Annotated in this window: 200 protein-coding genes and 5 tRNA genes (2 of these 205 running past the window's edge); 124 read left to right on the forward strand and 81 right to left on the reverse strand. The window is 43.4% G+C overall.

Going from position 1 to position 230,686, the window contains the following annotated elements; all coding sequences use genetic code 11:
- Together ABDW02_RS01775 and gdhA are read right to left on the reverse strand one after the other, a co-directional pair.
- A protein-coding gene (locus ABDW02_RS01775) for a dehydrogenase E1 component subunit alpha/beta (RefSeq protein WP_343631550.1) crosses the window boundary here: on the reverse strand, positions 1-939 show its 5' end (the start). The gene continues 1,068 nt to the left of window position 1, outside the view; 939 of the gene's 2,007 nt are visible here — the first part of the coding sequence; the start codon lies at positions 937-939; the stop codon falls past the left edge of the window.
- 163 nt (positions 940-1,102) lie between these two features.
- Complete coding sequence (gdhA, locus tag ABDW02_RS01780) at positions 1,103-2,458, reverse strand: NADP-specific glutamate dehydrogenase (protein ID WP_343631552.1); 1,356 nt, start codon at positions 2,456-2,458, stop codon at positions 1,103-1,105.
- Between the two features lie 217 nt (positions 2,459-2,675).
- On the opposite strand from gdhA, the gene ABDW02_RS01785 reads away from it, so the two are divergent.
- The 5 genes from ABDW02_RS01785 to ABDW02_RS01805 all read left to right on the forward strand — a co-directional run bounded on the left by ABDW02_RS01785 (position 2,676) and on the right by ABDW02_RS01805 (position 10,631).
- Positions 2,676-3,059 carry a hypothetical protein gene (locus ABDW02_RS01785; protein ID WP_343631554.1) on the forward strand — a complete coding sequence of 128 codons (384 nt, stop codon included), beginning with the start codon at positions 2,676-2,678 and terminating at the stop codon, positions 3,057-3,059.
- A 25-nt stretch (positions 3,060-3,084) separates the two neighbouring features.
- Positions 3,085-5,634, forward strand: coding sequence for a gliding motility-associated C-terminal domain-containing protein (locus tag ABDW02_RS01790; RefSeq protein ID WP_343631556.1), 2,550 nt, complete (start codon positions 3,085-3,087; stop codon positions 5,632-5,634).
- Between the two features lie 267 nt (positions 5,635-5,901).
- Complete coding sequence (locus ABDW02_RS01795) at positions 5,902-8,619, forward strand: gliding motility-associated C-terminal domain-containing protein (protein ID WP_343631558.1); 2,718 nt, start codon at positions 5,902-5,904, stop codon at positions 8,617-8,619.
- A gap of 146 nt (positions 8,620-8,765) precedes the next feature.
- A complete protein-coding gene (locus ABDW02_RS01800) occupies positions 8,766-10,094 on the forward strand; it encodes a hypothetical protein (RefSeq protein WP_343631560.1) in 1,329 nt (442 codons plus the stop codon).
- A 48-nt stretch (positions 10,095-10,142) separates the two neighbouring features.
- The gene (locus ABDW02_RS01805) at positions 10,143-10,631 is read left to right on the forward strand and encodes a hypothetical protein (protein ID WP_343631562.1); all 489 of its coding nucleotides are present in this window, start codon (positions 10,143-10,145) and stop codon (positions 10,629-10,631) included.
- On the opposite strand, the gene ABDW02_RS01810 is transcribed toward ABDW02_RS01805, so the two are convergent.
- Both ABDW02_RS01810 and tsaD read right to left on the reverse strand, forming a co-directional pair.
- Positions 10,628-11,965 (reverse strand): hypothetical protein, encoded by a 1,338-nt coding sequence (locus tag ABDW02_RS01810; protein ID WP_343631564.1) that lies wholly within the window; start codon positions 11,963-11,965, stop codon positions 10,628-10,630. The genes ABDW02_RS01805 and ABDW02_RS01810 overlap by 4 nt on opposite strands.
- The gene (tsaD, locus tag ABDW02_RS01815) at positions 11,962-12,990 is read right to left on the reverse strand and encodes a tRNA (adenosine(37)-N6)-threonylcarbamoyltransferase complex transferase subunit TsaD (protein ID WP_343631566.1); all 1,029 of its coding nucleotides are present in this window, start codon (positions 12,988-12,990) and stop codon (positions 11,962-11,964) included. Before tsaD ends, ABDW02_RS01810 begins: the two co-directional genes overlap by 4 nt.
- 24 nt (positions 12,991-13,014) lie before the next feature.
- On the opposite strand from tsaD, the gene ABDW02_RS01820 reads away from it, so the two are divergent.
- The 13 genes from ABDW02_RS01820 (at position 13,015) to ABDW02_RS01880 (ending at position 32,559) form a co-directional block, all read left to right on the forward strand.
- A complete protein-coding gene (locus ABDW02_RS01820; RefSeq protein ID WP_343631568.1) occupies positions 13,015-17,667 on the forward strand; it encodes a translocation/assembly module TamB domain-containing protein in 4,653 nt (1,550 codons plus the stop codon).
- 84 nt (positions 17,668-17,751) lie between these two features.
- Positions 17,752-19,236, forward strand: coding sequence for an acetyl-CoA carboxylase biotin carboxylase subunit (locus ABDW02_RS01825; protein ID WP_343631570.1), 1,485 nt, complete (start codon positions 17,752-17,754; stop codon positions 19,234-19,236).
- A gap of 167 nt (positions 19,237-19,403) precedes the next feature.
- A complete protein-coding gene (sucC, locus tag ABDW02_RS01830; RefSeq protein ID WP_343631572.1) occupies positions 19,404-20,615 on the forward strand; it encodes an ADP-forming succinate--CoA ligase subunit beta in 1,212 nt (403 codons plus the stop codon).
- 305 nt (positions 20,616-20,920) lie between these two features.
- Positions 20,921-21,949: a hypothetical protein gene (locus tag ABDW02_RS01835; protein WP_343631574.1), complete on the forward strand. Its 1,029-nt coding sequence runs from the start codon at positions 20,921-20,923 to the stop codon at positions 21,947-21,949.
- A 567-nt stretch (positions 21,950-22,516) separates the two neighbouring features.
- Positions 22,517-23,902, forward strand: coding sequence for an RtcB family protein (locus ABDW02_RS01840; RefSeq protein ID WP_343631576.1), 1,386 nt, complete (start codon positions 22,517-22,519; stop codon positions 23,900-23,902).
- Between the two features lie 6 nt (positions 23,903-23,908).
- Positions 23,909-24,604, forward strand: coding sequence for a peptide chain release factor H (gene prfH / locus ABDW02_RS01845; protein WP_343631578.1), 696 nt, complete (start codon positions 23,909-23,911; stop codon positions 24,602-24,604).
- Positions 24,601-25,080 carry a hypothetical protein gene (locus tag ABDW02_RS01850; protein ID WP_343631580.1) on the forward strand — a complete coding sequence of 160 codons (480 nt, stop codon included), beginning with the start codon at positions 24,601-24,603 and terminating at the stop codon, positions 25,078-25,080. Before prfH ends, ABDW02_RS01850 begins: the two co-directional genes overlap by 4 nt.
- A gap of 122 nt (positions 25,081-25,202) precedes the next feature.
- Positions 25,203-27,290 (forward strand): S41 family peptidase, encoded by a 2,088-nt coding sequence (locus tag ABDW02_RS01855; RefSeq protein ID WP_343631582.1) that lies wholly within the window; start codon positions 25,203-25,205, stop codon positions 27,288-27,290.
- Positions 27,291-27,300: 10 nt separating this feature from the next.
- Entirely contained in the window at positions 27,301-28,335 is a 1,035-nt protein-coding gene (locus ABDW02_RS01860; protein ID WP_343631585.1) for a hypothetical protein, read from the forward strand.
- Between the two features lie 111 nt (positions 28,336-28,446).
- A complete protein-coding gene (locus tag ABDW02_RS01865; RefSeq protein WP_343631587.1) occupies positions 28,447-29,304 on the forward strand; it encodes a DUF4846 domain-containing protein in 858 nt (285 codons plus the stop codon).
- A 250-nt stretch (positions 29,305-29,554) separates the two neighbouring features.
- Positions 29,555-30,337, forward strand: coding sequence for a type I methionyl aminopeptidase (gene map, locus ABDW02_RS01870; RefSeq protein ID WP_343631589.1), 783 nt, complete (start codon positions 29,555-29,557; stop codon positions 30,335-30,337).
- Positions 30,330-30,920 (forward strand): hypothetical protein, encoded by a 591-nt coding sequence (locus ABDW02_RS01875; protein ID WP_343631591.1) that lies wholly within the window; start codon positions 30,330-30,332, stop codon positions 30,918-30,920. Before map ends, ABDW02_RS01875 begins: the two co-directional genes overlap by 8 nt.
- A 43-nt stretch (positions 30,921-30,963) precedes the next feature.
- Positions 30,964-32,559 carry a hypothetical protein gene (locus tag ABDW02_RS01880; protein ID WP_343631593.1) on the forward strand — a complete coding sequence of 532 codons (1,596 nt, stop codon included), beginning with the start codon at positions 30,964-30,966 and terminating at the stop codon, positions 32,557-32,559.
- Here the strand turns inward: ABDW02_RS01880 and ABDW02_RS01885 are convergent.
- Complete coding sequence (locus tag ABDW02_RS01885) at positions 32,556-33,701, reverse strand: outer membrane beta-barrel protein (protein WP_343631595.1); 1,146 nt, start codon at positions 33,699-33,701, stop codon at positions 32,556-32,558. The two genes, ABDW02_RS01880 and ABDW02_RS01885, sit on opposite strands and share 4 nt — an antisense overlap.
- A gap of 148 nt (positions 33,702-33,849) precedes the next feature.
- Between ABDW02_RS01885 and dusB the strand changes: the two genes are divergently transcribed.
- The gene (gene dusB, locus ABDW02_RS01890) at positions 33,850-34,851 is read left to right on the forward strand and encodes a tRNA dihydrouridine synthase DusB (protein WP_343631596.1); all 1,002 of its coding nucleotides are present in this window, start codon (positions 33,850-33,852) and stop codon (positions 34,849-34,851) included.
- Positions 34,852-34,960: 109 nt separating this feature from the next.
- Here dusB and ABDW02_RS01895 read toward each other — a convergent pair whose 3' ends face one another.
- The 7 genes from ABDW02_RS01895 to ABDW02_RS01925 all read right to left on the reverse strand — a co-directional run bounded on the left by ABDW02_RS01895 (position 34,961) and on the right by ABDW02_RS01925 (position 43,057).
- Positions 34,961-35,302, reverse strand: coding sequence for an energy transducer TonB (locus ABDW02_RS01895; protein ID WP_343631598.1), 342 nt, complete (start codon positions 35,300-35,302; stop codon positions 34,961-34,963).
- A 9-nt stretch (positions 35,303-35,311) separates the two neighbouring features.
- Complete coding sequence (gene recG, locus ABDW02_RS01900) at positions 35,312-37,411, reverse strand: ATP-dependent DNA helicase RecG (RefSeq protein ID WP_343631600.1); 2,100 nt, start codon at positions 37,409-37,411, stop codon at positions 35,312-35,314.
- 253 nt (positions 37,412-37,664) lie between these two features.
- Complete coding sequence (locus tag ABDW02_RS01905; protein ID WP_343631602.1) at positions 37,665-39,761, reverse strand: cytochrome c biogenesis protein CcdA; 2,097 nt, start codon at positions 39,759-39,761, stop codon at positions 37,665-37,667.
- Positions 39,762-39,776: 15 nt separating this feature from the next.
- Entirely contained in the window at positions 39,777-40,211 is a 435-nt protein-coding gene (locus ABDW02_RS01910; protein ID WP_343631603.1) for a protein-disulfide reductase DsbD domain-containing protein, read from the reverse strand.
- A 77-nt stretch (positions 40,212-40,288) separates the two neighbouring features.
- Complete coding sequence (locus tag ABDW02_RS01915; protein ID WP_343631605.1) at positions 40,289-40,558, reverse strand: hypothetical protein; 270 nt, start codon at positions 40,556-40,558, stop codon at positions 40,289-40,291.
- Positions 40,559-40,649: 91 nt separating this feature from the next.
- Complete coding sequence (gene tilS, locus ABDW02_RS01920; RefSeq protein WP_343631607.1) at positions 40,650-41,885, reverse strand: tRNA lysidine(34) synthetase TilS; 1,236 nt, start codon at positions 41,883-41,885, stop codon at positions 40,650-40,652.
- Entirely contained in the window at positions 41,873-43,057 is a 1,185-nt protein-coding gene (locus ABDW02_RS01925) for an anthranilate synthase component I family protein (RefSeq protein ID WP_343631609.1), read from the reverse strand. The genes tilS and ABDW02_RS01925 overlap by 13 nt, the downstream gene beginning before the upstream one ends.
- A 199-nt stretch (positions 43,058-43,256) precedes the next feature.
- Between ABDW02_RS01925 and ABDW02_RS01930 the strand changes: the two genes are divergently transcribed.
- From ABDW02_RS01930 to ABDW02_RS01965, 8 genes are all read left to right on the forward strand, one after another.
- Complete coding sequence (locus tag ABDW02_RS01930; protein WP_343631611.1) at positions 43,257-44,573, forward strand: lysophospholipid acyltransferase family protein; 1,317 nt, start codon at positions 43,257-43,259, stop codon at positions 44,571-44,573.
- Between the two features lie 140 nt (positions 44,574-44,713).
- Positions 44,714-44,800 (forward strand) — tRNA-Ser (locus ABDW02_RS01935).
- A gap of 116 nt (positions 44,801-44,916) precedes the next feature.
- Positions 44,917-44,991, forward strand: a tRNA-Pro gene (locus tag ABDW02_RS01940).
- 127 nt (positions 44,992-45,118) lie between these two features.
- Positions 45,119-45,192: transfer RNA gene (locus ABDW02_RS01945), tRNA-Arg, on the forward strand.
- Positions 45,193-45,237: 45 nt separating this feature from the next.
- A complete protein-coding gene (locus ABDW02_RS01950; protein WP_343631613.1) occupies positions 45,238-45,483 on the forward strand; it encodes a GIY-YIG nuclease family protein in 246 nt (81 codons plus the stop codon).
- Positions 45,474-45,546 (forward strand) — tRNA-OTHER (locus ABDW02_RS01955). Before ABDW02_RS01950 ends, ABDW02_RS01955 begins: the two co-directional genes overlap by 10 nt.
- A gap of 387 nt (positions 45,547-45,933) precedes the next feature.
- On the forward strand, positions 45,934-46,437 hold the full coding sequence (locus tag ABDW02_RS01960; protein ID WP_343631615.1) for a DUF4844 domain-containing protein: 504 nt from the start codon (positions 45,934-45,936) through the stop codon (positions 46,435-46,437).
- A 16-nt stretch (positions 46,438-46,453) separates the two neighbouring features.
- The gene (locus ABDW02_RS01965; RefSeq protein WP_343631617.1) at positions 46,454-46,816 is read left to right on the forward strand and encodes a hypothetical protein; all 363 of its coding nucleotides are present in this window, start codon (positions 46,454-46,456) and stop codon (positions 46,814-46,816) included.
- A 240-nt stretch (positions 46,817-47,056) separates the two neighbouring features.
- Here ABDW02_RS01965 and ABDW02_RS01970 read toward each other — a convergent pair whose 3' ends face one another.
- From ABDW02_RS01970 to ABDW02_RS01985, 4 genes are all read right to left on the reverse strand, one after another.
- The gene (locus tag ABDW02_RS01970) at positions 47,057-47,767 is read right to left on the reverse strand and encodes a HesA/MoeB/ThiF family protein (RefSeq protein WP_343631619.1); all 711 of its coding nucleotides are present in this window, start codon (positions 47,765-47,767) and stop codon (positions 47,057-47,059) included.
- A complete protein-coding gene (locus ABDW02_RS01975) occupies positions 47,764-50,046 on the reverse strand; it encodes a DUF4132 domain-containing protein (protein WP_343631620.1) in 2,283 nt (760 codons plus the stop codon). Before ABDW02_RS01975 ends, ABDW02_RS01970 begins: the two co-directional genes overlap by 4 nt.
- Before the next feature lie 242 nt (positions 50,047-50,288).
- Entirely contained in the window at positions 50,289-50,690 is a 402-nt protein-coding gene (locus tag ABDW02_RS01980) for a hypothetical protein (protein ID WP_343631622.1), read from the reverse strand.
- A gap of 248 nt (positions 50,691-50,938) precedes the next feature.
- Complete coding sequence (locus tag ABDW02_RS01985) at positions 50,939-51,109, reverse strand: DUF1328 domain-containing protein (protein ID WP_300355795.1); 171 nt, start codon at positions 51,107-51,109, stop codon at positions 50,939-50,941.
- Between the two features lie 726 nt (positions 51,110-51,835).
- On the opposite strand from ABDW02_RS01985, the gene ABDW02_RS01990 reads away from it, so the two are divergent.
- Positions 51,836-52,027, forward strand: a complete 192-nt coding sequence (locus tag ABDW02_RS01990; protein ID WP_343634245.1) for a cold shock domain-containing protein — start codon at positions 51,836-51,838, stop codon at positions 52,025-52,027.
- An 81-nt stretch (positions 52,028-52,108) separates the two neighbouring features.
- On the opposite strand, the gene ABDW02_RS01995 is transcribed toward ABDW02_RS01990, so the two are convergent.
- Positions 52,109-52,720 (reverse strand): alpha-ketoglutarate-dependent dioxygenase AlkB, encoded by a 612-nt coding sequence (locus ABDW02_RS01995; protein ID WP_343631628.1) that lies wholly within the window; start codon positions 52,718-52,720, stop codon positions 52,109-52,111.
- Positions 52,721-53,280: 560 nt separating this feature from the next.
- On the opposite strand from ABDW02_RS01995, the gene ABDW02_RS02000 reads away from it, so the two are divergent.
- The gene (locus ABDW02_RS02000) at positions 53,281-54,102 is read left to right on the forward strand and encodes an alpha/beta hydrolase (RefSeq protein ID WP_343631630.1); all 822 of its coding nucleotides are present in this window, start codon (positions 53,281-53,283) and stop codon (positions 54,100-54,102) included.
- A gap of 285 nt (positions 54,103-54,387) precedes the next feature.
- Positions 54,388-56,097, forward strand: a complete 1,710-nt coding sequence (locus ABDW02_RS02005; protein ID WP_343631632.1) for a gliding motility-associated C-terminal domain-containing protein — start codon at positions 54,388-54,390, stop codon at positions 56,095-56,097.
- A gap of 69 nt (positions 56,098-56,166) precedes the next feature.
- On the opposite strand, the gene ABDW02_RS02010 is transcribed toward ABDW02_RS02005, so the two are convergent.
- Together ABDW02_RS02010 and ABDW02_RS02015 are read right to left on the reverse strand one after the other, a co-directional pair.
- Positions 56,167-57,444 carry a hypothetical protein gene (locus ABDW02_RS02010; RefSeq protein ID WP_343631634.1) on the reverse strand — a complete coding sequence of 426 codons (1,278 nt, stop codon included), beginning with the start codon at positions 57,442-57,444 and terminating at the stop codon, positions 56,167-56,169.
- A 151-nt stretch (positions 57,445-57,595) separates the two neighbouring features.
- Positions 57,596-58,144 (reverse strand): AidA/PixA family protein, encoded by a 549-nt coding sequence (locus tag ABDW02_RS02015; protein ID WP_343631636.1) that lies wholly within the window; start codon positions 58,142-58,144, stop codon positions 57,596-57,598.
- 261 nt (positions 58,145-58,405) lie between these two features.
- Between ABDW02_RS02015 and ABDW02_RS02020 the strand changes: the two genes are divergently transcribed.
- The 10 genes from ABDW02_RS02020 to ABDW02_RS02065 all read left to right on the forward strand — a co-directional run bounded on the left by ABDW02_RS02020 (position 58,406) and on the right by ABDW02_RS02065 (position 67,361).
- Positions 58,406-58,909, forward strand: a complete 504-nt coding sequence (locus tag ABDW02_RS02020; protein WP_343631638.1) for a hypothetical protein — start codon at positions 58,406-58,408, stop codon at positions 58,907-58,909.
- Positions 58,910-59,029: 120 nt separating this feature from the next.
- Positions 59,030-59,569 carry a hypothetical protein gene (locus ABDW02_RS02025; protein ID WP_343631640.1) on the forward strand — a complete coding sequence of 180 codons (540 nt, stop codon included), beginning with the start codon at positions 59,030-59,032 and terminating at the stop codon, positions 59,567-59,569.
- Between the two features lie 26 nt (positions 59,570-59,595).
- Positions 59,596-60,345 (forward strand): sensor histidine kinase, encoded by a 750-nt coding sequence (locus ABDW02_RS02030; RefSeq protein WP_343631642.1) that lies wholly within the window; start codon positions 59,596-59,598, stop codon positions 60,343-60,345.
- Positions 60,342-60,992, forward strand: a complete 651-nt coding sequence (locus tag ABDW02_RS02035) for a response regulator transcription factor (RefSeq protein WP_343631644.1) — start codon at positions 60,342-60,344, stop codon at positions 60,990-60,992. The genes ABDW02_RS02030 and ABDW02_RS02035 overlap by 4 nt, the downstream gene beginning before the upstream one ends.
- A 67-nt stretch (positions 60,993-61,059) precedes the next feature.
- On the forward strand, positions 61,060-62,241 hold the full coding sequence (locus tag ABDW02_RS02040) for a hypothetical protein (protein WP_343631646.1): 1,182 nt from the start codon (positions 61,060-61,062) through the stop codon (positions 62,239-62,241).
- Between the two features lie 15 nt (positions 62,242-62,256).
- Positions 62,257-62,838: a Crp/Fnr family transcriptional regulator gene (locus tag ABDW02_RS02045; protein WP_343631648.1), complete on the forward strand. Its 582-nt coding sequence runs from the start codon at positions 62,257-62,259 to the stop codon at positions 62,836-62,838.
- A 67-nt stretch (positions 62,839-62,905) separates the two neighbouring features.
- Complete coding sequence (locus tag ABDW02_RS02050) at positions 62,906-63,298, forward strand: DUF4267 domain-containing protein (RefSeq protein WP_343631650.1); 393 nt, start codon at positions 62,906-62,908, stop codon at positions 63,296-63,298.
- Positions 63,295-63,807: a cupin domain-containing protein gene (locus ABDW02_RS02055; protein WP_343631652.1), complete on the forward strand. Its 513-nt coding sequence runs from the start codon at positions 63,295-63,297 to the stop codon at positions 63,805-63,807. The genes ABDW02_RS02050 and ABDW02_RS02055 overlap by 4 nt, the downstream gene beginning before the upstream one ends.
- Before the next feature lie 168 nt (positions 63,808-63,975).
- Positions 63,976-65,895: a histidine kinase gene (locus tag ABDW02_RS02060; RefSeq protein WP_343631654.1), complete on the forward strand. Its 1,920-nt coding sequence runs from the start codon at positions 63,976-63,978 to the stop codon at positions 65,893-65,895.
- A 191-nt stretch (positions 65,896-66,086) separates the two neighbouring features.
- Positions 66,087-67,361, forward strand: coding sequence for a T9SS type A sorting domain-containing protein (locus ABDW02_RS02065; protein WP_343631656.1), 1,275 nt, complete (start codon positions 66,087-66,089; stop codon positions 67,359-67,361).
- Between the two features lie 108 nt (positions 67,362-67,469).
- Here ABDW02_RS02065 and ABDW02_RS02070 read toward each other — a convergent pair whose 3' ends face one another.
- Together ABDW02_RS02070 and ABDW02_RS02075 are read right to left on the reverse strand one after the other, a co-directional pair.
- Positions 67,470-67,751 (reverse strand): RebB family R body protein, encoded by a 282-nt coding sequence (locus ABDW02_RS02070; RefSeq protein WP_343631658.1) that lies wholly within the window; start codon positions 67,749-67,751, stop codon positions 67,470-67,472.
- A gap of 36 nt (positions 67,752-67,787) precedes the next feature.
- Positions 67,788-68,120 carry a hypothetical protein gene (locus tag ABDW02_RS02075; protein WP_343631660.1) on the reverse strand — a complete coding sequence of 111 codons (333 nt, stop codon included), beginning with the start codon at positions 68,118-68,120 and terminating at the stop codon, positions 67,788-67,790.
- Positions 68,121-68,319: 199 nt separating this feature from the next.
- Between ABDW02_RS02075 and ABDW02_RS02080 the strand changes: the two genes are divergently transcribed.
- The 4 genes from ABDW02_RS02080 to ABDW02_RS02095 all read left to right on the forward strand — a co-directional run bounded on the left by ABDW02_RS02080 (position 68,320) and on the right by ABDW02_RS02095 (position 75,187).
- On the forward strand, positions 68,320-69,123 hold the full coding sequence (locus ABDW02_RS02080) for an SDR family NAD(P)-dependent oxidoreductase (RefSeq protein ID WP_343631662.1): 804 nt from the start codon (positions 68,320-68,322) through the stop codon (positions 69,121-69,123).
- A gap of 25 nt (positions 69,124-69,148) precedes the next feature.
- Entirely contained in the window at positions 69,149-70,063 is a 915-nt protein-coding gene (locus ABDW02_RS02085) for a helix-turn-helix domain-containing protein (RefSeq protein WP_343631664.1), read from the forward strand.
- Positions 70,064-70,249: 186 nt separating this feature from the next.
- Entirely contained in the window at positions 70,250-70,951 is a 702-nt protein-coding gene (locus ABDW02_RS02090; RefSeq protein WP_343631666.1) for a LytTR family DNA-binding domain-containing protein, read from the forward strand.
- Positions 70,952-71,293: 342 nt separating this feature from the next.
- Positions 71,294-75,187: a T9SS type A sorting domain-containing protein gene (locus ABDW02_RS02095; protein ID WP_343631668.1), complete on the forward strand. Its 3,894-nt coding sequence runs from the start codon at positions 71,294-71,296 to the stop codon at positions 75,185-75,187.
- A gap of 105 nt (positions 75,188-75,292) precedes the next feature.
- Here ABDW02_RS02095 and ABDW02_RS02100 read toward each other — a convergent pair whose 3' ends face one another.
- Positions 75,293-76,057, reverse strand: a complete 765-nt coding sequence (locus ABDW02_RS02100; RefSeq protein ID WP_343631670.1) for a hypothetical protein — start codon at positions 76,055-76,057, stop codon at positions 75,293-75,295.
- 227 nt (positions 76,058-76,284) lie between these two features.
- Positions 76,285-76,358: transfer RNA gene (locus ABDW02_RS02105), tRNA-Ala, on the reverse strand.
- A gap of 100 nt (positions 76,359-76,458) precedes the next feature.
- Between ABDW02_RS02105 and ABDW02_RS02110 the strand changes: the two genes are divergently transcribed.
- The 12 genes from ABDW02_RS02110 to ABDW02_RS02165 all read left to right on the forward strand — a co-directional run bounded on the left by ABDW02_RS02110 (position 76,459) and on the right by ABDW02_RS02165 (position 90,797).
- Complete coding sequence (locus ABDW02_RS02110) at positions 76,459-77,241, forward strand: hypothetical protein (RefSeq protein ID WP_343631672.1); 783 nt, start codon at positions 76,459-76,461, stop codon at positions 77,239-77,241.
- A 171-nt stretch (positions 77,242-77,412) separates the two neighbouring features.
- Positions 77,413-78,585, forward strand: coding sequence for an ATP-binding protein (locus ABDW02_RS02115; protein ID WP_343631674.1), 1,173 nt, complete (start codon positions 77,413-77,415; stop codon positions 78,583-78,585).
- 362 nt (positions 78,586-78,947) lie between these two features.
- Positions 78,948-80,588 carry a gliding motility-associated C-terminal domain-containing protein gene (locus tag ABDW02_RS02120; RefSeq protein ID WP_343631676.1) on the forward strand — a complete coding sequence of 547 codons (1,641 nt, stop codon included), beginning with the start codon at positions 78,948-78,950 and terminating at the stop codon, positions 80,586-80,588.
- Between the two features lie 62 nt (positions 80,589-80,650).
- The gene (locus ABDW02_RS02125) at positions 80,651-81,304 is read left to right on the forward strand and encodes a hypothetical protein (protein WP_343631678.1); all 654 of its coding nucleotides are present in this window, start codon (positions 80,651-80,653) and stop codon (positions 81,302-81,304) included.
- 66 nt (positions 81,305-81,370) lie between these two features.
- On the forward strand, positions 81,371-82,246 hold the full coding sequence (locus ABDW02_RS02130; RefSeq protein WP_343631679.1) for an alpha/beta hydrolase-fold protein: 876 nt from the start codon (positions 81,371-81,373) through the stop codon (positions 82,244-82,246).
- 166 nt (positions 82,247-82,412) lie between these two features.
- Positions 82,413-83,867, forward strand: a complete 1,455-nt coding sequence (locus tag ABDW02_RS02135) for a PQQ-dependent sugar dehydrogenase (protein WP_343631681.1) — start codon at positions 82,413-82,415, stop codon at positions 83,865-83,867.
- Entirely contained in the window at positions 83,864-84,220 is a 357-nt protein-coding gene (locus ABDW02_RS02140) for a cytochrome c (RefSeq protein ID WP_343631683.1), read from the forward strand. Before ABDW02_RS02135 ends, ABDW02_RS02140 begins: the two co-directional genes overlap by 4 nt.
- Complete coding sequence (locus tag ABDW02_RS02145) at positions 84,217-86,568, forward strand: TonB-dependent receptor (RefSeq protein ID WP_343631685.1); 2,352 nt, start codon at positions 84,217-84,219, stop codon at positions 86,566-86,568. The genes ABDW02_RS02140 and ABDW02_RS02145 overlap by 4 nt, the downstream gene beginning before the upstream one ends.
- A 45-nt stretch (positions 86,569-86,613) precedes the next feature.
- Positions 86,614-87,045: a DUF1801 domain-containing protein gene (locus tag ABDW02_RS02150; RefSeq protein WP_343631687.1), complete on the forward strand. Its 432-nt coding sequence runs from the start codon at positions 86,614-86,616 to the stop codon at positions 87,043-87,045.
- A gap of 57 nt (positions 87,046-87,102) precedes the next feature.
- Positions 87,103-88,854, forward strand: a complete 1,752-nt coding sequence (locus tag ABDW02_RS02155) for an FAD-binding protein (protein WP_343631689.1) — start codon at positions 87,103-87,105, stop codon at positions 88,852-88,854.
- Complete coding sequence (locus tag ABDW02_RS02160; protein ID WP_343631691.1) at positions 88,847-89,701, forward strand: methyltransferase domain-containing protein; 855 nt, start codon at positions 88,847-88,849, stop codon at positions 89,699-89,701. Before ABDW02_RS02155 ends, ABDW02_RS02160 begins: the two co-directional genes overlap by 8 nt.
- 4 nt (positions 89,702-89,705) lie before the next feature.
- Positions 89,706-90,797 (forward strand): hypothetical protein, encoded by a 1,092-nt coding sequence (locus tag ABDW02_RS02165; RefSeq protein ID WP_343631693.1) that lies wholly within the window; start codon positions 89,706-89,708, stop codon positions 90,795-90,797.
- Positions 90,798-90,811: 14 nt separating this feature from the next.
- Here ABDW02_RS02165 and ABDW02_RS02170 read toward each other — a convergent pair whose 3' ends face one another.
- The 3 genes from ABDW02_RS02170 to ABDW02_RS02180 form a co-directional block, all read right to left on the reverse strand.
- Complete coding sequence (locus ABDW02_RS02170; protein ID WP_343631695.1) at positions 90,812-92,203, reverse strand: alpha/beta hydrolase-fold protein; 1,392 nt, start codon at positions 92,201-92,203, stop codon at positions 90,812-90,814.
- A gap of 89 nt (positions 92,204-92,292) precedes the next feature.
- Positions 92,293-93,117 (reverse strand): AraC family transcriptional regulator, encoded by an 825-nt coding sequence (locus ABDW02_RS02175; RefSeq protein ID WP_343631697.1) that lies wholly within the window; start codon positions 93,115-93,117, stop codon positions 92,293-92,295.
- A 31-nt stretch (positions 93,118-93,148) separates the two neighbouring features.
- Complete coding sequence (locus ABDW02_RS02180; RefSeq protein ID WP_343631701.1) at positions 93,149-94,117, reverse strand: aldo/keto reductase; 969 nt, start codon at positions 94,115-94,117, stop codon at positions 93,149-93,151.
- 207 nt (positions 94,118-94,324) lie between these two features.
- Here ABDW02_RS02180 and ABDW02_RS02185 point away from each other — a divergent pair, with 207 nt between their 5' ends.
- Together ABDW02_RS02185 and ABDW02_RS02190 are read left to right on the forward strand one after the other, a co-directional pair.
- Positions 94,325-95,740, forward strand: coding sequence for an aldehyde dehydrogenase family protein (locus ABDW02_RS02185; RefSeq protein ID WP_343631703.1), 1,416 nt, complete (start codon positions 94,325-94,327; stop codon positions 95,738-95,740).
- 124 nt (positions 95,741-95,864) lie between these two features.
- Entirely contained in the window at positions 95,865-96,671 is an 807-nt protein-coding gene (locus ABDW02_RS02190; RefSeq protein WP_343631705.1) for an AraC family transcriptional regulator, read from the forward strand.
- 4 nt (positions 96,672-96,675) lie between these two features.
- On the opposite strand, the gene ABDW02_RS02195 is transcribed toward ABDW02_RS02190, so the two are convergent.
- Together ABDW02_RS02195 and ABDW02_RS02200 are read right to left on the reverse strand one after the other, a co-directional pair.
- Positions 96,676-97,266, reverse strand: a complete 591-nt coding sequence (locus ABDW02_RS02195) for an HD domain-containing protein (RefSeq protein ID WP_343631707.1) — start codon at positions 97,264-97,266, stop codon at positions 96,676-96,678.
- A gap of 147 nt (positions 97,267-97,413) precedes the next feature.
- Complete coding sequence (locus ABDW02_RS02200; protein WP_343631709.1) at positions 97,414-97,971, reverse strand: DUF5565 family protein; 558 nt, start codon at positions 97,969-97,971, stop codon at positions 97,414-97,416.
- A gap of 217 nt (positions 97,972-98,188) precedes the next feature.
- On the opposite strand from ABDW02_RS02200, the gene ABDW02_RS02205 reads away from it, so the two are divergent.
- The 4 genes from ABDW02_RS02205 (at position 98,189) to ABDW02_RS02220 (ending at position 102,006) form a co-directional block, all read left to right on the forward strand.
- The gene (locus ABDW02_RS02205) at positions 98,189-99,187 is read left to right on the forward strand and encodes an aldo/keto reductase (RefSeq protein ID WP_343631711.1); all 999 of its coding nucleotides are present in this window, start codon (positions 98,189-98,191) and stop codon (positions 99,185-99,187) included.
- A 64-nt stretch (positions 99,188-99,251) separates the two neighbouring features.
- Positions 99,252-100,139, forward strand: a complete 888-nt coding sequence (locus ABDW02_RS02210) for a helix-turn-helix transcriptional regulator (RefSeq protein WP_343631713.1) — start codon at positions 99,252-99,254, stop codon at positions 100,137-100,139.
- A gap of 95 nt (positions 100,140-100,234) precedes the next feature.
- Complete coding sequence (locus ABDW02_RS02215) at positions 100,235-101,590, forward strand: acyl-CoA dehydrogenase family protein (RefSeq protein WP_343631715.1); 1,356 nt, start codon at positions 100,235-100,237, stop codon at positions 101,588-101,590.
- Between the two features lie 35 nt (positions 101,591-101,625).
- Positions 101,626-102,006, forward strand: a complete 381-nt coding sequence (locus ABDW02_RS02220) for a VOC family protein (RefSeq protein WP_343631717.1) — start codon at positions 101,626-101,628, stop codon at positions 102,004-102,006.
- Positions 102,007-102,350: 344 nt separating this feature from the next.
- Here ABDW02_RS02220 and ABDW02_RS02225 read toward each other — a convergent pair whose 3' ends face one another.
- The 5 genes from ABDW02_RS02225 to ABDW02_RS02245 all read right to left on the reverse strand — a co-directional run bounded on the left by ABDW02_RS02225 (position 102,351) and on the right by ABDW02_RS02245 (position 107,640).
- Positions 102,351-102,962, reverse strand: a complete 612-nt coding sequence (locus tag ABDW02_RS02225) for a porin family protein (protein WP_343631719.1) — start codon at positions 102,960-102,962, stop codon at positions 102,351-102,353.
- Positions 102,963-103,245: 283 nt separating this feature from the next.
- Positions 103,246-105,204 carry a tetratricopeptide repeat protein gene (locus ABDW02_RS02230; protein WP_343631721.1) on the reverse strand — a complete coding sequence of 653 codons (1,959 nt, stop codon included), beginning with the start codon at positions 105,202-105,204 and terminating at the stop codon, positions 103,246-103,248.
- Positions 105,205-105,273: 69 nt separating this feature from the next.
- Positions 105,274-106,167 carry a helix-turn-helix transcriptional regulator gene (locus ABDW02_RS02235; RefSeq protein ID WP_343631723.1) on the reverse strand — a complete coding sequence of 298 codons (894 nt, stop codon included), beginning with the start codon at positions 106,165-106,167 and terminating at the stop codon, positions 105,274-105,276.
- Positions 106,168-106,245: 78 nt separating this feature from the next.
- Positions 106,246-107,013, reverse strand: coding sequence for an SDR family oxidoreductase (locus ABDW02_RS02240; RefSeq protein WP_343631725.1), 768 nt, complete (start codon positions 107,011-107,013; stop codon positions 106,246-106,248).
- Between the two features lie 93 nt (positions 107,014-107,106).
- Complete coding sequence (locus ABDW02_RS02245; RefSeq protein WP_343631726.1) at positions 107,107-107,640, reverse strand: DUF420 domain-containing protein; 534 nt, start codon at positions 107,638-107,640, stop codon at positions 107,107-107,109.
- A 127-nt stretch (positions 107,641-107,767) separates the two neighbouring features.
- On the opposite strand from ABDW02_RS02245, the gene ABDW02_RS02250 reads away from it, so the two are divergent.
- From ABDW02_RS02250 to ABDW02_RS02260, 3 genes are all read left to right on the forward strand, one after another.
- Positions 107,768-108,484: a YafY family protein gene (locus ABDW02_RS02250; RefSeq protein WP_343631727.1), complete on the forward strand. Its 717-nt coding sequence runs from the start codon at positions 107,768-107,770 to the stop codon at positions 108,482-108,484.
- Between the two features lie 63 nt (positions 108,485-108,547).
- Complete coding sequence (locus ABDW02_RS02255) at positions 108,548-108,946, forward strand: VOC family protein (protein WP_343631729.1); 399 nt, start codon at positions 108,548-108,550, stop codon at positions 108,944-108,946.
- 221 nt (positions 108,947-109,167) lie between these two features.
- On the forward strand, positions 109,168-110,244 hold the full coding sequence (locus tag ABDW02_RS02260; RefSeq protein ID WP_343631731.1) for a mechanosensitive ion channel family protein: 1,077 nt from the start codon (positions 109,168-109,170) through the stop codon (positions 110,242-110,244).
- A 4-nt stretch (positions 110,245-110,248) separates the two neighbouring features.
- Here ABDW02_RS02260 and ABDW02_RS02265 read toward each other — a convergent pair whose 3' ends face one another.
- Positions 110,249-110,761 carry a YetF domain-containing protein gene (locus ABDW02_RS02265; RefSeq protein WP_343631733.1) on the reverse strand — a complete coding sequence of 171 codons (513 nt, stop codon included), beginning with the start codon at positions 110,759-110,761 and terminating at the stop codon, positions 110,249-110,251.
- A 222-nt stretch (positions 110,762-110,983) separates the two neighbouring features.
- Here ABDW02_RS02265 and ABDW02_RS02270 point away from each other — a divergent pair, with 222 nt between their 5' ends.
- The 4 genes from ABDW02_RS02270 to ABDW02_RS02285 all read left to right on the forward strand — a co-directional run bounded on the left by ABDW02_RS02270 (position 110,984) and on the right by ABDW02_RS02285 (position 114,570).
- Positions 110,984-112,138: a zinc-dependent alcohol dehydrogenase gene (locus tag ABDW02_RS02270; protein ID WP_343631735.1), complete on the forward strand. Its 1,155-nt coding sequence runs from the start codon at positions 110,984-110,986 to the stop codon at positions 112,136-112,138.
- A gap of 3 nt (positions 112,139-112,141) precedes the next feature.
- Complete coding sequence (locus ABDW02_RS02275) at positions 112,142-112,633, forward strand: hypothetical protein (protein WP_343631737.1); 492 nt, start codon at positions 112,142-112,144, stop codon at positions 112,631-112,633.
- Between the two features lie 23 nt (positions 112,634-112,656).
- The gene (locus ABDW02_RS02280; RefSeq protein ID WP_343631738.1) at positions 112,657-113,598 is read left to right on the forward strand and encodes an isoaspartyl peptidase/L-asparaginase; all 942 of its coding nucleotides are present in this window, start codon (positions 112,657-112,659) and stop codon (positions 113,596-113,598) included.
- Positions 113,599-113,703: 105 nt separating this feature from the next.
- Positions 113,704-114,570, forward strand: a complete 867-nt coding sequence (locus ABDW02_RS02285; protein ID WP_343631739.1) for a cyanophycinase — start codon at positions 113,704-113,706, stop codon at positions 114,568-114,570.
- 146 nt (positions 114,571-114,716) lie between these two features.
- Here the strand turns inward: ABDW02_RS02285 and ABDW02_RS02290 are convergent, their stop codons facing one another.
- The 3 genes from ABDW02_RS02290 to ABDW02_RS02300 form a co-directional block, all read right to left on the reverse strand.
- Positions 114,717-115,181: a PA2169 family four-helix-bundle protein gene (locus tag ABDW02_RS02290; RefSeq protein ID WP_343631740.1), complete on the reverse strand. Its 465-nt coding sequence runs from the start codon at positions 115,179-115,181 to the stop codon at positions 114,717-114,719.
- Positions 115,182-115,308: 127 nt separating this feature from the next.
- A complete protein-coding gene (locus ABDW02_RS02295) occupies positions 115,309-115,902 on the reverse strand; it encodes a DUF4142 domain-containing protein (protein ID WP_343631741.1) in 594 nt (197 codons plus the stop codon).
- A gap of 370 nt (positions 115,903-116,272) precedes the next feature.
- A complete protein-coding gene (locus ABDW02_RS02300; RefSeq protein WP_343631742.1) occupies positions 116,273-116,791 on the reverse strand; it encodes a helix-turn-helix transcriptional regulator in 519 nt (172 codons plus the stop codon).
- Positions 116,792-117,494: 703 nt separating this feature from the next.
- On the opposite strand from ABDW02_RS02300, the gene cphA reads away from it, so the two are divergent.
- The 7 genes from cphA (at position 117,495) to ABDW02_RS02335 (ending at position 127,540) form a co-directional block, all read left to right on the forward strand.
- Positions 117,495-120,125, forward strand: coding sequence for a cyanophycin synthetase (cphA, locus tag ABDW02_RS02305; RefSeq protein WP_343631743.1), 2,631 nt, complete (start codon positions 117,495-117,497; stop codon positions 120,123-120,125).
- Positions 120,126-120,142: 17 nt separating this feature from the next.
- On the forward strand, positions 120,143-121,009 hold the full coding sequence (locus ABDW02_RS02310) for a cyanophycinase (protein WP_343631744.1): 867 nt from the start codon (positions 120,143-120,145) through the stop codon (positions 121,007-121,009).
- The gene (locus ABDW02_RS02315; protein WP_343631745.1) at positions 121,002-121,907 is read left to right on the forward strand and encodes an isoaspartyl peptidase/L-asparaginase; all 906 of its coding nucleotides are present in this window, start codon (positions 121,002-121,004) and stop codon (positions 121,905-121,907) included. Before ABDW02_RS02310 ends, ABDW02_RS02315 begins: the two co-directional genes overlap by 8 nt.
- Before the next feature lie 116 nt (positions 121,908-122,023).
- Positions 122,024-122,830 carry an SDR family oxidoreductase gene (locus ABDW02_RS02320; protein ID WP_343631746.1) on the forward strand — a complete coding sequence of 269 codons (807 nt, stop codon included), beginning with the start codon at positions 122,024-122,026 and terminating at the stop codon, positions 122,828-122,830.
- A 117-nt stretch (positions 122,831-122,947) separates the two neighbouring features.
- Positions 122,948-123,727, forward strand: coding sequence for a Ku protein (locus tag ABDW02_RS02325; protein ID WP_343631747.1), 780 nt, complete (start codon positions 122,948-122,950; stop codon positions 123,725-123,727).
- A gap of 2 nt (positions 123,728-123,729) precedes the next feature.
- Positions 123,730-126,315, forward strand: coding sequence for a DNA ligase D (gene ligD / locus ABDW02_RS02330; protein WP_343631748.1), 2,586 nt, complete (start codon positions 123,730-123,732; stop codon positions 126,313-126,315).
- Positions 126,316-126,319: 4 nt separating this feature from the next.
- Complete coding sequence (locus tag ABDW02_RS02335) at positions 126,320-127,540, forward strand: APC family permease (RefSeq protein ID WP_343631749.1); 1,221 nt, start codon at positions 126,320-126,322, stop codon at positions 127,538-127,540.
- Between the two features lie 3 nt (positions 127,541-127,543).
- Here the strand turns inward: ABDW02_RS02335 and ABDW02_RS02340 are convergent, their stop codons facing one another.
- Entirely contained in the window at positions 127,544-128,023 is a 480-nt protein-coding gene (locus tag ABDW02_RS02340) for a hypothetical protein (RefSeq protein ID WP_343631750.1), read from the reverse strand.
- Between the two features lie 168 nt (positions 128,024-128,191).
- The gene (locus ABDW02_RS02345; RefSeq protein ID WP_343631751.1) at positions 128,192-129,679 is read right to left on the reverse strand and encodes a T9SS type A sorting domain-containing protein; all 1,488 of its coding nucleotides are present in this window, start codon (positions 129,677-129,679) and stop codon (positions 128,192-128,194) included.
- A 499-nt stretch (positions 129,680-130,178) separates the two neighbouring features.
- On the opposite strand from ABDW02_RS02345, the gene ABDW02_RS02350 reads away from it, so the two are divergent.
- The 3 genes from ABDW02_RS02350 (at position 130,179) to ABDW02_RS02360 (ending at position 131,784) form a co-directional block, all read left to right on the forward strand.
- A complete protein-coding gene (locus ABDW02_RS02350; RefSeq protein WP_343631752.1) occupies positions 130,179-130,331 on the forward strand; it encodes a lmo0937 family membrane protein in 153 nt (50 codons plus the stop codon).
- 151 nt (positions 130,332-130,482) lie between these two features.
- The gene (locus tag ABDW02_RS02355; protein ID WP_343631753.1) at positions 130,483-131,055 is read left to right on the forward strand and encodes a helix-turn-helix domain-containing protein; all 573 of its coding nucleotides are present in this window, start codon (positions 130,483-130,485) and stop codon (positions 131,053-131,055) included.
- A gap of 180 nt (positions 131,056-131,235) precedes the next feature.
- Positions 131,236-131,784: a helix-turn-helix domain-containing protein gene (locus ABDW02_RS02360; RefSeq protein ID WP_343631754.1), complete on the forward strand. Its 549-nt coding sequence runs from the start codon at positions 131,236-131,238 to the stop codon at positions 131,782-131,784.
- Positions 131,785-131,845: 61 nt separating this feature from the next.
- On the opposite strand, the gene ABDW02_RS02365 is transcribed toward ABDW02_RS02360, so the two are convergent.
- Positions 131,846-132,190, reverse strand: coding sequence for a hypothetical protein (locus ABDW02_RS02365; RefSeq protein WP_343631755.1), 345 nt, complete (start codon positions 132,188-132,190; stop codon positions 131,846-131,848).
- Between the two features lie 6 nt (positions 132,191-132,196).
- Positions 132,197-133,705 (reverse strand): FAD-dependent oxidoreductase, encoded by a 1,509-nt coding sequence (locus tag ABDW02_RS02370; RefSeq protein WP_343631756.1) that lies wholly within the window; start codon positions 133,703-133,705, stop codon positions 132,197-132,199.
- A 231-nt stretch (positions 133,706-133,936) separates the two neighbouring features.
- Between ABDW02_RS02370 and ABDW02_RS02375 the strand changes: the two genes are divergently transcribed.
- From ABDW02_RS02375 to ABDW02_RS02390, 4 genes are all read left to right on the forward strand, one after another.
- Positions 133,937-134,467, forward strand: a complete 531-nt coding sequence (locus ABDW02_RS02375; protein ID WP_343631757.1) for a ferritin-like domain-containing protein — start codon at positions 133,937-133,939, stop codon at positions 134,465-134,467.
- Between the two features lie 104 nt (positions 134,468-134,571).
- A complete protein-coding gene (locus tag ABDW02_RS02380; RefSeq protein WP_343631758.1) occupies positions 134,572-134,724 on the forward strand; it encodes a hypothetical protein in 153 nt (50 codons plus the stop codon).
- 4 nt (positions 134,725-134,728) lie between these two features.
- Entirely contained in the window at positions 134,729-135,250 is a 522-nt protein-coding gene (locus ABDW02_RS02385; protein WP_343631759.1) for a hypothetical protein, read from the forward strand.
- A 103-nt stretch (positions 135,251-135,353) separates the two neighbouring features.
- Positions 135,354-136,577, forward strand: a complete 1,224-nt coding sequence (locus ABDW02_RS02390) for a DUF763 domain-containing protein (RefSeq protein WP_343631760.1) — start codon at positions 135,354-135,356, stop codon at positions 136,575-136,577.
- 2 nt (positions 136,578-136,579) lie between these two features.
- Here the strand turns inward: ABDW02_RS02390 and ABDW02_RS02395 are convergent, their stop codons facing one another.
- Complete coding sequence (locus tag ABDW02_RS02395; RefSeq protein WP_343631761.1) at positions 136,580-136,729, reverse strand: hypothetical protein; 150 nt, start codon at positions 136,727-136,729, stop codon at positions 136,580-136,582.
- A 240-nt stretch (positions 136,730-136,969) separates the two neighbouring features.
- Here ABDW02_RS02395 and ABDW02_RS02400 point away from each other — a divergent pair, with 240 nt between their 5' ends.
- The 5 genes from ABDW02_RS02400 (at position 136,970) to ABDW02_RS02420 (ending at position 140,259) form a co-directional block, all read left to right on the forward strand.
- Positions 136,970-137,092, forward strand: a complete 123-nt coding sequence (locus ABDW02_RS02400; protein WP_343634246.1) for a GxxExxY protein — start codon at positions 136,970-136,972, stop codon at positions 137,090-137,092.
- 49 nt (positions 137,093-137,141) lie between these two features.
- Positions 137,142-137,867 carry a DUF72 domain-containing protein gene (locus ABDW02_RS02405; RefSeq protein WP_343631762.1) on the forward strand — a complete coding sequence of 242 codons (726 nt, stop codon included), beginning with the start codon at positions 137,142-137,144 and terminating at the stop codon, positions 137,865-137,867.
- A 269-nt stretch (positions 137,868-138,136) separates the two neighbouring features.
- Positions 138,137-139,138 (forward strand): SDR family oxidoreductase, encoded by a 1,002-nt coding sequence (locus tag ABDW02_RS02410; protein ID WP_343631763.1) that lies wholly within the window; start codon positions 138,137-138,139, stop codon positions 139,136-139,138.
- Between the two features lie 55 nt (positions 139,139-139,193).
- Positions 139,194-139,859, forward strand: a complete 666-nt coding sequence (locus ABDW02_RS02415; RefSeq protein ID WP_343631764.1) for a DUF6766 family protein — start codon at positions 139,194-139,196, stop codon at positions 139,857-139,859.
- Positions 139,860-140,025: 166 nt separating this feature from the next.
- On the forward strand, positions 140,026-140,259 hold the full coding sequence (locus ABDW02_RS02420; protein WP_343631765.1) for a YtxH domain-containing protein: 234 nt from the start codon (positions 140,026-140,028) through the stop codon (positions 140,257-140,259).
- 26 nt (positions 140,260-140,285) lie between these two features.
- On the opposite strand, the gene ABDW02_RS02425 is transcribed toward ABDW02_RS02420, so the two are convergent.
- The 3 genes from ABDW02_RS02425 to ABDW02_RS02435 are packed head-to-tail and all read right to left on the reverse strand — an operon-like array spanning position 140,286 to position 144,143.
- Complete coding sequence (locus tag ABDW02_RS02425; RefSeq protein ID WP_343631766.1) at positions 140,286-140,765, reverse strand: nicotinamide-nucleotide amidohydrolase family protein; 480 nt, start codon at positions 140,763-140,765, stop codon at positions 140,286-140,288.
- The gene (locus ABDW02_RS02430; protein WP_343631767.1) at positions 140,762-143,110 is read right to left on the reverse strand and encodes a glycosyltransferase; all 2,349 of its coding nucleotides are present in this window, start codon (positions 143,108-143,110) and stop codon (positions 140,762-140,764) included. Before ABDW02_RS02430 ends, ABDW02_RS02425 begins: the two co-directional genes overlap by 4 nt.
- A complete protein-coding gene (locus ABDW02_RS02435) occupies positions 143,094-144,143 on the reverse strand; it encodes a pesticidal protein Cry7Aa (protein WP_343631768.1) in 1,050 nt (349 codons plus the stop codon). The genes ABDW02_RS02430 and ABDW02_RS02435 overlap by 17 nt, the downstream gene beginning before the upstream one ends.
- Positions 144,144-144,340: 197 nt before the next feature.
- Between ABDW02_RS02435 and ABDW02_RS02440 the strand changes: the two genes are divergently transcribed.
- From ABDW02_RS02440 to ABDW02_RS02455, 4 genes are all read left to right on the forward strand, one after another.
- The gene (locus tag ABDW02_RS02440; RefSeq protein ID WP_343631769.1) at positions 144,341-145,198 is read left to right on the forward strand and encodes an AraC family transcriptional regulator; all 858 of its coding nucleotides are present in this window, start codon (positions 144,341-144,343) and stop codon (positions 145,196-145,198) included.
- Between the two features lie 79 nt (positions 145,199-145,277).
- The gene (locus ABDW02_RS02445; RefSeq protein ID WP_343631770.1) at positions 145,278-145,499 is read left to right on the forward strand and encodes a hypothetical protein; all 222 of its coding nucleotides are present in this window, start codon (positions 145,278-145,280) and stop codon (positions 145,497-145,499) included.
- A gap of 20 nt (positions 145,500-145,519) precedes the next feature.
- Positions 145,520-146,116, forward strand: a complete 597-nt coding sequence (locus ABDW02_RS02450; RefSeq protein WP_343631771.1) for a short chain dehydrogenase — start codon at positions 145,520-145,522, stop codon at positions 146,114-146,116.
- Between the two features lie 201 nt (positions 146,117-146,317).
- Complete coding sequence (locus ABDW02_RS02455; RefSeq protein ID WP_343631772.1) at positions 146,318-147,775, forward strand: T9SS type A sorting domain-containing protein; 1,458 nt, start codon at positions 146,318-146,320, stop codon at positions 147,773-147,775.
- 50 nt (positions 147,776-147,825) lie between these two features.
- Here the strand turns inward: ABDW02_RS02455 and ABDW02_RS02460 are convergent, their stop codons facing one another.
- The 4 genes from ABDW02_RS02460 to ABDW02_RS02475 all read right to left on the reverse strand — a co-directional run bounded on the left by ABDW02_RS02460 (position 147,826) and on the right by ABDW02_RS02475 (position 154,166).
- Positions 147,826-150,978, reverse strand: coding sequence for an efflux RND transporter permease subunit (locus ABDW02_RS02460; RefSeq protein ID WP_343631773.1), 3,153 nt, complete (start codon positions 150,976-150,978; stop codon positions 147,826-147,828).
- 116 nt (positions 150,979-151,094) lie between these two features.
- Complete coding sequence (locus tag ABDW02_RS02465) at positions 151,095-152,207, reverse strand: efflux RND transporter periplasmic adaptor subunit (protein ID WP_343631774.1); 1,113 nt, start codon at positions 152,205-152,207, stop codon at positions 151,095-151,097.
- 113 nt (positions 152,208-152,320) lie between these two features.
- Positions 152,321-153,670 (reverse strand): TolC family protein, encoded by a 1,350-nt coding sequence (locus ABDW02_RS02470; protein WP_343631775.1) that lies wholly within the window; start codon positions 153,668-153,670, stop codon positions 152,321-152,323.
- Between the two features lies 1 nt (position 153,671).
- A complete protein-coding gene (locus ABDW02_RS02475) occupies positions 153,672-154,166 on the reverse strand; it encodes a MarR family transcriptional regulator (protein ID WP_343631776.1) in 495 nt (164 codons plus the stop codon).
- Between the two features lie 354 nt (positions 154,167-154,520).
- Here ABDW02_RS02475 and ABDW02_RS02480 point away from each other — a divergent pair, with 354 nt between their 5' ends.
- The 8 genes from ABDW02_RS02480 (at position 154,521) to ABDW02_RS02515 (ending at position 166,254) form a co-directional block, all read left to right on the forward strand.
- Positions 154,521-156,239, forward strand: coding sequence for a DUF4331 domain-containing protein (locus tag ABDW02_RS02480; protein ID WP_343631777.1), 1,719 nt, complete (start codon positions 154,521-154,523; stop codon positions 156,237-156,239).
- A gap of 28 nt (positions 156,240-156,267) precedes the next feature.
- Entirely contained in the window at positions 156,268-158,322 is a 2,055-nt protein-coding gene (locus ABDW02_RS02485) for a DUF4331 family protein (protein WP_343631778.1), read from the forward strand.
- A gap of 259 nt (positions 158,323-158,581) precedes the next feature.
- Complete coding sequence (locus ABDW02_RS02490) at positions 158,582-159,919, forward strand: hypothetical protein (RefSeq protein ID WP_343631779.1); 1,338 nt, start codon at positions 158,582-158,584, stop codon at positions 159,917-159,919.
- A 31-nt stretch (positions 159,920-159,950) separates the two neighbouring features.
- Positions 159,951-162,215 (forward strand): TonB-dependent receptor plug domain-containing protein, encoded by a 2,265-nt coding sequence (locus tag ABDW02_RS02495; protein WP_343631780.1) that lies wholly within the window; start codon positions 159,951-159,953, stop codon positions 162,213-162,215.
- 55 nt (positions 162,216-162,270) lie between these two features.
- Positions 162,271-162,654 carry a hypothetical protein gene (locus ABDW02_RS02500; protein WP_343631781.1) on the forward strand — a complete coding sequence of 128 codons (384 nt, stop codon included), beginning with the start codon at positions 162,271-162,273 and terminating at the stop codon, positions 162,652-162,654.
- A 2-nt stretch (positions 162,655-162,656) separates the two neighbouring features.
- A complete protein-coding gene (locus tag ABDW02_RS02505) occupies positions 162,657-163,067 on the forward strand; it encodes a hypothetical protein (protein ID WP_343631782.1) in 411 nt (136 codons plus the stop codon).
- 95 nt (positions 163,068-163,162) lie between these two features.
- Entirely contained in the window at positions 163,163-165,307 is a 2,145-nt protein-coding gene (locus ABDW02_RS02510) for a C2 family cysteine protease (protein WP_343631783.1), read from the forward strand.
- 95 nt (positions 165,308-165,402) lie between these two features.
- Positions 165,403-166,254 (forward strand): DUF2911 domain-containing protein, encoded by an 852-nt coding sequence (locus ABDW02_RS02515; RefSeq protein ID WP_343631784.1) that lies wholly within the window; start codon positions 165,403-165,405, stop codon positions 166,252-166,254.
- Between the two features lie 383 nt (positions 166,255-166,637).
- On the opposite strand, the gene ABDW02_RS02520 is transcribed toward ABDW02_RS02515, so the two are convergent.
- Together ABDW02_RS02520 and ABDW02_RS02525 are read right to left on the reverse strand one after the other, a co-directional pair.
- Positions 166,638-168,356, reverse strand: a complete 1,719-nt coding sequence (locus tag ABDW02_RS02520) for a sodium:solute symporter (RefSeq protein ID WP_343631785.1) — start codon at positions 168,354-168,356, stop codon at positions 166,638-166,640.
- Between the two features lie 183 nt (positions 168,357-168,539).
- Positions 168,540-171,026: a PIG-L family deacetylase gene (locus ABDW02_RS02525; protein WP_343631786.1), complete on the reverse strand. Its 2,487-nt coding sequence runs from the start codon at positions 171,024-171,026 to the stop codon at positions 168,540-168,542.
- A gap of 174 nt (positions 171,027-171,200) precedes the next feature.
- Between ABDW02_RS02525 and ABDW02_RS02530 the strand changes: the two genes are divergently transcribed.
- Positions 171,201-171,659, forward strand: a complete 459-nt coding sequence (locus ABDW02_RS02530; RefSeq protein WP_343631787.1) for a TspO/MBR family protein — start codon at positions 171,201-171,203, stop codon at positions 171,657-171,659.
- A 52-nt stretch (positions 171,660-171,711) separates the two neighbouring features.
- Here ABDW02_RS02530 and ABDW02_RS02535 read toward each other — a convergent pair whose 3' ends face one another.
- Both ABDW02_RS02535 and ABDW02_RS02540 read right to left on the reverse strand, forming a co-directional pair.
- Positions 171,712-173,001 (reverse strand): MFS transporter, encoded by a 1,290-nt coding sequence (locus tag ABDW02_RS02535; RefSeq protein ID WP_343631788.1) that lies wholly within the window; start codon positions 172,999-173,001, stop codon positions 171,712-171,714.
- Between the two features lie 27 nt (positions 173,002-173,028).
- The gene (locus tag ABDW02_RS02540; RefSeq protein WP_343631789.1) at positions 173,029-173,394 is read right to left on the reverse strand and encodes a helix-turn-helix domain-containing protein; all 366 of its coding nucleotides are present in this window, start codon (positions 173,392-173,394) and stop codon (positions 173,029-173,031) included.
- A 68-nt stretch (positions 173,395-173,462) separates the two neighbouring features.
- Between ABDW02_RS02540 and ABDW02_RS02545 the strand changes: the two genes are divergently transcribed.
- From ABDW02_RS02545 to ABDW02_RS02575, 7 genes are all read left to right on the forward strand, one after another.
- Positions 173,463-174,326, forward strand: coding sequence for an SDR family oxidoreductase (locus ABDW02_RS02545; protein WP_343631790.1), 864 nt, complete (start codon positions 173,463-173,465; stop codon positions 174,324-174,326).
- A gap of 137 nt (positions 174,327-174,463) precedes the next feature.
- Positions 174,464-175,813 carry a T9SS type A sorting domain-containing protein gene (locus ABDW02_RS02550; RefSeq protein WP_343631791.1) on the forward strand — a complete coding sequence of 450 codons (1,350 nt, stop codon included), beginning with the start codon at positions 174,464-174,466 and terminating at the stop codon, positions 175,811-175,813.
- Positions 175,814-176,234: 421 nt separating this feature from the next.
- On the forward strand, positions 176,235-176,759 hold the full coding sequence (locus tag ABDW02_RS02555) for a methylated-DNA--[protein]-cysteine S-methyltransferase (protein ID WP_343631792.1): 525 nt from the start codon (positions 176,235-176,237) through the stop codon (positions 176,757-176,759).
- An 80-nt stretch (positions 176,760-176,839) separates the two neighbouring features.
- A complete protein-coding gene (locus ABDW02_RS02560) occupies positions 176,840-179,503 on the forward strand; it encodes a T9SS type A sorting domain-containing protein (RefSeq protein WP_343631793.1) in 2,664 nt (887 codons plus the stop codon).
- Between the two features lie 206 nt (positions 179,504-179,709).
- The gene (locus tag ABDW02_RS02565; RefSeq protein ID WP_343631795.1) at positions 179,710-180,120 is read left to right on the forward strand and encodes a hypothetical protein; all 411 of its coding nucleotides are present in this window, start codon (positions 179,710-179,712) and stop codon (positions 180,118-180,120) included.
- Positions 180,121-180,211: 91 nt separating this feature from the next.
- The gene (locus tag ABDW02_RS02570) at positions 180,212-180,799 is read left to right on the forward strand and encodes a YceI family protein (RefSeq protein ID WP_343631797.1); all 588 of its coding nucleotides are present in this window, start codon (positions 180,212-180,214) and stop codon (positions 180,797-180,799) included.
- A gap of 2 nt (positions 180,800-180,801) precedes the next feature.
- Positions 180,802-181,332 (forward strand): YceI family protein, encoded by a 531-nt coding sequence (locus tag ABDW02_RS02575; RefSeq protein WP_343631799.1) that lies wholly within the window; start codon positions 180,802-180,804, stop codon positions 181,330-181,332.
- A gap of 157 nt (positions 181,333-181,489) precedes the next feature.
- On the opposite strand, the gene corA is transcribed toward ABDW02_RS02575, so the two are convergent.
- From corA to ABDW02_RS02625, 10 genes are all read right to left on the reverse strand, one after another.
- Positions 181,490-182,440 (reverse strand): magnesium/cobalt transporter CorA, encoded by a 951-nt coding sequence (corA, locus tag ABDW02_RS02580; protein WP_343631801.1) that lies wholly within the window; start codon positions 182,438-182,440, stop codon positions 181,490-181,492.
- 179 nt (positions 182,441-182,619) lie between these two features.
- Positions 182,620-183,630, reverse strand: a complete 1,011-nt coding sequence (locus ABDW02_RS02585) for a ChbG/HpnK family deacetylase (RefSeq protein WP_343631803.1) — start codon at positions 183,628-183,630, stop codon at positions 182,620-182,622.
- Positions 183,631-183,741: 111 nt separating this feature from the next.
- Positions 183,742-184,197: a nuclear transport factor 2 family protein gene (locus ABDW02_RS02590; RefSeq protein WP_343631805.1), complete on the reverse strand. Its 456-nt coding sequence runs from the start codon at positions 184,195-184,197 to the stop codon at positions 183,742-183,744.
- 75 nt (positions 184,198-184,272) lie between these two features.
- Positions 184,273-185,454 (reverse strand): hypothetical protein, encoded by a 1,182-nt coding sequence (locus tag ABDW02_RS02595; protein WP_343631807.1) that lies wholly within the window; start codon positions 185,452-185,454, stop codon positions 184,273-184,275.
- Between the two features lie 162 nt (positions 185,455-185,616).
- Positions 185,617-187,038 (reverse strand): VWA domain-containing protein, encoded by a 1,422-nt coding sequence (locus ABDW02_RS02600; RefSeq protein ID WP_343631809.1) that lies wholly within the window; start codon positions 187,036-187,038, stop codon positions 185,617-185,619.
- Positions 187,039-187,236: 198 nt separating this feature from the next.
- A complete protein-coding gene (locus ABDW02_RS02605; RefSeq protein WP_343631811.1) occupies positions 187,237-188,079 on the reverse strand; it encodes a DUF2911 domain-containing protein in 843 nt (280 codons plus the stop codon).
- A 37-nt stretch (positions 188,080-188,116) separates the two neighbouring features.
- Complete coding sequence (locus ABDW02_RS02610) at positions 188,117-188,770, reverse strand: inorganic pyrophosphatase (RefSeq protein ID WP_343634247.1); 654 nt, start codon at positions 188,768-188,770, stop codon at positions 188,117-188,119.
- A 106-nt stretch (positions 188,771-188,876) separates the two neighbouring features.
- Positions 188,877-190,001: a mechanosensitive ion channel domain-containing protein gene (locus tag ABDW02_RS02615; protein ID WP_343631812.1), complete on the reverse strand. Its 1,125-nt coding sequence runs from the start codon at positions 189,999-190,001 to the stop codon at positions 188,877-188,879.
- Positions 190,002-190,004: 3 nt separating this feature from the next.
- Positions 190,005-191,990, reverse strand: a complete 1,986-nt coding sequence (gene dnaG, locus ABDW02_RS02620) for a DNA primase (protein WP_343631814.1) — start codon at positions 191,988-191,990, stop codon at positions 190,005-190,007.
- Positions 191,991-191,994: 4 nt separating this feature from the next.
- Positions 191,995-192,411, reverse strand: a complete 417-nt coding sequence (locus ABDW02_RS02625; RefSeq protein ID WP_343631816.1) for a hypothetical protein — start codon at positions 192,409-192,411, stop codon at positions 191,995-191,997.
- A gap of 135 nt (positions 192,412-192,546) precedes the next feature.
- On the opposite strand from ABDW02_RS02625, the gene ABDW02_RS02630 reads away from it, so the two are divergent.
- On the forward strand, positions 192,547-192,858 hold the full coding sequence (locus ABDW02_RS02630) for a hypothetical protein (RefSeq protein ID WP_343631817.1): 312 nt from the start codon (positions 192,547-192,549) through the stop codon (positions 192,856-192,858).
- A gap of 24 nt (positions 192,859-192,882) precedes the next feature.
- On the opposite strand, the gene ABDW02_RS02635 is transcribed toward ABDW02_RS02630, so the two are convergent.
- Entirely contained in the window at positions 192,883-193,851 is a 969-nt protein-coding gene (locus ABDW02_RS02635) for a polyprenyl synthetase family protein (RefSeq protein WP_343631819.1), read from the reverse strand.
- A gap of 144 nt (positions 193,852-193,995) precedes the next feature.
- On the opposite strand from ABDW02_RS02635, the gene ABDW02_RS02640 reads away from it, so the two are divergent.
- Entirely contained in the window at positions 193,996-194,298 is a 303-nt protein-coding gene (locus ABDW02_RS02640) for a hypothetical protein (protein WP_343631821.1), read from the forward strand.
- A 40-nt stretch (positions 194,299-194,338) separates the two neighbouring features.
- Here the strand turns inward: ABDW02_RS02640 and rlmN are convergent, their stop codons facing one another.
- Together rlmN and ABDW02_RS02650 are read right to left on the reverse strand one after the other, a co-directional pair.
- Entirely contained in the window at positions 194,339-195,418 is a 1,080-nt protein-coding gene (gene rlmN / locus ABDW02_RS02645) for a 23S rRNA (adenine(2503)-C(2))-methyltransferase RlmN (protein WP_343631823.1), read from the reverse strand.
- Positions 195,419-195,483: 65 nt separating this feature from the next.
- On the reverse strand, positions 195,484-197,355 hold the full coding sequence (locus ABDW02_RS02650; protein ID WP_343631825.1) for a sulfatase-like hydrolase/transferase: 1,872 nt from the start codon (positions 197,353-197,355) through the stop codon (positions 195,484-195,486).
- Positions 197,356-197,514: 159 nt separating this feature from the next.
- Between ABDW02_RS02650 and ABDW02_RS02655 the strand changes: the two genes are divergently transcribed.
- The 12 genes from ABDW02_RS02655 to ABDW02_RS02710 all read left to right on the forward strand — a co-directional run bounded on the left by ABDW02_RS02655 (position 197,515) and on the right by ABDW02_RS02710 (position 209,308).
- A complete protein-coding gene (locus ABDW02_RS02655; protein WP_343631827.1) occupies positions 197,515-198,192 on the forward strand; it encodes a response regulator transcription factor in 678 nt (225 codons plus the stop codon).
- Positions 198,189-199,460, forward strand: a complete 1,272-nt coding sequence (locus ABDW02_RS02660; protein ID WP_343631829.1) for a HAMP domain-containing sensor histidine kinase — start codon at positions 198,189-198,191, stop codon at positions 199,458-199,460. The genes ABDW02_RS02655 and ABDW02_RS02660 overlap by 4 nt, the downstream gene beginning before the upstream one ends.
- Positions 199,461-199,588: 128 nt before the next feature.
- Positions 199,589-200,044: a PepSY-like domain-containing protein gene (locus tag ABDW02_RS02665; protein ID WP_343631831.1), complete on the forward strand. Its 456-nt coding sequence runs from the start codon at positions 199,589-199,591 to the stop codon at positions 200,042-200,044.
- A 19-nt stretch (positions 200,045-200,063) separates the two neighbouring features.
- A complete protein-coding gene (locus ABDW02_RS02670; protein ID WP_343631833.1) occupies positions 200,064-201,095 on the forward strand; it encodes a sulfite exporter TauE/SafE family protein in 1,032 nt (343 codons plus the stop codon).
- 150 nt (positions 201,096-201,245) lie between these two features.
- Positions 201,246-202,019: a DUF2490 domain-containing protein gene (locus ABDW02_RS02675; RefSeq protein ID WP_343631835.1), complete on the forward strand. Its 774-nt coding sequence runs from the start codon at positions 201,246-201,248 to the stop codon at positions 202,017-202,019.
- A 127-nt stretch (positions 202,020-202,146) separates the two neighbouring features.
- Entirely contained in the window at positions 202,147-202,716 is a 570-nt protein-coding gene (locus tag ABDW02_RS02680; RefSeq protein WP_343631838.1) for a nucleotide exchange factor GrpE, read from the forward strand.
- Positions 202,717-202,743: 27 nt separating this feature from the next.
- On the forward strand, positions 202,744-203,856 hold the full coding sequence (gene dnaJ / locus ABDW02_RS02685; RefSeq protein WP_343631840.1) for a molecular chaperone DnaJ: 1,113 nt from the start codon (positions 202,744-202,746) through the stop codon (positions 203,854-203,856).
- 164 nt (positions 203,857-204,020) lie between these two features.
- Positions 204,021-204,932, forward strand: coding sequence for a CPBP family intramembrane glutamic endopeptidase (locus tag ABDW02_RS02690; protein WP_343631842.1), 912 nt, complete (start codon positions 204,021-204,023; stop codon positions 204,930-204,932).
- 16 nt (positions 204,933-204,948) lie between these two features.
- Positions 204,949-205,872, forward strand: a complete 924-nt coding sequence (locus ABDW02_RS02695) for an ATP-binding cassette domain-containing protein (RefSeq protein WP_343631844.1) — start codon at positions 204,949-204,951, stop codon at positions 205,870-205,872.
- Positions 205,862-207,151, forward strand: coding sequence for an ABC transporter permease (locus ABDW02_RS02700; RefSeq protein ID WP_343631846.1), 1,290 nt, complete (start codon positions 205,862-205,864; stop codon positions 207,149-207,151). The genes ABDW02_RS02695 and ABDW02_RS02700 overlap by 11 nt, the downstream gene beginning before the upstream one ends.
- A 1-nt stretch (position 207,152) precedes the next feature.
- A complete protein-coding gene (locus ABDW02_RS02705) occupies positions 207,153-208,046 on the forward strand; it encodes a hypothetical protein (RefSeq protein ID WP_343631848.1) in 894 nt (297 codons plus the stop codon).
- Positions 208,047-208,138: 92 nt separating this feature from the next.
- On the forward strand, positions 208,139-209,308 hold the full coding sequence (locus tag ABDW02_RS02710) for a sigma-54 dependent transcriptional regulator (RefSeq protein ID WP_343631850.1): 1,170 nt from the start codon (positions 208,139-208,141) through the stop codon (positions 209,306-209,308).
- Between the two features lie 69 nt (positions 209,309-209,377).
- On the opposite strand, the gene ABDW02_RS02715 is transcribed toward ABDW02_RS02710, so the two are convergent.
- From ABDW02_RS02715 to ABDW02_RS02730, 4 genes are all read right to left on the reverse strand, one after another.
- Positions 209,378-209,815, reverse strand: coding sequence for a hypothetical protein (locus tag ABDW02_RS02715; RefSeq protein WP_343631852.1), 438 nt, complete (start codon positions 209,813-209,815; stop codon positions 209,378-209,380).
- A gap of 144 nt (positions 209,816-209,959) precedes the next feature.
- Positions 209,960-210,904, reverse strand: a complete 945-nt coding sequence (locus tag ABDW02_RS02720) for a hypothetical protein (RefSeq protein WP_343631854.1) — start codon at positions 210,902-210,904, stop codon at positions 209,960-209,962.
- Positions 210,905-210,907: 3 nt separating this feature from the next.
- Positions 210,908-211,888 (reverse strand): hypothetical protein, encoded by a 981-nt coding sequence (locus ABDW02_RS02725; RefSeq protein WP_343631856.1) that lies wholly within the window; start codon positions 211,886-211,888, stop codon positions 210,908-210,910.
- Positions 211,885-212,853, reverse strand: a complete 969-nt coding sequence (locus tag ABDW02_RS02730) for a hypothetical protein (RefSeq protein WP_343631858.1) — start codon at positions 212,851-212,853, stop codon at positions 211,885-211,887. The genes ABDW02_RS02725 and ABDW02_RS02730 overlap by 4 nt, the downstream gene beginning before the upstream one ends.
- Positions 212,854-213,028: 175 nt before the next feature.
- Between ABDW02_RS02730 and ABDW02_RS02735 the strand changes: the two genes are divergently transcribed.
- Positions 213,029-216,004 (forward strand): YfhO family protein, encoded by a 2,976-nt coding sequence (locus ABDW02_RS02735; protein ID WP_343631860.1) that lies wholly within the window; start codon positions 213,029-213,031, stop codon positions 216,002-216,004.
- Between the two features lie 29 nt (positions 216,005-216,033).
- On the opposite strand, the gene pseI is transcribed toward ABDW02_RS02735, so the two are convergent.
- The 9 genes from pseI to ABDW02_RS02780 all read right to left on the reverse strand — a co-directional run bounded on the left by pseI (position 216,034) and on the right by ABDW02_RS02780 (position 225,775).
- A complete protein-coding gene (pseI, locus tag ABDW02_RS02740) occupies positions 216,034-217,071 on the reverse strand; it encodes a pseudaminic acid synthase (protein WP_343631862.1) in 1,038 nt (345 codons plus the stop codon).
- A complete protein-coding gene (locus tag ABDW02_RS02745; protein WP_343631864.1) occupies positions 217,068-218,072 on the reverse strand; it encodes a GNAT family N-acetyltransferase in 1,005 nt (334 codons plus the stop codon). The genes pseI and ABDW02_RS02745 overlap by 4 nt, the downstream gene beginning before the upstream one ends.
- A complete protein-coding gene (pseF, locus tag ABDW02_RS02750; RefSeq protein ID WP_343631866.1) occupies positions 218,059-218,748 on the reverse strand; it encodes a pseudaminic acid cytidylyltransferase in 690 nt (229 codons plus the stop codon). Before pseF ends, ABDW02_RS02745 begins: the two co-directional genes overlap by 14 nt.
- 321 nt (positions 218,749-219,069) lie before the next feature.
- The gene (locus tag ABDW02_RS02755; RefSeq protein WP_343631868.1) at positions 219,070-220,080 is read right to left on the reverse strand and encodes a phytanoyl-CoA dioxygenase family protein; all 1,011 of its coding nucleotides are present in this window, start codon (positions 220,078-220,080) and stop codon (positions 219,070-219,072) included.
- Positions 220,081-220,089: 9 nt separating this feature from the next.
- Positions 220,090-220,836, reverse strand: a complete 747-nt coding sequence (locus ABDW02_RS02760; RefSeq protein ID WP_343631870.1) for a methyltransferase domain-containing protein — start codon at positions 220,834-220,836, stop codon at positions 220,090-220,092.
- On the reverse strand, positions 220,823-222,025 hold the full coding sequence (gene pseC / locus ABDW02_RS02765; RefSeq protein ID WP_343631872.1) for a UDP-4-amino-4,6-dideoxy-N-acetyl-beta-L-altrosamine transaminase: 1,203 nt from the start codon (positions 222,023-222,025) through the stop codon (positions 220,823-220,825). Before pseC ends, ABDW02_RS02760 begins: the two co-directional genes overlap by 14 nt.
- Entirely contained in the window at positions 222,022-223,035 is a 1,014-nt protein-coding gene (pseB, locus tag ABDW02_RS02770; protein WP_343631874.1) for a UDP-N-acetylglucosamine 4,6-dehydratase (inverting), read from the reverse strand. Before pseB ends, pseC begins: the two co-directional genes overlap by 4 nt.
- A 63-nt stretch (positions 223,036-223,098) precedes the next feature.
- Positions 223,099-224,496, reverse strand: coding sequence for a hypothetical protein (locus ABDW02_RS02775; protein WP_343631876.1), 1,398 nt, complete (start codon positions 224,494-224,496; stop codon positions 223,099-223,101).
- The gene (locus ABDW02_RS02780; RefSeq protein ID WP_343631878.1) at positions 224,480-225,775 is read right to left on the reverse strand and encodes a hypothetical protein; all 1,296 of its coding nucleotides are present in this window, start codon (positions 225,773-225,775) and stop codon (positions 224,480-224,482) included. Before ABDW02_RS02780 ends, ABDW02_RS02775 begins: the two co-directional genes overlap by 17 nt.
- 66 nt (positions 225,776-225,841) lie before the next feature.
- Between ABDW02_RS02780 and ABDW02_RS02785 the strand changes: the two genes are divergently transcribed.
- Positions 225,842-227,335 carry a polysaccharide biosynthesis C-terminal domain-containing protein gene (locus tag ABDW02_RS02785; RefSeq protein WP_343631880.1) on the forward strand — a complete coding sequence of 498 codons (1,494 nt, stop codon included), beginning with the start codon at positions 225,842-225,844 and terminating at the stop codon, positions 227,333-227,335.
- Here the strand turns inward: ABDW02_RS02785 and alaS are convergent.
- The gene (alaS, locus tag ABDW02_RS02790) at positions 227,324-229,942 is read right to left on the reverse strand and encodes an alanine--tRNA ligase (RefSeq protein WP_343631882.1); all 2,619 of its coding nucleotides are present in this window, start codon (positions 229,940-229,942) and stop codon (positions 227,324-227,326) included. The genes ABDW02_RS02785 and alaS overlap by 12 nt on opposite strands.
- Before the next feature lie 99 nt (positions 229,943-230,041).
- On the reverse strand, positions 230,042-230,686 hold the final stretch of the coding sequence (locus tag ABDW02_RS02795) for an AarF/UbiB family protein (protein WP_343631883.1). It continues 1,044 nt past the right edge of the window; only the last 645 of its 1,689 coding nucleotides appear in the window; the start codon falls outside the window, past its right edge; it ends in the stop codon at positions 230,042-230,044.

Consider the following 230,686-nt stretch of genomic DNA (forward strand, 5'->3'; position numbering starts at 1 on the left):
CTCCAGACCGTTCTGAATTTCGTCTTTGATTTCCTGCCGGATCTGTTCAACCGTTTCTTCGGTCAAAACTCCTTGTTCCAATAAGTACATTTCGTAATTGGTCACAGGATCTTTCTTTGCCCATTCGTCCTGGATTCCTTCCGGGTAGTATTTCGTACCGGAAGCCTCTTCGTGACCGCGCATACGGAAAGTCATACATTCCAATAAGAACGGACGAGGTTTCTGACGGATGGAATCTGCAATTTTGCGTACTGTGCGGATCACATCCAGGATATTGTTTCCGTCGACCTGGAATGCATCCATTCCATAGCCGATTCCTTTATCGATAAACTGCTTGCAGCGGAATTGCTCTACACTTGGAGTAGATAATCCCCAGGCGTTATTTTCAACGGCAAAAATTACCGGAAGATCCCAAACTGCCGCCACGTTCAGTGATTCGTGGAAATCACCTTCAGACGCACCACCGTCGCCGGTAAATACGATCGTAGCGTTATTATTCCCCTTTAATTTGTTTGCCAATGCGATCCCGTCTGCGATCCCCAATTGAGGTCCCAAATGTGAAATCATCCCGACAATGTTGTAATCTTTTGTTCCGAAGTGGAAAGAGCGGTCACGGCCTTTCGTGAATCCCGACATTTTTCCCTGGAATTGAGCGAAAAGGCGGTTCAAAGGAATTCCGCGTGTAGTGAAAACTCCTAAATTCCGGTGCATCGGAAGAATGAATTCTTCTTCCTTCATGGCGTAGGCAGATCCTACTGAAATACCTTCCTGTCCCCAGCCGGAAAACCACTTGGAAATTTTCCCCTGACGCAGAAGAATCAGCATTTTTTCTTCGATCAAACGCGGTTTTGCAATCGCTTTATAGATAGTGACAAGTTCTTCGTTTTCGAAACCTGTCCGATCGAAATCAATCAATCGTTTTGTTTTTTCTTTTTCCATATTGAATATCGCACACAAATGTACTGAATTCAACTTACGAATGCAGAATTCCGAATGCTGAATTGACAAAAAACAGTAGGGGCGTAAAATTTTACGACCCTACTGATAATAAAAAAACCGCCCCGGCTTAGCCGGAACGGTTTTCGGGTATTTGTTTTTTCGATTATACCAATCCCTGGTCAATCATAGAATCTGCAACTTTCACGAAACCTGCAATGTTTGCACCTTTCACGTAGTCAACATTTCCGTTAGCATCTTTTCCGTATTTCACACAAGCTTCGTGGATAGAAACCATGATTCCGTGTAAACGTTGATCCACTTCTTCAGCAGACCAGCTTAAACGCAAAGAGTTTTGAGACATTTCCAATCCGGATGTTGCAACACCACCTGCGTTGGATGCTTTCCCCGGAGAGAACAATACATTAGCAGCCTGGAATGCAGCAATACCTTCCGGTGTAGTTGGCATGTTAGCTCCTTCAGCAACACAGATTACTCCGTTTGCGATCAAAGCTTTTGCTTCATCACCGTTCAATTCGTTTTGAGTAGCACAAGGCAACGCGATGTCAGCTTTTACTTCCCAAGGACGTTTTCCTGAAACGAATTTCGCAGAAGGGTATTGTTTTACGTATTCTTCGATACGTCCGCGTTTCACGTTTTTCAATTCCATAACGAAAGCTAGTTTCGCAGCGTCGATACCTTCCGCATCGTGGATATAACCTGAAGAGTCAGACAAAGTAACTACTTTACCACCCAATTGAGTTGCTTTTTCACAAGCGTACTGAGCTACGTTTCCTGAACCGGAAATAACAACTGTTTTCCCCAGGAAAGAATCGTCTTTAGTAGCCAGCATTTCTTTTGCAAAGTATACTGTTCCATAACCTGTAGCTTCCGGACGGATCAAAGAACCACCCCAGTTACGAGCTTTTCCTGTCAATACTCCTGTAAACTCGTTACGGATACGCTTGTACTGTCCGAACATGTAACCGATCTCACGGCCACCAACACCGATATCACCTGCAGGTACGTCCGTATCAGCACCGATGTGACGGGAAAGTTCAGTCATGAAAGATTGACAGAATTTCATCACTTCGTTATCTGATTTTCCTTTCGGATCAAAATCAGAACCACCTTTACCACCTCCCATTGGAAGTGTAGTCAATGAATTTTTGAAGATTTGTTCAAATCCTAAGAACTTCAGGATAGAAAGGTTCACAGAAGGGTGGAAGCGAAGACCTCCTTTGTATGGTCCGATTGCAGAGTTGAATTCTACACGGTATCCACGGTTTACCTGGATATCACCATTGTCATCCAACCACGGAACTCTGAAGATGATCGTTCTTTCCGGCTCAACGATTCGATCCAGAATTTTTGCAGTCTTATATTTTGGATTTTCCTCCATAAAAGGAATAACTGCTTCAGCAACTTCATGAACAGCTTGTAAAAATTCTGCTTCGTGACCGTTGGTAGCTTTTACTTTTTCCATAAAAGCGTCAATCTGTGCTTGGTATTTACTTGACATATTATTTATTATTAATGCTTTTGTTTTACTTGGGAGCAAATGTAACTAATTTTAAAAATGGACAAGAAATTTTAGGAAACATTCTAATGGTTTCTGAAATTAATCGATGTGAACCCCATTTTGATTGTTCAAAGGCTTGAATTGATAATAATTTAGGAAACAACAGACAACCTAATTTTAATAATTCCGTCTTTTGCATGTCATACAATAATCCAAAATGAAGAAATATTTACTACTAATCGCATTCAGCACCGTTTTTTTGACCTTCAAATCCTTCGGTCAGGTTTATGAGAAAATCTACAGCTTGTCGAGTTCTGAAGTTCAAAATCACATGAATCAAAACAAAATTTCAGGTGTTGATATCCTGACCGGCGTAAGAGCACACCATGTTATTGGTCTTTCAGGAATTGGAATTGCTCAAAAATCTGCTTTGGAAACATTATTAAACAATGATTCCAGAGTTATTTCCTTCGTGTTAAGCGAAGATGGCACCTCAGTGATCATTGAATCACAAGCAGTATTTACGAAAGAAGAATTCCAAACGATGCTTCAATCGTTGAACGGTACGATTACCGGATACGCTGCAGAATACTCAATCTAACCCAATTACCAAGAGATTTTTGAATATGAAAACAATTAAACATACATTACTGTCACTAGGCCTGCTAATGAATTTGAGTGTACTTGCGCAACTTGCCCCGGGAGCAAACTGTAACCAGGCAGGATGTTCAACCTCCGGTTCTTACTCAAGCCTTACAGGTGTTGCAAGTATGGGAAGCTTCCAGTGTTTAGGATCTACACCTAATGCAAACTGGCTGGCGTTTTCCATTGGTTCCAATGGAAGCATTCACTTAGTATTAACACAAACAACCAGCAGCGGTTCAGGTATTGATGTGGATTTCGCATTATACGGACCTTATTCAAGTGTTGCAGCCGGTTGTCCGATCGGGCCTAATACTCCGACTGTTGACTGTTCTTATTCTGCTTCTTCCACGGAATATGTGGATATCAGTGGTGCAGTTGCAGGACAGGTATATATTCTATTGGTTACAAACTTCAGCGGTTCCCCGGGAACAATCAGTTTGCAGCCTAGTACAAGTACCCCTTCTACCGGAACGGTTAACTGTAACGGGATTAACTTTAATGCTACAGCAACTTCAACTCCTGCTACCTGTAACCAGGCAACAGGTTCTGTTACCGTAACTCCAAACGGCGGAGTTGCACCATATACTTATTCCTGGAACATTCCGGGAAACCCGACAACGCAAACAGTAAATAACGTTCCTCCGGGTACTTATACTGTTACGGTTACTTCCAGTAATAACCCGGCTAATGGTCAGCCGGTTCCTCCTACAACAGCAACCGTTACCGTTTCAAATATCAATGCAGCTTTCAGCGGAACAACTACCAATGCTTCTTGTCCTATGGGACACAACGGTACGGCTACTGCAAACTATGCTATTCCCGGAAACCCTACAAGTGCAGGTGTAACTGCGACTTATCAGTGGAATGACCCGGCTGCTCAAACAACAAAAGTGGCGACGGGACTTTTACCGGGAACTTATGTTTGTAACGTGACCCTGTCAAACGGATGTACCGGAACGGTAACAGTAACAGTGAATGCTAATCCGGTTTCATATTCGGCTACTTCTACATTGGTTTCATGTCCCGGTGGTGCCGATGGTACTGCAACGGCTAATATGGCTCCGGTAGTCGGTACATTGTCTTATGCATGGAATGATCCGGCTTCCCAGACATCACAAACAGCAACAGGGTTATCTGCAGGTTCTTATTCTTGCGTGATTACTTCCAATATCGGATGTACGGGAACTGTAAACGTAACAGTAACAGAAATCCCGGGAATGACTTCGACGTTCACACAAAACATTCCTGTAAGCTGTAATTCCGGAAATGACGGAGTGTTAACAGTTGCTGTAGCTCAGGGAACACCTCCTTACTCTTATTCATGGGATCATTCGGCTTCAACAAGCAGCACAGCAAATGACTTGTATGTCGGAATCAGTACTGTAACTATTACGGATTCTCACGGTTGTATCATTACAGCAAGTGATAGCCTGGCACAACCTCCGGCTTTACAGGTTACTTATGTGACACCGGATCAAATTATCTGTCCGGAAGATTCAACAACAATCACTGTTGCGGGAACAGGTGGTAATGGACCATTGAACAACAATTATACATTTACCTGGAAAGAAAACGGAACAGTTATCGGAACAGGTGCGTCCATTACGGTTAATCCGGATGCAACAGGAACGGTTTACTGTGTGGAATTGACTGAAGCATGTGGTTCACCAAGCGCTGATTCATGTATGACCATTACGTTCCCTACGCCGATCAACGCACTATACAGGGCGAATAAGCCTTACTCTTGTTTACCCGGAGATTTGGTATTCTATTTAGATACTGCAAACATGGTGGATTTTGATTACGATGACCCGATCGATTCGGTAATGGTTACATTCGGTAACGGAGACGAAGGTGTGGTGTACGGAAATGACAGTATTCACTATGTATACACGGCTGCAGGAATTTATACGATCGATGTTGTTGTGGTTTCTGAATTGGGTTGTGTAACGACAGGTACTTATCCGGGAATTGCAAACATCATTGCAAACCCGGTAGCTGATTTCACCATGTCAGCCAATCCGACAACCATCTTTGAAACGGTTGTAAAAATGCAGGATAAATCGAGTCCGAATGTGGTGAACTGGACGTGGTCTTCACCGGGTTCCGATCCGAACAACAGTACTTACCAGAATCCGACATTCCACTTCCCGGAAGGCGTTGTAGCAACTTACCCGATTCAATTGATCGTTGAAACTCCGGAAGGATGTATCGATACGGTTGAACGCGTACTGACGGTAAACAGTGATGTGATTTTCTATGCACCGAATGCATTTACTCCGGATGGGGATGAATTCAATCAAACATGGAAATTCTTCGTTTCAGGAATCGATGAATACAATTTTGAATTGCTGATCTTCGACCGATGGGGGGAAATCATCTGGGAAACACATGATGTAAACTCAACCTGGGATGGAACGTATAACGGAGTGAAAGTTCGTGAAGGAGCTTATACCTGGATTGCCCGGGTGAAAGAACTCTACACGGATGCGAAAAGAACTTTCAACGGATCCATCACGATTATTAAGTAAATACCAACTACTTTAATATATAAATCAGGGAATCCCGTCTCGGCATAGCCGGGGCGGGATTCTTTTTTTTTGACTTTTTTACCGGAAAATCATTGTTGTGTCAATGACTTGCTCAATTCCATAAAGGGCCTGTTATCCATGGATGAAATAAATGTGTTTTATTTTCGTTGTTTTGGTAATTTATCCGTTGATTTTTACGTTTTATCGACATTTTAAAGCAACCTGACATTAAAAAAATCGTTTTAAAAACAACACAATAAGGTAATTATGAAGAGGATAATATTAATATGTACGTTGTTGTTTCTTTCAAACAGTGTATTAAATGCTCAGGTAACATTATGCCTGGGGCAGGATGCTACGGTTTGTGCCGGTCAAACGGTTCAGATAACAAACTGTGGTGGGGGCGGACCTGTATTGGGTAATGGAATTACTTTGGACAACCCGGTGACAATTCCCCAATTGTCGGATGATATGTTTTCAGGGTTGATTCCGATGGGTTTTACCTTCAATTTTTATGGAACGAACTATACCAATTGCGTCATCGGATCAAACGGTTTGGTAAGCTTTAACGCAACTAATGCAAACGCGGGATGTCCGTGGAGTTTGGTTGGTATGGGAACGCTTCCTAACACTGGTTTGACAACAGCAAGAAATTCTGCGATGCTCTTTTATTCTGATATTAACCCGTCTCAGCCGCCAATTGGCCCGATTAAATACCAGACTATAGGAACCGCACCAAACAGAAAATTCGTAGTGTTGTTCGAAAGTGTAAACGCATTCTCTTGTTTGAATACCTGTTACTACGGAGCATTGGTGTTTTACGAAACAAGCAATATGATCGACATGATGATCGGTCAAAAACCCAATTGTGCAAGCTGGAACGGAGGCTTGGCCATCCAGGGGCTTGAAAATGCAGCCGGAACAGTTGCAACCATTACACCGGGAAGAAATAACAGCGTTTGGGCCGCAAACCAGGATGGAAAACGTTTTACACCGATCGCACCGGGAAATACATCTAGTTATTCGGTAGCTACCGTTCAGTATTATACAGTTACTTCTTCGTCAAACAACTCTATCCAATGGGCAAGTACAACCGGTGGATTGTATCCGTATAACGGAGGAGTTTTAAATATTACGACCGTTCCACCGGGAACTACCGGGTATTATTTGACTGCTTCTGCGTGTAATGCCGCCGTGGGTGGGGTGAGTGATACCACATTTATTACCAGACAAGTGGTAACGGGCACAACTACCGCAACCACAGATTATTGTTTCGGAGGTGTCGGTACGGCAACGGTGAATACGACACAAGGTTCAGCACCGTTTACTTATTCCTGGACACCGGGAGGACAAACTACCCAAACGGCAACCAACCTGGTTTCAGGTCCTTATACGGTTCATGTAACGGATGCATTGGGGTGCAGCGCGAATATCAATGTGAATGTTCCGAATACCAATGCTACTTTCAGCGGCTCATCGACTTTAGTGAGTTGTCCGGGAGGAAATGACGGTACCGCAACTGCAACAATGACTCCACCGCTGGGAGTGGTTTCCTATAACTGGTATGACGCAGGCGGACAAACAACGCAAACAGCAACCGGATTAACGGCAGGAACTTATCACTGTGTTGTGACAACTTCCCAGTCGACAGGTTGTACCGATACGGTTGAAGTAATCGTTTCCGAAATTCCGGGAATGGTATCCACCATTGTGAACCAGCAGGATGCAACCTGTAACAGTGCAAACGATGGTATAATTGAAGTAAGTGTTGTTGCCGGAACGGCTCCGTATACGTATTCCTGGGATGCTTCGGCTTCTACAGGTCCGTTGGCGAACGATCTGTATGCAGGAACACATACCGTAACAATTACAGATGCGAATGGCTGTGTGATCACAACAACAGCAACGATCGGTGAGCCGGTGGCGCTGAAGATTACCAGTTTGACTCCTGATACGATCATTTGTCCGGAAGCTTCCATTGTATTGAACGTTCAGGGAACGGGTGGTAACGGAAGCCAGTATTATACATTCACCTGGAAAGAGAACGGAACGGTTATCGGAACGGGAACATCCATGACGGTTGACCCGGAAGTTTCCGCCACTCAATATTGTGTGGAACTGACTGAAACTTGTGGTTCGCCAAGTACTGATTCCTGTATGACGATTACTTTCCCTCCGGCAATCAGACCGAACTATGTTTCCAATGTACCTTATTCCTGTCTTCCGGGAGAGTTTGTATTCCTGAACAATTCAGACAATAAGGACCAGATCGATTCGGTAATAGTAGACTTCGGGAATGGTGATATGGGAGTTTTCTACGGCGATTCCAATATTACTTACACTTACACAGCTGCAGGAATCTATACGATCAGTGTGATTGCTACGTCAACACGCGGTTGTATCACCGACAGCACTTTTGTGGGAATTGCCAATGTGATCGCAAACCCTGTGGCTGACTTTACCATGTCTGCAAACCCGACAACCATTTTTGAAACAGTTGTAAAAATGCAGGATAAATCCAGTCCGGGAGTCGTGAACTGGACCTGGAGTGCTCCGGGAGCAACTCCGAATAACAGTACGTATGAAAGTCCGACCTTCCATTATCCGGAAGGTGTGGTAGGCACCTATCCGATTCAGCTGATCGTTGAAACGGCAGAAGGATGTATCGATACCATAGAACGAGTATTGACGGTAAACAGTGACATCATTTTCTACGCTCCGAATGCATTTACGCCTGACGGGGATGAATTTAACCAAACATGGAAATTCTTTGTTTCGGGAATTGATGAGTATAATTTTGAGTTGATGATCTTTGATCGTTGGGGAGAAGTTATTTGGGAAACGCACGATCCGAATGCAGCTTGGGACGGAACCTACAACGGTAAGGTTGTTCAGGCCGGAGCTTATTCCTGGATTGCACGTGTGAAAGACATTTATACAGATACCAAGAGAACGTTCAACGGAGCCATCAATATTCTCAAATAGTATTACCGGCTACTTTAATATATAAATCAGGAACCCCGATCTGCACGAGCAGTTTCGGGGTTTGTTTTTTGAATAAATCCGGGTTTTAGCGTGAAAAGCTGTGTTGTCATGCTTATTTTTGTTTGCTCCATCAAACAAAAATGAATATGAAGAACTTTTTGGCGGTATTGCAATTGTTAGTATGCTCCATAAGCATTCATGCCCAAACAAAGGATTCGAGCAGGATTGTGATTCCGGAATTGAAGCTGAATTTCAATAAATCCGGGACCAGCTATATCAAAGCCACTTTTACGGCGCAAACCTGGGCCAGGTATTCCGAATTGAACCCGGGAACAACGATTGACGGGACACCTAAATCCGATTTGGGAGACATCGGGATCAGAAGATGGCGTATCCAGCTTTTCGGGCAACTGACCAACCGCGTTTATTTCTATACGCAATTCGGACAGAATAATTTCAGTTTCCTGCAGCCAAGACATACCGGAGCTTTCCTCCACGATGCCATTACAGAATTCAGAATTGCCAAACAACTGCAAATAGGTATGGGTTTGACTGCCTGGGGAGGAGTTTCCCGCTTTTCGGCACCTGCAGTAGCAAATATCATGGGATTGGACGCCCCCATTTATCAGCAGGCAACGAACGGAATAAATGATCAGTTCGGGCGAAAACCATCGGTTTACCTGAAAGGAGAAATTTCGCGGTTGAATTACCGCATTGCCTTATCAAGACCGATGTCGGTTAGAAATAGCACGGTGGCCATTCCTCCGATTAGCGCAAATTCAAATTTCAGCACAGAAGCACCGGAAGCACAAACTTCGGGATATTTGTTCTGGCAGTTTTTTGATACCGAAACAACACCGAATCCCTATATGAGCGGAACGTACCTGGGGAAAAAGAAATTGCTGAACCTGGGAGTCGGATGGATGCATCAAAACCGGGCCATGTGGCATACCACAGAAACCGGCGACACAAGCAGGACAGCTTTATTGTTGGTGGGAGCAGATATTTTCCTGGATTTACCGGTAGGAAAAAAAGGAGCGGCATTGAATGCATATGCAGCCTATAATTATTTCGATTACGGGAAGAATTATCTGCGGATGCTGAACGGAATGAATCCTGCAAACGGGGTAAATGCAGAAGCATCGCTGAATGGCCCGGGAGTCAATTACCCGATGATGGGAACGGGGAATATTTTATTTGCACAAGTAGGTTACAAATTAAAGGATGATCTGTTTGCAAAAGACAATGGAACGCTGATGCCTTACCTGGAAGTTCAGTATTCCCGATTCCAGGCATTGAAAGATCCTTCGGTCATGTGTGAAGCCGGTATCAATTGGCTGATTCACGGAACGCACGGGGCGAAATTGTCTTTAGGTTTACAGAACAGGCCTGTTTTCGAAAACAATGCATTGGGAGAAGCTATTCAGAAGACACGAAAAAATATGTTGGTACTTCAGTATCAAATTGCCTTTTAACTTTTCTATATTTAATGTATTATAGGTTTAACAACATTCACAAGCAACATGAAATATTTAAGCATTCTGGCATTTGCTCTCGTGTTTTCTTTCCATGGAAAGACACAAAAGATTCAACGCTGTGATTCCGTTCCGGCTTTGAATGCAGAGATATTGAACCTTTTAAAACCGTACACGGGACAGAAAATTCTTCGGGGCGAGTGCTGGGATGTTTTGAGCCTGGCTTTGAATGAAACTCATGCCGACTGGAATGGCTACGATGTATTCGGAACTCCTTATGATTACAAAAAAGAATGTGTTTCTCCGGGAGATATCATTGCTTTTAAAGGAGTGAAATTCGGCGGGATCCAGAACGGGCAAAAGTATTTCGAGGAAATGGAAAAGCATTTCGCGGTTGTAAAAGAAGTTCGCCCCAACGGAGAATTATTGCTCCTACACCAGAATACAGGCAGATTCGGAAAAAAACTCGGAGAATCGAGTATTTTTCTGGGAGATCTGAAGAAAGGAAAAATGGAATTCTTTCGCCCCAAGCGTTAATCGATCCGCATCCGGATCCGCCATTCTTTGGGAAACAAATTGTTGAAACGGTTTCCCAGGTGTTTGATCCATCCCAATTTCGTCCCTTCAAATGAAACGGTGTTAAATCCCGGTTTTCCTTCCAGGTTAAATGTTTCGCCTTTCAGGTAGTGCAATGCCTGTTCCTGTGTCAAAGGAATATCCGGAATTTTTCCGGATAAAATACCTGCGTCGAAAACCAGCGCTTCATTCGGGATCAGTCCTTTGCGGGAAAGTTCTCCCAGTTCAGTGCCTAATTTGATTATCCGCAGCTGGGAATGCAGCGTTTCCACCAATTCGGAAAACCCTTCCGGAATCGCAAATACGTAATTGTTCCACTGAATGAGTTCCGATTTCGAATCATTGATCCATTCATTGTACCAGGCTTCCCGTTTTAAGCGTGTAAGTGCACTTTTTTTGCGCGATTTGTTCTTTTGAATGCGTTCTTCACCCAATTTCTGAATGACAACAACATAAAATCCTTCCGTTTTCAATTCGGAGGGAAGTGCATAATACCCGGTTCCGTCTCGTCCCGGTCTTGCAAAAGGAAGGTCTATCGAATGGATTTGTGAATCGGTTTGTTCCAGGATCCAGCGCACATTGTCTTCGTTCTCCTGCGCATTGAACGTACAGGTCGAATAAATCAAAAAGCCCCGTGGTTTCAACGAATCCCATACATCCATGACGATGCGTTTTTGCCGCGCTGAACACAAATTCACGGATTCTTCCGACCATTCATTGCGTGCTTCCTGGTCTTTGCGGAACATACCTTCCCCGGAACACGGAGCATCTATCAGGATGCAATCAAACGTGTTTTTTAATCCGTCGAAATCTTGGGGGTCATTGTTACTCACCAGGGAGTTTTTCGCACCCCATTTGGTGAGATTTTCCTTCAGTATCTTGGATCGTCCCTGGATGACTTCATTGGCAAGCAATAAGCCTTTTCCCTGGAGAAAATCTGCGATCAATGTACTTTTTCCTCCCGGAGCGGCGCACAAATCAAGGATTACCGGCTCATCCGGAAGTTCCAGTTGCCGCAATATGCTGTCGATGAATTGAGAACCTGCTTCCTGCGGGTAGTACCTGCCGCCGTGAAAATGCGGATCAAGTGTAAAAACCGGCCGTTCGGGAAGGTAAAATCCGTTTTGTGACCAAGGAATTTTTTCCAAACCATTGAAAACCGAACTTCCTTTGGAAGAATTGATCCGGATCGCAACGGGTTGTTCTTCATTCAAAGCCTGAAGCAGCGAATCTCCTAAAAACGGGTCCTTACTGACGCGTTCAACAAATGCTTTGGGAAGTTCAACTTTTTTCATGGTCTTGCAAAAGGTAATCGGGCGTTGGCACTCACTTCCTGGGTGGCAAATTGTTGTTTTTCAGCCAGGAATTTTCCTGCAATGGCTATCATTGCTGCATTATCGGTGCAGTATTCAAACTTGGGAATAAACACGTTCCAGCCGAGTTTTTGGCCTTCTTCAGCCAATTTGGCCCGCAACCCGGAATTGGCAGAAACACCGCCTGCTATAGCAATGTCTTTGATTCCCGTATCAGCTGATACTTTTCGCAACTGCCGGAACAGGATTTCCAAAATCGTGGACTGGATCGATGCACACAGATCCGCTTTATGTTCTTCAATGAAATTCGGGTTTTTGGCCACTTCTTTTTGGATAAAATAAAGCACGGAAGTTTTTAGCCCGCTGAAGCTGAAGTTGTAACCTTCCACCTGTGGTTTTGCAAACGAAAACGCATTCGGATTTCCTTCTTTGGCATATTTGTCGATCAAAGGCCCGCCCGGATAGGGGAAACCCAAAATCTTTGCAGTTTTGTCGAAAGCTTCTCCGGCTGCGTCATCGATTGTACTTCCCAAAACAACCATTTCAGTCGGGGAATCAATCCGCACCAGTTGCGTATGCCCGCCCGAAACGGTCATGCAAATAAACGGAAAACCCGGAACAGGAACTCCTTCATTGATGAAATGTGCAAGAATGTGCGCATGCATGTGATGGACCGCAACCATCGGTTTGTTCAGCGCCAGGCTCAGTGATTTGGCAAATGCAGTTCCCACCACCAATGAACCCATCAATCCCGGACCTTGTGTAAATGCGATTAAATCGATATCTTTAAGTGTCAGAGCCGCCTTTTTTAGGGCTGCGTCAACTACCGGGATGATATTCTGTTGATGCGCACGCGAGGCCAATTCAGGGACTACGCCACCATATTGTTCATGGATCGCCTGGGTTGCCGTCACGTTAGATAAAATGGTATCATCTTTGAGAATAGCAGCAGAAGTATCATCACAAGATGATTCAATTCCGAGAATTACTAATGATTGTTGGCTCAACTTTGTTAATTTTGTATATAATACATGGCAAAAGTACTCAAAATACTAGGTAGAATAGTAGGGATTTCTTTTGAATGGGTGCTTTTGGTGCTCATACTTTTCGCTTTTGCCATTCGTACGAGCCAATTTCAGACCTATTTGGGCTCCCTCGCAACCAATTTTTTATCCAAAGAATTAAATACCGAATTGCGTATCGGGAAGATCGATATCGTCTTTTTCGATAAAGTGTATTTGAAAGATGTATTTGTGCGGGATCTTCACGGCGATACGCTGGCTTCTCTGAACCAGATCATGGTGCGTGTCAAAAGTTTCGATCCGGGAGGTGATTACATCCACCTGAAAAGCGTCGGGTTGTCGAAGGGAAGAGTAGGTATCGAACGCGATACGATTACCGGGGATTACAATTACGAGTTTATTGCAGATTATTTCTCCGGGAAGAAATCGAATAAACCTAAATCGGATCCGCCTACGGTGACAGTTGATAACGTGGATATCGAATGGGTGACTATTTCCTACGATGATAACCGGAAAGGTAGAAATACCTATGGAATGGATTACGACCACCTGAAATTCAAGGACGTCATTCTCCATATTGAAGATTTTAAAGAAGAAAAAGGAGTTTTGGCTTTCCGGCTGGAGCACCTCCAAACGCAGGAAAAATGTGGTTTCTGGCTGAAGCATTTATTTGCCAATGCCGTTATCAACCCGCACAAGGGAATTTTATTGAACAAGGTAGAGATCAATACTTCCCGGTCGAATATTTATGCTTCTAAACTGAACATGTTGATGAGTTCCATGGAGGGACTTCGTGATTTTGTCGACAGTGTGGCATTTGATGCGGTTATTGATTCCTCCAGAGTCAGTTTTTGGGATATTTCCCAGTTCGGAACAGCCCTGGAAGGAATGAATGAAGTGGTTTCACTAAGTGCAGAAGTAACCAAAAAGGTCAAAGACCTCAAAATAGACAACCTGGACCTGCGTTTCGGAAAACGAAGCATTGTCCGCGGAAATTACTCCCTGCCGGATTTCAGGAATCTTTCGGCATCTAATTTTAACCAGCGCATCGATTATGCCCTCATTGATTTTTCGGATGTGGAAAAGATCCAATTGCCCAAAGATGCGGGGCAAAGCCGGTTGAAATTCAGTGAAATGGTCGACAGGCTGGAATATGCCCAGGTACGGAATACAACGGTGCGCGGTTCTACAGATAAATTCGCGCTGAAAAGTGATAAATTGCAATGTATGCTGGGCTCCGTTCAGCTGGATAATGAAATTACATTTACCAAACTGAAAGAAGGCGGTTATTCCTTCAACCGCACAAAAGGAGAACGCTATGACATTGTAGTCGATAGTTTTAACCTGGCGAAATTCCTAGATAATCCAACCTTCGGAAATGTGGAAGGCCAGGTTTACCTGAGCGGAGTTGTCGGTCAGAAAGACATGATCCGCCTGGAAACACTGGAAGGTGAAGTGACCAAATTCCAGTTCAACAATTACGCGTATTCAAACATTACGGTATCGAACGGTTCATTCATTAACAATATCCTGGATGCAGATCTGAAAGTGGATGATCCGAACCTCAAACTGGCATTCAACGGCTTGATAGATGTTTCGAAAGTGCAGCATTTTGATTTTAAAGTCGGTATTGAGGAAGCCAACCTCGGAAAGCTGAATTTTGTGAAGGACCCGGAATCATCTTTCGTTGGGAATTTAGACATGGACCTGAGAGGGAACTCGCTGGAAACTTACGAAGGATTGATCAATGCCAATGGTATTGAGTTTGTCGACCAGGGCAAAAAAATGGCCCTTCCGGAACTGAGCCTTTACATCGAACGAAATCCGGAAAATGACCGTTTTGAATTGAGAAGCGATATCATAGATGCCGATCTGAGCGGAAAGATTAATTTCAAAACCATTCCGATTGCCGTAAATAACGGACTTTCAGATGCATTTCCTTCTTATTTTTCTCCGAAAGAATACCCGAGAGGAGTTGAATCAACAGATCACTTTGAGTTAAATGCGACCATCAAGAATTCCCAGGATTTCCTCAATATTTTTGTTCCGAAACTGGAAATAGCTTATGGAACCGTCGTAAAGGTAGAGCTCGATTCCCGGGCCCATCACCAGATGCTGGATATCCAATCTTCTAAAATCAGCTACGAAAAGCTGATGAACGACAAGAGTGATGCGTATATGACAAATATGGTCCTGCACCAGGAGTTTACGCAAGGGACCGGAACTCTGACCATCAACGCGGGAAAAACCCAATTGAGAGATTCTCTGGATGTGGAGAACATTCAGCTTTCGATGGATGGGACTAAAAATGTGTATCAAACAGACCTGATCTGGAATAAAGATGTTCCGAATACTTCCGACTTTGATTTCGTGATCGATGTACGAGAAGAAGGAGAATTTGACATTCAGGTAAAACCATCTTACTTCTCGGTGAAGAATAATCGATGGGACATTATGAATACCGGTCAGATGGTTTACCAGAAAAAGCATTTCGAGATCAAGCACCTGATGCTGGAGCGTGACAATCAATACCTGGCTGTGAACGGTGTTCTATCCGAGAATCCGGAAGATTACCTGACCATTAAAGCACACGAATTACATGTGGAAGAATTCTCTTCCCTGCTTGGTACGGGAGTTAAAATGCAGGGAAGCCTGGACGGAACGGCACGTTTGGCAACACCGTTTACAGATATCAAAATTGATGGTGATTTTGTCCTGAACGATTTCATCCTGGAAGGACAGGAAGTAGGAGATGTGCATGTGAATGGAATCTGGATTGACCTGGAACAAAAGATTATCCTGAACGGGGATTTGAAATACAAAGACCTTCAGACTTTCGATTTCAACGGGTATGTACTTCCAATGAAAAAAGAGGACAATATCAACTTTGACCTTGAATTCAAGGACATGAATTTGTCGTTTGTCAATGCATTCATGGACCCGGAAGTGATTTCCGATATCAGCGGAACGTTGAAAGGAGTTATTCATGCAACGGGAAGTTTTGATGAACCGGAAATTGCCGGAGACCTGCAGCTGAAAAAAGGAGGCTTGCGTGTGGGAATCCTGGGTACACACTACAGTTTGGGCGGGCCGTTGAAATTTGACGGTAAAAACGACGGTATTTATGGTGCTTTCCCTGTTCTGGACGACGAAGGAAATACGGCCTATGCCATCACTACAATTTTCCACAACAATTTCAAGGACTTCTCCATGAGCTTTGATATTAAGTTCGATGAAACGGTTGGCGGCTTCCGCGATCCGATCAGTAAACGTCCATTGAGTGCTCCGAGAAGGTTCATGGTTCTGAATACCGGGTACAAGGAAGGGACGGTGTATTACGGAAAAGCGTACGCTACCGGAACAGCGAGTATTTTGATCGAGAAAGGAAATACCGAGATCACGGTGGATGCAAAAACCGAAAAAGATACGGAAGTAAACCTGCCGATGTACGGAGCAAAGGAGATCAGCGAATTTGATTTCATTGACTTCAATACCGATTCCATTGCCGGAGATAAAGAAATCGATCTGACGGGTGTCGACCTGAATTTGAATATAGAAGCAACACCGGATGCGAAAATTAAACTGATCCTGAACGATCAGACAGGGGAAGAGATTTCTGCAACCGGACGTGGAAATATCGAACTTTCGATAGACAACCAGAACCATGTTGCTATGTCGGGGCGCTATGTAATCAACAGTGGACAGTACTTATTTGTTTTGAATCCTTTGAAAAAGGAGTTCCAGATCGCACAGGGAAGTAGCATTACCTGGACAGGAAGCCCGGAAGAAGCCAACCTGGACATCAAGGCCTATTACAAAGTAAACGCCAGTCTGGACGAATTGAACCGCGACCAGATCGGGGGATCAGCCGAAACCAAATCGGAAGTACACTGTGTGTTGCTGATCGGGCAAACGCTTTCCAATCCATCCATTACACTGGATATCGAGGTTCCGAATGTCAGCGAATCCGGGAAAGCCGTTTTGAGCAAGATCCGCTCGGATAAAGACGAACTGCAAAAACAATTCTTCTCCTTGCTGGCATTCAACCGTTTCCAGGGAACAGGAAATAACTCAAACGGAAGTTATGGAGGTGTGGCCGAAATTATTACCCAGAAAATGAATGAGGCATTCGACCAGCTGTCCAAAGAAACGAAGATCAATGTCGGGTACAACGATAACACCGTGACCGGTGATAAGAACTTCCAGTTGGGATTACAGCGTGCTTACGGTGCGAAGCAGAACATTGTCCTGAAAACGTCTTTGGGGGTTTCCAACAACACAACTACGGGAACGGCGCAAAACTCCCTGATCGGTTCCTTCAACCTGGAATACCTGATCAATGATGACGGTACATTCCGCGTATCGATCTTCAACGAATCGAATGATAAAGGAATTTTGAGCAACAAGGACAAAGGTGAATTTACCCAGGGTGTCGGTTTGCATTACGAAGAAACGTTCAACAATATTTCCGAATCCCGGATCATTGAGTTTTTTGCCAATTTGTTCCGGAAAGAGAACAAGGTGAATAATTCCAAGCGTAAAAACCGTGTTCCGGTAGATTACATTCCGGGACAATCCCCGGCTATTCCGGTAGAACAGAAGGAAGAAGAAAACAACATTCCTGCCGGAGAAAAGGAACCGGAACCAATTCCAGGTAATTAATTTCTCCATTTTGTTAGTAAAGTCTGCGAATCTTTTGCAGCATTCATTGCACTTTGCTTATTTTTACCGCCATTGAAATGATCTATGAAAAAAGTTTTAATTGCAAATAGAGGAGAGATTGCGCGAAGAGTAATCCGCTCATTAAAGAAAATGAACATCGCTACCGTAGCGATCTATTCGGATGCAGATGCGAATGCACCGCACGTTCACGAGGCCGATGAAGCAGTTTATGTAGGAAAATCCCCGTCTTCGGAATCTTATTTGCAACAGGACCTGATTTTAAAATACTGCAAGGAATTAGGAGTGGAGGGAATTCACCCGGGATATGGTTTCTTGTCTGAAAATGCCGGTTTTGCCAGAAAGGTGAAAGAAGCAGGGATCAAATTCATCGGGCCTTCTCCGGAAGCCATGGAAATCATGGGAGATAAGCTTTCAGCGAAACAAGCTGTGAAGAATTACAACGTTCCCCTGGTTCCTGGAGTAGATGAAGCCATTACGGATGTGGAAGCAGCGAAGAAAATTGCTGCGGAAGTAGGTTTTCCTATCCTGATCAAAGCATCTGCCGGAGGTGGAGGAAAAGGAATGCGTTTGGTTGAAAATGTTGCAGAATTTGAGGAGCAGATGAAAATGGCTCAGAGTGAAGCGCGTTCTTCTTTCGGAGACGATGCGGTTTTCATCGAGAAATTCGTAACAAAACCACGCCACATCGAGATCCAGGTTTTTGCCGACCAACTGGGAAATACAGTTTACCTGTTCGAGCGTGAATGTTCGATCCAGCGCCGTCACCAGAAAGTGGTGGAAGAAGCTCCTTCAGCGGTTTTAACCCCGGAATTGCGCAAGCGCATGGGAGAGGCCGCAGTTGCCGTTTGTAAAGCTTGTAACTACGAAGGTGCGGGAACTGTTGAGTTCCTGTTGGATGCCGACCTGAATTTCTACTTCCTGGAAATGAATACCCGTTTGCAGGTAGAACATCCGGTTACGGAAGAAATTACAGGAACAGACCTCGTTGAATGGCAGGTTCGCGTAGCACGCGGAGAGCGTTTGCCCAAATTGCAGGACGAATTAAGCATTCACGGACATTCCATCGAAGTGCGTGTGTATGCAGAGGATACTTTGAACGGATTTATCCCGGATATCGGAACATTGAACCGTTACCGCAGGCCACGCAGAGACCTGGCTCGGGTAGACGATGCGTTCGAAGAAGGAATGGAAGTTCCGATCTACTACGACCCGATGATCGCCAAATTGGTAGTTTGGGGTGAAACCCGCGAGGAAGCCATGGATAAAATGATCGTTGCTATCAACAATTACGAGATCTCAGGATTAAAAACAACCCTAGATTTCGGAAAATTTGTGATGATGCACCCGGCATTCCGCTCCGGAGATTTCGATACAAATTTTGTGAAACATTTCTTCCACGATCCAACAGTGATGTGGGACATGTTCAAAGACGAAAAAGCAGCATTGGAAGCCGGAATCGGGCAGATCTGGAAAGACCTGACAGAAAAAGCGAATAAAAATGCCGCATCGCGCAACATTACTTCTACGTGGAAATTGCATGCGCATTAATGAATTGTGTGTGATTAATCGATATTTAGGTTGTGTAGGGGCGAAAAATTTTTCGCCCCTACACGCATTTAATAATTTTACAAATCCGTCGAATTTTTATGGAATTCCAATTACTTCGAACCAATTAAATGTTTACCTTTAGCGCACCAAAAATTTAAAAAGTTGTCATGAACTTACACGAATATCAAGGAAAATCAATTTTACAAAAATACGGCGTGGCAATCCAGCGCGGAGTTGTTGTAGAAAAAGTAGAAGATGCAGTTGCTGCAGCTAAAAAATTGACAGAAGAAACTGGAACAGGTTGGTATGTGGTAAAAGCACAGATCCACGCTGGAGGTCGCGGTAAAGGGATCGTTCAGGAAACCGGTTCTAACGGTGTAGTTTTGGCAAAAGGAATTGACCAGGTTGAGGAGAAAGTAAAAGGAATTCTTGGTGGTCACCTGGAAACAGCTCAAACAAACGGGAAAGGGAAATTGGTGAACAAAATTTTGTTGGCCGAAGACGTTTATTACCCGGGTGAAGCTGAAGTGGAAGAGTTCTACATGTCCGTATTATTGGACCGTGAAAAAGGACGTAACACGATCATGTACTCCACAGAAGGAGGAATGGATATTGAAACAGTTGCTCACGATACGCCACATTTGATCTTCAAGGAAGAAATCGATCCGCGTGTAGGAATTCAAGGGTTCCAAGCTCGTAAGATTGCCTTCAATTTGGGATTGTCAGGAGAAGCGTTCAAGCAAATGACGAAATTCGTTGTGAGCCTGTACAATGCTTACGAAGGATGTGATGCTGCGATGTTCGAAATCAACCCGGTATTGAAAACTTCAGACAACAAGATCATTGCAGTGGATGCGAAAGTAACTCTGGATGGAAACGGATTGTACCGTCACCCGGATTACGCAGCTATGCGCGATACTTCAGAAGAAGATCCGTTGGATGTAGAAGCAGATGCAGCAGGATTGAACTTCGTGAAACTGGACGGAAACGTTGCATGTATGGTAAACGGAGCTGGTTTGGCGATGGCAACCATGGATATCATCAAGTACTCAGGTGGTAACCCGGCTAACTTCTTAGATGTAGGTGGAACTGCTGATGCTGAGCGCGTTGAGAAAGCATTCCACATCATTTTGAAAGATCCAAACGTGAAAGCGATTTTGATCAACATTTTTGGTGGTATCGTTCGTTGTGACCGCGTTGCTCAGGGAGTTGTTGATGCTTACAAGAGCATCGGGAATATTCCTGTTCCGATCATCGTTCGTTTGCAGGGAACAAATGCTGAAGAAGCGAAGAAAATCATTGACGAGTCAGGATTGAACGTACATTCAGCGGTATTGTTGCAGGAAGCAGCAGATAAAGTGAAAGAAGTATTGGCGTAAGTCAATCCAACAATAACAGGAAAGCCCCGGTCATTATGGCCGGGGCTTTTTGTTTCGCAAAGAGGTACACAGATAAAAATATGATTTCGTATTTCAAAACCTTATTTGATGTTTTCCTCCAACATACAATAAACTTACCAAGTGAAAAATGCTTTGCGAAAGAACATTGAACCTTTACAAAACTTACTTGAACTAAATGTGAAATGGGTTGAATAAGATTTATTGGTGAATATTTACTTAAATAAATATTTGTAATAGCGCTATAAAATAGAATGTTAATTTAGAAGTGTCAATTTAAATCATAAATGGAAACAAATGAGATTATTAATAAATACATAGGCTTAAGGCCATTGTATAAAAAATTAGCGGCTAATGTCTCAATCATTATTGAAGAATTATTAGAATTACACAATGTCAACTTTCATGCAGTTAACTATAGAGCTAAGACCGTGGAAAGTTTTTCAGAAAAAATTAAAAAACCTAAATATACTGATCCATTGATTCAATTAACAGATTTCGCTGGAATAAGGATAATTGGATATGTAGAAGATGATGTTAATCAGATTGCCAAAATAATTGAAGCCAATTTTGAGATTGATAAAAATCACAGTCTTGACAAAAGTTTAGAACTTGGAGTTGATAGAGTGGGATATAAGTCGGTACATTATGTTTGTACTTTACCCAAAAACCGGACAATATTACCAGAATTTGATCGGTTTAAAGATTTAAAATTTGAGATACAAATAAGAACTATATTGCAACATTCGTGGGCAGAAATAGAACACGATAAGAATTATAAGTTTTCGGGGGAGCTCCCTCCAGAAATTCAAAGGAGATTCAAATTAGTTGCTGGAAGTTTAGAGCTTGCAGATAGAGAGTTTAATCAATTATCTCGAGAGATTGATAATTATTCAAAGACTGTTCAGGAAAGTGCTGAAAAAGGTGATTTAGACATTAAACTAAATTCAACAGCCTTAAAACAATTCTTAACTGTTAGATTTGAAAAATTAATTTTAACAGGTTTGAGGCCCGATTTTAATGGACGAGAATCATATATATTGGGCGAACTTAGAAGATTTGGGATTAAAACATTGTCTGATCTTGATAAAATAATAGATAAGAGAATTACTGGGCTCAATCTTAAAGGGTCTGTATATGGTAACTTTCTTGGACTTGTTCGTAATATCATGATGTTGAATGATTTAGAAAAGTATTTCACTAAGTCACATAGAAATGATTGGGGCGTTTTAGATGCATCAAGTAAGCGTGTGTTAGCAAAATTAGGCGTTGATACTTCTAAAGTTGAAGAATATTTATCCAATGCTGATAAATAAAGATTTTTTTATTACTACGTAATAAAGGACCCGCCTCCAAAATTTTTTTTCATTTTGTTGACAACCATGTCATTTTTTATGCGTTATCTTTGTGCCGTCGAAAAAATAGTGTCGGCAATAACAAGAAGTATAACAATTTTAAAAACCGAAGCAATGATCAATTTCAGTATGACATTAGGAGCTCCAACCGGCAAGGATGCTGGTGTGCTCGGGCTTTGGGTTTTTCAATAGCGATTTCAAAAATCATCTTTATATGAAAATCCGAAGCTGTTAGAGGTTTCGGATTTTTTTGTTTTAGGTACCACCAAAATTTCCCCGGAATCTCTTTTTAATCAAGGTCAGAAATGACTGCAATCAAAAACAGGATTAATCCTTTGTGGGATGCATCGACAAGTCGATGATTACTTTCCCGCAAATGCACAGATTTTTTTGCTCGCCTGATGCTTATGCTGAAGCTTCGGCATAGGCGCACCGGACTCGCTTTTGGAGTTCAAAGGACGACTGGTAAGCGCCATATTTTATCTGTGCATCGGCGGTGAAAAAGGATTTGATCCCAAAGAAAGAAAAATGGGAAATAAGATTAAGGGGAAAGACTTGCTTAAAATAGGCTTCCCCAACGACAACTCTGTAAACATCGCCTTAGGGCTGATCAGCAGGTATAAAAAAAGAGAAACAAAAGACCGCGTTCTGAAAGAACTTTCCGAATTGCTTTACGCTCCGGATGAATACATCGGAGACGGGATTTGGGGCAAAGTTGCAGAAGGACTGGTTGCACCGGTTGAGGTGAAATTCAACGAATTGAAGATCGAACGTTCACCGTTTTTGATTTACGGTGAGAATGAAATTGATGACAAAACAAAACATCAGTTTTACCAGGCTTTGAAACTTCCTGTTTCAGTACAGGGAGCACTGATGCCTGATGCACATTACGGTTACGGCTTACCGATCGGAGGCGTTTTGGCAACGGATAATGCGGTGATTCCCTATGGGGTCGGAGTAGATATCGGTTGCCGGATGTCGCTGAGCATTTTCGATGCACCGGCTTCGTTTTTCAACGGGAAAACACATCAACTGGAGAATTTGCTTTCGGACCACACGAAGTTCGGAATGTACGAAACACACAAGATCAAGCACGATCATTCGATTATGGAAAGCAAGCTGTTTCGGGAAATTCCGCTTCTGAGAAAGTTGAAAACCAAGGCATACCAGCAATTGGGAACTTCCGGCGGAGGAAACCATTTCGTGGAATTCGGAACGGTAACCATTACCGCTACGGATGCAGGAATTCCTCCGGGTTCGTACTTCGCATTGCTGAGTCATAGCGGTTCACGCGGTTTAGGTGCAGCGATTGCCAAACAGTACACACAATTGGCAGTGAAACAATGTCCTTTGCCGAGATCCGTGCAGCATTTGGCCTGGTTGAACCTGGATACGCACGACGGACAGGAATACTGGAATGCCATGAACCTCGCCGGTGAATATGCAAAAGCTTGCCACGATGATATTCACGCACGATTGACCAAAAAGTTGGGGCTCCGCATGTTGATGACGATAGAGAACCATCACAATTTTGCATGGAAGGAAACCGTAAACGGCAATGAATGCATTGTGCACCGGAAAGGAGCAACCCCGGCAGGCCTGGGAGAACTGGGAATCATTCCCGGAAGTATGACTGCTCCCGGATTTATTGTCCGCGGATTGGGAAATGCTTCCAGCCTGAATTCTGCTTCACACGGCGCCGGACGCGTATTTTCCCGTTCGGAGTGTAAGAGCAGGTTCACGAAAAGTGAGATGATGAAAACCCTGAGTAATGCTGAAGTCAGTTTGATCGGAGGTGCGGTGGACGAATGCCCGATGGCATATAAGAATATCCACCATGTGATGGGAAATCAGCAGGAACTGGTAGAAACGATCGGGACATTTACTCCGAAGATTGTACGAATGGATAAGTAACAAGACATGGAAACTAAATTATTACATATCACAACGGCAAAAGGCCCTTTGGAATGCCAGCTGGCAGCCGGAAAAATTTTGGGGGCTTTGCTGGCAGACCTGAGACAAAAAGGCTTGCAGGCCGAAACAATGGATCGGGTAGCAGGCCCGGAAAGCGGAACAATTTTATCCGCCACCATCCAGGTCAAAGGAATTGCGATTCAGACAGCAATTCAATCCTGGTTAGGGACGATACAATGGATTCAAAAGAGTCCGTATCGTCCCAATCATGGGCGAAAAAACTGGTTCGTAGGGATTTTTGAAATCAATCCGGCAGAAACCATTCGCTGGGACGAAAACGAGATCGTTTACCAGTCCGTTCGAAGCAGTGGTTCCGGCGGACAGCACGTGAATAAAGTCAGTTCAGCAGTTCGGGCAACACATACTCCAAGCGGAGTATCGGTCTTTGTACAGGAAAGCCGTTCACAGCTGCAAAACAAGAAAATTGCCCGCGAACGCATCCGTGAAAAACTGGAAAAGGCCCAAAGTGAAAAACTGGTCGAAGTGGTCAATCAAACCTGGTCACAGCATCATGAACTGGAACGCGGAAACCCGGTGAGAACGTTTACTGGAATGGACTTTAAGCCGAAAAAGGCAGAAAAGAACTTTAAGAAACAACGGAATCAGTTGAAAAAAGAATTATACAAAGAATTGAAGCAATGACAGCAAACATTTACTTAGTAAAAGCACTGGATTATTATCCGTATAACCTGGAAGAAGCCCTGGAATCGTTGAATTATGCCATGGCTTATGAAGAAAACAATCCGATTGCACTTTGCCTGATGGGGCGGGTGCAATTGGAAATTTTCAAGGATTATCCGCAGGCAAACAGTTATTTCAGGGAAGCATTGGCAGCCAGTGTGAATTACCTGGAAACCTACACCTATTTTTTGGATTGCCTGTTGATCCAGGAAGAATTTGAAGAGATGGCGAAATTACTGGCCTTTGCCCGAAAACGCAAAGGAATCGACCGGGCGCTGATGTTCTATTACGAAGCATTGCTTTTGGAGAAACAACTCAAATTTAAAAAAGCGCAGAAAGCCATTAAAGAAGCAATGATGCTGGCTCAAACCGGTTCGTTTATGTCGGACCTGGAAGAAATGAAAAAGCGGATTGAGAAAAAAGTGGCGCTGAAATAATAGAATAGATTCGTTCTTGCATAACCATCTTTATGAATTCTGCACAATTCAACAGAAAGCACTTTCGGGTGCTTTTCTGTATTAAAATTCGTTGTACTTTTGTTGCCTGAAAATAACTGATCTTGCGTTTAAAATCTTTCATTACAGCCACCTTACTTAGCAGTTTCTTTACCTGTTATTTGTTTGCCGGAGAACCAGATTCTTTATCGGTGAATGCGCGCTTATTGATCAAAAAGATCCAAAGCAAACATGTGAAACCCCGGACAGTTGATGCCGGATTCGGGAACCAGGTGCATGATTATTTCTATTCCTTCATGGATGTAAAAAAGGAAATTTTCAGAGCGGAAGATCTGATTTATTTGAAAGGATTGAGCGCAAAATTGGATGAAGATATCAAGGAAGGAAATTCCCGCTATTTCTCAGAATTTAACCGTATTTTTCTGGAACGGACCAAAGAAATCCAGGCAATTCGCAAAACGTATTTCAGTAAGCCGGTTCAGTTGAACAGTACGAAAAAGTACGATCCGGCGATGCAGAATAAGCTCACAACCGCTAATTATAAGTCATTTTGGGAGAATCATTTAAGCCTTATGGTGTTCTCCGAAATCGTTTCCATGCACCCGGAAGATTCGAAAATGCTGTTGAAGGATTCATTACCTTCCTTTGAAAAAAGAGCACGCGCGAAGATCGAAACAAATTATTCCAATTATTTTGAGCTTTTGACGGGCAAAAAAATGATGCAGGAAATGTATCTGAATGCCATTGCCATGAGCTTTGATCCGCACAGCTTGTATTTCAGCCCAAGCCAAAAAGAAGGATTTGTGGAAGAACTTTCCACTCAGAAGGAAAAATTTGGGATCAGTTATGGATTGGATGAACAAAACCGGGTGATCTTAACCGATATTTTACCCGGAAGTTCAGCCTGGTTGAGCAATGAACTCTTTTCCGGTGATCAGATCCTGCGAATCAGGTTCGGCTGGAAAAACACCAATTGGCTGGAACTAAAAAACGGAGTTGCCGGGCTCAAAGAGTTGTCGGAGGCTTTCAAGAATTTCCAGGGAAGGGAAATCACACTCCTGGTTCTGGATAAAGATGGAATGGAAGTGCAGGTAGATCTCGAAAAAACAGTTGTTTATAATGACAACGACAACATCAAAAATGCCCTGATGAGCGGCCCGAAAAATATCGGTTATATCAGTCTGCCGGATTTTTACACCTCTTATTCTACAGATGGAAATGAATTGGGCTGTGCCAATGACATGGCGAAATGCATTTTAAAATTAAAGAAAGACGGTATTGAGGGATTGATCCTTGATTTACGGGGAAATGGTGGAGGTTCTCTGTATGAAGCCGTTGCTCTTTCAGGAATTTTCATCGACTACGGGCCGATTTTGGCAACCACGGATAATACGGGAGCGGTACAGGTCCTGAAAGACATTAACCGTGGATTTATCTATGACGGGCCATTGATGGTATTGATTGATGCCGGAAGCGCTTCAGCTTCTGAAATAGTTGCCGCTGTTTTACAGGATTACAAAAAGGCACTTGTTGTAGGTGTTCCGAGTTTCGGAAAGGCGACCAGTCAAATAGTCTATCCCCTGGATCCGCTGGTGGGAGATTTTTCCAGGCTTCAGGAAAACCCGGATTACGGATATGCGAACATTACCGGTGGGTTCCTGTACCGTGTAACCGGGAAATCGAATCAGGGAGTTGGAGTAATGCCCGATATTGAGTTGGGAATGACTGCTTTTGATTCCATTGAAGAGCGTGAACGCAAGTATCCGAATGCCTTGATTCCGGGAGCAATTGATAAGAAAATGGTGTATACACCCGCTGCAACGGACTTACCGGTACAATCATTGAAAGCTTTTTCTGAAAAACAGCGTAAGGAAGGAATTTATGCGACCTACTACCAAATAATGGATTCGATCGGGAAGAGTTATGATGAAAACCAGGTGGTGACTTTAGATATTTTAAGTTATTGGAAGGAATCACAGAAGGAGGATGTTATCAAGGACCGGTTAAAAGCATTAAAGAGCGATGTGAACTGGACTTACGGGATAAAATCCAATTCTTTTGATCAAACGGTTTACGACAAAAATCCCATCCTGAAAAAATATTTTGAAGATTTTGCAACGCGCTTAAAGCTGGACATAGAACTGTTTGAAGCAATCGGAATAATGAATGAATGGCTACAATTAAACAAATAATAAAACAAAAATGAAAAATCGATTACTAAAAATCACCTGCATGATCGCCTTTTTCGGAGCGGCGAATAGCTACGCGCAAACGGCGGTAGAATATATGAATGTATTTACTGCCGAATACGGCAAAATCCAGCAGGACATGTGGGATTATACCAGTTCCGTTTCGCACGGAAAAAGTGCCCGAAAGGTAGAAAAAAGAAGAGGAGAATTAATCCAGACATCGAATGCTGCTTTGGGTAAAGCAAAATCAGCCAAAGGGTTCAATGGTTCCACCCAGTTCCGTGATTCTGTGATTGAGTATTTCAGAATTTCCAACCTGGTTTTGAAAGAAGATTATGCTAAAATTGTTGATATGGAGGCAGTTTCAGAAGAATCTTACGATGCAATGGAGGCATATATGCTGGCAAGAGAGCGTGCAAATGATAAACTGGTTGCCGCTTCTGAAATGATCAGCAGAGAGCAAAAAGCGTTTGCAGCGTCAAACAATATCAACCTGATTTCTTCAGAAGATGCTTTGGATAAAAAGATGGCCATTGCCGGAGAAGTTTACGATACTTACAACGAGATCTACCTGCTTTTCTTCAAAAGTTTCAAGCAGGAAGTATATCTGACAGATGCCATTACCCGTCAGGACATCAACGCCATTGAACAAAACAGAAATGCATTGATTGCTACCGCTGAAGAAGGATTGAAAAAACTGGAGGCTGTAAAACCATACAAGAACGATAAAAGTATGGTTGAAGCAACAAAGAAACTATTGAATTTCTATATCGAAGAAGGGAAAAACGACATTCCTAAAATGGCTGATTATTTCATGAAAACGGAAAACTTCAACAAAGTGAAAAAAGCGTTTGACGAAATTCCTGAAAAGAAAAGAACCCAGACGGATGTAAACGAATACAACAAAGCTGTAAACGATATGAATGCGGGTGTAAATACCTTTAATACAACCAATCAGAATTTAAATAAAAAACGTGCTGCATTGATTGATGGCTGGAATGCAGCAGCTGATAAATTCACAGATACACACGTTCCGAAAGGGAAATAAGCCCGGAGATTAAATAGAAACCGATTCAGCAATGAGTCGGTTTTTTTTATGAAAAAGAATTTGGGTTCACGGAGATTCCTTATCTTGGAACAAACTTGAAACCATCAATCCATGAACAAATTAACACTTGCGTTCTATTCCGGTTGCTTCCTTCTGATTGCTTCTTGTAATCTCAATCCGCCGAAAACCGTTGACGGGGTAAATGCTTCGGAACAATTGATCGACACTTCGGGTACGACCATAGCCACGCGCTTTTTGCCCCCTGAAGGTTACGGGCGAAAATCACAGGACAGCAGCAGTTTCGGGTTTTATTTGCGGAACCTGCCATTAAAAAAACATGGCTCGGAAGTGCATTTATACAACGGAAGCCTGAAGGGAAACCAAACGGCTCATGCGGCGGTTGTCAACATGTCTGTCGGGAATCGTGATTTGCAGCAATGTGCGGATGCGGTCATGCGTTTGCGCGGAGAATATTTGTTCCACAACAAGCGATTTTCAGACATTCATTTCCGGTTTGTAAGCGGGTTTAATTGCGAATATTCGAAATGGCGGGAAGGAAATCGGGTGGCTCTCAATGGAAATTCGGTCTTTTGGCAGAAATCGGCAGCAGCTGATAAAAGTTATGCATCTTTCCTGAAGTACATGGAAACAGTTTTCAATTATGCCAGTACACTTTCGCTGGAAAAGGAATTGCGTTCCATCGAACTGAAAGATGTGGAGATCGGTGATGTACTGATCCGTGGTGGAGCTCCCGGACATGCGGTCATTGTAGTGGACATGGCTGAAAATGCGGATGGAGAAAAGTTGGTGCTTTTGGCTCAAAGCTACATGCCGGCGCAGGAAATACAGGTGCTTCTAAACCCGATGAACAGGAATACCTCACCCTGGTACAACCTGGAAGAGCGCGCGAAGATTTACACACCGGAATGGACGTTTGAAGCGCACCAGTTAAGAAGATTTGAGAAGTAAAAATCTAAATCAAAAAAGAACATTGATGTATTTTTAGTTTTTTGTATATCAGATTGTTACCGTTAAAAGTGTTCGTATCTTTGGGAACACCCAAATTTGGAAATTCCTGAATACCATCATTTGGTAAATCAAGAGTAATCTTTCTTAATTCTAAGGAATAATAAGGGATCACTCAATTCGTCATTCATAATTCGGCATTCGCAATTCAATTTGAAGTATCTTTGCATCGATGAATTTCCTGAATAAGAGTATGATCAAATATAAAACAGCCGAAGAAATTGAAATTATGCGCCAGGCAGCTTTAGTAGTTAGCCGGACATTGGGGAAAGTAGCAGAAATGATGCGTCCCGGAGTAACTCCGCTGGAATTGGACAAAATGGCGGAAGCTTATATCCGTTCCCAGGATGCAATTCCCGGATTTTTGGGATTGTACGGATGTCCGAGTACCTTGCTGATTTCTGTCAACGAACAGGTCGTTCACGGATTACCTACTGAAAGACCGATCCAGGAAGGCGATATTGTTTCTGTGGATTGCGGAGCTGTTTACAAAGGATACTACGGAGATCATGCTTACACATTTGCTGTGGGGAAAATCTCGGAAGCAAAAAGAAAGTTGCTGGATGTGACTTTGGAATGCTTGTATTTGGGAATCGAACAGGCAAAAGTTGGAAACCGCATTGATGATATCGGCTGGGCTATTCAGACACATGCCGAAAATAACGGTTACGGTGTAGTTCGTGAATTGGTAGGACACGGATTGGGGAAAACCCTGCACGAAGACCCTCAAGTTCCGAATTACGGGAAAAGAGGTCGCGGCAAAAAAATCATGAATGGCCTTACGATCGCTATTGAACCGATGATCAATATGGGAACCGAAAAAGTGATCCAATTGGAAGATAACTGGACAATCGTAACTGCTGACGGCCAACCGAGTGCGCATTTTGAGCACGATATTGCGGTAGTTGACGGAAAACCGGTTATCCTTTCCACATTCGACTATATCGAAGAAGCTTTGGCGAAGAAAAATGATTAGTGAACGCATCGTTTTACTAGCCGTTCTGACCGCCTCCATGTACGGATTATCCACCTTTATGAAGGATGGAGCATTCATTTTTCCGTTTGGATTATATAAAGTGGGATTGTTCCTGGTGGCTGCAATTTTGCTGATCGCCAACCGGAAAAAAATCCGGTTGAAAGAAGTAACCCTGATCCTTTGGACCGTTTTTTTAGCAGTTTCCTCCAAATTTGTGATGCAACTGCTTTTCTCAGACCTGGATTTTGAAGAAGAACCCGATTCGATCATTGTCTTTTCATCCTGGTTTTTCCTGGGATTCGTGGTTTTCTTTTTTTTCTGGCAGATCTTGCTTGCATTCGAAGATAAAACCATGTATCGCTGGCTTCAGATTGCCAATGGAGCAGCTATGTCGGTGTGTTTGATGATAGGCCTGTTCGAATGGCTGATCGTTCCTACGTGGATGTGGCTACTGAGTGTTTTCCTGAGTAAATCCGAAAACCCGATGCACAAATCCGTAGTTGGTTTGGTTGGATTTGTGATTCTCAGTTCCTGGTGTTCGGCGTTGTATTTCGGAAAGGAAGCCATCCTGGGAAACCTGTAACATTTCGGGCCGGATGCATTATGGAATGAAGAACCAACTGAATATGCGATACCGTTTACTCCTTCTGATTTTAGTTCCCTGTTTTTTGAATGCTCAAAGTATTCCGGAACAAATCAATTTCATTTTAAAGAAAACTCCGCGAACGGTTGAGAAATATACCAAACCGTCAAAAAGCAATGTGATTTTCCTGGAAACTGCGTTTAATAATGCCGTTTTTAAAGACAAGGAATTGCTCAATTCGGTCAAGGATAAAGTAATCCTGAAAATTGAACTGATCTATACGACTTACCGCAAATCGGAAACATTTGATCAGCACGGTTTGAGCAGAAAACGCCTGGAGAATTTATTTTTAACTGCTCCGAACAGTCTGGAACAATCCGGAATCGAGTGGATCTTAATTGCCCAGTCGGGCTGTCAGTCTGCCGAAGAAGGGAAGGATTATTTTCACGGTTTTGCGATTACGTATCGCGATTTGCCGGATGTCATTACAACGAAAGTGGAATCAAACTTTATCCGCGATGTTACGGCCGGGAAGATCAAATCGTATGCCTACGATACCTATCTGAAAAGGGAAACCGAGAAAATGGAGAAAGATTCGGTAGACGATGCAGAGCCGGTTATTGTACTTCCGAAATTTCCGCACAGCGAACAGGCACGAATCAATTACTTTTCGAAATACCTCAATTTTCCTCCGGAAGCATCCGGACCGAAGAAAGTAGATGTACAGTTCATCATCAGCAAGGAAGGGAAGATTACACAAATCAATTTCCCGACGCTGCCCGGCCCTTCGCCGTATAAAGAAGAAATCCGGGAGTTTATTAAAACCATGCCGGATTGGACGCCGGGAACACTGAACGGAAAACCAACGGAATGCATGGTGCAGTTTTCGGTCGATTTTATGAACCGGGGAAGTGTCATTCCTTCTCCGCTGGAGATTTTCGCTACAGAAGTTCCTCCGAAATTAAAAGCAAAAATGCCGGCTTATGATTACAATGCGATTAAGCCGCAGCCATCGTCCAACCAGGTCAGTAAAGCGCTTGCGAAAGTAGATTGGTCAAAAGCTACGCTGGTGTGTGATGTAACGGGCAGTATGGCCCCGTACAATGCGCAGGTGATGGAATTTATTGCAGCCCAGTTAAAGAACAAACTCCAGGCGCCTAAGCAATTTGTATTTTTCAATGACGGAGACAACCGGAAAGATAAAACGAAGAAAGCCGGGCAAACCGGAGGCGTTTACAATTATACTTCCGGTAACCTGGATTCAATTTCCGAATTCATGATCTATGTAATGAATCAGGGTTCGGGAGGTGATTTACCGGAAAACAATGTGGAAGCACTGATCTATTCATTGAAAAGTTATCCGCGAACGGAGAAATTGATTCTGATTGCAGACAATTTTGCTTCACCGAGGGATATGTCGCTGATCGGGAGTATCGGTATTCCGGTGCATGTGGTGGTTTGCGGCGGAACAATCCTGAATGAGGATTACCTGGACATTGCCTACAAAACGAAAGGTTCTTTGAGCTTTAACGGAACTGATTACAAAGATTTCTACACCTTTGAAGACGGATCGACAATGCATATCGGGAAAACGACTTATGTGTTGAAGAAAGGGCATTTTGTGCAGAAGAGAGACTAAAACCATAAACCAATACTAGCAATCCCTTCCCAGCGAATATTGTTGGAATGTTCATTGTAGTAGAAAATCTTCTCGCTTGCTTTCGTTTTCAATACCCGCGATTCAATGCGGAAAAATGCATTCGGAATCGGTTTGTATTCGAATCCAAGCGTTCCGCCCAAAATGTCCAGCCCTGTAAGGTTGTGATTTTCATTTTCAATAGGACCTGTGAGGATTTCATCCGGATCACTGAAGATCTCAGCACGGGTATATGCGGCAATAAAATGCGTAAAACGGTATTTGAAAGCGGCAATTCCGGAGAAAATATAGGCCGTTTGATTGGGATTATTTAAACGGCTGTTTTGCTGGTACCCGAAATTTGCTTCCAGTCCGAGAACAATGTGATTGGTTTTAAAAACCCCGATGTAATTGGTGTAATGGCGAAAATGGTTCTGGGAAACATAACTGGGATATTCGTCGCAGACAATGGAACTTAAAGTGTGTGTCCAATGATTCCCGGTGTATGCCACTGAAGCTCCGATCGCTTTGTTCTTGTTTGTTTCGATAAAGGTGCTGAATCCGTTGAAAACATTGATTTGGTAGGTCCATTTATCGGATTGTTGCCAGGTCAATTTGGCCCCACTTAAAAAGTAGGGTTCAAAATAAGTGGTCATGGCAATGCTGGTCGTGATGTTTTCGCGTGGCTGAATGGATTCCAAACCGATGTGAGTCCGGAAATAACCGGCATCGATCCATAATTTCTTATAGATCCGGAACCCGACATTTGCTTCCTGGATCAGGTTGAGGTTTTGCGACCAGGCACTTAAAGGAATATCGCCGTAAAAAAGTGTGGCAATTCCACGCATGCGGCGGCTCTCGTATTTGGCAGAAATCTGGATGATATTGATCCCGAATTGATTGTTTTTCGGGGATGAGGTAGGAAATTTGGAATATCCTCCTGCGCCTAATGTATCGGTGTAATAGCTGTAGTACGTATCAATGTACCCCGAAACTTTGACTTTTCCGGTCGTATCGTATTCCTGGTGGTAAGGATTTACCCGGGTTCCCGTAAAAGTAAGGTCCGTAGTATCTTTTTTAAAGATCTGGCTACGAACAAACGGTGAACATAAAACAACCAAACAAACGGTGACGAGCGCTTTCATCGAGTAATATTGAGTCGCGAATTTAATGATTCTAAGGTAACTTCGACTCCGCTCAGTCTCCTTAGAATAAATTAGATCAAATGAAAAAGTTGCCTGAGCCGAGTCGAAAGCATTTTTTTCATTTTGAATTTAGCCGTATCTTTGCACCATGGTAAAAATCCGGGATATTGAGTTGGGTGAATTTCCGCTCCTTCTGGCACCAATGGAAGACGTGAGTGATCCGCCGTTCAGGGCTTTGTGTAAGAAACACGGAGCTGATTTGATGTACACTGAATTCATTTCTTCCGAGGGATTGATCCGTGATGCAATCAAAAGCCGTCAGAAACTGGATATTTTCGATTACGAAAAGCCGATCGGGATTCAAATCTTTGGTGGTGATGAGGAAGCAATGGCCATGTCGGCAAAAATTGTGGATGCTACCAATCCGGATATCCTGGATATTAACTTCGGTTGTCCGGTAAAGAAAGTGGTTTCCAAAGGAGCAGGAGCAGGAGTATTGAAAGATGTGGATTTGATGGTCCGTCTCACAAAGGCGTGTATCAATTCCACGAAACTACCCGTTACCGTTAAGACGCGTTTGGGCTGGGACCATTCAATGATCAACATCATTGAAGTGGCCGAGCGCCTGCAGGATATCGGAGTGGAAGCTTTATCCATTCACGGACGTACACGCGCCCAGATGTACAAAGGTGAAGCTGATTGGACCCACATTGCAGAAGTCAAGAACAATCCGCGCATCAAGATCCCGATTTTCGGGAACGGGGATATCGATTCACCGGAAAAAGCATTGGAATATAAAAACCGTTACGGAGTAGACGGAATCATGATCGGTCGCGCAAGTATCGGTTATCCGTGGATTTTCAATGAAATCAAACACTTTATGGAAACCGGTGAACATTTGGCGGTTCCGGGAGTGAAAGACAGGGTAGAAGCTGCCCGTGATCACTTAATGATGAGTGTGAAATGGAAAGGTGAACGATTGGGAGTTGTTGAAATGAAACGCCATTATACGAATTACTTCAAAGGAATTGCCCATTTCAAGGAATACCGTACCAAGTTGGTGACTTCGTTTGATTTGCAGGAAATACTGGATACGCTTTCGTACCTGGAAGAAAACGCGGAAGAGTTTATTTTTTCGAACCCGGTTTGACTTCGATTCAGCCACGGCTGACTCAATCACTGATTCTATGAATTAAGATAAGACAGGAACAAATCGTTCCGCTCGGGAATCTGTTAAGGAGGCTGAGCGGAGTAGAATCCTACTGTACTTTATACGTATACTTCACGCGCACATGTTCGAATGCTGCGTAACGTGTTCCGGCTGTAAACTTCAGTTTTTTAGCAGCATTTTCAGCTTTCATGCGGGAAGGTGTAGATTTAATGGTCGATTGCTCACCAATGATCTTGGTTCCTGTTACCACTCCTTCGCGATTCACCGCTAATTCAACTACAACTACTCCTTCAGCGGCAGAAGAAAGCGTGAAATTTTCTGTTGTGGTCAGTAGTTTCCGACCTGAGTCAACCAATGTTCCGGTAAGTACCTGAGAGTCAGCCTGGGAATAGCTTAAGCATAAAATTGCGAGTAGAATCAGTTTTTTCATTGTTCAAGTTTACGAAATTTCTGCCCAATTTGGCTTGTCTTGGAGTCTTTTTATTGCCTCCAAACGCAAGAAAACATGTTCCTGTTTTTCCAAACGCGGGTCGTCTTGTAAAAGCTCTCTTGCTTTCTCCCGGGCCAGTGCAACAAGCGGGCCATCTTTCGCCAAATCGGCAATTTTCAAGTCCAGCTGGCCACTTTGCTGCGTTCCCATGATATCTCCGGGCCCACGCAATTCCAAATCGACTTCCGAAATTTCAAATCCGTCATTGGTACGAACCATGGTGTGAATGCGCTTTTTGGTATCGGCAGATAATTTATTCCCGGTCATCAGCAAACAGTATGACTGTTCGGCGCCACGGCCAACACGGCCACGCAGCTGGTGTAACTGCGACAATCCGAAACGTTCTGAGCTTTCGATCACCATCACGGAAGCATTCGGTACGTTCACCCCGACTTCAATTACGGTAGTAGCAATCATAATTTGTGTTTTCCCTTCCACAAACTGCTGCATTTCGTAGTCTTTGACTTCGGGTTTCATTTTCCCGTGAACAATACTCACACGGTAATCAGGAAGCGGGAAAGCCCGGCTAATGGCTTCGTAACCATCCATCAGGTTGTTGTAATCCAGCGTTTCGGATTCCTGGATGAGCGGATAGACGATGTAGATCTGCCTTCCAAGTGCAATTTCCCTGCGGATAAACCCGAAAACCAACGACCGGTCTTTTTCAAAATGGTGTTTGGTAGTGATGGGTTTTCTTCCCGGAGGAAGTTCGTCAATGACAGAAACATCCAAATCGCCATAATAAGTCATTGCCAGTGTTCTCGGGATCGGAGTTGCCGTCATGACCAGAATATGCGGTGGCGAAGTATTTTTCTTCCACAGACGTGAACGTTGTTCCACACCGAAGCGGTGCTGCTCATCAATTACGACCAATCCTAAATTCTTGAATTGCACGATGTCTTCCAGCAAAGCATGCGTTCCGACCAAAATATGGATCTCGCCATTCAGTAATTGCTCGTGAATGATTTTACGGGCAGATTTTTTGGTAGAACCGGTCAGCAAGGCAATTTTTACCGGCGTTCCTTCCAGTAATTCGCTCAGGCCGGTAAAATGCTGATTTGCCAGGATTTCTGTTGGCGCCATCAAAGCTCCCTGTAATCCCGAGCCGATTCCCATAAGGATCGTCAGCAAAGCAACGACGGTTTTCCCGCTTCCCACATCGCCCTGCAGCAACCGGTTCATCTGGAATCCGGATCCGATATCCCTGCGAATTTCGCGGAGCACTTTCTTCTGGGCATTCGTCAGTGGGAAAGGCAGGTTGTTTTCGTAGAAATCATGGAACAATTGCCCGACTTCCGAAACGACCTGTCCGCTATTTTTTTGCAGGTTGATCGATTTCCGCAGCAATAATTCGATCTGGAGGTTCAGCAGCTCTTCAAATTTGAAACGCATGCGTGCTTTTTGTGCCAGGGCAACGTCTGCAGGCATGTGAATAGCGCGAATAGCTGCTGCGAATGGTGGAAGTTTTAATTCCTGTACCAGTTTCGGTGGAATGGTTTCTTCAAAGTAGACTTTTGAAGCTAGTTTCAGTAGTCCTTCCGTTAATTTTTGAATGCCTTTTGAATGCAATCCGGAGGCCGTTAGTTTTTCCGTGGAAGAATAAACGGGCTGCCAACCCATGCCGGCCTCATTCCCGGTTGCAGGACTAAGTTCCGGATGGGAAATGTTCCAGGTGTTTACGTAAGGTTTCGCTTTCCCGAAAACAATGTAAGTTGTATTTAACTTCAGGTTCGGAAGGATGTATTTGTATCCTTGAAACCAAAGCAGGTCGATGATTCCCGTATTGTCCTGGAACTTGACCGTTAAGCGCTTTTGTCTTCCTGTTCCGGTTTCGGAAACAGAGATAATCTGTCCTTTCAATTGGACATATCCGTCAATTTGCGGAATGTCTTTGATCTTATGAAACTGGGAGCGGTCAATGTAACGAAACGGAAAGTGATAAAGCAGGTCGTGATAAGTTGCTATTCCCAATTCTTCCCTCAGTAATTTGGCTCTTTGCGGACCAACTCCTTTGAGGAATTCGATGTGAGTTTGCAACCATTGATTCATGATGCGAATTTAGATATTAAGACTGTAGGATTTTAGGATGTTAAGGATTTTAAGACTAAAATTCTTTTCAGGAAACAGGAAAACCTATAAATGATAAATGGAGTCCAGACAGGCGTCCGAACTCCATTCACTAATCAACCTAACCTAACCACCTAAATCATTACGAAGTTAATTCTATTTTGTGATTCGGTAAAATATTTTTAGTTAAAATTATCTTAATACAGCCTTTTTATGGATGAACGGTAATATTGAGCTATTTTTTGTGCGCTTTTAGTCCTTTTTCCAACCATTTTTGGAATACCGGCGCACTTCCGTGATCCTGGTAAGTAGCTCCTCCTACCGGAATATCTTTTCCATCCGGGGTTTGAAGTACATAATAAGGTTGTGAAGCGGTTTGATATTCTTCGATTTGTTTCGCCGTCCATTTATTACCGATCGTAGTGACCGAGAAATCCTGTCCGTTTACTTTGATCGTTTTCTGTTCGTTTTTCGGTAATTCCGTTCGTTCGTCTACGTACAGTGAAACGATCACCACATCATCCCGCAAGTGTTCGATTACTCCGGGCTGACCCCAGACGGAATTCTCCATTTTACGGCAATTCACACATCCCCAGCCTGTGAAATCGATGAAAAGCGGTTTGTTTACTTTTTTAGCATAAGCCAAAGCTTTGTCGTAATCCTTGAATGCCATCAATCCTTGCGGCCCTTTGTGCATGCCTTCTACAATCTCTATTTGCTCACCGGAACCGGATTGTGAAACAGAAATAGTATTTCCGCCGCCGCCGCTGATTCCGCCCGGAACTTCTGCATAGAAATCAGGAGGAAGGTAAGCGTTTACCAGGTTCAAAGGTGCTCCCCATAATCCCGGAATCAGGTACATGGTAAATGCAATACTCGCAGTTGCCATCATGCTTCGTCCAACGGATAGTTTCTCAACCGGGCTGTCGTGTGGCAGGCGCACTTTTCCGAGCAGGTATAAAGACAACATGGCGAAAATTCCGACCCAGATTGCGACAAATACCTCGCGGTGCAATAAATGCCATTGCATGGTGGTGTCTGCCGCTCCTAAGAACTTGAATGCAAAAGCAATTTCCAGGAAACCTAAGAATACTTTTACCACATTCAACCAACCACCTGAATTCGGCATGGAATTCAACCAGGAAGGGAAGATAGCGAAAAGCATGAAAGGCAATGCCAAAGCCAGTCCGAATGCAAACATCCCGATCAGCAATGCCAAATCACCACCGGAAGTGGAGATGCTTACCAATAAGTCTCCCAAAATGGGACCTGTACAGGAGAATGATGCCAGTGAAAGCACCAATGCCATGAAGAAGATTCCTACAACACCGCCTTTGTCTGCTTTCTCGTCGGCTTTATTTACCCATTTGGACGGTAACTGGATCTCGAAAGCGCCTAAGAAGGACAGACCGAATACGATCAGCATTCCAAAGAAGAACAGGTTGAAATAAACGTTTGTCGATAATTCATTTAAAAGACTGGATAAACGCGTAACGATCACAACTCCAGCCAATAATACGTGGATCAATATAATGGATCCGCCATAAATGAATGCGTTTCGAACTCCGAGTGCTCTTGTTTTACTTCTTTTCGTAAAGAAACTAACGGTCATCGGGATCATCGGGAATACGCAAGGCATGATCAATGCGATAAATCCGCTGAAAAACGCAGCAAAGAACACGCCCCACAAGGATTTCTTTGTTTTTTCCTTACCGGCAACAGGTGCTTTATTGTCAGCCGTTTGCTTTACAGTACTTCCGGACTCATCGTCTTTTTTCACATTATCAGTTGGTGCAACCGCCGGTGTTTGTGCCATGTCGTCACCTTCCTGTGTTTCTTCGATTTGTGCAGCATCCGCACAACCTTTTACTTTAACGGTAAATTTCGAATCATAAGGAGGCAAACAATGATCTGCGTCACATGGTTGAAACAGGTATGCGCCGTTCAGGGTAAAGTCTTTCGCAGAAAGAATTTTGATTTTTTGTTTCAGGATGATTTTGCCTTCGTGGTAGGTCAAATCTTCGTCTGCGATATCATCGTGTTTTTGAATGGGCGTGGGTTCTTTGACTGCTCCAACAACCTGATAATTCGGAGATTTGGCCAGCCGGAATTCAGTTGCGATCCCAAAAGTTCCTTTCGGAAGTACTAATGCATTGATGTGCCAGTGAGAAGCAATATTTACTTCTGCTACAATGGTTGCTTCACATGCTTTCCCATATTCAACGGAGAATTTCCATTTGGCCATGTCCTGAGCCAACTCTATTTGGGCATTTGCTTTATTGAAAAGGCTTAAACCAACTAAAAGGATTAAACTTTTAACTAGATATTTCATAAAGATCTTGAGATATTAAGGAATTGTTATGGAAAAATCGATATCAACAGGAGGAAGGCACATGACTTCGTTACAGACCATAAACGTCACATAACCTTTGATTACCTCTCCGGACTTTGCTTTGGCTACTTTGCGGGTGAAAGTAACTTCCGATTTGAAGAAATCAAGTGCAGCTTCAAAGTTTTCATCGTACTCGTGAATGGCTTTGGGTTCTTTGACTTCTCCTTCGAATTTGATATTCGGATTTTCTGTAAATGTAAAGCTGGTCGGCACCGGGCCGATGGTATTATTGATGTGCTGGCTGTATAGGTGCCAGCCTTCAGAAATAATCGCTTTCAGTTGGATTTCTTTCGTGCTCGTATTGTAGGAGAAGTCCCATTTCACCCTGTCCTGAGCAAAAAGGCTGGTTCCAATCCATAAAAAAGCGCATAAAAAAAGCAGTTTACGCATGGGCTTTAGTTTATTCATCCAAAGCTACGAAACGAAAACTGCCTGGCAATAATGAGTTTACTGACTTTCTTGAAAAGCTAAAACTTTAATTCTACGATGTGATCTATTGGAATCCACATACCGCCTTTGAGGCAGATGTATTTTTGTCCGGTGGCCCAAATGGTTGTGTTGACCCTTTTAAGTCCTTCATCGTCGTGAAAAATGATGCCAACCTTGTGGTGGTATCCGTTTCCCAACCTGGTTGCTTCTTCCAACTTTGCCCGAATATCTTCTTGTTGTTCGAATTCAACCTGATGTTTAAAAGACAGATCTTTCACGATCTCTTTTTCGACTGTAACTGGTTCCATTATGTGGGTATTTAAGAGTGTACAAACCGAAATTTAATAAAAAATTAATTGCAAAATCACATTTCGTGAAAAAAAAGTAATGACAATCGGGTTATGCCCTGGATAGCTTGATTATCAGTGGTGTATCGGTAGTGGCCAGGTGGTTTTTCGAAACGGAAATGCCCGGAACCCAGATGATTTCTTTACCGCTTTTGAAGACCGGGTAGGATTTTCTCCACTGTTCGGGAATGCCTTTGTCTTTCAAAAGTTTAAACACTTTGGATTGACCGTTTACACCCAGGCGGCGGATGGTGTCGGAAGGATCTGCGAAGCTTTGTGAAAGGGGCGTTTTAAGGGTTGCCGGATCCAGGTAGACTTCCCAGTGATTGAAAGTTCCGGGTAAGAATTCAACTTCTTCAATCTTGAATTCCCACTGGTTAATTTCGCTGAAATCGGAATTCCAGGAAAACCCGTCTTTGGTTCTAAATAATGGTGTTTGGTCGATTTTTGAACTTAGTTCGGCGTCTTTTAATCCTTGGATACGTGCCAGCACCCAAAAAGGCCATTCAAAGTAATTGCAGCAAACGAGTTGTTGTTCGATTGTCAATTCAACCCATTCCCGGAAGGTGATTTGTGCGGTTTTTTGCCACTGTTCCAGCCGGGGTTGCAGTTCTTCCCGGAGTTGCTGCTGCGTGTTGCGGAAAGCAGACTGGATCACGGAAACCGACGATTTCAGTTCCGGGTTGGATTCCAGTAATTGCGGGATCAGGATATTCCGGAATTGGTTGCGTTTGTAAGTGTTTTCGTCGTTGCTGGCATCTTCGCGCCAGTGAATCTTGTTTTGGATCGCGAAGTTTTTGAGTTCTTCTTTGGAAAGGCTTAAAAAAGGACGGATAATCCCGTTTCGTTCGGTATGCATTCCTCCCAATCCGAAAATACCGGAGCCGCGCATGAGTTGCAGGAAGAAGGTTTCTACCTGGTCGTCGGCGTGATGGGCAAGCAGTACCCGGTTGGCGGGAGATTGCTGAATAAAACTTTGGAACCATTCGTGCCGGAATTTACGTGCTGCTTCCTGGAGGTTGATCCCTTTTCCTTTTGTTGCTTCTTTCGGACAGCGGATTACTTCGATGCCGAGCCGGTGTTTTTTGGCCAGTTCACGAACGAATGCTTCGTCTTTTTCGCTTTCTTCTCCGCGCAGCTGGTAATTCACGTGCAGGATCGTGGGTTCGAGTCCCGTCCAGACCGCAACTTCGAGCAGAACGGTGGAGTCGAGTCCGCCGGAGCAGGCCACAAAGAGCTTCAATCCTTGAAGATTAAGCTTTGAAACCGCTTCTGTTACCACTGACATGTGCCGAAAAGTGAGAGGATTTTATCGACTTTGACCTTGCATTCCTCGTATTCTGCTTCTGCATCCGAAAGCATGGTGATGGCGCCACCAACCCCGCAGGAAAGTTTCCGGGTTTTCGGATCGTAGAACAAAGTACGGATGAGTACATTCAGATCGAAGTCTGAGTTTGGGTAAATGACACCGAATGAACCGGAATAGAATTCCCGGGAGAAGCCTTCGTATTTTTCGCTCAGTTCTACGGCCGACTTCTTAGGGGCGCCTGTCATGGATCCCATAGGGAATGTTGCCTTCAGGATTTCTGAAAACGTAGCGTTTTCTCTGAGTTCACAGGAAATAGTCGAAATCATTTGGTGAACGGTGGGGAAGGTGTAAATCCCGCACAATTCGTCTACGTGTACGCTTCCTTTTGCTGCAACCCGGGAAAGGTCGTTCCGTACCAAATCAACGATCATGATGTTCTCGGCGCGTTCTTTCCGGCTTGTTTGCAGGTTTTCCCGGTTTTCCCGGTCTTCGGAATCGGATAAACCCCTGGGAGCCGTTCCCTTAATGGGCTGTGAAATCAGCCGGTTTCCCTTCTTTTGAATAAAACGTTCGGGGCTTGCTGAAGCCAGCATCCAATCGGATGTTTCTACCAAACCTGCAAAAGGTGTCGGATTTACTTCCCACATGCGTTGAAAGAAAGGCTGAATGGTTTCTAGTTCCATTTCCTTAGATTCGATCAGCTGACAGAAGTTCAATTCGTAGATGTCTCCCAATTGAATATGCTCCTTCAGCTTAGCAATACGCTCTAAGTAGGTCGCCTGATCTATTTTTGCCGACCACTGAACGGAAGGTGGTTTTTGCTGATTTTTGAAGAGTTCTTCGGCTAGTTTCTGATATTTGTCGTTGTTTTTTCCTTCCAGCAAATAAGCTTGCGTGCTTTCGTATAAATAGGTGCTTTCGGGAACCCAAACGCGCAATAGCGGCAATTGATTCGGAGTATGGGGAACGGAAAGAATATCGAGGCCCAGTTGGTAATTCATCACGGTAAACAGGGTGCGGCCTTCGTGTTGATGAAGAAATGCATCCAGCGCAGTCCAATCCAGGTTGTTATCCAGTACAAATTCAGATTCACAGCCAATCCCCACGAGGAAAGAGTTTTGTTGGTACCTGAAAAGTGCACGTTCGATCATGTGGCAAAATTACAAATTACGAATTACGAATGCCGAATTATTGGATGTTTATGTAGCCATTTGCTGGTGTTACTTATTGATTCTGGAGAATTTATGATTTAGGTCTATTTTCACATCTTTTAATAGCGAATCATCCATTCGTAATTCGACATTCGGAATTCGTAATTATGAAATGATTAATTTCGTTCAAAACCCACTCATGTTATACCGAATTTTAAAGGCAATTATTTCATTTGGAATCAGGCATTACTACCGTGAAATCAAAGTGGTCAATAAAGCATTGCTGGATAAAGAGAACGGCCCTTTAATCATTATTGCCAATCACCCGAATACGCTGATGGACGCCTGGATGGTTGGATTTGCCAACAGGAGACGCGTTCATTTCATGGCTAAGGCTACTTTTTTCAATTCTCCTTTCAAGCGCAAGTTGCTGGGTGCATTGGGAATGATCCCGATTAACCGGAAGTCGGACGGGGCTGTTTCGGGGGTGAACAATAAGGATTCTTTTGAAGCTTGTTACCAATTGCTGGAGAAAGGGGAAATTTTGGTTGTTTTCCCGGAAGGAACCAGCTTTTTGGAACGTAAACTTCGTGAAATCAAAACAGGAACTGCACGCATTGCGCTGGAAGTGGAACGCAGGAACCAGGGGAAACTGGGATTGAAAGTGGTCCCGATCGGGTTGAATTACGTTTCTGCGGATTCTTACAGGGGAAAGGTATTGGTACAGGTCGGAAGGGCGATTGAGCTCGAAGATTTGTGGAGGGAATATGAAACGAACCAGGCGCATGCGGCCAAATTACTTACGGAACGTTTTCGGGTGGAATTGTCGCGCGTTTTTGTCAATATGGACGATTCTGCCCGTGAAGACCTGATTGAACAGCTGGCCGATTTATTTGTAACAAAATATACCAAACAGGCGGATGTAGCGGGAGAAATGAATTTCATGAAATCGGTGCAGGCGCGTTTGGAAGAATACAGTTTGACGAGTCCCTGGAAGCTGGATGAGATCCAGAGGGAAACGAGTAACGTGTTTGCTTCGCTGCAATTTTTGGGAATTAAACCGGATTTCCTGGACCGTCCTTACCGCCCGATGCTGTTCCTGCGGCAATTTATCCAGAGTTGGTTATTTGTGATAATTACGGTTCCTGTTTTCCTGGCCGGGTTTATTCATCATGTCATTCCGTATTGGTTTATCGGTTGGATGGTGCCGAAAATGAGTAAAGAAGTGGAATACCATGCGCCGCTGTCGATTTTACTCGCATTGGTCTTATATCCGCTGAATTACCTGGGATTCGGCTTGCTGGCGCATTTTTGTTTTGATTTCACGTGGCTGGAAACTTTGCTTTACCTGGCGGTACTTCCGTTGTTCGGAACCTTTGCGCATTATTACATGCGGTATATGTCGCACCTGAACTCCAAGCAGCGTTTCGGCCGGTTTGCGCGCAGGAGGAGTGCAATTCTTCAAAGTTTGCGAGAACAGCGCGAGCAGTTGAAAGACTTGATTTTTAGAGATTAAGGGATTGTTAAAGCCGTGTAAAAGGAATCAAAATGATTTTTTTTGGTTTTTTTTCGGGAAAATCCTTTGATAGAACGATGCATTTATTAATTTTGCGCCTGTCTTAGGGATGCCTGAGGCGCGTTCTTTGCAAGAATTTTGGAGGGATGGGTGAGTGGCTGAAACCACCAGTTTGCTAAACTGACGTACTGGCAACGGTACCGCGAGTTCGAATCTCGCTCTCTCCGCAAAATTTTCTCTGAAGGGCTTGCAGAAGTGAAATAAGTAACTATCTTTGCACCCTCAAAACGGAGAAATCACTACTTCAAGAACGATTGAAGTAATTTGAAATAAAAGCCTAGTTCGGGGCGTAGCGTAGTCCGGTCATCGCGCCTGGTTTGGGACCAGGAGGTCGCAGGTTCGAATCCTGCCGCCCCGACACAAGAAAAGGGGATGAGCAATCATCCCCTTTTTTGTTTTAGAACTTTAGGTATCGGCCCCGTACTCAGTCCCTACGTTACAGTCGGGAAGCAACTGCCAAAAGCGACTGAGATAAAAAAATATTAGGTCCCATAGCTCAGCTGGATAGAGCAACTGCCTTCTAAGCAGTAGGTCTTTGGTTCGAATCCAAATGGGATCACGAAAAAGTAGCACTAGTGCTACTTTTTTTGTTTATATTCGTTTTATGCCCTACTATTCATATGTACTCCGTTCGCTTAAGAACGGAATTATTTATAAAGGTTCAACAGAGAATATCGAACAACGTTTGCAATCACATAATTCAGGATTGGTGAATTTCACCTCTAAACATATGCCTTGGGAATTAATTTTGTTTGAGGAGTTCAATACGCGTTCCGAAGCAATGAAACGAGAGAAATGGTATAAAAGCGGTGTTGGACGAGAGTGGATTAAGGATCAATTGGTCCTGTAGCTCTGCTGGATGAAGCAATCCGCCGCGGCGGATAGGTCTTTGGTTCGAATCCAAATGGGGTCACAAAAAGAAAAAGCGAACTACTACCGTAATTCGCTTTTTCTTTTTGCCCTCAATACCCACTCTTACACTCGCTCTGTTTTTCAGGCTATCCTTCGGCTTTTCTGTCTTGTGAGACAGAGCCTCAGTCTTCACAAGCTATGCTTGCTCTTCTTTCAGGGAAGAGTGTGAGTTTTGAGTGTGGGATTCATGTTCGAAGTTTCGATTGAACTTCCTCCTTTGAAGGAGGACCAAGGAGGATGGCGAAGCAAAATCTTCCTAAACCTTTGATTTTAGTGTGCTTTCCTATCTAATCCAAAGTCGTTCGAATCTACTTGGGTTTTTCTCTGATATAATATCAGTTCATAATTTATTGCTAGTATTGAAAAGCATATAATAACATCGTTAAAAATGAAGCTAAATTCAATATACTCTTTCTGTGCATTAATTGTGCTACTTTATTCATGTGTAAACAACTATCAGGAAAAAACAAAAACTAAACCTATGATGAAAAATCATTTGTATGAAGAGAGTGGATCGCTTGATGAAACATTGAGCGTCAAACCTCATGCAATTAGTAAACTCAAGAAATTACTAGAAAAAGAAAAATTCGGACCGGAAGAAAAGACTGATCAACTGCCTTTAGGATATGTTGGCTTTTTGCCAGAAGAAGATAGGCCTTTGGCAAACAAAATTATGAACGAATCAATTGCTCGATTAATTTCCGTCCTGGAGAAAAATAAAAAGGTTACTGCCCGTATGGTTTTAAACGAATTTGAGAATGGTTTAAATTCTTTTGAAGATTTGGCTTTCGATACGGAAGACAGAGAAAGAGTATGTTGGTACTTTGAGGATATTATGGATATCATTGGTCTCGAAAGCACAAATGAGTTACTAAATAACTGGATGTATTAATATGCATAGAAAGAAAATGAGCAACAATGATATTATAGATTCCTCTCAATTTCCAAATCGTATTCCGAGAAATCTTACAATTAAGATGCTTCTGATTAGTCTTGTTTTAACGATTGCTTTTTTCTTTTTCGCCTTGTTTTGGTACAAGCTCGGTTTTGAGTATAATTCAATAATCACATACTTAGATTTATGCTTTATTCTTGCAATGGTAGCAAGTATTATAGGAACTGTAACTGGAGTGAAATTTTTAAAGCATGACAAGAAAAAAGCAATTGTTGGTTTGGTTGGGAATTTAATTATTCTTTCGATCCATGGTGCGTTTTTGTTTTATTCAACAACGACTGAATATTCCATTATATCTATGATGGCTCTTTATTAATTGATAAATTGAAAGCGGCACTAAAATCTTCTCAGATTCTCCACCAAATGGTTCGAGCTATCTCTTATTAGGATCACTCATTTGCGAAAGCCTTATTCCTTGCGGGATAAGGTTTTTTATTTATCAGAACCCAATGAGATGATTTCTTTATTTCCTCAAAAAAATTCCTGGTACTTACGGGCTAATTCGAAGGTTCGAACTTTTCCACTTACGGTCTATTGTGTTGCGATGTGCGAAATCTTATGAATTTACACGTTTAATCCGAAAAAGTTTAAACGCAGAATGTTGTGTATCGACGCAAAGTATCTTTCCATCTAATTCGCTGATTTGACCAATAACGATCTTTATTGCTTCACATGCTTGAAGGCTCCCGAGAATACCACAAGTCGTATTAACAATTCCTGCAATGGAACAATTCTCAGTTTCTTGCAATTGTTCCATTGAAAACAAATCTCCCAGTTCAATATTATTCCGATGGTGCAGGACTGTTAAATATCCTTGCCAATCACGAACTGCTGCATACACTAATGGTTTATTTTGAATCTTACAAAATCGATCTGTCAATAAACGGGTTTTAGCATTGTCAGAACAGTCGCAGATAATGGTGTACTGTTTGAAAAGCTCTTCAGCGTTAATATCATCAAGAAAAAAAGGGAATGTTGAAATTTCTGATTGCGGGTTTAATTCCGATAATCGTTGTTTCAAGACTTGAACCTTTAATTCACCGACTTCGTTTGAACGATACATGAATTGGCGATGCAGATTTGATTCCGATATCTTATCTCCATCCACAATTCCGATTTTTCCGACACCAGCAGTGGCAAGATATGTGGCAACGGGAGTTCCAAGTCCGCCTGCACCGATGACTAATACTTTTGCAGATTCAAGTGCTTCTTGTCCAGACTTTCCGATTTCAGGAACAATTTGTTGGGGAGTATATCTGGATCTCACTTCCTGTTAATTTGGGATGTAATTGTACTGTCGGTTATTTTGTTGTCTTCAGCCAATAAAAATGCCTTTGATAAAATAATGGAGAGTCCGTTATCACCTTCAAAAGGAAGAAATACACCTTCTGCATGATTTTTCTGACTCCTGTCCGGAACAATACAAAGGTATTGATCGTTGGGTTCCATCAAAATATTGGTACTTCCGATGTGTATTTTATAGGTTCTCATAGTTCCTTTCACAACAAGAAATTTATCCCGGATCTCAGCAACTTTAGAAATTTTTAGGCGTGGTAACAGTCCGGTGAGAATCTCTTTTCTGTTTTTGGCAATTTCCGAAAGTTCACCAAAAGCATATCCTTGCCAGTAATCCCGATAAGCGGGAACTCCTCCCGAATCCTGCCATGTAGGATCATTTCCAACACTTGCTACACCAACGAATAAGTCAACATCCCGGAAAACTTCAGAAAACACAAGAGGAGGGACATCGATCAGATCAACTGTTTCATTGGTTTCCAGGTTCACAAAACGAATTTGATCTGTTGTGATATAATTCCAAATTCCAGTGTCATTCCAGCCGTCATCAACATTTAGTTCATTGACCCAGTACTCTGCCCGAAGTTTGTATTCGGGTAAAATAACAGATGCCAAATCATTGTTGATCCCATTATCAAAAGCTCCCAGCAAGGAATACTTCCAGCCTCTGGTTTTTGCCAATACATTGAATTGATGTTGTTTCAAAACATGAGCTGCCATCCTATTGCTGTAGGATTTTGTATTCAATTCCGCATCGGTTAACAGATAGACTTCCCGGAATGCTTGTTTAATGGGTTGGCTGATTTTTTCTGCAATAAGGAATTCTCTCCATGCCTGGATTTCTGCAATTGTTTGTAAAGCAGGGTGCCAGAGAGAGACATGCGTGTAATCAGAAGGAGTTACTTCGATGCTTAGATTAGTCACCCATTTTCCGCTTAGAAAGATTGCTGATTGAATGGTATTGTCGGTACAAAAGTTCCAGATAATTCTTTTGGAGAGGAATGACATAAGCCCGTTATCCAGATAGTTACTTTGAAATTCATTCATGGTCATTAACCTTCCCGATTTCAACATACGATCTATTCTATCTCTTTGTGCCGACGTGGTTTGGTCTACCTGTTTTTGGGTATCCCGCATTTTCTTCAGCCTGGCTGCAAATCTGTCCTTAACAATAGCTGGAATTGATTTCTGGGGAGAACCATCCGGTTTAAACCAGCTTGCTTCAGATTTACCCGGAGCGGTAATTTTAATAATGCATTTGTAATCATCGAATTGGAATTCTCTTTGTCCATCCAGAAACCGGAATGATTCGACTGCCATATCTTCGATCATATGGGTAGAAACACCTTGTTCTATAGCCGCTTTTTCAATGTATTGTTCAATAACTTTTTGAGTACTAGTCTGTTTTATTCTGAGTTTTAACCTGGAAAGATGACCAATTCCATCTAACCCTTTTGATTGATACAATGTAAACAAACACGCGTTACCTATTGCGGCTGCAACAGGTCCGAATCCGGGAACTTTTCGATATGCCCGTTCAGCCATTGCTGCAACATTTCGAAGTGTTACCTGATCATGAAAATGTGAAGCCATCCAAACAAATCCTTTCATTGCTTCTGCATTTACAGAACTAACGTATAGAAAATCGTAAGGAGATCTGATCTCTTCCTTGAGGTCTACCAAGAAAATCAACCATTCATTAAATACCTTCTTAAACTTATCCGTTCCCAGTTCTTTCAGTAATTCATTGGTCTCTTTCAGGTATTTAGCTGTTGGTTTTCCTGCTGTTGCTTTTTGGGCTTTTGAGATTAATTTATACCATGTTTGTTTTTCCTGCTGAGGTAGCGCTTCAATCATCTCGTTTGCGAAATATTGAAACGGATCTTTCCCTAAGAACAAAACTGCTTTTTCTTCTTCTGCTCCGATATGTAGTAATGTATCTATCTTTTCCAGGACTTTAAGCCTCGCTTTGCTTTCATATTCGCTGGTGATCAATGCTAATGTTTCCCTGAAATCAGCCAATACACTTCTCATATCGTCATCAAGCGGTTTACTCTTATATATTTTTACTAATTGACCAATCGCCAGGCCCACCGGCCACTCCATTATATTGAAAGTACCCCAACGTTTATAGTTAATAAAATGTTGGAATAATTGTTCTGCATCGGTCGCGTCGAGGTTTATGTTCACTTTCAATAGTTGCTGTACAAAACCAAAGCAAACGTAGGTTAATGCATCCTTACGCTCCATTTCGTGCCGGTACGCATCGATTTTTTCAATACAGTACAACAGAAGTGCTACTCTCTCTTTATCATCCCAGGTTGCTACTTCATTTTTGTAGACTGAGTTTTCACTCAGCTTTACGTCATAATACCATGAGTTTGTTTTTGCGTCCTCAATTTGTGCCCGTGTAATGATATCATCGAACTTCGAAGGACTGGAAGCTGAACCCTTTGAAAAGCTTTGTTTGATTTTATTAAATAGTCCCATAATTATCCGCCGACTAGTGGAGTTAGTTTTATAAAACTGATCGTTGTTGAAGGTTGTAACTCGATCAACTGTTCCAATGATTCTGCCTGAAAATTATCAATAAGCATGAAGAAACCGTTCTTCTGAAACGCATCTAAGGCTGTGTATACTTGCTGCTCTGCATCAATACGTCGTTTGTTATGTTTCAGTTTATACCCATTTAAGGTTTTTTCGGCTTCCGTTGGTTCGATCAGTCCCCTGAAGTAATCCGGCATCTTTTGATTATACGCCTCAACCTCTGTTGTTACTCTCTTTTCAATGATCTCTTTTACTGTAACGGTTTGTGTTTGAAACTCCAACAGGACCTGATGTAAGACCTGCCCCGCAAATGTTTCATCTTTGATTGTGATGGTCATAAATTCCATAGTTTGTGAACGCTTAAAAATAACAACACCATTTGGATTTCTGAAATCACCTGATTTTAAATTTATCCGATTAACCTAAAAGTTCTTCTCAAATCCTCCACCAACCAGTTCGAACTATCTCTCATTAAAATCACGAAAAAAGGGAAGCGTCAATTGACAGCTCCCCTTTTTAATTTCCCTCTCTTTCCTATTAATTACGAGAATTTCTTCAATATAAAATTGAATCTGAAAGTTGTATCCGGGTTCTTCTATTTCTTATTGATTGCAGTAAACCCGATGATTCCAGTGATTACTACGAGAGCAATGAAAATAAAGAATATAACTTTTGCTATGGAAGCCGCTGCTTCTGCTACCCCTCCAAATCCGAATATCGCAGCTACCAGTGCGATAACGAGAAATACTGCTGTCCATTTTAACATGACTTCTAATTTTTAGTGAATAATTTTTTATCTATATCTTCTAAACAAGAAACAACATTCAGAATCATTAACCTAATATTTTAATGTTGTTTAACAGACTTGAAATCCTGACAATTTCAATGAAGTTCCGCGTGTAATTGTTAATATCTTGGTTATTACAGAGTAGTATAGCTAAATAGATTAAAAAGTCTTCGACAGAATTCATTTGATGCTACTATTCCTGCTCTTCTTATAGTTGCGTGTGAGGATTGAGTGTCGGGAAAGAAGTGCTAAATTTGAATAATCCTAATTCTAATATAAATTGGCGGTTTAATGTGCAATACACCTTGAGAATCCCAATCAGTTGTAGCTAAACTTGTCCAACAATTATTTTAATTGAAGAAAGAATGATAGTGAATAATCCTGAATACAATAACTTTTCTTAAACCTGCAACTTTTGCAAATTTCTATAAGTATGTCCAGAGCCGGAACTGTGAGTGGGAAAATGGTAAGAAATGACCGGTCATTGACCAGTGGGTAGCGAGAACAAAATAAAATTAGTATTCATAAGGAATTAGTTGTACCTTTAACCATTCAATAGAAGATTGTTATCTCAATCAGACTGTAAAGTCATTTTTACATTCCAATTAATTCAACATTTTTCCGAAAAAAGGCCTGTGCGAAGTACGTGCGGCTGAGAATCATTATATAGTTAAAGTTCCATAAATGAAGGAACACCAAAAGAACATGAATAAAGGAACAGTAAAATTCTTTAACGATGCAAAAGGCTTCGGATTTATTAAAGGAGAAAACGAACAGGACATTTTTGTACATGCTACAGGCTTAAACGAAGATATCAGAGAAAATGACCGTGTCACTTACGATACGGAAAATGGAAGAAACGGATTAAATGCCGTAAATGTTTCGGTATTAAACTAATAATACCTGAATCTACCGGAGGCTGTTTGTTTAAACAGCCTTTTTTTATGCTCATTTTTTTCTTATGAGGTTAAGAAAGAGTTACAATTTCCTAACCAATCTGAATGTAAGATTGATTCTCGGGAGTTTAACCGCTGCCGACTTGGCGATCCGGTGTTCCCACCCGGTTTGAAGATCGCCTTTCATTAACAGCAAAGAGCCATGGGCAAGCGGTAAGGAGTATTTTAGCTTGTGATCTGTAACGGAACGGAAATCGAAATTTCGTTGCTGACCGAGGCTCAAAGAAGCAATTACGGGCCTGTCGCCCAGTTCGCTTTCCTTGTCACGGTGCCAGGCTACCGAATCATTGCCATCTCGGTAGAGATTCAGCAAAACAGAATTAAAGGTATGCCCGCTCGCTTTCTCAATCCGTTCACGCAGGCTGGAAAGTTCAGCGGTCCATGGGAGCACTTCGATTGTTCGCCCGGCGAGCTGGTAATTGCTTTGGCTATCTCCGAACCACGCGATCAATCGTGGTGTTGGAACTACCTTGTCCAGGATCTTTAATTCGGTCTGTTTCCAGGCAACTGTTTCAATAAAGTGTTTGAGCAAAAAGTCAGCTTCCTGCCTATCCAGGAATGCAGGCGTATACTCCAGCAGTTCTTGCGGGAAACTATACCCTTCCAGGTTGCCGAAAAGATCGAGCTGATTCATACTAACACTAAATAATTTACAATGACCCAAAGAAATCACCAGGCAAAAAACAGGGCAATTTAGATTATGATGTGATCTTAAATAATCAAATCCCAGATACAAAGTATGCTCGCAAATAGTTTACGATTTCAATCTTTATTTACGTACATTATGACTATGGATTTCTGTGTCACACATTAATATAACTAAATTATACTGAAAAACATTCGTTTTAACACCTGATTATTTACGACTATTGAAAGTATTGCCTGCCCGATCACGAATCCAAAAGATAAATACCTGATTTAGGAAATCCCTGAAGCATATTTTTCCAGGAAATAAACCTACTCAAATCTTTCAGTAAATAGGTTGAAATATCTGACAAATTACGGGAGTAGCTCGCTTTTTCTTTTTGCCCTAAAACTTGCTAAAGAAAATCCATTATATTCGTCAATAAACAGTTAGTGACTCTTAAATGAGAAACCCGACAAATAATGACGTTTGAAGGATCTGTTATTTTTTGGCAATAACACCGCAATTCAGTTTAATAACCTCTTTAACAAGAACTTAAATTAAGAAACATGAGTATTTTAAAATTAAAAGACGGAACAGAAATTTTTTACAAGGATCAGGGAGAAGGTCCTGTATTAATGTTTCACCACGGGTGGCCATTATCCTCGGATGATTGGGATGCCCAGGTCATTTTCTTCTTGCAGAGGGGCTTTCGGGTAATCGCTCACGACCGAAGAGGACACGGACGCTCCAGTCAAAATATTTACAACCATACAATTGATCAATATGCCTCGGATGCGGCAGAACTAGTGGCGTTTTTAGACTTGAAAGACGTGGTTCACATCGGGCATTCGACAGGCGGCGGTGAAGTGATTCGTTATGTGAGCAAGTATGCCAACGGGAGAGCAAAAAAAGCAGTTTTAATCAGCGCTATACCGCCTGTAATGGTACAAAGTGAAAACAACCCGGATGGTGTGCCGATCTCTGTTTTTGATAATATCAGAGAGCAGACCATGAATAACAGAAATCAATTTTATTATGATCTGACTTACCCTTTTTATGGCTATAACAGGGAGGGAGCAATCGTGAAAGATGGTGTGCAGCGAAATTGGTGGCGCCAGGGAATGATGGGAGGAATTGTTGCTCATTACGATGGGATCAAAGCTTTTTCCGAAACAGACCTAAGCGAAGATTTAAAAGCGGCTGACATTCCGGTTCTGGTGCTTCACGGCGAAGATGATCAAATTGTGCCGATTGAAAATTCCGCAATAAAATCAGCAAAACTTCTGAAACATGCAAAACTGATTACTTATCCGGGATTTCCGCATGGAATGCCAACTACAGAGCATGAGACTATCAACAAGGATATACTGGAGTTTGTAAGATCCTAATTCTCTTAGTAGAATCAAAAAAGAGCATTTGACACAAGTTGAATGCTCTTTTCTTTTTCCCTCAATACTACTCACCCGCACGCTGAGCTTTCCTCCGGCTTTCTGTCTGTGAGACAGCCTAGTCTTCACAAACTGCGCTTGCTCTTCTTTCAGAGTGAGAGTGGGTCCCGATAGTTAACGGGAGAGCATGAGGAAATTATGGGGTCTATACAAGATAATGCGCTTTTTTGCGTTGTGGTGAAATAACCGGGTTATCTTAAGTATTAAACCTACTAATATTCATGTATGAAACTCAACCAAATTCACACGATCTCCTTATTCCTGTTTCTGTTATTGCCAGGCACTTTTTTTGCCCAAAGAGAAGCCTGTAACTGGCAATTCGGCAATCATGCGGGTATGAGATTCAATGACGGATCCAAACCTGCGAGTATTACGAGTGCTGTCAGCACGCTGGAAGGTACTTCCTGCATCTCTGATGAGAACGGAAACTTACTTTTCTATACAGATGGTGTAACTGTTTGGAACAGAAATAACCAACCCATGCCCAACGGTTTTGGGTTGATGGGACTAGCTTCTTCCACCCATTCGGCTCTTATTATCCGCAAACCGGGATCCCATAACTTATACTATATTTTCACAGCAGATGGCAATGCCAATGCCCTGAATCATCATATGGAAAACGGCTACCGCTATTCAATCGTGGATATGAACCTGGATAATGGTTTGGGAGATTTGACCGATGCAAAAAATGTGCTCCTGTATGCTCCCTCTACCGAAAAACTGGCAGCTGTGAAGCAGGCCGATGGTGTAAATGTCTGGTTAATGACACATGAGTGGAACAGTTCAAAATTCGTCGCATACAGTCTTACCTGCGATGGGCTTGACCCAAATCCCGTTATTTCGGATGTCGGTGAGTCACACGCGTATAGTACCGGCGGTTATTACAATGCAATCGGACAGATGAAATTTTCCACGGACGGGAATCGTCTGGCCCTCGCACTGTTAGGGAATCTGCGCGTTCAGGTTTTTGACTTTAATCCGTCAACGGGAATCGTTTCCAATCCCATCAACATTCTTGCTTATTGGCCGGATGGCTACCTGCAACCGAATGGAGGTGCTTTTGATTTCGAAAATATCTATGGAGTGGAATTTTCCCCGAACGGACGGGTGTTGTACCTGACAAAGATAGATGCGGGTTATTTGTTTCAATACGATCTTTCTGCAGGTGACTCACCAGGAATATCAGCAACGGGGCAGTATTATTCAATGGGGCCCTGGTGTGAAGCGGATCAAGTGGGCTGGTCTTGTCCGGGTTCTACCGGCGCTTTGCAACTTGGACCTGACGGTAAAATTTATGGTGCAATGAACCCTTTTAATGGCCTGAATGTAATTGCTGACCCGGATGTTTTCGGAATCGGTTGCAAGTATGAAAAATCACCAAAACTCACCAATTCATGCAATTATGGACTTCCTTCCTTTATGGCAAGTTATTTCCGTCATGACGTTATCCGGGAAAAAAAGGAAGAATGCCTGAAAATGAGTTTTACAAGTACTTATTCACAAACAGCAACGGCTATTTCCTGGGATTTCGGAGATCCGAATTCCGTTTCGAATACTTCAAACGATCCGGATCCGGAACATATCTATTCTGACTCGGGAACTTATACCGTTTCGTTAACGCTTACAAATGCATCAGGTTGTACAGATGTTGTTCGTAAAGTCATTCATGTAGCTGTTTGCGATCCTGTGATTCCGAATATTTTCACCCCTGATGGTGATGGGATCAACGATCTGTTTACAATCGGGGATATCAGCTTTTTTCCTAAAAATGAACTTGTGATTGTAAATCGTTGGGGTAATGAAGTTTTTTCTGCAAAAAACTATTCCAATGAAACAGCTTTTGACGGTGGGGATTGCGTCGACGGCGTTTATTTCTATAAGCTGATTTTGCCCAATGGAAGGTTATTCAGCGGTTTTGTGACTATTGTAAGGTGATCTGAAAAAAGCGAATTACGGGAGTAATTCGCTTTTTCAATAATCAGTTCTCTGTATTTGCCCATTCATTTACGAAGCAGGAGCCCACGGTCCGACTGTAAGTGTTACATTCTGGCCTGATCCTACTGAATAGTTGGTTTTGGATGGAACGTTATCACCGGCTGGCCAGCTTCCTACGTTCGGGTTTTCGTCCAGGCTGAAGCCATAGGCCATTCCGAGGGTTTGGGCAGAGTTGGGGCCCATGATGGTTGTGCTGTTGTTTTGTGCGCAATGGAAAAACTTGGCGTATGCGTCATACAAGCTGGATTTCTGGTTGTAGGCATTCGCATGATCGGTGTACCAGTTTTGGATGTTCGTCCATGCATCGGAGGTGTAATTATCGGTAATTGTTCCGCTTTTGGCTACAACTCCATCCAGTAAAACTCCGCGTGAAATGGCCTGGAAAATAGCCGCTTCTATCTGGTTGAAAGCGTCGTATTCAGCCTGGCTTTCACCGGTTTTCATGCCGCGTACGGCCTGCATGAATCCCTGGTTGCCTGCAAAATCAGTTGCAGGAATGGTTACTTTTAAAGCACCGGGACCTGTAAGGGTGAATTGTGTTCCGTCACTGGTACCTGAATAAGTACCTACGGTGGCTGCATTCAGGTACAGGCTGAGTTGGTTTCCGCTGGTGAAAAAGTCGTTGACGGTCTCGGTCCAGTAACCGTTCAGTCCTGTAGCGGTTGGATTAATCGCCAGCCAGTCTTTGGGTGATACAATGGCTGAAAATTGCCCCGTAATGGAATCAGGGTAGCCGGCACCTGTGGGACTTGTATACAGTAATTGGGTAAAGGAGCTTCCAAGCGGGTCTGAAGCGGTAAAGGTATTAAACGCTTCCCCGATCTCAAGCCGCGAATTGGCCGTAACTGCTCCGTAAACCAGTGAATCATTGGTTACCGTAAAGGAGAGATTCAGTCCGAAGGAATCCACGGCGGATACATCGTACTGCGCATTCGGACCGAATTCAAAAATATCGTAAGGGCCCGGAGGACAAACTCCCGGAGCAGCATTGAACGGATAGGCCGTGTAACCAACTGTTGATGAAAGCGCCGGCGGGGTAGTGGTGTTTTCTGTTACTAAGAACACCAGGCGATTGTTCCCCAGGTTGGTTACGTTTGGTACACTGACTGTCAGTCCATCGTTGATATTGACGTAATTTCCTGCGGTTGCTGTAAAGCCCCCATTTGTATCCAGGTACAGGTATTTCCCGGGTTGCTGGATGAAACCGGCCACCCAAACGGTATATTTGGAAGTATCGAGGCCGGTGCTGTTTTTAAGAGTAATTGTGTTAAGTGTAGTTCCTGACATGGTATCTCATTTTTATTCCTACTCGTATGGCTTTTCGGTATACGCCTCCTGTTGAACGGACTGAACAGGAACAGTTCTTTTAAGTGGTTTTCAGGATAAAAACCGGCCCTGATAAAAACGAGGACCGGTTCTGTAAGTTGTTTCCGGTCAATTAGTTATTAACGTTAATGAACGGATCCCAAAGATAGTAGCCAATGGCATTTCCTGTCTGTGTGTCCAACAGTGCAAAAGACATGTTGTATTGTGTGGTCCCTGTTCCGTTTACCTGGAACAGCCATTGTGCACAAATGAACGTGTTGGCGCTTCCTGCATTCGGATATCCCTGAGGAATCGTGTTGGCAAATTGCGGCTGGCTTCCAGAACCTCCTGATTGCAGGCAGTAGTTTGTCCAGATTGCCGTATTCGGTCCTAAACTTTTTACGTTTGCATTGTCCAGTTGGGTGTTATAAAGCACCGGATAGTAATTTTGACCTGCACCAGGCGCTGAAATCGTGAAGACGATCTCATCCCCGACATTTGCGGAAATCGTTAATTCCGATTCTCCCTGGTCGTTGACAACAGCACTTCCCTGTGCCATCATTTCTACATAAACATCGGAAGAACTGTAGCTTCCCAAGCTAATCGGAGAATTCCATGAACCTCCTGGTTTAGCTGCTAGTGAGATTGCGTCGACTGTAATTGCGACAAAAATTTGTGCCATAATGGGTAGTTTAAATGTCCCTACTCATAAGGCTTTTCGGGTTCCGCCTCCTGTTGAATTGACTGAACAGGAACAGTCCTTTTTTTGAGTGGTGCAGTTCCACTGTTTGAAGGTTGCAACGCTTTGTGAACAAGACAAAGTAACGGTAAGCTGAAGGGAATTCTTTACACAGAAATACCGGTTTTTAAAACCAGATATTTTTATCTGGTTTCGGTCAGGAGGTGTCAATATTTTGATAACTTAGTCACAAAAATACATGTTATGAACCCACTCCACGATTCTACTGAACACTTCCGTATTGGTATTCCTGAAGCAGATAAGCGCATTTACCGCTGGCAAAACGACAACTTTATCCTTGTTTCAAAAACATTTGAAGGCCCGGTTCCATCCGGTTACCAGGCATTGCCGCTTGATTCATTCAGCCTCTCGGTAGAAGACTTGCTTCACTTGACAGAACGGATAAAAACGTACAATCTGAACGAATCCGGAAAAGATAACTTCCCGATAACCGGATTTTCCTGTCGCCTGGGAATAAAGGACTATGCGAATAAACTGGGAGAACCTGAGCCCTTACCTTGTTTGATGATGGAACCGATTATCGGTTTTGAGCGCAATGAAGATCCCCACAACCCGATAGCGTCAAACCCCGGAGAACTGCTGGAATGCATTCCGGAGGATATTGGCGGTAAGATATTCGATTATTCCGCCATTTATGATTTCAGTTATCCTTGTCCTCCCACTTGTCCGAAAAAGACAAACAAGTAACCGCTTTCGGATGGAATGGAGCTAAAAGCGTTTCTGTTTAATTATGGTCCCTGGATTATTATTGCCCCGTTTTTGCTGTCAGTTGTCCGTTACAAGCGGTTAAGCAAGGCCCTGAAAATAATGACGTGGTATTTGGTGTTGTCTGTGGTCACACAGGCGGTATCTTTATTGCTGTGGAAAGAAAGCATCAATAACCTGCCGTTGCTGCACGTATTTACGGTTCTTGAATTTTGCCTGCTGTTTGCCTGGTATGCTGTTCAAAGCAAATCGTTCCTTCCCAGGATCTGGCTTTTCGGGATGCCGGTTTTATTCCTGTTATTTGCGCTTTTGGATGCTTTTGTACTGGAAAGCCTGCATAGCTTTAATATTTACACGCGTTCCCTGGAAGCTTTCATTTTCATCGGATGTTCCGTGCATTGGTTTATCCGTTCAATTACCCTTGAAAGCAAAGTGGTTACGGGAGAGCAACAGGCTTTGAACTATATGAATGCAGGGTTCTTTATTTATTTCTCCGGTTCCCTGATTTTGTTTGCTTTCAGTAATTATATCAACCATTTGGGACGCTCTTTGCTCATGAATATCTGGACGCTGCATAGCCTTTTATTGATTGTACTTTACCTTTTTATACTTACCGGATTTTGGAAAACCAACAGGAAATAGATTTTTATTACGGTATTATTATTACCATGGCTGCATTTTTCCTGATAGCCTGCGGAGCCATTTTGTTTTTTATCCGTTATCAGAAAAATCTTCTGAAGAAACAGGAAGAGTTGTTCCGGCTGGAAGCTGAACACCGGAAAGAATTATTGAGCAGTAATATCCAATCGGCAGAGGAAGAACGGTTGCGGATTGCCCGGGACGTGCATGATGAACTGGGCGGAATTTTCTCCACGCTTTCGCTCTCCATTCAACAGTTGAACCCGGAAACCGAAAAAAACAAAGACACTTTGCAACAAAGCAAACAGCTGATCCAAACAGGTATAAACAGTGTACGCCGTATTTCACATGCCATTATTCCTTTTGAACTGGAACTACTGGGGCTGAACCAAACCCTGACCAATTATACGGAATCGGTTTCAACGGCATCCGGAATGGACATCCGGTTTGAATTTGACCATGTACCGGAAGAAATAAGTCCGGTTGTTTCACTGGCTACTTACCGGATCATCCAGGAATTGCTGAATAACACGGTAAAGTATGCCCGGGCCGGTTCCGTTACGATAGGTTGCAACGGATCAGGAAATCACCTGCAGGTACATTATGCCGACAATGGAGCAGGAGTGGACCTAAGCGACAAACAACTAAAAAGAGGAATTGGCATCAAGAACATCGAAAGCCGTGTACTTGCCCTTGACGGAACGGTGGATTTCAGTTCTTCTCCCGGCCAGGGATTCCGGTGCACATTCCGTTTACCTTTCAATCCAACGCACGAATGATCAATATTGCCATAGCCGAAGACCAGGTACTTTTCCGCAAAGGAATCATATCCCTGCTGAACACCATTCCGGATTTGAAGGTTGTACTGGAATGCAGCAACGGAGAAGAATTACTTCAACAGCTGGATACTTGTCCTGAAAATATTCACGTGGCCCTGATCGACATCAATATGCCCGTTTTAAACGGATTGGAAACGATGAAAATCATGCGGGAAAAGCACCCGGCTACCCGGAATATTATTTTGACCATCCACGAAGAAGAAAAATACATCCAGGCCATGGTGGAAGCCGGGGCCAATGCTTACCTGGCCAAGAACGCCGATTTCGATGAGGTGGAAAAAGCAATCCGGGCGGTAGTGGCAAACGATTACTATTTCAACGAGCAAACCATCAAAGCCATGCACCGGTTTATGCACGGGAAGAAACAAAAGGTGGTGCTTGGAGAAATGGACATCACCCGACGGGAACGAGAAGTGCTCGAACTCATTTGCCAGGAAAATACAAGCCAGGAAATCGCGCAGAAATTATTTATCAGCGAAAGCACCGTGAATGGCCACCGGAATAATTTATTGCTTAAGATTGGTTGTAAAAACACTGCAGGGCTGGTATTGTTTGCGATCCGGCACCAGATTTACAAGCTTCATTGAATGCTATGGAGAAAACTGCTAATTTAGCAGTAGTAACTGCTTGACAGAACTATTTAAAATACTGCCTATGAAATTAGTGACATCCCTTTTATTCCTTTTTCTTTTCAGTTACTACCTGGGTGCCTGCAGTGTCTATAAGATTACGGTCAATAACAAGACGTTTGTTGGAAACAATGAAGATTATTGGGATCCGAATACCAGGATGTGGTTTGAAAAAGGACAACATGGAAGTTTCGGGAATATGTATGTGGGATTTGATAATTTTTATCCGCAGGGAGGTATGAACGAAAAAGGGTTGGTATTTGACGGATTTTCTGTTGATACAAGAACCATGAAACCAAATCCTTCAAAATTATCTCCCGACGACAACCTGTTAAAGCATATTATGCAAACTTGCCGGACTGTTGATGAAGTTTATATGGTAGTCGGGAAATACGATCTGACAACGATGCTTAGTTCGGGTATGTGGATTTTTATAGATCCTTCCGGGAATTACCTGGTAGTTGAGGGAGATGCATTGACCATGGGAAAAGAAAGCAATTATCTTTTATCCAATTTTTGTCCATCCAAAACGCCAAATCTGAACCTGGTGGATATTCCTTTTTACCAGAACGGCAGAAAAATGATGGAAGCCGGAGTAGATACCACTTTGTCTTATCTCTCCTCTTTAAGCGCTATTTTGCATCAGAGTTTCCCTTATGATTTAGGAGGAACACAATACACGACTATCTATGATCTGGACCAAAGAGTGATTCATCTCTATTATTATCACGATTATTCAAAAAGCGTTACGATCAACCTGGTGGAAGAATTGAATAAACCGGATGCAATGGTGATTATTCCGGACCTGTTTCCTGAAAATCTTTCCGGCCAAAAAAACTTCCGGCAAGTGGATCAGGCAAGGACCTTTCTCAAAGATCTGGCTAATCCGTCTTTTTCAAAGGACTATTCCCGGATTAAGGCAGAAATTGACTTCCAGGACCTTTCATTCCTGTTGCGTTTATTTGATCGGGATATCAATGATATAGGTTACAGATTGCTAAACGAAACCGATAAAACACCTGCCATCAATATCTTCAAATTGAATGTGGAATATTTTCCGGATTCCTGGAACGCTTATGATAGTTTGGGAGATGGTTATTTTGCAGCAGGTAATAAGGACCTGGCGATCATGAACTACAGAAAATCATTGGAGTTAAACCCCAATAACCAGAACGCGATCAACCAACTTGAGAAGTTGACGAAATAGATACCTGCCTTAACTATGACAGAAGATTTAATAAAAGCTTTTCGATCGCTGGCAGCACTCAGCCAAAGCGATGCAGATCTTATTACTCAGCTTTTCAAAGAAAAGACGATCAAAAAAGGAGCGTACTTTTTGACGGAAGGACAGATCTGTAAGCACGCAGGCTTTATTGTACAGGGTTTGATGCGGTATTACATCAACCACGAAGGAGAAGACAGAACGTATGCGTTTGCATCTGAAAATAATTTCGTTTGCAACTACGAAAGTTTCATACCGAAAACACCTTCCTTAAAAAACATCCAGGCACTGGAAGATTGCCGGATCCTGCAAATTTCCTACGATGATCTTCAATTGTTCTATAAACAGGTAGAGCAAGGCGAGTATCTTGGAAGAGTCATCATTGAACAGGTGTTTATTCAGACGCTGCAAGACCTGAGTTCGTTTTATACCGATTCGCCTGAATACCGGTACGAAAAATTTATCAGGAACCATCCGGATTTGCAGCAGCGGATCTCCCAATACCACATTGCATCATATGTAGGTGTGAAACCACAATCTCTTAGCCGTATCCGCAAAAGAATTTCCACGTCCCATGATTAATTAACCCAGGTGCATATTTTTTGGATGTGGAGTGTGGAATTTTGTTTCCTATCTAAAAACAAAAAATATGACACGAAAAATTGCAATCTCGTTCGCAGTCCTGGTAGGTTTGGGAATGATTTTCTTAGGAGCAAGATTTCTCCTTTCGCCGGAAGCAGCCGAGGCAGGCTTCGGTATCCGGTTTAATGACCGGGGCGACTATTCCTTCCATTACACCAAAGGTATCCGTGATATTTTCTCCGGTGTTGTTTTATGCCTGCTGATACTCACAAAACAAATCAAAGCATTAGGAATAACGCTGCTGGTTGGAACTATTATCCCGGTTATTGATGTGCTGATTGTGTGGAGCAAGGATTACACCGGGATTGCAGAGGCAATGCCACATATCTCTGCTATTATTATTTGCCTGGTAAGCGGCATTCTTTTACTGATTTCAAAACCTTCCAATCAATCATTATGAAAACAAAAGCATTTATCCGGTTGGTGAGTTCTGCAAAAAACGTTCGTGAAAGCGTCATGGAACTTAATGTATTTCCGGGAGAAAAAACACCCTGGCATTATCACACGGAGTTTTCCGAAACGTTTGAAGTGCTGGAAGGAACATTGGAAGCAGGAGTGGGAAAAGAAATATACCAATTGAAAGCAGGAGATGCGGCCACGGTATCTCCCCATGAACGTCACTATTACCACAATGTTTCAAAAGAAGTCTGTGTGATCAGGGTAATCATCAAGCCGGGCAACCAAAATTTTGAAAAAGCGCTTTTTATTTTGAAAGGGCTGTTCAACGATGGATTGGCAAGTAAGGCAGGAACTCCTAAAAAGTTTTCAGACCTGGCGGTATTCGTTTACCTGAGTAATTCAAGGATGCTGGGGTTTCAAAAAATAGCTGAGCCTGTATTCCGTTTTGTTGCACGAAGAGCTATCAAAAAAGGATATTTGGACGCTTTGATACGAACCTATTACCTGTAAGAATCCAAACGGTAATTCGATGAGGATTAGGGCAGACCGGTAGGAATACCTTGTTAAATTTTAAGATCTCTTTTCACAAAGCCCCTTTTTATTGGGGGTTTTGCGTTTAATATGCTTAATTTTGGGATGCTCTGATCAAAATACTACCTGTCATTAAATCACTTTAACATGAAAATCTCCCAATTAATCGGACTTTTGGCCTTGTGTCTTTTATCTTTTGCTGCAAAAGGGCATGAAATTGACGATTTGCTCCGGAAGGTATCGAAAGTTTCCGGTGAAAGGGAGAAAATAGAACTGTGGGAAAAGATCATTAACCTGAGTATCTGGCAAAAGTCCGAAACGGAAACCAAAAATTACATTTACCAGCTGCACCTTTACAGCAAGCAGCATAAAAACAACTACGGGGTGGCAATTGCTGATCTTTCCTATGCCAAGTATTATGAAAAGCAGCAGGATATGGATAAGGCCAAAGAACATGCCCGTTTGGCTTATGATTATTTTTATTCGAAAGGCGATCAGCTTGGAATGTGCAAGGCCAAACGTCAGCAAGGATTTAACGCGTTTAAAACCAGCAATAATGAATTGGCCACTAAACTGGCTTACGAAGCATTGGACCTGAGTATTCTGATCAAAGACCGGAAGCAGGAGGGGCTGTGTTTGTCGCAGTTGGGAATGCTTATTTTTGGTTCGCAGCCCAAGGAGGGAATCCGGATTGAGCAACAGGGATTTGACCTGCTGCAAAAAATAGGAGCAAAAAGAGAAGCTTCCATTACGGCAATCACCCTTACAACCCTTTATTTGAACAGCGGTGAAAACGCGACTGCGCAAAAGTACATCGATACGTTTTTTGTGCTCCAGCAGGGATTGAATGATCTGGGATTACTCGCCCAGGGAACGATTGATGCTGCTTTATGTGCCCAGTCACTTGGAAAAGCTGACCGGGCAGAGCAACTCCTGGAAGAAAGCGGCCGTTATTTCGCGCAAGTAAAAAGTGATGTGGTGCAGGCGCAATTCTACCGGATGAAAAGTGTTTTTTACCGGGAGAGCAACCGGTTCCCGGAAGCAATTGAAGCTGCAAAGAAAGGACTGGCGCTGATTGAAAGCAAGCAGGGACTGGACAATGAAAAAGGAATGCTGCAGTACACGCTTTTTGTTTCCTACAAAGCATTGAAACAATACGAGCAGGCTATTGCGGCTTACGAGCAGGCCGTTAATTCGGAATTTGTCTTGTATGATGAACAGACGCAGTACGGAATTGCCAACCTGAAGGAAAAATACGAAACGGAAAAAAAGGAACAGGAAAACCAGGAACTGAAACAGGTCAACGAGATCAATCAATTAAAGCTTACGACGAATCGGTATCTGATCTTTGGGATTGTACTGCTGGCAGTGTTGTTTGCGGTTGTATTTATCCTGATTATCCGGAACAACCGCATCAAAGCACGTGAAAAGAACATTCAGCTGCAGCAGAAACTGTTGGTTTCGCAAATGAATCCGCATTTCATCTTCAATTCCCTGAACTCGATCCAGAATTATATTTACAAACAGGATTCCATCAACGCTGCCACTTACCTGAGCCGGTTTTCTGAGTTGATGCGTATGATCCTGGCATTTTCGCGCAAAGATCAAGTGACGCTGGCAGAAGAAAAACAATTGCTGGAGCGTTATCTGGAAATCCAGAAAGTCCGTTTTGGTGACCAACTGGAATGGGAAATTACATCCGATGATGGACTGGATGATGAAAATGTGATGATTCCACCGATGCTGTCGCAGCCGTTTATTGAGAACTCCCTGGAACACGGGCTGTTCAAAAGCGGGGAAACCGGGAAGATCTCCATCCGGTTTGCAAAGGAAAAAGACTACCTGCTGTTTGAAATCGAAGATAACGGCGTTGGCTTGAATAATGCGGTGAAGGACAACGGAAACCATGAATCTTTGGCAACAACGATTACCCGCGAACGGATTGCAGGGATCCGTACACTCAGCGGAACGAACACGACTTTTGAAGTGATTAATTTAAGTGACCTGGACAAAGAGAAACACGGAGTAAAAGTGGTCTTCCGGATTCCTTACGAAACGCAATTCTAGCAAAATGAGAATCCAAAGCAGAGCAGCCGTGGCTGCGCTTCGGATTCAATGAGAATAAGCCCCGATAGCCATCGGAGAGAGTAATTACTTCGTTAAAGTTTCGCGGTGTCGTGCAGTTGCTGGGAATGTTAAATTGCCTGTGTAGAAACTTTTTGGTTATATTTAAGCATTAACACACAATTTTCTACTTTATGAAAATCCTATTATCTACGTTATTCCTGTTCGGGTTTTATGCCTGTGCGCAGGTTTGTAATCCAAACGGAAACATTATCATTTTTTCAAACTACGATGGTGGATCGCTGAACATCGATGTGGATGTGAACATTCCCAATCTGAAGATCGGGGTTGTTTCCTATGAAGCTGTTGAGGTGACTTTTACCGGGGCTTATGTAAACAACATTACCGGGATCGAATACGCCGGATTTAACAACGGGGGAAATACCACTTGCGGAGGAAATATCGCAACAACGACTTTTACCGGTATGCCGGGCGGAGTAACTCCCAACATCGAGTTTGTACCACCTGTTACCTACAGCGATCCCAATGGCTACATGTATATTGATTGCGGGTATTCCTGCGGAACAGGAAACCAGGGCGGTTGCAACACCGCGGCGCAGATCTATGCTTATTTCGAAAGTGTTTTTGCGGGGACTGTTTACTCCCACAAAACGCAATACGGCTGCTGGTCCGGAACACAAAGCCTTTCAGGCGGCGGGAATTGCTGTGCTGCACCACCGGCACCATCCACACCACCGGTAGCGGATTTTTCGATCTCGGATAACATGATCTGTGTGGGTGATTGCGTGAATTTTACCGATCTGACAACCAATTCACCGACTTCCTGGCAGTGGGATTTTACTCCGAATCAACCGGCGACTTCCACGGACCAGAACCCATCAGGGATTTGCTATACCGCTCCGGGAGTTTACCAGGTTACACTGATCGCGTCCAATACCGACGGAAGTGATACCATTACGCAGTCTATTACGGTAATTGGAGTGGATACTTCGATTTATGTCAACGGAACTACCCTTACATCGGGGGCAACCATCGCCACGTATCAATGGATCGACTGTGCGACTAATTTGCCGGTTGCTGGAGCTACATCTTCCTACTTTAATCCTACCGTAAACGGATCGTATGCGGTAATCGTTACGCAAAACGGGTGTACGGATACTTCCGCATGCGGAACTGTTAACTCACTGGGACTGGACCAGCTTTCGATAGCCGATTTCCTGACAATAGCTCCCAACCCGTCGAAAGGCATTTTCATAGTGGTTGATCAGCAAGGTAAGTTATCCGATCAATTGGTTACAGTGACGAACCTGTTGGGAGAAACCGTTTATTCAGCGCGCATTACTGACCAGAAGACTTCTATTGACCTGTCTTCCGCAAAAGACGGGATTTACCTGGTGAGTGTCGGAAGTGACCGCGGGCAACTGGTAACGAAGATTGTGAAAGAGTAATTGGCGTTATACAAACCACATTGTAAACAAACACCCGCGGAATTCCGCGGGGTGTTTTCACATTTAAATAGTTGACTTACAAAGTGGTGTTTGTTTTGGGTGAAATTCTTATTTAGGCGGCAATTCGTCTGAAATTTTGCTTGTGGAAATGCTACCAGCTGCGGTATCAATCGCATAAAGCAATGTAATTCCCTGCGTGGTTGCAGCCTGTGCAATGACGTTCATATTTTGTTGTGTTGTTACTGCGTTCTCAAAAAGAATCCCGGTGCTGTGAGCCATTGCTTGGTATATGCTGGATAAAGCCATAGCCGACGCATCTGTAATAACTTTCGAATTGGTTTGTGTAACCGAATCGGTAACCTGCGAATTTACTGCTGTATTATCTGCCATAATGAAAAGTGATTTGATGAATAAATGAAATTAAGATTATTTGCCGACCATTTTTAAAGCGTTTTCCACTTCAAGGGTTAATTGCTTGATTAAATCAATGTAGCCGGAAGAAGATTCTTTGATCGCTTTCAGTACAATGTCTATATTTTGAATGACTGCAGCGTCTTTGTCACTGTTTGGATTGATAATTTCAGCGACTGCTTTTGCGGTGGATGCCGTTAGAATCTGCTGCAATGCATGCTGATTGGCAACCATTTGCTGCATGAGTAAGTTTACATTGAGCGCAAATCCGGAAAGCAGGGTTTGGTGCAATACATCGGCGGTATTAGCGGGAAGTGAGTCGTGTGACTGTTCAGTGTTTGTTGTCATAGCGGTACGTAATTGGAGCGCAAATTAATCAATGTTCGGGAACTGGCAATTTTTTTAACCGTTAAATACAAACACGAATTCCCTAAAGCTTCGTAATATAAATGAATCTCTATCCGCATTTTTCACCCATCATTCCGCCTTTTGGTTCCATGTGCTAAAAACATCTTTCGGAACTTTGTTCCGGTTTTAAAAGAATAACATGAATTATACATTAATAACAGGGGCCAGTGGCGGAATAGGGGAAGCTGCGGCAAAAGCATTTGCAGCTAAAAAACACAACCTGGTCCTGGTATCTAGAAGTGAGCAGAAACTAAAAGACCTTTGCGAACAACTTTCCGGTAGTTACGGGATAAAAGCAGAATACATTGCGGCGGATCTGAGCCATGAAGAAGCGCCGGCAGCTATTTACAAAGCTTGTTTTGAACGGCATTTAACCGTCAATGTTTTGATCAACAACGCAGGAATCGGTTCGAGCGGAGATTTTACGGACAATGCACTTCAATCGGAATTGGATATCATCCGTATCAATTGCAGTTCGCTCACTGCTCTGACCCATTTGTTTTTAGCAGACATGAAAAAACGCCGGTCCGGAAGAATTGTCAACATCGGTTCCCTGATCTCATTTATTGCCAGTCCGTACATGAGCGTCTATGCGGCATCCAAACACTTCGTGAAGATTTTTACCTATTCGCTGGCGGAAGAAAGTAAACTGTACGGGGTCGACGTATTGTTCTTTAGCCCGGGACTCACAGCTTCCAACTTCATGAACACACAGGCCAACGACAATGCCTGGGGAAAAGCACTGACCGAGGGAGCGAATACGCAAACACCTGAACAGGTGGCCGGGGAATTGATACAGGCATTCGACCGGAAAAAAGCGTTCCATGTTTCCGGGAGCAGCAACCGGAGAGCCGCATTCCTTGCCGGTTTATTTCCCTTACGCACCATTGCACGCGTGTTCGCACGGCGAAAACAAAAAGAAATGGGCTTGCTTCGCAGTTAATTATCCGTTACATTTAATCGTTGGAATGAAATCGACAGTTCATCATATCGAAACGATCCGGGAACACCACCAGGTTTTGGGATATCCTGCCCTGAGGCATCCGCTAATGAGTATACACCGCTTTGAAGATCTGCCATTATACGAGGAGCGGGGAAGAGTGAGCTTCACGCTGGGATTTTATACCATTACGCTCAAACGGAATTACGACTGTAAAGCGATTTACGGGCAAACAAGTTATGATTTTGACGAAGGATTGATGGGATTTACTGCTCCAAGACAACTTTCCGTGCTCGATCCCGGGTTCACACTTCCGCAGGAAGGCTGGATCATTTACCTGCATCCGGATTTTCTCAGAAACAGTTCACTGGCAGCAAAAATCAAATCGTTTGACTATTTTCACTATGCTGTAAACGAAGCACTGATCCTGTCGCAGGAAGAAGAGGAAGAAATCGAGCAGCTTTTCCGCAGTATTCAAACCGAATATCAACGGCCCATCGATACATTCAGCAGGGATATTCTGTTGTCAAAAATCGAGTTGTTGCTGACCATGAGCAACCGGTTCTATCACCGGCAGTTTATCACCCGGAAAACACCCCACAGCGAACTGCTGACCCGGTTCGAAGCGATTCTTGACGAATATTTTAACAGTGAAAATCAACCGGATGGTTTGCCTTCGGTGGGTTATTTTGCAGAAAAACTGAACCTTTCGGGTAAATACCTTTCCGACCTGCTGGTCAGCCTTACCGGACAGACAACTTTGCAGCACATACACCACAGGCTGATCGAAAAAGCAAAAGAGAAACTGGCGGCAGGTACGCTTACAGTCAATGAAATTGCTTACGAACTCGGATTTAACCATGCACAATCGTTCAGTAAGCTTTTCCGGGCAAAGACCAATCTTTCGCCGGTGGAATTCCGGAAATCATTTCACGAAAGCTGAATCAGAATGAGAACCCAAGCAGATTGGCCGCGGCTGATCGCTTCGGATTAAATGAGATTCGATTTATTCAGACGGATAGAGAACAGCAGGACAAATTAGATACAAATCAGGTGAAATGTCCGGATATATAATAATTTTTAGTTGTAAAAGCTGTATTATTGAGGCATCAATGATCTTGTTTCATTCATGAGGAGCTATACACTAATCGTAGTTGATGACAACCCGCTGGTTATCGGGCTGGTAGGGCAATTTTGTAAAAATCACAAGGACATCGTCTACCTGAAAGGTTTTCACGAACCTTTGGAAGCATTGGATTATCTCTCGAAGCATGCGGTTGACATCGTGATCCTGGATATTGAAATGCCGAATCTAAACGGGTTGGAATTCGCCAAAATGATCCAACCGCCTACGAAGTTTATCTTTTCGACCTCTCATAAAAATTATGCCCTGGAAGGCTTTGAACTGTCGGCAACAGACTATTTATTGAAACCTTATTCTTTCGAGCGTTTCGAACTGGCGGTAAACAAAGCGATCAACCTGATCAACATGGAAGAGGCTTCTAAACCTGCTGCGGAAGCTGCAATCGTAGTGAAATCGAGTTACAGCAATGTGAAGTTGTTCCTGAAAGACATTCAGTACCTGGAAAGCGTGGAAGATTATGTGATCATTCATCTGGACAACGAAGAACCTGTAAAAGTGAGAAGTACTTTGAAAGGCATTTCGGAAGAACTCCCGAAAGAAGAGTTTGTCCGCATCCACAGATCTTACATCGTGCCGCTGTTTCGCGTAACGGAGTACCGGAAAACGAAAGTACTGGTCGGTGAAACCGAACTGCCGGTCAGTGTGTCATATAAAGACGATTTCCTGAACCTGATGAAAAATCGCTGAGCCAACCGCATTAAAAAGTTTTTTAGTGAATCAATTTTTGAAAACCACAACGTTTTAAACTGAGCATTTAGTTTATTTATTTTTCGCTGTGTCCCTTGATATATCAGTAATTGAGCTACCTTCACGGACTAAAAAAAACAATTTATTGTTAAAATGTGCCTTCCGGCGAAAATCAATAATCCGCGGGATCTTGGTTTCGTTTTCCTGAACCCGGCCAATGTTAAATGAGAAGGCCATTTTTGCTGGGTTTTCCTTAAGTTCTTGTCTTCAAAAATAAATTATATGAGACAAAGTTATTTTCAAATGAGGAGTTTACCTAAGTTGTTAGGTATAACCGTCTTCATGGGAACATTGCTATCCAATTATTCGTGGTCCCAGCAATCGAAACAACATACCGACCAGAAACGGTATGCTGCGATCAAAGCAAAACCGGCCATCGAACAAAAAAAGAGTGATGAGGTGAGAGCGACAGCTTTCAATGGAGTGGAAGACCTTGAAAAAAGGACGAAAAATGCCAAACACTTCCGGAATGCGAATGGTACATACACCGCTCAAATCGGTGGGAATTACCACTACAAGGACGCGAACGGCAAGTGGCAGGATATTGATTTGAATATCGGGCAAGGAGTAAGCGGAATGCCGGGATATGGATTCCAAAACGTAACAAATGATGTGAAAAGCTATTTCCCGCAGCATGCAGGAACAGAAGGTGTAATCATGCGGCTTGAGAATGGTTCTGAATTCACGTGGTGGAAAAATCCGCAATTCAGAATTGTGTCAAGCGGAAATGCAGTGAACCTAAAAAGACCTTCTGCCGTTCCGGGAACAGTATCCGGTGAAAAATTGTCCTATCCGGACTTATACCCAAATATTTCAGAAGAGTTTGTGGTATTGAACGGCGGGATAGAAAACAACTTGGTCCTGAATGCACTGACACCTGAATTGGCTGCTTTGTCTGCAGGCTCAACACTGGAGTTCAGCCAGTTTATTCCTTTGCAGAACGGCTGGCAGATTTTCAATGCCGAAGGGAAAGCAATGACGGGAGATTTCCGGACAACTGATTTCTCACTTCAATTAGGAAATGCCGACAGCAAAATCTATTTCGGCCGGGTAACGGTGTTTGACCGCGCTATTTCCAAACAGGAAGCAATGCTGATTCACGCGCCTGCAGATAAGTTGAGTGCGGAACAGAAAAAGCAGCTGGAGCAAAGTGTTTATACCATTACTTACCAGGTGCGTTTTGTGAACGGGGGAGTGGAAATCATTTCTGCGCTTCCGGCTTCCTGGCTACAGGCTTCCGGGCGTAGTTTCCCGGTTACAATCGACCCGACGGTTACGATTACCCCGGCAGGAGTTGAAAGTACGTTTTACGGGCCGATGTCGCACTGGTATGGTTACCAGCGTCACGCAACCCTTTACCTGCAATCGGAGATCGGGATTTACGGAACCATTACAGATATCGAGTATAACAGTACGACCACCGGAACTGCAGGAAGCAGACCTACGAAAGTGTACATGCAAAAGACCCCGAATACAACACTTTCTGCAGGAATCTGGAATTCCGCAACCTATACGGGTGGTTCGCAATTGTGCTTAGACCAGAATACCGACCAGGGGAATACAACAGGCTGGAAAATGCTTTCTCTGACCGCGCCTTTTATCTACGACCAGGATAATTTGATGATCATGGTACTGGACGCATGGGGAGGATCGGGATCTACCAAATACTACAACATTTCACCTACACCGGCAAACCGCCAGGCTTATAGCAGGGTAGACGGAACTGATCCGGGAGACGGGGCAAGTCTTTCCATCGAGAACAGATTGTCCGAAATTCGCATCACCTACGTTCCTTCTGCTACTTGTACCGGTTTACCGGCTTCCGTAACGGCTTCGGCAGATGCATCTGCTATTTGTCCGACTGTTCCGATCAATTTATCACTGACCGGTATGTCTATCCAATCAGGAATCAGCGTACAGTGGGAATCATCTACAGACGGAGGAACAACCTGGAACCCGTTGGGAGCGCCTCAAAGCGGTTTGACTTATACGGTTACCGGCGGACAAACAGTGGAAACACAGTACCGCGCGGTGGTAACCTGTGTGCCTACAAGTGATGAAGTGACTTCTTCGGTTGTGACTGTTACGATGTCGGCACCGGTTAGCTGCGGATGTACTCCGGCGGCTTCCAATTGCAGTCTGGACGATGAAATTCAAAATGTTACGTTTGCAGGAATCGATAATAACAGTACTTGTTCTACCGGAGGATACGGAGATTACCGCGCGTCTGTCAGCCCGGCTTCCGTGGTATCCGGATTGAGTTACCCGATAACCGTTACAACAGGGGAAGGAGGAAATGAAGCTGTTGCCGTATGGATCGATTACAACCAGAACGGTGTTTATGAGCTATCCGAATATGCGTATATCGGGAATACAGCAGGAGGAACGGTGAATACTACTCTGAATATTCCGGGAGCAGCATTGGCCGGAACAACGAGTATGAGAGTTCGTTCATTCTACATTGCTTCCGGTGATCCGTTGTTGGTTTACGAGGATACCCCGAATTCAGCATGTGCTACCATCAGTACCGGTTACGGAGAGACTGAAGATTACCTGGTAACGATCGCCGCAGGGGCCAACTGTTCCGGAGCACCGGATGCAGGTACAATCTCTGCCAGTGAAACGATTGTTTGTCTGAACGAACCAATTACATTGACGTCCGATGCATCGAATCCGGTTGTAGGAGTTGAATACCAGTGGCAGGCTTCTGTTGATGGCGGCGCAACCTGGACGGATTTAGGAACAGCTTCCGGAGTTTCAACTTATACGGTTCCTTCCCAATCCGAAGAAACCATGTACCATTTGATAGCAACCTGTACCCTGACAGGCGATGCGGATACATCTGCAAGTGTTACCGTTGATCAGCAGGTTCCAACACAGTGTTACTGTATCAATGCTATTCCGTTCAACTGTACGGACGGAGATTTGATCACGAATGTAACAATCGGAAGTATCAACAACAACTCCGCATGCGGAAGCACTTCAACCGGCTATTCCGACTATACGACATCCGTTGCTCCGGCAAATATCCAGGCTGGAACTACCGTTCCGGTTTCAGTTTCGGTTGGTCCTTCTGGTGGAGGCTGGATGTACGAATCCGTTGGCGTATGGATCGACTACAACCAAAACGGATTGCTGGATTCCATTGAAGGCGAATACACGAATGTAGGGACAGGATTGAACCAGGCACTAACAGCGAATATTGCCATTCCGGCAACGGCACTTCCGGGGCCAACGCGTATGAGAGTAGTTGTAACTGCGAGTATTACCGGGTTACACGCTTATGTATGCGGACCTATCGACGAAGATGAGAATTACGGTGAAATGGAAGATTACACGCTGAATATCCTGTCTACGGTTGTTGTTGACAGTGTAGTGGTAGAAACACAGGGCGGAGTTCCTGCACAAATTACCACGCCTGCCGGAACTTTACAGCTGGAAGCAACGGTTTATCCGTTGACAGTCAACCAGGATGTGACCTGGAGTGTGATCCCGGTTACCGGTGGAGCTACGATTTCCGCAACAGGTTTAGTAACCGCACAGGCCAACGGAACCGTTTGGGCAAAAGCGGTATCCGATGAAGATCCGACGAAAGCAGATTCTATTCTGGTAACGATCAGCAACCAGACGGTAATCGGTGTAGACAGCGTGGTGGTAACAACAGTGGGCGGAGTTCCTGCTCAGATTACCACACCAGCCGGAACATTGCAGCTTCAGGCAGCGGTTTACCCTTTAACGGTGAGCCAAAACGTAACCTGGAGTTTGATTCCTGTTACAGGCAGCGCAACTATTTCTACAGGAGGATTAGTGACTGCATCCGGTAACGGAACCGTTTGGGCGAAAGCAGTATCTGTGGCCGACGCAACCAAAGCAGATTCGATTTTGATCACCATCACGAACCAGGATTTGGGTGTTGCAACTTTAAACCTGTCAGACTTTGCACTTTATCCGAACCCGACAACTGATTTCGTAACCTTGAAATCGGCTGAAGAACACGGAGCGCTGAACTTGACAATCATGGATGTAGCCGGAAAAGTAGTATTCTCGGATCAATTGACCGGCAATGCGCTTCATGCAGGCTACCAGGTGGAACTTGGAAGTTATTCGAACGGGATCTACATCTTGCGATTAACCGGAAGCGACACAAACATACAACGCCAGATTATCAAGAAATAATCACGTTTTAGAAGGAAAGCCCCGATCCCGTATGTAAAGGGTCGGGGCTTTTTGGTTTTTTGAGATGAATGGAAACGGAACCAAAATCTAAGAGGTTTATGAAAGCTATTTATGCTTTCGTTGTCTCACCACTTTACCATCTACTTTCACGGTTTTGGTGAACATACCATTTTCTCTAACATCAATAATTTCTTTTCGTCCTTTTCGTTTTCGTTTAATTGTGTATGACTCATTGTGATTCAATTTTAACTCGTATGTACAAATGCCGAACTTATTATATTTCAACCCTACGTACTGAAAGTTAATATCGTCTGAAAGAGTATAGTGTTTTAGCTCACCGTTTGGAAAGAACGAGGAAGTATTGTAGTACTTGCTTCTCAACGAATCTTCACGGAACAGTTTGTATTCAATCCATTCAACTTTCCCATTATTATAGGTGATTCTCCTCGAACCATTAAAAATGGAATCGTTAAGTTTCGGATAACGTAACCCGGTGTAAATGATTTCATTTTTTCTGAAATAATAGACTTTTCCTTCCGTAAGACCACAGTTGTATTCACATAAAATCTGATAATACTGGTGCGACGAATCAGTAGGGTTCCATGATTTATCAAAATATTCACACCACAAACCATCCTTCTCGCGCACCATCCCAGTGGTATCAAACCCCGGATTCAGTAGGAGATCGTTTACGCCAATAGAAGGCTGTCCATTATCGCGGACATATCTCCATGAGTTTCTTGTGATGAGTTTTTCTTTTCTATAGAATCGTTCCTTATAATCAAAAGAAGTATCGATGTCTTTCAATTGCTGTTGACCGAACGCCCAGAAAATGAAGAGGTAAAAGATGAAGGTTGTAATGGATTTCATTATTTACAAATATCGAATAATTCAGGAAATCACCCAATGTTTTTTGAACTTAAAGGGAATCGAACCGCTGCCCGTCTCAATAAGTTCACCTGTCGGTTCTATTGTCGAGCGTATCGAAAACACTCGATCTGACAATGGGATATTGCGGCTTCGAACTGGAATTCCGCACTCTTCTCTCGCTCTGCAAAAAGAAAGCCCAGACATTTATCGTCCGGGCTTTCTTTTTGTGGAGAATATCGGACTCGAACCGATCACCTCAACACTGCCAGCGTTGCGCTCTAGCCAGATGAGCTAATCCCCCAATGTTTGGTGATGCTAAATTAGCTTTTTACTTTGAATTGAAGCATCGAACACAAATTTAGCTCTTGAAATTTAATTGATTTCCCTCTTTGCAGAGAAGTATGAGTACTGTTCTTGAAGAAGGTAGGATAAAATCCAATCATCCCAAGAACCGATTTTATAAAGCCAAAACTTATAACGGTGCGATTCCATTTTACTCTGAATGGATTACTTCGGAAACTAAAACAGGCAGTTCGGAAAGATTTTTAGGTCACTTAGTTTTATTGTTCGATGTTTGGAAAAAACACAAATTTATAACAATGAAAAAAGCATTATTTGTACTTTCAATAACGTCCCTTTTATTTATTTCTTGTTCTGAAACAGAAATAAAACAAGAGCCCAAAACGCCAACTCAAGAAGAATTGAAAACAATTGAGAATTCCTCATTGTACACCGAAATCCTTTTAATTGAACCTAAGATATTAGAACCAAGTAAAACCTCGTTTGTAGGTATTGAGGATTTGTATTCCTATTCTAAAACAATCAAAAAGGGTATGGGTTCAGATATTGATTCTATTAATAAAAAAGGAATGTCGTTAAAAGAACCTCTTAAAAAGCTAATCAACAATAACATGGCTTTCAATAGAAAACTGTGGGCAAAAGAACTAGGCGATGCACTTTGGGAAAACGATATTGATGTTTCTATTTCTGGAAAGCATAATGAGGTGGTTACATTTACGGGAGGATTGTTTGCTAGCAATCGAAATATTAAAGATTTTGAGTTAAAGCTAATTGACAAAATGCGTGAATTAAGATTTAAGAGATCACAGTACAAATGGTTTGATGGTGCAGATGAAATGACTTATTATGACATTTCATCTAAAAAAGACGATGAGTTATTCTAACTCGCTCCTAATCCGCTGTTAAAACCTCATAAAACCAAAGAAATAATAGTCTAACAAACCGTTGCACAAATTTTTAGTCTCGAAGCATTAACGAGACGAGAAACTATGAAACTTCATTTTCATCAATTGAAGTTCATTGTAAAAACTGATAATGCCCCTTAAAAATAACATATGACTCAAGAACAACAGCAACTATTGCTGGGACAGGTTTTCTCTCCTATTTCGCCAATTCAAGAAAAAGATTTCTTTTTTGGAAGAATTAATCAACTTGAAAAAATTGCAGATGCCATTAATGAAAATGGACAACATGCTATTTTATATGGTGAACGAGGTGTTGGAAAGACCTCCCTTGCTAATATAATGTCAAAATCTTACACAAATTTATATCCTGTTAAAATTACATGTGATAGACAAGATACATTTAAAAGTTTATGGGAAAGAGCATTTGAGAGCATTCAATTCTCTAAAACTACTACTGGTATTGGTTTCAACGCTGAACAAGTAACTTCAATTATTAACCTCAAAGGACAAATTTCAAGCATTCCAAACTTAAGAGCGAACCAATTAGTTAATATTATTAATTCATTTGGCAACTTTAAAACTTTATTCATTTTTGATGAGTTTGATAATATCAGTAATGAAAAAACTAGAGCTTCATTTGCTGATTTGATAAAATCACTTTCGGATAATAATGTAAATACAACTGTAGTTTTGGTTGGAATCGCTGATAGTATTGAAAATTTAATAGGAAATCATCAATCTTTAGAAAGATGTCTAAAACAAGTTAAAATGCCAAGAATGAAACCAGAGGAAGGTGAGCAAATTATTATCAATGGTCTTGAAAAGCTTGAAATTAAAATTGACAAAAAAATTACTGATAAAATTTTAGAGTTTTCCTCTGGATTTCCCCATTATATTCACCTATTATGTAAATATGGCGCAAAAGAATTAATAAAAAACAAAAAAGATAATTTTTCAGAGGCTTACTTGACAATTGCCATTAGAGAAGGTATTGAAAACACTTCGGAACAATTAAGAATTTCATTTAGAAAGGCGATACTGACATCCAATAGTAGCAATAAGTGGAGAGATTTAATTTATGCGTGTGCGAATTGCAATTTAGATGAATTTAATGCTTTTACCATAACTGATGTTGTGTGCCAATATAATCAAATGACAGGAAAATCTATAAGAAACAATGATTTAAATTATAATTTAAATAAGTTGACAACTGATGATAGAGGTGAAATTTTGACCAAACTTGGAAAAGGTATGAGTACAAGGTATTCCTTTAAAAATCCCATGATGAGGGCGTTTGTAAAACTAAAAATACATTCAATCTAAAAAGAATAATGAGCTAATGAAATGGAGTTATAGCAAAATCGGATTTTCAACAACACTTTAATTTTTTAAGACTATATTAAGTACTGAATTGATTTAAGAGACCGAAAGTATATCTGCAAACCAAATGTTTTACCAAAAACAAAGCAAAATTGGCGGAAGAAACTTTTTTGGCTTGATCAGCAATCATTTCCGGTTCCATTTCCGGTCACTCTTCTCCACAAAAAGAAACAGCCCTGATGTTTATCGTCAGGGTTTTCTTTTATATTCCATTGGTATGAGCCAACCTTTTTACAAACAGACCGTTAAGTCTTCTGGAGAATAGAACAGCAAAGAACGATTGCTGTTTTTAGAACTACACTACGATGAATCAAATAACCAAGCTTCTTTTTCCTGTCCTGCTGATTTTACTGTTTGATGGATCTTCTTTCGGACAAGCGGATTGTGATTCCGTTACAGCCGGAATTGATCAAACGGTTTGCGCCGGTGCTGCCATTCAGTTGCAGGGCAGTTCTCCGGGCGCCACTAACATTGTTTCAAATTATTGGACGGGAGGAAACGGCGTCTATGTGCCCGGTAACAATGTACCGAACCCGCTGTATTATCCTACAGCAGCTGAAATAGCGGCCGGCGAAGTCAATTTGCAGTATCATCTTACATACAATGCTGCAACTCCTTCTGCAGATGCTTCTTTACTGGCGTATGATCACCTCAACGAAGATTCCATTTTTTACATCAGTCCGATTGATGGAAGTGTGCAAGGTGTTCAAAGTAATTCAGGAAATGACCTGACTGCAATCGGCTATCAATCCAATACGAATTTACTGTATGGAATTTCCAATATCGTTGAGCCTCCCAACCTGTTTGAAATCGATGTCATAACCAATGCCGTAACATTATTGATCAGCAATTTAGGCTATTCTTTCTGGGCAGGCGATTTCGATAATTTAAATCAATTGTTTTACGTCATAGGTACTCCCTATGGAGCTGCACAGCAGCAAGGACTGTTTGTTTTTGATTTCAGTTCTGGAACGCCGGTCGGTACGTATATTGGCCCGTTAAACCTGACAGGCGATAATAATATCGTGTTTTATAACGGAGGAGACGGTATCAACGGGCTGGCTTACGATCCAAACACGAATAGGTTATACGGGGTTTCGTTTAGCGGACAATTGTACGACATTAATCCTGTAAGCGGGAATGCAACGCTCATTGGAGATTGTCAGCCGGGATTGCGGGGATTGGCTTACGATTATACGACTAACAAATTGTGGGGATGTGATGAGTTCGCCAACCTCTATGAACTGGATGAAAATACCGGTACATTATTGAATACGGTGGATTGCCAGGGAGATTTTGTCGTGGTCACCTCGTTGACTTTTGCTCCCGGGCTGATCGGCGAGACAGTAACTTGTACGGATAGTTTACATATCGATATCATCGACTGTAATATGAACTGCAGCAGTCAGATGAGTATTTTGGGTGATTCGTGCACTCAGGAAGTTTTTTCTTTTTCGATCTTATCAGATTCTTCCATTGTTAGTGCGCTTTGGAATTTTGGAGATCCCGGCAGCGGAACGGACAACACCTCAAACGCCATCAACCCCGATCACACATTTTCATCGGCTGGAAGTTACACCGTTACGGCTATTGTGAATCTGAGTTGCGGGACCGATACCCTCACTGAAACCATAACGGTAGTCCCTTGTGAGACTCCCGAAACCCTGACATGTGAATTAGAAGTTCCAAACATATTTACGCCCAACGCCGACGGCATAAACGATCATTTTGCCCCGAATTCGAATTGTTTGTTTGACCAGTACGATTTTTTCATTGTTAACCGGTGGGGCGAACTGGTTTTCACAGCTTCCGGCCAAACTGACAAATGGGATGGCAAATATAACGGAACCAACTGTTCCGAGGGTGTTTATTTTTACGTGATAAACTATCAATTTCCGGCACAGCAAACCCAAATGGTTCAGGGTATGGTGACACTTAGCAGATAGTACAACAATCTTCGATTCCCGAACCCGATTTTTTCTTAGTATTGAAGTTGTAATAAATCGAAATGATAAAAACAACCTTACAAATCGCGCTTTTGACCGCTGTGTTGTTCTCCTGCACCTCCGGAGATGAAACCCGGGAGAATCAGCATAAATTGGAGATCGGGGATTATACCTTTTCGTTTCCGAAGGAATATAAATTGGTTAAGGAACAGGGAATGGATTCGGATGTAGGGAGAATTACCAACGGAAAAATCAGTTTTCATTTTGATTTCGGGTATTACTCCAATTCGTTGGATCAATCGCTTGATGAGTTCTTGTCTGAAGAAGTCTGGAAATGGAATGCTTTGGGTACGAATCATTTATTGTCGACGGGAAATATTACGGAGGCGACTAAAGATATGCGCTTAATCCGTTATCAGACTACGGATAGCGTTCATTACCGCTTGTTCTTTCTCCATAAATCGGATACGATTCACTATGATTTGGAGATTCCGGCGGACATGCGAAAGGTAAAAATTACAACCGATACCATTGATCAGATTTACTACAAATTTGTTCGCTCTGAAACCTATGCCGGTTTATACGCCAAAGATCTGAAAAGTTACAGCAAGTCGATTAATTCATACAAATCGTTATCGATACTTGCAGACAAACTGAATTCCAGGGAAGTTGAGGAATGCTTTAAAATACTGCAAACCTGCAAGCCGAAAAAATGAATGGATTAGTGGTAAAAACATTAAATTTGAAAGAACAGCCAATCGGCTTCATCAAAATTGAAAAACATGAAAAACACCCTGATACTCTTATTCCTTGCTCTTGGCGCATTATCCTACGGTCAGAAAAACAAAGCAAAACAAGCTGAAACCAACACTGCAAAACCGTTTGTATTGGGAGTCATTGACGAAATTCAATCCAAAGAACTGGGGGAAAAGCGCATTGTGAATATTTACCTGCCGCAAGGCTATAACCCGGCGGATTCCGTAAAATACCCGGTAATCTATTTGCTGGATGGTTCTGCGGATGAAGACTTTATCCACGTTGCCGGGCTGGTTCAGTTCTATAATTTCGAATGGGTTAACCAGGTCCCGAAATCCATTGTGGTGGGAATTGCATCGGTTGACAGGCAGCGCGATTTTACGTTCCCAAGCACGCATGAGGATCAGAAGAAAGGACGTTTTGTGAATACCGGGCATTCGGATAAGTTCATTGCGTTTATCGAAAAGGAATTGCAGCCCTTTATGGCAGCTAAATACAAGGCGAACACCGACAAAACGTTGATCGGCCAATCTCTGGGCGGCTTGCTGGCAACGGATATCCTGTTGAAGAAACCGGGAATGTTCAATCGCTACATTATCATCAGCCCGAGTTTGTGGTGGGATTACGGTTCCCTGCTGGAGCTGAACTCTGCACTTTTGTCGGAAGGGTATAACAAACCGACAGACATTTACATCGGTGTGGGAAAAGAAGGATTGACACCAACTGACCCGGCACGTGTGATGGAAGTCGACGCGAACCTTTTGGCGGATAAACTGAAAGGAGCTAAAAATCCGAACGTGAAAGTACACTTCGATTACTTGCCGCTCGAAAATCACGCAACAATTATGCACCAGGCGGTAATGAACGCGTTCCATTTGTTGTATACCGTTCCGAAGGAATAAACATTTCAGCAGTTTTATTATTTCACCTGTTAGTGATCTTTTGATATTCAACTACCAAAACTTCTATAACTACTCTCTGTGAAAATGTAATGAGTTTTCATACATGATGTCTTAGTTTGGTACTGTCAGTTAATAAACTTTAGCTGACCTTACTAAATATGGATGTATGAGAAAAAAGCTATTCCTGAGTTTTGTCCTTTTCAGCGCGTTGTTGCTGACAGGATGCTACACCACCCGGAAATCGAGAGGTGGAGGCCAGATCAAAGTCATTCCTGCACGTACTATTGACACATCAGATATTTTATTGCTTCCCGGTTACAAGATCGAACCGGTTGCTGTGGATTTGACTTTTCCGGCGGCGGTTACTTTTGATGACGAAGGAAAGATGTACGTAACAGAAACGGGCTATTCCTACGGTGAAATCTGGAAAGAACCGAAACTGATCCGTTTGAATGCCGATGGCAGCAAAACAACCATTGCTTCAGGAGAAAAAAATGGCCCGTGGACAGGAGTTGTTTTTCACAAAGGATATTTCTACCTGGTAGAAGGCGGAGCATTGGGAGGCGGGAAAATACTCCGGATTTCTAAAGACGGGAAGATCAAAGTGCTCACGGAAAATCTGCCGAGTATGGGCGACCATCAAACCAACGGCCCGGCGATTAAAGACGGATACATCTATTTCGGCCAGGGAACTGCAACGAATTCAGGTGTCGTTGGCCCCGATAATGCCGATTTCGGCTGGTTGTGGCGTAAAAAGGATTTTCACGACATTCCCTGCAAGGATATTGTGCTGAATGGGATCAATTATCCGTCAGACAATGTACTCACGGACGATAAAGATGATACAACGCTTACCGGCCCTTATTCAGCCTTTGGCGAAGCAGTTGTTGCTGGGCAGGTAATCAAAGGCGCGGTTCCGTGTACCGGTTCCATTATGCGCATTCCGCTGGAAGGCGGGCAACCTGAACTGGTAGCCTGGGGATTGAGAAATCCGTACGGACTGGCCTTTTCGGAAGACGGTAAGTTGTTTATTACCGAAAACGGTTTTGACGATAGAGGAAGCCGCCCGGTTTGGGGCGCAGGTGATGTGCTTTGGGAAATAACCACCGGAATGTGGTATGGATGGCCGGATTTTTCAGAAGGAAAACCCATTCAGGACGATGAAGAGTTCAAACCACCGGGCAAAGGTAAAGTGAAGCCGGTACTTCAAAAATACCCGAACGATCCTCCCAAACCAACAGCGGTTTTGGGTGTGCATTCTTCCTCCAACGGATTTGATTTTTCGACCAGCAGCAAGTTTGGTTTTGTCGGTGAGGCTTTCATTGCGCAATTCGGTGATATGGCCCCGACAGTAGGTGATGTCCTGGCTCCGGTTGGATTCAAGATCGTGCGGGTGGATGTCAAAACAGGCGTGATCCGTGACTTTGCTGTGAACGAAGGCAGAAAGAACGGTCCGGCTTCCTGGTTGGGCGAAGGAGGATTGGAACGGCCGCTTTCGGTTCAGTTCGATCCGACAGGCGAAGTACTCTATGTAGTTGATTTCGGGATCATGAGAATGACCGAACAAGGACCGCAGCCACAAACAAACACAGGTGTAATCTGGAAAATCACGAAATTATGAAACGGTTCTTAGTACTATTGATCATCGGGGGAATGGGAATTTTCCTGATGGATTATTGCGGTATACGCAAATCTGAACCGGTTACCGGTAAAGTGTTTGTTCCTGCAAACGATCAAATCGCTCACGGCGAACAATTGTTCATGATGCATTGCCAAAAATGTCATCCGGGAGGTGAAGGCGGTGTCGGTATTGCGATCAACCCGGTACCGGTACCTCAATTCGTGAAGCGTTTCCAGGTGCGGCACGGGCTGGGAGTGATGCCTTCGTTTAAAAAGGATGAAATTTCCAAAAGCGATCTGAAAGATATTTCAAAGTACATGAAGGCATGGAACCATTATAAAAAAGCAAAATGAGCTTTTTCCGTTATTTCCTGCCGATTTGGATCGTATTCCTGATCTTTCCGGCCTTTTCCCAGGAATTTTCCGGCACAGTCAAAAATGAAACGGGTGATCCTGTCCAGGCAAGAATCCGGGTATTGAATACCGAAACGGAAACCCGTTCAAATGCGGATGGAATGTTTGTCATTAGCGGACTATTACCGGGCGAGTACTTGCTTCATATTTCGTCACCAACTACCGGCTCGCTGGAATACCCGATCCGGTTTCCGGATACGGTGCAGCACGAAATTATCCTGAAAGACAAATCGGTTACCCTGGAAACAGTGACGGTTTCGGCTGTGAAACAGGAAACTTTGCAGCGAGATTTTCCGGGAAGTGTGACCATCCTTTCTGCAAGAGATGTTACCCGGTTGCGGCTTTGGAATACGACAGATTTTACAGCACTTGCTCCGAACCTTTTTACCGGGAACCCGGGAGATAACCGGACCGTCACTTCCATCCGGGGAATTACTTCAACCTCTTACGATCCGGCGGTGGCAACATACATCGACGGAGTCAATCAATTCGGGCTGGATACTTACATTTCCGAATTGATAGATGTGGAACGAATCGAATTTTTGCGCGGCCCGCAGGGTACACTTTATGGGCGCGGTGCAATGGGCGGTGTAATCAGCATCATTACCAAAGAACCGTCGAATAAAACAAGAGGGTTTGCGGAAGCACACCTGGGGAATTACGGCTGGCAGCGTTACAGTGCGGGAATCAGCACGCCGGTGGTCAAAAATAAACTCTATGCGGGAGTTTCCGCTGTTTACCAGTCACACAATGGTTTTTTTACCAATGAGTACAATCATTCCTCTTTTGATGTGCAGCAAACGATTACAGCGAATTACAACCTGAAATACCAGCTTGGCAAACACTGGTCGTTACGGGCAAATTTCAAGCAAAACCATCACCGCAATAACGGAGCTTTTCCCCTTCATTCCAGCAAGGAAGAAGCTATGGAGCAGCCTTATCGGTTGAACCAGGACGCGGTTGCAAAAATGATCGATAATACGCTCAACGGTTCGCTTTCTTTCCACTATTCCGGGAAGCAATTCCATTTTGTGTCACAATCTACTTTCCAGACAAACCAGCGTTATTACGACGGAGCTATTGACGGCGATTTTTCTCCGTTGGATGCCGTGTCGATCTACAATGATTACGGCGGAAAATGGAATCGTACTACCGTTCCTGCACAGGAATTCCGGTTTAGTTCACCGGCCACAGCCAAGCGCTTGAAATGGGTTGCGGGAAGCTACTTGTTTTTCCAGGAAGGATTTGTGAAGCAAGCGGTGAAATATGGCGGGGATGCTTTGCTGATCGGTGCGCCCGATACCGATTTTTCGGTGATTAATACTTCTAAATTCCGGAGTGCGGGCGGGGCTTTATTCGGGCAGGTAACATGGGTTTTGATCGAAAAACTGGAGTTGACGGCCGGTTTGCGTTACGACCTGGAATACAAACGGCAATCAGTACTGAGCGAATACCAAAAAGACCCGGATCCGGAGCCGCTTTTCGCGCTGCGTTCCGATACAACCGGAAAAGCTGATTTTACCGCTTTCTCCCCGAAAGCAGGGCTGCTTTATCATATCAACGAGACTTCAAGCGGGTATGCGACCTATAGCCGGGGATTCCGTCCGGGTGGATTGACCCAGTTGTCAAACGATCCTTCCCAGCCGCCGTTATATGCGTTTGACCCGGAATATAGTGATAACCTGGAAGTGGGATTTCGCAGCAGCTTGCTCAAAAACCAGTTATCGTTCCATGTAGCACTTTTTTATACCATGGTACTGAACGCCCAGGTGCCAACATTGATTCTTCCCGAGGCTATCACAATCACCCGCAACGCCGGAAAATTGATCAGTAAAGGCGTAGAACTGGAATTGGCTGCATTGCCGTTCAAACAAGTGGAAATCCGTGGTAATTTCGGGTATACCGATGCGAGATATCCTTCTTTAACACTTTCTCAAAACGACCAGGCTGTTGAATTGGATAATCACCGCCAGCTTTTTACTCCGCGTGTTACTTCATTGCTGGTACTTCAGTACACGCAGCCTCTGAAACATGCTTTTGTGGCAACTTTGCGCGGTGAATGGAAATATGTGGGGGATCACTTTTTCGACCTTGCGAATCAGATTTCGCAGGAAGCGTACAATTTGCTGAATGTAAGAGCGGGAATCGGGTACAGACAATTCGAATCGGCGATTTGGGTAAGGAACCTGGCAGATACCCGTTTCATCGATTATGCCTATGATTTCGGAGCGGTTCATTTGGGTGCGCCGAGAACATACGGTTTGTCCCTGATTTTTCATTTTGACTAGTTCGGACAATTGATTTTCCGGGATTATTCGTACTATTGACCCGATATGGAAGTACAGGAACAAATCAGCGAATACATCGGAAGTCAGCCCGAACCCAAGCGCGGGGAAATGCAAACGCTGCACGAATTGATACTCGGTATTTCACCGGGCTGCAAGTTGTGGTTCACGGATGGCAGGAATGCGGAAGGTAAAGTGGTTTCCAATCCGAATATCGGTTACGGAGGTTACATCATTCACTATGCGGACGGAACAAGCCGTGAGTTTTACCGCGTTGGCTTAAGCGCAAACACAACCGGTATCTCTGTTTATATCCTGGGATTGGAAGACAAAACCTTTTTAGCCCGAACCTATGGTGAAACGCTGGGTAAGGCAAGTATTACCGGTTATTGTATCAAATTCAAAACGCTGAAAAACATCCATCCGGATGTCCTTGGAGCGGCCATCCGATACGGGTTGGAGCTTCCCACCGGAAACTAATTTTTTCTTTCCTGCCGGAATCCATTCAAATCGAATTTCTTGTACATTAGCAGCCGGATGAACTATCAAAAACAACTGCCCATTTCTTACCTGCTCTTTACCAAACGAGGGCGTATAAACAGACGAACTTACTGGCTGATATCGATTTTTATCTGGACCATTTTCTATGTGCTGTTTAACGCATTGGAAAGAGGAATTTCCGAAAGTGCAACCTGGATTTTGTATCCTTTGCTTTATTGGGCGTTGTTTTGTACGGCCAATAAACGGTTACACGATGTAGGGATGTCGGGCTATTGGCTTTGGCTGATACTCATCCCGGTTTTCGGGCCTTTGTTTTTATTCCTGGTCCTGGGATTCAGGCGCGGAGTGAAAAAGGAGAATAAGTTCGGGCCAAGTCCGAATCTGGCTGCTGATTACTATAAGAATCCCGACGCGGAACCGATCAAACACCTGAAAACAGGCGAGAAGATCGTAAACGATGTTTCCCGGTTAAACCCGGTTTTGGTTTCCAAAGTGCTTGTTCCCGGTTCTGTGGAAGAAGTGCAGAAAATCGTCAGGGAAACGGAAGGACATCTTTCGGTGGGCGGAGGGCGCTTCAGTATGGGCGGACACACTGCCAGTTCCTATGGCGTTCACATCGATATGCGCGAAATGAACCGCGTAATTTCCTTTCCCCCGGAAGAAAAACGGATCAAAGTGGAAGCCGGCATTCGCTGGTGTGATATCCAAAAACACATCGATTCCCACGATCTGAGTGTAAAAGTGATGCAGTCTTATGCAAATTTTACGGTCGGCGGTTCTGTAAGTGTGAATTGTCACGGCCGGTATATCGGTTACGGGTCGGTAGTGATGTCGGTTCGTTCATTGGACATCGTTACGGCAGACGGAGATCTGAAAACGGTTTCGCGGACGCAGCACCCGGAATTATTTGAGGCGGTTGTGGGCTGTTACAATGCCATTGCGGTTATTGTAGCTGTTGAACTCGAATTGGCGGAGAACGAACGGATGGAGCGCAAATGGAAACTGGTGAAAACGGATCAGTACCTCGATTTTTTCAAAAAGAAAGTGCGCGATAATAAGGATGTGATCCTGCATAACGGTGATTTATATCCGCCCGATTTTTCCAGAATTCGCGGGGTTTCCTGGGTGCGGACTACGAAAAAAACGACACAGAAAGCCCGTTTGATCCCGCTTCGTGCACAATACCCGGTAGAGCGGTTTTTCATCAGTTCCTTCAGTAAGAGCAATTTTTCCAAGTGGAGACGGCAATTTGTGATCGATCCGATTCTTTACAGCAGGAAAAAAGTGCATTGGCGCAATTACGAAGCAGGTTATGATGTGGCTGAACTGGAACCGGCTTCGCGGGAATATAGTTCGTATATCCTCCAGGAATATTTCGTTCCTGTGGAGCAATTTGAGGAGTTTTCTGCGAAAATGGCCGGAATTTTCCGCCGTTATAAAGTCAATGTGATCAATGTGTCGATCCGACATGCCGTACAAAACCGCGATTCGCTATTGAGCTGGAGTGAAGAAGAAGTCTTTGCATTCGTGATCTGGTACAAGCAAAGTACGAATGAAAAAGCAAAGAATACAGTAGGGATCTGGACCCGTGAACTGACGGATGCTGCGTTGAGTTGCGGAGGAACGTATTACCTGCCGTACCAGCTTCATGCTACCCCAGAACAATTCCACAAAGCTTACCCGCACGCAAAGAAATTGTTCCGCCTGAAACAACAGATCGATCCGGCTAACAAGTTCCGGAATTCCCTCTGGGAAAAATACTATAATCCACATGCCAATTATGAATAATCCGACATCCGAATTCAAAGCCGTTTTCTCCGATACGCGATCCAGCGACCGGTTCTACCAGTTTTTGCAGGGAATTTTTCACCTTTACCCGGAGGACAAATTCCATCATTTGATTGCAGAAAAATCGCAACAGTTGGCAACGGACAAAGAGATTTATGAAGCCGTTCAAAAAGAACTGAAAGGCATTACGCCCTTTCTTTCTGCGTTGACATATGCTTTGCCGGCGTTGAAGAAACAGAAAAGAGAAATGTCGAGCCAGGTACTTCAAATCCTGGAAGGTAAAACAGGAATAAACGGCTACCTGGAAATCGGTTCAACGGGCCGTTATATCAGTGAATTGAAAAAGCACATCCGGATCACGGGTCCGGTTTACCTGATGAATGACATTGCTCCGAATAACGGGATTGCAGATATTATGGAACGCGGGAAGATCGGGAAGATCGGAACCTTTTTCCACCTGGACTACAAACCCATTCCGGCCCAAATTGCTGATAATAGCCTGGATGTGGTGACTTGTCACATCGGTTTGCACCATTGCCCGGTAGAATTGCTGCCGGCTTTCGTGGAGTCGATCAAACGCGTGCTCAAACCCGGCGGATTGTTTATCATGCGCGATCACGATGTGAATACGGAAGAAATGCGTGTTTTTGCTTCGTTGGTACATACCGTTTTCAACCTGGGCCTGCATGAAACCTGGGCAAAGAACGAAGCAGAATACCGCTCGTTCGGTTCGGTGGAAGAGTGGGTAAAACTGCTGGAAAATTCCGGGTTCGCGGACCAGGGATTCCGCATTTTACAGGAGAATGATCCTTCACTGAATACCTTGCTGGCATTCGCTAAAAATTGATGGAATGAGACGGTTGCTATTATTTACATTCACTTCTTCTGCATTGGCTTTGCTGACTTTTTACCTGCAAAAACCGAATACATTTGTCGATGATGAAGGTGTATTGATCCCGGAAGAATGGACTGCAAAGAATGAAGATCCGCAAACACCGGCCAAATACCGGAGAAGGGTCGATCAGGCCATCTTAAGCATTCCGGAATGGTACCTGGTTTTCAGTCCGAAGGAACAAGCCGATTATTTTGAGCACACCACTGCTAGCACATTTCCGTACATGCGCCAGAATGCGCAGATCTGGGACATTCACAAGCTGGTGAAGACATACACGGATACGAATCATACGCAATACAAATACAACGGGGAATACCAGCTGATGATCTACATCATTAATTCGAGTTGTTCTGCGGAATATGTCACGAAAGCCTGGTATGAACGGGTTGTCGGAAGACTGACCGATACCAGAACGGTTGAAACGGATGAAGACCGCTTTACGGCTCAATACACGAAGGATTACGTGGCGTTTATCAACGATAATTTCTGGTATGAATTCGATTTTAAAGACCGCCTGAAAAAACTGTGGACGGAAACCTCTTTTTTCGACAAACACTTTTTCCGGAAACTGGAACGCAAATACTTCCTCACTTCCGAACTCGTGGTGAAATGGGGGTACGGAAAACTGATCAAAATGGGGGCGGAAACCATGCACGGACCGGATGATACCTACACGATGGTCCTGGTAGATAAACTTGCACCGAAACTGAAAAAGAAATACGATGTCGTGGAAAGTTACCCGGATAAAAGTGCGCTTCTTCGCTTAAACAGGTATGCACGGTTCAACCCGGAAGCCGTTCAGCTGGCAGAAGATAAACTGACTTTCCGGGAGATTTCCGGGAATGATGCTGCGATTTTTGTCTCACTGAAAGTACCGCGAAACAAATACTTCTCAACCAGTTACACCGAGAACATTTTCTATCAGCCGATTCCTTCCGAACCGAAGAAGAAACGCATTGTTCTGGCTGTTTTGGTGAAAGACCTGAACCGGATGCTGTTGAAAGTCAAAGAAGAACACTACGAAGTGGAACACATTTTTGATTATTAACGGTTGTTCCGGGTTTATTCTGCTTTCAGCTTCGTGTTTTCATCGAGGATCTTTAGATACTTATTCCAGCGTTTGTCTTTGTGCAGCGGTGAAAGTAAAGCGTTTTCCCTGAGTGAGCTGCTTCCGCGAAGTTGGTAATGGTTTGCAAGCAGATCGAGTTGTTTAAAGGCAGCCTCCGTGTTTCCACTTTGCGCAAAAGCTTCCAACGATTTGAGACGGGGAGCAAATGTCCCGCGAATAATGTTCATGTCAAAAGCACGGGAATATTCCTGTGCCGCCAGTTTGTAATCTTTCCGGTCCAGAGCAATTTGAGCGTTGTTACAAATATCCTGGAACCGGAGAAAAAGCTGTTTTTCTTTCAGCCATTGAATCATTCCCTCTTTTTCTTCTTTGGAAAATGCAGCGCCCGTTTCCACCATCGGGATCAGCAACCCACAGATATTCGAAGCCAGTTGGTACTCGTTTGACATTTCAGCCCGCCGTTGCATTCCTGAAACTTCACGAAATGAATAGGGCATTTCTGTCCGTTCGTTAGCGGCTGTTTTAGCTAATAGCTTCTTAACTGCTTCTTCCAATGCGGGACCTTGCAGGCCTTTCAATGTCGAAAAGTCATTTGAAATACTTTTCCAGTGTTGTACAAACAGCAAATAGCCGTCATTAAATGTTTTGGGGAAAGTTTCCATGTGGTTGGAGTGTTCGTATTTCCGGAAGTTCCAATCCAATGATCCGGAATTCCGGGCCTTGATGGAAGAATCGATCTGCATCGTTGTACGCAGAAAATCCAGTTCCATCTGATCGGTATCGCCACCTGTTACATAGAAAAAGGTATTCATTTCAGGATGTTTATCCAGGTATTCCGGGATCATTTTGGTCATTCCTTCCATGTTGGTATTCGGACTTGCTGCAATAATGGCCCCGAAAGGCGAATCCGGTTTGAAGGCTTCGTAAAGCAGGAAAGTTCCGCCCAGTGAATGACCGATTCCGAGTTTAAATCGGGTGGTGCGGTACGCTGAATCTATAAACTGGAACAATTCCTGTTCGAGGAAATCCGTCAGTTTGGTCGAATAAGTCGTTTTTTGATTTGCATCCGTTTTCGGTTCCGGAACAAATTCCCCGAAACGGTCCGTGGTATGAACTGCAACGATTACCAAACTGTTACACAGGTTTGTCTGGCTGTAATATTCCATCATTCCGGAAACCATTTTCAGGTAAGGTTCAAACTGTCCGTCGAATAAATAGGCAACGGGGAACTTTCCTTCCTGGTCGAGCAGGTATTCTGCCGGAAGATAAACAGTGACTTTTCGTTCCGTACCGAAGACTTTGGATTTGAGCAGGTGCTCGATTTGCTCTTGTGCAAAAATGGAGTTAACGAATAAAAGGAACAGGAGGGAAAGAAGATGTTTCATAGTACCTGGTTTTGGGTTAATAATTCAAAAAGTACTGTATGTGTCTATAATCCCGGTTGGTAAACACGTTACAATGCTTTTTTAGAAGATTACCCGGTCACAACCGGTTTGAATTCGGAAGGTGCTTTCCCGAACTTTTTTCTGAAGGCGTGCGAAAAATGGGAAAAAGTTTCGAATCCAAGTTCCGCATAAATTTCGGAGGGCTTCAATTGTTTTTTTTCGATGAGGTAGCGTGCTTCCGAAAGGCGTTTTTCCAGTAACCATTGTCTGGGCGGCATCCCGAATGTCTTTTGGAAATCGCGTTTAAAGGATGCCAGACTTCTTCCGCTTAATTGCGCAAACCGTTCAACCGGGATGTTAAAATGGAAGTTGCTCAGCATGAATTTTTCCAGGTCTATCTTATGCTGCTCTGAAAAATCGAACAGGAAAGCGCGCAATGAAGGCATGGTATGCAGCAGCAACTTCACCACTTCTTTTATTTTGAGCATCCCCATTTCGGTACTCATGCTCTGGGAAGAATCGGACACATAAGGAAGGATGGATTGGAAATATCCTTTCAGGAATTCGGTGGAAGGGATTCTGACAGACAGTTCCCCCTCATACTTTTCCTGGATTTCCAATTGCTCTTCCAGGGCGATTTGCCGGAGGAATTCTTCCTGCAGGGAAATGACGATCGTTTGATAATGTTCACCCGGCAAAGGAAATTTACTAATCTGCCCCAGTTGGTTTTTACGGATGAGGAGCATTTCACCTTTTTTTAACCCGATCTTTTGGGTGGAAGTTTCCAGGACAAACTTTCCGGAAACCAGCAGTACCAAAGTACTGTGTTCCCAAAAACCGGCTTTCTCTTTGAGATAGCCGGTCAGGTAATTGTAAAAGATCACACCGGGGATTATTTCGGATGGATTTGTCATGTCTGGAATTCGTTAAAGAATCAATTTCCGGTTATCGCTGCAGGTAAGTATCTCCCAGCAAATTGCCGTCCGCAAATTCGGTATTTAAAATACGCATTTCTTCCGGAGTAAAGGCCATATTCATGGCATCAATATTTTCCGACAGCCGGGAGCGTTTGTTCATACTGACCAAAGGCATGATGTGAGAACCCTGTGCATTCACCCAGGCAATGGCAAGTTGAGCAGGCGAAGCACCTTTTTCTTCTGCCATGTTCACCAGGACGTCTACTTTTTCCAGGTTTTGAACCAGGTTTTCTCCCTGGAACCGGGAAAAATGATTGCGGTAATCATCCGGGGCAAGCGGGGCTTTTAATGTTCCTGTCAAGAGGCCTTCAGCAGTATTTGCGAAAGCAACCACTCCGATTCCCAATTCCTTAGCAGTTGGAAGCAATTCTTTTTCAATTTGCCGGTCGGCCAGTGAATAGCCGATTTCCAATGCCGTTACCGGATGAACGCTATGTGCTTTTTTCAGTTGGTCGGCGGTAATTTCGGAAACTCCCAAATGGCGTACTTTTCCTTCTTTGATCAAATCAGCTACGGTTCCTATCACGTCTTCCACCGGAACACTGTTGTCTAACCTGCAGGGCTGATACAGGTCAATGGTTTCTACTCCCAAACGAACCAATGAATAATTGATGAAGTTTTTAATGGAGTTTGGACGGATATCCAGTCCGAGCATGTGGCCGTTGTAGAAAATGGCCCCGAATTTAACACTGATGAACGCATCGTCACGTCTGCCTTTGATGGCTTTGCCAACAAGCAGTTCATTGTGTCCGCTGGCATAAAAGTCCCCGGTATTGATGAAGTTGATTCCGCTGTCGAAGGCTTGCTGAATGGTCGCAATACTTTCAGCTTCGTCGTTGTTTTTGCCGCCCCACACCGATGACATGCGCATGCATCCCAATCCTAATTTGGAGACCAAAGGGCCGTTTTTTCCCAGGGTTATTTTTTCAATTGTCATATTGAGCTGTTTAAATGAGAAAACAAAGTTGCCGGTTTAACAGAGGATTCAGTTGCTCTGAAAGCTCAATTTTATGTCTTCAGCGGCTCATATTTGAATCGGTAAAAGAAAGAACCTGTTTTCTGACCGTTTCAACAAAGTAAACTTGACTGTTTCAACAAAGTAAACTGCGTGGAATTGCCGGAACTTTGTAAAAAAAACAGACAAATGAAAAGAATAGACCAAATGTATGTGAACGGACAATTCGTTACGCCACACGGAACAGAGACCTTCGATTTAATCAGCCCGGTAACAAACGAAAAAACAGGAGAAGTAGTGCTGGGAGACGAAACAGACACCCGACTGGCCATTGCAGCAGCAAAAGAAGCTTTTAAAACATTCCGGAAAACAACTGTTGAAGAACGGATGGCGTATTTGCAACAGTTGCACGACGCGGTAAGCAAACGTGAAGATGAATTGGTGAAAGTCATGGTGGAAGAATACGGTGGAACGCTTCAGTTTTGCAAAGCGAGTGTAAAAAATGCCATGGATTCATTTACCAATATGATTCAGGTATTACGGAATTTTGAATTTGAAAAACCGGTCGGGGAATCGCGTGTGCGCCTGGAGTCTCTGGGAGTTGTGGGAATCATTACACCCTGGAATGCCAGCAACAGCTTTATTTGCAACAAGTTTGCCACTGCCGTTGCCGCAGGTTGTACGGTCGTTGTGAAACCCAGTGAAATGAGCGCTGCACAGACTCAATTATTGCTGGAATGTTTCCACGAAGCAGGCCTTCCGAAAGGTGTTTTCAACCTGGTAAACGGGTTGGGAGCAGTAGTAGGAGCAGAGCTTACCAGCCATCCGGATATTGCAAAGATTTCTTTTACAGGTTCTACTATAACAGGGAAATCGATTGCCAAAGGAGCGGTGGAAACCATGAAACGCGTGACACTGGAGCTCGGCGGTAAATCACCGAATATTATCCTGGACGATGCCGATTTGGAAAAAGCCATCCCGATGGCAGTTTTCGGGGCTTATATGAACAGCGGCCAGGCGTGTATTGCCCCGACACGTTTGCTGGTTCCGGAAAATAAACTGGAAGCAGTGAATGCATTGGCAAAGTTGGCGGTTCAGCAAGTTCAGGTCGGCGACCCGATGGATGCAAACACGCATGTGGGACCACTTGTGAGTGTCAGACAATTTGAACGCGTGCAGGATTACATTCAACTGGGCCAGGAAGAAGGAGCAGAATTGCTGGCCGGTGGAACAGGGAAGCCCGAAGGTTTGGAAAGCGGGAATTTTGTGAAGGCAACGATCTTTACCAACGTCCGCAACCATATGCGCATTGCACAAGAGGAAATTTTCGGGCCGGTTTTGTCCATCATTCCTTATAAAACGGAAGAAGAAGCGATTGCGATTGCGAATGATACCAGCTATGGTTTGGCAGCTTATATCAGCTCTGCAGATAGCGAACATGCTAACCGGGTAGCCGCTCAAATTGATGCAGGAAGAGTAATGATCAATGCATTCAAACACGATCCGCTGGCTCCTTTCGGAGGATTCAAACAATCCGGTATCGGAAGAGAGTACGGCGTTTACGGTTTGGAAACCTACCTGGAGCCCAAGACGATTTTGGAATAACTGAATGTATAATGTAAAATGTAAAAAGGAAAAAGGAAAAAAGGAAAATGGAGGAATTGCTGATAGTTGTTTCATTTTTCCTTTTTTCCTTCTCCATTCTATCTTAAATTTGAATGAACGAATTATGGATAAGACCAGTCACAGCCTTCCGATCAATTACTCCTGTCACCTGGCTGAGTTCCGGGAAGGGGAACAATTTGTGCAAACCCATGCTGTGGGAATTGTGCTTGAAGGTTCCATGGAATTGAACGACGGCGAAACCAAAGAAACGATCCGTGAAGGAGAAATTTATGTGGTGCGAAAGAACCAATTACTCAAATTTGTCAAGTTTCCGCCTCCGAATGGAGAATTCCAGTCACTGAGCTTGCGTTTTGACGAGCAATTATTGCGGGATTTCAGCAATGAATACGGATATACCGCCGAAAAACAAGCATCCAGGCCGGTCTTTTATAAATTCCCGGAAAACAAATCGTTGAGCACGTTTATGCATGCTTTGATCGATTACAAAGATTTGGATACAGATCAACATATGCTGAAGCTGAAACAAAAAGAAGCCTTGCTGATCCTGCTGAAGCTCGAGCCGGATTTGAAAAACAGTTTGTTTGATTTTTCGGAACCGCATAAAATTGATTTGGAAGAGTTCATGCAGAAAAACTACCATTTCAATGTGCAGTTGGACCGGTTTGCTTACCTCACAGGAAGAAGTCTTTCCACCTTTCAGCGGGACTTTGCAAAGATCTTCCACGAAACACCCAGTCGGTGGTTGCTTCAAAAACGGTTGCAGGAAGCGTATTACCTGATCCGGGAGAAGGGGAAGAAATCATCCGAAATATATCTCGATCTGGGTTTCGAAGACCTGTCTCACTTTTCCTTTGTTTTCAAAAAACAATACGGGGTAACAGCAACGGAACTGGCCGGGCAGCGGGAATAACGCTTTACTTCTTCAAAATCCCTTTTTCCACGCTGTCATTGATCAACGCTTCCGCAAACGACCAAATGGTAGTGGAACCTTCTTTCATCACGCTCTTTTTAGCATATACTTTGTCATACGTAACGCCGAATTCGTTCCAGGTTCCGCCATTGTTGGAGGTATTTTGCAATAAGGGTTCCAGCCTGTCCATGGTCCGTGCAAATTTCGCTTCGTTGGTTTCCCCGGCTTCAAACTCTTCCCAGATGGCAATCAGTTCTTCGGCTTGTTGTTCTGGCAAGATCCCGAAAATGCGCTGAGCAGCCAACCGCTCTTCGTCTGTATTGGAATGGTTCTTTTGCGTGTCGTAAATGAAGGTATCCCCAGCATCAATCTCCACAATATCGTGAATGAGGACCATTTTCATCACTTTCAGCAAATCAACAGCTGCATTGGCATGTTCTGCCAGCACAATGGCCATCATGGCTAAATGCCAGCTGTGTTCAGCATCGTTCTCCTGGCGGTCGCTGTTAAACAATTTCGTTTTGCGCTGGATGTACTTGATCTTGTCGATTTCTTTGATGAACTGGATTTGCTTCAGTAAGTTTTCCGGTGACATTGCTTTGAGATTTGAATGCGGTGCAAAGATAGCTCAATGAAAGCAGTGGCGCTTCCGTTCAGGTCCTTTCTTTCCGAAGAAACGTTAAAAGAAACGGGATTATCCGCTTTTGACGAACAACCCCGTTTTAACTGTTTAAAGACTACTTTATCGTTTTACGCCGAAATCCCGCTTGCGGATCTTGCACATGCGGCCGTCTGAAATATGATGGAACACAATTCCTTCGATATTCATTTCCTTGTCGGATAACAGGGTTTTAAATGCTTCGAAGCTGAAATCTGTAATTTCAATGACTTCTTTACCGTGCGGAATCAATACATGGTGTTCCAGATTCTCCGGATTTCCCTGAACTTTCGGTCCGCACAATTCATACGTGCCGTCTGCAATTTCCGTCAATCGGTCAAACGCTTCAAAGAAATAACGGTCTTCTTTTTTAGCCCGGTCGCAAGGCAACCAATGCGGATGATGCCCAGACAATGCATCTGCTTCCTGGCAGGGAATGGCATTTTCCGGAACTGTTCGTCCCTTTTTTACATCGTACCGTTTGTGTAATACACCATTGATGATGGCAACCGAAGTTCCGTCGAATTTACGGGTGGCAATTCCTTCACCATTAAAAACCCATGCATTTTCAGGATTGATCTCGTTGATAATCCGGCCTAAGTCGTTAGGGTCTTTTTTGAATAAAGTGCTAATCTTTTTCATTTGTTTAAAATATTAGTTAGACAATTTTTCGAGTCCTGTCCACCGCACCAATATTTTAAATACGAAGCAAATATATTTAAAAATTCCAACCGGAAACAGTCTGTGGAATTTTTGTTGTTTCCGGGTCACAGTGATTTACATACAACTTTCGGGGATTTGCAAACAAATAAAGGAGTATTCCTGCGGAACTTTGTACCATCAAATTAAATCACTCAAAATGAAGAAAATAAATTTAGGAAGCGAAGGCTTGGTTGTACCCGTACTAGGTCTCGGATGTATGGGAATGACCGGTTTTGAAGAAGGAAATATGTATGGACCGGCAGATGAACAGGAAGCAATAGCCACCATTCACCGGTCATTGGAATTGGGCGGTAATTTTTTGGATACGGCCGATCTGTATGGGCCACTGAAAAATGAGCAGCTTATCGCAAAGGCGATGGGGAATAACCGGGATAAGTATATTCTGGCCACTAAGTTCGGCTGGGAAATCGATGATAACGACAAAGTGACCTGGGCCATCAACGGTAAAAAGGAATATGTGAAAAAGTCGGTGGAGCGTTCATTGAAGAATCTCAAGACCGATTACATTGATTTGTATTACATGCACCGCCTGGATAAAAACACACCGATCGAAGAAACCGTTGAAGCAATGAGTGAATTGGTGAAGGAGGGAAAAGTCGGTTACATCGGGCTTTCGGAAGTGTCTTCAGAAACAGTAAGAAGAGCGCACGCCGTTCACCCGGTTACTGCTGTACAAAGTGAATATTCCTTATTTGAGCGCACCGTTGAGGAACGTGGTGTGTTGGATACTTTGAAGGAATTGGGAATCGGTTTTGTTGCTTATTCTCCTTTGGGCCGTGGTTTCCTTTCCGGGCAGATCCGTACGATAGACGATTTGCCGGAGAACGATTTTCGCCGTGCAATTCCGCGTTTCCAGGAAGCACATTTCCACAAGAATATCGAACTGGTAAAAGCAATAGAAGCAATGGCAGCTGAGAAAAACATTACTTCTTCACAACTAGCAATTGCCTGGATTATAAGCAAAGGAATCTTGCCTATTCCGGGTACAAAGCGCAGAAAGTACGTGGAACAGAATATCGCAGCAGCTGAAATCCGGTTAAGTGAAGCAGATCTTTCCAAACTGGAAAGCATTGTTCCTTTGGGAACAGATACGGGAAAACCGTACGATGAATTCAGTATGGGATTGATCGACTAAAATTTCATGCGGCTGTGTGTTTAATATAGCCGCTTTTCTCCGTTAATATGTTTAAATTAGTACGATGAACTCCATTCGATCCGTTTCTGAATTTCACCGCTTGCTGTCGTTGCCGGAACCGAGGCATCCGCTGGTAAGTGTGATTAATCTCAACGAATGTATTTTCCTAGAAGATGAAGTTTGGAAAGGCTTTGTCAACCGCTTTTATTGTGTGGCGCTAAAGCGGGAAGCGAAAGGCAAGATCCGTTACGGACAACAGCATTATGATTACGACAAGGGTGTGCTGAGTTTTACGGCTCCTAACCAGGTACAATACCTTGATTTGAACAATATGGAGTGCGGATCCGGGTATTTGTTGATTTTCCACCCCGATTTTATCATGAGTCATCCGCTTGCCGCTTCGATAGGCAGTTATACTTTTTTCTCCTATGCCGTAAATGAAGCATTGCACCTTTCAGCGGAAGAAGAGAATGACCTGATTGAAATCCTGCATAAAATTGATAAGGAATGCCGGCACATCGATAAGCATACGCAGGAAATTATCCTGTCGCAGATTGAGTTGCTGCTGAATTACTCGAACCGGTTCTACGAGCGGCAGTTTATTACCCGGAAAAACCACAATCACCAGTTACTGGCAAAGTTCGAAAAATTGGTGGATGATTATTTCGAGAACCATTCGGATGAACTACTGACCGTGCATCGCATTGCCGGATTAATGAACCTGTCACCGAATTATCTGAGCGACCTTTTACGCCTGCATACCGGGCAAAATACCCAACAGCACATCCATGAGCGACTGATCGAAAAAGCAAAACAAAAACTTGCCACTACCAACCAATCGGTCAGTGAAATCGCCTATACGCTGGGATTTGAGCATGCTCAATCATTCAGTACGCTCTTTAAGAAGAAGACAAACGTTACTCCCCTGGAATACCGCCAGTCCTTTAACTGATCCCGGAAAAGCTTACTGTGTCAACCAGTTTTAAGTTCTTTTAAGAAACCCACACGGCTTTTTGTTCTACTTTAAGACATACAAAATCACACACTATGTCTGTTTTCTCCAACCTTAAGAATGCCTGGCGCTTGTTTAAGCAAGTAGATATGGAGCAGTTTTCCCGGTTGTCCCAAAAGATTGACCTGGCGGAAGTCATGAACCGGGTAGGGAAGCTCGATGATAAACAATTGGCCGGTTTGATGAAGCTGATTGGCGGAAACCATTCCAAAAAAGAACTTCCTCCCGTCGACGGGGATTTTTACAATATCGGCCACACACTTTCGCCGGATGAACGGGCTCTCCAGTTAAGGGTGCGGGCTTTCATGGAAGATGAAGTGAAACCGGTTGCCAACGATTTTTGGGTACGGGGAGAATTTCCGCATCATTTGATACCCAAAGTAGCTGAACTCGACATTTGCGGTGTGGCCTATGAAGGCTACAGCAATCCGCTGCGTTCCAATTTGATGGAAGGCGTTTTGGCGATGGAGATGGCACGGATTGATGCTTCTTTTGCGACATTTTTCGGAGTGCAAAGCGGGTTGGTCATGGGATCGATTTATTTGCTGGGTTCCGAAGAACAGAAACAGCAATGGATTCCCGAATTGAAAAGCCTGCGCAAGATCGGGGCATTTGGTTTGACAGAGCCGGAAGTGGGTTCTGCCGTTGCAGGAGGATTGACCATGAAAGCAAAACGGACCGGCGACACCTGGGTGCTGAACGGACAAAAGAAATGGATCGGTAACGCTACTTTCGCGGATGTGATCATTATTTGGGCACAAGACGAAGACGATCACCAGGTGAAAGGATTTTTAGTCAAAAAAGGAAATCCGGGACTACAGGTCGACAAAATGGAAGATAAAATGGCTTTGCGCATTGTCCAGAACGGCATTGTGACACTAACGGATTGCGAAGTGGAAGAAGCAGACCGGTTGCAAAAAGCTAATTCATTCAAAGACACGGCAAATGTGCTGCGTATGACGCGGGCAGGCGTTGCCTGGCTGGCAGTTGGTTGTGCACGTGGCGCCTACGAAGCTGCGCTGAAGTACACCCGCGAACGGAAACAATTCGGAAAACCGATTGCTTCTTTCCAGTTGATCCAGAATCACCTGGTGGAAATGCTGACCAATCTAACGGCCATGCAAACCATGGTAGCACGCTTGTCGGAATTGCAGGACCAGGGCGAATTGACGGACGAACATGCTTCCCTGGCGAAAGTCTTTTGCAGCCTGCGCACGCGTGACATTGTCAGCAAAGCACGTGAAGTCATGGGTGGGAACGGTATTTTACTCGAACACGATGTGGCTCGTTTTGTGGCGGACGCAGAAGCGATCTATTCCTACGAAGGAACGAAAGAGATCAATACACTCATCGTCGGAAGGGCAATTACCGGCTACAGCGCGTTTGTGTAACACAGGGTTTTAAATAGAATTTTTAAATAACAGTTATGATACAGAGAGAACAAATATTCAGCAGTTTTTCCGCCGAAAATACGGATGAAGCTTACTTCTTCTATAAAAACGTGCTTGGTTTGGAGGTTGAAAAAGGAGAAATGTCAATTTTGACCCTGCACATCAACAGCGGTATGAAAGTCATTATTTATCCGAAGCAGGATCATGAACCGGCGACTTTCACGGTGTTGAATATCCCGGTTACGGACATCGATGACGCGGTGGAAGAACTGAATAAAAAAGGAGTTTCCTTTTTGCAATACGACGAGGCCTATTTAAAAACCGATTCGAAAGGAATTTGCCGCAACGAACATGGTCCTGCCATGGCTTGGTTTACGGATCCGTCGAAGAATATATTGGGCCTGATACAGGTATAATGCCAATTCAAAAAAATGTGTAAATCCTTTGCGGTAAAGTGTAAGCCAAACAACGCTAAGCAGGAGTACATTTGAAATACCATTCAATAAGTTGTAAGAAGAACAATGTTTAGGTTTAAGTTTTTTAGTTTAGAAGGGACTTCGGTCCCTTTTTTTGTGCCCTAAATCTTTCACTTTCCCGTTTCTTTGCGGTAATTAATCAAACATATTTAGACGTAAAGGGTGAGAGAACGCAAAGGAAATACCAATTGAATTGTGGGGAAAACACACCTGTTTCGTAAAGTAAAGACAAAAAATAAGCCCCGATACTATCGGGGCTTTCTATGTATAAGGGTTTGTAAGTCCTACAACCCGAAAGCAAGTCCTAATTGCACTCCGAAGTTGGAATTGTATTGGCTGCCGTAAACCGGAAGGAAACTCGTGTAATAATTGAAATCGGTATTTAGCCACATATTGGTTGCCACCTTCCAGTTAAAACCGATCGAAGCGTTCACCCCGACATCGAATTTCTCATAATTGTCCGTTACATCCACTTTTTCCAGGTCCATTACATAGCTGGTTGCATGCAACAGGAATCCCATGGATGGACCTACGGTAATTTTCGGACGGAAATTGTCTTCAAACGCACCGAAATAATAGGCAAATTTCAAAGGAACACGGATGTATTGAAAGTTTACATCTGCTTGTAATCCCTGATCTTTCACGCGGGCACCTTCCTGTGACCAAAGTACATCTGCTGCAAAACCTACGTGTTTACGCGAACTGTAATTGAAGATCAGACCCGCTTTCCATGCCGGTTTGAAGATGTCTGTTCCGGCTGTGTTTCGGATACCTGTGTGACCAAAGCCTACTGCCGGTCCTAATGAAATTGTCTTGATTTTTTCCTGAGGAGCTTCCTGGGAAAATAGGGCTGAGGATGTCAAAACCGCTGCAGCCATTATTAAAATCTTTTTCATATTCTGTCTGTTTTTAAATCCTAACTAAAGGTGACAGTAATGAGTAGGATTTTTGTTGTATTTTAATTCCCGAACCTTACATAACTCACAGTTTTAGGGTTTTTTGTATTTTCTCCCGAATGTCCCAATCCTCCAATTTTATCCGGCTATTTAAACGCAATTTAGCAGCTCAAATAATGAATGATAACACGTAACTAGCTGATTGGAAGCGATTAAGCACTAAATAAATACCATGAGATTCTTTTATTTTCTTCTGATTCCGTTCAGAGAGCGGAAAAAATAATTACACCCTGACACCGATGATACACACATCGTCTACTTGCTCTATGCCGTTCTTCCAGTTTTCGAAAGTTGATTCCAGCAGCACTTCTTGAGAATCCATGGAACGGGCGGCATTTTTGAGCAATAATTCTTTCAAAGGTGTGTATTTGAATTTCTTTCCTTTTTCTCCACCGAACTGATCGGCATATCCATCCGTGAACAGGTACAATAAATTTCCTTTTTTTAACTGAAGCTGATGGCTTGTAAATGGTTGCGGCGCAAAAGAACTTCCGATCGGTTGTTTGTCGGCAGTGATGGTATTAAAAATATTGTCTGAGATATACCACAGCGGATTGTTTGCACCTGCCCAATGCATTTCCAGGGTTTGCGTATGAATCGATACCAGCGAAATATCCATTCCATCTTTGACATCTTTGGAACTCTTGGCAAATGTTTCCAGCACAATCTCGCGTGTTTTATCCAGGATCTTCCCCGGATCGGTAAGGCCGAATTCCAGAACAGCCCGGTTCAGAGCCGTACTGCAAACCACGCTCACCATTGCTCCGGGAACTCCATGGCCCGTGCAATCGGCAACTGCTATCAATACCGAATCGCCGGTTTTCTCCATCCAGTAAAAATCACCGGCTACAATGTCTTTCGGCTTATAAAGAATAAAACTTTCGGGGAATTGTTCTTTAAAACTGGAAACCGGGGGAAGAATGGCATCCTGCAGGCGTTTGGCGTAGGTAATGGAATCCAGGATTTCTTTTTGCTTTTCCTCGACCAGGTCTTTCTGGTGTTCAATAATCTCTTTTTGCCTGCGCGTAACGCGCAAACGATTAATCACCACTATTGCAAAGATCAATACCAGCAATGATCCGATCCCGATAGCGAGAATAATCACTTTTTGCTGTTGTTCTTTCTCAGCGGCGATGGCCAGTTTCTTTTCGTGTTCTTTTTTATCCAATGCCTGCTGCTTCTCAAATTCGTAGGAAAGTTCCTGTTTGATCAGTTCCTGCTGACTTTCTTCGTTGGTAACCCGGTTGCGCATAACGAGGTACAATTCATGCATTTCCAGCGCATCTTTGAATTTCCCCAACTTTTTATAATCTCCGTAGAGTGAAAAACTGGATTCGCGCATAGCAGCCGGGGCATCTACTTTTTTAGCCAGTTCCAGTGCTTTTTTATTGTAATAGATCGCTTGTTGGATATCTCCTTTCTTATCGTAAATCTTCCCCATAATATTGAATACTTCCGGAAGGCCGATCACGTTCTCCGACTTTTCATAATACGGAATGCTTTTTTCGTTGAATTCCAATGCTTTTTGAAGGTCGCCCATGTCAAAGTAAGCGGTGCCGATAAAATGGAATGACATTCCGAGGCTGTAATCGTCCTGGAGTGCCTGGTAAATATCGATCGATTTTTGATGGTATTGAATCGATTTGGAATAGTTTTTCAGGGACCGGTAAACGCTTCCCACATTCGAATAGGAAAGGGCCAGGGAAGAAGAATCGCCGAGTTGTTTGTTGATCACCAAAGCGCGTTCGTAATACTCAGCTGCCTTTTCATACTTTTCCTGTTCGTTGTAGATCACCCCGATGTTGTTCAGACAGGAAGCAATTCCCTTCCGGTCTTTCAGGCTTTCCATGATCTTCAGGCTCCGGGTGAAGTAAGCGATGGCACGGGTATTATCGCCGCGCAAAGAGAAAGATGCTCCCTGCACGTTCAAAGCGGCCGCCTGGTATTTCCGGGAATGCATGTTGCCCGCCATTTCGTAAAGCTGATCGGCATAATAAGATGCGCTGTCGGGATAAGTATACAAGTAACCGCGCATGCAGATTTGGCGCAAGGCTTCCAGCCGGTTCGTATCTGCTTCCTGCTTATCGTTGACCACTTTCCAGAGTTTCGCTGTTTCCGTTTGTGCCGACAAATAGCTGTTGGTGAAAGCGATCAAAAAAAGAATGCGTACGATTTTCTTCATAATGAATAGAGAAACAGATCATTCAAAACTAAGAAAAATATCCGGCAGGGTGTTTTTATTTCAGCGGCATCAATTCAGGTTGCGATATTCTTTCGGGGAATAGCCGGTTTTGTTTTTGAATAGTTTGGTAAAGTGGGAAGGATGCTCGAACCCTAAATCGTAAGCAATGGAACTGATCGGGGTTGTGGTACTCCATAACAACGCTTTCGCCTTGTCGATCAGTTTCAGATGAATATGCTCCTGGGTGGATTTTCCGGTGTATTTATTCAGCAGATCGGATAAGTAGTTGGGTGAAAGGTTCAATTGTTCGGCAAAGTACTTCACATCCGGAATTCCCCATTCGATGAGAGTATCCCCGGAGAAATAATCGTTGAGGATACGGTCGAACCTTTCTACCAGATCATTGCTGGCCTTTATCCGCGTTAGAAATTGTCTGTCATAAAAACGCGAACAATAGGATAACAGCAATTCCAGGTTTGTCAGGATCAGGTTGTGGGAATGACTGTCCATATTCAGCGAGATCTCCCTGCTGATGTGCTGAACACAATTTTCCAGGATATCCTTTTCTGCATCTGAAATGTGTAATCCTTCGTTGGTATCATACCCGAAAAAAGAATATTCGGTCAGCTTTTGGCCTTTGTTACTGGCGTGAAGGAAGTCCGGATGGATATAGATTGCCCAGCCTTCCACTTTGTTTTCTATTCCGGGTGAAAGTACCTGGTGAGGAGCAGTAAACATGAGAGCACCTTCCGAAAAGTCGTAATGCGTGCGCCCGTATTTGAACGAACCTTCGATTTTCTTGCAGGCAATAGAATATAGGTTCAACCGGTATTTTGCATCCGCGATCCGGTGTGAACGATCCACCTTCGCCAAGTCGATGACGCTGATCAGTGGATGCACCGGTTTTTCGTACCGAAAAAAATCGTGCAGTTCCGAAATCGATTGAATGTCTGTGTAATCCATGAGCAGGAATTGAAGTCAAACAAAGGTATGAAATCCGTTAAAAGGAATGACGGGACAAGTGAGCCTGCCCCGTGCTTGTTAAATATAAATCCCGCCTCCGACTTCGATGCGCTGTGCATTCACGTACCGGCTGTCATCCGAAAGCAGGGAAGCTACAAATGCGCCCACATCATCGGCTTCGCCCAGGCGTCCCAGGGCAGTCATGCTTGCAATTTGCTGCCGGTGACTTTCATCTCCTTTTCCTCCGCCGAATTCGGTGTCAATTGCTCCGGGAGCCACACTGTTTACGCGGATTTTCCGGTCGGCGTATTCCTTTGCGAAATAACGGGTCAATCCTTCAACTCCGGCTTTCAATGCGCCGTAAACGGCTGTTCCCGGGAATGCGAAACGGGCAAGTCCGGATGAAATATTGATGATCTGCCCGCCATCCGTAATAAAAGGAATGAGTTTTTGTGTGAGAAAAAATACTCCTTTGAAATTGACAGTGACCAATTGGTCGAATACTTCTTCTGTGGTGTCCTTGATCAGTGTTCGCTGCGCAATTCCTGCGTTGTTTACCAGGTAATCAAACTCATCGCGGTTCCATTCGCTTTTCAGTACGGCTCTTAATTGTTCTGTAAATGAATCGAATGAACTCAATAATGAAGCGTCTAATTTCAAAGCAACAGCTTTACCGCCTGATGCACGGATTTGTTCAGCTACTTCCCGGCCTTTTTCCGGATTGTTGTTATAAGTCAGAATAACTCCGAGTCCGCGTTCTGCAGCGTGCAGTGCAATGCTTTTACCGATACCACGACTTCCGCCGGTCACCAGGACAATTTTTTGTTGTTGAATGGTTGTGCTCATAATTTCAATGTTATGAGACAAAATTCGGTCAATCAACCGGCGCCCGCTTGAACATTTAACGAAAGGATTTATACATTTCTACGAATGTCCGATTTACTTGTAATATGGGGAAATCAGCAGGTATACAATCACACCGGTTAAACTCACATACAGCCAAATGGGCATCGTCCAGCGTGTAATTTTTTTATGCAGCTGAATTTCCATGTTCAGGCCTCTTCCGATTGATAAAAGGGCTAGAGGAACTGTAATAACAGCAAGAAAAATGTGCGTGATCAAAATGAAAAAGTAGGTGTATCTGATAATTCCTTCTCCTCCGAATTTGGTGGATGGAGTCGTGAAATGATAAAGCAGGTAGGACAAAAGAAAGATCGAGGTACAGGAAAACGCAGCAAAAATAAAGTTCCTGTGAAGTTTGATGTTCTTTTGCCTGATGGCGAATAGAGCGGCCAGCAGAAATACAAAAGTTGAACCGTTCAGAATGGCATTCAGCAAGGGTAAAAAAGAAAAATCAGTTGTTTTGAAGGTTTCCTTGCCGGGCAGGAAAAAAGCGAAAATAATGAGTCCGTTTATTCCTAAGGTTAAGATCCAGACGAGTGGTTTGTAATTGCGGGTTGTTCCTGTTTCCATATTGTTTATTTAATTATCGGATGCAAATATAATTCTAAAACATACTAATTGGTATGTTTAATTCACAAATAGCTATGCGTATTGGAATCCAAAGATTTTTGTCAACTTTAAGCTCAGAACCGGACGAATGAACAGCACAGATATTCCAAGAATAGCAAGGATCACAGCAATACTCATACAGCTGCAAACAAAAAGCGTTGTTACTTCGACGATGCTTGCGGAAAAATGCGGAGTGAGCGTACGGACGATTTACCGCGATCTGAAAACGCTGGAAATGGCCGGAATTCCGATCGTAACAGTTGATGGAAAAGGATATTCCCTGCTGGAAGGATTTAAGATTCCGCCCGTGATGTTCAACGAGGACGAGGCAAACGCATTGATCACGATGGAACAATTGGTGCGAACCAACAAAGACAGTTCGCTGGTGGAAGCATATTTGGGAGCTGTGTCAAAAGTGAAGGCCGTTTTGTCTTATGCTGCAAAAGATAGAGCAGATTTGCTTTCCAATCGCATTGCGGTAAGCCCGGTGATCCCCAAAACCAATTCCAGTGATTCGCTCACGGTTATCCAAAATGCATTGACGAATTTTAAGGTATTGAAGATTACCTACCGGTCTGAAAAGGATCCGGAACAAACCGAGCGGACTATAGAACCTTTTGCCATGTATTACACCCTGGATGAAAGCTGGGCCTTGATTGCATTTTGCAGGTTGCGAAAGGATTACCGGATGTTCCGCCTGGACCGGATACAGGAAATAACTCCGCAAAACGAATCGTTTTCACCACATCCGATCACGCTTCATCAATATTTGGCCGAACGGCGAAAAAAATTCCAACACCCCTGACAAGCTGCTGTCAATGAGCAGATCTAATTTTGTCTTTAATCAAACAAACAAACAGACAAGATTATGGATTTAGCGTCGGTACGAATTATTACAGCAGACATGAAACGATTGGTTTCGTTTTTTGAAGAGATTACCGCTTTACAGGCAGTTTGGTATACAGAAGATTTTGCCGAATTATCAATCGGTCAAACCAAGCTGGCAATCGGGAGCACACGCACGTTGAGTTTTTTCGGAGAAGGAATTGCGGTTCCGGCAAGTAATAAAAGTGTCATCATTGAATTTCGGGTCGATCAAGTGGATGAGGTATATGAACGCATTAAAGATTTGATCAGTGAGACACTTGTACAACAGCCAACAACGATGCCATGGGGAAACCGTTCGCTCCTGTTCCGCGATCCGGACGGTAACCTGATAAACTTTTTCACTCCGCAAAGCCAGCAGGCACAGGAAAGATTCCAATAAAACAAATCAATCATGCTACCCAATAGTATGAATTATGTAAATCCTTTGAAAAAAATTGTAAGAACTTACTTTCGGCTTGGTTCTAAATTAGCTTCATCATTACATAAGTTGTAGTTGGTAATGGCAAAACTGGTTAGGAGTTAGGTATGAAGGGGCAATAGCCCCTTCTTTAATCTATAGATAACCAGTTGCACCGGATTTGCCTCTTTTTTAGATAGTATATGGAGAAGTTTTTGCAGCATACTTTTTGGGGAAACACGGTTTATTCCTGGTTGTTTGCATTGGGAATCGTGATTGTTTCCGTTCTTGGAATCAGATTATTTCGCTACGTTGTACTCAAACGCCTGAAAACCTGGTCTGCGTCTACTTCCGCAACCTGGGATGACTTGCTGGTCATTGGAATTGAGCGATTAATCGTCCCGATTTTATACGTTGGCTTTTTATACTTTGCGATCAGTACGCTTCAATTGTCTCCCAAGGCAGACAAAGTGATTCATATTATTTATATGGCGGCACTGACTTTTTGTGTCCTTCGTCTGATAAGTGCCGTATTCCGCCGTTTGCTGATGACCGTTACCCGGCGAAGGTCCGGTGAAGAATCCGGAGAACAATCCGTTTCGGGATTAATGATCGTTCTGAATGTGGTCATATGGATCCTCGGAATTATTTTCCTGATCGATAACCTGGGATATAGTGTCACAACACTCATTACCGGTTTGGGAATCGGTGGAATTGCAGTGGCACTTGCCGCACAAACCATATTGGGAGATTTGTTCAGCTATTTTTCTATTTTCTTCGATAAACCGTTCGAGATCGGGGATTCGATTACAATCGGAGACCAGTCCGGAACGGTAGAGAAAATCGGGATTAAAACAACACGTATCCGTACATTGAGCGGAGATCAGCTGGTTTGTTCGAACAGCGATCTGACAAATTCACGGGTCAATAACTTCAAACGGCTGGAAACACGCCGGATTGTGTTCACACTACGGGTCGTTTACAATACGCCTTCGGAAGTATTGGAAGAAATTCCGGGACTGGTAAAAAACATTATCGATAAACAGCCGCAGGTAGAATATGGCCGTGGGCACCTGGCCGCTTTGGGCGACTGGAGCATCAATTTTGAATTTGTCTACAATGTGCTCAGCCCGGATTACGGCGTTTACATGGATGTGCAACACGCCATATACATGGAAATCATCAAAGTTTTCAAGGAACGCTCCATTAGCTTTGCATTCCCTACTCAACCATTTCTAACAGGTGATGCGGAAGCAGAAGGAGAAACAGAAACAGATTGATCGATTATTCCTCTTCCTTCAGTACAAATGAAATGTTCCCGGCACGTTCCAGGCGGGCAGTTTTTACTTTGTCCAGTGAATCTGCGTTAATATGCTTGCGTGCCTCCTCCAGAAGATCATTCTCACTGATGTTCATACGTTTCATATTTCGCGTGATTTGAACACCATCTCTATACAAGTCAACAGCTTCGTCCTTGATCAGGTATCCGAAGAAATTACTCCTGATGGAAAGCATCGCTACAATCCGGTGAAGGACCGAAATCAATGCCGCGGCAGCAACAGCCGGTAGAAAAGGCGTGGAAGGATCGAGGATAATACGCCCGAGAAGCGCCCCATGCAGAAAAACGATCACATTCTCAAAGGGCGACAATAAACTGTAAGCACGCCGGTCTGACAAACGGATAATCACAATAGTCAGAACAAAAACCATTGCTGTGCGCAGCAGGATTTGCCAGATGTCAAGAGTGTCATTCCCTTCGCCGATTAAATCCTGGAATTTTTGATAGATACTTTCCATGAGTTTGAATTTAAAAACGGTCAAGTTCTTCTTTTTCAATAGAATAATCCTTACAGGCATTTTGAAATTGTTACATGATTACTATAAAGAATGATGTATCAAGGAATAACGCAAATAAATCACGGGAATGTGTAATAAATCTCAGTGATATTGACCGGACCTTTATCATGCTATCCCCTGAAAAATCACAGCAAAGCAGTTGAAACTTAAAAATGAAACAATATGTTAGCAATGGATTACAGAGGCCCTTACCGGGTACGAGCAGTACAAAAACCCGAGCCCGAAATCGAACATCCGGATGATTGCATCGTCCGCGTTACAAGATCGTGTATTTGCGGATCGGATTTACACCTGTATCACGGTTTCGTACCGGATACGCGCGTCGGATCTACTTTCGGACATGAATTCATCGGAATTGTGGTGGAAGTAGGAACGAATGTACAGAAACTGAAAGTCGGGGATCACGTGATTGTTCCGTTTAACATCAGTTGCGGGAAATGTGCATTTTGCAAGCAGGAATTATACGGGAATTGCCACGAATCGAACCCGGAAGCAACGGCAGTTGGCGGGATTTTCGGGTATTCGCATACAGCAGGCGGTTTCCACGGCGGACAGGCAGAATACGTGCGTGTTCCTTATGCAGATGTGGGGCCAACGGTCATTCCGTCTGAAATGGACCCGGAAAATGCAGTTCTTTTGACCGATGTGGTTCCGACAGCTTACCAGGCCTGTGAAATGGGCGGAATTGTGAGCGGAGACACCGTTGTTATTTTCGGTGCCGGTCCCATTGGAATCATGGCGGCAAAATGTGCCTGGCTTTTCGGAGCGGGGCGTGTGATCGTGATCGACAACATAGATTACAGGCTTGAATTTGTAAGAAACTACGCTCCCTGCGAAGCCTATAATTTCGATGAAATGAAAGATGTGGTGGAGTTCGTGAAACGGACTACCGACTGGTTCGGGGCAGACGTTTGTATCGATGCGGTAGGTTGTGAGGCCAACGGGGATGGCTGGCAATCACTGACGGGAAAAGTGCTCTTGCTTCAATCCGGGTCGGCTACTGCGCTACATTGGGCGATCAATTCCGTCAAAAAAGGAGGCATTGTTTCGATAGTGGGTGTTTACGGACCAACCGGAAACCTCATTCCGATCGGGAATGTGGTGAATAAAGGAATCACGATCCGTGCCAACCAGGCTTCCGTAAAACGCAACCTCCCCAAATTGATCGATCATGTGATGGAAGGAAGGTTGAATCCGAAAGAGATTATTACGCACCGCATTCCCTTGGAAAATGTTTCGGATGCCTACCGGATTTTCTCCGATAAACTGGACAATTGTATTAAGACCGTTCTGATACCACCATCCTCAAACTTTTAAGCTATGGAACGACATATTATAGATCCGAGATTAATCCCGGGCTGGGGAATGGATGCTGATCCGGCAAACAATCCGACTTACCCGATGAAAAAATATACCGGGGATGACCGAAAAAGAAGCGGTTGGGAAAGACCGTATCTGCAATCCGCGAAAACGGAAATTTTGAAATCGACCGAAAGGCCTTATTTATCGGCTGTTTTCGGAACAAAAAATCCACCCAAGGGATTGAGTGGCGTGCTGCGCCGTAAAGCTTATAAATTCAGCGAAAACAAACTCCGGCGCTGGCTGTTGCTCATTTTTGCCGACCGTGTGGATTCGTTGGGAGGACAACTGGCAGATTTACTCCGTTTACGCATTCCTTTGTTTACCAACGATCGCGGTTGGCGTGTATTGGCTAAATACAAACCGGGAACTTTTGCCTGGAAGATCATCCAGCGCCTGATTGTGATCGGGATTATCGTGGCCATTGTAATTTATTTGAAGAAGTATGAATAAGTTTTAACTAAAGTAAAAGCAAAATGGGAAGAATTGTAACGATGGGTCAAATTGCGATAGTAGTGCACGGAGGTGCAGGGCCGGATTCAGAATTTATTCTCAAACACATTCCGGAATATGAAAAAGGATTGAGCGATGCTGTTGAGGCAGGCTACAGTATCCTGAAAAAAGGCGGCAGTGCTTTGGATGCCGTGGAAGCAGCTATTATTTCATTGGAAAACAATAAATACTTCAATGCCGGAAGAGGTTCTGCGATTACAGCTGCAGGAAATGTGGAAATGTGTGCGTCCATGATGGATGGAAAAGAAAAGAAAGCCGGTGCAACAGCTATTATCAACAATATCAAAAACCCGATTTCTTTTGCAAAAGAATTGCTCAAGGATGGTTCACTCATGTATATGGGAGGTGCAGAAGCCACCGAAACAGCGAAAGATATGGGAATCAAAATGGAACCGGATTCCTATTTCATTACCGAACACCAGTGGGATGCTTTCGAGAAAGAGCGGAAAAAGAAAGGAGGTCAGAAAAAAGCATACGATAAACACACCAAACGCCAGCACGGTACGGTCGGAGCGGTAGCTTTGGATATAGATGGAAACCTGGCTGCCGGAACTTCTACCGGTGGCACGGAATATTGTCAGCCGGGAAGGATCGGTGACAGTTCGATCATTGGTGTGGGCACTTATGCAGACAATAAAACAGCAGCAGTTTCCTGCACTGGAGACGGTGAATTCCTCATTACGGAAGTAATGGCCTACAACATTGCTGCAACTGTTGAACACACCGGATGCACCATCCAGGAAGCAATCGATCACGTGATTCTGGTAAAGAACGAAGACAAAACAGGAGATCTGGGCGCAATAGGTATTGATTCGGATGGAAATATTGGAGTATCGTTTAACAGCGAACGCATGCACCGGGCCTGGAGAACCCGGGAAGATTTCGGAGTGAAAATCTATAAATAATCATCGTTTATGCTGGTGAGAATTATGTAAACCACATCTGAAATTTTGTAATCTTTCTTTTTTCGGTCATTTCTATTTTACAGCAGAACTATAAAAGCAACAATCATGAATCGGCAGACTATTCCAAAAGGAAAATTATTAATCATCGGAGGTGCAGAAGATAAAGGAAAAGGAGAAGTCGACATGGCTTACCACAATCCGAAATTCGTGGAAATGGAAATTTTGAAAAAACTGATCAGCAGTAAATCCGAAAATCCGCGTATCGAAGTGATTACTACCGCATCGAATGAGCCTCAGAAACAGAAAAAAAGATACAAAGAGGCATTTCAAAAAATAGGGTGCGAAAATGTAGGGTTTATGAACATTCAGACCAAAACGGAAGCCAATGATGAAAAGTTTGTAGACCGTATAAACAAAGCAGAGACGGTATTATTCTCCGGCGGGGATCAATTTAAGATTGCGACAATATTGGGCGGAACCCCGGTTGCTAATGCGATCAAGGATAAGTATTTCCTGGATAAGAATTTTACAGTTGCAGGAACAAGTGCCGGAGCTGCAGTTGCTCCGGAGGTCATGATCCAGTCGGGTGGTACCTATGAGGCGCTTTTTGAATCGGATTTGAAAACCGGCGGAGGGCTTGGTTTGCTGGAAGGCTGTATCATAGATACCCATTTTTTAAAACGTGGCAGATTCGGAAGACTTGCCCAGGCTATCATCCGGAATCCCGGGCAGATGGGAATCGGATTAGGTGAAGACACAGCAATCCTGGTCAAAAAAGGACACGAAGTAAAATGTTTGGGATCCGGAATGGTGGTTATTATCGACGGTCGCGAGATCACACATACGAATATCAACGAGGTGAAAGATGACGGAGCTATTTATGTAGACAACCTCAGAGTTCACCTGTTGGTGAGAGACTGTAAATTCGATATTGAAACCTATGAGTTGGAATATCCGAAACCAAGAAGTTAATAGTTAATATCATCATTACAAAGTCCGGATCTACAAACCCGGACTTTTTTTTGCTTTAACATGTGCAAAAAAATAAGGACTATCTCCAAATGAAGATAGTCCTTACGAATAGTGTTAGAACAGGTCAAAACCTGTATCTGAACAAATTAAGCTGCATTATTGGCAGCATCGCGCAATTGCTTGATCTTATCGTGACCTGATTTGATCTTTGAATATTGTTGCTGAACAACTTGTAAGTATTCAGTTCCTTTCAAAGTTTCGCTATCCAGTTCTGTTTGATAAGTTTTCACTGCTGCATCTTCACCGAATTCGCAGGAATTCAGGATTGCTTTACGGTCTTTGCTGGTAAGAGCCGCCTTGATATCCATCCATACACGGTAAAGTTTCCCTGAAACAGTTGTACCTTCTATCGGAGTTCCGCCCAGTTTGGTAATTTCCTGTACCAATTCACGACGGCATTCCTGGCTGGTTGTCATCATTTCTGAAAAAACACTTTTCAGATCATCCTGGTCAGTTTCCTGCGAAGCAGTTAAATATCCCTGAATGCGGTCGTTATTAATCTGTACCAGGTTGTTTAAACAATCTACGATTTCTTGATTATTTGTTGCCATCTTGTTTTGTATTTATGTGTTATTACTTTTCTTTTTTAGTGAGTCAAAACTGATTTTTCAAATGGATTTCGACACAATTTTTGCCGTCAATGACGGCCCGCCAAATCAATCCGCCGCGGCGGATCTCTTACTTCATTTCTTTAGCCTTGTCCTTGCAGATATTTGAATTCTCAAGGTGTGCACGCAAAGAAGGAAGCATAGATGTAGCCCAGTTTCGGATGTCCGGATCTTCTGCATTGGAAGAAGCATTCTCGAACTTGCGGATAGCAGATTTATGTCCTCTTACCATCATGCTCGCATATTCTTCGTCGAATTTCATTCCTTTTTCCTCGTTAAGGTCATCGTAGGCATCTTGTCCGTCTTCAGTCAAAACTTCCGGAATAGTAATGGATTTACTGTCGGCTAGTTTTTTCAAATCCTTCAATGCTGCTGTATGTTCTTTCACCATCATTTTACCCAATGCTTTGGTGTCATCCATCATCCCTTTTTGCTGAGCAAGTTCCCCCAGTTTAATTTCCTCCAGGTTAATTGCAGCTGCTTCTACCAGGAAGTTGGCATCTTTTTCAGATTTTCTGTCATCGAAACGCTCTTCGTTTTGATCTTCTGCAATCTCTTTCGGATCATCCGGATTACCGCCACATGCGTTGATTACAAATAAACCAAGGCTTAATCCTCCTAAGTAAGCCAAACTTCTTCTTGCTGTCATTCTTACACTTTTCATGATACATTTTTTTGGTTATAGAATTATTCTTACACCCACATACCAATATATTAAGGTGCTATCTGTGAGAGAACTAAAATTCGGGAGCTTGGATAAAAATCCTGTTACACTTAATTTTTGAGAATTTGCAGGAATCACACTTTCGGCGATGACGAATGGCGAGTTGAAAATTGAGAAAGGCTTGGTTTTACTGGGTATTGCGGGATTTAGACAGGGAGATTATCATGTTTTCGAAACAGGCCTGTTCCGAAAAGCGTTTTAGCTTTTTTTAATAAAAAATGTGCAGCGTGATTACCCGTAAAATAGTTACAGGAATAAAAAATCCGGGCATCTAAACCCGGATTGACTAACTGATAGAATCGATTTGCCGTTATATAGCTAAAGCGTTGCGCACATGGCTTTTTTCCCGTGCTCTTAATTCTGAATCGTGCATAAGTTGATATTCCTTTTCCTTTTCGACCAACTTGTGCCACATAATTGCGGGAATAATTTTGTTGGAATGTAGTTCCAGGCGTATAATCACTTTCTCACTGGGAGAACGGTGATTATTAATAATCTGGCTCAATTCTGTTTGATTGATGTCTATATCGGCAGCAAACTCTTTGTTTTTTTTGTTCAGCATTTCTAAATAACCCTTTAGGAAAAAACCGAAAGTACGTGCGTTGTCATAATCGGAGTTGGCTAAGTAATCTTCCATTTGGTATTTTAATTGCAATAACCGGGACAGAAGCATTTCTTTTGCCGTAGTAGCTTGCCCGAGTTCCTGACGTTTTGCATTGAGCTCTTTTTTTGCCGCTTCTTTTTGAGCTGGAGTTAATTTGTTTCTGAATACGAAAGATTCCGCCAATTCCTTACCGGTATACTTATCGTTTAAATGATTCTTTTTCATAGCTCAAATTTTCTTAATATGTTTAATAATGCGGTGCCTTCCAAAAATAACTGCCTCCCGGCGTCGATCATTCCATATGAGTCAGAATAATGGCGTTTTAACGAGGTCTTGGGAACGAGTGAAACGCAGACACGAAATCCATGATGTTTTACAGCTTCTCTGCAGGCAAATCCAATTAAGTTGCCGGCGATGCGATCATATTTTTTATTCCTCCCACGGTTCTCTCTGGAAACCGCAAGCAGCGAAATTTCTATTCTTTCTTCTGACTTATGATGCAAGCATGAGATAACTCCAAGTATCTCATCTTCTAAAACGAGTTTGTAAAGCTCTTTTCCTTTCTAGGTTTTCCAGTTGAAATAAAATCGGCTTTTTTGTGAGTTGTTTGTAATCGTCATCCACCAAACGTTTCAAGTTCACCGGATGATTTGTACTACTTTCCTGTTCAACCACATACGTACCCGAAGATAATCATTTTTCTCAAGTAATTTACATTTTTTGTAAACTTTTCAGAATTTTCCGCTAAATCCTACATCTCTTAAAAAAAACAAATTATAGGATTTATGTAAATCGACCGCAGAATTGTGTAATTGAGCAGTTTCACAACAGTTCTATTTTTACCTACAAGGCTGATGACCATTGAAATGCAGGATTTTTAAATGTGTTTTTAGCCCTGAAAAATAGAACACACTATAATAAATAAACCATGGAAATAAAGAACATACAGGTAATGCGCGGCCCTAATTATTGGTCGAATTACAGGCAGAAACTAATCGTAATGAAATTGGACCTGGAGAAGTATGAAGAACTTCCTACCAATAAGATTCCGAAATTCTACGAACGAATCATGAAAGCATTACCGTCCCTTTACGAACACCGTTGTTCGGAGGGGAAAGCAGGTGGACTTTGCGAACGCATGCAGGAAGGTACCTGGCTGGGACACGTCATTGAACACGTGGCACTGGAATTCCAGGTGCTCGCCGGGATGGATTGCGGGTATGGAAGAACCCGTTCAACCGGAGAATACGGAGTATATAAGGTTGTTTTCTCCTATTTATCTGAAGAAGCCGGAATTTACGCCGGGAAAGCAGCGGTAGAATTTGTAAGAGCAATTGCAGAGCAAAAGGCTTTCGATGTCAAAAATGTGATTGAAACCCTGAAGGATATTTGGGCGGATGAAGTGCCGGGACCAAGTACTCAGAGTATTTTGGATGAAGCAATACGCCGAAATATTCCGGTGACACGGATGGATGATCACTCGTTGTATATGTTGGGTTACGGACGTAATCAGCAGTTGTTCCGTGCCACAGTTATGGGTACGACCACAAACCTGGCAGTGGAATCTGTTGCCTGCAAATGGTTTACCAAAGAAGTACTTGGAAAAGCCGGTATTTCTGTTCCGAAAGGAGTAACCATTTACACGAAAAAGGAATTGGAAGAAGTCATCGATGAATTGCCTTTTCCCTGGGTAATTAAACCCATAGACGGAAATCACGGAAGAGGAATCACAGCCAACATCCGGAATAAAGAAGTGGCATTGAAGGCTGCAAACCAGGCATGGAAAATATCCGATAAGATTATCGTGGAAGAATATGTCGAGGGAGCAGATTACCGCTTTTTGGTGATCAATTACAAACTCATCGCGGTTGCGAAAAGAACTCCGGCCTGCGTGAGAGGTGACGGACAATTAACGATCCGTGAACTGATCGCTAAAGAGAACGAAAATCCGAAACGCGGAGTGGGGCATGAAAAAGTGCTGACAAAAATCAAGATCGATAACCACACCAAGGCACTTCTGAAAGAAGCTGGGTTGGGACTGGATGATATCCTTCCTTTGGGAAAAGAAATTATGCTTAAGAAAACGGCAAACCTTTCTACAGGCGGAACTTCAACCGATGTAACAGACAGCGTTCATCCCTTCAACGTATTCCTGGCAGAGCGTATTGCACGCCTTTTCCAGCTGGATGTTTGCGGGATTGATATCATGGCGAAAGACGTGACACAACCGATCCGAAAAGGAAACGGTGCGGTAATCGAAGTAAATGCGGGGCCTGGTTTCCGAATGCACACACATCCGTCTATCGGAACTCCGCGGGAAGTTGCCAAACCGGTTATCGATATGCTTTTCCCTGACAATTCCAACGGACGTATTCCGATTGTGGCAATTACCGGTACAAACGGGAAAACAACCACTACGCGACTCATTGCGCACATGGCACAGCAAGCAGGTAAAAGTGTAGGTTATACGACAACGGAAGGTGTTTACATCAACGGACATACGATTTTGGAAGGAGATTGCAGCGGTCCGCAAAGTGCCCGTACCATTCTCGCTGATCCGATGGTGGATTTCGCGGTACTGGAATGTGCCCGCGGTGGAATTCTTCGTTCCGGATTGGCTTTTGATGAGTGTGATGTAAGTATTGTGACAAATGTAACGGAAGACCATTTGGGATTGGGCGATATTCATACGCTGGAAGATTATGCGCAGGTAAAAGAAGTAGTTCCGAGAAGTACGTCAGAAGAGGGATATTCCATTTTAAATGCAGACGACGACCTGGTTTACAACATGCGTCATGCAGTTTCTTCCATGGTTGTATTGTTCAGCATGAAGCAGGATAACGAGCGTATTATGGAACACTGTGAAAAAGGAGGAATGGCTGTTTTCGTACAGGACGACTATTTTGTAGTTCAAACAGGTGAAACGGTGATCCGTATCCTGGCTGTAAACCGCACTCCGATTACCTTAGGCGGAAAAGCAGAATTTATGGTGGCCAATGTATTGCCTTCGATCGCTGCAGCCATTGTTTCCGGATTCACCATAGAAGATATCCGTATAGCGCTTTCTTCATTTATTCCTTCACCGGAATTGACACCGGGAAGAATGAACCTGTTCGAATTTGCTCATTGCCAGCTGATGCTTGATTATGCACACAATGCTTCAGGATTTGAAGGTATTCAGAAGTACATGGATAAAGTAGATGCGACTTCCAAGATCTGTATTATCGGTGCAACAGGAGATCGCAGGGACGAAGACATCCGGAACCTGGGGAAATATGCAGCATCAACTTTTGATGAGATCATTATCCGGCACGATAAAGACGGACGCGGTAGAACCAATGAAGAACTGACCGCTTTGGTCATGGAAGGGATTCATTCGGTGAACACTCATCCGCGGGTTGAAGTCATTTCCGATGAAGCTTCTGCAATTGAATTTGCAGTAACCCATGCACCGCAGGACGCCTTCATTTTCGTTTGTGCGGATCATGTAAAGCATTCCATTGAATTGGTAAGAAAGCTCCAGGAAAAACTGCTTTACTCGATGTCTAAAGTTTCTTAATTAAATAAACACTCCACATGGTACCTAAAGGCAGACTTTTACTCATTGGCGGAGCCGAAGATAAAGGTGAGAACAAGGTTCCGATAGCTGCACATAACAAACAGTTTGTGCACCTTGAAATATTGAAAGAACTGGTCTCGGAAAAATCACTGGACGACCGCATTGAAGTCATCACAACGGCTACCGGATTTCCTATGGAGATCCGTGCCATTTATGAAAAGGCTTTCAGTAAGGTCGGTTATACGAATGTCGGATTTTTGGATATTCACACGATTGCAGATACAAAAAACACAGAGTACCTGGATCGGGTGAATAAAGCCGATACGATCATGTTTTGCGGAGGAGATCAATTCAAGATCGCAACCATTATCGGCGGCTCACCGATATCCGATGCTATTTACAGGCGCTACAAAAACGATCCGAAATTTACCGTAGCCGGAACAAGTGCCGGTGCAATGGTAATGTCGAAACTGATGATTCAAAGCGGCGGGACCAATGAAGCACTGATCGACTATGATTTGCGCATCAGTTCGGGATTAGGCCTGATAGAAGAATGTATCATCGACACCCATTTTATCCGCAGAGGACGGTTCGGACGGTTAGCCCACGCGGTCATTTCGAATTCGAATCAATTGGGTATCGGCCTGGGGGAAGACACCGCTTTATTAATCCGGAAAGGACGAAAAGCGCAATGTCTTGGCTCCGGAATGGTAGTCATTATTGATGCGCGGCACATTGAACAAACCAATGTGAGCGATGTTGAAAAAGGCGATCCGATCTATGTAGATAACCTGCGGGTGCATCTGCTGGTAAGGAATTGCGAGTTCAACATCCATACCTGTAAATTAAGTTATTCACATTTAAAGCCGATAGAAGATGAATAAAATTGCAATTGCAATCCATGGCGGTGCCGGGCAAAACAGCGAATTCATTGAAGCGAATTACGATGCGTACCTCGAAGGATTGAAAACTGCCGTAGAGCAGGGACATGAATTATTGACAAAAGGAGCGTCAGCGCTGGATGTTGTGGAAGCTACAGTCAGGATACTGGAAGACAATCCGCTGTTTAACGCCGGAAAAGGCTCGGCTCTGAATTCAGAAGGAAAGGTTGAAATGGATGCGGCTATTATGGACGGGAAAACCCTCGCAGCAGGCGCTGTTTCGATGGTAACTCAAGTAAAAAACCCGATTTCCCTGGCAAGAAAAGTCATGAGTAATACCAAACACGTGCATATTGCGGGTTATGGAGCATTGAAACTCGCCGAATTGAACGCTTTGGAACTGATGCCGGAAGATTATTTCATTGTTGAAAGACAGATCAATGATTTGAAGGAAGAGAAAAGCTACGGACATGGAACAGTTGGTTGTGTGGCTTTGGATGCTTCCGGGAACCTGGCTTCGGCAACTTCTACTGGTGGTATTTCAAACAGTTTACCGGGAAGAGTAGGAGACAGCTGCATGATCGGTGCCGGCTGCTATGCAAATTCGCTGGTTGCTTCATCCTGTACAGGCGACGGAGAATTGATCATTATCAACGTGATTGCGCACCGGGTAGCTTTGTTGATGGAATTGAAAGGAATGTCGCTTCAGGCGGCTTGCGATCACGTCATCCGGAATATCGATAACCCGATCAACGGAGATGTGGGAATGATCAGTGTGGATGCCGAAGGAAATGTCGGGTTCTCCTTCAATTGTGACCGCATGCACCGCGCCGGAATCGATTACACGGGAAAAATGGTACTGGACATTTATCACGAAGACAGCTCATTAAGATTGTTATAAAAGTTTCTGCTAGTTAGTTAGCATATATTGACCAGGGAAGAACTCCCTATCCACACTTGATCCGGGTAGAACAAAACTGACAGTAACAAAAGAAGTAATGTCAAAAAAAGATCAATATGGAAACAAAACAAACAGTACTGATAACCGGTGCAACGAGTGGAATCGGGAAGGAGCTGGCTCTTTTATTCGCGAAAGAGCAGTACAAACTGGTCATTGTTGCCCGCAACCAGGAAAAACTGGAAAGCACGGCAGATGAGCTCAAACAAATCGGTTCTCCGCAGGTTACACCCATTTCGTGCGATCTTTCTGTTGCAGGAAATGCACAGCAGTTGTATGACCAGGTGAAACAGAAAGGGATTCAGATCGGTATCCTGGTCAACGATGCCGGGGCCGGTGAACACGGTTTTTTCAAGGAAACACGCCTGGAAGAAGAATTGGCAATCATTCAGCTGAATGTGGCATCGCTGGTCCATCTCACCAAATTATACCTGCAGGAAATGGTGGAAAGAAATGAAGGGAAAATCCTGCAACTGGCATCTATCGCTGCTTATCAGCCAACACCCTTGTTAGCGGTTTATGCGGCAACGAAAGCGTTTGTGCTTTCTTTTACGGATGCCCTGATCAATGAGTTGAAAGATACAAACGTGACTATGACTGCATTGATTCCCGGCCCAACCGATACGGAATTCTTTGTGCGTGCACATGCCGAAAACGTGAAAGCGACGGACAACGTGGATGATCCGGCAGTTGTAGCAAAAGTAGGATTTGAAGCATTGATGAGCGGGAAACCGCATGCAGTTGCTCCCGGAATGACTTCCCAGATTGTAATGAGTTCACTGATGAGTAATCAGCAGGTAGCAGCAATGGCACGGAAACAAATGGAAGAAAAACCGGTTGTTTCGGAAGACGATAAAAAGAATTGAAAATGGAAGATGGTGAAATTGAAAAGTCACCGAACATTCATCAGCTTTCCATTTTACTGAACTTGTAAGAATAAAGAGGGTTAAACCTTTTCAATTCTTCCTTTTAAATTTTCAATTATGAAAGCAATCTGGAAGGGTGCGATTAGTTTCGGATTAGTCAATATTCCCGTAAAATTATACAGTGCAACGCAGCAAAGTTCGTTGGATCTGGACATGGTCGATCCGCGTGATATGAGCCATATTAAGTTCAAACGGGTGAATGAAGACACTGGAAAAGAAGTAGCCTGGGAACATATTGCCAAAGCCTATAGGCTGAAAGAACAATTCATTCTCCTGGAACCGGAAGATTTTGAGGCTGCTGCACCGGAGAAAAGCAAGATCATCCAGGTAGATCACTTCGTGGATGAAAGCGATATCGACACCATTTTTTTTGAGAATTCGTATTACGTGGAACCTGAAAAATCGGGAGTGAAAGCTTATGCCCTGATGCGGGAGGCACTGGCGAAATCCAAAAAGGTCGGAATAGCCCAATTTGTTTTGCGTACTTCGGAAACGCTCACCGTTTTGAAACCGCGGGGAAATGTACTGGTATTGAGTAAAATCCGGTTTGCCCAGGAAATACGTAATACAGACGAACTCAAATTGCCGGCAGCTTCCGAGGTGAAACCCGCCGAATTGAAAATGGCGATGGCGCTCATCAAACAGTATACGAGTCCGTTTAACATCGATAAATTCAAGGACGAATATGCCGCTTCCTTACTGAAAATCATCAAGGCGAAAGCGAAGGGTAAAAAGTCAAAAATACCGACATTGAAAGTGGTTCACAGCAAGTCGAAAGATTTGATGGAGCAGCTTAAAGCCAGTTTAGAGAAAGGTAAATCATCCAAAGCATCCTGATTATGGCACTCAATCTCTACCGGAAAAAACGGAATTTCGGGGAAACTCCCGAACCTTCCGGCAAAAAAGAAAAAGCTTCGGAAAAGCTGACCTTCGTGATTCAGCGCCACCATGCTTCCCATTTGCATTACGATTTCAGGCTGGAAATGGATGGCGTGCTGAAAAGCTGGGCGGTTCCGAAAGGTCCGTCGATGAAAGCCGGAGAACGCAGACTGGCTGTTCACGTGGAAGATCATCCGCTGGCTTATGGTAAATTCTACGGGGAAATCCCGGAAGGAAATTACGGTGCCGGAATCGTAGAGATTTGGGATAACGGAACGTATGTTCCATTGGAGCCCGATGCTTCGAAATCTGCAGAGAAATTGCTGCTTCAGCAATACCATAAAGGCGATTTGAAATTCGTGCTGAAAGGAAAACACCTCAACGGTGCGTTTGCATTGGTGCGTATGAACGACGGAACGGACAAGAACTGGCTGCTGATCAAAAAGTCCGATGAGCATGCGGTAAAAAGTTACGACATTGCTTCGATTGACCCGGTAAAGCCATTCGCGAAAAAGAAAACCCAAGCAGATTCCAAACCGGAAGCTTTGAAAGAGCCGAAAGCATCTGATGAACAGGAAACGGAGGAGGAACCGGAATTACCGAAAACCGATATCGAAAAAGCGTGGGAGAAATTGAGAAAGCCCATGCTGGCAACCCTCGCGTCATCACACGAAGACAACCCCGATTGGATGTACGAACCGAAATACGACGGCTACCGCGCGGTGACAAAGATCAACAAGGGAAAAGTGGAAATTGTTTCCCGGAACGGAAATCCCTTCAATAAGCAGTATCAGCCATTGATTCCCGAGCTTGAAAAGTTTGAAGATGATCTGATCCTGGACGGTGAAATCGTTATTGAGGATGAGAAAGGAATCAGTAATTTCCAGTTGTTGCAAAACTATACGACGACCAAAAAAGGAGTTTTACGGTATTATTTATTCGACATTCTCTACCTGAATGGCTACCCGGTTACACATCTGCCCTTTATCCAGCGCAGGGAATTACTGGAAGCCGTTTTCGGAAAGGTGAAACTGGTCAATGTTCAGCCTTCCCCGGTAGTAGCCGGAAAGGGAACAGAATTGATGAAGCGGCTCACCAAACTGGGCTATGAAGGAATCATTGCCAAAGAAAGCAGCAGCGGTTATTTTCCGGGTTTGCGGGCCGATTCCTGGCTCAAACTCAAAAACCACCAGTCGCTGGAAGCCATTATTTGCGGGTATACCGCTCCGCAAAACAGCCGTAAATTTTTCGGGTCGTTGGTTTTGGGAATCCATGACAAAGGAAAATTGGTTTACATCGGGAATTGCGGTACGGGTTTTACGGAAGCAACCCTGGAGGAATTGCATCAAAAGTTTGAAAAATTGAAAATTCCGAAAAGTCCTTTTGATTCACCTCCGAAAATGACCGGTCAGAAGGGAAAACCTACCTGGATCAAACCCGAATTGGTTTGTAACGTGGAGTTTGCCAACTGGACAGCAGATAAACATTTGCGCGTTCCGGTTTTTATGGGCTTGCGCGAAGACAAAAACGAATCAGAAGTGATGAAGAATAACGATGTAAAAGCAGATGTGAAATCGGCAAAGGAAAAGAAATCCCGGAAATCAGCTTCCGCCAAATACGAAGAAAACGATGTGGAATGGAGCATCGGCGGGAACAAGCTGAAGATAACGAACCGCAACAAGGTTTACTTTCCGGAGGAAGGAATTACCAAAGGCGAGATCATCGATTATTACCGCCGGATCAGCAAATTCATCCTTCCGTACCTGAAAAACAGGCCGGAGTCGTTGAACCGTCATCCGAACGGGATTACGAAACAGGGTTTTTACCAGAAAGACATGGATACCAGCCAGATCCCGGATTGGTTGCGTACCGAAAAGCAATATTCCAAATCGAATGATGAATACCTGGATTACCTGATCTGTGACAACGAAGCAACGTTGGTTTACATGGCAAACCTGGGCTGTATTGAGATCAATCCGTGGCACAGTACCTTCGACAAACCGGATGATCCGGATTACATGATTATGGACCTGGACCCCGGGAATATCGGTTTCAAAGAAGTGGTCCGGACCGCTTTGAAAATCCGTGATATTTGTGCGGAAATCGGGATAACAACCTTTTGCAAAACCAGCGGAGCAACCGGACTTCACGTATACATCCCGCTGAAAAAGCGCTACAATTACGACGAGATCAAGCTCTTCGGTGAATTGCTGGCAACAGCCGTGCAGCAGCAACTTCCGGACACCACAAGTACTGAACGCACTGTTTCCAAACGTAGCGATAAGATTTACATCGATTTTTTGCAGAACCGCAAAGGCCAGACAATTGCAGCTGCATACAGTGTGCGTCCAAAACCGGGTGCCACCGTTTCCACTCCACTCGAATGGACAGAAGTGAACGAACACCTGAACCCGAAAGATTATACCATTTACACCATCTTCGACCGCTTAAAGGAGAAAGGCGATCTCTGGAAAGGAGTACTCGGTAAAGGAGCGGATATCGGGAAAGCACTGGGTAAACTGGAAAAAGTGATTGAAGGAAGCTAAAAGTATGGCAAAACTCAAAAGAACACTGGGCTTAACCGAAGCGGTTTTCTTTGGTACCGGATCAATTTTAGGTGCGGGAATTTATGCCATCGCCGGCAAAGTAGCCGGGTTTAGTGGGAATATGATCTGGCTTTCCTTTGCGATAGCTTCTTTAACAGCCTTGATGAGTGCATTTTCATATGCAGAACTCAGTAGTATGTTTCCGAGTGCGGGCGGAGAATACGTGTATGCAAAGCATGCATTTAATCGAAAGATGGCTGTTGCCCTCGGATTAATTATCTCGATAAACGGAATGATTAGCGGCTCTACAGTCGCTATTGGTTTTGCAGGCTATTTCTCCCAGCTACTGGAAATTAATTTATTCATTGCTGCTTTGGGGATTATTTGTCTGGTTTGGCTGGTTAACGTCAGTGGTATCCGGCAGTCTTCCATAGTCAATATCATCTTTACTATCATTGAATTTTGCGGACTCGTACTGGTGATTTATGCTGCTTACCCGTATCTTGGAAAGGTCGACTACCTGGAAGCTCCGCCTGGCGGATTCAATCACATTTTACTGGGAGCTGCCCTCAGTTACTTTGCTTATATCGGTTTTGAAGAAATCGTGAAGCTCAGTGAAGAAACAAAGTCGCCGGAAAAGAATATCCCCAAAGCACTCTTCCTGGCAAGCAGTATTGTCATGGTGGTTTACTTAGTGGTAGCAGTTTGTGCTGTGAGTGCAATACCCTGGAAAGAGTTAGGAGAAAGCAAGCATCCCCTGGCGGATGTGGTTAACAAAGAATTGGGAAAAACCGGGGTAGTCATTATATCTGTTATCGCCTTGTTTTCAACTACCAATACGATTTTGTCCAATATGATGGGAAGTTCACGCGTACTCCTTTATTTGGGGAAAGAAAATAAAAAACTGAACATACTTTCAGTCATTTCCGGTAAACGTAAAACACCTGTTTTTGCACTGATACTTGCAGCCGGAACCATGATAGCATTTGCAGCAATCGGAAAACTGGAAACAGTAGCGTTGATCGCTAACTTTTTCATATTTATTACCTTCCTGTTCGTAAATATTGCCGTATTGGTATTGAGAAAGAAAAAGCCCGGGATAGAAAGACCTTATAAAGTCCCGGTGAATATCCGCGATCTACCCATTCCTTCAATCCTGGGAATACTGCTGACCTTGCTTTTGCTGGGTTATTCCATTTACGGATTGACGATTTCGGCATTTTAATCCTTAGTGTCGCGCCACGCCCAAATGTCTTCCTTCAATGATGTGTTCGATGTGATCGATTTCTGCATCCGTTCCGTCGTAGAAGAGTAAGAAACGGCCTTCTTTCAAATGTTGTTCGTATTCCACGTGGTCGTCTTTGACGCCGAGGTCTACCAGAATAGAGGCGAATCCACCGGTCAGAACTCCAACCTGGAAACCTGCCAACGCCCCTACAACTGCTCCGGCACCGAATAAAATACCTAATCCCGGAATCGCAAACAGCCCGACTCCCGTTAACACACCCAGTGTTGTTCCCAAAACCGTTCCGGCAGCAACCGGGGTGGCTACTAACGCAGTATTGGATTTCACGTGCAGGTGATCGTCCACTACTTCGGCGTGACCAACCAGTGAAACTTTGGACATATCGATACCGCTTTCGCGCAATGTTTCAAGTGCTTTGACCGCCTGGTCGTGTGACTCGAAAATAGAAATACTCTTTTTCATGACTTCCCGAATTATGTGGGTTAACCTTCATAATTTACGTCAATTCAGGAAGCAAAAGGAATAAACTTTGTTAAGATCCGATTGCTTTGTTTCCCGCGGATGAACAGAGAATAGTTTAAGTCTCTTAAGTTCATGTCCCTGTTCTTCCGCGGGGTAAAGCTAGTTTATTCAGTGAATGATTAATTTCCCGGTACCGGATGCCTGATTCCCGTAAACCTGGTAAAAGTAAACTCCCGGCATAGCTGACAGGTCGATTGTAACTGTTTTGTCAGAAGCATTTAATTCCAGTACTTTAGCTCCCAGTTGGTTGTAAACGATTACTTTTTCAATTATTTCAGAGGCAGAGATCTGAACGGTCCCGTTGGAAGGGTTCGGCCAGGCAGTTAAACCAGCCAGTTCGGAGTGTTCGTTTAACCCCAGTGTTTCGGGTGCGATCTTTACCAGGTAGGCATCACCGAAGGCAGCATTCCACCCGTTACTTTCCGCATTGTAATTCCCTTTCCCGGTTACGAGTACTTTGTTGTCGGAAGTAGCGATGCAGGAAAGTCCCCAGCAATGTGAACCGGTATAGATAGATCCGTTATAGTAAGGCCCGATCTGGTTCATGGCATATGCATTCAGGATTTGTCCGTTGTCGCTGATACAGAATAAAGCCATTTGTCCGCAGTTTTGAGGAGTATTGGTAGCATCATTGAAGTTTTGGTCGATTTCTCCGGCTGCAACAAATCCGTTTGCAAAAGGTACGAGGTTGTCGCAAAAACCTAAGTTTAGCGGATTTCCGTTGTGAGTAGTCAACATCGAAATAGATAAACTATCGCCATTATTGGAGGCTACTTTCAATACGGAAGGATAGAGTTTATTATTCTGTTGGGAACTCGCCGCAACCAGGTAATCTCCGGCACTGTTTTTTACCAAACCTACTTTTTGATCTTTCCAAAGCGCATATCTTCTGTATTTTTTGGTCCAGTGCACAGTCCCGTCGGAAGCAGCCAGTTTGGTAACTGCCAGGTCGTATTCCCAGTTTGGTGCGCCCACATAACCAGCCATTACCAAATCTGATCCGTCCTGTATCATGGAAGTTACGGCAATGACTTCACCGGCATAGTCGTGAGTCCATACAGCATTCAGGTTTCCGGGGGTAAAGCGTTTTACAATGGAGGCTGTACTTTGGGTATAGGAAAGCACATAATCTCCGTTGGCAAGCTGCGTATGTGCCAGGTAGATGTAGTTGGACGCAGGTCCCATTGGTCCGTAGAATTTAGAGATCGTATCGCCGTTGGTTTCGTTTAGTTTCACAAAGGCAAGTCTTCCGTATAAACTTTCGAAAACCCCGAAAAGCTCATTGTTGTTATCGCGGTATAATTTCGAAAGCCCGCTGAAACCTCCGTAATTAGCGTCGTAGTAACGGACCCATAGTGAGTCTCCGTTTGCAGCAACTTTTGCCATATAGGCTACGCGCGGTGATTTTTCGGCTATTCCACCGATGAGGTATCCGCCGTCACTTGTTTCGATGGTGGTTTTGGCAGTTTCCGCTGTATTGTTGACGGCATAATTGGAATAAATATATTCTTTCTGCCATTGTACCTGGGCAACAGAAATGCTTGTTGCCAGTGCAGCGATCGAACTTAAAAGGAAGTGTTTTCCGGACTTTTTCATAATTGCAGTATGATGATTAACTGGAGCAAAATTGATACGGAATTCAAAATCACGCAATACGGTATATGACGTATACTGAAATTTTTAAAAAATTTTTAATTCGACACAATACAGGAAGCGCCCTGTTTATGGTGGTTTCGAGGAGTTGGCTCGCATTGGATTGTTAAAAATATTTATTTTAAAGCTATTTATTATGAAATATTTAACATTTCCAAAATATATGTAAGCGGGATGGTTAATAATGTAAACTATCCGTTTTTTACACCTCTATCTTTGATTCAGAAGACATGAAAATTAGATTTTGAAAGTAGGTAAAACCCTATGTGGTAAATCGAGTGGTTAGGTGAAAGGGGCGCAAGCCCCTTTTAAAAATCACATTACCCGGGGCAGCAAGAATGAATTAGTAGAAATGGGTTAATTATTTTCCTTTTCCATAGTATAAATTTTTAAGTGAAACCTGGATCCTGAAAAGCTTGGAATCCTCATTAAAAAGAAGATTATGAGAGTAGCAATAAGTACGTTATCCATTTTGGTTGCCATGGGATGGGCAATCGGATACTTTAAGTTTGAGGCAGGGGCTTCCATTCATTTAACACTCGTTGTTGCAGTGCTTGCGCTAATTATGCAGTGGCTTCCGAGTAGTAAACCCTAGTAGAAAAAGGTTGACAAACACGACGGAATTCTTAAAAATGAATTGTTTATAACTGATTCGCTATCAATTGTTAAATAGTTTGCAGAGGCGTTGGGAATAGTTTACCTTTGAAATTATACACAACTTCGCTTTGAGAATTTACGTAAAATTCATGGTTGGCAGTCGCTGCTATGAAAAGATAGGAAAAGAACTGGCTAGGATGGGAATGATTCCGGAAGTGAGTCAGGGTGTAATAGATTTCCATGAAGAACCGGACGGAATGCAGCTTCTCCAGTTGAAAGAAGTTCTTTGGGACATGGGCTATGAGTTTGTTGATGATCTGAACAGTAAAAAGCTGGATGAAGTTTCCGGGTTGATTAAAAAGTTAATTTACAGGCATCCGGAAATACCGGTAAGCGGTTACCCGGAATACCTCGAAGAGCTGGAACTTCTGGATCAGGAAATGATCCTGCTGTTTTCACAGGTCCACGGAATGGATTTGGTTCAGTACGGAGCCATACAACAGATGGAACGCATCAAGGAAATGCTGCTGTATGAGGATTGGAAATTAAAGGAGATTGCTGAATTATTTCAATTCAAAAATAAAGGACAGTTGAAAAGAACCTTTGAAAGAATTACCGGATTAACACCGAAATTCTATAAAGACATTCGGAAAAAACGTTTAAAGATCCGTGAAGAAAACGGGTTTGGCGAAAATATAAGTGCGATTAAGGAGAAAAATTGAAAGGAACAATGCACACCTTGTAAAACAAAAAGAACTATAATACATTGAACATTGGGTAAAGACGATTCGGTAACTCTGAATTTTGGTGAGCCTTACACAAAAAAGCATGTGAAAGAAAACAATTAGGGAGACTTGACTTATTTCCGGCTAACACATTTATCAATTAAAACTCCTTTTGATTTGAGACTATATATAAAATACATGGTCAGCGCCCGTTGCAAAATGGTGGTGCAGACCGAATTGGAAAAATTAGGGTTCCAATGCGCTACAGTGGAACTCGGAATTATTGAAACCCTTACTGATCTTACAACAGAAGATTTGGCACAATTGAGGGAAAACCTGTCCAGGGTTGGACTAGAACTCCTGGAAGACAAAAAAAGATTGCTGGTTGTCCAGATGAAAGATGCGATCATTGAATTGATCTATCATTCGGAAGAAATTCCAAACATCAATTACTCCGAATACCTCAGTGAAAAACTGGGACATGATTATACCTATTTGTCGGGTATCTTTTCGGAGGCAAAGGGAATTACCGTGCAGCAATTCATTATTATGAAAAAAACAGAACGTCTGAAGGAGCTACTGGCAAACACTGATATGAGCCTTGCAGACATTGCTTATAAGCTGAATTACAGCAGCGTGGCGCATCTTTCCAATCAATTCAAGAAGAATACGGGACTCAGTCCTTCTACATACAGGGAAATGATGATGGAAAGCAGAGTTAGCTAACAAATGATTTTTTAGAACACCTATTACCCGAAAGTCGGTATGAATTCTTGTATCGACTTTCTTACTTACCAAAAGTATAGATCAGCAAAAAGATAAAACCCGCAACTGCCAGCAATCCATGAACAATCGCCAGGCCTTTCGGTAAAGATTTGCCGGTCATATCACGCGCGAAAAGCACGATCCCACCCAAAGCAGTAATGGCGAAAAGCACCACGATTTGAACCGTATCAGCACCGTTTTTGATCATGTCCACAATCAACAGTACAAGTGCCGTGGCAGCCAGTAAACCATGAATAATTGCCAGGCCTTTCGGTACCGGTTTCTTTTGTAAAACACACATTAACAGATAAAGTCCGATCATTGCTGCCGAAGCAAACAACGCGATCGCTGTGTAAATCAATTCCATATTCTTTTATTTGTCAGAGATTTTCTTACCCGGAAGTGCTTTCGTTGCAGGACCTTCAATGACTTTCCCGTCGATGTCGAAACGGCTTCCATGACAAGGGCAATCCCACGATTTTTCAGACTGGTTCCAGTTAACGATACATTTCATATGCGTGCAGACCGCCGAAACAATGTGCACCTGGTGATTCTCGTCTTTGTACACAGCCAGTTTTTCATTGTCCGGTGAAATGACTTTTCCTTCACCGGGTTGTATCTCACTCAGTAATTCGTCATCGACATTCCAGGGCAGGTCTTTCAGGTATTGAATCATGACGTCGGTATTTTCTGCGATGAAGTTTTTTGCAGAACGAACAGGGGTAAAGCGCCCGGCCTTGTAAATGTCTTCCCAGGGATTTGTTTTCCCCAGAATTTGGTCCGATATAATCATCGCTGCCAGTGTTCCGTATACCAATCCGTCGGAAGCGAAACCGGTCATAAAATAAACAAAATCGCCGTGTTTCCCGATATAAGGCAGGTGATCCGCCGGACGGTATTGTTGTCCGCCCCACACATAGCTGATTTTATTGATGCGAACACGCCCCGTTAAATACTTCTCAAGTTCGGAAACATATTGTTGTGAGTCCTGGTGCTGGCCGGTCTTAAACTTATCACCGATAACCATTACATAGTTTTGTCCGTTACCGCTAAAAGATCTTACGGAATGTTTCGGATCATCGAGTCCCCAGAAAATTCCGCCAGGGAAAGAAGCGTCATCGACCAAAGCTGCAACGCCGAATTCCCGGTACGGGGCCAGCAATGTCTGTATCATAAAGGTGCCGATCGGCGTGTGCGTAGCCAACAGGATGTGGTTGGCTTTTAACTGTCCGTTTTCAGTTTTCAGCATTCCGTTCTTTTCATCCAGTTCAATAACCCGGCTATTCTCGAAGATGTGGCATGTTTCGGTAACCACCCTGGCCAGTTGCTGAACGTATTTCAAGGGATGGAATTGCGCCTGGTTTTCGATTTGCAATGCTTTTACCGTTTTATAAGGCAAACCTGCATCTTCCAGGATTTGAGGCCTTAATCCGGCTTCCTGCATGGCATCGAACTCTTCTTTTATAAAGGATTCGATTTCTTTTGTGAGGGTTTCGGCGAAAAGCGTAAAAGGTTGCCGTTGAAAATCACAATGGATGTTGTACTTCCGGATGTTCTCTTCAATCAGGTTAATGGCTGCATTTCGGGAATTCACGACTTCTTTCATGACATGTGAATTCCATTTTTTCCGGAGTACGGATAAATGATCATCTACTGTTGCATACAGGTTCCCCGTTGAATTCCCGGTCGTTCCCAACCCGATTTCCCGCGCTTCCAGCAGAACGACCTTTCTTCCGGCCCGGCTAAGAAGTAAAGCAGCTGTTAATCCGGTAATTCCGCCCCCGACAATTGCGATGTCGGTTTCTTGTTCTCCTTCAAAAACAGGAAATTTCGCAGTTTCTTCTGCGGTATCTTCCCAAAGTGATTTTGTCTGTAAATCCATCGCTCCAAATTTTCTTCAACACACTCTAATTTAAGGAATACAAAACCGGGAATTTTTTGATTTTTCATTTTTTTAACTCATTCAGGGTGAATTTTTTTCATCTCTGTTTCCCCGCTTATTCAATCTTCACAATAGTATGAATTATACAAATAGACAGTAAGATTTTGTAATAGCTTTTGCCTGGCAGGGCCGTAATTTTCGGTAAGAATTAACATATCAAATAAATAAATTATGGCAACAAAAGCATCAAACCAAAACGGATCAAGAGAGTCCGGATTAAAGGAATTATTCATTGATGAATTGAAGGATATTTACTGGGCTGAGAAAGCGTTGGTAAAAGCACTTCCAAAAATGGCGAAAAAAGCAACCAGCAGCGAGTTGGTGGCAGCTATTGAAGATCATCTTGCAGTTACAGAAACACATGTAGAGCGATTGGAACAGGTTTTTGAAGTGATCGGTGAAAAAGCGGCTACCAAAAAATGTGAGGCTATGGACGGATTGATTACGGAAGCCGAAGAACTCATGAAGGAAATTGAAGACGGTGTTGTACGCGATGCTGCTATTATTTCTGCAGCACAGAAAGTAGAACATTATGAAATAGCGAGTTACGGAACGCTGGTTTCTTTCGCAAATACATTGGGTGAGTCTGATGCAGCAGAATTGCTGGAGCAAACTCTGAATGAAGAGAAAGAAGCGGATCAGACCCTGACAGAAATTGCGGAGTCTTCCATCAATATTGATGCAGCAGAAGGAGAAGAATAATTTTTACGTGTGGTGGTGGGTGAGAAATGCCGGAGGCAAAGCAAAACTTCCTCCGGCATACTCCGGAGTTACCCAGGGCAAGAATCGCTATTCACTAAACGATGATGAAAATAACTATATGTTTCCTGGCGCTTCTCGTAATCGGAGAATGGGGCGTTGTATTTTTTAAGTACAATCAGGGTGGCTATTTTCACCTGGCACTTGCACTGGCATTATTTGCGTTAATCAATCAATTGCTTGCCAACCGTAAAATGTGAGATTATGAATGAGTTAGTTAGTGGATTAGTACACGAATTGGTAAAAGTTATGAAAGCAGAAAAAGAGAAATTAAAAGAAGGCACCGATACAGGTGGTTTTTCTAAACTGGCGACCGCATTTGTAACAGGAGCGGCGGCAGGTTTGGCAGTTGGAGTATTGATTTCCTCGGATAAAAAAGGAGGATTGAAAGAGAAGGTGAAAGGCCTGATCAATGATTTCAGCTCGGACGACGAGAACGAGGACTCTGAAGAAAACGAAGGTTCTAACGAAAGATCCGGTAATTCAGGATCAGGCGGAAACAGCAATTCAGGCTCTTCAGGAGGCAAGGGGACCAACGATTCCAGCCAGTCTTCGAAAGAAAGCAGCAGCTCTGGTTCAGGGTCGGCCAGCGGAAGTTCCAATTCGGGTTCAGGCGGTAGCGGAAGCTCTAATTCGGGTTCGGGCAGCGGTAGTTCCAATTCAGGCAGCGGCGGTTCCGGTTCCGGATTGAAAAACAGCGGAGATTCGACTACCGGTAAAAAATAAGATTTAACGAAAAAAGGCAGCTGACAACTGCCTTTTTTTATAGGAATGGTTTTTTAACAATCGGATTACCGGGGTGTTGCCCCGACTTCCGTAACTTTGTAGTATGCCCAAACTTTATTTCGATTCCAGGCGTTATGCCGATCTTCCGTTGCATTACGGAAAAGTTCCGCCCTGGTTGGCGGAGCGCATGCGTTTATTGGGCGGAGCGATTGTGGAAGCAATTGCCCAGGAGTACGGGAAATCGGCCATTCTGAGCCGTTTGAGCGATCCGTTCTGGTTCCAGGCTTTCGGGGCTGTTCTCGGGATGGACTGGCATTCTTCGGGGATTACCACTTCTGTGATGGGGGCATTGAAAGGTGCGGTGAATTACCGCTCCAACGAGTTGGGTATTTACATCGCAGGCGGAAAAGGAAAACACTCACGGGAAACACCGGCAGAATTGCTTCGCTTTTCAAACAGAACAGGTCTTGACGGCAATGAACTGGTACGCTCCAGCAGGCTTACGGCAAAGGTAGACAACAACGCGATCCAGGATGGTTTCCAGATCTACATGCACAATTTTGTGGTAACCAGCGAAGGCGAATGGACGGTTATACAGCAGGGAATGGACGATGCGACCGGAATGGCGCGCCGCTATCACTGGCACTCGGAAACGGTTCAGTCATTCATCGAAACACCACACAGCTTCATTTACGGGAAGAACCAAGGAGAAATCCTCAATCTGACAGATAAGGAAGCTGCTTCGGCAAAAACCGGTATCCTGGAATTGGTTGCAGAGAAACCTTCGGTTATTATCCCGGAAGTACAGCGGTTGATACTGCCGGCACACCACGAACTAAAAGCAGAAGACGTAAACCTCAAAAGATTGGGAAGTGTATTGGCGGTGGCGCATGATAAAGGATTGCGTGATTTCGAATCGCTGCTTTTACTGGAAGGTGTTGGCCCGCGGACCGTTCAATCATTGGCTCTGGTGAGTGAGATCATTTACGGAACTCCTTCCAGGTTTACAGATCCGGGCCGTTTTTCTTTTGCACATGGTGGTAAGGACGGACATCCGTTCCCGGTTCCGACGAAGGTCTACGACGATACGATCCAACAGCTTCAAACGGCGGTTGAAAAAGCAAAAATCGGTCAAACAGATAAAAACCAGGCTATTAAGAACCTGCATGTGGTTGCACAGATCGTTGAGCAGCAATTTATTCCGGATGAAGACTTGTTTGATAAGGCTATTGCTAAAGAACGTGCAGAATCCTATCGCTATGGCGGCAGAACCGTGATGGGAAAAGCTCAGCCGCCCAAAGATGACGGACAGCTGAGTTTGTTCTAATGTTATGATTTGGAGCTTTCGCGCCCCGGACTATTAATCGGAAGGCCTTTTTTAGGTTCGCGACGGTCTGTTTTTTTAGCCGTTTCCTTCATTCCTTCCGGGTTGGGTTGCTGGACGTTTTCGTCCCGGTTTTTTTTCGTTTCCTGTGCCATAATACTTGTGTTTGATGAATATTCGGCCCAAATGGAAGTGTATCCTAAAGATACGTTATTCGATCGGCGATAAAAAATGGTTCGTGTTGTAATTTGTTAATGGGTTAGTCCACAGAGGGGCACGGAAGAACACGGAAGTTATTAAATAATATAATGAATTAAACTTGAAATGCAACTGGTTCATTTATATGGTTTTAACTTTCTTGCATAGAGCTTTAAGTATGAAAGAAAATGAAACATATGAAATCCGTTCCGCCATTCATCTCTTATCTAAAATTAACCGGATTGCAAGTTGGAATATTAGTGAATTTTAATACAGATTACCTCAAAGGAAACATATTCCGCAAGATAAACACCCATTGAAAGCATCTGTGTTCCTTGCCCGTCCGTGGTAAATTAAATTTGAATTAAAATGAATAAAGAGTTATACATCGGTTGTTCGGGATATTACTACCCGGCATGGAAGAACAAATTCTATCCGGAAGGTTTGAAACCCAAAGATTGGCTGGAATATTTCAGCAGTGTATTCAATACGGTTGAACTAAACGGTACGTTCTACCGCACACCTAAATTGGCAGACCTTCAAAAATATTATGATAAAACTCCGGCTGATTTCAAGTTCTCGGTAAAAATGAGTAAACAGGTTACGCACATTCTGAAACTGAAGGAATCCAGCGCCTTGATAAACGAATTCCAGGATCTTGTGCGCGAAGGCTTAAAAGAAAAGTGTATGCATTTCCTCTTCCAGCTTCCGCCGTCTTTTCATTATTCGGAGGAAAACCTGGACCGGGTATTGACTATGATTCCCCACCGTCCTGAAAATGTAATTGAATTCCGCCATATTTCCTGGTGGAACGACATTGTGAGGGAAAAACTCACCGAAACGGGAATTACTTTCTGCAATGTGGATTTCCCGGGACTGGAAACATTTTTCATGCACACCAACGAACACTTTTACCTGAGATTGCATGGAAATCCTGTTCTGTTTAAATCAGCCTATTCAACGGAAGACCTGGAAGAGTTCTACCGGGCAATTCCCGAAACGGCCTTGCACAAATGCATTTATTTCAACAATACCTATTATGAAGCAGGGTATGAAAACGGCATGCAATTGCAGCAAATAGCGGCCCGGCGTTAGAAATATTTTCTCGTAACGGAGAATGCCCGCCAAACTTAACAATCCTAAAATTTATGTAAATCCTTCTGAAAGATTTGTAATCAAATGCCTTTCAACCGGGCTTATTTTTGATAAAAGACTTAAGGTGTTTTGAAATTCTGGCACGATGAGAATTTTATTTAAGTGGTCCATATGTGGTAGTGTGGTTTAAGTGTTAAGAGGGGGAGCTTGAAGTGAAGGTTAAGCTCTCCCTTTTTTCTTTGGTGGAAAAAAAATCAAAATCGAAAGTGATGAGTGAAGAAAAAGGAATGAACCGGCGCAAAGCGCTGGGAAGTATGGGGGCGGTTTTGGCAGTTGCAGCTATTTCACCGGCTTTTGCAGCAGAAAATAAACAAGATGAATTTGATTCCAAACCATTGGAAGATCCGACGAAAAAATATCCGAAACCTCCTTTCAAGAAGCAGTCACAGCCCTGGCCGGGACTTGCGGGCAAGATGGAACCCCGTCCGGATCACGGTGAAACCAGCTACAAAGGTTCAGGCCGGTTAAAGGGACGTAAAGCCTTAATTACGGGTGGAGATTCCGGGATGGGAAGAGCTGCGGCTATTGCCTATGCGAGAGAAGGTGCTGACGTGGCGATTAATTACCTGCCGGATGAGGAAGCAGATGCGATCGAAGTCATCAAGCTCATTAAAGCAGAGGGAAGAGTTGCCGTAGCACTTCCGGGTGACTTACGGAATGAAGACTTTTGCCGGAAATTGGTTGCAGATGCGGTGTCGGCACTCGGTGGATTGGATATTTTGGTGAATAATGCAGCCCGGCAGCAAACAAGAGCATCGATCCTGGATATTTCTTCAGAAGACTTCGATGCGACCATGAAGACGAATATTTATGCTCCTTTTTGGCTGATAAAAGCAGCATTGCCCCATTTGAAGCCGGGTTCTGCAATTATAGGCACTTCTTCCGTCCAGGCTTACGATCCTTCGGAGGACCTGGTTGATTACGCACAAACAAAAGCGGCAACAACCAGCTATATCAAATCCCTGGCAAAACAATTGGGACCAAAAGGAATCCGTGTGAACGGAGTAGCTCCGGGACCTATCTGGACACCTTTGCAGGTCAGTGGAGGTGCTACACAGGAAAAGTTGCAGCAATTCGGTGGCAAAACACCCCTGGGAAGGCCCGGACAACCGGCAGAACTTGCTTCGATCTACGTGCAGCTGGCAGCAGACGATTCCAGCTACGCTACGGGTCAAGTGTATGGCTCGAGCGGGGGAGAAGGAAATCCTTAAATGAGGTAGAAGTTCATTTTCGGTAGAGATTTAATGGATACATATAGGTATTGAGATGAAAAAGAAAATCGGTTTTTGGAAACGGAACGCACTTTCCATTGTTTTCCTGGTGTTGATGGTCTTTTCATTGACAGGACAAATCTATACCGGCTGGAATGACCACAATGATTTTCTGAAGTCTTATGGTAAGCCCGAGCTTGATATGAGCGCATACCTGGCCAGCGGGCATTTCTTACAGGCAACTTTTGAGAATTGGGAAAGTGAATTCTTCCAGATGGCTTTATTTGTCATCCTGACCATTTACCTGAAACAGGAGGGTTCATCCGAATCGCGGCCCATGGAAGATCCACCGCGGGACAAAGACGGGGAATGCATTCCGTTGGAAGATTCTCCCGGCCCGGTAAAGAAAGGAGGTTTTGCTTTGAAGCTTTATAAACATTCTCTTTCTATCGTTTTAACCCTTTTATTCCTGCTTTCCTTCGGGTTGCACTGGTACGGAAGTTTCCTGGATTACAACGAGCAGCAACTATTGGATGGTTTGCCTCCGACGACGGCGATTGCGTATCTGGGGCACTCCAAATTCTGGTTCGAGTCGTTCCAGAACTGGCAAAGCGAATTCCTCTCCATTTTTGCGATCATTTTCCTGTCTATTTACCTGCGGGAGGCCGGATCTTCCCAGTCGAAAAAGGTAAATGCCCCGCATGCAGAAACAGGGGAATAGTGGAATTTGTGTAAGAAATGACGCCATTTCTGTAACGATTTTTTGGTTTTAAAAACGCATCTTTAAGTGAATAGAACACAGTATTTATTTTAAAAAATGACCTGGGAGTGCGACATTGAAATTAGCAGGGCATCTTTTAAAATTCATCATCAATAAATCGATCGACATGAAATCAGTAGCAAGTAAAGTGAAAACAGATGGAGGTGCATCTGTTTCGAGAGTAGTAGGAACATTGGCTGCAGGAGCAGCGGTAGGGTTTGCAGCGGGAATTTTAGTAGCCCCGTTAAAAGGAAAGAAGATCCGTGAAAAATTGGCCGGGGAGGTAAAAGATTTGACCGACAGGCTGAAAAATAAAGCAAAAGATGTGGTATCAACGGCATCAACGGACATCACAGAATAAAACACAGGGGCTTAAATTTTAAGCCCCTATTTTTTGATTAATTTTAAAATCAACCCGTAAAGTTCGATGACCGCTTTTTTCTTGATCTCCAAAGGAGTTCCGTGAAATACTTTTCGAAAATCGTACGTTCTTCCCTGGTAGCGGATTGCATAAAATACGGTGCCGACAGGTTTTTCCTTGGTTTCGCTTCCGTCTGATGAAGCAAGCCCGGTTATTGCTGCATAAACATCTCCTGCTATCCGTTCGGACAGGTTTTCGGCCATTTGCCGGGTCACTTCCGCTGATTCACAGGTAAAGCTTCGAATGGTTGCCTGTTTCACTTGTAATAGCTGTATCTTAGCCTTAGGTGTATAACATACAATAGAAGCAAGCAACACATCCGAAACACCGATGCAGGAAGAAAGTTTCGCTGCTGCAAGACCGCAGGTCATACTTTCTGCCAAAGCAAGCGTTAATCCTTCTTTTTGCATTTGCTGAATAAGTGCATTTGCTTTCTTCCGGATCATGACTGACTTATTTCCTGAGATACGATATAAAGTTTTCCAGCTTTTGCATTTCTGGCTTTATGCTGCTTTTCAACCGTCAACCTGGCAAGGAGGTAACTGATGGTTGACTCTGCGCCCTGGTTCAAATTGATGTGATCGCGTTCAAGTCCGTCGTAACAACCACCGGTTCCCGGATTGTAAATGATGCGTGACAAATGATTATTCCCCAGGAACCAGCTGAATGCCTGTTCTGATTTTTCCAGGTAATCGTCCAGTCCAAAGACCTCGTAAAAATAGTCAAGCGCCAATATCGTGTAAGCAACATCGATGGGTTGTTCCCCGAACTCTTCCGGTTTCTGACCTTTGTGCAGCCAGCCTTTATTGGAAATCACTTTGATTCCCGTTTTACTGAAAGTAACGGATAACAGGAAGTCAAAGGATTGTTTGGCAATCATTTTATAGAATTGATCACCTGTTTCCTTCCAGGCATACAACAAAGATTCCGGCAAAACGCTGTTTGCGTAAGTCAGGTAACTTTCAAACCACGGCCAGTTCTCTTCCGATTCGTGGCGGTAAATTTGAATCAACCGGTCGGCTAATAAACGAATATGTGACGTAATCAACGGATTCTTTTCCTGCTGGTTGCTGAGGTGCAAACCTTTAATGGTAAAGGCAATTGCACGCGGAGAATGCATGTGTTCGATATTACTGAGCGCTTTTTCAAAAATAGATTTGGCCAACACTCCGAAAGGTTCCGGAAGCATGTGCTGCTTTGAAATTAAGTATCCCAATGCCCACATCGCACGTCCATTTGAATCTGCCAGGTTGGTTTCGTAATTGGAGTCTGAGAACAATTGATCCTGGTCCACGTAGTTCAGGAAACTACCGTCGGGCTGCTGACAGTAAGCAATAAACTTCAGGTAAGTCTGCATAGCTACCAAGCTGGCTCCGTCGAGTGTGGATTCGTAATACATGCATCTGGCAATCATAGCCCGTGCGTTATCGTCCAGCGTATAGCCCGATTCGCGGTCAGGCTGATTGATCTTCGAGAACTGGATCATCCCGAAACGGTCGGTTAACCTGCTGAAATGCGCCAGGTTAATTTCCGGCAGGGCATAATGAAGTTCCATTTTCTCGGATGTCAGCTTTTGGAACAGCCTTGCATGCGCAATGGAAGAGTTTTCCCATGCTGTCGGGGCCATGCGTTCCAATCCGTTGGAAGTAAATGTTGCTCGCAATGTTTCATCTTCCAGTAAGCGCTCAACGGCACCTGCCAGTTGTTCTGGGTTGTTGAAATCAACAATGATCCCGCTGTCGTTATTGAGAAATTCTTTTGCGTGCGGAATAGGAGTTGAGATGATCGGACATCCGCAACTCATGGCATAAGAGAATGTTCCGCTGACACTTTGGTTCGGATCGCGGGAAGTAAACAGGTAAATATCTGTCAATTGCAGGTATTCCAATAGTTCTTTCAGTGAAAGGTATTTATTTACAAAAATCACGTGTTCTTCGAGCTGGAGATTTTTAATCTTTGCTTTTAAAGATTCCCGGTAGGCTTCTCCTTCCGAAGCGATTACCCCGGGATGTGTTTTCCCGATAATTAAGAAAACTACGTCCGGATCCTGATCGATAATCCGTGGAAGTGCTTCCAGGGTGGTTTCAATTCCCTTCCCGGAACTCAATAACCCGAAAGTTGAAAGTATTTTTTTTCCTTTTAAACCGAATTTCTGTTTCAATTGGTGTTTGTCCAGGTGAGGCACCAGGTGCGTTCCGTGCGGAATGACCGTGATTTTACCGGATGGAATCGCGTAATCATTTTTCAAGATATCCGCTGCATGGTTCGTCATCACGATGATTGAACCGGATAACAACCCGATATTGCGGACATGTGCTTTTCGTTTACTGTCCGGATCCGGAAGTACGGTATGGAATACAGTCGCAACCGGTTTTTCCAGTGCCTGGATAAATTTCAGAAAAGTATGTTCGTCATCCATGCGGAAAAGCCCGAATTCATGCTGGATCAAAACTAAGCTGATGCGGTTGTCCGCATTTATTTTAGCAGCTAATAAAGCATATTCGGCCGGGATATCTGTGTGAAGTGTATGCGTTACTTCTTTCGGGTATTGATGATCGTTAAACCCGGATTCAAGCGCGCAAACCTGCAACTCGAACGATCCGTCAAATTGTTGGTTCAACGCCGTCAGCAAATCCTGGGAATAGGTGGCGATGCCGCATTCTCTCGGAGGATAAGAGGAAATCAGCAGAACAACCGGTACTTCCAGCTTTGAAAGTTTGATGTCCGTTTCCGGGAAATGGTTCAGGAATAGCGGTTGAGCGAATCGACTGTTGTTAACTGGATACTTCATTTTTAATTGTGTTTAGTTTGAGTTCTGAAATGAGCTCTGTCAGGCTCAGGGATGCATAAGCAATCTGTCTGTCAGCAGCGCCATAATAGATGTATAATGTATCGCCGAATAATGCTGTTCCGCAGGGGAAACAAACATTGTCGACTTCCCCGTGTAATTCCCAGTCGTGTTCCGGTTCAAACAAGGGGTATGGTAAGCGTGCAAGTTCTTTTCGCGGTTCGTGAAAATCCAGCAAGGCTGCACAGGCCGAATAGATATTTCCTTCTGCGGTGCATTTCACTCCGTGATAAATGAGGAGCCAGCCTGCCTCCGTTTCGATCGGGGGAGCGCCGGAACCGATATAACTGATTTCGTGATCGTATTTGGGGAAAAGAACGGTGTGTTCATTCAAACGTGAAACATAGTCTTCCCAAAATTCAGGAGTGAGATCACTGAGTTCGTCAATAGCGACTAACTGAATGTCGGGTTTTATCCGGTGAAGGAAATAAAGCTTCCCGTTGATACGCTGTGGAAAGAAGAGTACATCTTTGTCCCAGACCAGGTTATTCCGGTTCGTTTCCGGAATAAAAGGGTTCGAATGGCAATATCCCAGGTAGCGGTCTTCGATGTCCCAGCCTCCTTTGATCAATGTTTCGAACTCGGTGTAAGAGAATCGGGGAACGATCACTCCCTGTTTCTCAAAAGTTTTCAGGTCACGGGAAGTTGCCAGTGCTCCCAGGGCATTTACTCCGTCGAAAGCAGTATAGGTCAAATAATAAACCTCATCGATGCGGCAAATCCGCGGATCTTCTACTCCCAGTGATTCATAGTCAAATTCAGGACGTATAACCGGTTCATTATCCCGTTGTACAATTTGATGCGGGCCATCCAGTTTGCAGTAACCGATCGTGGAACGGTTTCCCGGTTTTACCGCACGGTAAAAAAGATGCACGGTACTTCCTTCGCGCAATACACCCGGATTGAAAACTCCATGACTTTCAAAATCATAAGCAGTCCGCTCCAATAGTACACCTTCTTTAGTAACTTGAATCATAGTTGTGCGTCTCTGTAATTAACATGGAAACAGGAGATTGCAAAGTTCAGTGAGGAATGCCGCACATCTGTTATAAAAAATCCCGCCGGATTTACATAATCATCACATTTCACATATATTGGGAAATGCGATATTCCAGTGCAAAAAAGGAAGGTTTTAAGGTTTCCTGTTATATTTGAGCCATTGGAGAAATAATCATGAAAGAAATTCCGGTCAGGCAGATTACGGAGCGTATTCCGCAGGCAGACAGAAGGTTTAGTATCAGAACTCTTGAAACGATACTGGGAGGAAAACCTACGAACGATGATCTTCACCGTCATAATTATTTCTTTATGCTGATTATTAAAACCGGTTTGGGGGAACATGCCATTGATTTTGTGGATTATCCGGTAAGAGATCGATCGGTGTTTATTCTCCGGCCCGGGCAGCTTCATCAGCTCCGGCTGGACAAAGATTGCACCGGATTTCTAATGCAATTCGATGCAAATTTTTACAGTCCTGAAAACGTAACAAGCAGGCAGCGATTCAGGAGAGTAACCGCTAAAACTTTTTGTTCGCCTGAGCAAGTCCGCTTTGAACGGCTTTACACCATCTTGGAAAACATCTACCGGGAGTTTGCGAACAAGGAAGCTGGTTTTTTTGATGCTATTCAAGCAAACCTGGATATTTTTTTCATTGAATCGATGCGGCAAAGTGAAAATCCAGATCAAAAGCCGAATACGGAAATGTCTTATGACCAGGAACGTCTTGAAGAGTTTATGGAACTGCTTGAAAAACATGTAGCAAGTCACAAGTCGGTTACCGAATATGCGGAAATGCTTGGGGTTTCGGTATTTCAATTAAACAAGATCACCAAAAACAGCGTCGGGAAAACAGTTTCCGAATTGATCGGTGAACAATTGATACTGGAATCCAAGCGGATTCTTTTGGGAACCTCCAACCAGGTAAAAGACATTGCTTATTCCCTCGGATTTGAAGATGTTTCCTACTTTATCCGCTTTTTTAAAAAGGGGACAGGGTCTTCACCCGAGGTATTCCGAACGAATTTTAAATAAGTCCGGCTGAATTAAATAATTGTCCTACATACGGGGCTTGAGCGGGTTATACTTTTGTCATCAATCAAATACATGAGATATGAAGACAAAAGCACGATTACTCGCAGCATTAAAAATATGGATAGTCATTTATCCATCCATTACTCTTTTTCTTTTCCTGTTCGGGAAACCACTTTCGGATTTTCCCCTGTATCAGCGAACCTTCCTGTTGACCATTATACTTGTTCCATGGGTTGTATTTGCAGGGGTTCCTGCAGTGGATATGCTGATGCGTAAAGTTTCATCGAAAAAGGACCAGTAAGTATTTATTAAAAAATCGATATGAAACTAGTAATGGTAGGTGCATCAGGCACCATGGGAACTTTTTTAAGTCAGGCATTTGAGCAGGAACATGAACTTATCCGGGTAGGTTCCAAAAGCGGGGATATCCTGGTAGATATTACATCCACGGAATCGATTGAGCATATGTTTAAGCAGGTCGGATCGTTCGATGCACTTATTTCCACGGCAGGGCCAACACATGTAGGGCCCTGGAATACGCTGAATGACCGAACCTTCAGGAAAGGTGTGGAAGGCAAAATGATGGGCCAGATCAACCTGGTTTTAATCGGCCAGCATTACATCAATCCGAAAGGTTCGTTTACCCTGATCACGGGAGCCTTGTCGCACGATCCGCAGCTGAATTTCGCCAATGCTTCTGCAGCCAACGGGGCAGTAGAAGGTTTTGTGAGAGCCGCAGCCATTGAATTGGGTAACGGAATACGGATCAATGCCGTGAGTCCTACGGTCATTGAGGATTCACCGCAATACTTTCCTTATTTTCCGGGAGATATTCCGGTAACGATGAAACAATTGGAATATGGTTTCCGGAAGAGTGTTTTTGGTGCGGGTACCGGACAGATTATCAAGCCTTATTAATCCTGAATGAAATAGCCACCCGAATTACTGTCGTGGCTATTTCCGTGTTTCCGATCACAGATTGAATGGATCGCAATTAGCTTTTTTTTTCGCTTACCAACTGAAAGTGATTTTCAGACGTTTTGCATGAAGTCGGCAGAATTCCGTATGTTTGAAAAAACACCAGAATCTGCTGTTTTAATCATTATTCCATTGAAAGCTATGAAGAAACTTTTACCAGTAATCAGCATCATTTGCAGTTTTACCTTTCCATCCTTTGCACAGAGTGTGATCTGGAATACGCCTGTTCCGGTTGCATCGGGAACAACTTACAGCAATATTTATCCGCGTATTGCACTGACTACCGGAGATAATCCGCAGGTAACCTGGGGAAATGGCGGGCCGGATAAAATCTATTCTTCCCGTTGGAACGGATCGGGATTTACATCTCCGATTGCAATTAATCCTGCGGGGACCATTCCGTACCTTGCAACCTGGACCGGGGCTGAAGTAGCAGCATCGGGAGACACCGTTTTTGTGGTTTTCAGTACAGATCCAACCGCAGGGGAGGCTCATGTGTATACCGTGCGCTCGCTGGATGGCGGTGTGACTTTCCAGGATACGGTAAGAGCCGACCAGATTGGAACCGATGTTCCGCGTTTTCCTTCAGTTGCTGTTGGCATGAACGGAAATCCGGTGGTTAATTTCATGCGTTTCAATGCTTCCATGACTGATCCGGAATATGCGATTGCGCGTTCTGTAACCGGCGGGGCATCTTATCTGACACCGATTAATCCAACGGCATCTGTTACCGGTTTTGTATGTGATTGCTGTCCGGCTTCTGTGGTAACTTCAGGAAACCGGCATGTATTGCTGTTTCGCAATGACGATAACAATATCCGGGAAATGTGGGGATGTTATTCCACAGACGGAAGCGCCAGTTTTACGGCTGCTTCAGAAGTAGACCAAACAAACTGGCTGGTAAACTCCTGTCCGTCGAGCGGGCCTTCCGGGGTTATTTCCGGTGATTCGCTGATCACCACATGGATGAGTGCGGGTGATGTGTATATCAGTTCCGCGAGTCTTTCAAACCAACAAATCGGTGTGCACCGGCAATTATTCCCGATTGGTGTGGGAGTTCAGAATTTCCCGGTTATAGCCGGAAAAGGAGATACGCTTGCAGTTGTGTGGCAGGGAATGAACGGATCTTACACAGACGTTTTCTTTACTTATTCTGTGACAGGAACAGCTGGGTTGGGTGTGAATATCGATACGTTGACACAAAGCACATCCGGGGCTCAAAGCCGCCCGGACATCCAGTTTTCGAACGGAAAATTCCACATCGTTTACAGCGATAACATGGGAAATAATGTGATGTACCTGCAAGGAGCTATTGATCCCGCTTCTTTAGCTGTCAAACAATCCGAATTAACTGAACCTGTCCAGATCTTTGCTGCACAGGCAGACGGAAAAACAACGCTGAAAGTTAAGTCTGAATGGGATACGGAAGCTTCAATTCAATTGATCAATGCTGCCGGCCAGCAAGTTTCATCAGGTAATCAGCAGATCGTTAAAGGAATTTCTGTGATTTCCGTTCCTGAAGGAATTCAAAAGGGAATTTATTACGTGGTACTGGAAACGAAAGAAGGGAGGATTTATAAGCAGAAAGTGATATTGTAAAAAAAAACGCCCCGATGATAGACTCGGGGCGTTCCTTTTGGTTATTGGTGTTAATTGTGATCGTACTCGTGCCCTAGTGCGACCACATCAACTTCTTTCAACAGGGCCTTCGCCTTCTTGTTTGAAATTTCGCGTTTGAAAATATCGAAGATTAAATACACGCATGGTACCACGATCAGCGTCAGCAACATGGAACTGATCAAACCACCGATCAGTACCCAGGCCAATCCTGCTTTCCATTCGGCTCCTGCACCGTGTGCAAAGGCAATCGGCATCATACCGAATACCATGGCTAGTGTTGTCATCAGGATCGGACGTAAACGCGCCTGGCCGGCAATGATCAATGCTTCTATCGTATTGTGACCGTCTGCTTTTTTCTGGTTGGCAAAGTCTACGATCAAAATCGCGTTCTTCGCCACCAACCCGATCAGCATGATCATTCCCAGCATGGAGAAGATACTGATAGGTTCGGATGCCAATGCCAGTGCCAGTAGCGCCCCGATGATCGCCAACGGAATAGAGAACAAGACAACGAACGGATACACATACGAGTCGTAAAGCGCAACCATGATCAGGTACACGAAGATGATGGAGGCAAGGATCGCCAGCAATAGGTTTCCGAATGCTTCGGCCATGTTTTTCGCATCTCCTTCAAAGCTGTAAACCGTGTTTTTAGGAAGCGGATCTTTTTCGATGCGTTTCGCAAATTCGTCTGTTACCTGCTGACTGGATGTCCCCAATACCTGTGAAGTAACGGTGATTGAAGGAATACGGCTCATGCGTTCCAGTTTGGAAGGCCCGCTGGCTTTACCGATTTTTGCAAATTGGCTTAGTTTGATCTGCTGCCCTTTATCGTTGATGAAATAAACATCTTTCACGTCTTCGGTGTTTTTACGGTCAAAATCATCGTAATTCACCAAAATGTCGTAGTCTTTTCCATTTTCAGAATACTTGGAATTATCGTCTCCGTTGAAGGACATTTGCAGGGTAGAACCAACGGTGTTCATATTCAAGCCCAATTCAGCCATTTTGTCGCGGTCAATGTTTACCGTAATTTCCGGGTTCCCGGTTTCAACGGAAACTTTTACTTCGGCTGTACCCTTGATGGATTTCAGGGTTTCCAATACTTTGTTGGCAGCCACATAGTTCGAGTCCATGTTGTTTCCGGTCACTGCGATCTGGATCGGAGCGTCGTCCGCGCCTCCCATGATACCAACAGCTGCGGAGTTTACTTTCACATCCGGCAACATGGCTTCCAAATCCTTTTTCATCAATTGGGCAATGATCGCAGCGGATTGATCGCGCTTCTCCTTGTCGATGATTTTAACCGTCAGCTGCGCCTTGTTATTCGCATTGCTGGAAGAACCCATGTTCCCGCTGGCTGTTCCCACGCTGGTGAAGACATTCACTACGCGTTTGTCATTGAACAGGTAATCTTCCACACGCTGAACGGTTGCATTCGTTTGCTGGATCGTTGCATCCTGCGGAAGTTCCAAAGAAATCACGAACTCCCCGCGGTCACCCTGGCTCACGAATTCACCACCGATGTACGGGCCGAGCATCATCGGGATTAGAATGATTCCGAAGAAAGCTCCTAAGGTAATGTAACGTTTTCTGCGTAGTGCAACCGTCAAAGCACGGCCATAGGAAGTAGTAATGTTTTTCAGGATGCGCTCAAAAGTCATGACGATGCGTCCGCCCAACGTTTTGTTCGTCAAAACAGTTTCTTTCGCAAAGCGCGAAGCCAAAAGCGGTGTCAGGGTGAACGATACGAACAGCGACATCAAGGTGGAAATCACGATCACCAGTGAGAATTGGGAAAGTAAGTTGGAAATCAATCCACCGACCATGGTCAGCGGAAGGAATACCACGACATCCACCAGGGTAATCCCCATTGCGGTGAAACCGATTTCGTTACGGCCTTCCAAAGCTGCTTTCCGGCGTTCTTTCCCCATTTCCAGGTGACGGTAAATATTCTCAAGGACAACGATCGAGTCATCGACCAAAATACCTACTACCAGCGAGATCGCAAGTAAAGTCATCAGGTTCAGAGTGAATCCGAGCAGGTACATTGCAATGAAAACAGAGATCAGCGATGCCGGGATGGAAATCATGATGATAAATGCATTTCGCACACTGTGAAGGAATAACAACATCACCAGTGCAACGATGAAAATTGCCAGTCCAAGGTCGGTAACTACCGCGTCTGCTGCTGCAAGTGTAAAGTCGGAAGAGTCGGAAGCAATGTCGAATTTCAATCCGTCTGCTTTGTATTGTTCTTCCAGTCTTTTGAACTCTTCTTTTACCATTTTACTGATCTTCACCGCGTTTGCATCGGTTTGTTTCATGATCTGAAGTCCAAGCGAGTTGATCCCGTTGATCCGGTTATATGTTTTGATCTCTTTGGAAGCGTCTGTAATACTAGCCACTTCGTTCAGTCTTACCGGTGAATTCGTTTTCGGGTCGTTCAAAATCACCAGGTTGTTCAATTCATTCAGATCCTTATATTTTCCGCGCAAACGCACCAAAGCCTGTGTTCCGTCTCCTTTTACCTTACCGGTCGGCAATTCCAGGTTGGCGTTGCGGATGGCGTTGGTAACCTGCAGAATGGAAATTCCATAATTCTCACAAGCTTCGCGGTTCACCTGTACTTTAATCTCGCGTTCTTCACCACCAACCATGGTGATTTGCGCCATTCCTTCCATTTTAGCAAGGGTAGGAGAGATGTCGTCTTTTACCAGGGAATACAATTCTGTGGGAGGCATGTCGGCAGTTACACCCACACTCATGATCGGAGCTTCGTCGAAAGAGAATTTTCCAAGCGACGGAGAAAGCACTTCTTCGGGCAATGTAGAAAGCATTGCGTTGATCTTGCGCTGTGCTTCCTGCAAAGCTTTATCCGGGTCCATGTCATTTTTCAGCATCAGTACCACCATGGAAATTCCTTCCATGGATGTCGACTGCGTATAATCGAGGCCTTCCACGCCGGAGAGTGCATCTTCAATTTTTTTGGTTACCGAATTCTCTACTTCCGAAGGAGATGCTCCCGGGTACTGCGTTGTAACAGTTACTACAGGAATGGAGAATTTCGGCATCAGTTCGTAATTCAATTTGGAATAGCTGAGGATTCCAAGGAAACCCAGGACCGAGAAGATCACAACGATCAACGAGGGTCTCTTTATGGCTAATTCTGTAATAGACATATTTCTTAATTTTAGTTCTTTAAAAAACTGCGTATTAATTATCAATGAAGGAATTATGAATTATCAAGATTGAGCTATTCGGCTTGATAATTCTAACTATTCATAATTGATAATTATCACTTGATGATCTTCACTTTAGACCCGTTGTCGATGTTCAGCTGACCTGTTTTCACCACCTTCATTCCCGGTGTCAAACCGGAAACGATTTCGATCTTGTCATCGTCTACCGCACCGATTTCGATTTTAGTCAATTGTGCTTTACCATCTTTGATCACGAATACTTTCGGGTCTTTGATACTTCCTGCCAGACATTTCAGCGGAATGGTCAAAGCTTCTTTCGTACCACCGAAGGTAAACTTCACTTTCCCGGTCATTCCTGACTTCAAAGGTGTTTTTGCCGGGTTGATGAAGCGGATTTCCGTATCAAATTTCTTGGAACCATCAGCCTGTGGTGAAACAGATGCTACTTTTCCCGGAATGGAAATCGTGTTGTACAGATCCGGAACAATGTTTACCGATTGCCCTGCTTTTACGCGTACTACCTGTGCATCCAGCAATTTCACGCTCATTTTCAACGATTTGATATCCACGATGTCGGCGATAGCTGTTCCTGGTGCCAGGTAACTTCCTTTTTCTATCGCAACGTTGGAAACAACTCCTGAGATCGGAGAAACAATGGTTGTCAGTTTTAAGCTGTGCTGCAGGGTTTTCACTTTTGCGTCAGCCGTGTTTACTTCCATACGCTTATCTTCTACCTGCTGTTTGTTCACAGCTCCGCTTGTAACCATGCGTTCGTATTTCTCCAGGTCCAGTTTTGCTTTGTCCAGAGTTGTTTTCGCTAAAGCAAGGTCGATACGGATCTGCTCGTTGTCCAGTGTTGCGATCACTTTTCCGGCTGTTACATTGTCACCGTTCTCAATATTGAGTGTTCTCACGCGTCCGGAAGTTTCCGAAACGAAGCTCAATTGATGGTCGGGGATAAAATTTCCGTTCAGTTCGAAATCCTGGGAAACGGTTTCCATTTTCGGTTCGGCAACTGTTACCGGGAAAATGGTCATTTTTTTCTCGGTAATAGCAGCATTGGCGTCCATTTTCTTTTTGTTGCTTCCCAATTTGGCTACAATCACCACCAGGATCACAATCCCGATCAGGATAGGTAAAATGATGCGTCTGAATACTCCTTTCTTTTTTGGCTGTTGGCCGTTCGTTTTATGTTCTTGATTTTCCATGTCTTTCATTATTTATGATTTCAAATGTTTCAATATTCCCCATGTTCAAATTGAACTTTTTAAACCCTTTTGAACCTTCGAAGCTCGCAGAGCGAAGAAGATTTGAACTCTGATTAATTTAATGTTCTGATATTTCCTGTTGATTTGATCAGGTCAAGTTCGCCCAATTTCACCTGTACCAATGCTTTCAAATAGTTTGTCTGGGCCTCTCTCAGGGATGTTTCTGCATTCACCAGTTCGGTGATCGTTACAATTCCTCCGACAAACTGCGCCATCGTGATGTTATATACTTTTTGCGCCAGTTCAATGTTTTGCTGCTGGCTGATCAATGCTGCCTGATTGGCTTTTAAAGTATTGTTGGCGTTTTCGCGCTGCATTTTCAGTTTCTCTGTCAGGTATTCTTCTTCCAGTACCGATTCTTCCAGCTGGATTTTGGTTTGCTTCACGCGGGAGTTTTTAGCAAGCCCGTCGAAGATTGGAATGGACAGGTTCAAACCTACGTAAGAAGTCGGGAACCATTCTGCATTCTTACTGAACATGCGCAGGTCGTTTTGCATATTTTGCACCGAAGACTGGAAGCTCAGGGAAAGCGACGGCAAATAACCTGCCCGGATCTGCTGCAGTGTTACCGAATAAATTTCACGTTGTGCCTGGATCAGTTCCAAATCGGTCGTATACAAAGATTTGGTGTCAATGATTGCAGCCGGCTGTTCGTTCATATCAATGGAAGTCACCTCAATGGATGCGTCAAGCGGCATTCCCATATAATACTTCAGCAATAATAATTGTTGTTCATAATTGGTGGTGCTTGTGACCAATTCGGTTTGAAGATTGGTTTTATTAACCGTCAGTTTATCCAGGTCTAATTGCTTTGCTGCGTCGTTCTCAAATTGGATTTGAGTGATCTTGAATAAGGAATCGATCTGCGCCAGGTTTGATTCCACCAATTTACGTTGTGTAAATGAAATCTGGGTAGAATAATAAGCAGTTGCGATGTCATAAATCAACTGTTCTTCTGTCTTTTTAGCATTGATTTCTGAAACTTTGATGTTTTCTTTCGTCAATTTCATTCCATAGATCAGCGACTGATTGTAGATCACCTGTTTTGCGTCCACTCCGAGACTTGTATTGTACTTGGTACCGAATTGTACCGGTACTTGCGTTCCGGGCTGACCGATCAGTTCACCGGGTAAGATCGAAGTTTGCAGTTTCAGGTTGTCCTGGAACGAAATGGTACCATTCACCTGCGGCAAATATTCGGAACGTGTTTCCGCTCTCTTTTCATCTGCGCGCTCGATCTCTAATTTCGATTTCAGCACCCCTTTGTTCTTCGTCAGGCCATACTGAACGCATTGCTGCAGCGTCATCGGGCCCGATTGTGCCCTGGCAAAGCTCATGCTACCGGCCAAAAGGACAAGCAGCATCAGTAAGCTCAGGCGACGGTTGTGTGTGTTCTCCTTCATACTAGTTGTTGTTATTGTTATTATTGGATGTTTTACGATTGCACCATTCCATGTAAAGTCTTGGAAATTCGACACTCATATATTCTATAAATTCAATGAATTCAGCCATTTGTTGATTGAATTCGGGTGTTTCGGGCGTACGCTGCGCCAATGCTTCCTTCATGATCTTGATTACTTCGAAGAACTTTTGGAAGTTTTCCGTAAATCCTTCCTGCCAGCGGATAATGTTGCTGGAGAAATACCGTTTACGATCGCCCGGCTTTGTTCTGTAAACTACACGTTGAGTAGTCTGGAGCATATTCAAAGCAGAGCTGGTAGTGCTTTTACTGATTCCGAGCAGTTCGCGAATCTGATCGAAAGTGAGTTCCGGCTCATCGCAAACAACTAAAAGTGACATGATACGACCTTCCATCGGCGGAATTCCATGGTGTTCATAAAACACACCCATTCTTTCGATGAGTTCCCGTTGTTCCGGAGTTAATTGAACGTTTGCCATATTCTTTATTCGTTTAATCCGGAGAAAACAGACCCCGGAAAAGTGTTCCGCAAAGTTAGATGGTTTTTTTAGTTCTGAAAATACCGAACTAAAAAAACTGTGACTTTTAACATTTGTTTGCGAACCAAAATTAGTGCGTCACTTTCGGACAGGGAACAGGAAATCGGTGAGTGGTAGAGGAGAATCGGTATGCGGATAAAAAGCGGGTGCTTTCGACGGTATTTGAAAAAAATAAGCTGGCAATGAAAAATTTAATGAGCTGTTAAAATCTGAATCCGTTTTTTGTTCGTATGTAGTCCATCTCTGATTCCATTTAGGAGATAATAGACTATTTACTAATTAATTATGAAAAGGATGAAAAAAATCTTATTCTCGTTTTTCTTAGCAGGAAGTATGGCTTCGCTAAGTTACGGTTCGAGTCACAGAGAAGCACCTTTGATTGCGAATGACCCATTGGCGGACAATACCGATGTGTATGCATTCAAAAGCCCGGATGATCCGAATTCAATTACTATTATTGCCAACTACATTCCGACCGAATTCCGAAATGGCGGCCCGAACTACTACAGTTTCGGTGAGAACATTCGTTATGAGATCCATGTAGACAATGATGCGTCGACACCAGGAGATGATATTACGTATCGTTTTACCTTCTCCAAAGTGAACCAGGATCCGACGACATTCTTTGACATTCGTTTGGGTCAGGAAAATGCAAAAACCACCTACATGATCGAAAAGAGTACGGATGGCGGAGCAACATTCACCACTTTTATGACCGGTTTGACCGTACCGCCTCCAAATATTGGTGAGCGTTCCATCGGAAATGCACCTGTGGGATTGGGTGCAGCGAACTACGACGCACTTATCGCCAGTTCCATTTACGCAACTCCTGAGGGTGGGCAAGTATTTTGCGGGCCTTCCGACGATCCGTTCTTTGTAGACCTGGGCGGTATTTTTGATTTGGGAGATGCTCCTCGTCAGAACAACGGTGGTGTTGTCCGCGATGGTCTTGCAAAATTCAACACGCATTCCATTGTCATGAAGATCCCGGTATCTGTGCTACAGAAAGACGGTTTGGGAGTTTCATCGGCTTCCAATATTTTGGACCCGAATTTTGTGATCGGTGTTTGGGCTTCTGCAAGCCGCCAAACTACCCGCACATTGACAGCAGGTAACCAGGGATACACAGGAAGCTGGGTTCAGGTTTCCCGTTTGGGAATGCCTTTGACAAATGAGGCTGTGATTCCGGTAGGGAAAAAAGATTACTGGAATTCATTGACTCCATACCAGGAATTGGCGGAGACCACTTTGGATGAGTATTTCTACAACCCGGAGTTGGCCTTGTACATGGATGACAGTTTATTTGGTGGTGCAGTTCCTGCATTTGCCGGGTTACGCATCCAGCGCAATTCCTTGCAGTCGTTTGACTTCGGTAACGGACAGGACGGTTTATGGCCTTTGAAAGGTTCGGCTGCAGTTGCCGGAACGGCATTGGATGATGCAGTGTTCGGAACGTTGTTGTTACCTGCAGCAGGAAAACCACGATCTGTGGATTTATGGCCGATCTTCCACACCGGAGTTCCGAACATGGCTCCTTATCAATTGGCAACAGGAAAAAATGGAAACCCTTTAGCTGCCGGAAAACCGTTCATCAGTAACTTCTTGCCAAATGGAGGTGATATGTTGCGTTTGAATATGGCTGTACCTGCAACTCCGAGAAACAGTGCTTCATTCAGTTCATTGGGATTGGTTCAGGCAGCAGTGCTTGGATTAACAGATCCGACTTACAATGCTACAACTGCTATTCAATTCATCCCGAATATGGATGGATTCCCGAATGGACGTCGTTTGGAGGATGATGTTACACGCATTGAATTGCAAGCGGTAAGTGGAGTGGTACTGGCTGCAATCGGATTGTGGTATGACGATTACAATGCTTCGTCATCAGCGCAGTCTCCGGTTACGAATTTATTGGTGAATGTCCTGAACTATTCCACCGGAGTAGAGCAAAATGATGTGGCATTTAAAACTTCATTCCCTTATGTAGCTTCTCCATGGGCCGGGAAAGACTAAACCGAAGTTTCACATAAAATTTTAAAAGATGAAAAATTTAATTAAATATTTATTTGTGGTGCTTCCGTTTGGAACGGTATTCGCTTCGAGTCACAGAGAAGCACCGCTTATCGCAAATGATCCTTTGGCGGATAATACCGATTTGTATGCTTTTAAAAGCCCGAACGATCCGAATTCCATCACGATCATTGCCAATTATGTTCCTTTGCAGGTTCCGCATGGCGGACCCAACTACTACAGTTTCGGTGAAAATATCCGTTACGAGATCCACATTGAAAATGATGGAACAGCGGGTGACGATATTACTTACCGGTTTACTTTTTCCCAGACAAACGAAGATCCCACAACTTTCTTCGACATCCGTCTTGGGAATGAAAATCACAAAACAACATACACGATGGAACGCAGTATCAATGGCGGACCATTTGTTGCGGTAATCACCGGAGGAGTAGTTCCGCCGCCGAATATCGGGCCACGTTCTATTGAGAACAACGTCGTTGGTTTGGGTGATACGTATCAAAACATCATGTCGGGTGCCATTGAAACTACCGGAATGAACGAAAAAGTGTTCTGCGGGCCTTCAGATGATCCGTTCTTTGTGGATTTGGGTGGAATCTTTGACCTGGGAGACGCTCCGCGTCAAAATGGCGGAACTCCTGAAGATGGTTTAAAGTGTTTGAACGTTAGCACAATTGCTATCCAGGTTCCGGTTTCTGTATTGCAGAAGAACGGACAGCCGGTTAGTGCTGCAGCTAATATCCTGGACAGCGATTATGTGATCGGTGTTTGGGCATCTGCAAGCCGCCAGGAAACACGTACGTTGAATCCTTCTACAGGAGAATTTACAGAATCAGGAAACTGGATTCAGGTTTCCCGTCTCGGAATGCCTTTGACCAATGAAGCTGTGATTCCTGTAGGACAAAAAGACGAGTGGAATTCAAGAACTCCTTACAATGAAAATCCGGTAATGGAAGATAATTTCTGTAACCCGGAACTGGCTTTGTACATGGATGATGATTTATTCGGAGGAGCAGTTCCTGCATTTGCACCGTTGAGAATTCAGCGAAACTCGCTGCAATCTTTCGATTTCGGGAACACCCACGATGGTTTATACCCGTTGCGTGCTACGAACGCCGGAGCTGGAACAGCTTTGGATACCCTGTTGTTCGGAAACTACCTGCTTCGCCAGGGAAAACCACGTTCTGTAGATATCTTACCGATTTTCCACACAGGAGTTCCGAATTTGGCTCCTTATCAGTTGGCAACAGGTAAAAACGGGAACCCGCTTGCTGTTGGAAAGCCATTCATCAATAACTTCCTGCCGACATTCGGTGACATGTTGCGTTTGAATATGGCCGTTCCGGCAACTCCGCGTAATTCACCGGATTTCAGTTCGCTGGGATTAGTTCAGGCTGCAGTTTTGGGATTAACACAAGCTCCTTACAACACAACAGCGAACTTAGAGTTCATCCCGAATATGGACGGTTTCCCGAACGGACGCCGATTGGAAGATGATGTAACGCGCATTGAATTGCAGGCAGTTGGCGGAGTGGTATTGGCCGCTATCGGATTGTGGTACGATGATTACACGGCAGGCGGGCCAAATCCGGTTACCCCGGACTTGTTGAGTGTCTTAACCTATTCAACAGGAGTGAACGCGAACGATGTTCCGTTTACAACAGGATTCCCGTATGTTGCTGCACCTCATCGCGGAACGGATAATTGTTTGGGTAAACCGTATAATTACACGCAACCGGCAATTCTTCCGGCTTCGACTACCGCAGGATTAGCAGAGAATTCGCTGAGTGCGGAAAAGTATGCCATCAAAGCATATCCGAATCCGTTTACCAGTTCCGTGAGTTTTGAATACAATCTGGATGCGGATTCCCAGGTTGAGATTCGTTTGTTTACCTTATCGGGTCAGCAGGTTGGAACAGTCATGTCGAATACCAAGCAATCGTCCGGTAAGCATACTGAAACGTTCAATACTTCAGGCTTGGCGACAGGCGTTTACTATGCACGTGTCAACATTAAAGGTCCGAAAGGAAAAGCAAGTAAACTGGTGAAGGTTGTTAAATCATAAACCATTAAATAGTTGGAAGAAGGGGGATTAGAAATAGTCCTCCTTTTTTTATGAATGAAATTCAAAATTCAATCCCGATAGCTATTAGCACAAAATTCAAAATAGATTCACTTAAACACCTTTGAACCCTTTGAATCAGCCGCGGCTGAAACCCTTTGAACTTTTTGAATTTTTCAGCATTTCAAAAATCCAAAACTTGTTTACTGCCGTATCTGTTTCAGTTCTACTGATGATTGTTAAAAACGCTAATACTACAGTTATGAAAAAAAATAAGTACTCCTTTTATTCAATAGCTATTTCAACCTTAATGCTGACATCTTTATTTGTAGCTTCATGCAGTTCTCCCCAGGAGGAAAATGAGGAAACAGTAGTGATGAAACAAGGTTTCCAGATCCCGCAATTACTGGAGCGGCAAAAAGACCTGTCGTACGATGAGTTTTTGAAGATCAAGGAAAAATTCAACAAACTTTCCTTTGAAGCCGAAAATGAAAAAACGAAGATCGAGAGTTTGATCAAGCTTTCTGAAATTTATATCTATGAAGCACGTGTAACCGGTGAACATCCCTATTATTACAATGCGGCACTGGTAACGTTAAATGAAACATTAAAAGACACAGCAAAAATGACTGCTGATCAGCATTTCACAGCGCTGTTCTACAAATCAACCGTGCAACTGTCGCAGCATAAGTTTAATGAAGCTTTGGTTACCGGAGAAAAAGCACTGGCGCTTAACAATACAAATTCAGGAATTTACGGAGTGTTGGTTGATGCCAATGTGGAAATCGGGAATTACGAAGATGCTGTGAAGAATTGCGATAAGATGATTTCGATTCGACCTGATTTACGTTCCTACAGCCGCATTTCATACCTGCGTGAAATTTACGGGGATATGAAGGGAAGTATCAAATCGATGGAACAGGCCATTGAAGCAGGCGCTCCTTATTCGGAATACAAATGCTGGACAATCGTAACGATGGGAAAAATGCTCGAAAATCACAATCAATTGGATTCTGCCATGGCTTACTACCAATTTTCTGCAAAAGAACGTGCAAATTATCCTTTTGGAATTGCAGGAATGGCAAGTATAGAAGGGAAACGCGGAAATTACAAAAAAGCAGATTCCTTGTATACCGTAGCATTGAATGCAGTTCCTGAGATCAGCTTCATTATGGATCAGGCGAAATTGTACCAAAAACAAGGTAAAACAGCCGAAATGAAACGATTGATCCCAAGAATAGAATCCATGTTCCAGGAAGACATCGAATCGGGGCACAATGTAAATATGGAATTTGCTTTCTTCCTGCTCGATTTCAAGAAAGATTTTAAAAGAGCCCTTGATTTAGGGTTGAAAGAATACAAACTGCGTCCGAATAACATCGATGTAAACCGTTTACTGGCTTTTGCATATTATGCAAACGGCGATAATACAAATGCTGCAAAACATGCCAAAATTGCAATGAAGACCAACAAACAAGAGGGAGATTTGTATTGCATCAGCGGGTTGATCAATCAGGATAAAAAGCAAATCAAAAAAGGATTTTCGATTGATCCATACCAGGATCATTTGTTTGCAGACCGTGCAAAAAAGATGATTTAATCAGGGAAACATTTCTCTTAAATCAATGGCTATGAAAAATCACTATTTGTTCCTTTCGGAAAGGAAATGGCTCGTCTTGCTTGTGAGTATTTTGTTTTCTTTTTCAGGCTTCTCTCATGGAATCAATGGAATCGTTATTGACCAGGAGTCGCAGGGGATTCAACATGCAAAAGTAACGCTGATCGGTTCTGCGAAATACAGTATGACCAATGGATTGGGAGAATTTGTATTGACAGATGTGCATTTGGGAGATTCCATTCTGATCGAAAGCCAGGGATATCAAAAGCGTACTTTTTTGATCGATAACGAAAGTTATTTTGAGAAAAATGTTTTGTTCCAGCTGTTTGAAAATTCAACGGAATTGAGTGAAGTGAAAGTTACCGGGAACAGAACAACATTGACACAAAGCGCCAATATTAACCTGACTTTGCAACCGGTTCGTTCGTCACAGGAATTGCTGACTTTGGTACCTGGTTTATTTGTTGCACAACATGCCGGAGGGGGAAAGGCCGAACAATTGTTTCTGCGCGGTTTTGATATTGATCACGGAACAGATGTTGCGTTTTCTTTGGACGGAATGCCGGTAAATATGGTTTCGCATGCACACGGCCAGGGATATGCGGATTTTCATTTCGTGATGCCGGAAGTGATTGATAAAATTAATTTTGAAAAAGGGCCTTATGATGTGACAAAAGGTGATCTGGCAACAGCCGGTTCTGTGGATTTTCAAACCAAAGAACAGCTGACCAAAAGCTTTGTTTCAGGAGAATACGGAATGTTCAATCATAAAAAGATCACTGCAGGAGTGAAGGTGCTGGAGAATCAACGGAACAATGCCTATCTCGCAGCCGATTATTTCCAGACAGACAATTATTTCGAATCGCCGCAGGATTTCAAACGGATTAATTTCTACGGAAAATATACCGGTGTTATTTCTCCCAACTTCAAGATCACGGTTTCCGCATCCACTTTTCAAAGCAGCTGGAATGCGTCCGGGCAAATTCCCGAAAGAGCAGTCGCTAATGGTATGATTTCAAGGTTCGGAGCAATTGATAATACAGAAGGTGGAAATACGTCACGAACCAATATCCAGTTGGGAGTCATTCAAAAGATCAACGCTTCATCCTCTCTGAAAAGCGACTTTTTTGTTTCCATGTACGATTTTTCGCTCTTCTCTAATTTCACCTTCTTCCTGGAAGATTCTATCAATGGAGATCAAATTCACCAATACGAAAGCCGGAAAATCTACGGTGGAAAAACGGAATACAAAAAGACCATTTCATGGAAAGAGAACACCACTTTCAGTTTTACAGGTGGAGGTGGTTTCCGGTATGACGACATCAACAATATTGGATTGGCGCAAACAACCGGTCGAACACAACTACGCAATCAGATCCAGTTGGGAGATATCAACGAAACAAATTTGTTCGGATATGTTTCGGGGAAACTGGAAGTCAACCGGATAGTTCTGAGTGCAGCGCTTCGGGCAGATAATGTTACCTTCTATTACAACGATTTAAAAGACACCGTTTATCAGCCAAAAAGCCTGTCGCAGGCCGTTCTGTTACCTAAGTTATCCCTTCTTTATAACGCAACAGATAACGTACAGCTTTATTTGAAATCAGGAATCGGTTATCATTCCAATGATGCGCGCGTCTTACTTTCCTCAGATAATTTGAAGAAGAAAGCTTTGCCGTTGGCATTGGGTACGGATTTGGGAACTACCTGGAAAATCACCAAAAACCTGTTGTTCAACGGTGCCTTGTGGTATTTGCTTTCCGAGCAGGAGTTTGTGTATGTAGGAGATGCCGGAGTGGTAGAACCAAGTGGTCGCTCACAACGTTTAGGTTTTGACGCCGGATTGACTTTCCAGCCTACGAAATGGTTGTTCCTGTATTCCAATTTGAATTATTCACACGCGCGTTCGGTCGCTGAACCCAAAGGACAAAATTACATCCCTTTAGCTCCTGTTTTCACTTCCGACGGAAAGATGCAGTTGAATTTCAAAAAAGGAATTTTTGCTACGCTATCTTACCGGTATATGGGCGACAGAGCCGCCAATGAAGACCGGAGCGTTTTGGCAAAAGGCTATTTTGTGAACGATTTTACACTGGGATACCAGCATAAATCATTTGTGATAACCGGAATTGTCAACAACCTGTTTAATGTAGACTGGAATGAGACACAGTTTTTGACCGAATCGCGTCTCAAAGACGAATCTCAGCCGGTATCTGAAATTCACTTTACCCCGGGAACACCATTTTCGTGCAGGTTGCAGGTAAAATTTATGTTTTGATGGTACGTCTTTGTTCGTTTCGTTGTTTATCTTAGAAGCACTAAACGAACAGTTGATGATAAGGATTCCTGTTATACTGCTTACTTCATGGATGTACATCTGTCTTACAGCCGGCTGTGGAGAAAGACATTACAAGGTTGATAAGGATAAATTGTTAAAACAAAGCCTGCTTGTCAAAATAAAGGACATCAAACCGGAGGTTAAAATCACACTGAATAGAGAAAAGATAACCGAACTGGGAATTTCACCGGGGTTTATCGGGGATCAACTTCAGATGGCCGGTGCCAATCATCTATTGGGAAGCGTAAAAGCTGCGCAAAAACTGGTGATAGAAGATCAAAACGGTAAGAAATACCGGCTTTTGGAGTTTGCAAAAATAGGCATTGGAATCACTGTGACCTACGAAGAACCCTGGGGTTCCAATCCTTTTAATTTCTGATGATGCGATTTCTTTTCCCGTTATTGTTGCTTTTACTAAGTGTTCAGACCAATCCTGAAGGCGTATTAGGGTCGTATGAACTGGTGCTTGAAAATCATTCGAAGCAGTTAATTGACATCAGAAAGGTGAATAGCTACGAAGAAACGGAACACCGCTGGCGAGATGGAAAATGGGTTTTAAAATGCCGGTATATCGGTAAATGGTGGGTAGATGGAGATACACTCTTTTTAAAGCCAATCAGAGTTGTGTGGGCAGACAAGCATGTCACCGAATGCAGAGACGCAGACGATTCCAAACAACCGGGCTGCTGCTTTACCACCAACTACTTTTACGACGATAAAAGCATTTGGAACTTCGGGCCCATATCCAAAACGAAGTACCTGTTCGACAAGGTGAAGACGAAGGAAAATTGAGCGCAGCTTTGCATCTGCCAAACCGATAATCGAAGCATTGACAATCTAATTCCGTTTCATTACATTTGGGAGCCAACTATTTACAAGGTATCAGGATGTACTCGAAAGCTGAACGAAAAAAAAACACGACTACAAACAATGCTCCCTCCCGGAAACAAACGGGAAAGAAAGGAACACTTCAATTTAATGATAACCGGGAAGTATCCAGGCAGGTTGCTCAATTGACGGGTTTGCAGGACAGCTCAGGGAATAGGAGTCATTTGAAACAAGAAGATCAGAACAGTCTTCCGGGGCTGAAATCATTCCAATCACAGGAGAATACCGCGGGAGTGTTGCAACGGAAACCGGTAGATTTTGTAAATCACCCGATCCATGATATTGAAGCCAAAACCGGTCTTTTTAGAACTTCTCATTGGAAAGCGCTGCAGGTCCTGGTAGAAGAATATGCCCAATTGGATGAAAAGTCCATCAAGGAACGAAGAGCGAAATTGCGTGAGATCGGTGTGATGGCAGAAAGATGGATGGTTGCAAGAAAATTAAGGGATGGAGGACAGGTAGGTGATCTGGATGAAGAGGAAACTGAAAAGTACCACGCACTGATGGCTTTGCTGGATGAAGTGAAAAATGAGTATACAAATGATCAGGACCCGGATATGCTTTCTTCCCCGGGAACGCTCAACGTGCCTGTTCCTCAACCGAATGAAGTGTATGCCGATCCTGAACCGACATCTGTCAGAAAAGAAAAGGACGGACGTAGACGCGGGTATCTGAAAGGTGATGCGCAGCTTATCGATGTGAACGGCGCCCCGATAGGCGAAGTCATTCCCTGTGAAACAGTGTGCAGGGTAGAAAAGCAGGAAGAGTTACCGAAGAATGTAGAGTCCCCTTCAAAATATTGCTGGATCCGACCTGCCCCTGTGCAGGATAATGAATGGGGAGAACAGCTTGATTTTACTCCGGGATATGTTCTGATCAAGAATGTTGTTACTACAGCCCTGGAAAAGAAGAATCCGGATTTGGTTTACGAGAACAGGACAGATCCTGAAATTTTCCCGCTTTTCCAGGGACCGCCAAGTGTAGAAGACGTGGAACAGGTTAGCCTGGGTGATTGTTACCTGTTGGCAGCAGTGTTGTCTATTGTACGGAAAGATCCGGCTTTCTTTCCATCTATTATGATGGATCACGGAAACGGAATCGTGACGGTTCGGCTGTATGATGTGACGGAAAACCCCGATAAATCCCTGGTATTTAATGAAAAATATATCCATGTGAATAAATCGGTGGTAGTGAACAAAAAACAAAAGACCCGGGTGGATGAAGGATACAACAAAGGAGCTTTGTGGGTACAAATGCTGGAAAAAGCATACGCTGCCGGAGGATTTATTGGAACAACCTCAGAGAAAATACCTTCAAAGAAGAATTCCTGGTCACAAATAGCCAGCGGATTCGCCAAGCATGCCCTGGAGATTATAACAGGGGAAGAAGCAACTGAATATCCGATTAGTGACAATAACCTGGGAACGATGGAAGAGGGGAAAACATGGGTTAGTATGTCTCAGAAATTCAAGAAGATGACGCAGAAAAAGGGGCTGCTGGACAACGAAAATTATTTTCAGCGGATCTATATGGACGGGGAACTGAGTGATTTTGAAGAAGCATTGATACAGTTGCACGAAACCCGCGATCAGGTTAGAAAAGAGGAAGTTATGAACCTGCTTCCGGTACATATTCCGGATACAAAGCTCCGGAAACGGGTGGCTGAGTTCCTAGATGATAAAAAGTTCTATCCGGGTAAACGCGGTACCGGTACCTATTCCGACTACCAGCTTACATTGTTCGATGAAATTGCAGAAGCAATAAATGACGGCAAAAAAGTGGTTTTGGGATCAAAAGACTCCATGAAACGAAGAGGTGGAAACAATTCCGGGTCGAGTGGCGGTGAGCATGTGTATAGAGGATTGGCTGGTCCTCATGGCTATGAGGTGGTTGATTGCGAACCTCGTATTTTTGATAAGGATAATGTGGACAATACGAAACTGTTATGGGTGAAATTGCGAAATCCGTGGGGGAAAACAGGCCGAAAGTACAAGGATGGATCGTTTGGAGTTGAACAGCCCGGAGGAATGGAGCGTGTTCCGTTAGGAGGACTGAAAACGAGTGAAGAACCAACTGAAGATGCGGAATTTTGGTTACTGATAGAAGATCTCACCAAGCGTTTTAACCGTTTGACTACGCAGTAACACCTTGCACCGTTCAATCCTTAATAAAACGTTAAATCGTTCTCCGCTCCGCAAATAAGCACTATTTTTAGGTCGAAATATTCAAATTAGAATCTATGAAAATGACGATTACAAACAAGGCGGTATTATTCCTGGCATTCGGAATGCTTTCTTTGGGAGTTGCTGCACAAAAGATTACCGTACCGGCACCAAGTCCATTACAAACACTTACACAAAAATTCGGTTTGGGAGAGGTAACCATTGAGTATTCCCGCCCGGCAGTAAAAGGCCGTACAATCTTCGGAGATGTGGTTCCTTACGGAAAGATCTGGAGAACAGGTGCGAACGCAACAACCAAAATTACATTCACCGATGAGGTGAAACTGGAAGGAAATACAGTGAAACCGGGAACTTACGGTTTATACACCATTCCAAACAAAGACAGCTGGGAAGTGATGTTGTACAAAGATCTGACCCTGAACGGAAACGTGGGAGATTATAAAACAGAGAACGAAATATTGCGTTTCAAAGTGAAATCGATGAAAATCCCGATGAAAATGGAATCCTTGATGATCAATATCGGGGATATTTCCGCAACAGAGGCGAAATTGACTTTGCTTTGGGAAAACACGGTAGTTGCCATTAAAATGACAACAGATATCGATGCACGCGTTATGGAGAGTATTGACGCATCCATGAAGTCTGAAAAACCGGAATACTTCCGCGCAGCAAGCTATTACTTCGATAACGGAAAGGATTTGAAACAAGCGCTGACATGGGCTACAAAAGCAACAGAAGAGAATCCAACAGCATTTTACATGTTCAACCTGAAAGCTCGTATCGAATATAAATTGGGTGACAAAGCAGCAGGAAAAGCAGATGCTGAGAAATCAATCGCTTTGGCAAAAGAAGCTAAGAACGATGATTATGTAGCTTTGGGCGAGAAATTGTTGGCGGAAAACAAGTAATTCCAATATAAAAATTGAAAAGCCTTTCTGCTCCGGTGGAAGGGCTTTTTTGATTTTTTACCACATAGGGACATAGAACACAGAGGTTGTGTTTGATTAGTGCTATTCAAGCTGGCAATTTGTCGTTTCGCTCCGCTCTCATTTTCTTTTAACCACATAGGACACTGTAGAACACATAGCTTTTTGGTTATTACCCGGAGATTAATCAAGGTTAGCCGGTTTCAAGTTATAATTGTAGTTTCGCTTTGCCCTCATTTTGTTTTAATAATGTTAAGAACATCCACATAGAAAATACTTTGTTATACGAATTTTATGTGGTTTAAATGAATACATAAAAGCTATGTGACCTATGTTTCTATGTGGTTCATATACCTCTGTTGAAATCAGAATTCCTTGGTTTCTTTTTTCTTCACGAACAACTGTATGAATGCGGCAATCAGTAAAACCAGCACGCAGCCTATCACGTTCAGCCACAGGAAGGAAATTACATCGATCGCATAGATCCCGATAACAATGATTTCGGTGATGATTGCTCCCCAGAAAACAGCTTTCCCGCCAATCCGCTTCAGGTAGAAAGCTACCAGGAACATTCCCAGGATCGTTCCGTAGAACAGCGATCCCAATACATTTACAGCTTCGATCAGGCTTCCCAGTTTACTGGCAAACATGGCTGTTGCAATGGCAAAAATTCCCCAGCCGAATGTAAACCATTTAGAGGCTTTGTAATAATGCAATTCTGTTTGGTTTTTGACCCACATGCGTTTGTAAAGATCAATAACAGTGGTCGAAGCGAGTGAATTCAATGCGGCGGCAATACTTCCCCAGGCGGCCAGGAAAATCATCGCGATCAATAAACCGATCAATCCTTTTGGAAGGTTTTCTACCACGAAGTAGAGGAAGATGTAATTGGTATCGTTGGTGTCAGCCGTACTGTTTGCTTTTTTCATCACAGCCAGCGCATCTTCTCTTACAACCTTTGTCTCCGATTCGATCTGTAATAAATTGCTTTGCAGCTTATCCGCTCCGACTTGGTTTCCCGCATTCAAAGCATTTGCGAGTTGGGTGGTTTGCACCTGACGGATCTTATTCAGAGAATCGTGCTTCGCCTGAAGGGCCTGGAATTCGGTTTTGTACCCGGAAGCAAGGACTTTGTCAACCTCTTTTTGATTGAAGAAGATCGGTGACTGGAAGAACATGTAAAACACAAAGACCAAACTTCCTACCAGTAAGATCAGGAACTGCATGGGAACTTTCACCAAACCGTTCATGAGTAACCCGGTACGGCTTTCCCTCGTGTTTTTCGCCGTTAAGTAGCGCCCCACCTGCGACTGGTCAGTTCCGAAGTAGGAGAGAGCCAGGAAGAATCCACCTATCAGACCGCTCCAGATATTGTACTTGTCTTTCCACCATTCGGAGTCGGTTACATCGATCTTTGTTTCGATCACGTTCAGTTTTCCCATTTTCCCGGCAACGTGCAAAGCATCCGAAAAGCTTACGTTTTTGGGAAGCATCTGAACAACGAGGTATCCGGCCAGGAACATCCCGATAAATACCACGATCAATTGCTGCATTTGCGTATAGGTCACAGCTTTGGTTCCGCCGGTTACGGTATATATGATCAGGAAACCGCCCATGACGAGATTCGTGTAATAAATGTTCCAGCCCAATAAAGAAGCCAGAATAATGGAAGGTGCGTAAATGCTGATCCCGGTAGAAAGTGCGCGCTGGACCAGGAATAAGATGGAAGCCAGCGAACGGGTTTTCAAATCGAACCGCTGTTCGAGGTATTCGTAGGCCGTAAAGACTTTGAGCTTGTGGTAGATCGGGATAAATGTGATACACAGAACGACCATCGCCAAAGGCAAACCGAAGTAGTACTGCACAAAGCGCATTCCGTCGGTATACGCCTGGCCCGGTGCTGAAAGAAAAGTAATGGCACTGGCCTGTGTTCCCATGATGGAAAGCAAAATCAGGATCCAGCTCATGGAATTGCTGCTTTTGAAATAACCGTCCAAGGTTTTTTCGCTCTTGCTTTTGTAAAGGCCGTAACCGATAACTGCCAGCAAAGTAATAATCAGGACAATCCAATCTATTGCGCTCATGAGAAATGTCGTGTGAAAAAGTAAAAGAATACGATCAGCGCCACCAGTGCACCGATCACTCCGGCATACGCCCAATTCCAGTTTTTATGATCCTGATCTTCCTGCATTAAATTCTCATTCTTTCAGTGTGAGTTTGGGTGTGAGAGTGAAGAGGATTTAATCATTATTCTTGCTCTCATTCTGTTATCTGTTTTGCGGTAAGCTCAATAAATTCACAAATAAGCGGTAAGCCCCCGGGATTCCTGCCGGTAATTCTCTGAAGAATACCAACCCGGTATACACAAAGTTTCCTTTTCCGTGTTTTGCAATAATTAAACTTCCTTTGCTTGGTTTTTCATTCGGGTCCTGCATGGAAAAGACTGTTTCATAATGCGGATCCATTTCCGTTGCAAAGTAAATTCCACGCTCCTGCACCCAGCCTTCAAAGTCTTTTTGGGTAATCACATTCGGCGTATTTAAAACAGGATGTTTCGGATCGGTGAATTCCACTTTGGCATTATCGTCTGTTACACGATCTCTTGAAATGGTGAACGGATAAGGCCCGATTTTCGTTTCCATCGGCGCAATGCGGTTATTCGTATTATACTGAACGATCAGGTTTCCTCCCTGCTGTACATAATTCATCAGCTTATCGTAGTAAATCGGCATGCGGTCGTTGGTGTTGTAAGCACGAACTCCGGTCACAATACTGGAATAAACGCTCAAATCTTCTTTCGCCAGGAGTTCATCCGTCAGGATAGTCACATCATAGCCGATCTGTGTCAGACAAGCCACCACATTATCTCCGGCTCCGGGAATGTAAGCGATCTTATTCTTTGTTTTTTTCAAATCCAGGAAAACGATTTTTGCTTCTGCATTAGTCAGGAAGAACTGGTAAGGAATGTGATCGTATTCGATGCGTGTAATGCTTTTGGTGTATTCACTTCCATCGACTAAAACAGAAGCGTGCAGTTGTCCGTCTTTCCCGTTCTTTTCCGGAGTAAGCACTGCTTTCACGATTTGTTCGTCGCCTTTTTTCTCCAGGTTTACTTCCGGGTTTTTAATCTCGATTTTCCATCCCGCAGGAACGGCAACTTTTACAGTACCTTTTACTTTCGGTTGGTTTGCCTTCACGGTAAATGAAATCTCTTTCGGAGTCATGGCGCTGAAAACAAAGACCTGGTCGGTAATATTGATGGTAACGGGAGGAAGGATCTCAAACGGGTGATAAACTTCTCCTTTGACAGGATCTGTAGATTTAAAGACCAATCCGCGTTCTACATCGAAATCCATTCCGTCAATGCTGATGTGGTAAATAACGCTTTTTGCGGCCTGGTTCTCCGGTGTTCCGATCAATGCCGGATTATTCACGGTATACATCCCGATCGTATGCGGTTCTGCCAGCCAGTATGGAGTGGAATAAGCGTTTGTTTTTGGCAGTGTTTGCTTTCGATCCAGCGTTTCCAGTTTGTTTTTACTCAATTGTAAATCGGTCGAATAGGTGAGTCCGATCAAAGAAAGCGTTTTCAATTTTACATTTCCGGTATTGCGTGCCAAAATCTGGTTTGAGATGCTGATTTCGCTTCCCGGAACCGCGCTGTAATCGGTAACGGTTGACTCCATCCACAATCCGGCGCATTGAAGAATTAAATCCTGGCAAGCCGCCAGTTTCAGTTTTTTCCAATAGCGCACATCCGGGTCTTTTTCATCCAGTTGTTTCAGTTTCGCATAAATGCTTTCCAGCGCAGGAAGTGAAAATTCCGGGTGTTGCGGATTAAAATTCGAAATACAGGTATTCAGTAAAGGTTCGATTTCGGCAGCAGCCGGAAGACGTTTCCAGGAAGTATTTACACCTTCAAAAACGTCTTTTTCCGCAGGCTCACCTTTCAGGAATTTAAAGTATTCGATGCTTTCTCCGCGCTGTTTGGCAGAACCGAATCCCTGGCTTTTGTGCATGGAACGGCTGTTGGAAGCAACTTCCCCGTAGCTCAAGCCCAGTAACGGATTGTAAGTTCCTACATCCAGTTTCAGCTGATCTTCCGATGTCGTATTCGTTCCTCCGAAATTGAAGGTATTCCAGAAAATACGCTTGGTTTTCCAAACTTCCACTTCTTTGAGTTGTTCCGGGAATTTAGTCGGATCAGCAGCAAGATCAAATGCCTCCATGGCTAAGATAGCTGAAGCGGTGTGGTGTCCGTGCCCGCCCTCACCGGTTGTGGGGAAGCGGCAGATAATTACGTCGGGTTTGAACCTGCGAATGGCCAGAACCACATCTTTTAAAATGCTGTCCTTGTTCCAGATCGTAAAGGTTTCTTCCGGATTTTTTGAAAACCCGAAGTCATTGGCGCGAGTAAAAAATTGTTCTGCTCCGTCTGTTCTTCGCGCAGCAAGGAGCTCCTGTGTACGGATTAATCCCAGGGCTTCTCCCTGTTCTTTCCCGATGAGGTTTTGTCCGCCGTCACCGCGGGTTAAAGACAAATATCCGGTACGGAAGTTTTTTTCTTTGGCCAGGTAGCCCAGCAAGCGGGTATTTTCGTCGTCCGGATGGGCAGCAATATAAAGCACGGAACCAACGGTATTGAGTTTTTTCATACCCAAAAGGATTTCCGCTGAATTGAGCTCCGGAGATGTTTGAGCGATTAAATGGTGTCCGAGAAAAAGTGCAAGAACGAAAGTGAATTGTTTAATCATGATGCGTTTGTAAAGTGTCATATCGTGCGCAATAATACAGGAAAATCCCCGATTGAAAGCCTATTGTGATTGGTCTTTAACAAATCTTTAAAGAAGTTGGGAGGAACATCCGTATCCTTTTTCGTAACTTGAACCAGCGCTTTTGCAATTCTGTAAAAGCAAAAAACGGGAGTTATGGGACTAAGAATCTTGCTTTTTTTGCTGATCAACTTTGCAGCTTTGGGTATCGGGTCGTTATTCACCAACTCGGGTGTTACTTCAGACTGGTACCAGTCACTGAATAAGGCACCGTGGACTCCACCGGGCTGGGTTTTCGGTGCTGCGTGGACAACCATCATGATCTGTTTTGCGGTTTATATGGCTTTCATTTACGACATTACCCACGATAAGAAAACGCTCATTACTCTTTTTATCATTCAATGGGTGTTGAATGTAATCTGGAACCCGGTGTTCTTTTATTTCCATCAAACGCTGGCCGGATTGGTCATTATTACCGCGCTGACGATCGTCGTGGGGGCCTTTTTATTCCGTTATGGCGCAGCTATGAAATGGAAATCACTCCTGGTTCTGCCGTATTTCCTGTGGCTGATTATAGCGACATCATTAAACGCTTATATTCTCTTTCGGAACTAGCAGAAAATTCGATTTTGACCTTGATCATTAAGTCATTAATAATTGATAATTATTATTCAAGATCGTCGTTGATGCGCGAAGTTTTTTTGGTATCCTTCATAAAAAGGTACACGATGAGTGAAATGGCAATACATCCGGTAACGTACCAATAAAAATAGGGTTCGTGCCCGGCATCTTTGAACCAAAGGGCAATATATTCTGCGGTTCCTCCGAAAATGGCAACGGTTAACGCATAAGGTAATCCGACTCCCAGTGCGCGTATTTCTGCGGGAAATAATTCCGCTTTTACAATTGCGTTGATGCTGGTATAACCGCTTACGATAACCAATCCTGCCATGAGCAGGAAAAAAGAGATCCAGGCGGAATGCGTGTGACTTAAAGCTGTCAGTAACGGAACGGTAAAAATCGTTCCCAATATTCCGAATCCGATTAGTAAAGGTTTTCTCCCGATCCGGTCGGACAAAGCTCCGAAAAACGGTTGTAAGATGACAAAAATCAGCAGGCTGACAAAGGAAATCAGTGTGGAAACATCTTTGCTTAGGCCAACGGTATTCACCAGGAATTTCTGCATATAGTTGGTGTAAGTGTAGAAAGCAAGCGTTCCTCCCATGGTTAGTCCTACAACCAGTAAAATGGCTTTCGGGTGTTGCAGTAAAACACGGATTGTTCCTTTGGGTTTATTTTGTTGAGCTTCGAAAGCTTCTGTTTCATGCAGGTTACTGCGCAGGTATAAAGCAACAAGCGCTAGAATAGCTCCGATTACAAAAGGAATGCGCCAGCCCCAGGTTTGCAGCTGGTTTTCGGTTAAGATCAGTTTTTGCAGTAATAACTGGATTCCCAAAGCAATGAGCAAACCGCCTACGAGTGTAACGTATTGAAAGCTGGAATAGAATCCGCGCCGGTTTTCGGTAGCCATTTCGCTCAAATAAGTGGCTGAAACACCGTATTCACCGCCAACACTGAGTCCTTGAAGCAAACGCGCTATTAAAAGCAGAACGGGAGCCAGCACTCCAATCGTAGAATAGGAAGGAGTGAACGCGATCAACAAAGACCCGAATGACATCAGCAGAACGGAAAGCGTCATTGCTTTTTTACGCCCGATCCGGTCCGCAATTCCTCCAAACATCCATCCGCCGATTGGCCGCATGAGAAAACCGACAGCAAAAATACCGGCAGTATTCAGCAATTGAGCGGTGGCATTCGATTCCGGGAAAAAAGCGCCGGAGAAATACAGTGAAAATGCCGAATAGGCATACCAGTCGTACCATTCCACGAGGTTTCCTATTGATCCGCCGATAATGGATTTTAAACGCGTTCCGGATATTTTTTCTTCCTGCTTCACTTTTCTAAAGGTAATTGTTTTTCCAGATTAGCTTTCACGGATTTTGTCGCGGTGGCCTTTTCCCCATAAAATCATTTCTTCCACCAATGGAGCAAGGCTCTTGCAATAGGGGGAAACAGAATAGTCCACAATGACAGGACTGGAATCGTATACGGTGCGAATCACCAGTTTATTTTCTTCGAGGTCTTTTAGTTCTTTGGATAGAACCCGTGTAGTAATAGGAGTTACGCTTCGTTGAATTTCCCGGAAACGGTTGTTTCCCTTGTGGCTGATAGCAATTAAAATGGGAAGTTTCCATTTTCCGCTGATTACATATAAGGTGTCCTGCACGTACTTGATTTTCTGTTCAGGAGTCAATTCTTCCAATAATTTTTCCCGCGCCGTTTTAGCCATTTTTGATATCCTTTAGGTTACTGGCATCAAAAGTATATCAATGGAGTCTAATTTTGTCAAAAAAACAAATGAAAGATAAAATCGTACTCATTACAGGAGCAACAGGCGGTATTGGAAAAGCAGCGGCAATGGAATTAGCCAAGAAGCAATTTACAGTCATTATACACGGTCGGAACAAAGCGAAAACCCAACAGGTTTGCGAAGAAATCCGGATGATCACCGGAAATAGTAAAGTGGATTACCTGGTTGCAGATTTGTTCCTGATTGCGGAAACAAAGCAACTGATCCGGGAATTCAAAGAGAAATACGAACGTTTGGATGTCCTGATTAACAATGCAGGCGGCCTGATGAGCAATGAACGGGAAAATACGGCAGAAGGAATTGAAAAAACGATAGCTGTAAACCTGTTTGCACCGTTCCTGCTGATGAACGGATTATCGAATCTGTTAAAAGCGAGCCCGGAAGCGCGAATTATCAATGTTTCATCCAATTCGCACAAACTGAATGCGAAACCCGATTTTACGGATCTGCAATTGGTGAATGGCTATAATCCGCTCAGAAGCTACGGAAACTCTAAATTGTTCCTCATCTGGATCAGTCAGTACCTGGCGAAAGAGTTAAAAGAACAGGGAATCGGGCATGTTACCGTAAATACCTTACATCCAGGAGCAGTCGCAACCGGTTTTGGAACCAACAGCAATTTAGGCCCTTTTATGAATACGCTGGCAAAATGGATGCGGCCGTTTTTTCGCACACCTGAGAAAGGAGCGGATACGATTGTTTATCTGGCAACATCGGAAGAAGCCCAAAAAGTAAGCGGTAAATACTTTGTCAATAGAAAACAAGCCAGAGTGACGGAGAAATATTATACCACTGCTAACGAAAAATTGGTCTGGGATTATTGTGAGAAGGAAGTAAGTAAGGTTGAATGAGTTCAAAAGTTCAAAGTGTTCAAAGTGTTCAAATTTGAATTCTTTGAATAAAGCATGTTGCTATCGGCAGGATGCTTTTTTCCAACCTTTTGGCTTTTTCCATCGTTAAGGTTTATTGAAACTCAATAAAACATGCTATGACAAAATTGCTACTTATCGGAACATCCCTATTTATAATCAGTTTCACAACACTTTTTGCGCAGTGGACAACCGTTTGCGGAACCGGAAATGGTTTTGTAGACAACTTCGAAGTCTTTAACAGTGAACTCTATGCAACCGGTTTCTTCACCAATCTTTGCGGAACGACGAATAATCACATTGTAAAATGGGATGGAAGCGCCTGGCAGCCGGTCGGAACAGGATATCCGAATGCCGGACACCAATTGAAATATTTGGGAAACCACTTGTATTTTGTCGGGTATGAACCTACAACTACTGATTCCAATTGGGTGTATCAATATGGCGGAACGGACTTTTTCCCGGTTGGAGAAGGTGTTTACCTGACGAATGCCGTTTCGGGAGGTTCTCAAACAGCCAATTTATATGCTTTAGAAGAATACAACGGGAATATCATTGCCTGCGGGGAATTCAACCGGGTTGGAAATAAAGCCATTTCAGGAATCATGCAGTGGAACGGTTCTGCCTGGGATTCCCTTGGAAGTGGTTTGAGCGGGAATATTGCAGGAACTGCTCCGGTGATGTACCCGCATGACCTGTGTCACCTGGGAACAGACTTGATTGTAGCCGGTAATTTTCAGAAAGCAGGAGGAATTACCGTAAATGGAATTGCCCGCTGGGACGGAACACAATGGCACAATCTCGGGGCAGGATTCAACGGAACGGTATACGGAATTTGCGTTTTTAATGGCGAATTGTATGCAGGGGGAGATTTTACACTGAGTGGTTCTACCCCTTTGAAATGCATCGCAAAGTGGAACGGAACGAGTTGGGTAGATCCCGGTTTCAGAGTGTATTACAACAATTCCGGGTATTATTCCTTTGTGCATACCTTGAAAGTCTTCAATTCCAAATTGTACATTGCCGGTGGATTTGACCGGGTAGTGGAAGGAACGACCGTTCATTTGGGACAAGCCATTTGCGCGTTTAACGGAACAACAGTCGATACATTAAGCGGTGGAATTCCGAATAAAGAAGTAGAAGCAATTGCCTGGTTCGACGGAGATTTGTATGCCGGTGGCGGAATGAATAATTCAAACAGTTACATTGCCAAATACGATGGAACAGCTTCCGTTACCGAATGGAATGACCCAATTTCATGGACAATCTCCCCGAATCCGGTGGAAAATTTCATCACCATTTCCGGGAATTTAACAAATGGACCGGTCTCCATCCTGACCCTGGACGGGAAATTCGTGAAATCGTTTCCGGCAGAAAAAGCCACAACGGAAATAGACCTTTCTACGCTCCCTTCCGGAATTTATCTGGTACAAATCGGGAACCAGCAAAGGAAGATCATAAAGAAGTGATTTACGGGTGAATTGTTGTCCGGAAAATTCATGCTTTTTTTGTAGATTTATTTCTCCTGAATGTGTTGATTTTACTGGGTTTTTAAACTTTTTTAAATACTCGTAACAGGTCGTAAATACCCTACGTTCTGCCACCGTATCTTTGACTTATAAAATGATAGACAATGAGACAATTTCCAGGGACAATCGATAACCATCCCATTCACTAATCACCACAACCTAAATCACCGGCCGGCCTAACCACGATCACAAACCACCAGCCACTATTTAGATAAAACCTAACCACTATTCATTCCGCTTCTGCGGAATTAACCAACCACCACACCCACATAAATGCAGTGAAAACAGTTACATGGATTCACTGCATTTTTAGTATCTTCAACTTTTACATTTTGCATTCATCCTTTTGAATTAATGAACCATGATTTATCTGCAATACTTTCAAACTCCTTACGGGGAATTGGTTCTCGGGGAATCCGGCGGGGAATTGTGTTTGTGCGACTGGAAATACCGCAAGATGCGCGATCAGATTGACACCCGCATTCAGAATGGTTTGCAGGCAGAATTCAAACTGGAAGAAACCGATTTGCTGAATGAAACGAAATCGCAGCTGAATGAATACTTTTCCAAAGAAAGATTCACGTTCGACCTCCCTCTTTTACTGGTGGGAAGTGATTTCCAGAAATCCGTTTGGGAAAAATTACAGACAATCCCTTACGGAAAGACAACCAGCTACCTGGAATTGTCGCGCATATTGGGCGATGAGAAAGCCATCCGGGCAGTAGCAACTGCAAACGGGGCCAATGCCATTTCGATCATTGTCCCCTGTCACCGTGTCATAGGAAGCGATGGAAGCCTGACAGGCTATGCCGGTGGCCTGAATGCCAAGCAAAAACTCCTGCAGCTGGAAGGAATGAATTTCGGGGAGCAATTGGAGTTGTTTTAAGCGATCACAAATGAATGCAGGTCGTAAATAGCTTACGACCGGACATGTTATCTTTGTACCTAATCATTTAAATCAATTTCATGAAACACTTTTACCTGGTCGGGTTACTGGCCTTCATTTCGTGGCATGCTATGTCACAAACTTTTCAAAAATCTTTACTACCGACCGGTGTTGTTCCCATTACAACACTGAGTGATTACAATCCTGGTTTTTCAGTGTATAACAATTATGAAAACAGGCTTCATAATTACGAAGCTCCATTCATGAACAGTCTTTTGGACATGTATGAGACAACCAAAGATCCGGTTTTTTTGGACCGTTTTATGTTCCATGCTTACAATGTGCTTGAACGGAGGGATGATATCCTGCTTCTGGACCCCAGTATTCCGGTAAGCGGATTGGATGCCGGAGTTTCCGTTCCTGGTGGAGGTCAGATGGTCTGGTCGCACAGAATGTCTACCGGGCCTGCTACATGGACTCCCGAAATCGTGAATCAGGGAACCATAGCGTTTCCAATGGCGAAATTTGCATACATGATCAAGGTAAAATATCCGGCACTTCAGTCCAGGCTTGCTCCGGCTTCCATAACAGGCTGGGATGCCACTGGATGGTATTATCTTACGAATTTTGCTGATTGTGCTGAATTCCTGAAAATAAAAGTAGACCAGACCGCACGCATCTTTTTGGAAACGAAATGGAATTCCACGTCTAATGTTTATCTGGCAAAAGACAATGCCGGTAATGATATCTTTGCCAGTCCGAATTATATTTCTTCCATTGGGCGTGTGCATGTTTATATGCATAAAATCTACCAATACGAAGGAAATACAACGCTTAGCAATTATTACCTAGCTAAAATTCGTGCTATCGGCCAGAGATTAGTAAATTATACATCAACAGGGTTTTCAAGAGATGTGACCAATCATATTATTTCCTGGAAATATGGGAGTATATATGATCTAACCAGGTATGAGGACATCTCACATGCGATTTTGTTTATGGAATTTGCGGACTTATGTAACCTGTTTGGAATTACCGGTAGTACCGGATCGCTGCTTTTTGATGACTCATTGATGTATGACCTGGCAAATACATTCAAGACTAAAATGATTACCGGACCGTTAAAATATTCTATGTCTATAACCGGGAATGACAGTGAAGCAACACAAATAGGTACTCCTGCTGAAGGAACGGCTGGTCGATACGATCAATACATGAATGCAGGAAGATACTCGTTCCTTGCCCGGCATATTCCGGATATCTACAACATGATTGCAGATTACTTTTACGAGTTCGGATTATACGGTCCGGGAACCTATCCGATGTACATCGATAATAAAGCCGCGCAGTGTTCGGGAATCGATGCGGTATCTAAACTGGCTTTGGGCAGAGCAGGATATTCACCTGTTTTCCAAAATTACCTCGATATTATATCTGTAAAACGGACGCCGACTTACCACACCGAAAGTGATTTGGCTGCAGGATTAAACTGGAAAGCAGTTGCTGCCGGAAAATTTGATGCTGCTAAAACAGCCGATTTGTTTGTAACTGCAAAGTCAACAGGAGCCATTGAATTGCACCAGTTTGATCCTGCAACTAAAGCAATCAGTAATGTGATAACGACTTACTCTCCTGGCTTTACTGCTGATTGGGGTGGGATTACCGCAGGAGACTTTATTCCCGGAAACAATCAGTTGGAATTCGTAGCATTTAATAAATCGGATAAGAATCTGTATTTATTCCGTTATAACGGAACTGCAATTGTTTTGATGTCGTCTTTTGCTTCTAACATTAATTGGGCAGGTATTGCTTGCGGAAACCTGGATGTATCAACCGCAACGGATGAAATTGCCTTGCTCTCGAAAGATAACGGGCAGGTGTATGTTTATAAAATAAGCTCTATGCCATTTCTTGGAGGTGTAATTTATTATTTCAGCGCATTAACAGTAACCAATGCGTCTACATCTGCTTACGTGGTTTCAGAGGCATCAAAAATTGCAATCGGCAACCTGGATAAAAATCTCACCAATGGATTAGAAATAGTAACTTTAAATAATAACAATGGTTCCGATTATAATATCAAGGTATTGAACTACACATTCTCAGGATCCAACATGACTTTCTCATCCGCTGTTTCCTATACAGGCACTACCGGGAATTACAGTCAATGGGACGGACTGATAGCCGGAGATTTCAATGCGGACGGATATGATGAAATTATGTTGCACCGCGACTATGACGGAGATTTCCATATTCAGTATTTAGATGGCGGGATTATTAAATCCTTGTGTAAAGAAAACTTCCCGACCAATTGGGATTTAGGAGTTATGTGCCCGGTTTCTTTCCCCGGAAGTTCCACGAAACACGTGATTAGTTTACGAAATAATGACGGGCATATGTTTGTTTTCCTTCCTTATACACTTCCGGCTATTCTAAACAGGCCGGTTGATCCTCAGGGTCCGAATGGAATGATTACGCATCCTTTTGATAATAAATGGTCCCGTACCGGTGATCTGAAAATTTCCCCGAATCCTACGAATGGAGTTGTTCAGATTTTGTTACCGGAAGAAAATAGCGGTAAAATGACGGTAATTTCCTCACTAGGACAAGTTATCCTGGAAGTTGAAGTTACAGATTCAAACAGGAATCAGAAAATTGATCTGTCCGATTATCCTTCAGGAATATACTTATTGAAAGTAGAAACGAAAGAAGGAATAATTACCGGGAAGATCTGGAAAGAATAAGCAATCAATAAGATTGGAAAGGCTGAAGTTTATCTTCAGCCTTTTTCGTTTACAGAATAATTGTTAAATATTCATTAAAAAAACTATCCGTTTTTGCCTCAACTTCCCTAGATTCAAGTGGTTTCAAAAAGTATACTAGTATCCGGAAGAAATTAATTTGGTTACAATGGAAATATTTACCTAGGTTTGTATCTCTAAAAAACGACATGAATTTAAAGAAAGGAATATTGCTGGGAGTAACCAGCGGAATAGTAGCAGGAGGTGTAGGAACCTTATACAATGCAATTTACAGTGATGCATTTTATGTGGATTTCAGTTCGGTTTTGAATCCGGCAGGGATTTTCATTGCAAGTATGATCGGATGTTTATTGATGGGATTGGGGTATGCAATTGCAGCGCGATTGAAAAGACCGCTTTTGATCCCGATCATTAATGTGTTATATTGCATGCTGAGTTTTGCAAGTATCATTGGGGTATTGAATTACAAATTCCCGTTATCTATGGATCCTGATATGCTTGTAGCATTCCCCGGATTGGCAATCCCGATGCATTTCTTCCCTGCTTTGAGCTTTTTAGCGCTTGTTCCTTTTTTCTGGAAATACGAAACACGTAAGTAATAGTAACCAAGAGTCCGCTCCGGCGGATAATACATAATCTGCCACAGCAGATCACAATAATTAAAAATAAAAACAAACAAAAAAAACAAACATGAAAAAACGTTCAGTTACAATTATCGCAGCTGCTTTCGCTGGTTTAGCATTATCTTTCACAGTTGCAACATCCTCTATCTGGTCTTTGGACGGAGTTCACTCTCGCCTTGGATTTACAGTAAAACACATGGGAATCTCTGATTTCAACGGAAGCTTCGGGAATTACGAAGTAAAAATGACTGCTACGAAAGAAGATTTTTCGGATGCAAAAGTTGAATTGACAGGTGATATCGCTAGTATCAATACAGCAAACGAAATGCGTGATAACCACCTGAAAGGTGCTGATTTCTTCGACGCTGAGAAATACCCGAAATTTACATTCGTAAGCAAATCTTTCACAAAAGTTGCGAAGTCTAAAAACGAATACAAAGTAGTTGGTGATTTGACATTACACGGTGTAACGAAAGAAATCACAATGACTGCAGTTCACAACGGAACAGTTACTAACCCAATGAACAAAAAAGAAGTAAGCGGTTTCAAAATGACAGGAACAATCAACAGATTGGACTTCAAAGTTGGTGCTGAGAACCCTGGATTGAGCAACGACGTACACGTTACTGCTGATTTGGAATTGGTTAAAGAATAATCATGAAAAGAAGTATCTTTTTAATGGCAATACTCCTCCTGATCGGGGGAGTATTTGCGTTCACACAGGTAAAAACCTGGAAGATCGGGAAAGATTACAGTGTTGATTTCTCTGCAAAGGGAGTGAACGGGATCTTTAAAACATTGAGCGGAACTGTCACTTTTGACGAAGCTAAATTGTCCGAATCCAAATTCGTTTTTACCATTGACGTGAATTCGATCAACACCGGAAACGGTTTGCAAAACAAGCATGCGCTTGGAGCTGAGTGGTTCAATGCGGATAAATATCCGAACATCAAATTCACTTCGTCTTCCATCGAGAAGAAAGAAAACGGTTACGCCGCAAAAGGTAAATTGACCGTAAAAGATGTAACGAAAGAGATCACGATTCCATTTACTTTCATAAAATCAGGAAGCAAAGGAAAAATCGCTTCTTCTTTCTCCATCGACCGTTCGACTTACAATGTTGGAAAACCTGGCGGAGACGTGGGAAGTTCCATTAAGATCAACGTATCGATACCGGTAACGAAATAACTTAAAGAGAGAGTGGTGAAAGCCACTCTTTTTTATTAACTGCTAAGAGTTAAGGAGCACAAAGCATTGCAACCTTGGTTTCTTCAGCCAGGGGAATTTTTCTTTTATGGGAACCAACGATTTTAAACCTTTTGCTCCCTTTAACTTTTTGAACTTTCTATAACCACTTCTTTCGCTTAAAATAAAGCAGCGTCAATCCCATCGAAGCGATCATCAGCACAATAGCGATCGGATAGCCGAAAGACAAGCTCAATTCAGGCATCACCTTGAAATTCATCCCATAAATTCCGGCAATCAGAGTAGGAGGAAGGAATACCACGGAGAAGACCGTAAAAATCTTAATGATTTTATTCTGTTCGATATTCACCAAACCCATCAAGGTGTCCTGCAGGTATTCCAGCCGCTCAAAACTAAACTGCGTATGCTGGAGCAGGGAAGTGATATCCTTCATAATAACGCGCAAACGTTCATCCGTTTCATGATCAATAAACGGAGAGCGCATAAGTGCAGAAATCAATCGCTGTTTATCGGTAACACTTTCCCGGATCAGGATCGTGTTCTCCTGCAATTCGGCAATCTTACGCAAAGTCTTTTCCTCCGGATCGGATAAGCTCTGTACTTTCCGGCTGATGATATTGGTAATACGTGTCAGGCTTTCAATGTAGTCCGCATCCAGATCGATACGTGTTTCCAGCAGTAAGACCCAAATCTGCGACCCGGAACGTATGAAATCCTGTCGTGAAACCTTGATTTTTTTCACAACTTCAGCAAAGGATTGTAATTCCACGTTGCGAACGGTAAACAGAATGTTTTCTTTCAGTAAAAAGGAAACCTGGTGAATTTTGGGCGTATCTCCGTCTTTTAAAAACCCGCTGTTGGCCTTAATGGACATGTGGTCTTCCGAGTAGCGGGAACTGCTTTCAATTTCCACCGCTTCTTTGTAAGTAGGTAGTTTTACCTGGAAAAATTCACAAACCTGGTCCTTTTCTTCCTGACTGGCATGGAGCAGATCGATCCATATATAGTTTTTTTTGGGGTCGAGAACTGCTTTTTCAGGATATTTTTCCCAAACCAGCTCATTTTCGTGTGTATAAAATACGCGAATCATACCAACAGATTTTGAGTGAATGACTAAAATACTTGCATCGGTGCAGCGGGTACAAAGATGGCCTTTTTTAATCAGAACAGCGTAAAAATCTGTCATTGATGGAATAAAAAAGAGAGTGGCGAACTAGAACCACTCTCAACCTAAATAATGTCTAGAAAATCACTGCGACGCTACTTTTTCTAGACATTTACCAACCAAATCGGTTTTTCTTTATCTAAAGCCACCAATCCCCGGAAATTTGTTTTCTGCAATTTCTCCGGAAAGTCGGTGTTCATCAATGTATTAAATTCCATTTCGCGCCATCTGAAATAACCGCTGTCAATTCCGTTATACGAGCGCATGTCTGCCGTTTGGTCTTCATTCAATCCTTGCTGGACGCGGTATTCCGCATCTGCCAAATGGAACATGAATTCAGCGCTGAACGTGGCATCATTGAATGATTCGAACAGTTGTACCAGGTTTGGTTTGAACGGCTGGCCGTAAAATTCGTCAACCAGGCAGGTAGGATGGAAGATGTTCAGGTTTTGAGCGATCTTAATCCTGCTTTTCGAATCCAGTGCATTGCGCAATTGGTCCAGCATTTTCAGTTTGATCCCTTCCCGAATCGTTGCGTTGAACATCTTACGGTCCCAATTACTCACTTTTAATCCAGCTTTTCTCCAGGTTAAAGGAGCACGGACAGGAATGTGGAATTCAGCTGCTACGCGTGAATAAGGCCGGAATAAATTGGTGTTGATATATACCAATCCATGGTGATTGGAAATCGAATCGATAGGTTCATCACCCAGCAGGTCCTGCAATATTTTGATTTGGGAACGCAATTCCTTTTCAATGTGCGCTTCTTCGACCTGTTTAAAATGATAATTCACTGCCGATTTGAACTCATGCCGCTTTTTCTCAGCGTTGTATTGCGTCAGGGAATTTCCATACAGCATGGTGTCGACATCGTTTGAAAAACCGGATGTGATACAGAAATGCAGACCGATGGAAAATTCATAGCCTTCTTTTTTCAGATCCAGCAATTTTTGGATGCGTTCGGGTAACTCGGCCTCGTTCTCGCGGTCAAATCGTGTAGTGAAACAAGCGACGGAATTGATTTTACCTGCTTTGATTGCTTTGATGATTCCCTGATCAATGTAATCGATAGCCCCGTAATCATCGGCTGTAAGAATATACTTACTGGTTCTCATGTGAATAGTTTCGAATAGGGTTCGTCTACAAAAGAAATCATTTTATCTGAATTCTAATGCATTACAACGAAAAATAATTAGTTGGTACGCGATTAATCGCGTGCCTGCTAATTATTTTATTTTGCTATTATTCTTCCGGCGCGTATCTGTAATAATCAAAATCTTCCAGGAGCCGTCTGTTTTTACCAGCTGAAAAGCATTTACACCTTCGTGCGAATAGACATTGTCGACATAAAAAGCATATTTCGTCCAAACCGTCGCAAGATTGTCATCGATTTTAATTTCGCAGGAAAGCAATCGTTCATCCCAAACTTCTTCATGCGGCTTGCCAATTGCATTCAGGAAAGAATGAATGGAATCGCAGTGAAATTTTGCTTCACCTTTCTTATTGACAAAACTCGTGTTTAAAGTTGCATTCGGAAAGAAAGTCTTTCTTACCATCGAACTGTCGCCTTTTCGCATGCCTTCAAATAATTGGTCAATAACCCGGCGGACTTCTTTTTTTTCGGCTTTTTGTGCATATCCAAAAACAGGAACGACCAATAAAAGAAACAGAATCGTTTTCATAAGCTTTAACAGAATGAGAATGAGATCGATTGATCTAAAGTACAAAGATTAGAGGCAGAAAACATCATTTAATCCTCATTCTGTTTCTGTATCCCCATTCTGTCTTTTAATCACGGTTCTCGGTTCATCGAAACTCTTCTTCTTGTATGGGAAAACATCGGCCAGTTCTCCGCTGTAAAAGAATTCATAAGCAACAGATCCGAAGGTGTAATCGGTGTCTTTGATCTTATACACAGAACCACCCACCGCAGGATTCGGTTTGGGTTTGGAGCGCTGGAACCCGAGATTAAACAGGGAAGCCAGGATTTCCGGACGATCATCGATCGGGTAGCCGGCTTTTTCCCACTGGGTTTTAATTTCTCTCAAGAATAAGGCTGTATACAAATAGGAATAGTAGTGGTTTTCCCATTGCACCAGACGCTGCAAGCGCAAATCCAGTGTATCATTCGCTTTGGTTGCATAGTTGACGGTCGAATCGAAGTCCAGCAACGCTTCGTATTTTTCTCCGGGATAGAATTCGCTGTTCTTTTCGGCCAAATACCGTTCGATGGTCAATGCAGTTCCGTTCTTAATGCCGGTAACACCGTACGAAAGATGATTTTCCAGCGCCAATACTTTCAACGGACCGATGTAGCGTTTATAGGATTCCCTGCCGGAATTGAACAAACGGATCTGTTCACCTACCAGGCAGGCAACAATCAATCTTGGCTCAACACCGGTTACGTGGTACACCGAATCAATGTATTTTTTATCCTTGGTTACTGCCTGTTTGAAATCCTGCCATTCAGCAATGTTCATCCATTCAAAAACACTCAGCCCGGTAGTTTTCTGAGAACTTTTTTCGTTTTTGTGTTTCCATTTCGCGAAAGCCTTCATATAGGCTTTGTTCTTTCTCAATTGAAGATCCACAGCATCCAGCATGCGTAGTGCGAGTTTTTCGTCCTTGTTCTTGTTGTAAATCTCCAGGATCTGGTTGGCATTCTTCGGGTAGAACTCATTCACCAGCATGATGCGGTTCAAAACTTCAAACCGGTGTTTGATCATGGAAACGGAATCAACCTTGAAGGATTGATCGTATTTGTCGTGCATTTCCGCGAAATACCGGTTGTTCTCATCAATGGAACCGCTTTCGTTTGTCCAGCTGAATTTAACCGCAAAATAAGTTGCCGTTAGGAGGAATCCGTAAGCCGCAAAACCGTATAGAAGGATAGTGTAAGGTATTTTGAACCATTTTTTCCTGAAGAAGGAGAATTTCATTCGTGTTTATTTAAAAACCGGTACAAAACTAAAAATAGAATCGAAGCGCGAAAGGCTTTTAACACATCGGCAATTGAAAATGTACGGTTCCTTTCCTGAGAACTTCAAACGAACTTTAACTACCAGTTCTCTCTTTTCAATTATTCTATTTTCCATCTTCCATTATTTTTTTAGTCCTTTAAACGAAGCGATCCGGATTTCCTGCATCAGGTTCGAATGTGCATCCGACAGCTTTTGGATCGGGACAAAACGCCCGTTCCCGAAATGTGCTGCTTCTTCCATCAATTGCGCGTCTCTTTCACGCGTTTGGATTCCCACTACCGAAAATATCACACCGTCTTTGGCGTATTTCTGAACGGTTTTCTGGTAATCTTCCGAGTCTTTGTTGAAAGCACCGTCCGTAATAATGATGACCATATTTGCTTTATCCGGGTCGTAATTCTTCATCACTTCCTTATAACCCATTTTAATTCCTTTTCCTCCGGCAGTCATACCGATCGGTTTCAGGTCCGAAATGGATTTCTGTAATTCTTGCTTGTGGTCACCGGAAGTTGGTTCCCGGAAAACTTCGGCTGTACTGGCATAAGTAACCAATCCCATTTTATCCTGCGGGCGCAGTTTGCTCACCAACTGGTTCAGGGAATATTTCATCAGGTTCATTTTTTCTCCCATCTTCATCGAACTGGAAATATCAAGCACAAAAATCACGTTGACGTCCCTGAAGTTGGAAGCATCGAAATTCTCGGATGGAATGTCAACCAGTTCCGGCATGACTTTTTGCGTGGTGGTATCAATGATTTCACTGGCCATTTGTTCGTTCAATTTCTCCTGTGCTTTTTCGGGAGGCAATTGTTGCGCAACTTCTTCCGGCTCTGGCTCCGGCTCTTTCGTTGGTACCGGTGGAGTGTAAGCAGGATTTTTCGAAAGCGGGATGGTGATCTCGGAAATTTCAGGACCGACATAAATTCCGGCTTCTTTGGTTAAATAACCTTCCCGGCTAACCAGGAAATAAAAGAAACCCGGAGGTAGTTTTTCGGTGAATTTTCCCAATCTTCCGGTAATCCATGTTCCGCTGGGCCGTCCATTGTGAATGATGCTGACCGTAGATTTTGAAAGCAATTCCTGGGTCGCTTTATCGATGGTAATGATCGTCAACTCGCTGGGTGCATTCACGCCTGCCGGAACGGCATTGAAATCGGGGCATTTGGTCAGGTAATTATCGTCCGGGAGGTCTTCCGTAACAGTTCCCACCAGGCGATAAACAACTGGATTTGCCTGGTCGCTCATGAATAATTTCAGCACGTAATTGAAATTTCCTTTTTGGGAAGGGTTGACCTGAATCCGAAGCTGCGTAGTGGAAAGCGGCTCAATGAGATCTGCGGTTAGTCGGTAAGTGACTTCCGGGCTGTGTTCCACGCGCAGAATGTATACTTTTTGCTCGGTAGGATTCCCGATATTCAGATCGATGTATCGCTTGGACTGCCTGTTAATGGTACCATATTCCAGGAAATCTTCCGAATTGGATTGTTGTCCGTGAACCGAACCACAGATGAACAACATACAAATGACCGCTAAAATTCTCATATTCGATTGAATAGTCTAAAATACAATTATTTTGGCCTGCAAGAAGAATGCCTGTTTTAGAATAGAAGTGATTTCGGGGCAAAAAGTTACGAGCGGTGTCTGTGGTTGAGTGCTCCTGTGCACTTGTTGATTGATTGTTTCGGCATAAAAAAAGCGGATCCGCACATGCAGATCCGCCTTCATATCCTTCAGTTCGATTTATTTACTCCATTCCTTGATGGAGTCATTGAACATTTTGGTGTAGTTGTCGTATTTCGTTTTTTCAGACAAAGCCAATCCTTTTTTCGCAGATTCGATAGCGCCTTTTTTGTCGCCCAATTCTGCCTGGATCAATGATTTTGTGCGCAGGATCCAGAATGCTTCCGGATTCATGTCAGATGCTTTGGTAGCCCATTCCAACGCTTTTTTCAAATCTTTCTTATTCTCCAGGTAATAATTTGCCGCTCCGAAATAATCGTTTGCAGAAGGCCCGGCCATCGTTTTGTTGATGTTTGCCATCACTTTTGCATCCGTAGGAACTGCAAACGGGAAAGCAACAGCCGTTTGGTCCCACTTCAGGGTCAAAGTACCTCCGTTTACAGATTGTAATCCGTCGATAGAAATGGTGAAAGTCTCTACAGTTTCTTTCGCTGCAGTTGGTTTTGCCGAAGTTTTCAAAGCTACCTTCTTGTCGTCCCAGCTTTCAGGAGTTCCCCAGTTGGAAGCGTCTGTGTAGAAGATCAAATCCCACGATTCTTTTCCCGGTTTGGTATAAAGCGCGTAAGTTCCCGGCTTCAAGGTGTCTTTCCCGAAAATTACCGGATCTGAGTTGGTAAACTTCGTGTTTTCGTTGGCACCTGTTCTCCAAACTTCCCCGAAAGGAACCACATCTCCGAAAATCACGCGGTTTTTCTTACTTGGACGGGAATATTCGATCGTCAGGTTTGTAAGTCCGACAGTTTGCTCCGTTTTGCTAAACGGGCTTGGCTGCGGCGCTAATTGTGCCTGGGACAAGGTACCGAAGCCAATGGCTAAAATTGCGGTTGTAATGACTTGTTTCATAAATTTCAATTTAAAGAGTTCAACAAAAAGCCGGTTGTTATCCCAACAATTTCTCTAATGCGGAAGCCAGTTCATCCGTGGCATTTCCGAATTTGTTGTTATAGTCGTTATGAGATCTTTTGATGACTTCGAAAGCCTCGTCTTTCCCGTAAACGTGCGTAATTTCTACGTTTTTAGCACCTCCGTCCAAATCTTTGTAAGTCAGGAAGAAGTGGCGAACGCGGTCAATCACCATTTTAGGCATTTCAGAAATATCTTCGATTGCTCCGTAAGCCTGGTCTCCTTTTAGAACAGCGATGATCTTATCGTCAGCTTCACCGCCATCAAGCATTCTGAAACCACCGATCACTTTTGCATCGCACAAAATATTCCCGTGGTTGAATGAACGCTCCGAAAGCACACAAATATCCAATGGATCACCGTCACCGACGATATCCGTTCTTCCCGTTTTTTCATTCGAGAAAGCAGCTACTTCTTTATCGCAATACGTTTGCGGAACGAATCCGTACAAACAAGGCATGTGATTGGACAATTTCTGAGGTCTGTCTACCATGATATAACCGGATGGTTTGTGGATCTCGTACTTGATAGCGTCAGACGGAATGATTTCGATAAAGGCATTGACGATTGCCGGCTGCTTTTCACCGATCTCAATCCCATGCCACGGATGCGAAGTAAAACGCTTACTCATCGCATCAATAACTGCTTTAATTTCTGCTTTCATATTGGACGCGAATATACAAACAAGAAAGACAAAAAGACTACAGATGCGGACTAAATTTGTCTTTGACGCTTTGCTACTGGCGCGCTTCTTTTGTCTCTCCGGTTTCCTGGATAATCCGCATATCCCGCTGCGGATAAGGAATCCGGATTTTGTAATGACGGAATAAGCGATCGATTTCGAAACGGATTTCGGATTTGTACACGTTGATGTCCCAGCTTTGATCGGCCCAGAACATGACTTCCATGTGAAGCCCGTTTTCTCCGAAGTTATTCAAACGGACGTCAACACCTTTCGTTTTATGCACTTTCGGATGGCTCAGAACGGCTTGCTTTAAGATTTCGCTCACCAAATGTGTATCACTTCCGTAAGCAACCGTTACGGGAAGCCGGAAACGGGAAAGGGTGCTTCCGTGGCTCCAGTTCTCAATGTATTCCTGGGTTAGTTTCGTATTGGGAACAATGAGCACGTTGCCGTCGCGGGTTTCGATTTGGGTAGTGCGCACATTGATCCGGATGATCTTTGCAACGATGGCATCCGACGATTTTCCGTCACTGAATTCCACCACGTCGCCAACCCGGATACTTCCTTCAAAAAGCAGGACGAAACCGGAGAACATGTCTTTGAAAACATCCTGCAATCCAAGTCCCAAACCAACCAGTAAAGCGGCAGAACCTCCGAGGAATAATTTCGCATCGACATCCAGTGCCACCAAAATGCAGAAGAAAGCCAATACATTAATCACATATTTAGCAACTTGTGTGTACACATATTCGGTACCGATTTCGTTGTTTTTATTTCGTTTGAACCTGCGCTGAATGAACAAGCGCACTACGTTGATCGTAACGCGTGCCCCGAAAATGATCAGCACCACATAGATTACGTTTTCAAAGCTGACTTTGATTTTGGGTGTATCGATGAAATGATAATCCAGGAATTCCTTGAAAGTCACTCCTTCGTTGTTGATGTTGAAACACTTGATCGAAATGTAAGCTGCGAGCGCAAAACCACTTTGACTCAATAATTTCAGCCACGTAGTTTTTCTTCCTTCCAGATGGATGTTTGCGGAAGTCAGGTAGCGCTTTAATGAACGGTAGATCAGTTTCCGTGCAACATAAGCCAGAAAAAAGGAAACGGCAATAATCAGGATGTTCAGATAACAAACCTTGATCAAACCAAGCGTGAATTTGGTTTCCAGCATCGCTTAATGAATAATGGTTTGGTTCAACTTTCCTGCAATGGACATTTTAACACGTTCCAAAACAATTTGCTCGGATAGCAAATCCTGGAATTGTTCCTGGGTAATATTTTCGGCCAGATCGTTCAGTTCTTTTTGTATTTGTGCGATGCGTTGCATGACACGTAATTTCTTGAAACCGTAAATAGCGTTCATAACCGTGTTTTTCAATTTGTCGATTTCACGATTCGTATCCACGCTGTATTTCATAAGCCACTGTGGACTTAATTCGTGTTGCTCGGTTTCAATTTCGGTGATTAACTGTACGATTTCCGGGTTTTCGTGCCGCAGCCAGTAGGAAACTTTATACAGTGTTTTATCAGCCAATCCGTCTACAATTTGCTGGTAAATGTCCTGGAAGACCGGGAATTGAAAGGTCAGTTCGTCTTTTGCCAATTCGTGATTGATGAGTTCCGCAACACTGACTTCCACGGTATGGGCCAGGCCATGTTCGTCGATGTGGTCGGTTGTAATGGCAAAAACACCGTATTTCACCAGTACGCGGATCAATTCATGTTCCTCACGCGCATACGGAGCTTTCACTTCCGTAGCTGTTACGGCTTGCGGAGTCGGCTCGGTAAAAGTATCTGTCAGCGAAGGATTCGAAGCGATCATCGGTTCATCCAGTTCTTTCGCAACCTGGTTTTTACGCAGTTTGTTCAATTCGTTGATGACGATACTTTCATCAAATCCGAAAACACGGGCAATCTCGGTTGTAAAAACAGAACGGGTGATCTGATCCGGGATCAATGAAATGGATTGAACCACATCGCGGATGATCTGTGCTTTTTGCAGCGGATCGTTATTTCCTTCGGCAAGCAGGAGGGAGGTTTTGAAGCTCACAAAATCCTGCGTATTGGCTTTGATGAAATCCATCAATTCCGTGGTACTGACTTTTTTGGAGTAAGAATCCGGGTCGTCACCATCCGGGAAAAGCACCACTTTTACGTTCATTCCTTCTTCCAGGATGAGGTCAATTCCGCGGAAAGAGGCTTTAATTCCAGCTGCGTCACCATCGTAAAGGATCGTAATGTTTTGCGTGTAGCGCTTGATCAAACGGATTTGTTCCTTCGTCAAAGAAGTTCCCGAAGAAGCTACCGAATTGGCCACTCCGGCCTGGTGCATGGAAATAACGTCTGTGTATCCTTCGCACAGGAAACAGTTGTCGTATTTGACGATATCACCTTTCGCGAAGTACAATCCGTACAAGATTTCACTCTTATTGTAGATGATACTTTCGGGAGAGTTGAAGTACTTGGCTACTTTTTTATTGTCTGTAATCAGCGTTCGTCCTCCGAATCCCAAAACACGGCCGGAAATGGAATGAATGGGGAACATCACACGGCCACGGAAGAAATCGAAACTGCGGTCATCTTTCGTGCGGGTTAACCCCACAGATTCCAGGTATTCTTTTTTATATCCTTTTTTCAGGGCCGCTTTGGTGAAATCATCCCCTGAGTTCAGGCAGTATCCCAATTGAAATTTCCTGATGATATCCGCTCTGAATCCGCGTTCTTCGAAATAGGAGAGACCGATGTTCTGGCCTTCCGGGTTCTCATGCATGTTGTGCATGAAATGTTCCTTGGCGAATTCGTTGATGATGTATAAACTTTCGCGCTCGGTAACGGCGGCCATTTCTTCCGCTGTCTGCGGTTTGTCTTCCGGGACCTGGATCCCGTATTTATCAGCCAGCCACTTTAAAGCTTCCGGGTATGAAAAATGCTCCTTTTCCATGAGGAAGCTAACCACCGTTCCTCCTTTTCCGGAAGAAAAGCACTTAAAGATCTGTTTTGCAGGAGAAACCATGAAGGAAGGCGATTTCTCATCCACGAACGGACTCAGCCCTTTCAGGTTCGATCCGGACTTTTTTAAGTTCACAAATTCCCCGATCACCTCTTCAATACGAGCTGTTTGCATGATTTCATCAATGATATGCGGGGGAATGCGAGACATATTTTTACTGAATAATTTCTTTGTTTCCGTAATCTTTTTCGGACAGGAGTGATCCGTCTTCCTTGTAGAATTTCCACAGTCCGGATTCAACATCCATGTTGAACTCGCCGGTATAACGCATGGCTCCACTTGGATAACGGACGAAGATAAATCCGTGTTTTTTTCCGTTCACGTATTCTGTCATGGAAAGTTCGTTCCCTCTTTCGTCGTAGAAGAACCAACGGCCGTTTCTTTGTTTGTCGTCGTCTTGCGGGCCTTTAAATTTAATGGCTTTTCTACCCGGATAGTATTCCGTGTAAATTCCGTTTTTGATTTCAACCAGGTCATCCGTTTCTTTTTTCGGAGCTTTTTTCTCTTCTCCGCAGCTGCCGATTGTTAGCGAAATGGACGCAATTAAAATAAGACCGAAGATTTGTTTCATGTTGTTTAATATTACTTCAAAGGTACTGAAAGTTGTCTAAATATAATTGCTGATCACAACGTTGAATGGAACAGAATGGTTGAAAATATGTTTCTTTTGGTTGAAATCCTTAGTTTTACGTATAAATCAATTTAAATGCTGACAATCATACCCATTTATTTGTTCTGGAAATCTTATTACGACCTGTCAAAAACCCACAACCGCACTCATTGGGCATACGGCCTTTTAGGAGGTTCTATCTTCCTGATTTCACAATTTATTTTTGTCTTTCTGATCGGGTTGCTCATTGTGGCGGCAGATCTCCATGTAAATGTACCTGATTTCGTTCTTTCACTGACTGCAATTGCTTTTGCGGCGGCAGTGGCATATGGTGTGGAGCATTTGTTGAAAAAGAACTGGGAGCGAAATCCAAGAGATGTGAGGGAAACGGATTTGCTGGACCAATAGGATGTTAAAAGGTAAGAAGTCACCTTACTTATCACGTGTAACCGTGTATTCCACCAGGCCGATCAACGCTCTTTTGGATTCGGAATCCGGGATGTCGGCCAGCAGGTCCAAAGCTTCGGTTTTCAATTCGATCATGCGTTTGTGTGCGTATTCGATTCCGCCCGCAGCAATCACCAATTGGATGGCACGCTGAACGTATTTCTTTTCCTCGTTGTGGTTTTTGACAATGTTCATCAATTCCTTGCGGACTGCTTTATCACTGTGTTGCAGCGCATAAATCAGCGGCAAAGTCATTTTCCGTTCGCGGATGTCGTTTCCGGTAGGCTTACCGATATTTCCCGGAGTTCCGTAATCGAAAATATCGTCTTTCACCTGGAATGCGAGCCCTACTAATTCCCCGAATTTGCGCATGCGGTCGGCCATGTCTTCCCGGTCAACGGATGCAGCTGCAGATTCACAAACGGTCGCGATCAAACTGGCGGTTTTCTGACGAATCACATCAAAATAAACTTCTTCCGTGATATCCAGTTTGCGGGCTTTTTCGATCTGGAGTAATTCTCCTTCACTCATTTCACGAACGGCGCGCGCCACAATCTGAAGTGCCCGGACATTGTCGTTTTCCAATGAATGGAGCAACACGCGTGAAAGCATGTAATCACCGACCAGTACTGCAATTTTATTCTTCCAGAGTGCGTTTACGGAAAAGAAACCGCGGCGTTCATTGGCATCGTCCACTACGTCGTCGTGAACCAAAGTTGCTGTATGCAATAACTCCACCAAAGAGGCGCTCTGATACGTTTTTTCGTTGATCTCTCCCAGCATTTTTGCCGTCAGGAAGAGGAACATCGGGCGCATCTGCTTTCCTTTTCTTCGAATGATGTAATGTGTGATTTTATCCAGTAAAGGAACCTTTGATTTCATACTCTCGTGGAAACGAATTTCGAACAATTTCATTTCCGCTTCGATGGGCGATAGAATCTCCTGGACTGTCATGAATACAAATTTAACTGAATTCAAAATGCAAAAGTCAAAATGCAAAAAAAGTAAAGTTTAAAAGTAGCGAATCCGGTTCTGATTCCTGATTCTGTTAGTCCTGACTCTATTTTGCTATTTTTGATTTTTCCCGCAGTTTGAATTATGAATAATGATATTTCAGAAATCCTTTTGAGGATTGAACATATAGAAAGAAGGCCATTGATGTATGGTTTAACCGATTCTTATGAATCGATAGCTTCCTTTATCAGCGGTTATTTTTTAGGATTGGACACCACATACAAAATGGATCTGAACAAAAGGTTCGCGGATTGGATTCTTGAAAAAGCCAAACGACCGGTTTCGTCCTGGCATGAGTGTATTTTGCGTTTCATGGCTGAAAATGATGAAACCCGTGCACGGGAAATCCTGTTTTCTGAATTGAAAGCATTTTTGAAAAACATGTAGGGGCGTCCCTCACGCGCGGGATTCGTCCCTACGGAATTATTTAAACAGTTTTCAAAACGCGTTTATCGATCATCTTATTCTTGTTCGCCAATTGCCCGCAAGCTGCATCAATATCTTTTCCACGGCTGCGGCGCACGTTAACGATCAGGTTGCATTTTTCTTCCAGGAAGCGTGCGAAATCGTCTACTTTCTGTCGGTCTGCCTGGCGGTATTCCCCGTCATCGATCGGGTTGTATTCAATGATGTTGATCTTGCACGGAACTACTTTTGCGAAGTCTGCCAATTCGCGGGCATCTTCCAATCCGTCGTTGAAATCCTTGAAAATGATGTATTCAAACGTAACGCGCGACCCGGTTTTTTCATGGAAATACACCAAGGCCTCCGAAAGTGCTTCCAGGTTATTCGTATCGTTGATATCCATGATTTTCGAACGCTTGGTATCATTCGCTGCGTGCAGTGAAAGCGCCAGGTTGAATTTGACCTGGTCATCGCCCAGTTTTTTGATCATTTTGGCAATTCCGGCAGTGGAAACCGTAATGCGTTTTGGCGACATGCCCAACCCGTTTTCATCGGTAAGAATTTCCGTACTGCGAACCACATTTTTGTAATTCAGTAACGGTTCTCCCATTCCCATGTACACAATGTTGGAAAGATTGGTGTTGTATTTGTCGGTTGCCAGGTTTTTCAAATAGACCACCTGGTCCACAATTTCTCCGGCACTCAGGTTGCGCATCATTTTCAAACGGCCCGTAGCACAAAACGCACAGGATAAGCTGCATCCGACCTGGGAAGAAATACATGCGGTCATGCGGGAAGTTGTCGGGATAAGAACTCCTTCAACTACCTGGGCCTGTCCTTCGATTCCGAAAGCACATTTAATGGTTTTATCACTTGAAACCTGCTGATCTTCGACCGTAATGCCATCAAAGTAGAAATTCTCCTGTAGTTTTTCCTGCAAGCTTTTCCCGATGTTGGCCATTGCCGTGAAATCGTGCACGTTTTTCTTCCAAATCCAATCGTAAACCTGTTTTGCACGGAATGCAGGTTCCCCGAATGCAACGATCGCTGCTTTCAGTTCTTCCGGGTTTAAATTTCGAATATTGATCAATTTGGATGACATATCTGCTTCAATGAGGATGCAAAGATACGGTACTTTTGGCGTATAATTCCGTAAAATCCGGGAACTTACAATTTTTTATAATCTTCGTAAAGCGTATTTAGGAAGTAAGAGCAGTTTTTCTCCGCTTGTTTGAAGTCTTTCCGATCCTTGAACGTATCGTCTCCCACAATTTTCTGCTCCATGTAATACGTGAAATTTCCCTTGTCTGTTCCCCATCCATAACCGCGGATAATTGCATGGAAAGCGAATTGCGGCACTTTCGGGTTCATCAGGTCCTTACTGTAGGGATAACGGTTCGGCTGTCCTTTCATCTGGTAGATCAATGTTGCAGCAATATCTGCTTGTGAACCTACAACATCCATGCGTTTTCCGCGATATGCTTTCTTGATAGGTTCTCCGTAGAACAATAATGGAACGTGGTAGAATTTTCCTCTTCCCGGATCCACCATGCCCGGAGAAGCATGCCCGTGGTCCGCAACGAATACGAACAAGGTGTTTTTATACCATGGTTGTTTCTTGCAGTTCCGGATGAATTCGCCCAGGCATTCGTCTGAATAAACCAATGAGTTCATGAAATCCGCTTCTTCGCCGGTAAAATGTTTCCCTTTTCCTTTCGGCTGATCGTATGGAGCATGCGTACTTCCTGTGAAAGCACACTGAAGGAACGGTTTCTTATTCTTGTTGATCTCCTGAATCAGGAATTTATACAAATCACGGTCGAAGAAATTCAATTTCCCGCGAGGCAGATCGGAAGGAAAATCAGATTCGTCTTTCACGACGTCAAATCCGTGGTCCATAAAATATCCGCCGATGTTCCCGTACTTCAAATCACCACTGAAAATGTATGAACTGTGGTAACCCCAGGCTTCCATGTCTTCATTCAGACAATGCAGTCTGCGGTGTTTTTCCGGCTGCATGGAAATGGAAACTTCCGGCAAGGTATAATGTCCGCTGAAAATGCTGGAATTCCCGATTTCGGAGGTTGTTCCGGTAGCGTAAATATTGGTGAAGAGTACGCCGCTTTTGGTCAGTTTATCGAAATGAGGAGTAGCGCCTTTATTCGGGCCCAGACTTCCGATGGCTTCTGCCGACCAGCCTTCCAGTACAATGAAAACCACATTCGGGCGGTTGTTTTCCAGGAAATAATTGTCGTGCTCTCTCGGGTAGCTGTACCATTTTTTTACTTCCTGCCGCGCAACTACTTTATCCACTTTCGGAATGAATGCATCGATTTCGGAACGGTTGTAAAGCAGATAGCTTTTCCCGAAAAAGTAAAGCGAATTGATCGAAATATCGTTTACTACAGCTTTGTTCGAGTAACTCGCAGCATTGATATTCAACGGAACGGGCTGAAAACCTCCGCGCAGCGACAGGAAAAACAGGAAAACAACAATCACGTAAGTTACCGGTAATGCCAGCCATTCGAACCAATGACGGATATTTGCCCGCTCGATCGGTCTTTTTTTGAAGAATTTCCGGGAAAGGAAAATATAGACCGTCAATTGGATCAATGCATACAAAATGTACCAGAAGATCATGGAATAATTGGCCGTTCTGGCTACTTCATCCGGGTGCGACAAGTGCATGAAAACACGGGAAGTCAGTTTGTGGTTCCATTCGCCATAAGCAACAATTTCACCTGCCTGGACCAAAACCAGGAAAAGGATCGAAGTAATTAAAGTGATGCGGAATAAACGTTCCCAGCCTTTCCAGTTGGAATAATATTGGAATAAACGGAATAAGAACGGAATTGCTGAAAGCCCGGCTGCAGTTGCAAGGTCCAAACGGAACGAATAGACAAAAGTCAGCAGCCATTCTCCCAAGCCGGCTTCTTTTAATTTTCCGAAGTGATGGATCGAAAACAGGATTCGGTGAATGTCAAAACAGACAATCCAGAAAAGAATCAATTTAAGAGCATCACGAAAAGGACGAAGCATGCGATTTGAAAATAAGGTACAAATTTAGGGGATATTTTGAATTATCAATGATGAATTATCACGACGAGAAGACTTGATAATTCACAATTAAATAATTGATCATTCGGACGATTACCGGATTCCAGATTTTTTTCAGAATTTTAAAAGAACTTTGGTCCCATGAAGATATTGGTTGTAGAAGACGAACCGGAAATGCTCGAATCCATCGAACGTGTTTTGAAACAGGAAAATGCGGTGGTGGAAACGGCCATGAACTTAAACGATGCCCTCGATAAAGCATTGATCTACGAGTACGACTGTATCTTGCTGGATATCAATTTGCCCGACGGAAGCGGTTTGGAATTGTTGCAGGAATTGAAAAAACAGAATAAATCGGATGGTGTTTTGATCCTTTCAGCACGGAATTCACTGGATGATAAACTGGAAGGGTTGAATCTCGGAGCCGATGATTATTTGACAAAACCCTTTCATTTTTCGGAATTGATTGCCCGAGTGCGTTCCATTGTCCGCAGGAAGAAGTTCGACGGGAATGCCATGCTTGAAATAGGAAATATCCGGGTGGATGTTACCAACCAGGCGATAACAATCCGGAATGAAGCGGTGACCTTGAACCGGAAAGAATTTGCTATCTTAATGTATTTGATCTCCAATAAAGGAAGATTGGTTTCCAAAACGGCTTTGGCCGAACATGTTTGGGGAGACAACATTGATGAGTCGGATAATTTTGAATTTATTTATTCGCAAATCAAGAATCTGCGAAAAAAAATGAACGACCTGGATTCCGGGATTGAAATTCAATCGATATACGGAGTGGGGTATAAACTGGTAGAATCGTGAAGTTAATTCAACGCACCATCGTTTTTATGTCCATTGCATTGCTCGTAACGCTTTCGGTATGGGCTTTCATTTTTTATGTGAATATGATCGATGAGGTGCACGACAGCATTGACGACGGATTGGATAACTCCAAGTTGCTGATCATTCACGAAGCAAGCATGGATTCTACTGTCTTGTACAAAAGCAATTTCGATGAAGGAAATTATGCCATCCGGAAAATTCCTGAGCAGCACGCCCTGAAGCATTTGGATGAGTACAAAGACACACTGATGTACATGGAAAACGAAGACGACCTGGAGCCGGTTCGTTTATTGACAACCGTTTTCGAAGCCAAAGAAAATGAATTCTATCAGTTGAAAGTTATTTCTTCAATGGTAGAGGAAGATGATCTGATCGAAGACTTGTTCTATTCGCTGTTGTGGCTTTACCTCATTTTGATCGTGACGATTTTAGTCATCAATACGCTCGTGCTGCGCAGCATGTGGAAACCGTTTTTCAACTATCTGAATCGCTTGAGCCAGTTTAAACTGGGTAAAAATGAGCACGTTCAGCCCATTAAGTCCAAAACAACCGAATTCCAGTTACTGAACAAAGTAGTCACCGAAGTACTGGAAAGCAATATTCGCTCGTTCCATAACCAGAAACAACTCATTGAAAACGCTTCACACGAATTGCAGACACCGTTGGCCATAGCATTGAATAAACTGCAATTATTGGCAGAAAAGGAAGAGTTGTCGGAAGAAGTGGTGAAAGAGATTTTTCAAACCATTGAGACGCTTGAACGATTGACACGCCTGAATAAATCCCTGTTGTTGCTCTCCAAGATTGAGAATCAGCAATTTCTCCACGAAGAACAGGTCGACATGAATGCATTAGTGCGGCAGGTTTTGGAAGATTTCCAGGATCAGATCGAATTCAAAGAACTGGAAGTCAATCTCATTACTGATACGGAATTGGTCGTTACGATGAATCCCGAATTAGCACGTATCCTGGTCACCAACCTGGTGAAGAATGCGATCCGGCACAATTTCAAAAAGGGAAAAATAGAAGTTTTGCTCACGGCTTCCGGCTTGCAGATTTCGAATTCAGGATCAGAAAAAAGCCTCGATACCACTCATTTGTTTCAGCGCTTCCACAAAGAATCGAATGATCAATCATCCACCGGTTTAGGGCTTGCCATCGTGAAGTCGATTACAGATCTTTCTGGCTTTCAAATCAGCTATAACTATGCGCTTGGAATTCATCAGTTTACGGTAAAGTTTAAATAGTTCAAAGGGTTCAAAGGGTTCAAAAGGTTCAGGTTTTAAACTCATTTGATCTTCTTTGAACCTGGGTATTCCCAATTCTTTCCTGATTTGCCCCGTAGCTTTGTTTTATAAATAAAAAAACACAAGTTATGAAAGGTTTAAAATTAATCGTATTGGCTTTTTTACCGATCGCTTTCGGGTCTTGCGCAGGAACGATCGATCAGCAGGAAATTCCTTCCGTAGTAATCAATGCAGTGATGACCAAATACCCGGACGCAAAGGATCTGGACTGGGAAGTGAAAAACGGGATTTACGAAGCAGAATTTGATTTAGGTAAGGATGATTACGAAGTGTGGGTCAATGCAGAAGGAACTATTTTGAAAGTGGAACAGGAGATCAACCATTCACAGGTGCCGGCTGCCATTCTTGCCAAATTAAAGTCGGATTACAAAGATTTCAGATTGGATGATGCAAAACGTATCGAAATCGGGAAAGCCGTATACTATGAACTGGAACTGGACGGAACTTTAGGGGATCAAACGGTAGTGTATTCGGCCTCCGGAGAAAAACAGGATCCTATTATATTGACCAGAATCGGTAAATAGTCCAATTCTTTTTTCTGCTATGACAAGCCTGTTAATCATTCTGTTTATCCTGAGTTTCCTGGCATTTTCAATAAGTGCTATTTGCGGAGGCGGAGCAGGATTGATGCTGATCCCGGTATTGGGACAGTTGCTTTCGGTTAGCCAGGTCCCGGCCGCATTGTCGATCGGGACTTTTTCCAGTTCTGCTTCCAGGCTCTTGGTGTTCCGGAAAAACATACGCTGGAGCATAGTCACTTACTTTGTCCCAGCAGCATTACCTGCTGTTTGGTTGGGAGCCTTGTTGCTGAAATACGTCAACCCGGCTTACCTGGAAATAGTTTTGGGAGTTTTTTTAGTAAGCAACCTGTTTTTTCTGGTCAGGAAACAGCAGACTTCAGGAAAGGAGCAAAAACCGACGGTTTTTAAACTCTTTTCAATCGGTTTTTTAGCCGGATTTTTATCCGGCTTAACCGGTGCGGTCGGGTTGCTATTCAACCGGTTTTATTTGCGCTACGGACTCACCAAAGAAGAAATTGTTGCTACGCGCGCTGCGAATGAAATTGTACTGCATTTGTTCAAAATCGTCTTGTACGGTTTATTCGGGTTAATAAGCACCAAAGTGATTTTGATCGGTTTGGTTGTAGCGGTTTCGGCCATTCTTTCAAGTATTGCCATGAAATGGGTATTGCCGCGTTTAAGTGAGGTTTCATTCCGGAAGATCGGATACAGCGCCATGGTTTTATCGGGAGTGGTGATGCTATTGCAATCGGGGCAGGACCTGTTCTCTGAAAAGCAACCCGTGGCAGACAAAAGTTTCATGGCTTATGATCAAAAATTAAGGATGCAGCAGTCAAACCTGGAGCTCGAATTTACCTACGATGAAGGATTTGAATTGGAAAAAGTCATTCCGTTTGACGAGTTATCCCCGCAACAACAGCAAATGGTAAAAAACCGTTTTCCCCATGCAGATAAAATAACGATCGAAGCGGTTTATGGCATTCACCGGAAGAAATCCTTCGAAGCCTATTGTTTCCAAAACAACCGGTTGGTCGATAAGATTGATTTTACCTAGTAAGTTCAAATAGTTCAAATAGTTCAAAGGTTCGAAGGATTCAATTAACTGTTTAAACTTTTTAAACCCGTTTGATCTTCTTGAACCTGGTGTAATTCCAGTTTTCTTCCTGATTTGACTGGTAGCTTTGTTTCAAAGAATTCAATAAATATGATGAAACGATTGATTTTCCTGGTTTTTCTTTTAAATGGGTTGTTCTCATCCGGGCAGTTGACTCCTCCCGGATTGGGAAGTAATTCCAGGCTGAATTTATGGTTTGCCATTGGTTTGGACCAAAAGCTGGATTCGGCAGGAAGGTTCTCATCGATGACCTATTTTGGCCTTGCAGGACAGAGTTCGGTTGCCAATAGCAATGTTTTTGAGCGTTTGGGAATCTTTGTGCTGAATGAAGAAGTGAAATTCAGGTTCAAACCGACCTGGAGCGTTTCATTAGCGGCAAGTTACCGTCATCAGAATGAATTCGAAAAGACCTACCCGTATTTAGCTGCCGAAGATCAATTCAAACAGGAGTTCCGGATCTATTCACGGATTACCAAAAGCTGGAAGAAAAAATGGATTCCCTCCATCGCATTCAGGCAGGAATACCGCAAATTTGTGGACCCCGAATTCCGCGACTGGAAAATATCTGCTGCTTTCCGTTCCCGGTTAAAATTCCAGAGCGAGATTCCTTTAACAGCTTCCAAACGCCTGCAGGCAATTATCGGTTGTGAATTTCTATTCTCAACAGATTTCCAGGAAGCGACCCAAAAATGGCAGCATTTCCAGTACGGGGAAACACGTTTATCGGCAGTCCTTGCTTATCAAACAAAAAACCGGAAAATCAGTTACGGGTTGGGTTACATGAATGACCTGTTGCATGTTCCGGCAGGGGACAAGTCGGTGCATTATATTTCTGTCAGTGTAATCTTCAAAAACATTTTTTGAGGTCATTTCGTAAGTGGGCACGCGATTAATCGCGTGCCCACTTATTTGTGTCAGTTTTCCTGTCACCTTGTCGGTTTCTGTGCTGTGGCAAGGTAGTTGACAAACAAGAATCAAAAAATTGACAATAATGGCAGAAGAAGCAGTTCAAAACGAAGAGTTTAACCAAAATGCTGATGAGCAGAATACCGAAAATCAGGATGAAACGGTGAACGAGCAGGTTGAAAACGCTGACAATTCGTCAGTAAATGCAGGTGCATCTTCGTCTGAAGACCAGATTGCGGCATTGAATGACAAATATTTGCGGTTGTATTCGGAGTTTGATAATTACCGCAAACGCACCAATAAAGAGAAAATCGAATTGATTTCTACGGCGAGCGCAGGAGTGTTGAAAGACATGTTGTCTGTCATGGACGATTTTGAGCGCGCAATCGCAAACAATGAAAATTCGGAAGATATCACAGCAGTGAAAGACGGTTTCAAACTGATCCACCACAAATTGAAAAACTTACTGGAAGGAAAAGGATTGAAGCAAATGGAGGCGAAGCATCAGCCTTTTGATTCTGATTTGCACGAAGCAATTGCCAATGTTCCTGCACCATCGGAAGATTTGAAGGGAAAGATCATTGATGACGTCGAAAAAGGGTATTACCTGAATGATAAAGTCATTCGTTTCGCGAAAGTAGTTGTAGGACAATAAGAATTGATTCACGAGAAGTGATTAACTATGGATAAAAGAGATTATTACGAAGTTCTTGGCATTTCAAAAGGTGCGTCGGAAGCTGAAATCAAGAAAGCTTACCGCAAAATGGCATTGAAATATCACCCGGATAAAAACCCGGGGGATTCCGAGGCGGAGGATAAATTTAAAGAAGCTGCAGAAGCGTACGAAGTGCTTTCGGACGCGAATAAAAAAGCGCGCTACGATCAGTATGGCCACGCAGGTTTGGGTGGAAATGGCGGATTCGGTGGCGGAATGAACATGGACGATATTTTCTCCCAATTCGGGGATATTTTCGGAGGTGCTTTTGGCGGCGGAAGTTTCGGAGGTGCAAGAGGAGGTGGACAGCGTGTAGTGCGTGGTACCAACCTGCGTGTTAAAATGAAACTCACACTGGAAGAAATTGCGGAAGGTGTTACCAAGAAAATCAAAGTCAATAAGCTGGTAAATGCGGAAGGCGTCACGTACAAAACGTGTGCTACCTGTAACGGAACCGGACGCATCACGCGTGTTGCCCAAACTTTTTTGGGAGCGATGCAAACGCAATCGACCTGTAATACCTGTCAGGGTGCAGGGAAAATGATCGATCAAAAACCGGCTGATGCTGATAACCAGGGATTGAAACGCCAGGAAGAAGTCATCGAGATTGAAATTCCTGCTGGTGTTGAAGAAGGTATGCAATTGAGTGTTTCCGGAAAAGGAAATGCAGGGCCATTCAACGGAATCCCGGGAGATTTGATCGTAGTGATCGAAGAGCAGGCACACGAAGAATTGCGCAGAGACGGAGAACATTTGCACTATGAAGCATTTGTGAATTTTGTAGATGCGGTTCTGGGTGAAACCATTGAAGTTCCTACTGTAACAGGTAAAGCGAAAATCAAGGTGGAACCGGGAACACAAAGCGGCAAAATGCTTCGACTGAAAGGAAAAGGATTGCCGGTGCTTCAAGGCTACGGACACGGAGATTTGTTTGTGCATATCAATGTGTGGACACCGAAAAAGGTTAGCAAGGAAGAAAAAGAAATCCTGGAAAAACTGAAAGCAAGTGAAAACTTCAAACCGAATCCCGGACAAAATGAAAAAGGATTCTTTCAACGTATGAAAGACATGTTCCAGTAAAGGAAATAACATCATTCACAGCAGGGGCGTCCCGGATATCCGGGACGCCCCTGCTTTTTAATACAATCCCCTGCATCCAGGACTGGAAATTTGACAGTAAAAAGAATTTATCGACAATCGGTTTGAAACAGTTCAGGAAGCATTCTTTTCATTAGCTTTATCGTATGAGAAGATTTACGAGTCCACTCGAGCCCACTATTGGCATCAGGCACTATTTACTGGGTCTTTTGGCGATTTTGATCGGTGTTTACTTTATCGGAGGTTCTTTGATGAGCATTTTCATCTCTGCCAAATTACCGGCCGGTGAATCGTTGACCGCATTTTCAAGTCCCCAGGATTTATTCTCTAAAAACGAATTTTTTGCCCTGAACATGATTCCCTTTGTGTTCGGGTTCTTGGCAATTGTATTTTGTTCGAGATTGATCTTCAAGCGCTCATTCCGGACTTTTTTAACGGCGCGTCCCCGTTTTGATTTTACCCGTTTTTTCTTTGCATTTGGTTTGTGGTCTACTTTAATGATGGTTTCTTTCTTTATGACCTTCATAGATTACAACCACTTGATCCATTGGAATTTTCAGCCGGAAAACTTTTTCTATCTGCTGATCCTGGCGCTGGTCCTTGTTCCGGTCCAAACGGGGTTTGAGGAAATCCTTTTCAGGGGATTCCTGCTGCAATTCTTTGGAAAAATCACCCAAAAGGGAATTTACCTCATTCTGATCAACGGAGTCCTGTTCGGGGCTTTACACCTGATGAACCCGGAGATTGATAAACTGGGAGCTTTTGCTGTCGGATATTACATGATGTCGGGTATATTTACATCTTTCATCGCCATTATGGATGACGGACTGGAGCTTTCCTGGGGATTCCACCTGGCGAATAACCTGTTCGGAATTATCATTGTGACCAACAATTGGCAGGTCATCCAAACGGATGCGCTGTTTATGGATGTGTCCGAACCGGTATTGGGTTGGGACATGTATGTAACCATGTTCCTGTTTTATCCGTTAATGATTCTTGTTTTTTGGTTGGTCTACCGATGGAAAAACTGGAATAAAGTACTTTTACAGCGTAAATAAATCATTTTTTGATTACATGTTAGAGATTCACGAGCTTACAAAACGCTATCAGCGAAAAGCAGCTATCGACCAGGTGTCATTCAGTCTTCGGAAAGGAGAAATCTTCGGATTACTGGGACCTAACGGGGCAGGGAAAACGACACTTATCCGGATAATCAACAAAATTATTGAGCCGGATTCCGGCACGATCCGTTTTAACGGTGATCTGCTTCAGCAAAAGCATTTGGCACATATTGGCTATTTACCCGAGGAAAGAGGGCTGTACAAGCAGATGACAGTGGAAGCACATGCGCATTTCCTGGGAGCATTGCGCGGAATGAGCAAGAGTGAGATCAATACTTCCCTCGATTACTGGCTGAAGAAATTCAACTGTGCTGATTGGCGGAAAAGACGCATCCAGGAGCTTTCCAAAGGAATGGCTCAAAAGGTACAATTTATCTATGCGATCCTGCATGAACCGGACTTATTGATTCTGGACGAACCGTTTTCAGGATTCGACCCTGTAAATGTAGAACTGATCAAAGCAGAAATGCAGGAAATGAAACTGAAGGGAAAGACCATCCTGATTTCGACCCACAACATGCGCAGCGTAGAAGAAATTTGTGACCGCGTGGTGTTGATCCATCAGTCCAAAAAAGTACTGGAAGGACGCGTAAGTGAAATCCAGGACCAGCAGAAAACAGGAGAATATGCCGTGAAGTTCCGGGGAAATATGATTGCTTTCGTGAATGCCTTATGGATCGGTTTTGAACTGATCGATAAAGAAATATTGGGAGATGATCGGTTCATTGCCCGCGTAAAAATGCGAGGCGATAACTCTTTCGAGGATTTGCTGAAAACACTGATGGGCCAGGTGAAAATTGAGGCTGCATGGGAAGTTTTACCAAGTATGAATGAAGTATTTATTTCAACTGTAACAACCGATAACGATGAGAAATAGTTGGATTATTGCCATGCGCGAACTGAGAGAACGATTGGGTAGCCGTTCCTTTATACTGATGGCCATTCTGGGCCCGCTGGTAGTACTTACATTTACCTACCTGATTTTTCAATTCGGGGGAAAAGAACAGCAAAAATGGCATGTACTGATCGTTGATCCTGCCAATATCATGGAACACAAAATCATGGCTGCCGAAGATCCGAATATTCAGTATTCCTTTGCGACGAATTATATCGAGATCGAACATTTTGCCAAAGAAAAGCGTTTCGAGGATTTCGATGCGATGGTGGAAGTAAACGAAAAAGTCTTGTCGAATAAGTCATGCTTTTTGTTTTACCGGGAAAAACCGTCTTTTACGATGTCGGTGAATATCCGCTACCAGGTGGAAAGAAGATTGGAGGAAGTGCTGGCAAAACAGTTCACCAAGTTGTCGGTAGCCGATTTCCGGAAGATCAAACAACCCTTGAATTTTGCATTCCGGAATGTATATGATCCGAATGATGTGAAAAGCGATATGGCCGGATGGGTCGGATTGTTCTTCGGAGCGGTCATTTTTGTGTTTATTTTCCTGTTCGGGATGACGATTTTGCGTTCTGTTTCCCGGGAGAAAACGAACCGGGTGGTAGAGATCTTACTTGCCACTGTGAAACCAAGATCTCTCATGCTGGGAAAGATCCTGGGAATAGGAATCAGTGCTTTTTTACAGGTGTTTTTGTGGTGTTTGATCATCGGATTGGGCTTGTATTTTATGCGGGAAACCATATTTGTAGACATGTATGATGCATCGAACCAGGTAGCCGGGCAAGTCAGCGATTACAATCAGTTTGTAGAATTGGTGTTCGACCGCGTTCAATTCGGCGTGATGTTATTCTATTTTTCCCTGTTCTTTGCCTGCGGATATTTGTTCTATGGAGCTTTCTTCGCGGCATTGGGAGCAGTTTCAGGTTCGGAATCAGACGGACAGCAGTTCCTGATCCCTTTGATCCTGATTTTGTGTTTCGCTTTGTATGCCGGATATTTTGCGCTGGAAAACCCGGATAGCCCGTGGACTACTTTTTTGATGTACTTCCCGTTCACCTCACCGGTGGTAGCCATGGTGAAATTAGCCATGGGATTTGCAGAAGGGGATGCGTACCAATTATTTGTTTCATTATTTTTACTCCTGGTAAGCTCCATTGGTGTCATAGCAATTGCAGCACGATTATTCAAGAATGGCTTGCTTCAATTTGGACATACGCTACGATTTAAAAATATTATTCTTTGGTTGAAAGTCAAATAACATGCGTGTAGCGGTCATTGATCTGGGTACGAATACATTTAATTTACTGATTGCGGATGTGCATTCCGCAGGATTTGATATTGTCCATAGCTCCAAAGAAGGAGTTGCGCTCGGAATGGGAGGGATCAATGAAGGATTGATTTCACCCGAAGCAATGGAGAGGGCTGCCCGTGCATTTGAAAAATTCAAGGGAATTTGTGACCAGTTCCAGGTGGAAACAGTTACCGGAATCGGTACTTCGGCGGTCCGTGATGCCAGCAATAAAGATGAGTTCATTCGCGAAATCACAAAAGGCTTTGATGTGAACATTGAAATTGTGGACGGACTGGAAGAAGCAAAACTGATTTATCAGGGAGTGAGTTGGTCCTATCAATTTGATAAAAGTTCGTTGATCATGGATATCGGTGGCGGAAGTACGGAGTTTATCCGCATTGAAAAAGAGAAAGAATTGGAATTTATCAGTGCCAATATCGGGGTTTCAAGAGCTGTTCAGCTTTTCCCGTTGGAAGATCCGTTGAGCCGGGAAAACCGCCAGGAATTGATCAGCTGGTTTGAAGCCAATTCCAAAGAACTCAAAAGTTTTGATCCGTGTGAAGTGCTGGTCGGTGCTTCCGGAAGCTTCGAGACCTTTTATGAAATGGTTTATGAGCAGGAATTCCCGAAATCGCTGGTAAACATTCGTATTTCCAGGGGAGAATTGATGGACACACTGGATTGGATCATTAGCTCAACATCCGAGGAACGGGAAAACCATCCTTTTATCATCCCGATCCGCAGAAGAATGGCTCCTGTTGCGGCATTAAAAACGAAATGGATCATTGAGAAGTTCGGAATCAAAGAAGTGGTGATCTCACCATATTCGCTGAAAGAAGGAGTTCTCCGCAGATATTTTTGATGATTACGAATTCATATCGCATCCGCGTAATTCGCAATTGAACATTCATAATTATTAATTAATTGGTTATTTTCGTTCACCAATAAAAACAGATGGCAAAAATACTGATCATTGATGACGAGCGCGCTATTCGCCGGGCATTGCGTGAAATTCTGGAGTTTGAAGACTTTCAGGTAGATGAAGCTGAGAATGGGGCAGAAGGGCTTGAGAAAGCAAAGAATACCTTGTACGATATTATTTTCTGCGACATCAAAATGCCGCAAATGGACGGGATGGAAGTCCTGGATGCATTGAATGCCCAGAAAATCGATTCTCCGGTCATTATGATTTCCGGTCATGGAAATATTGAAACAGCTGTTGACGCGATTAAAAAAGGTGCCTTCGATTTCATTGAAAAGCCGCTTGATCTGAACCGTATCCTGGTCACTATCCGCAATGCAAAAGACCGTGTGGTGCTGGTAGAAGAGACCAAGCAATTGAAAACGACGGTCCGTAAGTTCAAAGGATCTTCCATTATCGGTGAAACAGAAGGAATTAACAAGATCAAGGAAATGATCGAAAAAGTGGCTCCTTCCGATGCACGCGTATTGATCACCGGAGCGAATGGTTCCGGGAAGGAATTGGTAGCCCGTTCGTTGCACGATCTGTCCAACCGCAAAAAAATGCCTTTTGTAGAAGTAAACTGTGCTGCTATTCCGGGAGAATTGATCGAAAGTGAATTATTCGGCCATGAAAAAGGAGCATTTACTTCGGCGGTAAAAGATAAGAAAGGGAAATTTGAACTGGCTTCCGGCGGAACGTTATTCCTGGATGAAATCGGGGATATGAGTGCTTCCGCGCAGGCGAAAGTATTGCGTGCTTTGCAGGAAAATGTCATCCAGCGTGTTGGTAGCGAGCGCGATATTAAAATCGATGCGCGTGTGATTGCTGCAACCAATAAGGACTTGCGAAAAGAAATCGAAGAAGGGCGTTTCAGAGAGGATTTGTACCACCGTTTGGCGGTTATTTTAATTCACGTTCCTTCGTTGAATGAGCGCCGGGAAGACATCCCGATGCTTGCAGAACATTTTATTGCGCTGGTTTGCAACGAGCACGGGATTCCGAAAAAAGAATTTACGGATGATGCGTTACTGGAATTGCAACAAACCGACTGGACTGGAAATATCCGGGAATTGCGAAATATCGTGGAACGTTTGGTGATTCTTTGCGGCGCGAAGATTACGGGTGACGATGTGCGCATGTTCGCGAATCCTAAGAAATAAATACCATAAAAACATGTAGGGACGCGATGCATCGCGTCCCTACATGTTTTTATTCCCAACGGGAATGAATTATTTCTTCATTTCTTTCGCACCCATTTTCATGATTGCGTAAGTAAATTCACATCCTTTTTTTGCTTTCAAAGCATTCAAGATCTTTTCGATCACTTCATCTTCCGATTCAGAAGTGTAAACTTGGTCGTATTTTTTCTCCAGGTCTTTTGAACAGCTTTGCATTTCTGTCCCCAGTTCCTGCATTGCCTGCGCATCTGCCATCCCTTTTTCAAGATCTTTCATCATAACAGCTGTCATGGCTTTTTCCATGTCTGTTCCGTCTTTTTCAGACTGAATGATCGCATTTTTCATTTCATCGGAAATACCGTCCGAAGACTTGTTTACACAATCGCACATGTCTGATGCCATTGCATCGTAATCCGCATCGCTTGCCATGTTACAGGAAGTCACCAGGACCGCACTTGAAACAGCAAGTAATAGTAATAACTTTTTCATCCTTCTATTTGTTTTTTCTTAAAACTAAGCAAATTAATCAGAACGGGAAATTGAAAATTGAGAACCGGGAGCGGGAAATTCATAAGCGGAAACAGAAAATTGATAAGTGATCGGGCATTTCCGGACTTATTGAGGTATTATTTTTCAATTCGTGGGATTTGCCAGTTCAATTCCGCCCCATTCCAGTACATCAAAATCGTCGCGGTTCATTTTTTCCAGTTTTTGAGGCTTGATGAACACGTTCCGGTGATTATCGACAGGAGTCCAGACCATATAAACCCGGTTTAAGTGATCCGGTTTGGGTTCAATGTTCAACCGGGCAAAGAGATCACATCCTTCATTCAAAATGAATTGTACATAAACTCTTTCGTGTTTCTGCAGTTGTGGTCCCCAAAAGGTGATGAAATCGGTCTTTTCCTTGTCATTGAAACCCAGTTCATACAATTGCTTTTCCAACAAGGAGACAACTGTTTCCCGGCTTAGCACAAAACCACCCCGTTCGAAATCAAAGGTATTGAACCGCTGTTCTGCCTCCCAAAACAAATAAGGATAGGTTTTCCCCGCAATAGAAACCGACCCGTCGGGATGTGCGATCCCTTTCCAGTTTTTGGAATAATCCGGGTACGTGAATGTCAGTTCTCCTGTTGTTTCCAGGTCAACAGAAATTTCCAGATCTGATTCCGGATACAGGTAAATGACCGGCTTTTTCACCGGGCGTTGATCGTTTTTTGCTTTGAAATGCAGGGAAATGATGGTTATTTGACCGGTCTTAATATCGATCGAATCGGTTTCGATTTCCTGGAAATGGCTGTCGTAATAGAATTGAAAAACGGCTTTTTGAGGCTTACGAATGACCTCCGCTATGTTTTTATCAGATAGTTTGATGCGTTCATTGCTGCCATTCATCCCGAAACGCAATTCCCGGAAGGGGTCGTAATCCGCATCGAATTCACAAATAACCCGGATTCGTGCTCCCAGCTTATCGGGATTTTTATCCTGCTCATAACTCACGAAATAATCCGGGATCCATTCCGGCTTGTTGGCTAATAGATCAGAGTTGATTAAAAGGAAAAACAATAGTATTCGCATAACTTACAGATTGGTTTCCAATTCCATTCCTCCCCATTCCACGAGGTAATTTCCGGTGCGGTCCATGCGTTTCAAGGCAGGAACTTTCACTTCGAGTGTTTGTTCCTGAAACTCATTGGTTTCCCGGAAAAGAATGTAAATACGGTTCTGTTTATAGGTCGGGGTGATTTCCAGAGAAGCAAGCGGATCGATGCCTTCATTCTGAACCCATATAATTTGTACCACCTTCATGTGCTGCATGCGAGGTCCCCAATACGTAATGAAATCCGTTTTTTCGTTCTCATTAAAGCCTAATCCGGTCAATTGGTTCTCCAGATAAGTTACAGCATCTGAACCTTTAAACTGGTCGGCCCGGTTCCAATTGGGAATTAACTTCTCCGACGGAAGTATTGCATCCCAAAAAAGGTAGGGATAGCTTGAGCCGTTTAGCCGGATGGTTCCATTGGCAGAAGAAGTACCTTCCCATTCATCAGTATAAACGGGATAAGTGAATTTCAGCGCTGCATCTGTTTTGATTTTCAATTGAAAAGATTCTTCTTTTTCACTGTACAGGTAAATGACCGGTTTTTCAACCTTAATCTGGCTTCCGGAACTGGCAGATCCCTTGAAGTTTAACCCGATCTCATAGTAATGCTTTCCAGTAAATTCCCTTTCCAGATGAATCTCATCAAAATTTGCATTCACGAAGAAAGACACGCGGTGTTTTCCTTTTGACAAGGAAAGTTTAAATACCGGCTTTTTCTGAGTAACGGTGAATTTCTTCGTTTTTCCGTCAATTTTCACCTGGACGATTACCGGATGCTGATCCAACATCAGTTGTCCGTAAGAATCCTCTACCCGGAAAACGCACCGAACGCTATCCGGATGGATTTTAGATGAAACGCTGTCTTTGATAATCCAATAAGAGGGAAGTGATTCTTTTCCCCGGGAAAGCCCGAAAAAAGGAATGATCAAAAGGCAAAGAATAAACAGTTTTTGGTTCATAATGCTGTTGGTTTTAGTTCAAATCCACCCCATTCCAGCACATTGAAACCTTCCCGTTTAAAAGCAGGAAGTTCAACCGGAAGGACGTATTTTTCAAATTGGTTGTTCCATTCTGAAAAAGCCATGTACAAGCGGTTAATAGCTGTTGGTTGAGGATCACATTGAATACCTGCAAACTGATTGCAGTCTTCCTGCAGGTAGAATTGGATAAAGACTTCTTCGTGTTGGACCAACCGTGGTCCCCAATAGGTAATAAAATCGGCTTTTTCAGTGGCTGTTAATCCTGCATTTGCCAGCTGTTTTTCGAGGAACGGAACAATTTCTTTTCTGGTAAGGTGATAGCCATTTGTATGTTTTGAGCAGGAGAATTCCTGTTTCGAATCCCAAAAGAGGTAAGGATAAGTTTGCCCGTTGATCTCCAGTTGTCCGGTAGGATGAAGTGTTCCTTTCCAGGCTTCCTGATACGCAGGATAGGTAAACGAAAAGTCATTGGTAGGTGTCACGCGGATCGAAAAATCAAGTTTGACAGGACTTTGCAGGTAAATTACCGGTTTATCCACTTCGATCAGCATATTTACTGGGTTGAAATTGACCATTGCTTCGTTATCCGTTTGATTCTCTATCAGAATAGTGTCGCTGATCACTTCATCATAACCCGGGCCGGGCCAAAACTTAAAAACGGTTTTTCCTGCCGGAAGCTGAATGTATGCAGAGAATAAAGAATCCAGAACCAGTGTATCGGCAAAATCATTGACAGCGTAATAAACAATGGTCTCATATCCCAAAGGAATATCGCTGAAATTCGGGCTGCTGAAATGCAGTGACAATTTTGCCTCTCCATCTGTGATCGCTTCATTTTTAGTGGTTTTATAGATGCAAAACCCGGGAACAGATTTCAGCTGGGATGAAGCCTTCACCGCAAAAGAGAAACCCATCAGAAGCACTAACAAGCAGCTTGTTTTCATAAATTGATATTAGAACATGGACTCATACACTCCAAATTCGGATTGGTTCAAATAATCCTGAAAATTAGAAAACGCGATAATTTCTGACAAAACACCCTTTGGAAGATTAAAGTTCTTATTTTTGGTCGGACAATTTTAACTTATGGATATAAAAGGCTTTTTTCAGAAAAATTGGATGTATTTCGCAATCATCGGGATAATGTTTATCGTGATAGCGATGTTCTTTAAGCCACAATTTGAAGGATACGGTGTTAAACAGCACGATATTAAAGAGGCAAAAGGAATGAACAGTGAGCCGGAAATGTATCGGGCAAGTTCAGGAAAAGAGCCCATGTGGGTTAGTTCTGCGTTTGGCGGAATGCCAGCCGAGCAGGTATCCATGAATTATCCCGGAAACTGGTTTAAGGTGATTTCCAATCAATATTTTAAATTATTCCCCAATCCGATAGGATCCATCTTTTTACATTTCCTTTGCTTTTTATTGTTTGCAAGGCTTTTGAAACTCAATCCGTGGGTGGGATTACTGGGCGCTATAGCCTTTAGTTTTGCGAGTTATGAGTTGATTGTCATCCAGGCAGGACACATTTTTAAAACCAATGCAGTTGCATTTTTACCGGCTATTTTAGGGACTGTCATATATGCTTACCGGTCAAACAGATTATGGGGAATTATTCTTTCCGGAATCTTCATGGCTTTCGAACTGGCGATGAACCACGTGCAAATCACTTATTATTTCTTATTTATACTGTTTTTCGTAGGGGTTTATTTCTTCATAGATGCAATTCGTAAAAAGCAGCTTGCAGGATTCGGTATTACTTCTGCCGGGCTTATTGGAGTTTTTCTGCTGGCATTTGTGATTAACAGCGGGAATATCCTCCTGACGAATGACTATGCAAAATACAGTATTCGTGGTAAAAATGATGTTTCGATTTCTCCGAACGGATTATCGGCATCGAATCAATCCGCTGGTTTGGACCGGGACTACATCACTCAATGGTCTTATGGGATCGGTGAAACATTTACCTTTATTTCCCCTTATGTGAAAGGTGGGGCATCGGAGCAAATAGGAAACTCTCCCTTTGCTGAAAAAATCCAAAACAGTGAGTTGTCTCAGGACCAGATAAATGCAGCTTTGAGTGGATATTCCTATTGGGGAACTCAACCAAGTACTTCAGGACCTGTTTATATCGGAATAGTAGTATGTATGCTTGCTTTCCTGGGATTGTTCTTTCTGAAGGACAAAATCAAGTGGGCGCTTTTTGCAGTGACGATTCTGGCAGTGATGCTTTCCTGGGGTAAAAATTTCATGGGGCTGACCAATTTCTTTATAGATCATGTTCCGGCATACGATAAATTCAGAGCTATAACCATGATATTGATCATTGTGGAGCTTACTATTCCGGTAATGGGGGTATTGTTCCTGAATGAATTGATAAAGCAGCGTGAAGCAATTCTTGTTCAGAAGAAAAAGTTTATGATTGTGACGGGAGCTTTTGTTGTTTTCCTCATTGCAGTAAAAATCGCCGGATTGGGAGATGGTTACACCAACCCGATGGAAGCGAAACAATATGCCGGATTGAATGAAATGTATACCAAGCAGGTCATGCAGATGGATCCGCAAACGGCTGCACAATATCAATTGGATCTTTCCAATCCACAGCAGTTACAGCAGTTTGTTACCGCTCAGGTAGACCGTCAGATGGATTCATATGCAGCTGTTAAAATGGCCCGAAAAGAAATCTTTAACTCCAGTATGAACCGGTCTATCCTGTTTGCGATACTGGCGGGAGGTTTACTGGTGATTTTCCTGAATATTAAAACAGAAAAAACGGCAAACACGGTATTGATTGCCGGATTGGTGATTTTAACATTTGCCGACATGCTTCCTGTTGCCTACAATTACCTGGGGGCTTCTGATGATGCTTCGGGAACCGGATACAAATACTGGGAAGAAAAAGGGATCAATAATTACCCGATTTCGGCAACAAAAGGAGATAACGAAATACTGGCCGCTGAAATAGCTGCAAGGCCTTCACTTGCTTCGGTTGTAAAAAATGCACAGGCAGCAGGAGAGCAAAAAGCAGATGAATTGGGGTATGACGGTGCAGCCCGGGCCAATGTAATTAATACCTATCGTTTCCATGCTTTAAGAATGGCAACGAATTACCGGGTACTTGATTTCTCCGGTGGATTTAACAGCAGCAGAGCTTCTTATTTCCATAAATCGCTTGGAGGCTATCACGGAGCGAAGTTGAGAAATATCAATAACCTGATAGAATTCCATTTGTCCCGAACGAATAACAAAGTTTTGGATATGATGAATGTGAAATACTTCCTGCAGCCGCTTGAAAATGGAATGGACACAGCTATCCTGAATCCGACTGCTTTGGGAAATGCCTGGTTGGTAAAAAGTGTTCGCGAAGAAGCAACTGTTAATGATGAAATCAGAGCCCTTGGGAACAAATTTAAAGCAGAAAACAGGGGAGGAGGTGTCTTTCTGGTAAATAAAATGCCTGTAAAAGATGCGGTAGTTTACGGTGGTGAAGCTCTTCAATACCTGGTTCCGGGCCGCCGTGATACGCTGAATGTACAATTGGCTTCCGGCTTAGCTAAAGGCCAGGAGGCAATGTTTGTAATGGATGTAAACGGAGCAACGAACCTGGTTCCGTTGATCACTTTGACGATGGATACCACCAAGTCCTTCACTCCGCTTGTTTACCTGAAGGTTGAGGATTCATTTGACCCTGCCAATGAAGCTTTGATGGTTCGGGAATTTGCGGGTAAATTGAGTTCCCGTAAATTCTCCGGAGAAGGTTCTATTAAGCTGAAAAGTTCGGTTCCGAATAAATTGACTTACGAAGCAGATGTAAAAGGAAACCAACTGGCTGTTTTCTCTGAGATTTACTATCCTTTGGGCTGGAAAGCCTTTGTGAACGGGAAGGAAGTTCCGATCCTGAAAACAGATTACCTGTTGCGCGGAATCCAGCTGAAAGATGGACACAGCAAAATTGAGTTTATTTATGATTTGCCAAAATATGCAACCTTGACAATGGTGGCCAGAATCGGTTCTATTCTGTTGATAGCATTATTTGGATTCGCACTTTACTTGTCCTGGAAGAAGAAAAAAGGAGCTAAAGTATCAATGGATTAATTGCCACTAAAAGATAAAAAAAGAGGACTTTATTCAAAGTCCTCTTTTTTTATGCGGTCACCTATGGTAAAGTCTTTTAACGAGCGTTTTCCGATCAGTTCGGAATAATATTTCGGATGGAGCGAATAGCCTGGGCGGACAGATCGAATGTGTTTCTCGGTAACAATTTCACCGGCTTTTAAATCTTGCGAGATGTACAACGAGCGACTGAATACTTTACCTGCATGCTGTTTCGGAGTAAGCTTGTAATCTACTACACCCAATGCTTTTTCCGCCATTCTTACCTGGTTGACCATTTCTTTAAACTCCTGTTCATTCATGGAAAAACTGGCATCCGGCCCTCCGATAGACCTGTCGAGGATAAAATGCTTTTCAATGATTTTTGCACCTAAACTTACCGCAACGATCGGAACAATACTTCCCATGGTATGATCCGATAATCCGGTCAACACATTAAAGTCTTTGGCAATCTGCTCTACCATGCGCATATTTGCTTCTTCAATGGGAGCCGGATAACTGGAAGTGCATTTCAGTAAAACAATTTGATCGTTTCCTGCTTCCTGACAAGTTTTAACCGCTAAAGCGATGTCATCGTATTCCGCGATACCGGTTGAGATAATAACGGGTTTTCCTTTGGAAGCTGTGTATCTGATTAAAGGAATATCAGTAATCTCAAAAGAGGCAATTTTATAAGCCGGAGCATCCAGGTCTTCCAGGAAATCAACTGCTGTATAATCAAAAGGAGAAGAAAAACAGATCAGCCCTTCTTCCCGGGCTACCTCGAATAGTTTTGCATGCCATTCCCACGGAGTATAAGCCTCCTGGTACAACTCATGCAATCTTCTGCCATCCCAGATCGTTCCTTTGATTAAGAAATCGTCCTTATCAGAATCCAGGGTAATGGTATCTGCGGTGTAGGTTTGTAATTTGATACAGTCGGCACCGGCTCTTTTGGCTGCTTTAATCGTTTCAATGGCGGTTTCAATACTTCCGTTATGATTGGCAGACAATTCTGCAATAATAAAGACAGGAGAAGTTTCATTCACTTCAAAATTCCCTATTCTCATGGATTCGATTTTTTTACAAAGGTAAGAATATCGGTCTGATCTGTGGGTATGGTTTCAAATCCCAGGTTTTCGAATACTTTGAGAGATGCTGTATTTTCTTTTTTTACAATCGCTTTAAACGAATAGTCGTTGAATTTCTCTACGAGCAGGTGAACGATTGCTGCACCTAGTTTTTTGCCCCGGTGTTTTTTGTCAATGCTATAGCCGATTTCCCAGAGTAAGTCTTTCTTTTGAATGCGGATCTGTCCGAGCGGCTCAACACCATCTGTCAGGATGAAAAGCTTGCTATCCGGATTGGTAAGTTGTGATTGAAACCACTTCTGATGCGTTTCAAAGGGAATCGGTTCGGAATTCAATGAATTAGCACGTACCGAAGGTTCATTCGCCCAATCAAAAAGCAATTGCAGGTCTTCCTCACTTGCTTCACGAAGGTAAATATGTGGTTGTTCCGAATTCCAAAGGCTGTGTATCAGCACATCTTTATAGGCACCGTTAAACAAACAATGATCCTTCAAACGGGCTTCCTGCATAAATCCGGAGTTTTCCAGAACAGGAAATAAATGGGGGCGAAGGTCGTAGGCGTAGGTAAACAGTTTGTGGAGCCCCAGATCAGTAAATGCAATTTCCGGGAGTAATTCCAGGTAAGCTGTCCAGATTTCAGCGAAACGTTCTGCTTCCAGTTCCGTGTTCATGATAAATGAAACTTCGGCATGTTTATCTATCCAATTGATATGAACCAAACCTCCATAGCCGATACATGTATCGTTTTCCAGGAAAGAGAATAATAATTGCTTCGGATGAGTTTGAGTGAATAGTTCAGAAACAACTGTTTCGAAATAATGCTTCTGATCTTCTTTTGTTAGCGGTTTTACCTGACGGAGATGATAAATTTGTTCATTCCGCCATTTCATAATGAGCAGCTGGTCTTCATCCCGGATCGGAACCAATTGGAAGTGCCCGCTTTCATAAGAGCTATTGGGAAGGCATTTATAGCTCCTCATGATGCATCAGTTTAAATTTCATTTCCGCCATTGACCAGTCTTCCGGTGTGTCAATATCCTGAACTTTATTCTCATCAACAATAAATGGAACAATTTGTTCTTGCCACAGGGTCTTTGTCTCCATAAAATTCAGAACATCAAAAAAATAAAAACTCCCGGTATCATGATATACTTTTTCCAAATCCTGTGACCGGCTATTGATGTATTGAGGAAATTGAAGACAGACTTTGTGATCTTTTATCGTAAAACTTCGCTGAATTGGATGCGAATAAGCAACACACGCGAGCAACACTGATGCCTGTTTTTCCAGAAAATAGTCGTAAGCGGTTTTCAGGTCTTGCCCCTCGATCAAAACAGATGTTGGATACATACAGCATGCCTTATCGTAATTTCTACCCGTGGCAGCTAAATAATCCAGTACCTCGATCAATACATCAGAAGTTGTGGCATAATCATCCGAGTTTTTACCACTACGTAAAACCGGGACCTCAGCTCCGCATTGTTGGGCTATCCGGGCAATTTCTTCGTCATCCGTAGATACAAACACCGTAGAAAACACCCCTGACTTCAGTACATTTTCAATAACCCGGGCAATAATCGGTTTTCCAAAAAAGGGTTTGATGTTCTTTCCTGGAATTCGTTTGCTTCCACCTCTTGCCGGGATAATTGCAATCATATTTTAATTCATTTAATCGTCAACGGAAGTTACTCGGCGACTCCTAACATCCTTATTTTTTCTCCAAATCACGCTTAAACAGACGATCTGAATGCCCGCGATAATTAATAGTCACCGGAGTTGGATTGTCATACTCTGCTACGAGAATGTATTCTCTTGTTCCTTTCAATGTACTCCGTTCCGAAATTACCTGCCCAGAAATCCTCCTGTTCGGTAGACATATACTATCGTTGTTTAAATTCTTTTTGCTAAGATAGTAAAAACTCCTTCTTCATTGACTTTAATCCAGCCTGTCCGGAATGTGGTTTTCAGACATGGCTCTTATTCAGATTCGGAAAACAATTGGTAAGTTCGTTTGTTTTTAAGGATCGTTCCTTTAGAATCCTCAGAAATTTCCGAAAGTTTTACCTTTTCAAAAGGAGCACCGAATAAGGAGTTTGAAAATTGAATCTGGAATAATAAACGAACATCTTCCGTGAGTGGTTTTCCCTTGTGAAGTCCGCGGGTATCTACTGCCAATATGGTTCCTTTTTTTCCTGTAAATTCTTTAAAACGATCCTTCGAATAGATTTTTGCCAATTCCTCATCTGTCATACGGCCATCCTTCCGGATTGCTTTTGGTAATCCTTTATGTGAGTTTTGGATATAACAGTGCGGACCATTGTTGGTATGTACATCCGTGATGTAAAAAAAGAACTTAATGAATTTGAAACGGTCCATATCAAAATGGAACATTTGAGCTGCCTGGGAAGCTCCTTTATTGCCAAAAGGTACGCTCCACCACATGGCCAATGTGTCCAGGATCGGGTTGCATTTCAGATAAGAAGTTGCAACGGATCTCAATGTCGGGTCAAACACAAGCGACTGAATGGCCTGGTTTTGCATAATATCTGAAGTCTCAAATTGATAGCGCGGAGATATAGGATTGTAGCGGTCAAAAATTACTTTTTCCGTAGAATAACTGATGTTTTTTTTGTCAACATCAACATAGCGAGTGCCAGTTTCAGAGGCAAATGCGGTGATTTCTTCGATGAGGTTGTTGTCAAGTGTTACATCAAATTCGTAAAATCCATCTTCGACAATCTTAGCCGAAATGTGCTCGATTTCCTTTTTTGACAAATTGCCCAAAACCCCGTTGGCAGCTTCTGTTTTTCCTTTTTTGGTGATCCTGATAATCGCTGAAAGGTGATCATTGACACGGCCATTGGTTAAAACAAACAAGTACCTGAATGCTGCATATCCCAGTTTTGTTGTTTTTTTGGTGAGCAAAAATACAAATAACCCGAATGAAAACAGGAAAGGAAAAGTGATAAGCTTAACAATGTTCTTCATAGGAGTTACTTATTTTTTGATGGAAAAAACAGCAATAACCGATCCTTTGAGGTCTTTTCTGTCTTCATCAATGCTATGACTAAAATACACATGATCTACTGCTTCTCCAAAGAAGTCTGTCAATTGCGATGCTTGTGTTGTCAATCTGCCGGCTCCGGGAATATAATCCAGGTTTTTGATTTGCTCCTGAGCGACTAATCCTCCATATTCCACACCAACTGCGATAATGGCACCGTTTTTTGCAACTCTGACCACTTCCTGAGCGGCTTTTACGGGATCTTCGCTATAGGATATCACCCAGCCCATAATCACCACATCAAAAGAATTGTCAGGATAAGACATGGCATGCATATCTCCCAAGTCAATCCAGGAAGAATAGCTGATCAGGTCAAGCCCGCGAATATTCTTTTTAAGAAATCCGTAACCAATCAAACTTAAAAGTTCTCCTTCCGTGCGGGGGCCAATAGTTAGCACTTTCGAATGAATACCCACTTTATCGATAGCGGTTACGGGCTTGATAAGCGCCAGGGACCTCACAACAGCAAGATCTTTCAACCCTTTTAGATTGTGAAATACTGTATTGGATGCAATTGCTTTTTGAGTGGATAGATCGAACGTCTTCAATTTCCGGCAGATTCTCACGAAATAAAAGAAACGCAGCCTGGCAATACAATAACGCACGAAGTCAATGGTTAACAATTGATGGAAAAATCCTCTGACTATGCCTTTGTATTTATGTTGGTTATGATCTTTCATAGAATAGTTTTGTTGTGCTTATAACGTGATTTATTTCTTCTTCGGTCATGGACGGGAACATCGGAATGCTCATACATCTTGAATAATAGCGTTCTGCCATCGGGAAATCGCCCTCTTTCCAACCTTGTCTACGGTAATAAGGCATCAAATGAACGGGGATGTAATGAATTTGCGCAAAAATCCCGTTGGATCTGAGGAAATCATAGAGCCCTTTCCGGTTTTCGACCTCCAGTACGAACAGGTGATAAGCATGCCCCTCAATCAATCCCGAAGAATGAATGATTCCGGGAATGTTTGAGAATGCGTTCGTATATGCTTTCGCAATGGACCTTCTTTTGGCTAAATTCCGTTCGGCACGTTTTAACTGGGAAATGCCCAGTGCTGCCTGGAAGTCCGTTAAGCGGTAATTGTATCCCAATTCCTGCATTTCCATATACCAAAGCGGGTATTCACCGGTTGAAGGACTGTTGCCAACCGCAAACCCGGCACTGTTTTCGAAAAGTCTGGCATCGCGTGTTATTCCATGTGAGCGCAAGGTCAATAACTGTTTATACAGATCCGGATCGTTGGTAGTAATCATTCCTCCTTCACCCGTTGCAATGTGCTTTACCGGGTGAAAAGAGAACACACTTAAGTCCGCAAATTTTCCGTTCCCGGCAAACTGATCTGTTCCGTCTTTGTCTTTAAAAAATCCACCGGGAGCATGACAAGCATCCTCTATGATCCATAATCCATGGTCATCAGCCAATTCCCGGAATGCGTCCAGTTGAGGAACACGTCCTGCAAAATCAACAGGAATAATTCCCTTAATTTTTTTATCCGGATTATTCTTAATGACCGATTTGACTGATTCCAAATCCATTAGATAGGTTTCCGGATCGATATCGGCAAACAGGATCTGACCGCCACAATATTTTACGCAGTTGATCGAAGCAGCAAAAGTAATCGGGGTGCAGATGACAAATTCGTCTTCGCGTATTCCCAGAGCCATTACAGCTAAATGCAAAGCAGCAGTCCCGTTACTTAACGCAACCGCATAGTTTGATTCTGTATACTTCGCAAATGCTTCTTCAAATTCGGCAATTTTTGGGCCTTGTGTCAAAAAATCGGATTGCAGGGTTTCAATAACCGTTTGAATATCTTCGTTGGTTATTTCCTGTCTTCCGTAGGGAATGATCGGGTTGCTCATGGCTCAAAAGTAGGATCAACGTGTTCTTTGATAAGTTTTCTCAAGCTGTCCACCGTTTCCCAATCCGAATTTTTGTCGGAAGAGTACGAAAAGCCTTCGGCTACTTTTGTGGCATTGAAATGTGTGATGAACTGATCCAGTTTCCAATTAGGGGTTTGAGGCAGGATCGTATAGTATTTTCCTAAATCATAAGTAAAGAAGGAATCGGATGAAGTAATCATTTCCTCGTGGATCTTTTCTCCGGGGCGAATCCCGACAACCGGTTTTTCACATTCCGGGCCAATTGCTTCGGCAACATCCAAAATACGGTAAGAAGGAATTTTTGGAACAAAAATTTCTCCTCCCCAGGCCGTTTCCAATGCATGCATGACCATGTCAACACCTCCTTGCAGCGAAATATTGAAGCGGGTCATGGATTCTACCGTAATAGGCAATACACCTTCGCTTCTTTTTTTCTTCAGGAAAAAGGGAATCACGGAACCGTTGGAACCCATCACGTTCCCGTAACGGACAACTGAGAATTTTACATTTCTTTTTCCTTTGATATTATTGGCAGCAACAAATAATTTATCGGAGGTTAATTTGGTAGCACCATATAAATTGATGGGTGCACATGCTTTATCCGTTGAAAGAGCTACTACATGTTCCACATTGCTCTTCAGAGCAGCTTTTATCACATTGTCAGCACCTCCTACATTGGTTTTCACACATTCATCCGGGTTGTATTCCGCAATGTGCACGTGTTTCATAGCTGCCGCATGGATCACATAATCAATTCCCGAGAATGCTCTTTCAAGCCTGTCAAGGTCGCGGACATCACCGATGAAATAACGTATCTGGGGATAAACACTATGTGGAAATTCCTGCTCCATTTCGAACTGCTTCTGCTCATCACGTGAAAAAATAACCAGTCGGGCTATTTCAGGATGATGATTTAAAATATGTTTGGTAAGTGCTTTCCCAAGCGAGCCCGTTCCTCCAGTAATTAGTATTGATTTGTTTTTCACCAATTTTTTATTTATCTCCTACAAAGATATCAATTCAGGCAGAATAACCCACATGTACCGTTTTGTTTATAATTCGGCCCAGATTTCTCCTGAATGGATCCTCTCCGGAAGGTTATTTCTTTCGTAAAATTCATCCAAATCCTTATAGACAGACTTTTTTAATGCTTTTACTTTGGAGAGTCTATAATTCTCAAAAATCCACACTGTTTTTTTGAATTTTGGAAGACGTTTGAACAACCAGGGAATATAAAACAGTTTTCCGATGTGAAGTAAAAGGTAATACCTTAAGAATTTCGGTTTCAACTTCGGATTTTTTTTGATTTCCGGATTTGATATTAAATAGGGATTGAAGTACAGGGCACAGCGTAAATGATTCAAACCGTCGTCAAATCCGAAAGCATCTTCGATAATCCGTTTCCGTTCGGCAACTACGTGCTCGGGATTTACTGCCGCTGTGTTTTTCAGTATCAGAACCTGCTCAATTGCCGCCAGCAATTCTTCCTGGGTTTTCACCAAAAATGCTCCTTTATAGATCGAGGATCTGATGAAATCGGGGTCCGGATTAATCATTAATGTCGGAATGTTTAAAAGCCAGGCTTCCATAATGGAAGTGCTCTCGAAAGCCATCCACAAATCAGATATCTGGATCAAATCCTGGATGTTCTCTTCGTCCTTTAAATAAAGCACATTATCATACGCTGTCAGGCGATTCATTTCATTGAGAGAATCCCTGTTGTCCGATTCAAAATTTTCCCGCGGATGTTTTTTAAGAATAAACAGTGTATCCGGATATTTCTCGATGGCTGACTTTAAACATTTCTCCACTAAATTTCGCTGACTTTCAATCCATCGAATTCCTTCTTCCCGTTTATCACCTACGTAGTTAAGATTGTGGAGAAGATCATCGATTTCTTTATTTTGCAGTTTACCAAAAGCCCAACCTGCATAGCCTGTGACGGTTTTGTAATGTGCTTTTCCATATTTGGCAAGGATTCCTGAATGCTCATTCATGCTTGAATAACGATACTTATCGATTCCGGGAGCGCCGGTCACGCAGACCTCCTCTTCCGGGAGATGATATTTAGATACCAGGTAATTTTTGACACGTTGATTCCAGGTGAACATTTTGGGGCAAAACGTTTTTTTATCCAGATTGAATGACCAGAAATCATACTTTATTTCGGTATTGAAATTCCCCTCTGAATCATGAATGAAAAGTGGAACTTCATTGTCATAACAGTACTTTGCAATTTCATAGTAGAAATGGTTTCCTCTGGAATTTGGGAGCAGTACCAGGTCCGGATTACCGGTTTTTATTTTTTGCGCATCCCATACAAATTCCAGGCTGACCTCGTAATTTTGGAACCGTTCCAGGTAATAAATAAATCCGATAAGGAGATAGAAATCCCTTCCTTCATTACTAACCAGGTAACATTGCGCTTGTTTTTTATGCTGTAATTTCATGAAGAAAGTGAGCTATTTGTTTGGTAAGTTCACTGTTACTGAACTCAATAACGGAAGTTTGAGGTTCAAAATCATCCAATTTGTTTTCGACCATCAACTGATGCAAAAATTGACGGATTTCTTTTTTTTCGCTGTATTCAAAGGACTTCCCCAGTTTTTTTGTTTCTACTATTTTTTTGACATCCCCGTTTGACGGTCCGAATACCATGATCGGTTTTTGACTCCGGAGCATTTCGAATAATTTTCCGGGAATACGTCCACCTGCATTGGCTGCCTGATTGATTGGCAATAGCAGGAGTGAAGCATGTTCATATTCTTTAAAGACCTGTTTGCGGGGAATCATGCCCATCAACTCCGTCAATTCGATTAAATGAGTTGATTTTAAAGATTCGATCACCGAATAATCGACTTCGCCCGCCAATTTGATTTTTACCCGGGATTTTAACTGGGGATTTTCCTCCAGAATTTCTTCCAGAGCCTCAAAAAACGAAACCGGATTTCGGTCATTTCCAAGAAGTCCGCCGTGAAAAAAGGTGAAGTTTGAAGTTGTTTTCGGCTCGTACCCGGAAAAATCCGATTCATCATACCCGTAATAAAAAACCGAGACATCCCGGGCCCCGATCTGTTCCAGGTCTTTTTTCCACGTCGGGCTGGCAATGGTTATTTTTGCGGCGGTTTGAAATACTTCCTGCTCCAATTGATGATGGATCCTGTTGGCTCTTTTTCCGATGAGCATTTTGGAATAATAATCGACCTGCGTCCACGGGTCCTGAAAATCCGCCAGCCAGGGAATACCAAACTTTTGAGACAAGCGCATCCCGATTACTGTATTTGTATGTGGAGGCCCATCCGTAAAAATCGCATCTACCGGGTTGTTCTTTAAATATTCTTCCAGGTATTTCAGAGAAGGTTTAATCCAGGATGCACGTGCGTCCGGAATAAAGAAATTTCCTCTTACCCAAATGGAAAGCGTATCAATAAGCCCTCTTTTTTTTTCAGAGCTTTGAGTGATATTCTGAAGCGGTTTATGAACAGGCCTGCGGGAGATTTTTTTAAACAATTGGGTAGGTTCAAATAAAGGAACCCGGTGAATCTCCAGGTTAGCCGGAACGTCTTTTAAATTTGATTCGTCCAGAATTTGATAAGAAGCATTTTTAGCTGTAAAAACGATAGGTTCCCAGCCAAATTCACGAAGGTATTTCACCAGTTTTAAACATCTTAGCACAGTAATTCCTCCGGAAGGTGGCCAATGATATGTGATGATAAGTACCTTTTTCATTTCATTCTTAATGTTTGCGAATTTAGTAATAACTTTTTTCTGAATGAAACAGTATCTTTGCCTCCAATGGGATTAGTACAAAAAGATGCTCTGCGGACCATGATTATCTCCTATGCAGGGATTGTTCTGGGGTATCTCAATAAAGGATTTTTATTCATTCTTATTTTAACGACGGAGCAGATCGGATTGGTTAATTTAATCTATTCGGTGGGAATTCTTTTTGCCCAGTTTGCCAACATGGGAACCATTTATACGACCTGGCGTTTTTTTCCTGTTTTCCGCAATGAATCCAGGAGACATCACGGGTTTTTGCCATTGATGATTCTGTTTGTTTTAACCGGGATTGTTCTTTGTACCCTGGCTACCTTCTTTTTCAGGCATGAAATTGAGCAGTCATATCTTGAAAAATCCCCGGATTTCGTAACGTATTATGTCTGGTTTATCCCGATCGGGATATCTACGGTGTTTTTCCTGTTTTTTGAAGTGTATCTGCGGAGTTTGTATAAAAATATCATTTCGGTATTCGCCAATGAAATTGTCTTACGTTTGGCCCTGACAGTCATATTGGGTATCTATTGGTTGAAATGGATCAGTTTTAGCAACTTTGTCATGCTCCACAGTTTGATCTATTTCATCCCGGTATGCATGTTGTTGGTTTACATGGTCCGGATCGGGGAATTCAATATCAGGCTTTCCAGTATCCGTATTTCGAAACGGTTCCGTAAAATCTTGCTCAAATCGTCTTCCTATTTTTACATCAATACACTCGGACTGGTTATTGTGGCGTCTTTAGATGTGGTAATGCTGGCTCAAATGGACGGATTGGAATCAACCGGGATTTATTCAACTGTTTTATTTTTAGCAAGTGCGCTTCAGGTCCCTTATAAATCCATAATCCGGGTTACAGCCCCATTGGTTTCGGATCATTGGAAAAACCGCCAATTCGGAGAGATTCAATCTTTATATGTGAAGGTAAGTTCGGTTGCCCTGACTATCGGTTTGGGGTTGTTCCTGTTTACCTGGCTGAATATTGAGTTTCTTTTTTCCTTTCTGAAACCTGAGTTTGCGTCGGGTATTTGGGTGTTTTTTTTCATTATGATCGGCCGTATCTTTGATATGTATTGCGGGATTAACTCTTCCATATTCACTTCTTCCAAGAAGTACAAATACGATGTCTATTTTACTGTTTCACTAATCCTGATCGTTTACTTTTTGAACCTACTCTTTATCCCGATTTGGGGGATGAACGGCGCAGCGATCTCCACTTCAATTGCCTTGGTGCTGGTTAACCTGGGAAGACTCATTTTTGTTTGGAACATCCTGAAAATGCATCCGTTTACCTGGAAACAGGTCACGGTGATTTTCACGGGATTGCTAACACTCACTTTCGGAACATTTATACAGGGGTATATACAACAAGGATGGATCCTGTTTTTCTGTGAATCCATCCTTGTATTGACAATGTTTATGTTACCGGTATATTACCTGAAATTAGATACTGAGATTGTCAATTACACCAATAAAATACTGGCTGTAATCTTCAAAAGATCAAGAAAGTAAGCTCTCTTTCAATTGGTTGATTGCCGGTTCCAATCCAGCCGGATTTTTCCCGCCTGCAGTAGCGAAGAAACCCTGTCCGCCACCACCGCCCTGGATCAGTGATGCAACAGATTTTACTAAATTCCCGGCATTCCATCCTTTGGCTGAAACCAGGTTTTCATCTACCAAAACGCTTACTGCGCACTTGTCTTCTTCTTTCGAGCCGATTACCGCAACTAAATTCGGAACTTCTCCTTTCAGCTGGAACAAAATATCTTTTACCGAACCTGCATCCAAATCGATAATGGATTCCAGGAAAGAAAAGTCTCCTTTGGAAACAATTTTCGTTTTCAGATCCGCTTTCACCAATTTAGCCTGCTCTTTTTTGAAGTTTTCCACCTGTTTTTGAAGCTGGTTATTTTTGGAAATCAGGTCTTCGATTGCTTTTGAAACGTCTTTCGGGTTTTTCAATAACTCGTTCACAGATTTCAATTTCGATTCCTGGTCCGTGTAATAGGTTTCTACCGCCACATTTGTGATTGCTTCGATACGGCGCACACCTGCTGCTACTGCAGATTCCGATTGAATTTTGAATAAACCGATCTGCCCGGTATTTTTCACGTGCGTTCCTCCGCATAATTCCACGGAATCACCGAATTTAATCACGCGCACCGTATCTCCGTATTTCTCGCCGAACAAAGCCATAGCACCCATTTCTGTTGCCACTTCGATCGGAACATTGCGTCTTTCATCCAGATCAATGCTTGCACGAATGGCTTCGCTCACCAAGGATTCGATTTTTGCCAACTCTTCATCCGTTACCTTGGAGAAATGCGAGAAGTCGAAACGCAGGTAGTTCGGATTTACCAAGGATCCTTTCTGTTCGACGTGAGTTCCCAAAACGGTTCTCAAAGCATGATGCAGGAGGTGAGTGGCCGAGTGATTGTATGCGGATAACTTGCGTTTTTGCTCGTTCACTTCTGCTGTAAACGGTTTTCCCGGGTTTGCAGGAAGTGTTTCGGATAAATGAACGATCAGGTTGTTTTCCTTTTTCGTGTCAAAGATCACCACGGATTCCGAATCGTTGTAGATTCTTCCCGTATCACCGACTTGTCCACCACCTTCCGGGTAGAAAGGTGTTTTGGAGAAAACCAATTGGTAAAACGTCTTCTGTTTTTGGGAAACCTTGCGGTATTTCACAATCTCAACAGCTGTTTCCAGGTAATCGTAACCCACGAATTCTTCTACCGAATCATCGATCAGTTGTACCCAGTCATCTGTTTCAATAGCCGTTGCAGCACGTGAACGGTCTTTTTGTTTCGTCAGTTCCGCGTTGAATCCTTCTTCGTCTACGGAAAGATTGTTCTCGCGGGCAATCAGGCTTGTTAAATCGAATGGGAAACCGTAAGTATCGTATAATTCAAAAACGGAAACTCCGTCAAGAATGGTTTTGTTGTCATTTTTTGCAGCAGCAATCAATCCTTCGATGCGTTTGATTCCTTGCTCCAGTGTGCGGAAGAAAGACAATTCTTCTTCGCGGATCACTTTTTCAATCAGTTCACGCTGCTTGATCAATTCGGAGAACGGATCTCCCATGACTTCTGAAAGAATAACCGACAATCCGGAAAGGAACGGCTCTTTCAATCCCAGCGTCTGGTATCCGTAACGGACAGCACGTCTCAAAATACGACGAATCACATAACCGGCTCCCGTATTAGAGGGCAATTGTCCGTCTGCAATGGAGAATGCAATGGCACGCACGTGATCTGCAATCACACGCAATGCAATGTCCGTAGGTTCATCTGTTCCGTATTTTTTTCCGGAAACACCTTCCATGTGACGGGTGAGTGTCTGGAACAAATCGATATCGTAGTTGGATGTTTTGTCCTGAAGGGTCATTGCCAGACGTTCCAATCCCATTCCCGTATCTACGTGAGTTGCGGGAAGCAATTCCAAACTTCCGTCTGCCTTGCGGTTGAACTGCATGAATACGTTGTTCCAGATCTCGATCACCTGCGGATGGTCTTCGTTTACGTATTGTTTTCCGTCACCTTTCGCGCGTTCTGCTTCCGGACGGTTATCCACGTGGATTTCGGTACATGGCCCGCATGGTCCCGTATCGCCCATTTCCCAGAAATTATCCTTTTTGGAAGCTAGAATAATGCGGTCTTCCGCAATGAATTTTTTCCAGATATCGTAAGATTCCTGGTCTTTGGGAACCCCGTCTTTTTCATCACCTTCAAAAACGGTTACGTATAAACGGTCTTTCGGGATCTTGTAAACTTCCGTCAGCAATTCCCACGCCCATGCAATGGCATCTTCTTTGAAATAATCACCGAACGACCAGTTACCCAGCATTTCGAACATTGTGTGGTGGTATGTATCCACACCAACTTCCTCCAGGTCATTGTGCTTTCCTGAAACACGTAAACATTTTTGAGAATTGGCGACACGACGATTTTTCGGAACCGCATTTCCAAGGAAAAAGTCCTTGAATTGGTTCATTCCGGCGTTCGTAAACATCAAGGTCGGGTCATTTTTCACAACCATTGGTGCTGAAGGAACAATCTGGTGTCCTTTCGACGCAAAAAAATCAAAAAACTGCTTGCGAATTTCGTGTACTGTCATTGGTATTCAACTTGCGAACTAGCGTTCAATAAAATTTAATGAGCGCAAATTTAGTCGAATAAGTCAATTTTACGGACGAAAAACAGTGAAATGTTCAGATTATTTAGCCCTGAACATCAAACGTAAAACAACGAAAACAGATATGATGACTGTCGTAACGAAGAAGACATCCGGGAAATTTCCGAATGCAGACTGCATGAACGGTTCTCCCTTGGAATTGTAAATCACTGTTTTTACGTTGTAAACCTTCAAAAGAGTCGCACAGATCAATAACATCCCCAATAAAACGATCGCACCGAAACGGTAAATATGTCTCCTGATTTCGGTGTTTCCGATCGTATTTCCTTCTTCACCCAATTTGATATTGTGGCGAAGCCCTTCGTGTTTGAAACTGGTGATGATTGCTTTGATGTCCTTCGGAAGCGTTTCTACCAGGTACAAATAATCTTCCGCAGAGGAAATGATCTTGGATTTGATGTTTTTCCACCCGAAACGCTCTTTGATTTTTTCGGTAGCGTACGGTTTCACCATGTTGATCAGGTCGAGTTTTACCTGCAACGATTCCGCTACTTTCTGAATGGTTACGAGCGTTTTCAAGAGCATGTACAAACTGCTCGGAATAGTGATCCCGTATTTCATCAGTAATTTGAACGTATCTGTAAATAACCCGGAAATATCTACTTCGTTATAGGAGTAGAACGTGTATTTCATGGTTAATTCATTGATCTCAAATTCGAGGCTTTC

It is taken from the genome of Fluviicola sp. (assembly GCF_039596395.1).
Classification (GTDB): domain Bacteria; phylum Bacteroidota; class Bacteroidia; order Flavobacteriales_D; family Crocinitomicaceae; genus Fluviicola.

Bases quoted from the DNA above. Each gene is read 5' to 3' on its own strand.
- ABDW02_RS01980 (WP_343631622.1), bottom strand. From the start codon at position 50,690: ATGGAATTTATGACCATCACAATCAAAGATGAAACATTTGCGGGGCAG.
- ABDW02_RS02690 (WP_343631842.1), top strand. From the start codon at position 204,021: ATGAGAAGATTTACGAGTCCACTCGAGCCCACTATTGGCATCAGGCAC.
- ABDW02_RS02755 (WP_343631868.1), bottom strand. From the start codon at position 220,080: ATGAAGAACATTGTTAAGCTTATCACTTTTCCTTTCCTGTTTTCATTC.
- ABDW02_RS02460 (WP_343631773.1), bottom strand. From the start codon at position 150,978: ATGTCTATTACAGAATTAGCCATAAAGAGACCCTCGTTGATCGTTGTG.
- ABDW02_RS02780 (WP_343631878.1), bottom strand. From the start codon at position 225,775: ATGAAAAAGGTACTTATCATCACATATCATTGGCCACCTTCCGGAGGA.
- ABDW02_RS02220 (WP_343631717.1), top strand. From the start codon at position 101,626: ATGATACAGAGAGAACAAATATTCAGCAGTTTTTCCGCCGAAAATACG.
- prfH (WP_343631578.1), top strand. From the start codon at position 23,909: ATGGAAACTAAATTATTACATATCACAACGGCAAAAGGCCCTTTGGAA.
- ABDW02_RS02595 (WP_343631807.1), bottom strand. From the start codon at position 185,454: ATGAAATTCTCCTTCTTCAGGAAAAAATGGTTCAAAATACCTTACACT.
- ABDW02_RS02370 (WP_343631756.1), bottom strand. From the start codon at position 133,705: ATGGATTTACAGACAAAATCACTTTGGGAAGATACCGCAGAAGAAACT.
- ABDW02_RS01885 (WP_343631595.1), bottom strand. From the start codon at position 33,701: ATGAAAGCGCTCGTCACCGTTTGTTTGGTTGTTTTATGTTCACCGTTT.
- dusB (WP_343631596.1), top strand. From the start codon at position 33,850: ATGGTAAAAATCCGGGATATTGAGTTGGGTGAATTTCCGCTCCTTCTG.
- ABDW02_RS01875 (WP_343631591.1), top strand. From the start codon at position 30,330: ATGATTAGTGAACGCATCGTTTTACTAGCCGTTCTGACCGCCTCCATG.
- ABDW02_RS01910 (WP_343631603.1), bottom strand. From the start codon at position 40,211: ATGCGTAAACTGCTTTTTTTATGCGCTTTTTTATGGATTGGAACCAGC.
- ABDW02_RS01860 (WP_343631585.1), top strand. From the start codon at position 27,301: ATGAAAAATCGATTACTAAAAATCACCTGCATGATCGCCTTTTTCGGA.
- pseF (WP_343631866.1), bottom strand. From the start codon at position 218,748: ATGATTGCAATTATCCCGGCAAGAGGTGGAAGCAAACGAATTCCAGGA.
- ABDW02_RS02240 (WP_343631725.1), bottom strand. From the start codon at position 107,013: ATGAGCACAACCATTCAACAACAAAAAATTGTCCTGGTGACCGGCGGA.
- ABDW02_RS02075 (WP_343631660.1), bottom strand. From the start codon at position 68,120: ATGACAACAAACACTGAACAGTCACACGACTCACTTCCCGCTAATACC.
- ABDW02_RS02275 (WP_343631737.1), top strand. From the start codon at position 112,142: ATGGAACGACATATTATAGATCCGAGATTAATCCCGGGCTGGGGAATG.
- ABDW02_RS02335 (WP_343631749.1), top strand. From the start codon at position 126,320: ATGGCAAAACTCAAAAGAACACTGGGCTTAACCGAAGCGGTTTTCTTT.
- ABDW02_RS02470 (WP_343631775.1), bottom strand. From the start codon at position 153,670: ATGAAGGAGAACACACACAACCGTCGCCTGAGCTTACTGATGCTGCTT.
- ABDW02_RS01820 (WP_343631568.1), top strand. From the start codon at position 13,015: ATGGCAAAAGTACTCAAAATACTAGGTAGAATAGTAGGGATTTCTTTT.
- ABDW02_RS02035 (WP_343631644.1), top strand. From the start codon at position 60,342: ATGATCAATATTGCCATAGCCGAAGACCAGGTACTTTTCCGCAAAGGA.
- pseC (WP_343631872.1), bottom strand. From the start codon at position 222,025: ATGAGCAACCCGATCATTCCCTACGGAAGACAGGAAATAACCAACGAA.
- ABDW02_RS02000 (WP_343631630.1), top strand. From the start codon at position 53,281: ATGAGTATTTTAAAATTAAAAGACGGAACAGAAATTTTTTACAAGGAT.
- ABDW02_RS02785 (WP_343631880.1), top strand. From the start codon at position 225,842: ATGGGATTAGTACAAAAAGATGCTCTGCGGACCATGATTATCTCCTAT.
- ABDW02_RS02060 (WP_343631654.1), top strand. From the start codon at position 63,976: ATGAAAATCTCCCAATTAATCGGACTTTTGGCCTTGTGTCTTTTATCT.
- ABDW02_RS02555 (WP_343631792.1), top strand. From the start codon at position 176,235: ATGATTTATCTGCAATACTTTCAAACTCCTTACGGGGAATTGGTTCTC.
- ABDW02_RS01985 (WP_300355795.1), bottom strand. From the start codon at position 51,109: ATGTTAAAATGGACAGCAGTATTTCTCGTTATCGCACTGGTAGCTGCG.
- ABDW02_RS02285 (WP_343631739.1), top strand. From the start codon at position 113,704: ATGAATCGGCAGACTATTCCAAAAGGAAAATTATTAATCATCGGAGGT.
- ABDW02_RS01805 (WP_343631562.1), top strand. From the start codon at position 10,143: ATGAAATATTTAAGCATTCTGGCATTTGCTCTCGTGTTTTCTTTCCAT.
- ABDW02_RS02510 (WP_343631783.1), top strand. From the start codon at position 163,163: ATGTACTCGAAAGCTGAACGAAAAAAAAACACGACTACAAACAATGCT.
- ABDW02_RS02675 (WP_343631835.1), top strand. From the start codon at position 201,246: ATGATGAAACGATTGATTTTCCTGGTTTTTCTTTTAAATGGGTTGTTC.
- ABDW02_RS02725 (WP_343631856.1), bottom strand. From the start codon at position 211,888: ATGAACCAAAAACTGTTTATTCTTTGCCTTTTGATCATTCCTTTTTTC.
- ABDW02_RS02150 (WP_343631687.1), top strand. From the start codon at position 86,614: ATGGAAGTACAGGAACAAATCAGCGAATACATCGGAAGTCAGCCCGAA.
- ABDW02_RS02005 (WP_343631632.1), top strand. From the start codon at position 54,388: ATGAAACTCAACCAAATTCACACGATCTCCTTATTCCTGTTTCTGTTA.
- ABDW02_RS01835 (WP_343631574.1), top strand. From the start codon at position 20,921: ATGGAAACAAATGAGATTATTAATAAATACATAGGCTTAAGGCCATTG.
- ligD (WP_343631748.1), top strand. From the start codon at position 123,730: ATGGCACTCAATCTCTACCGGAAAAAACGGAATTTCGGGGAAACTCCC.
- ABDW02_RS02340 (WP_343631750.1), bottom strand. From the start codon at position 128,023: ATGAAAAAGAGTATTTCTATTTTCGAGTCACACGACCAGGCGGTCAAA.
- dnaJ (WP_343631840.1), top strand. From the start codon at position 202,744: ATGGATAAAAGAGATTATTACGAAGTTCTTGGCATTTCAAAAGGTGCG.
- ABDW02_RS02165 (WP_343631693.1), top strand. From the start codon at position 89,706: ATGAGACGGTTGCTATTATTTACATTCACTTCTTCTGCATTGGCTTTG.
- ABDW02_RS01995 (WP_343631628.1), bottom strand. From the start codon at position 52,720: ATGAATCAGCTCGATCTTTTCGGCAACCTGGAAGGGTATAGTTTCCCG.
- ABDW02_RS02505 (WP_343631782.1), top strand. From the start codon at position 162,657: ATGCGATTTCTTTTCCCGTTATTGTTGCTTTTACTAAGTGTTCAGACC.
- ABDW02_RS02560 (WP_343631793.1), top strand. From the start codon at position 176,840: ATGAAACACTTTTACCTGGTCGGGTTACTGGCCTTCATTTCGTGGCAT.
- ABDW02_RS02400 (WP_343634246.1), top strand. From the start codon at position 136,970: ATGAAATCCGTTCCGCCATTCATCTCTTATCTAAAATTAACCGGATTG.
- ABDW02_RS02050 (WP_343631650.1), top strand. From the start codon at position 62,906: ATGACACGAAAAATTGCAATCTCGTTCGCAGTCCTGGTAGGTTTGGGA.
- ABDW02_RS02260 (WP_343631731.1), top strand. From the start codon at position 109,168: ATGGAGAAGTTTTTGCAGCATACTTTTTGGGGAAACACGGTTTATTCC.
- ABDW02_RS02730 (WP_343631858.1), bottom strand. From the start codon at position 212,853: ATGAAAACAAGCTGCTTGTTAGTGCTTCTGATGGGTTTCTCTTTTGCG.
- ABDW02_RS02350 (WP_343631752.1), top strand. From the start codon at position 130,179: ATGAGAGTAGCAATAAGTACGTTATCCATTTTGGTTGCCATGGGATGG.
- ABDW02_RS02440 (WP_343631769.1), top strand. From the start codon at position 144,341: ATGAAAGAAATTCCGGTCAGGCAGATTACGGAGCGTATTCCGCAGGCA.
- ABDW02_RS01850 (WP_343631580.1), top strand. From the start codon at position 24,601: ATGACAGCAAACATTTACTTAGTAAAAGCACTGGATTATTATCCGTAT.
- ABDW02_RS02235 (WP_343631723.1), bottom strand. From the start codon at position 106,167: ATGGATTACACAGACATTCAATCGATTTCGGAACTGCACGATTTTTTT.
- pseI (WP_343631862.1), bottom strand. From the start codon at position 217,071: ATGAGAATAGGGAATTTTGAAGTGAATGAAACTTCTCCTGTCTTTATT.
- rlmN (WP_343631823.1), bottom strand. From the start codon at position 195,418: ATGTCATCCAAATTGATCAATATTCGAAATTTAAACCCGGAAGAACTG.
- ABDW02_RS02610 (WP_343634247.1), bottom strand. From the start codon at position 188,770: ATGAGTAAGCGTTTTACTTCGCATCCGTGGCATGGGATTGAGATCGGT.
- alaS (WP_343631882.1), bottom strand. From the start codon at position 229,942: ATGACAGTACACGAAATTCGCAAGCAGTTTTTTGATTTTTTTGCGTCG.
- ABDW02_RS02190 (WP_343631705.1), top strand. From the start codon at position 95,865: ATGGATAAGACCAGTCACAGCCTTCCGATCAATTACTCCTGTCACCTG.
- ABDW02_RS02625 (WP_343631816.1), bottom strand. From the start codon at position 192,411: ATGAAACAAATCTTCGGTCTTATTTTAATTGCGTCCATTTCGCTAACA.
- ABDW02_RS02520 (WP_343631785.1), bottom strand. From the start codon at position 168,356: ATGAGCGCAATAGATTGGATTGTCCTGATTATTACTTTGCTGGCAGTT.
- cphA (WP_343631743.1), top strand. From the start codon at position 117,495: ATGGAAATAAAGAACATACAGGTAATGCGCGGCCCTAATTATTGGTCG.
- ABDW02_RS02475 (WP_343631776.1), bottom strand. From the start codon at position 154,166: ATGGCAAACGTTCAATTAACTCCGGAACAACGGGAACTCATCGAAAGA.
- ABDW02_RS02175 (WP_343631697.1), bottom strand. From the start codon at position 93,117: ATGACAAATCCATCCGAAATAATCCCCGGTGTGATCTTTTACAATTAC.
- ABDW02_RS02125 (WP_343631678.1), top strand. From the start codon at position 80,651: ATGATAAAAACAACCTTACAAATCGCGCTTTTGACCGCTGTGTTGTTC.
- ABDW02_RS02455 (WP_343631772.1), top strand. From the start codon at position 146,318: ATGAAGAAACTTTTACCAGTAATCAGCATCATTTGCAGTTTTACCTTT.
- corA (WP_343631801.1), bottom strand. From the start codon at position 182,440: ATGATTCGCGTATTTTATACACACGAAAATGAGCTGGTTTGGGAAAAA.
- ABDW02_RS01925 (WP_343631609.1), bottom strand. From the start codon at position 43,057: ATGATCGAACGTGCACTTTTCAGGTACCAACAAAACTCTTTCCTCGTG.
- ABDW02_RS02160 (WP_343631691.1), top strand. From the start codon at position 88,847: ATGAATAATCCGACATCCGAATTCAAAGCCGTTTTCTCCGATACGCGA.
- ABDW02_RS02180 (WP_343631701.1), bottom strand. From the start codon at position 94,117: ATGACAATTGAAAAAATAACCCTGGGAAAAAACGGCCCTTTGGTCTCC.
- ABDW02_RS02425 (WP_343631766.1), bottom strand. From the start codon at position 140,765: ATGATCCGGAAGAAAGCAAATGCACTTATTCAGCAAATGCAAAAAGAA.
- ABDW02_RS01865 (WP_343631587.1), top strand. From the start codon at position 28,447: ATGAACAAATTAACACTTGCGTTCTATTCCGGTTGCTTCCTTCTGATT.
- ABDW02_RS02195 (WP_343631707.1), bottom strand. From the start codon at position 97,266: ATGTCACCGGAAAACTTACTGAAGCAAATCCAGTTCATCAAAGAAATC.
- ABDW02_RS02665 (WP_343631831.1), top strand. From the start codon at position 199,589: ATGAAAGGTTTAAAATTAATCGTATTGGCTTTTTTACCGATCGCTTTC.
- ABDW02_RS02445 (WP_343631770.1), top strand. From the start codon at position 145,278: ATGAAGACAAAAGCACGATTACTCGCAGCATTAAAAATATGGATAGTC.
- ABDW02_RS02010 (WP_343631634.1), bottom strand. From the start codon at position 57,444: ATGTCAGGAACTACACTTAACACAATTACTCTTAAAAACAGCACCGGC.
- ABDW02_RS02210 (WP_343631713.1), top strand. From the start codon at position 99,252: ATGAACTCCATTCGATCCGTTTCTGAATTTCACCGCTTGCTGTCGTTG.
- ABDW02_RS01810 (WP_343631564.1), bottom strand. From the start codon at position 11,965: ATGAAAAAAGTTGAACTTCCCAAAGCATTTGTTGAACGCGTCAGTAAG.
- ABDW02_RS02490 (WP_343631779.1), top strand. From the start codon at position 158,582: ATGAAAAAAAATAAGTACTCCTTTTATTCAATAGCTATTTCAACCTTA.
- ABDW02_RS02355 (WP_343631753.1), top strand. From the start codon at position 130,483: ATGGTTGGCAGTCGCTGCTATGAAAAGATAGGAAAAGAACTGGCTAGG.
- ABDW02_RS02265 (WP_343631733.1), bottom strand. From the start codon at position 110,761: ATGGAAAGTATCTATCAAAAATTCCAGGATTTAATCGGCGAAGGGAAT.
- ABDW02_RS01795 (WP_343631558.1), top strand. From the start codon at position 5,902: ATGAAGAGGATAATATTAATATGTACGTTGTTGTTTCTTTCAAACAGT.
- ABDW02_RS02205 (WP_343631711.1), top strand. From the start codon at position 98,189: ATGAAGAAAATAAATTTAGGAAGCGAAGGCTTGGTTGTACCCGTACTA.
- ABDW02_RS02710 (WP_343631850.1), top strand. From the start codon at position 208,139: ATGGCAAAAATACTGATCATTGATGACGAGCGCGCTATTCGCCGGGCA.
- ABDW02_RS02100 (WP_343631670.1), bottom strand. From the start codon at position 76,057: ATGAAATCCATTACAACCTTCATCTTTTACCTCTTCATTTTCTGGGCG.
- ABDW02_RS02585 (WP_343631803.1), bottom strand. From the start codon at position 183,630: ATGAGAACCAGTAAGTATATTCTTACAGCCGATGATTACGGGGCTATC.
- ABDW02_RS02145 (WP_343631685.1), top strand. From the start codon at position 84,217: ATGAGCTTTTTCCGTTATTTCCTGCCGATTTGGATCGTATTCCTGATC.
- ABDW02_RS02215 (WP_343631715.1), top strand. From the start codon at position 100,235: ATGTCTGTTTTCTCCAACCTTAAGAATGCCTGGCGCTTGTTTAAGCAA.
- ABDW02_RS02640 (WP_343631821.1), top strand. From the start codon at position 193,996: ATGAATAATGATATTTCAGAAATCCTTTTGAGGATTGAACATATAGAA.
- ABDW02_RS02095 (WP_343631668.1), top strand. From the start codon at position 71,294: ATGGGAACATTGCTATCCAATTATTCGTGGTCCCAGCAATCGAAACAA.
- ABDW02_RS01930 (WP_343631611.1), top strand. From the start codon at position 43,257: ATGTTATACCGAATTTTAAAGGCAATTATTTCATTTGGAATCAGGCAT.
- ABDW02_RS02185 (WP_343631703.1), top strand. From the start codon at position 94,325: ATGAAAAGAATAGACCAAATGTATGTGAACGGACAATTCGTTACGCCA.
- ABDW02_RS02365 (WP_343631755.1), bottom strand. From the start codon at position 132,190: ATGGAATTGATTTACACAGCGATCGCGTTGTTTGCTTCGGCAGCAATG.
- ABDW02_RS02120 (WP_343631676.1), top strand. From the start codon at position 78,948: ATGAATCAAATAACCAAGCTTCTTTTTCCTGTCCTGCTGATTTTACTG.
- ABDW02_RS02045 (WP_343631648.1), top strand. From the start codon at position 62,257: ATGACAGAAGATTTAATAAAAGCTTTTCGATCGCTGGCAGCACTCAGC.
- ABDW02_RS02290 (WP_343631740.1), bottom strand. From the start codon at position 115,181: ATGGCAACAAATAATCAAGAAATCGTAGATTGTTTAAACAACCTGGTA.
- ABDW02_RS02395 (WP_343631761.1), bottom strand. From the start codon at position 136,729: ATGGCACAGGAAACGAAAAAAAACCGGGACGAAAACGTCCAGCAACCC.
- recG (WP_343631600.1), bottom strand. From the start codon at position 37,411: ATGAATCAATGGTTGCAAACTCACATCGAATTCCTCAAAGGAGTTGGT.
- ABDW02_RS02605 (WP_343631811.1), bottom strand. From the start codon at position 188,079: ATGAAACAAGTCATTACAACCGCAATTTTAGCCATTGGCTTCGGTACC.
- ABDW02_RS02695 (WP_343631844.1), top strand. From the start codon at position 204,949: ATGTTAGAGATTCACGAGCTTACAAAACGCTATCAGCGAAAAGCAGCT.
- ABDW02_RS02065 (WP_343631656.1), top strand. From the start codon at position 66,087: ATGAAAATCCTATTATCTACGTTATTCCTGTTCGGGTTTTATGCCTGT.
- ABDW02_RS02530 (WP_343631787.1), top strand. From the start codon at position 171,201: ATGGGACTAAGAATCTTGCTTTTTTTGCTGATCAACTTTGCAGCTTTG.
- ABDW02_RS02590 (WP_343631805.1), bottom strand. From the start codon at position 184,197: ATGAAAACGATTCTGTTTCTTTTATTGGTCGTTCCTGTTTTTGGATAT.
- map (WP_343631589.1), top strand. From the start codon at position 29,555: ATGATCAAATATAAAACAGCCGAAGAAATTGAAATTATGCGCCAGGCA.
- ABDW02_RS02070 (WP_343631658.1), bottom strand. From the start codon at position 67,751: ATGGCAGATAATACAGCAGTAAATTCGCAGGTTACCGATTCGGTTACA.
- ABDW02_RS02270 (WP_343631735.1), top strand. From the start codon at position 110,984: ATGTTAGCAATGGATTACAGAGGCCCTTACCGGGTACGAGCAGTACAA.
- ABDW02_RS02080 (WP_343631662.1), top strand. From the start codon at position 68,320: ATGAATTATACATTAATAACAGGGGCCAGTGGCGGAATAGGGGAAGCT.
- ABDW02_RS02255 (WP_343631729.1), top strand. From the start codon at position 108,548: ATGGATTTAGCGTCGGTACGAATTATTACAGCAGACATGAAACGATTG.
- ABDW02_RS02735 (WP_343631860.1), top strand. From the start codon at position 213,029: ATGTATTTCGCAATCATCGGGATAATGTTTATCGTGATAGCGATGTTC.
- ABDW02_RS02130 (WP_343631679.1), top strand. From the start codon at position 81,371: ATGAAAAACACCCTGATACTCTTATTCCTTGCTCTTGGCGCATTATCC.
- dnaG (WP_343631814.1), bottom strand. From the start codon at position 191,990: ATGTCTCGCATTCCCCCGCATATCATTGATGAAATCATGCAAACAGCT.
- ABDW02_RS02390 (WP_343631760.1), top strand. From the start codon at position 135,354: ATGCCCAAACTTTATTTCGATTCCAGGCGTTATGCCGATCTTCCGTTG.
- ABDW02_RS02030 (WP_343631642.1), top strand. From the start codon at position 59,596: ATGGCTGCATTTTTCCTGATAGCCTGCGGAGCCATTTTGTTTTTTATC.
- ABDW02_RS02310 (WP_343631744.1), top strand. From the start codon at position 120,143: ATGGTACCTAAAGGCAGACTTTTACTCATTGGCGGAGCCGAAGATAAA.
- ABDW02_RS02745 (WP_343631864.1), bottom strand. From the start codon at position 218,072: ATGAGGAGCTATAAATGCCTTCCCAATAGCTCTTATGAAAGCGGGCAC.
- ABDW02_RS01825 (WP_343631570.1), top strand. From the start codon at position 17,752: ATGAAAAAAGTTTTAATTGCAAATAGAGGAGAGATTGCGCGAAGAGTA.
- ABDW02_RS02090 (WP_343631666.1), top strand. From the start codon at position 70,250: ATGAGGAGCTATACACTAATCGTAGTTGATGACAACCCGCTGGTTATC.
- ABDW02_RS01990 (WP_343634245.1), top strand. From the start codon at position 51,836: ATGAATAAAGGAACAGTAAAATTCTTTAACGATGCAAAAGGCTTCGGA.
- ABDW02_RS02720 (WP_343631854.1), bottom strand. From the start codon at position 210,904: ATGCGAATACTATTGTTTTTCCTTTTAATCAACTCTGATCTATTAGCC.
- ABDW02_RS02375 (WP_343631757.1), top strand. From the start codon at position 133,937: ATGGCAACAAAAGCATCAAACCAAAACGGATCAAGAGAGTCCGGATTA.
- ABDW02_RS02250 (WP_343631727.1), top strand. From the start codon at position 107,768: ATGAACAGCACAGATATTCCAAGAATAGCAAGGATCACAGCAATACTC.
- ABDW02_RS02570 (WP_343631797.1), top strand. From the start codon at position 180,212: ATGAAAAAACGTTCAGTTACAATTATCGCAGCTGCTTTCGCTGGTTTA.
- ABDW02_RS02515 (WP_343631784.1), top strand. From the start codon at position 165,403: ATGAAAATGACGATTACAAACAAGGCGGTATTATTCCTGGCATTCGGA.
- ABDW02_RS02405 (WP_343631762.1), top strand. From the start codon at position 137,142: ATGAATAAAGAGTTATACATCGGTTGTTCGGGATATTACTACCCGGCA.
- ABDW02_RS02705 (WP_343631848.1), top strand. From the start codon at position 207,153: ATGCGTGTAGCGGTCATTGATCTGGGTACGAATACATTTAATTTACTG.
- ABDW02_RS02415 (WP_343631764.1), top strand. From the start codon at position 139,194: ATGAAAAAGAAAATCGGTTTTTGGAAACGGAACGCACTTTCCATTGTT.
- ABDW02_RS02300 (WP_343631742.1), bottom strand. From the start codon at position 116,791: ATGAAAAAGAATCATTTAAACGATAAGTATACCGGTAAGGAATTGGCG.
- ABDW02_RS02115 (WP_343631674.1), top strand. From the start codon at position 77,413: ATGACTCAAGAACAACAGCAACTATTGCTGGGACAGGTTTTCTCTCCT.
- ABDW02_RS02015 (WP_343631636.1), bottom strand. From the start codon at position 58,144: ATGGCACAAATTTTTGTCGCAATTACAGTCGACGCAATCTCACTAGCA.
- ABDW02_RS02550 (WP_343631791.1), top strand. From the start codon at position 174,464: ATGACAAAATTGCTACTTATCGGAACATCCCTATTTATAATCAGTTTC.
- ABDW02_RS01880 (WP_343631593.1), top strand. From the start codon at position 30,964: ATGCGATACCGTTTACTCCTTCTGATTTTAGTTCCCTGTTTTTTGAAT.
- ABDW02_RS02615 (WP_343631812.1), bottom strand. From the start codon at position 190,001: ATGCTGGAAACCAAATTCACGCTTGGTTTGATCAAGGTTTGTTATCTG.
- ABDW02_RS02055 (WP_343631652.1), top strand. From the start codon at position 63,295: ATGAAAACAAAAGCATTTATCCGGTTGGTGAGTTCTGCAAAAAACGTT.
- ABDW02_RS02325 (WP_343631747.1), top strand. From the start codon at position 122,948: ATGAAAGCAATCTGGAAGGGTGCGATTAGTTTCGGATTAGTCAATATT.
- ABDW02_RS01975 (WP_343631620.1), bottom strand. From the start codon at position 50,046: ATGGAGCGTAAGGATGCATTAACCTACGTTTGCTTTGGTTTTGTACAG.
- ABDW02_RS02575 (WP_343631799.1), top strand. From the start codon at position 180,802: ATGAAAAGAAGTATCTTTTTAATGGCAATACTCCTCCTGATCGGGGGA.
- ABDW02_RS02020 (WP_343631638.1), top strand. From the start codon at position 58,406: ATGAACCCACTCCACGATTCTACTGAACACTTCCGTATTGGTATTCCT.
- ABDW02_RS02155 (WP_343631689.1), top strand. From the start codon at position 87,103: ATGAACTATCAAAAACAACTGCCCATTTCTTACCTGCTCTTTACCAAA.
- ABDW02_RS02525 (WP_343631786.1), bottom strand. From the start codon at position 171,026: ATGATTAAACAATTCACTTTCGTTCTTGCACTTTTTCTCGGACACCAT.
- ABDW02_RS02225 (WP_343631719.1), bottom strand. From the start codon at position 102,962: ATGAAAAAGATTTTAATAATGGCTGCAGCGGTTTTGACATCCTCAGCC.
- ABDW02_RS02655 (WP_343631827.1), top strand. From the start codon at position 197,515: ATGAAGATATTGGTTGTAGAAGACGAACCGGAAATGCTCGAATCCATC.
- ABDW02_RS02295 (WP_343631741.1), bottom strand. From the start codon at position 115,902: ATGAAAAGTGTAAGAATGACAGCAAGAAGAAGTTTGGCTTACTTAGGA.
- ABDW02_RS02320 (WP_343631746.1), top strand. From the start codon at position 122,024: ATGGAAACAAAACAAACAGTACTGATAACCGGTGCAACGAGTGGAATC.
- ABDW02_RS02760 (WP_343631870.1), bottom strand. From the start codon at position 220,836: ATGAAAGATCATAACCAACATAAATACAAAGGCATAGTCAGAGGATTT.
- ABDW02_RS01840 (WP_343631576.1), top strand. From the start codon at position 22,517: ATGGGAAATAAGATTAAGGGGAAAGACTTGCTTAAAATAGGCTTCCCC.
- ABDW02_RS02110 (WP_343631672.1), top strand. From the start codon at position 76,459: ATGAGTACTGTTCTTGAAGAAGGTAGGATAAAATCCAATCATCCCAAG.
- ABDW02_RS02545 (WP_343631790.1), top strand. From the start codon at position 173,463: ATGAAAGATAAAATCGTACTCATTACAGGAGCAACAGGCGGTATTGGA.
- ABDW02_RS02420 (WP_343631765.1), top strand. From the start codon at position 140,026: ATGAAATCAGTAGCAAGTAAAGTGAAAACAGATGGAGGTGCATCTGTT.
- ABDW02_RS02435 (WP_343631768.1), bottom strand. From the start codon at position 144,143: ATGATTCAAGTTACTAAAGAAGGTGTACTATTGGAGCGGACTGCTTAT.
- ABDW02_RS02430 (WP_343631767.1), bottom strand. From the start codon at position 143,110: ATGAAGTATCCAGTTAACAACAGTCGATTCGCTCAACCGCTATTCCTG.
- ABDW02_RS02700 (WP_343631846.1), top strand. From the start codon at position 205,862: ATGAGAAATAGTTGGATTATTGCCATGCGCGAACTGAGAGAACGATTG.
- ABDW02_RS01905 (WP_343631602.1), bottom strand. From the start codon at position 39,761: ATGAAATATCTAGTTAAAAGTTTAATCCTTTTAGTTGGTTTAAGCCTT.
- ABDW02_RS02385 (WP_343631759.1), top strand. From the start codon at position 134,729: ATGAATGAGTTAGTTAGTGGATTAGTACACGAATTGGTAAAAGTTATG.
- ABDW02_RS02680 (WP_343631838.1), top strand. From the start codon at position 202,147: ATGGCAGAAGAAGCAGTTCAAAACGAAGAGTTTAACCAAAATGCTGAT.
- ABDW02_RS02140 (WP_343631683.1), top strand. From the start codon at position 83,864: ATGAAACGGTTCTTAGTACTATTGATCATCGGGGGAATGGGAATTTTC.
- ABDW02_RS02540 (WP_343631789.1), bottom strand. From the start codon at position 173,394: ATGGCTAAAACGGCGCGGGAAAAATTATTGGAAGAATTGACTCCTGAA.
- ABDW02_RS01960 (WP_343631615.1), top strand. From the start codon at position 45,934: ATGAAGCTAAATTCAATATACTCTTTCTGTGCATTAATTGTGCTACTT.
- ABDW02_RS02245 (WP_343631726.1), bottom strand. From the start codon at position 107,640: ATGGAAACAGGAACAACCCGCAATTACAAACCACTCGTCTGGATCTTA.
- ABDW02_RS02465 (WP_343631774.1), bottom strand. From the start codon at position 152,207: ATGGAAAATCAAGAACATAAAACGAACGGCCAACAGCCAAAAAAGAAA.
- ABDW02_RS02230 (WP_343631721.1), bottom strand. From the start codon at position 105,204: ATGAAGAAAATCGTACGCATTCTTTTTTTGATCGCTTTCACCAACAGC.
- gdhA (WP_343631552.1), bottom strand. From the start codon at position 2,458: ATGTCAAGTAAATACCAAGCACAGATTGACGCTTTTATGGAAAAAGTA.
- tilS (WP_343631607.1), bottom strand. From the start codon at position 41,885: ATGTCAGTGGTAACAGAAGCGGTTTCAAAGCTTAATCTTCAAGGATTG.
- ABDW02_RS02630 (WP_343631817.1), top strand. From the start codon at position 192,547: ATGCTGACAATCATACCCATTTATTTGTTCTGGAAATCTTATTACGAC.
- ABDW02_RS01800 (WP_343631560.1), top strand. From the start codon at position 8,766: ATGAAGAACTTTTTGGCGGTATTGCAATTGTTAGTATGCTCCATAAGC.
- ABDW02_RS02495 (WP_343631780.1), top strand. From the start codon at position 159,951: ATGAAAAATCACTATTTGTTCCTTTCGGAAAGGAAATGGCTCGTCTTG.
- ABDW02_RS02565 (WP_343631795.1), top strand. From the start codon at position 179,710: ATGAATTTAAAGAAAGGAATATTGCTGGGAGTAACCAGCGGAATAGTA.
- ABDW02_RS02480 (WP_343631777.1), top strand. From the start codon at position 154,521: ATGAAAAAAATCTTATTCTCGTTTTTCTTAGCAGGAAGTATGGCTTCG.
- ABDW02_RS02135 (WP_343631681.1), top strand. From the start codon at position 82,413: ATGAGAAAAAAGCTATTCCTGAGTTTTGTCCTTTTCAGCGCGTTGTTG.
- ABDW02_RS02410 (WP_343631763.1), top strand. From the start codon at position 138,137: ATGAGTGAAGAAAAAGGAATGAACCGGCGCAAAGCGCTGGGAAGTATG.
- ABDW02_RS02040 (WP_343631646.1), top strand. From the start codon at position 61,060: ATGAAATTAGTGACATCCCTTTTATTCCTTTTTCTTTTCAGTTACTAC.
- ABDW02_RS02200 (WP_343631709.1), bottom strand. From the start codon at position 97,971: ATGAAAAAGATTAGCACTTTATTCAAAAAAGACCCTAACGACTTAGGC.
- ABDW02_RS02380 (WP_343631758.1), top strand. From the start codon at position 134,572: ATGAAAATAACTATATGTTTCCTGGCGCTTCTCGTAATCGGAGAATGG.
- ABDW02_RS01895 (WP_343631598.1), bottom strand. From the start codon at position 35,302: ATGAAAAAACTGATTCTACTCGCAATTTTATGCTTAAGCTATTCCCAG.
- ABDW02_RS02315 (WP_343631745.1), top strand. From the start codon at position 121,002: ATGAATAAAATTGCAATTGCAATCCATGGCGGTGCCGGGCAAAACAGC.
- ABDW02_RS01790 (WP_343631556.1), top strand. From the start codon at position 3,085: ATGAAAACAATTAAACATACATTACTGTCACTAGGCCTGCTAATGAAT.
- ABDW02_RS02450 (WP_343631771.1), top strand. From the start codon at position 145,520: ATGAAACTAGTAATGGTAGGTGCATCAGGCACCATGGGAACTTTTTTA.
- ABDW02_RS02715 (WP_343631852.1), bottom strand. From the start codon at position 209,815: ATGAAAAAGTTATTACTATTACTTGCTGTTTCAAGTGCGGTCCTGGTG.
- ABDW02_RS01965 (WP_343631617.1), top strand. From the start codon at position 46,454: ATGAGCAACAATGATATTATAGATTCCTCTCAATTTCCAAATCGTATT.
- ABDW02_RS01785 (WP_343631554.1), top strand. From the start codon at position 2,676: ATGAAGAAATATTTACTACTAATCGCATTCAGCACCGTTTTTTTGACC.
- ABDW02_RS02170 (WP_343631695.1), bottom strand. From the start codon at position 92,203: ATGAAACATCTTCTTTCCCTCCTGTTCCTTTTATTCGTTAACTCCATT.
- ABDW02_RS02635 (WP_343631819.1), bottom strand. From the start codon at position 193,851: ATGACAGTCCAGGAGATTCTATCGCCCATCGAAGCGGAAATGAAATTG.
- sucC (WP_343631572.1), top strand. From the start codon at position 19,404: ATGAACTTACACGAATATCAAGGAAAATCAATTTTACAAAAATACGGC.
- ABDW02_RS02280 (WP_343631738.1), top strand. From the start codon at position 112,657: ATGGGAAGAATTGTAACGATGGGTCAAATTGCGATAGTAGTGCACGGA.
- ABDW02_RS02600 (WP_343631809.1), bottom strand. From the start codon at position 187,038: ATGAGAATTTTAGCGGTCATTTGTATGTTGTTCATCTGTGGTTCGGTT.
- ABDW02_RS02025 (WP_343631640.1), top strand. From the start codon at position 59,030: ATGACGTGGTATTTGGTGTTGTCTGTGGTCACACAGGCGGTATCTTTA.
- ABDW02_RS02650 (WP_343631825.1), bottom strand. From the start codon at position 197,355: ATGCTTCGTCCTTTTCGTGATGCTCTTAAATTGATTCTTTTCTGGATT.
- ABDW02_RS02085 (WP_343631664.1), top strand. From the start codon at position 69,149: ATGAAATCGACAGTTCATCATATCGAAACGATCCGGGAACACCACCAG.
- ABDW02_RS01950 (WP_343631613.1), top strand. From the start codon at position 45,238: ATGCCCTACTATTCATATGTACTCCGTTCGCTTAAGAACGGAATTATT.
- ABDW02_RS02775 (WP_343631876.1), bottom strand. From the start codon at position 224,496: ATGAAATTACAGCATAAAAAACAAGCGCAATGTTACCTGGTTAGTAAT.
- ABDW02_RS01915 (WP_343631605.1), bottom strand. From the start codon at position 40,558: ATGGAACCAGTTACAGTCGAAAAAGAGATCGTGAAAGATCTGTCTTTT.
- ABDW02_RS02485 (WP_343631778.1), top strand. From the start codon at position 156,268: ATGAAAAATTTAATTAAATATTTATTTGTGGTGCTTCCGTTTGGAACG.
- ABDW02_RS02345 (WP_343631751.1), bottom strand. From the start codon at position 129,679: ATGAAAAAGTCCGGAAAACACTTCCTTTTAAGTTCGATCGCTGCACTG.
- ABDW02_RS02500 (WP_343631781.1), top strand. From the start codon at position 162,271: ATGATAAGGATTCCTGTTATACTGCTTACTTCATGGATGTACATCTGT.
- ABDW02_RS02670 (WP_343631833.1), top strand. From the start codon at position 200,064: ATGACAAGCCTGTTAATCATTCTGTTTATCCTGAGTTTCCTGGCATTT.